We start from the raw sequence: 230686 nt of genomic DNA, 5'->3' as shown, positions 1-230686 counted from the left end.
GCCGCCTTCGTGCCCGTCAAGGGCGTCCCGCACGAGCTGCTGGCCGACGCCGCCCAGCTCGCCTCCCTGGCCGACGAGACGCCCGAGGGCCGCTCCATCGTCGCCCTCGCCCAGCAATACGGGATCCGGCACGGCGACGGGGAGCTCGCGCACGGCCGCTTCGTGCCGTTCTCCGCGCAGACGCGGATGAGCGGGGCGGACTTCGCCTACGACGGGGAGTTCTGCCGCATCCGCAAGGGCGCCGGCAGCGCGGTCGTGCAGTGGGTGGCCCGGCGCGGCGGAGACGTCCCCGCCGAGGCCTCCTGGATCGCGGACTCCATCGCGGCCGGCGGCGGCACCCCGCTGCTCGTCGCCCTGGAGGACCCCGACGGCTGCCGGGTCCTCGGCGCCGTCCACCTCAAGGACGTCGTCAAGCCCGGCATCGCCGAGCGCTTCGCCGACCTGCGCGCCATGGGCATCAGGACCGTCATGGTCACCGGTGACAACCCGCTCACCGCCAAGGCCATCGCCGCCGAGGCCGGCGTGGACGACTACATCGCCGAGGCGACCCCCGAGCACAAGCTCGCCCGCATCCGCGAGGAACAGGCCGGCGGCAAACTCGTGGCGATGACGGGCGACGGCACGAACGACGCCCCGGCGCTCGCGCAGGCGGACGTGGGCGTGGCCATGAACACCGGCACCTCGGCCGCCAAGGAGGCCGGGAACATGGTGGACCTGGACTCCAACCCCACCAAGCTCATCGAGATCGTCCAGATCGGTAAGCAGCTCCTCATCACCCGCGGCGCGCTCACCACCTTCTCCATCTGCAACGACGTCGCCAAGTACTTCGCGATCGTCCCCGCCATGTTCGGCGGCGTGGCCGGCTACGAGGGCCTGGAGAAGCTCAACGTCATGGGCCTGCACAGCCCGACCTCGGCCATCGCCTCCGCGATCATCTTCAACGCCCTGGTCATCGTCGCCCTGATCCCCCTTGCCCTGCGCGGCGTCCGCTACGCCCCGTCCAGCGCGCACGCCCTGCTGCGCCGCAACCTCGGCCTGTACGGGGTGGGCGGGCTGATCGCGCCCTTCGCCGGCATCAAACTCATCGACCTGCTGCTGGAGTTCGTGCCGGGCCTGTGAGGGGCAGGGCCGTCACGCCGTGTTTTCCCGTACGTTCACGCGAATCAACTCCCCTGCCGCCCCGGGCGACCTACGGTGAGCACAGTCACCCGCAGCCGCCCCAGGAGGCCCGCCCGTGCGTACCCGCTCCGTGCGTACCAGATCCGCGTTCGCCGCCACCGCCGCCGCACTGGCCGCGGCCGCGTGCCTGACCCCGGCGACCGCCGCAGCGGCGCCCCGGCAAGCGCAAGCGCAGGCACACGCGCCCGCGCGCGCGTGCTCGCCGTCCGTGCGGATCGACGGCTTTTCCGACGCCCTGGACAAGGCGACGTTCCAGGGGTCGTTCGTGGGCAACTTCTCGGCGCTCGCCGTCGACAAGGACGGCACCGTCGCCGCACTCTCCGACCGCTCCCAGCTGTTCTCCCTCGACGTGCGGCAGAAGGGGCGCGGGACGCCGTCCGCGAAGCCCGTACGGGTCGTGAACCTCGCCGACGAGAAGGGCGGCCCGCTCGACTCCGAGGGCCTGGTCGTCGACCGCGACGGCACCCGGCTGGTGACCTCCGAGACCGAGCCGTCCGTGCGCCGCTACGGCAAGGACGGCAAGCTGCTGGGCCGGCTCCCGGTGCCCGGCGCGCTCCAGGTCGCCCCGGCGGGCCGCGCCGTGTTCAACCAGACCTTCGAGGGGCTGACCCTCCAGCCCGGCGGGCGCACCCTGATCGCATCCATGGAGCAGTCGCTCACCGGTGACGGGCAGGACGCCGCCGGCAGGCCGCTCGTACGCCTGCAGACCTGGCAGCGGCACGGCCGGCAGGAGTTCGTCCTCGGCCCGCAGTACGCCTACCCGGCCGACAAGGGCCTCGGCGTCGCCGAGATCACCGCGGCCGGGGACGGCCGCCTCCTGGTCCTGGAGCGCGGCTTCACACCGGGCGTCGGCAACACCGTACGGCTCTACCTCGCCGACCCGCGCCGCGCGAGCGACGTCAGCGCCGTGACGAACCTGCCGGGCGGCGCGGCCACCCGCCCCGTGGGCAAGGAGCTGCTCGCCGACCTCGGCGCCTGCCCGTCCCTGGGCGCGACCGCGCGGCAGCCTCAGCGGAACCCCCTCCTGGACAACATCGAGGGCCTCGCCGTCACGAAGCGCAGCGGAGGCTCACTCCGCCTACTGCTGGTGAGCGACGACAACCAGAACGCTGCGCAGATCACCCGCCTCTACTCGCTCACGGTGCGCCTGCCGCGGCCGTAGCGGAAGCGAACACCCCGGCCTCCTGCCCGTCCCTTGTTGCGGCGGGATGAAATCCGCAGCCCAGGGCGTTGGGCCCTCCGTCAGCAGGACGAGAGCGGCAGCGCAGGAGGCTCGGGTGGCAGCGGCGAAGGACACGACAGGTCAAGGATGGGCCAGGCGGCTCGCCGGCTACTGCTGGCGCTACCGCACCGCGGTGCTCCTCGCCCTCGGTTCCTCGCTGGCCGGCATGGCCGTCATGGCGCTCGTGCCCCTCATACCCAAGCTGATCATCGACGACGTGATCGGCTCGCACCAGCGCCCCCTGGCCCCCTGGGCCGCGCTCCTCATAGCCGCCGCCGTAGTCGTCTACGGCCTGACGTACGTGCGCCGCTACTACGGCGGCCGGCTCGCCCTCGACGTCCAGCACGACCTGCGGACCGAGATGCACGCCGCGATCGCCCGGCTCGACGGCCGCCGCCAGGACGAGCTGTCCACCGGACAGGTCGTCGGCCGGGCCACCAGCGACCTCCAGCTGATCCAGAGCCTCCTCTTCATGCTGCCGATGATGATCGGCAACCTCATGCTCTTCGCCATCTCGCTCGTCGTGATGGTGGCCCTCTCCCCGCTCCTGACCGTCGTCGCCCTGGCCGTCGCCCCCGCGCTGTGGTTCCTCGCCAAGCACAGCCGCACCCGGCTCTTCCCCGCCACCTGGTACGCCCAGGGACAGGCCGCGGCCGTCGCCGGCGTCGTGGACGGCGCCGTCACCGGCGTACGCGTCGTCAAGGGCTTCGGGCAGGAGGAGCAGGAGACCGCCAAGCTCCGCGAGGTGAGCCGCAGGCTCTTCGCCGGCCGCCTGCGCACCGTGCGCCTCAACTCCCGCTACACCCCGGCCCTCCAGGCCGTCCCCGCCCTCGGTCAGGTCGCCATGCTCGCCCTCGGCGGCTGGATGGCCACCCGCGGCCAGATCACCCTCGGCACGTTCGTCGCCTTCTCGACCTACCTCGCCCAGCTCGTCGGCCCCGTGCGGATGCTCACCATGGTCCTCACCGTCGGCCAGCAGGCCCGCGCCGGCGTCGAGCGCGTCCTCGAACTCGTCGACACCGAGCCCGTCGTCCAGGAGCGCCCGGACGCCCACGAACTGCCCGCGGACGCCCCCGCCACCGTCGAGTTCGACAAGGTCTCCTTCGGCTACGACCCCGCCCGGTCCGTCCTGGACGGCTTCTCCCTGCGCATCGAGCCCGGCGAGACCGTGGCCGTCGTCGGCGCCTCCGGCAGCGGCAAGTCCACCGTCTCCCTGCTGCTGCCGCGCTTCTACGACGTCACCGGCGGCGCCGTGCGCGTCGGCGGCCACGACGTCCGCGACCTCACCCTGCCCTCGCTGCGCGCCGCCATCGGCCTCGTGCCCGAAGACAGCTTCCTGTTCTCCGACACCATCCGCGAGAACATCGCCTACGGGCACCCCGACGCCACCGACGAGCAGATCCGCGCCGCCGCGCGCGCCGCCCAGGCGGACGGCTTCATCAGCGCGCTCCCCGACGGCTACGACACCGCCGTCGGCGAACAGGGCCTGACCCTCTCCGGCGGCCAGCGCCAGCGCGTCGCCCTCGCCCGCGCGATCCTCACCGACCCGCGCCTGCTCCTCCTGGACGACGCCACGTCCGCGGTCGACGCGCGCGTGGAGCACGAGATCCACGAGGCGCTGCGCAGCGTCATGGCGGGCCGCACGACCCTGCTCATCGCCCACCGCGCGTCGACGCTGGCGCTCGCCGACCGGATCGCCGTGCTGGACGGCGGCCGGCTCGTGGACATCGGCACGGCGGAGGAGCTGGAGGAGCGCTGCGAGCGGTACCGCGCCCTGCTGACGGACCCGGGTGAGCTCGCGGGCGTCGTGAAGGACCCGGCGGGCCAGGCACCGCACGTGAACGAGGAGGTGCCCTCCGCGCGAGCCGCCGCGGCGGCACCGGCCGCAGGACATCCGCACCCTGTGGTCAACGGCGTCACTCCCGCCCTATGGGTGCGCAAGAACGAGCCCTCCGGCTCCGCCGACGGTGTCACGGGGATGCCCGCCACCCCCGAACTGCTCGCCAAGGTGGCCGCGCTGCCGCCCGCGGACGACACCCCCGGCGTGGACGAGGAGCAGGCCGCGCGCCCCGAGGAGGCGTACGGGCTGCGGCAGCTGCTGCGCGGCTTCCGCGCGCCGCTCCTCCTCAGCCTGCTGCTCGTGGCCGTCGACGCCGTCGCCGGCCTGCTGCTGCCCGTCCTGATCCGGCACGGCATCGACAAGGGCGTCCAGCAGCTCGCCCTGGGAGCGGTCTGGGCGGCCTCGGGGCTGGCCCTGCTCGTCGTGGCGGGCCAGTGGGCCGCCCAGGTCGCGGAGACCCGGCTGACCGGCCGTACGGGCGAGCGCATCCTCTACGCGCTGCGCGTGAAGATCTTCGCCCAGCTCCAGCGGCTGGGCCTCGACTACTACGAGCGCGAGCTCACCGGCAAGATCATGACGCGGATGACGACGGACGTGGACGCCCTGTCGACGTTCCTCCAGACCGGTCTGGTCACCGCCGTCGTCTCCGTCCTCACCTTCTTCGGCATCCTCGTCGCCCTCCTCGTCATCGACGTGGAACTGGCCCTCGTGGTCTTCGCGACGCTGCCCCTGCTGGTCGTGGGCACCGTCGTCTTCCGCCGGCAGAGCGTCAAGGCGTACGAGCTGGCGCGCGAGCGCGTGGGGCTCGTCAACGCCGACCTCCAGGAGAGCGTCGCGGGCCTGCGCATCGTGCAGGCGTTCCGGCGCGAGGAGGCGGGCGCCCGGCGCTTCGCGGAGCGCAGCCGGTCCTACCGGCAGGCGCGGGTGCGCGGCCAGTGGCTGATATCGGTCTACTTCCCGTTCGTGCAGCTGCTGTCGTCCGTGGCCGCCGCCGCGGTCCTGATCGTGGGCGCCGGCCGGGTGAGCGACGGCACGCTGACCGCGGGCGCGCTGGTGGCCTACCTGCTCTACATCGACCTGTTCTTCGCTCCCGTGCAGCAGCTGTCGCAGGTCTTCGACGGCTACCAGCAGGCCACCGTCTCGCTCGGCCGGGTGCAGGACCTGCTGCGCGAGCCGACGACCACGCCCGTGGCACAGCGGCCGCGCGCGGTGCGCGAGCTCAGCGGCGAGATCGTCTTCGACGACGTCGCCTTCCACTACGGCGACGGCGAGCACGCCCTGTCCGGGATCCGGCTGACGATCCCGGCCGGCCAGACCGTCGCGTTCGTCGGCGAGACCGGCGCCGGCAAGTCGACCCTCGTCAAGCTGGTGGCGCGGTTCTACGACCCGACGAGCGGCGCCGTCCTCGTGGACGGGCACGACCTGCGCGAGCTCGACCCCACCGGCTACCGGCACCGGCTCGGCGTCGTCCCGCAGGAGCCCTACCTCTTCCCCGGCACGGTGCGCGACGCGATCGCCTACGGGCGGCCGGACGCCACCGACGCCGAGGTGGAGGCCGCGGCGCGGGCGGTCGGCGCGCACGACATGATCGCCACGCTCGACGGCGGCTATCTGCACGCGGTCACCGAGCGCGGCCGCAACCTCTCCGCCGGCCAGCGCCAGCTGATCGCCCTGGCCCGCGCGGAGCTCGTCGACCCGGACGTCCTGCTGCTGGACGAGGCCACGGCCGCGCTCGACCTGGCCACCGAGGCGCTGGTCAACCAGGCCACGGAGCGGCTGGCCGGGCGTCGCACGACGCTCGTGGTCGCCCACCGGCTGACCACGGCGGCCCGCGCGGACCGGGTGGTGGTCCTCGACCACGGCCGCGTCGCCGAGGACGGCACGCACAGTGAGCTGCTGGCCCGTGACGGGCGCTACGCGGAGCTGTGGCGGACGTTCACGGGCGAGGCGGTGCCGGCTTAGGCCCGGGCGCTCCCCGCCCGGTACGTTGGCGCCCGGCAGGCCTTGACGAGGCACTTCGTACCGAGCGGGGGGACCCCATGCGCAAGCTCACGTACTTCATCGCCACCACCATCGACGGCTTCATCGCCGGCCCGGACGACGAGTTCGGCTTCATGATGTCGATCCTGGACGACGCGTACGTCTCCGCCCTGGTCGAGAGCTACCCCGACACGGTCTCCGCACGCGGCCGCGAGGCCGTCGGACTCGGCCCGGACAACCGGGACTTCGACACGGTCCTGATGGGCCGCAACACCTACGAGCCCGGCCTGTCGATCGGCATGACCAGCCCGTACCCGCACCTGCGGCAGTACGTCGTCTCGAAGTCCCTCACCACCAGCCCGGACCCCGCGGTCACCGTCTTCTCCGGCGACGTGGTGGAGCTGGTCCGCGGCCTCAAGCAGGAAGAGGGCAAGGGGATCTGGCTGTGCGGCGGGGCGAGCCTCGCGGGCCAGCTGCGGGACGAGATCGACGAGATCGTCGTCAAGGTCAACCCGTTCGTGGCGGGCAAGGGCATCCCCCTGTTCGCGGCGGAGTTCGCCCCGGAGCGCTACGACCTCAAGGGGACCCGCTCCTTCGGCAACGGCGTCGTGATGATCACGTACGCCAAGCGCACCGCCTGATACGCCGGCCCCGCCGCCTGAGGGGACGCGCGCGCGGCAAGGGAGTTCTGGTGCCCGGCTGACGGAAAGGGGCTGGTGCGCCGGTCTGCCCCCCGGTAGGTTCGCGGCGGACTTTGCGACCCAGGGGAGGGTGAGTGCGTAAGGCATTCAGATGGCTGCTGGCCCTGACGGTGCTCGCGGGCACCGTCGGCGCCGGCGGCACCGCGACAGCAGCGGCAACCACCGAGCCGGACATCAAGGAACGCGTCCTGAAGATTCCGGGGATGAAGCTGGTCGAGGAGAAGCCCTACGAGGGCTACCGCTACCTCGTGCTGACCTACGACCAGCCCGTCGACCACCGGAACCCGGCCAAGGGAACGTTCCAGCAGCGCTTCACGCTGCTGCACAAGTCGACCGCCCGGCCGACCGTCTTCTTCACCTCGGGCTACAACGTCAGCACCAGCCCGGGCCGGAGCGAGCCCGCCCGCATCGTCGACGGCAACCAGGTGTCGCTGGAGTACCGGTTCTTCACGCCGTCGCGGCCGCAGCCCGCCGACTGGTCGAAGCTGGACATCTACCAGGCGGCCAGCGACCAGCACCGCCTCTACGCCGCCCTCAAGCCGCTCTACGGCAAGAACTGGCTGGCCACCGGCGGCAGCAAGGGCGGCATGACCGCCACGTACTACCGCCGCTTCTACCCGAACGACATGAACGGCACCGTCGCCTACGTCGCGCCCAACGACGTCAACAACGACGACGACTCGGCCTACGACCGGTTCTTCGCCGACGTCGGCGACCAGGCCTGCCGCAACCAGCTGAACTCGGTGCAGCGCCAGGCGCTGCTGCGCCGCGGCGAGATCGTCACCCGCTACCAGAAGTGGGCCGGCGAGAACGGCAAGACGTTCAAGGTCATCGGCAACGCCGACAAGGCCTACGAGAACGTCGTCCTCGACCTGGTCTACTCGTTCTGGCAGTACCACCTGCAGAGCGAGTGCGCGACCGTGCCCGCCACGAACGCCTCCACCGACGAGCTGTACAAGTTCATCGACGCGGTCTCGGGCTTCGACGGCTACACCGACCAGGGCCTGGAGCGCTTCACGCCGTACTACTACCAGGCGGGCACCGAGCTCGGCGCGCCCACGGTCAAGTACCCGCACCTGAAGGGCCTGCTGCGGTACCCGGACGCCGTCCAGCCGCGCGCCTACGTGCCGCGGGACATCCCGATGACGTTCAAGCGCAACGCGATGGCGGACATCGACCGCTGGGTGCGCGAGGACAGCAAGCGGATGCTCTTCGTCTACGGGCAGAACGACCCGTGGAGCAGCGAGCCGTTCCGCCTCGGCAGGAACGCGGCCGCGCGGGACGACTACCGCTTCTACGCGCCCGGCGGCAACCACGGCTCCAACATCGCCCAGCTGGTCGCCGACGAGCGGGCCAAGGCCACGGCCAAGGTGCTGGAGTGGGCGGGCGTCGCCCCGGCCGCGGTGACCGCGGACGCCTCGCACGCCAAACCGCTCGCCACGTACGACGCGAAGCTCGACAAGCCGCTCGTCGAGCCGCGCAAGGGCCTGCGGCCGTAGACCACCCGGACCCGGCGGGACAGCGGGTCAGGACAGGCGGCGGGCGCACCCGACGGGAGCCCCGCCGCCCACCTGTACGTACAGGTCGGTCGAGGGCGGGCACTCCCGGCGCGCGCCGACCTCCGTCGTGACGCGGTACTCGGGGGCACGGGCCCCCGAGCCGTCGCACGCGGTCTCCTTCACCACCCCGTCCCGCTGGGTGTACAGGCAGTCGCCGGTGACCGTCAGGGGGCCGCCGCCCATGCCCGGGTCGCCCGGGTGCGGCGGCTGGAGGTTGCGCATGCAGGCGTAGCCCTCGGGCGCGCTGCTCTCCTCCGAGGTGCCCTGGTCGAGGGCGTTGATGTGCAGGACGAAGTCGGTCTCGTCGGGGCAGCGCGGGCCGCCGGAGCGGGGGCCGTTGTAGCGGGCGAGGACCCGGGCGTCGGCGTCCGGTCTCCGGCAGGACACCTCGGTGAACGAGCCGGCGGCGCGCCCCGCGCACTCTCCGCGGGCCAGGAACGCCGGATCGCGCCCTGGGCGGGCGTGGGCCCCGGCCGCGGCCGCTCCCGCGGTGGCGGCGGGCTGCCGGCCCGTGCGGCAGCCGGTCAGCGCCCCCGCCGTGCAGGTGGCGGCGAGCATGAGCGCGAGCAGCGCCGTCCGCGGCGCGCGTGGCCGCATGGTGACCCCCGTCCCCCCGATGCGCTCCAGCCTGGCGCCCCGGGCCCGGCGCACGCCAGACGTGCGGGGCGCGCGGCGGCGGTGGAAACGATGCGTGTGCGGGCGCGTTCCGCCGGGCGTACGCCGGGGTGCGTGCGCCTCGGACGCGCCCCGGCAGAGGATTCCCGCAGTTTTGCCCGCCGTCGGCGCAGAGAGGACAGGGGGCGCGCCGACGACGGCGTGCTGCCCGCCGCAGGCGGCGGAGAGGGAGGTCAGCAACCGGCCGGCGGCGCGGGCCGACACCGCTCTGCGGGGGGTACGACGGCAGCACGGCCCTTGGACGGGCGGCGCCCCGGAGCGGTTCCGCACCGGGGCGCACGTCAGTCGTGCGCGCGCCGTTTCGCGCCGAGGCCGGGCAGCCGGCGGGTCAGCAGCCGCGCGCGCGGCGCGAGCCTCCGGGCCATCGCGAACACCGACTCCGTGCGCGAGCGGTCGCTGTCGAGGACGGTGAAGAGGTTGACCCCGAGGTAGAACGTGATCGCGGCGTTGGCGAGGTCGCGCGGCGGGGTGAGGCGGGCGAGCGGCGTCCCGCCGATGACCCGCTCCAGCGTCTGCTCGACGAAGGCGATCCACGGCTCCGCCCGGACCCGGATCTCCTCGCGCAGCTCCGGCTTGGCGACGGCCGCGGCGACGAGCTCGGAGAACAGCGTCAGGTGCCCGGCCTCGATGTCGCTGCGGTAGACGCGGGTGCCCGCGTCCACCAGGTCCTCCAGCGTGCGGGCGCCCGCGACGGCGTCGGTGAGCAGCTCCATGCGCTCGGCGGAGGAACGGTCCAGCGCGGCGAACAGCAGCGGGTCGACGCCCCCGAAGTGATAGAAGACCAGCGCCGAGTTGACGCCCGCCTCCTTGGCGATCGTCCGCGCGCTGGACTTGGCGTAGCCGTGCGTCCGCAGCACGGTGTCCGCAGCACGGATCAGCCGTTCCTTGGTGTCCACCGTCATGTGTGCAGCCCTCTCGCCGAGGCTGCATCATACGATTTAAACGAGTGATGCAAGGCTTCAGAACGTCCTCAGGGGCCACTGCTCGTGCAGCGTGCGGACGGTTTCGGTGATCGCGGGCCGGCGGGCGGCACCCGTGCGCCACAGGGCGGAGAGCCGCCGCACGGGGACCGGGTCCAGCGGCACGGCCCGGACGCCCTCGGGCAGCGGGCCCCGCCCCAGGCGCGGCATGAGGGCGATGCCGAGGCCCGCGGCGACCAGCGCGATGTGGGTGTGGTTCTCGGCGGCCTGGTAGGCGAGGTCCGGCTCGTGCCCGTCGGCGCGCAGCGTGCGCACCAGCCAGTCGTGGCAGACGGTCCCCGGCGGCTGGCAGATCCAGCGCTGGTGCGGCAGGTCGCTCCGGTCGAGCATCGCCCGCCCGGCCAGCGGATGCCCCTCCGGCACCAGGACGTCGCACCGGTCCTCGCCGATCAGCACCTGCTCCAGGCCCTCCGGAGGGGCCAGCGGGGCGATGTCCCAGTCGTGGACGACGGCCAGGTCGAGGACGCCCTGGGAGACCAGGTCGACCGACAGGTGGGGATCGATCTCCAGCAGGCGGGCGTCCAGCGCGGGGTGCTCGCGCGCGAGGCGGGCGAGCACGCCCGGCAGCAGGCCGCGCGCCGCCGACGGGAACGCCCCGACGACCAGCCGGCCCGCGGGCTGCCCGCGCCGCTCCTCCAGCTCCGTCTCCGCTCGCTCGACCAGCGCCAGCAACTGCTGGGCCGTCGAGGCCAGATGCCGACCCTCGTCGGTCAGCGCCACGCCGCGCCCGCGGCGCTCCAGCAGCGCCGTCCGCGTCTCCCGCTCCAGCTTGGTGACGGCCTGCGAGACGGCCGACGGGGTGTAGCCCAGGGCCGTGGCCGCCGCACTCACCGAACCGTGCACCGACACGGCGTGCAGCGCCCGCAGGCGTGCCAGATCCAGCACCGAACGCCCCCCTCTCGATTCAGCGTTGTCGTTTCAGCGTTGCTGAATCCCATCATGAAGGAACCTGTGCTGGTGCTACAGGGTCGGGGCGGCGAGGCTTGCCCGTATGCGTCCCCTGCACCTCTCCCTCGCCGTCCTCGTCGCCGCCGTCTGGGGCGTCAACTTCGTCGTCATCGACGTCGGCCTCGACCACTTCCCGCCGCTGCTCTTCTCCGCCCTGCGCTTCCTCGCGGCGGCCGTCCCCGCCGTCTTCCTCGTCGGCCGCCCGCAGGTGCGGTGGCGCTGGATCGCCGCCGTCGGGCTCGTCCTCGGGGTGGGCAAGTTCGGGCTCCTGTTCACCGGCATGCACCTGGGGATGCCGGCCGGCCTGTCCTCGCTCGTCCTCCAAATCCAGGCCGTCTTCACCGCCCTGCTCGCCACGGCCGTCCTCGGCGAACGCCTCGGCCGCACCCGGCTGCTGGGCATGGGCACCGCCCTCGCGGGCATCGCCGTGACGGCCGTCGACGAGGGCACGTCCGGGCCGCTCCTCGGCTTCGCCCTCATCGTCGTCGCCGCGGCCATGTGGGGCGTCTCCAACGTCATCACCCGCAAGGCGGCGCCGCCCGACGCGCTGAACTTCATGGTGTGGGTGAGCACCGTCCCCGTCCTGCCCCTCCTGCTGCTCTCCCTCCTCTTCGAGGGCCCGCAGGCGGACGCCGAAGCGCTGAGGTCCCTCGACTGGAGCGGTGCCGGAGCGATCCTCTTCGTCGCCTGGGTCTCCACCGTCCTCGGCTTCGGCGCCTGGGGCTTCCTGCTGCGCACCTACGACGCCTCGGCCGTCGCGCCCTTCAGCCTGCTGGTGCCCGTCTTCGGCATGTCGTCGGCGGCACTCGTCCTCGGGGAGGGAGTGAGCCCCCTGCGCTGGGGCGCGGCGGTGCTGCTGGTGTCCGGGGTGGGCGTCACGGCACTGGGCGGGCGGCGGCGAGCAGCCCCCGCAAGTACTCCGCCCCCGGCCCCGCGAGCTGCCCGAAGTCTGCCGCTTGCGGCTGCCAGCGCTTCTCGTACTCCCAGCACAGCCAGCCGTCCCAGCCCGCCGCGGTGAGCGCCCGTACGCAGTCGCCCAGGGGCAGTACCCCCGCCCCCAGTGGCAGCGGCGTCAGGTCCTCCGCCGAGGCGACGTCCTTCACCTGGACGTAGCCCAGGTGCGGGGAGAGCACCGGCAGGCTCACCGCGGGGGACTCGCCGCCCAGCCAGGTGTGCAGGACGTCCCACAGGGCGCCGACGTGGGAGTGCCCCACGGGCCCCAGGACCCGGGCGGCGTCCGCGGCCCGGCGGTGCGAGTCGTGCGTCTCCAGCAGCACGTGCACGCCCCGGTCCGCGGCCAGCGGCGCCACTGCCCCCAGCCGCCGGGCCGCCGTCGCGTCCGCCTCCTCCGCGGGCAGCTCGCCCCCGCCGGGGAAGACCCGTACGTAGCGCGCCCCCAGATCGGCCGCCAGGTGCACGAGCCCGCTCAGCTCGCTCAGCACGGCAGCGTCGTCCCCCGTGGAGGCCACCCGCGCGTAGCCCGCCACGGCCAGGACCTCCACACCCGACCCGGCGAACTCCGCGGCCGCGGCCTCCCGCTCCCGCGGCCCGCACCCGAGGTGCACGGGCTCCTCCGGGTGCGCCCGCAGCTCCACGCCGTCCCAGCCGTGCGCGCGGGCCAGCCGCACCACCTCCGGCAGGGGCAGTCCGGGCACTCCGAGCGTGGAGAAAGCGAGCTTCATGGGGAACGGGTTCCCCCGGAGCACGCGGGAAATGCTTCCCCGTACGGCAGAAGGGGGGAACGCACGATGCGCGCACGCAGAACCCTGCGGATCGCCATGAACGGCGTCACGGGCCGCATGGGGCACCGCCAGCACCTTGTCCGCTCGATCCTCGCCCTGCGGGAGCAGGGCGGCCTCGACCTCGGCGACGGCACCCGCCTGTGGCCGGAACCCGTCCTCGTCGGCCGCAGCGAGGCCCGCCTGAAGGAGCTCGCCGGACGGTACGGGTTCGACCGGTGGACCACCGGCCTCGACACCGTCCTGTCCGACCCCGCCGTGGACGTCTACTTCGACGCCCAGGCCACCTCCGCCCGCGAACCGGCCCTGCGCAAGGCCATCGACGCGGGCAAGCACGTCTACTGCGAGAAGCCGGTCGCCTGTGACTGGGGCGGGGCGCTGGACCTCGCCGACCGCGCCGCGGCGGCCGGCGTGAAGAACGGCGTCGTCCAGGACAAGCTGTTCCTCCCCGGCATCCGCAAGCTCAAGCGGCTCGTCGACGGCGGCTTCTTCGGCCGCGTCCTGTCCGTACGGGGAGAGTTCGGCTACTGGGTCTTCGAAGGCGACTGGCAGCCCGCCCAGCGCCCCTCCTGGAACTACCGTGACGCGGACGCCGGCATCACCGCCGACATGTTCCCCCACTGGGAGTACGTCCTGCGGGACCTCTTCGGCCCCGTGCGGAGCGTGCAGGCCCACGTCACCACCCACATCCCGCACCGCTGGGACGAGAGCGGCAAGCCCTACCGCGCGGCCGCCGACGACGCCGCCTACGCGATCATGGAGCTGGAGGGCGGCGTCGTCGCCCAGCTCAACTCCTCCTGGGCGGTGCGCGTCCACCGCGACGAGCTGCTGGAGTTCCAGGTCGACGGCACCAAGGGCTCGGCCGTCGCCGGGCTGCGCCACTGCCGCGTCCAGCACCGCTCCGTCACCCCCAAGCCGGTCTGGGATCCCGACGTCCCCACGGACGGCGACTTCCGCGCCCAATGGCAGGAGGTCCCCGACAACGAGCCGTTCGGCAACGCCTTCAAGGTGCAGTGGGAGCTGTTCCTGCGGCACGTCGCCCTGGACGAGCCCTGGCCCTACGACCTGCGCGCGGGCGCCCGCGGCGTACGGCTCGCGAGCCTGGCCCGGACGTCGGCCCGGGAAGGCCGCCGGATGCACTGGCAGGTGACCGCCCCGTGATCCGCCTGCCCGGCGCCGGCGGGCGGCTGCGCCCGTACGAGCCCACGGGCCGGTCCCTGGACCTCGCGCCCGGACCGCCGCCCGCCTCCCGCGCCGTCCTCGCCGCCGCCCACGTCGTCGCCGACCCCCTGGGGAACACCACGCCTCACGGCCCGGCCGCCCTCGACTGGGACGCCACCCTGGCCTTCCGCCGCCACCTGTGGGCGCACGGCCTGGGAGTCGCCGAGGCGATGGACACCGCCCAGCGCGGCGCGGGCCTCGACTGGCCCGCCGCGGCCGAGCTGATCCGGCGCTCCGCCGCGGAGGCGAAGGCCGCCGGCGGCCGCATCGTCTGCGGGGCCGGCACCGACCAGCTCACGCCCCCGTACGGCACTCCGGCGGCCGTCACCGCCGCCTACGAGGAACAGCTGGAACTGGTGGAGGCGGCGGGTGCCCAGGCCGTCCTGCTGGCTTCGCGGGCCCTCGCCGCCGCCGCGGCCGGCCCGGACGACTACCGCGACGTCTACGGCACCCTGCTGCGGCAGAGCGCGCGGCCCGTGATCCTGCACTGGCTGGGCCCGGCGTTCGACCCCGCCCTGGAGGGCTACTGGGGCAGCACCGACCCGGACGCCGCCGCGGACACCCTCCTGGACGTCGTCGCCGCCCGGCCGGAAAAGGTCGACGGCGTCAAGGTGTCACTGCTGGACGCGGAGCGCGAGCGCGCCCTGCGCCGCCGGCTGCCCGCCGGGGTGCGCTGCTACACGGGCGACGACTTCCACTACCCGGACCTCGTCGAGGGCGGCGCCGGCGGCCACAGCGACGCCCTGCTCGGTGTCTTCGACCCGCTGGCGCCCCTCGCCGCCCACGCGGTGCGGGCGCTCGACCGGGGCGACCGGGGCCGCTTCCGCGCCCTCCTGGACCCCACCGTCCCGCTGGCCCGTCACCTCTTCGCACCGCCGACCCACTGCTACAAGACGGGAATCGTGCTGCTCGCGTGGCTCGCCGGGCACCAGGGCCACTTCACCATGGCGGGAGGCGGGCACGCGGCGCGCTCCCTGCCGCACCTCGCGCGCGCGTACCGGCTGGCCGACGGCCTCGGCCTCTTCCCCGACCCCGGTCTCGCCGAGGCCAGGATGCGTCAGTTGCTGGCCGTCCACGGGGTGGAGCCGTGACCGGCCTCGCGCGCTTCAGCCTCAACCAGCAGACCGTCCGGCAGTGGTCCTTGCCGGAGCTCGCGACGGGGTGCGCGGCGGCGGGGGTGCGGTACGTGGGGCTGTGGCGCGGGCCCGTGCGGGAGTACGGGGCGGCCGCGGCCGGGCGGCTCGTGCGGGCGCACGGACTGGGCGTCAGCAGTCTGTGCCGCGGCGGCTTCCTGACCTCCCCCGAGCCCGCGGCGCGGGCGGCCGCGCTCGCGGACAACCGGGCGGCCGTCGAGGAGGCCGCCGAGCTCGGGGCGCCCGTCCTCGTCCTCGTCCCGGGCGGGCTGCCCCCGGGCTCGGGTGACCTGCCCGGCGCGCGCGAGCGGGTGGCGGAGGCGCTCGCCGGGCTCGCCCCGTACGCGGCCGGGCACGGCGTCCGGCTCGCGATCGAGCCGCTGCACCCCATGTACGCCTCCGACCGCAGCGTCGTCTCCACGCTCCGTCAGGCCCTCGACCTGGCCGAGCGGTTCCCCGCCGACCAGGTCGGCGTCGTGGCCGACAGCTACCACCTGTGGTGGGACGACACCGTGCCCGGGCAGCTCGCGCGGGCGGGGGAGAGCGGCCGGATCGCGGCCCTCCAGCTCGCCGACTGGGTCACGCCGCTGCCGGAAGGGGCGCTGCTCGGCCGCGGCCAGCTCGGCGACGGTTGCATCGACCTCCGCCGGTTCTTCGAACAGGCCATCGCGGCGGGCTACCGGGGTCCGGTGGAGGCCGAGATCTTCAGTCCGCGGCTGTGGGCCAGGGATGGAGCGGAAGTCCTTGCGGAGACGCTGGAACGTTACCTTCGGTATGTGCTTGCTCGACCCGAGGTAGCCGGAGACCCTGAAATCGCACAAAGGGTAACGGAAGAATAACTCCTTGAAAGCATTGCAACCCTTTGCGGCCCGGGTGGGTCGTACATGGCATCGGGCTTCCTGGGGAGGGATCCGGGGGGATTCGGAGGAAGCCGGTTTTGGGGGGATACGAGGGGCCCGGTCGTCGGACCGGGCCCCTCTGCGTTGCCGTGCACCCGGTGCGCCCGGAGTTATCCACAGCCTCGAACCGTTGTCGGAGCGCCCCGGTACCGTCGGTGCATGGTCCAGATGGCAGTCGTCGAAGGTGTCCTGGAGCGGATCACCTACGCCAATGAGGAGAGCGGCTATACGGTCGCGCGCGTCGACACCGGCCGCGGCAGCGGCGACCTCCTCACGGTGGTCGGCTCGCTCCTCGGCGCGCAGCCGGGGGAGTCGCTGCGCCTGGAGGGCCGCTGGGGCTCCCACCCGCAGTACGGACGGCAGTTCACCGTCGAGAACTACACCACGGTCCTGCCCGCCACGATCCAGGGCATCCGCCGCTATCTCGGCTCCGGCCTGATCAAGGGCATCGGCCCGCGCATCGCCGACCGCATCACCGAGCACTTCGGCACGGACACCCTCGACGTCATCGAGAGCGACCCCGGCCGCCTCATCGAGGTCCCCGGCCTCGGCCCGAAGCGCACGAAGCTGATCGGCGCCGCCTGGGAGGAGCAGAAGGCCATCAAGGAGGTCATGGTCTTCCTCCAGGGCGTCGGGGTCTCCACCTCCATCGCCGTGCGCATCTACAAGAAGTACGGGGACGCCTCCATCTCCGTCACCCGCAATCAGCCCTACCGGCTGGCCGCCGACGTGTGGGGCATCGGCTTCCTCACCGCCGACCGCATCGCCCAGGCCGTGGGCATCCCGCACGACAGCCCCGAGCGGGTCAAGGCCGGCCTCCAGTACGCCCTTTCCCAGTCCACCGACCAGGGCCACTGCTACCTCCCCGAGGAGCGGCTGATCGCCGACGCCGTGAAGCTCCTCCAGGTGGACACCGGGCTCGTCATCGACTGCCTCGCCGAGCTGGCGGCGGAGGAGAACGGGGAAGGGGCGGCGGGGGTGGTCCGCGAGAAGGTCCCCGGCGCCGAGGACGGGCAGCCCGTCACCGCCGTCTACCTCGTTCCCTTCCACCGCGCCGAACTCTCCCTGGCCGGGCAGCTGAAGCGGCTGCTCGGCGACGGCGCCGACCGGCTCGCCGCCTTCCAGGACGTCGACTGGGACCGGGCCCTGAGCTGGCTCGCGGGCCGCACGGGCGCGCAGCTCGCCCCCGAGCAGCGGGACGCGGTCCGGCTCGCGCTCTCCAGCAAGGTCGCCGTGCTCACCGGCGGGCCGGGCTGCGGCAAGTCCTTCACCGTCCGTTCCGTGGTCGAACTGGCCCGCGCCAAGGGGGCCAAGGTGGTCCTCGCGGCCCCCACCGGGCGGGCGGCGAAGCGGCTCTCCGAGCTCACGGGCGCCGAGGCGTCCACCGTGCACCGGCTCCTGGAGCTCAAGCCCGGCGGCGATGCCGCGTACGACAAGGACCGCCCCCTGGACGCCGACCTCGTGGTCGTGGACGAGGCGTCCATGCTCGACCTGCTGCTGGCCAACAAGCTCGTCAAGGCCGTGCCGCCGGGCGCCCACCTGCTCCTCGTCGGCGACGTGGACCAACTGCCCTCCGTGGGCGCCGGGGAGGTGCTGCGCGACCTCCTGGCCCCCGGCAGCCCCGTCCCCGCCGTCCGGCTCACCCGCATCTTCCGGCAGGCGCAGCAGTCCGGCGTGGTCACCAATGCGCACCGCATCAACTCCGGGGCGCCGCCCATCACTCACGGGATGACGGACTTCTTCCTCTTCGCCGAGGAGGACACCGAGGAGGCGGGCCGGCTCACCGTGGACGTGGCGGCCCGGCGCATCCCCGCCAAGTTCGGGCTCGACCCCCGCCGGGACGTCCAGGTGCTGGCGCCGATGCACCGCGGCCCGGCCGGCGCCGGCACCCTCAACGGACTGCTCCAGCAGGCGATCACGCCCGCCCGGCCCGACCTGCCCGAGAAGCGCTTCGGCGGCCGGGTCTTCCGCGTCGGCGACAAGGTCACCCAGGTGCGCAACAACTACGAAAAGGGGCAAAACGGGGTCTTCAACGGCACGGTGGGCGTCGTCACCGGCCTCGACGCCGTCGAGCAGCGGCTCACCGTGCGCACCGACGAGGACGAGGAAGTGGGCTACGACTTCGACGAACTCGACGAGCTCGCGCACGCCTACGCCGTGACCATCCACCGCTCGCAGGGCAGCGAATACCCGGCCGTGGTGATCCCCGTCACCACCGGTGCGTGGATGATGCTGCAACGCAATCTGCTCTATACCGCGGTGACCCGGGCAAAACGGCTGGTGGTGCTGGTGGGCTCGCGGAAGGCGCTCGGGCAGGCCGTACGGACCGTATCCGCAGGCAGGAGGTGTACCGCGCTCGATCACCGGCTGGGAATGTGAGGACGATCGGGGAGGTTTTGTGAAGGGCTGGATGGTCCCTTTTCGGCCCGGAGAGGCCTCGAAGGGGCCCTGGAGGGCGCGGATCCGGGGTGGGATTCGTCTCTCATCGGTTTACCAACCGGGGCGAAGGGGGCAGTATGGCCAGGCTGGGCGGCACTGAGTGCCGTCTTTAGGCCCTATGGCCGACCCCGAGTGCACGTGCATCGTCCAAATGGGGGAAGGTAGGGGTAGTCAGGGCACCTCGAAGAAGAGGCACAACGTCGGTGAGGGATGACGTGAGCGACAACTCTGTAGTAGTGCGGTACGGGGACGGCGAATACACCTACCCGGTGGTCGACAGCACCGTCGGCGACAAGGGCTTCGATATCGGCAAGCTCCGCGCCCAGACCGGTCTGGTGACCCTGGACTCCGGTTACGGCAACACCGCCGCCTACAAATCCGCGATCACCTACCTCGACGGTGAGCAGGGCATCCTGCGCTACCGGGGTTACCCGATCGAGCAGCTCGCCGAGCGCAGCTCCTTCCTCGAGACCGCCTTCCTGCTGATCAACGGCGAGCTGCCGTCGGCCGGCGAGCTGGAGACCTTCAAGGGCGAGATCACCCAGCACACCCTGCTGCACGAGGACGTCAAGCGGTTCTTCGACGGCTTCCCGCGCGACGCCCACCCGATGGCCATGCTGTCCTCCGTGGTCAGCGCGCTGTCGACCTTCTACCAGGACAGCCACAACCCGTTCGACGAGAAGCAGCGCCACCTCTCCACGATCCGGCTGCTCGCCAAGCTGCCGACGATCGCGGCGTACGCGTACAAGAAGTCGATCGGCCACCCGATCGTCTACCCGCGCAACGACCTCGGCTACGTCGAGAACTTCCTGCGCATGACGTTCTCGGTGCCCGCCGCCGAGTTCGAGCTGGACCCGGTCGTCGTCAGCGCCCTGGACAAGCTGCTGATCCTGCACGCCGACCACGAGCAGAACTGCTCCACGTCGACCGTGCGTCTGGTGGGCTCCTCGCAGGCCAACCTGTTCGCGTCGATCTCCGCCGGCATCAACGCCCTGTGGGGCCCGCTGCACGGCGGCGCCAACCAGTCGGTGCTGGAGATGCTCGAGGGCATCCGCGCCAACGGCGGCGACGTCGACTCCTTCATCCGCAAGGTGAAGAACAAGGAGGACGGCGTCCGCCTGATGGGCTTCGGGCACCGCGTCTACAAGAGCTTCGACCCCCGGGCGAAGATCATCAAGGCGGCGGCGCACGATGTCCTCTCGGCGCTCGGCAAGTCCGACGAGCTGCTCGACATCGCGCTGAAGCTCGAAGAGCACGCGCTCTCCGACGACTACTTCGTCTCGCGCAACCTCTACCCGAACGTGGACTTCTACACGGGTCTGATCTACCGGGCCATGGGCTTCCCGACCGAGATGTTCACCGTGCTCTTCGCGCTCGGCCGCCTTCCGGGCTGGATCGCGCAGTGGCACGAGATGATCAAGGAGCCGGGTTCCCGCATCGGCCGTCCGCGCCAGATCTACACCGGCGTCGTCGAGCGGGACCTGCCCGAGCGCGCCTGACGCGCTGCCGCCGCGCCTGAGGCCCGAAGTCTGAGGCCTCAGGTCTGAGGCCTTGAGGTCCGAGGGCCGACGGCGCGGCCGTCCGGCCCCGTAGCCGGCAAAAGCCCTGAGAGCCGCCATGGCTCTCAGGGCTTTTCGCATGGGCGCACGGGCCTGGAAAAAGCGCCCCGCCACCGATCCCCCCACGGGTCGGAGCGGGGCGCTTCCCGTTCCCCGGTACGGATTCCCCCCACGGGATCCGGCCGGGAGCCTCGGTGCGCGCAGCCGACGCGATCTGCCGGGACGCGTACGTACGGGAGGGCCGCTCAAAGCTCCCCGGAGTACGTGCCCCGGCCACGCGTGGCCGGTACCGTCCCCCAAGACGATCCAGCACTGCCCGGTTAGACCCACGACCCCCCGCAATGGTTACGTTGCCATTGCTGTGATCTAGGTCTCCTGCCATAACGGGCGCAGTCGGGCAAGGTCCCGCTTGTGTGGGTGTTGTGTCACTTATGTGGGTTACGTGTCGGACTGGGGTGCGGTTCTGCGCGCCGGGGCGCGCCTCGCCGGGCCGGGGCCGGGGGTCGGCTCAGGCGCGGCCGGTGAGCTCGTAGCCCGCCTCGTCCACCGCGGCGCGCACGGCCTCCTCGTCCAGCGGGGCCGCGGAGACCACGGTGACCTCGCCGCTGGCGGCCACGGCCTGCACGGACGTGACGCCGGCCAGGGCGGAGAGCTCCTCCTTCACGGCGGACTCGCAGTGGCCGCAAGTCATGCCGGTCACGCGGTAGACGGTGGTGGTGGCGGTGGGCTGGGAGCTCATGACGGTTCTCCTAAGGAAGATCGATCGTGGCGCTGTAGGGGAACAGCTTACCCCCTGGGGGTATTCCGGGAGGGGCAGGGAGCGAAGACGGAGAGGGCCGGGACGGGAATGGCAGGGGCCCCGGACCGTGACGGTCCGGGGCCGGAGGGGTGGGGGTCAGTTCTTCGGATCGCGCCGGGCACGGTTGCCCGGGCGGCTCGCCACCCAGGCGCGGACCGTGTCCGCGTACCAGTAGGGCTTGCCGCCCTCGGTGTGGTCGGGCTTGGGCAGCAGCCCGTGCTTGCGGTAGGTCCGCACGGTATCGGTCTGGACGCCGATGTGCGCTGCGATCTCCTTGTAGGACCAGAGTCGACGGTCAGTCATCTCGCGCCTCTCCGCTGCGTCGCAGCGACGGAGGGGGGTCCGTCGGGGGAGCTGCGACGCGGCCTTGTCGATCACCACGACTGTTGTTCGGTGAACGACGGAGAGTGACCGCTGATGCGGCGCCGTGGTACGGCTGTGACGGAAGGGAGGCGGGAACGTGACGCCTGTGACGGGCGTATGACGCTGCTTCGAGCGCCGGCCGGCGTCAGGGCCGGTCCGCTGCCGCGTCCGCCGCCGTGACGCGCACCGGGCGGTTCTCCCGCCGGGACGTCTCGCACGCCTCGGCCACCAGCAGGGCGTGCAGCCCCTCGCGGCCGGGGCACGGGTTGGGGGCCTCGCCGCGTGCGGCTTGGAGGAAGGCGGCCAGCTCGGCGCGGTACGCGGGGGCGAACCGCTCCAGGAAGCCGGTCCAGGGGCGTGCGGGCGGGGGCGGGCCGGCCGGTTCGGCCGATGTCGCGGGCGTACGGCGTCCAGGCCGACGACCCACTGGTCGCGCTCGCCCGACAGCTCCATGCGGACGTCGTAGCCCGCGCCGTTGCAGCGGGTCGCTGTCGCCGTGACGAGCGTGCCGTCGTCGAGGGTGAGGAGGACGGCGGCGGTGTCCACGTCGCCCGCTTCCTCGAAGACGGCCGCGGACGCCCCGCCGGTCGCGCCGCGGGCGTACACCTCCGTCACCTCGCGGCCCGTCAGCCACCTGACGGCGTCGAAGTCGTGCACCAGGCAGTCCCGGATCAGCCCGCCGGAGCGCGCCAGGAACGCGGCGGGCGGGGGCGCGGGGTCGGAGGTGACGGCGCGGATCGTGTGCACGCGGCCGAGGCGGCCTGAGCGGAGGGCGGTGCGGGCCGCGAGGAATCCGGCGTCGAAGCGGCGCTGGAAGCCCAGTTGCAGGAGGGCGCCCGCCGCGTCCACCTCGCGGAGCGCGCGCAGCGTGCCCGGGATGTCGAGGGCGACGGGCTTCTCGCAGAACGCGGGGAGGCCGGCGCGGGCCGCGCTCGCGATCAGGGCGGGGTGGGCCGCGGTGGTCGCCGCGATCACGACCGCGTCGACGCCGGCGCCGAACACGGCCTCGGGGGAGGGGGCGGTACGGGCGCGGACGCGCGTGGCGACGTCCGCTGCGCGGTGCGGGTCGGTGTCCGCGATGACGAGTTCCTCGACGCCGCCGAGCGAGGCGAGCACCTCAGCATGATGCGCCCCGATCCGCCCGGCCCCGACCACTCCGATCCGCATGCGTCTGACTCCGTCCTCGCGTGTTCGTACGACCTCCGCCGGTTCGGGACCGCCGGTCTCCGTCGTCGTGGTTGCTCGCCGTTGCGGCGGGGGAGAGGGGGCGCTGCCCGTCGGGCGCGGGGCCCTGCCGCCCCCGCCGGGCGAGGAAGTCCCGCCGCGACGGCGCCGAACCCCCGCCGGGGTGCCCGGCGGTGCCGTGCGGCAGCTGCCGGTTCGGCACCGCCGGTTTCCGTCGTCGTGGCTGATCGCCGTTGCGGCGGGACGAAGGGGTGCTGCCCGGCAGGTGTGTGCGGGAGTCTGCGGTGTCCCGCGGATCTCGCCGCAGGTGAGGAAAATCCCGCCGCGACGGTGCGCAACCCCCGCCGGGGTGTTCGGCGGTGCCGTGCGGCATCCAGCTGGTTCGGTACCGCCGGTCTGCGCATGGGTGGCTGATCGTCGGGGGCGGGATGAGGGCAGGCGCCCGCGCGCAGCTTGCGGAAAGGCGACGGTGGCACGCAGTGTCATGCGTACAGGGACGGGCGCGGCGTCAGGGTGACCTCTGTTCGGGTGCCCGATGCCTGGGCTCGGACGCCTGCCTCACAGGCTGCCGCTGCCGCGTAGCCGTCCCAGACGCTCGGGCCCTCTGTTACGCCGCGGCGGGACGCGTCGACCCAGTGCTGGAGTTCGCGGTCGTACGCCTCGCGGAAGCGGTCCACGTAGTCCTGGGCGATGGCGCCGCCCCAGCGGCCGGCGGCGTTCACGTACAGGCCGTGCGCGTCGCCCAGCCGCGCGCTGCCGCGCTCGCCGACCGCCTCGCACTGCACCTGGTAGCCGAAGCCGCAGTTGACGAAGACCTCGACGTCGGCCACGGCGCCGCCGGACGTCTCCAGGAGGACCAGCTGAGGGTCGCTCAGGCCCTCCGGCGCGGCCGGCGAGGGAGCCGGTTTCACCACGCTCACCGCCGTGATCTCCTGCCCCAGCAGCCACCGCGTGGCATCGATCTCGTGCACCACCGAGTCGTTGATCATCATCGCCTCGGTGAAGCCCGGCGGCGTGGCCACGTTCCGGTGCCGGCAGTGGAGCATCAGGGCCCGCCCGAGCCCGCCGCCGTCGAGGAGCGCCTTCAGCTGCACGTACTCCGTGTCGTAGCGGCGCATGAACCCCACCTGCGCCCGCCGGTGCCCGAGCCGGACCTCGGCCTCCATCACCCGCAGCGCGGACTCCGCGCCGGGCGTGAGCGGCTTCTCGCACAGCACGGGCAGGTCCCGCGCGAAGGCGTCCAGCAGCGCCGCCTCGTGCGCGGGGCCGGGCGAGGCGATGAGCACGGCGTCCACGTCGCCGGCGTCCATCGCGGCGGCCGCGTCGGTGTACGCGGTGCAGCCGGGGACGCCGTCCGCGATCCGCTCGGCGCGCTCGCCGTCGACGTCTATGACCGCGCTGACACGCGCCCCGCTGATGACCCGGTCGAGGCGCCGGACGTGGTCGGAGCCCATCCGGCCCGTGCCGATGACCGCGACGCCGAGCGCGCGCCCGCCTCCGCTTGCCTCATTCATGCGTGCAAGTCTCCCGGTCTCAGACGCCGCAGCCGCGCAGGAAGCCCCGCGTGCGCCGCGCGATGGGCAGGGGGCGGTCCGGCGGGCACGGGTACATGTCCTGTTCCACGATGGCGAACAGGTCCGCGTCCAGCCGGGAGGCCGCGGCGAGGACCGGCTCCAGCGCGGGAACGCCCCGCGGGGGCTCGCACATGACGCCCTGCCGGACGGCGGGCCCGAACGCCGTCCCCTTGGCGCGGACGTCCGCGAGGACTTCCGGATCCACCTGCTTGAGGTGGAGGTAGCCGATCCGCTCCCCGTACGTCTCGATGAGCTTGACGCTGTCGCCGCCGCAGTACGCGTAGTGCCCCGTGTCCAGGCACAGGGCGACCAGCGACGCGTCGGTGGCGTCCAGGAAGCGCTCGACGTGCGCCTCGGTGTCGAGGTGCGTGTCGGCGTGCGGGTGGACGACGATCCCGAGCCCGTAGCGCTCGCGGACCTCGCGGCCGAGCCGCTCCATACCGGCGGTGAGCTGCCGCCACTGATCCGCGGTCAGCTCGGGGTCCTCGACGAGCTCGGCGGTCTTGTCGTCGCGCCAGAAGGAGGGGATGACGACGAGGTGCCGCGCCCCCATCGCGGCGGTGAGCTCCGCGACGGGCGCGACGTGCGCCCACGTCGCCTCCCAGGTGTCCGGCCCGCGGTGCAGCGCGGTGAAGACCGTGCCGGCGGAGACCGTGAGGCCGCGCCGCTGCGTCTCGTCGCGCAGCCGGGCCGGGTCGGTGGGCAGATAGCCGTACGGGCCCAGCTCGATCCACTCGTAGCCCGCGTCGGCGACCTCGTCCAGGAACTGCCGCCAGGGCAGCTGGGCCGGATCGTCGGCGAACCAGACGCCCCAGGAGTCGGGGGCGGAGCCGACCCGGATCCGGTGCGGTGAGGGGAGGTTCGCGGACGCGTCGGGAGCGGGCATCGGGCTCCTCCTCGGGCGAGGGGCTGGGTTGCCCGTAGCTTCCCCGCGGTAAGGGGGAGTGTCAAGGCTACGTCCTGACATACGGACGTTACGTCAAGATGTCTTCCGCTCGCGTCTATATGTAAGGACAATGACCCGGGCCGGATCCGCAGGAAGCAGGAAGCTGGAAGCAGGAAGGGCGCCGATGAGCCACCCGAGCCACTCGAGTCACCCGCGTGCGCGTACGTCTTTCGACCTGATCGCCATGGGCCGGGTCGGCGTGGACCTCTACCCCTTGCAGACCGGGGTGCCGCTGGCGAAGGCCGAGAGCTTCGGCAAGTTCCTCGGCGGCTCGCCCGCGAACGTCGCGGTCGCCGCGGCGCGGCTCGGCCGGCGCGCGGCGCTCATCAGCCGCACGGGCGCGGACCCCTTCGGCGACTTCCTCCACGACGCTCTGCGCGGCTTCGGCGTGGCCGACCGGTGGGTGACGCCCGTCGCCGCGTACCAGACGCCCCTGACGTTCTGTGAGATCTTCCCGCCGGACGACTTCCCGCTCTACTTCTACCGCCGCCCCAAGGCGCCCGACCTGGAGATCCACGCCGACGAGCTTGACCTCGGCGCGATCCGGGCCGCCCGGATCTTCTGGGCGACCGGCACCGGGCTGTGCGAGGAGCCCAGCCGGACCGCGACGCTGGCCGCGCTCGCGGCGCGGGGGCGGCGCGGCGTCACGGTCCTCGACCTGGACTGGCGGCCGCTGTTCTGGGGCGGCGAGGGCGGCGCGTCGGGGCACGGCGGGCGTACGGGCCCGGCCGCCATGGCCGCCGCCCGGCCGCACTACGCCGCGGCCCTCGCCCACGCCACGGTCGCCGTCGGCAACGCCGACGAGTGCGAGGTCGCCACGGGCGAGCGCGCGCCGTACGCCGCGGCGCGGGCGCTGCTCGGCGCCGGGGCCGAACTCGCCGTGGTCAAGCGGGGCCCCGAGGGCGTCCTCGCCGTCCACCGCGACGGGACGACGGCGGAAGTGCCGCCCGTGGAGGTGGACGTGGTGAACGGGCTCGGGGCGGGCGACGCCTTCGGCGGTGCGCTGTGCCACGGTCTGCTGGCCGGCTGGCCCCTGGAACGCACGCTCCGGTTCGCCAACGCGGCGGGGGCGCTGGTGGCTTCGCGCCTGTCGTGCTCGTCGGCGATGCCGACGGGGGAGGAGATCGAGGCGTTGCTGGCGGGCGGCCGGCGGGGCGGCTCTCCGGGCGGCCCGCCGGGCGGGGCTGCCGAGCCCGGGACGCCGGGTGGGCCTGGGGGGCCTGGTGAGCCTGGTGCGGCCGGGCCCTCCGGCGGGTCCGTCGCCCCCGGGGGATCCGGTGCCTCCCAGGCGCCCCGATCGTCCGGGGCGGACGCCGCCCCGCCGCGTACGGGAACCCGACCGTCCGGCACGGACCCCCGCCCCTCCGGTGCGGCCCCTCGCCCTTCCGACGTGGACCGTCGTCCTTCCGGCACGGCCCCCCGCCCCTCTGGCGCGGACCCTCGCTCTTCCGGCACGGCCCCTCGTCCCTCCGCCACGGACCCTCGCCCTCCCGCCACGGCCCCCCGCCCCTCCGCCACGGCCCCCCGCGCCCCCCGTACGGAGGTCCCCCGCTCGTGAGCGTGCGTATTGCAGACCTGGCCCGCATCCGTAGCCGGCACCCCGAGGCCGTTGCCGAGGCTGCCGCGCGTCGCGGGCGGCGGGCGCTGGTCGGGGAGAGCGGGCGGCTGATGGTCATCGCGGCGGACCATCCCGCCCGCGGCGCCCTCGCCGTCGGCGACCGGCCGTTCGCCATGGCGGCGCGGCCCGACCTGCTGGAGCGGCTCTGCCTCGCGCTGTCGCGGCCCGGCGTCGACGGCGTGCTGGCCTCCGCCGACATCCTGGACGACCTGCTGCTGCTCGGCGCGCTGGAGGACAAGGTCGTCATCGGGTCCATGAACCGCGGCGGGCTCGCCGGCGCGGCCTTCGAGCTCGACGACCGCTTCACCGGGCCGCGCGCGGAGGACCTGGCCGCGCTCGGCTTCGACGCCGGGAAGCTGCTCCTGCGCATCGACCCCGCCGACCCCGGCTCGCTGCGGACCCTGCACGCGGCCGCCCGCACCGTCGACGAGATGGCCGCCCGGAGGCTGCCGGTCTTCGTCGAACCGTTCCTGTCCCGCCGTACCGGCGGCCGCGTCGTCAACGACCTTCGCGCCGACGCCGTCACGACGGCGATCGCCATCGCCTCCGGGCTGGGCGGGACGTCCGCGTACACCTGGCTGAAGGTGCCGGTGACGGACGACCCCGCGGACATGGCACGGGTGATGGAGACGTCGACGCTGCCGGCGGTGCTGCTCGGCGGCGACGTGGGCGGCGACCAGGACGCGGCGTACGAGCGCTGGCGGTCGGCGCTGCGCCTGCCGACGGTGCAGGGACTGGTGGCGGGCCGGGCGCTCCTCTACCCCGCGGACGGGGACGTGGCGGGGGCCGTGGACACGGCGGTCAGTCTGCTGTGATGCGCCGTGTAAGATACGTACCGTACGGTATGTATCTAGGCGGAGTTCACCAGCACGGAGGTTTCTCGTGGCGAAGCAGGAGCGGGCGGTCCGCACGCGCCGTCTGATCCTGGAAGCGGCCGGCGCCGTCTTCGACGAGTTCGGCTACGAGTCGACGACCATCGCGCAGATCCTCGCGCGCGCAGGCGTGACCAAGGGCGCCCTGTACTTCCACTTCGCCTCCAAGGAGGAGCTGGCCCGCGGGGTCCTCGACCAGGCGCTGACCCTGGAGGGCGTCCTGCCCCAGGAGTCGAGGCTGCAGGAGTGGGTCGACGTGGGCATGGTCCTCGCCCACCGCCTGCCCGCCGAGCCCTTGCTGAGCGCCTCCGTCCGGCTGTCCGCCGACCGCAAGGCCCGTGACCTGTTCGGCACTTCCTGGCCCGCCTGGATCGACTTCATCGCGGGGCAGCTGACCGAGGCCAAGGCGCAGGGCGAGGTGCTGCCCCACATCGACCCCGCCGCGACGGCCACGCTCTTCGTCGGTGCGTGGACCGGCGTGGAGATCCTCGCCACCGCCCACGGCGAGAGCGGCGCCCTGGAGAAGCGGATCGCCCTCCTCTACGACACCTTCCTGCCCGGCATCGCCGTCCCCGGCGCGCTGCGGAACCTCGACACCTCCTCCGACCGCGGGGCCCGCGTCTGGAAGCTCCACCAGGCCCAGCGCGAGGCGCAGCTCGACGTCCGGCGCCAGGAGGAAGGCGCAGCGGCCACAGCCGCAGCCGCAGCCGCAGCCACAGCCACGGCCTGAGCGTCACGGCCACCCCCGGAAGCCCCCCTCGGGCCTCAGCCGCGCGCCAGCAGCGGTACGTGAATGCTCACCCGGGTCCCCTCTCCCGGGGTGCTCTCCAGCGTCACCCGGCCGCCGATGTCCTCGATGCGCTCGCGCACCCACCGCAGACCCCCGGCCGCCGGTGCGCACATGACGCGCGCCGCGTCGAAGCCGGGCCCGGCGTCCTCCACCCGGGCGTGGGCCCAGCGCCGCGTCACCCGCGTCGTCACCTCCACCGCCGCGCCCGGGGCGTGCACGAAGCTGTTGGCCAGGCATTCGCGCAGGGACCAGAACAGCTCGCGCCGGGAGGCGTCCGACAGCAGTGACTCGTCCCCCGTGGCGGCCACGGACACCGGCGTCCCGGGCGTGACCTGCGCGGCGAACTCCTCGACGGACCGTGCCAGCGGCGGCAGTTCGGCCGCCAGGCGCAGCTCCCCGACCAGCTCCCGCGACCGCCCGAGCGCCTCGCGTACGAGGTCCCCGGCGGTCCGTGCCTCCCCGGCGCCGGGGGACTCCAGGTGGCGCAGGGCCAGGGTGAGCGAGGTGCCGAGCTGATCGTGGATCTCCCGTGCCAGCCGCCGGCGCTCCCGCCAGACCTCGTCGCCCTGCCCCGCGGCGGCGCTGCCGCCGAGCAGCCGCACCACCCGCGCCGCACGGCGCGCGGTCCCCGCCCCCCGCGGGTCACCGCACGCCAGCACCTCCTGGAGCGCGCACTCCAGCAGCAGGCCCGCGGCCGCTTCCGGGACCCGGGTGTCCGCGCGCAGCGCCGCCGGGGCCCGCCGGGCGGCCGCGGGCGCCGGATTGCCCCGTTCGGCGGCGGATTCCGCCGCCGCCAGCAGGCACCGCGCGTGCAGGGCGAGGGAGGAGCGCAGCGTGGGCGCATCGCACCCGAGCTCTTCCAAGACCTCCGGCAGAGCCGCCTCGTAGCGGCGCATCACCGCGCCCGTATCGACGCCCAGAGCGCTCCCGGGCGCCCCGCGCCGCTGCGCGGGCACCATGGGCACCACTACCTGTCCCGGCTGCCCCGGTGCGGACTGCCGCCCCCCGTGCGCCCCCTGCGCCCGGTGGGATCCGAGGGACGAGACGGCCGAACGGCCCAGCCCCTCCTGCAAGGCCGTCGTGAAGCCGTTCCCCACGACGGCCTCCAGCAGGGCGAACCCCGACCGGCCGCCATGTCCCTCTGAGACGTCCGCGATTCCCACATGTCCCCCCACGTGTGCGTCGATCCAGCGTTTGAACGTTAACAAACCGGTCAGCCTGTTTGTCAACAGCCTTCGTGAAGATGATGAGGGGTTCGTGGGGGAGATGTGGTGGCTCCGTCGCGCTCACTGGACCGATATGACGGACTTGTGGGGGAGGGGAAACCGGATCATCGGTATTCGGCACAGGTGATGCGTCGATTTTGCGCCACGCGCTTCCCGCCCCTGGACGTGCGACAGGGCCGTACGGGGCGGCCGGCCCGGCCCCCCTCCGGTGGCCGGCCGTCCCGTACGGCCCTGTTCGTGCGAGTCCGACCGCCCGTCGGTCCTCCCGTCAGCCCCTCGGCGACTCCCGCGCTTCGTCCTCCCGCCCGCCCGGGGCGGAGGCGGTGGTGACGCCGGCGGCGCTGAGCGCGGACTCCGTCCCGGCCGGCTCCAGCCGCGCCAGGGCCTCCGGGGCGGCCAGCCGGGGCAGCAGTGCGCGCCACAGGCTGGCCATCGTGGCCCGGGAGAGCCACTCGCGGTCGCGCCGTGCGAGCCCTTCGAAGCCGATCGTCGCCCCGATGATCGTCGCCGTCATGTCCTCGGCCGAGGCGTCCGCGAGGATCGTTCCTTCCTCCGCGGCCCGCGTCAGGTACCGTCGCACGCACTCCAGCCACTCCCGCATCATGTCGGTCTCGGAGGCGTGCGAGGTGCGGGAGTTGAGGTGGAAGCCGGCCCGTACGACGACGTCCCAGCACAGTTGCTGCGCGAAGGCGTGCGAGGTGTCGACCAGGGCTTGCAGGGCGCAGGGGCTGCGGCGGTGGACGCGGCGGGCGACGGCGTGCAGGATGCGGGCGGCTTCCGTCTCCACCGCCGCGGCCATGGCCGCCTTGGTGTCGAAGTGGAAGTGCAGCGCGCCCGTGCTCACGCCGGCGCCGGCGCTGATGCCGGCGAGCTTGGCCCGGGTGTAGCCGTGCTGGTCGAACGCCTGGGCCGCGGAGCGGATCAGGGCGTGACGGGTGTTCATGGCCCGTTCCTGCTTGGTCATGGCCGGCAGCCCTCGGAGGGGTGCGTGCGGTGCGTTCCGGTGGCGTGGGCGAAGCCGTGTGAAGCCGCGCTGAGCTGCGCGAACGTATGAACGGGGAGGGGGGACAACGTCATGGGAACCATGAAACCAACTAACTGGTTTTATTTCTAGCTCCCCGCTGTCCGAATGCACGAGGTATGCCCCTGTTTCTCAGGGTAATTAACCGGATTCTCCTCCTGTTTGCCATGCGCCCCGGCTCGGCTCCTGGCTCCATGAATGGCTCGGCGAAGTCCCCGATCTCCCTGGGGGAGTGCCTGCTTGGGCGGGCTCCGGCCATGGATGGCAGCACTCGCCCCGGGGGTGGCCGAGTGTCGCCCCTGTCGATGGTCGAGACCTTTGACAAACCAGCAGTCCGGTTTGTAATCTCGCGTTGAATGGTCGGCCTAGCGGCCCCGGCGCCGCGCGAAAGTGCAGGAGCAGTGGATGAACCAGCAAGGCACCACCACCTCTCTCGACCCCCGCATACGCCGGACGGCGGCACCGCCGCGCATCCCCCGGCCCAGATCCGGCTCCGGCTCGCCCGGCCTCCCCGGCACGGTCGCTCAGGGAGCTCAGGGCGGCCGGACCGAAGCCCTCCGGGCGGAGGGCACCCTGCGCGTCCTGGTGGTCGAGAGCGACGCGCGCGCCGCCGAGACCCTGATCCAGGGCCTGCGCCGGCACGGGTACGACACCTCCGTCGCCGGCACCGGGAGCAAGGCCCTGGAGGCCTACGGCGACGCGGACCTCGTCCTCCTCGACCTCGAACTGCCGGACCTCGACGGCCTGGAGATCTGCCGCGCCATCAGGGCCGCCAGCGACATCCCGGTCATCGCCGTCACCGCCCGCGCCAGCGAGCTCGACCGGGTCCTGGGCCTGCAAGCCGGCGCCGACGACTACGTCGTCAAGCCGTACGGCTTCCGCGAGCTCATGGCCCGCATGGAAGCCGTCATGCGCCGCGCGCGCCCCCGGGGCCGCGAGCACTCCGCCGCCCAGGTCATCACCGCCGGCCCGCTCACCATCGACGCGGGAACGCGCGAGATCCGGCTCGGCGGGCGCCGCGTCGAGGTCACCCGCAAGGAATTCGACCTCCTCCGTCTCCTCGCCTCGCAGCCGGAGAAGGTGATTTCCCGCAAAGAGCTCATGACGCAGGTGTGGGACGACAACTGGTCCCGGCCCGGGCGCACCATCGACACCCACGTCAGCAGCCTGCGCGGCAAGCTCGGATCCGCCGGATGGATCATCACCGTCCGCGGCGTCGGATTCCGCTTCGGACACCTCGGAAATGCCGACCGGCATTCCCCGGAAAACTCCCGGGAGGCGCAGCTCGGCACGGCTCTGACGATCGCCTGACACAGTTCACCAAGGTCTGATGGGGGATACCTTGACGGATAGTCACCAATTCCAGATGCTTTTCGCACGGCAACGAAGCCGCAGCGAAGGGGAACGGGACATCACGCGCAGCACGCTGATCGCGCGAGGATTTCCCGCCCGCCCCGCCTTCCGGCCACTCCGCTCCGCCCCGCGCACCGCTGCGCGTCCCGCGGCCCCGGCGCTCCGCACGCCGGCCGTGGCGACCACAGCGCCCGCGGCGCCCCTGCCGTTCGCCCGCACGCTGCCATGACGCGCACCGCGGGCTCACCCCCGGCCGATGACCTGGAATTTCCCGACGACACCGCGAGGCAGGCCTCCATGGACCACGCACCCGCAGGCGCCACCACACTGGAGCGCCCCGTACCGCCCGAAGCAGCCCCCGCCCCGCTGCCCTGGGTCCTCTCCGCCGGCACCGAAGAAGGCCTGCGCGCCCGCGCCGCGGCGCTGCGCGACCTCCTCGCCGGGACCACCGGCGCTGACGCGGCGCACGCCCCCGGCACTGACGCAGCGGACGCCCCCGGCACCCCGGACGCGGCCTCCGTTGCCCTCGCCCTGGCCTCCCGCGGCGCCGACGGCCCCCACCGCGCCGTCCTCCTCGCCGACGGCCGCGACGACGCCCTGCGCGGCCTGGACGCCCTCGCCGCGGGCGGCGCCGCCCCCGGCCTCGTGACCGGCACGGCCCAGGACGGCGCCCTCGCCTTCCTCTTCACCGGGCAGGGTGCCCAGCGGCCCCGCATGGGTGCCGAACTGCGCGCCGCGTTCCCCGTCTTCGCCGAGGCCTTCGACGAGGTCTGCCACGTCCTCGACCCGCACCTGCCGCGCCCCTTGCGCGAGGTGATCGACAGCGGGGACGCGGAGCTCCTGAGCCGCACCGAGTACACGCAGCCCGCGACGTTCGCCGTCGAAGTGGCCCTGTACTGGCTGCTGGAGAGCTGGGGCGTGCGCCCCGACGTCCTGGCCGGGCACTCCATCGGAGAGATCGCCGCGGCACACGCCGCCGGTGTGCTGTCGCTGGAAGACGCCGCGCGCCTCGTGGCCGTACGCGGCCGGCTGATGCAGGCCCTGCCCGCCGGGGGCGTGATGACCGCCGCCCTCGCCTCCGCCGCCGACGTCGCGCCCCACCTGGAGGGACGCACCGCCACCGCCGGCATCGCCGCCGTCAACGGCCCCACGTCCGTGGTCCTGGCGGGCGCCGAGCGGACCGTACGGGAGATCGCCGACGAGCTGGCCGCCGCCGGCCGCAAGACCCGCGGCCTGCCCGTCAGCCACGCCTTCCACTCGCCGCTCATGGACCCCGTCCTCGACGACTTCCGCGCCGCCATCGAGGGCATCACCTTCCACAGCCCGCGCGTCCCGCTGGTCTCCACCGTCACCGGCCTGCCCGTCTCGCCCGACGAGATGTGCACGCCCGGCTACTGGGTCGACCACATCCGCGCGACCGTCCGCTTCGCCGATGCCATGGCCACCCTGGAGGCCCGGGGCACCACCACCTACCTGGAGGTCGGCCCCGACGCCATCCTCACCAGCATGGGCAAGGCCTGCCTGACGCCCGGCCGCCCGGCGGCCCTGCTGCCCACCGTGCGGCGCGCCCGGCCCGAGGCGCCCACGCTGCTGGCCTCGCTCGCCCAGGCGTACGTCCGCGGTGCCCACGTCGCGTGGAGCGCCTGCTTCGCCGGCACCTCCGTACAGCCCGCGGAGCTGCCCGCCGACCTCGTCCCTGCCGAAACCACTCCGGCCGCTTCGGCCCCTCTGGCCGCTCCGGCCCCTCAGGAGAAGTGAACTTCATCGTGCGCAAGGTGCTCATCGCCAACCGTGGCGAAATCGCTGTCCGCGTTGCTCGCGCGTGCCGGGATGCCGGGATTGCCAATGTGGCGGTCTACGCGGATCCGGACCGTGACGCGTTGCATGTCCGCGTTGCTGATGAGGCGTATGCGCTGGGCGGTGACACCCCGGCGACGAGTTACCTCGATGTGGCCAAGGTGCTGGCCGCGGCCGCCGAGTCGGGAGCCGACGCTGTTCACCCGGGTTACGGGTTCCTTTCCGAGAACGCCGACTTCGCCCAGGCCGTCCTGGACGCGGGGCTGACGTGGATCGGCCCGCCGCCGCAGGCGATCCGGGACCTGGGCGACAAGGTGGCGGCCCGTCACATCGCCCAGCGCGCCGGTGCCCCCCTCGTCGCGGGCACCTCCGACCCCGTCGCGGGGGCGGAGGAGGTCGTGGCGTTCGCCCGCGAGCACGGCCTGCCGATCGCGATCAAGGCCGCCTTCGGCGGCGGCGGACGCGGCCTGAAGGTCGCCCGCACCCTGGAGGAGGTCCCCGAGCTCTACGACTCCGCCGTCCGCGAAGCCGTAGCCGCGTTCGGCCGGGGGGAGTGCTTCGTCGAGCGTTACCTCGACCGTCCCCGCCATGTGGAGACCCAGTGCCTGGCGGACAAGCACGGCAACGTCGTGGTCGTCTCCACCCGTGACTGCTCCCTGCAGCGCCGTCACCAGAAGCTGGTCGAGGAAGCCCCCGCGCCGTTCCTCTCCGCGGAGCAGAACGCCGAGCTCTACCGCGCTTCGAAGGCCATCTTGCGCGAGGCCGGCTACGAAGGCGCCGGCACGTGCGAGTTCCTCGTGGGGCAGGACGGGACGATCTCCTTCCTGGAGGTCAACACCCGCCTCCAGGTCGAACACCCGGTGACGGAGGAAGTCACCGGCATCGACCTGGTGCGGGAGATGTTCCGCATCGCTGACGGTGAGGAACTCGGCTACGACGACCCGCCGCTGCGCGGGCACTCCTTCGAGTTCCGCATCAACGGCGAGGACCCGGGCCGTAACTTCCTGCCCGCCCCCGGCACCGTCACCCGCTTCGAAGCCCCGACCGGGCCGGGTGTGCGCCTGGATGCGGGGGTGGAGTCCGGCAGTGTCATCGGCCCGGCCTGGGACTCCCTGCTGGCCAAGCTGATCGTCACCGGTGCCACCCGTGAGCAGGCGTTGCAGCGTGCGGCGCGGGCGCTGGGAGAGTTCACGGTCGAGGGCATGGCCACCGCCCTTCCCTTCCACCGTGCCGTGGTCGCCGACCCCGCCTTCACCTCCGCCCCCTTCCACGTCCACACCCGCTGGATCGAGACGGAGTTCGTCAACACCATCGAGCCGTTCACCGGCGCCGGTGCGGGCGGTGAGGAGGACGAGGAGGCTGCGGGCCGTGAGACGGTCGTGGTCGAGGTCGGCGGCAAGCGCCTGGAAGTCTCCCTGCCCTCTTCGCTGGGGATGACGCTGGCGCGTACCGCTGCTGCGGGTGGGGCGAAGCCGAAGCGGCGGGCGGCGAAGAAGGCCGGCTCGGCCGCGTCGGGTGATGCGCTGACCTCGCCGATGCAGGGCACGATCGTGAAGGTCGCGGTCGAGGAGGGCCAGGAAGTCGCCGCGGGCGAACTCATCGTGGTCCTTGAGGCGATGAAGATGGAACAGCCCCTCAACGCCCACCGCGCGGGCACCGTCAAGGGCATCACCGCCGAAGTCGGCGCCTCCGTCTCCTCCGGCGCCGTCATCTGCGAAATCAAGGACTGAGCCGAGCTGTCGCGGCACCCGCGGAGCTTCGACGACCGAAGGACGAAGGACTTGTCGGCATGAGCACCCTCACTCTGGCCCCCGTCTCCGCCGGGGAGGGGGGCCCGCGGGTTGCCGCGTCGCTCCCCGGCCCCGGCCCCGCGCTCGCTCCGGTGCACCGCACCATCGCGCGGCAGGCGGCCGTCCATCCCTCGCGCACGGCCGTCCGCGCCCATGACGGCGCCCTCACCTACGGCGGGCTCGACCAGCGGGCCAACGACCTCGCGCACCGGCTGCGGGCGCACGGCGTACGGGACCGCGACGTCGTCGCCGTGTGCCTCGAATCGTCGTCCCGCCTGCTCGTGGCCTTGCTCGGCGTCCTCAAGGCCGGCGCGGGGTACGTCCTGCTGGACCCCGGCCATGTGCGGGGCGGCGGTGCGGCGGCGTTGCTCGACGCGAGTGGGGCCGGGGTGGTCGTGACGCAGGAACTGTTCGCGGGGGCGTTCGGGGGGAGCGGGGTGACCGTGCTCTCCGACGTCATCCCGGCCTCCTCCACCGCCGTCCTCCCGCCGGCGTCGGACGTCACGCACGCCGACACCGCGTACGTCCTGCGGGGCGTGAACGTCCCGCACGCCGTCATCGACCGCCTGGCCGCCGACGGGCGCTTCCTGCCGGTCGGTGCGGGGGACGTGGTCGTGCAGTACGCGCCCGCGGTCGCCGACGGCACCGCCCTGGCCCTGTGGGCGCCGCTCATGGCCGGGGCGCGGCTGGTCCTGCCGCCGCCCGGTGAGCTCACCCCGTACGAACTGGGTGTCTTCGTCCGCGAGGAGCGGGCGAGCGTCCTGCGGGTGGCCTCCCGGCACGTGCCGGAACTGACCGACTCGGGCGTCCTGCCGGGGCTGCGGGGGCTGCGCTGCCTCGTGGTGGCGGGCGCCGCGGCCCACGTCGCGGGGCTCCTCCCCACGACGCGGGTCATCGAGACGTCCCGTCTCTGACTCCCCACCCACGGAGGGCCGGTACGCACCCGTACCGGCCCTTCTTGCTGCCCGGCAGGGGGCTCGGCGGTGCCTAGTCCCCGTCCAGGTGGGTTCGGCACCGCCGTTACGCGCTGTGGTGGTTGATCGCCGTGGCGGCGGAGGTGTGTGCCGGGTCACCGGCAGGGGAGGGGTGCCGCCCCGCAGTGCCGACGGCGTCGGCGAACTCATCCCGCCGCGATGGCGCTCAGCCCGTACGGGCGTACCCGGCGGTGCCTAGTCCCCGTCCAGGTGGGTTCGGCACCGCCGTTACGCGCTGTGGTGGTTGATCGCCGTGGCGGCGGAGGTGTGTGCCGGGTCACCGGCAGGGGAGGGGTGCCGCCCCGCAGTGCCGACGGCGTCGGCGAACTCATCCCGCCGCGATGGCGCTCAGCCCGTACGGGCGTACCCGGCGGTGCCTAGTCCCCGTCCAGGTGGGTTCGGCACCGCCGGTACGCGCCGTGGTGGTTAATCGCCGTGGCGGCGGAGGCAGGGGAGGGGCGCCGCCCCGCAGTGCCGACGGCGTCGGCGAACTCATCCCGCCGCGATGGCGCTCAGCCCCCCACGCCCGCCCCCGCCTTCCGGCCCTCCAGGGAGACCTGTACGTCTCCCTCGTGGTAGTACGTGCGGCCCGCGCGGGTCCGGCGGCGCCATTGGGACTGGCTGGCGTGGCGGTAGACGCTGCCGGGGGGCATGTCCCACAGGCGGGCTATGTCCGCCGCGCTGAGCCACCGCGCCTCCCGCACGCCGCCGGCGCCCGGCCGTACCCGCCGGCTCAGTTGCAGCCACTGGTGTCCCAGCCAGTGGTGCGCCGCGTCCGCGTCGCAGGTGATCTCGGCCGGCTCGTGCGGGGCCCGCGCCCGTACCGTCGCGGTCAGCGAACCCGTGCAGCCGGGCTCCACGCAGCCGCCCACCGCCACCTGCCGCGCCGCGTCCGGGTCGATGACCCGCCGGGCCCTGCGCACGACCCGCGCGATCTCCTCGGAGAACTCGCCGGCCGCCGCGTGCGCGGCCAGCCACCCCACGTGCTGGAGCAGGAAGCGCGAGAGGGCGGCCACGTCCCGGCGGGGGGCGGCGACGCCCCGCTCCTGGACCACCAGCGCCGCCCACGCGCCCAGCACGCCCATGACGGCGGCCCGCACGTCGGCCGCCGTGGCGTTGAACGGCATGCCCGGCAGCGGGCCGCCCGAGACCTTCTCGTGCCGCGGTCCGGACGCCCCCAGGGCCAGGGCGCACTCCTCGTACAGATCGGGCAGCCGCATCAGCTCCAGCCCCAGCCGCGCCCGGCACACCGTGCACAGCAGCGCGGGCGCTTGCGCGAGGCGCCGGTGCTGCTTCCCGCGCCCGGCCGCCTCCCGCGCCGTGCAGCCCGCCCCCCGGCACGGCGCCGAAAAGCCTTCCGTTCCCGCCCTGTTTCCTGCCCGGTTCGCTTCCTGCATCTCTTTTCCCCCATCGCGTTACGGCCGATTCGGCCGGTGCGGCCATGGTCGCGAGTCTGCCGGAGGAGGGGCCGGAATCCGCGTTCTTTTACGCGACCGCAGTGGATCTTGCGAAGCGCTGACAAGACTTCACAGTCCCCTGAACAAAGGCCACTTGACCGGGCCGGCCCGGGTGAAGAATAGTTTTCGTAACGTCCGCAGAGCTGTCGGGAAATCCCGGGCCGCACGGCGCCGGTAAGGGCCGCAGCGAGGGGAAAGCAAGGGAAAACGGTCCCGTGAGCGGATCTTGCAATTCCCTGACAGTTTCTCATCGGAGCTTTGAGAAACCGCATCTTGACCCATGACGGAAAAGCTGAAGAAGCTGTTCGCCGGAGTCGCCGGGCTGTTGCCGTCGCAATTCCGGCCTGCACTGTCCGGCCGCCGATGCGGTTCCGCCAAGGAAAAACCCAACTGCAAGGAGAGGTCCATGGACGCTGCGGTGATTATCGCAGGCGCCGGTCCGGCCGGGCTCATGCTCGCCGGCGAACTGCGGCTCGCAGGGGTGGAGGTCATCGTCCTGGAGCGGCTCGCCGAGCGCACCGGGGAATCCCGCGGGCTGGGATTCACCGCCCGCACCATGGAGATCTTCGACCAGCGCGGTCTGCTCTCCCGCTTCGGCGAGATCGAGACCAGCAACGTCGGCCACTTCGGCGGCCTGCCGGTCGACTTCGGCGTCCTGGAGGGCGCGCACCAGGCCGCCAAGTCCGTGCCCCAGTCCCACACCGAGACCGTGCTGGAGGACTGGGTCACGAGCCTCGGCACCGACCTGCGCCGCAGCCACGAGATGCTCTCGGTCAAGGACACCGGCGACGGCGTCGAGGTCGAGGTGCGCGGCCCCGAGGGCGAGCACACCCTCACCGCCCGCTACCTCGTCGGCTGCGACGGCGGCCGGAGCCTGATCCGCAAGGCGGCCGGCTTCGACTTCCCCGGCACCGCCGCCACGATGGAGATGTTCCTCGCCGACGTCCGCGGCCTCGACCTCGAACCGCGCATGATCGGGGAGACCCTCCCCGGCGGCATGGTGATGGTGGGCCCGCTGCCCGGCGGCATCACCCGCATCATCGTCTGCGAGCGCGGCACCCCGCCCCGGCGCCGCACGGAGCCGCCCTCGTACGACGAGGTCGCGGCCGCCTGGAAGCGCCTGACCGGCACGGACATCTCGCACGGCGAGCCCGAGTGGGTGTCCTCCTTCGGCGACGCCACCCGCCAGGTCACCGAGTACCGCCGCGGCAACGTCATCCTGGCCGGCGACGCCGCCCACATCCACCTGCCGGCCGGCGGCCAGGGCATGAACACCAGCATCCAGGACGCCGTCAACCTCGGCTGGAAGCTCGCGGCCGTCGTCAAGGGCAAGGCCCCGGCGGGCCTCCTCGACACGTACCACGCCGAGCGCCACCCGGTCGGTCAGCGCCTGCTGATGAACACCCGCGCCCAAGGCCTGCTCTTCCTGTCCGGCCCCGAGGTCCAGCCCCTGCGCGACGTCCTCACCGAGCTCATCGGCTACGAGGACGTCAGCCGCCACCTGGCCGGCATGGTCTCCGGCCTGGAGATCACGTACGACGCCGGCACCGGCACCCACCCGCTGCTCGGCAAGCGCATGCCCCGCCTGGCCCTGCGCACCGCCGCCGGCCGCGAGACCAGCAGCACCGAACTCCTGCGCGCCGCCCGGCCCGTCCTGCTCGACCTGGAGGACAACGCCACGCTGCGCGCCCGCGCCGCCGGCTGGGCCGACCGCGTCGACATCGTCACGGCCACCCCCCGGGACGTCACCGCCGCGAGCGGCCTCGGCGGCACCTCCGCCGTGCTGGTCCGCCCCGACGGCTACGTCGCCTGGGCCGCGCCCGGCAGCCACCACGACCTGACCATGGCCCTGGAGCGCTGGTTCGGCAGCCCGCTCGGCGCCTGACGCCCGGCCGTCACCACTTCGTCGTCACCCCACCGACCCCTGCCCAAGGAGATCGCACCCTCATGCACAGCACCCTGATCGTGGCCCGGATGGCGCCCGGCTCCGACGCCGACGTCGCCCGCCTCTTCGGCGAGTTCGACGCCACCGAGATGCCCCACCGCATGGGCACCCGCCGCCGCCAGCTCTTCTCGTACCGCGGCCTGTACTTCCACCTCCAGGACTTCGACACCGACAACGGCGGCGAGCTCATCGAGGAGGCCAAGGGCGACCCGCGCTTCGTCGGCATCAGCCAGGACCTCAAGCCCTTCATCGAGGCCTACGACCCGGCGACCTGGCGTTCGCCGGCCGACGCGATGGCCACCCGCTTCTACTCCTGGACGGCAGCCAAGTGAACCGCCATGGGAAGCCGTCCGCCGACACGATGGGAGGCGACCACTAGTGGGGCGCCGCGTAGTAATCACTGGAATCGGAGTCCTGGCTCCGGGAGGCATCGGCACCAAGAACTTCTGGAGCCTGCTGAGCGAGGGCCGCACCGCGACCCGCGGGATCACCTTCTTCGACCCCTCGCCGTTCCGCTCCAAGGTCGCGGCCGAGGCCGACTTCGACCCCGAGCTCCACGGGCTCACCCCCCAGGAGATCCGGCGCATGGACCGCGCCGCCCAGTTCGGCGTCGTCACGGCCCGCGAGGCCCTCGCCGACAGCGGCCTGGACCTGGCCGGCTTCGACCCGCACCGCGCGGGCGTGACCATCGGCAGCGCGGTGGGCGCCACCACCGGTCTCGACAACGAGTACCGCGTCGTCAGCAACGACGGCCGCCTCGACCTCGTCGACCACACCTATGCGCCCTCGCACCTCTACAACCACTTCGTGCCCAGCTCCTTCGCCGCCGAGGTCGCCTGGGCGACCGGCGCCGAGGGCCCGGCCACCGTGGTCTCCACCGGCTGCACCTCCGGCATCGACTCCGTCGGCCACGCCGTCGAGCTGATCCGCGAGGGCACCGCCGACGTCATGATCACGGGCGCCACCGACGCCCCGATCTCGCCGATCACGATGGCCTGCTTCGACGCCATCAAGGCCACCACCCCGCGCAACGACGACCCCGAGCACGCCTCGCGGCCCTTCGACGCCTCCCGCAACGGCTTCGTCCTCGGCGAGGGCTCGGCCTGCTTCGTCCTGGAGGAGCTGGAGAGCGCGAAGAAGCGCGGCGCCCGCATCTACGCGGAGATCGCCGGCTACGCCTCGCGCTGCAACGCCTTCCACATGACGGGCCTGCGCCCCGACGGCCGCGAGATGGCCGAGGCCATCACCGTCGCGCTGGCCGAGGCCCGGATGAACCCCGAGGCCATCGACTACATCAACGCGCACGGCTCGGGCACCAAGCAGAACGACCGCCACGAGACGGCCGCCTTCAAGCTCAGCCTCGGCGAGCACGCGTACCGCACCCCGGTCAGCTCCATCAAGTCGATGGTCGGCCACTCGCTCGGCGCGATCGGCTCGATCGAGATCGCCGCCTCGGTGCTGGCGATGGAGAACAACGTGGTGCCGCCCACCGCCAACCTGCACACCCCCGACCCCGAGTGCGACCTGGACTACGTCCCGCTCACCGCCCGGGACCACCGCACGGACGCCGTCCTGACCGTCGGCAGCGGCTTCGGCGGGTTCCAGAGCGCGATGGTGCTGGCCCGTCCCGAGAGGAGCCTGGCGTGAGCGCCAAGGTAGTCATCACCGGCATCGGCGTCGCCACGCCCAACGGGCTCGGCGTCGACCAGTTCTGGGCCGCGACCCGGATCGGCAAGAACGCCATCGGGCCCGTCACCCGCTTCGACGCCGCCCAGTACCCGTCCCGGCTCGCCGGCGAGATCCACGACTTCGCGGCCGAGGACCACCTGCCCAGCCGCCTCATCCCGCAGACCGACCGGATGACGCGCCTGGCCCTGGTCGCCGCGGACTGCGCCTTCGAGGACGCCGGCGTCAAGCCCGGCGACATCCCCGAGTTCGACATGGGCGTCGTGACCGCCTCGACCTCCGGCGGCTTCGAGTTCGGCCAGAACGAGCTCAAGAAGCTGTGGAGCCAGGGCAGCCAGTACGTCAGCGCGTACCAGTCCTTCGCCTGGTTCTACGCCGTCAACAGCGGCCAGATCTCCATCCGCAACGGCATGCGGGGCCCCAGCGGCGTCGTCGTCAGCGACCAGGCCGGCGGCCTCGACGCCATCGCCCAGGCCCGCCGCCAGATCCGCAAGGGCAGCAAGCTCATCTTCTCCGGCGGCTTCGACGCCTCGATCTGCCCCTGGGGCTGGGTCGCGCAGATCGCCGGTGGCCGCATGACCACCAGCGACGAGCCGGAGCGCGCCTACCTGCCCTTCGACGCCGACGCGAGCGGCTACGTGCCCGGCGAGGGCGGCGCCCTGATGATCCTGGAGGACGCCGAGGCGGCCCGCGCCCGCGGCGCCGCCAACATCTACGGCGAGATCGCCGGCTACGGGGCCACCATCGACCCCAAGCCCGGCAGCGGCCGCGAGAGCGGCCTGCGCCGCGCCATCGAGACCGCCCTGGCCGACGCGGACCTCGCGCCTGGGCAGATCGACGTCGTCTTCGCCGACGCCGCCGGCAGCCCCGAGCTCGACCGCGCCGAGGCCGACGCCCTCAGCGCCGTCTTCGGCCCCGGCGGGGTCCCGGTCACCGCGCCGAAGACCATGACCGGCCGCCTGTACTCCGGCGCCGCGCCGGTGGACGTGGTCTCCGCCGTCCTGGCCATGCGCGAGGGCCTGATCCCGCCCACCACCAACGTCACGCTCGCACCCGAGTACGACATCGACCTGGTCACCGGCCAGGCCCGGACCGCCTCGGTGCGCGCCGCGCTGGTCATCGCCCGCGGACAGGGCGGCTTCAACTCCGCCGTCGTCGTCCGCGCCGTCGACTAGGCCCGGGCCCCTCCTCAGCTTCTCCGCGGCGGACAGCGCCGTCCGCCGCCCCTCACACCCTTCTTACGTGTTCCAGGAAAGGACCGGCATGTCCCACCAGGAGTTCGCCCTCGAGGACCTCAAGCGCATCCTCCTCGAAGGCGCCGGCGCCGATGAAGGCGTCGACCTCGACAGCGACATCCTCGACACCGACTTCGAGGAGCTCGGCTACGAGTCCCTGGCCCTGCTGGAGACCGGCGGCCGCATCGAGCGCGAGTACGGCGTCGCCTTCGACGACGACGCCTTCGCCGAGAACCGCACCCCGCGCGCCCTCGTCGCCCACGTCAACGGCCTGCTCCAGTCCGCCGCCGCCTGACGCAAGCCCGCGCGCAGCACCCCGGGCCGGCCGCCCCCGTCGCCGGCGGCCGGCCGGCCCGGCGCCCGCACCACCCTTCCGCGTCCGTCCGTGACGCCCTTCCCCACGGACGCCCGCCCCTTCCCGCGTCACCACCTTTGGAGCCACCCACCATGTCGCAGCACGAGCAGCGCGTCGCCCTCGTCTCCGGTGCCACCAGCGGCATCGGCCTCGCCGTCGCCCGCCTCCTGGCCTCGCAGCACCACAAGGTCTTCATCGGCGCCCGCAACGCCGACAACGTCGCCGCCACCGTCAAGCAGCTCCAGGACGAGGGCCTGGACGTCGACGGCACCACCCTCGACGTCCGCTCCGCCGAGTCCGTCCACGCCTTCGTCGCCACCGCCGTCGACCGCTTCGGCACCGTCGACGTCCTGGTCAACAACGCCGGCCGCAGCGGCGGCGGCGTCACGGCCGACATCGACGACGAGCTGTGGAACGACGTCATCGACACCAACCTCAACAGCGTCTTCCGCCTCACCCGCGAGGTCCTCACCACCGGTGGCCTGCGCGAGAAGAGCCGCGGCCGCATCATCAACATCGCCTCCACGGCGGGCAAGCAGGGCGTCGTCCTGGGCGCCCCGTACTCCGCGTCCAAGCACGGTGTCGTCGGCTTCACCAAGGCCCTCGGCAACGAGCTGGCCCCCACCGGCATCACCGTCAACGCCGTCTGCCCCGGCTACGTCGAGACGCCCATGGCCCAGCGCGTGCGCGCCGGCTACGCGGCCGCCTACGACACCTCCGAGGACGCCATCCTCGACAAGTTCCAGTCGAAGATCCCGCTCGGCCGCTACTCCACCCCCGAGGAGGTCGCCGGCCTGGTCGGCTACCTGGCCTCCGACACGGCCGCCTCCATCACCGCGCAGGCCCTCAACGTCTGCGGCGGCCTGGGCAACTTCTGAGCCCCGCCGGATCCCTCCCGGATCCCCGCGCGCCCACCGCGCCCCCACCGTCACCCGCACCGCACCGTCACCCGAGGAGCACCCAGCATGTCGCAGACCGGTCTGCGCGAGGTGGAGCACGAGATCACGATCTCGGCCCCGGCCGCCGCCGTCTACCGCCTGATCGCCGACGTCGCCAACTGGCCGCGGATCTTCCCGCCGACCATCTACGTCGACCACGTGGAGAAGGGCGAGGGCACCGAGCGCATCCGCATCTGGGCCACCGCCAACGGCGAGGCCAAGAACTGGACGTCGTTCCGCACCCTGGACGAGAAGGCCCTCACGATCACCTTCCGCCAGGAGGTCTCCACCCCGCCGGTCGCCGCCATGGGCGGCACCTGGATCATCGAGCCGCTGGACGCGGCCACCTCCCGCGTCCGCCTCCTGCACGACTACCGGGCGATCGACGACGACCCCGAGGGTCTCGCCTGGATCGACGAGGCCGTCGACCGCAACTCCCGGTCCGAGCTCGCCGCCCTCAAGACCAACGTCGAACTCGCCCACGCCGCCGAGGAGGTGACCTTCTCCTTCGAGGACACCGTCCAGATCAACGGCTCCGCCAAGGACGTCTACGACTTCATCAACGAGGCGCACCTGTGGTCCGAGCGCCTCCCGCACGTGGCGACGGTCCGCCTGGAGGAGGACACCCCGGGCCTGCAGACCCTGGAGATGGACACCCGCGCCAAGGACGGCTCCACCCACACCACCAAGTCCTTCCGCGTCACCTTCCCCTCGCACAAGATCGCGTACAAGCAGGTCACCCTGCCGGCGCTGATGACGCTGCACACGGGCTACTGGACCTTCGCCGAGAACGAGGACGGCGTCGCCGCCTCCTCGCAGCACACGGTCGTCCTCAACACCGAGAACATCACCAGGATCCTCGGCCCGGACGCCGGCGTCGCGGAGGCCCGCGAGTACGTCCACACCGCGCTGAGCACCAACAGCCGCGCCACGCTCGGCCACGCCAAGGCCTACGCCGAACAGCAGGCGTAACGCCATGGCTCGCACGTACACGGAAACCCAGGTGATCGTGGTCGGAGCGGGACCGGTCGGGCTGCTGCTCGCCGGCGAGCTGCGACTGGGCGGCGCGGACGTCGTCGTCATCGAGCGGCTCACCGAGCCCACCACCGAATCCCGGGCCTCGACGCTGCACGCCCGGACCATGGAGATCCTCGACAGCCGCGGCCTGCTCGACGGCCTCGGCGCCGTCCCGCAGGAAACCCGGGGCCACTTCGGCGGGCTCCCGCTCGACCTCACCCTTCCCACCCCCTACCCGGGCCAGTGGAAAGTCCCGCAGATCCGTACCGAGGAACTGCTCGCGGAATGGGCGACCGGCCTGGGGGCGGTCATCCTGCGCGGCCACGAGCTGCGCGGGCTGACCGTCACCGGGGACCACGCCGAGGCCGAGGTGGCGGCCGGCGGCGAGGTCGTACACCTGCGCGCCAAGTGCGTCGTCGGCTGCGACGGCGAGAACAGCACCGTGCGGCGCCTGGGCGGCTTCGCCTTCCCCGGCGCCGGCGCAGGCCGCGAACTCCTGCGCGCCGACGTCGCCGGCATCGACATCCCGGGCCGGCGCTTCGAGCGGCTACCCGGGGGACTGGCGATCGCCGCGCGCCGCCCCGACGGCGTCACCCGCGTCATGGTCTGCGACTTCGGCAGCACCGCCGAACCCCGCAGCGAGAACGTGGAGTTCCACGAGATCGCCGACGCGTGGAAGCGCGTCACCGGCGAGGACATCAGCGGCGGCACCCCGCTGTGGGTCAACGCCTTCACCGACGCCTCCCGCCAGGCGGAGCAGTACCGCGACTACCGCCTCTTCCTGGCCGGCGACGCCGCCCACCAGCAGATGCCCATCGGCGGCCAGGCCCTCAACCTCGGCCTCCAGGACGCCTTCAACCTCGGCTGGAAGCTCGCCGCCCAGGTCCAGGGGCGCGGCCCCGAGGGCCTCCTGGACAGCTACCACAGCGAACGCCACGCCGTCGGGCAGCGCACCCTGAGCAACATCCGCGCCCAGGCCCTGCTCCTGCTGGGCGGCCCCGAGGTCGACGCCGCCCGCGACGTCATGGGCGAGCTCATCGACGGGCACGACGAGGTCCGCAGCCACCTCGCCGGCATGGTCTCCGGCCTCGACGTCCGCTACGACGTCTCTGCCTGCGACCACCCCCTGCTCGGACTGCGCCTGCCGCACTGGCCGGTGCGGACCGGCGACCCGCAGGGCCCGGGCGAGGACGCGGGGGAGGACACCACGACCGCGGCGCTGCTGCGCCCCGGCGGGGGCCTCCTCCTGGACCTCACCGGCGACGCCGGCCACGGCGACCGGCTGCGCTCCGCCGCCGCCCCGTGGTCCCGCCTGGTCCGCACCGTCACGGCCCGCCCCACCCGCGGCACCCCCGCCGGTGCCACCACCGTGCTGGTGCGCCCCGACGGCCACGTCGTGTGGGCCGCTCCGGCCGGCGGCGCACCCACCGAGGGCCTCACCCGGGCCCTCACCCGCTGGTTCGGCGAACCGGCGACACACCAGACAACCGCCCCAGCCACGAACGGGAGAACAGACATGGGCAGCCTCAGCGGCAAGACAGCGCTGGTCACCGGCTCCAGCCGCGGCATGGGCCGCGCCACCGCGATCCGCCTGGCCAAGGAGGGCGCGCTCGTCGCCGTCCACTACACGAGCAACGAGGACGCCGCGCACGAGGTCGTCGCCACGATCGAGAAGGACGGCGGGCGCGCGTTCGCCGTCCGTGCCGAGCTCGGCGTCCCCGGCGACGTCCACGAGCTCTTCCTGGGCCTGGAGCAGGGCCTCAAGGAGCGCACCGGCACCACCACGCTCGACATCCTGGTCAACAACGCGGGCGTCATGGGCGGCGTGGCCGCCGAGGACACCACCCCCGAGCAGTTCGACCGGCTCTTCGCGGTCAACGCCAAGGCCCCGTTCTTCCTCATCCAGCGCGCCCTGAAGAACCTCCCCGACGGCGGCCGCATCGTCAACATCTCCTCCGGCCTCACCCGCGTGGCCAACCCCGAGGAGATCGCCTACGCGATGACCAAGGGCGCCGTCGAGCAGCTCGCCCGCCACTTCGCCAAGCTCCTGGGCCCGCGCAACATCACCATCAACAGCGTCGCCCCGGGCATCACCCGTAACGGCAACCCGGCCTTCGACATCCCCGAGGTCGTCGACCAGATGGCGGCCCTGTCCGCCTTCAACCGCGTCGGCGAGCCCCAGGACGTCGCCGACGTCGTCGCCTTCCTCGCGAGCGCCGACGCCCGCTGGATCACCGGCGCGTTCATCGACGCCACCGGCGGCACCCTCCTGGGCTGACACCCGGACCGGCCGCCCGGCGTGTTACCCCCGGCACGCCGGCCGGCCCCGGCTCCCGCGCCGGCCTCCGTTTCTCTCGCGCCGAATCCCGGACCCCAGCCCCGGCTCCCGGAAGCAGACTATGAAGCCCTCCTCCCTCTCCTCGTCCTCCCCGCCGCAGCCCGCCTCCGCCACGGCCGGCGGCCGGATGAGCCCCCGTCAGTGGGGCCTGCTGGTCGTCCTCGCCGGCAACATGCTCATCGACGCCCTGGAGGTCTCGGTCGCGGTCGTCGCCCTGCCCTCCGTGGGGGCGGACCTGGGCCTTGCGCCCACCACCGCCCAGTGGGTCATGACCGGCTTCGCCCTCGGCTTCGGCGCCCTCATGCTCTTCGGAGCCCGCGTCGTCGCCCTGGCCGGGCGCCGCCGCATGTACCTGCTCGCCCTGCTCGCCTTCGCCGCGGCCTCCCTGGTCGCCGCCCTCAGCAGCGATCCCGCGCTCCTGATCGCCACCCGCTTCGTCAAGGGCTTCTGCGCCGCCCTCACCGCCCCCACGGGCCTGGCCATCCTGTGCACCGTCATGAAGGAGGGCCCCGAACGCGAGCGGGCCGTCTCCGTCTACACCCTCTTCGGCGCCAGCGGCTTCACCGCCGGGCTGCTGCTGTCCGGCGTCCTCACCTCCGTCAGCTGGAGGTGGACGTTCGCCTTCCCCGCCCCCGTCGTCCTGCTCCTGTCCGCCCTGTGCTTCAAGCTCATCCCCGCCGACGAGGAGCAGGCCCCGGGGCCGCGGCGCTACGACCTGACCGGCGCGGCCGCCTTCGCGGGTGCCCTGCTGCTGCTCGTCCACGCGCTCAGCCGGCTGCCCCACGAGGGCCCGGCCGACCCGTACACCCTGGCCTCCTTCGCCGTGGCCGCGGCCCTGCTGGCCTTCTTCGTCCGGCACGAGCGCCGCACCCCCCGGCCGCTGCTGCGCCTGGAACTGCTCGCCGACCCGGGCATGCTCCGCTCCGCGCTCGGCGCCGCCACCCTCAACGGCTCCTACCTCGGCCTGCTGCTGATCGTCAGCTACCAGACGCAGGCCGTCCTGGACTGGACGCCCTTGCAGACCGGGCTGGCCATCGTGCCCGCCAGCGCGCCCCTGGCGGTGACCGCCCTGGTCTCCGGCCGCATGGTCGGCCGCTTCGGCGCCCACCGGCTCATCGCGCTCGGCGCCGTGCCGCCCCTGCTCGGCTACCTCCTCTACCTGCGGCTGCCCGTCAACAGCGGTTACGCGACGACGATGCTGCCCACCATGCTGCTCGTCGGCGCGGGCTTCGTCCTCTCCTTCGCCGCGCTGAACATGCAGGCCGTCTCCGGCTTCCCCGCCGAAGCGCGCGGCGAGGCCGGCGGCGTCTACCAGACCGCCGTCCAGATCGGCGCCGCCGTCATGCTCGCCGCCGTCGCCGCCCTGCTCACCACCGGCCAGGCGCCCCCCGGCGCGCCCCGCACCGAGCTCCTCGCCGACTCCCGGCCCGCCGTGTGGCTCGTCACCGCCGCCGGTGCCGCGGGCCTGCTGACCGCCCTGACCGGCGTGCTGCCCCGCCGCCGCGACCGTACGTCCTGACCCCGATGCACCTCCCGAAAGGGCACTCCATGTCCAACACCCGCCTCCGCCTCGCCGTCATCGTGGGCAGCGTCCGTGAGGGACGCTTCGGCCCGACGGTGGCGGACTGGTTCGCCGCCGAGGCCCGCAGCCACGCCGGATTCGACGTCGACGTCATCGACCTGGCCGACCACGAACTGCCGGTGGTCCTCACCTCCGAGCCCTCGCCCGAGACCGCCGAGGTCCTCGCCGGCCTCACGCCGCGGCTGGCGGACGCCGACGCCTTCGCCATCGTCACCCCCGAGTACAACCACAGCTACCCGGCCGCCCTGAAGTCCCTCATCGACTGGCACTACACCCAGTGGCAGGCCAAGCCCGTCGGCTTCGTCTCCTACGGCGGCCTCTCCGGCGGCCTGCGCGCCGCCGAGGCGCTGCGGCCGGTCATGTCCGAGCTGCACGCGGTCACCGTCCGCGACGCCGTCAGCTTCCACACCGCCTGGGAGCAGTTCGACGAGCTGGGCGCCCCCAAGGACCCCGCCGGCCCGGCCGGCGCCGCCAAGGTCCTCCTGGACCAGCTCCAGTGGTGGGCGGACGCCCTCCACCGCGCCCGCGCCCGCCGCCCCTACGGCAGCTGAGCCGTGTCCGCCCACCCCCTCACCGCCCCCGGGGAGCCCATGAGTATCCAGGACGTCCCTCTGCAGTGGGACCTCGGCACCCTCGGCCTCGACGCCCCGGGCCTCGACGCCTTCGACCTCGCCCTCGGCGACACCCTCGGCGACGGCCTCTTCGACGACGGCGACTTCGCGGGCTTCGACGACCTCGCCGGGCCCGACGGCACGGTGGACGGCGCCCCCGAGGTGAACCCGCCCGACCTGCGCCTCCTGGCCGTCACCGGGCTCGCCAAGCGCCGCGAGATCCTGGAGACCTACGTCCGCCAGGAGCTCGGCCGCGTACTGCGCGTCCCGCCGCACACCATCGACACCACCGGCCGGCCCATGAACAGCCTGGGCGTCGGCTCCATCATGGGGCTGGAGCTCCAGCGCCGCATGGAGGACGCCCTGAAGGTGGAGGTGGACCTCCAGCGCCTGCTGCGCGCCAACAGCGCCGCCGAACTCATCGACTGCCTGGCCGGCCAGCTCGGCGACGACGAGGACAACCCGCACCGGCGGGCCGCCCACCGCCCCCTGCCCCCGCAGGCGTCCGCAGGCGCCGCATGACCGCCGGCCCCGCCCTCCGGGCGGGAACGCTCGACCTGTGGCTGGTCCCCCGCCCCGCGAACGGCTCGGAGGACCGGCTGGACCTGACCGACCTGGACGCCGCCGAACGCAAGCGGGCGGCCTCGTTCATCCGCCCCACCGACGGCCTCACCTACGCCGCCGCGCACATCGCCCTGCGCCGCCTGCTCGGCGTCTACCTCGACATCCCCCCGCCGCGGGTGACCTTCCTGCGCGAACCCTGCCCCGGGTGCGGCGAGTCCCACGGCCGCCCCGCCGTGGCCACGCCCCACCACCCGCGCCTGCACTTCTCCCTCTCGCACAGCCACGGCATGGCCCTGGTGGGAGTCGCGGACCGGCCGGTGGGCGTGGACGTCGAACGGCTGCCCAGGCCCGCGACCGTCGACGCCTGCACCCCCGCCCTCCACCCGGGCGAGCAGCAGGAGCTCGGCGCCCTGGAGCCCGGGGAGCGGCAGGAGGCCTTCGGCCGCCTGTGGACCCGCAAGGAGGCCTTCCTCAAGGGCATCGGCACCGGCCTGAGCCGCGGCCCGTCCCTGGACTACCTCGGCGCCGACCCCGCCCGCAGGCCGGCCGGCTGGACCGTCCTCGACCTCCCCTGCGGCCCGCGGCACAACGGAGCCGTCGCGCTGAAGGGCGGCCCGCCCACCGCGAGCCGGCTGCGCCTGCTGCCCGCCGACGCCCTCTTCGCCGGCGGCACCGAAGCCCTTCGCGCGGAAGCCCTCCGCGCCGGAGCCGTCCGTGCCGAAGCAGCCGGCTCCGGCCGGACCCCGGTCCCCGCGTAGGAGCCGCACGCAACAGCCCGGCCGGGGCGGCCGGCACGTGAAGAAGCGACCTTTCATCGGAGAGTGAGACACACCCATGCCCGTCACAGGAAAGATCTCGTCCGCCCCCGCCGAACACCGGGAGTGGACGCTGCACGAACGCGTGGAAGAGCTCCGGCTGATCCGGGACGAGGCCTACGAGGGGCCGGACCCGGCCGCGACCGAGCGCCAGCACGCCAAGGGCAAGCTCACCGCCCGCGAGCGCATCGCCCTCCTCCTCGACGAGGACTCCTTCACCGAGGTCGAGACCCTCCGCCGGCACCGCGCCTCCGGCTTCGGGCTGGAGAACAAGAAGCCCTACACCGATGGTGTGATCACGGGCTGGGGGACCGTGCACGGGCGGACGGTGTTCGTGTACGCGCACGACTTCCGGATCTTCGGTGGTGCGCTGGGCGAGGCCCACGCGACGAAGATCCACAAGATCATGGACATGGCGATCGCGGCGGGTGCGCCGCTGGTGTCGCTGAACGACGGCGCCGGCGCGCGTATCCAGGAGGGCGTTTCGGCGCTGGCCGGTTACGGCGGCATCTTCCAGCGCAACACCAAGGCCTCCGGGGTCATCCCGCAGATCTCGGTGATGCTCGGCCCCTGCGCGGGCGGCGCGGCCTACTCGCCCGCCCTGACCGACTTCGTGTTCATGGTCCGCGAGACCTCGCAGATGTTCATCACCGGCCCCGACGTCGTCCGCGCCGTCACCGGCGAGGAGATCACCCAGAACGGCCTCGGCGGCGCCGACGTCCACTCCGCTACCTCCGGCGTCTCCCACTTCGCCTACGACGACGAGGAGACCTGCCTGGAGGAGGTGCGCTACCTCCTCTCCCTCCTGCCCTCCAACAACCGCGAGCTGCCGCCCGTCTCCCGCACCGACGACCCCGCCGACCGGAGCACCGACTCCCTCCTCGACCTCGTCCCCGACGACCCGGGCCGCAGCTACGACATCCGCGCCGTCATCGAGGAGGTCGTCGACGACGGCGAGTACTTCGAGGTGCACCCGGCCTGGGCCACCAACATCGTCTGCGCCCTGAGCCGCATCGACGGCGGCGTCGTCGGCATCGTCGCCAACCAGCCCGCCTCGTACGCCGGCGTCCTGGACATCGAGTCCAGTGAAAAGGCCGCCCGCTTCGTGCAGTTCTGCGACGCCTTCAACATCCCGCTCGTCACCCTCGTCGACGTCCCCGGCTTCCTGCCCGGCGTCGACCAGGAGCACAACGGCATCATCCGCCGCGGCGCCAAGCTCCTCTACGCGTACTGCAACGCCACCGTCCCGCGGATCTCCCTGGTCCTGCGCAAGGCCTACGGCGGCGCCTACATCGTCATGGACTCCCGCTCCATCGGCGCGGACCTGGCCCTGGCCTGGCCCAGCAACGAGATCGCCGTCATGGGCGCGGAGGGCGCGGCCAACGTCATCTTCCGCCGCGAGATCAACGCCGCCGACGACCCGGAGGCCGTGCGCGGGCAGAAGATCAAGGAGTACAAGGCGGAGCTCATGCACCCCTACTACGCCGCCGAGCGCGGCCTGGTGGACGACGTGATCGACCCGCGCGAGACCCGCAGGATCCTCGCCCGCTCCCTGGCCATGCTCCGCGAGAAGCACGCCGACCTGCCCTCGCGCAAGCACGGCAACCCGCCCCAGTGACGAGGGGAGTCCCGGTGACGGAAGGAGCCCCCATGACGGAAGGAGTTCCCGTGACGAACGGAGCCCCGGTGACGCAAGAAGCCCCGGTGACCGCCGAGCTCTTCCTCCGCGTCGAGAAGGGCGAGGCGAGGCCCGAGGAACTGGCCGCCCTGACGGCCGTGCTCCTCGCCCGCACCGCCGCCGGCGCCGACCCCGACGACCTGGCCCGCCACCACCGGGCCACCGCCCTGTGGCGCCGGCCCGAGCGCAGCCCCCGCGCTCCCGGCCCGCGCAGCTGGCGCGCCGCCTAGGCCCGCCTGCCGGGCCCGCGCCGGCTAGGCCTGCTTGCCGGGGCCGTCCGCCGCTGCCGAGCACAGGTTCTGCTCGATGCGGCGCAGCATCCGCAGGGTCTCCGTGCGCTGGCGCTCGGACATCCCCTTGGTCGTCTGCGCCTCCAGCTCCGACCAGGACTCCTCCACCTTGCCGCGCAGCTCACGGCCCTCGGGGGTCAGGGAGACCACCACGGCGCGCCGGTCGGTGGGGGAGGGGCGGCGGGTGAGCAGCCCCTGCTGCTCCAGGCGCTGCACGGTCCGGGTGACGGTGGAGGGGTCGAGCCGCAGGGCCTTGGCCAGGCTCGTCTGGGACTGGTGGTCGCTCTCCCACAGCCGCATCAGCAGCAGCTCCTGGCCCGGGTAGAGGCCGCACTGCTGGAGCAGTGACGACGCGGCCGCCCAGTGTGCGCGGGCGACCCGGGTGACCAGGTGGCTCACCTCGCCGTACTCCTTCATGGATGTCCCTTCACGCCCCCCGGTTTATTTGGCGGGCCAAGGTTACCGGGACGGGTCCGGAAAATCCACCGCCCGGCTCCGTAGACATGTGGTCCACCAAACAATACTGTTGTCACGCCAAGCAATTTGCGCGGCGCTGTCGTTCGTCGTTCGTTGTTCGTTGTCGTTCGTTGTCGTTCATCCGAAAGGTTGTGTGTGCGGTGTCTGCACGCGAGGAAGTGATCGTGGTTTTCGGCGGTACGGGCCGGCAGGGCGGGGCGGTGGCCCGTGAGCTGCTGCGCCGCGGCCGCACGGTGCGCGCCGTGGTCCGTGACCCGCAGTCCGCCGGCGCCCAGGCCCTGGCCGCGGCCGGTGCCGAGCTGGTCAAGGGCGACATGGAGGACACCGCCTCCCTCGACGCCGCGCTCGCCGGCGCCTACGGCGTCTACAGCGTGCAGACCTTCGAGGGCCCCGACGGCTCGGCGGGCGAGATCCGCCAGGGCAAGGCCGTCGCCGACGCCGCCCACCGCGCGGGCGTCACCCACTTCGTCTACGGCTCGGTCGGCGGCGCGGAGCGCAGCAGCGGCGTCGAGCACTTCGAGAGCAAGGGCGAGATCGAGCGGCACATCGCCGCCCTCGGCCTGCCCGCCACCGTCCTGCGCCCCACCATGTTCCTGTCCAACTTCGCCGGCATCGGCCCGGCCCGCGTCGACGGCGAGCTCGTTCTCACGCTGGCGCTGAAGCCGGAGACGGTCCTCCAGATGATCGCCACCGACGACATCGGCGTCTTCGCCGCCGACGCCTTCGAGAGCCCCGCCGAGTTCACCGGCAAGCAACTGGAGATCGCCGGTGACGCCCTCACCGGCCCGCAGATGGCTGAGGTCTTCTCCCGCGCCGCCGGCGAGCCCGTCCGCTACGTCGCGCAGCCCGCCGACGCGCTGCGCGCCTTCAGTGAGGAGGCCGCGATCATGTTCGGCTGGTTCAACGACCACGGCTACATCGCGGACCTGCCCGCCCTGCGCGCGAGCCACCCGGACCTCATCACCCTGGAGCAGTGGGTGGCGAAGAACTGGACCGCCCCCGCGAAGTAGCGCCCGCCCGCCGCCCGACGGCGACGACGAACGAGCACCGCACGCACCACCGCCGGGAATTCGCCTTCCCTTCCTGATCCCAGGCCGGCCGCCGCGCCCCGATCCCCCGGGGGCGCAACGGCCGGCCTGTGTGCTTTTCCCGGCCGCAGAACTGGAGACCCGCATGGCGCCCCGTACTGAAGCCCGTACCGAAAATGCCGCCGAATTCCCGTACGGTGCCGAATACCGTGGCGAACTCAGCACCGGAATCAGCACCGAACCCCTCGGGGAATTCCCCGACATCACCCGCCCCGACGCCGGCGTGGCGCTGGTCAGCACCCGCCACGCCGGCTCCCCGCAGGCCCAGCGGGCCGCCGCCGAGGCCACCCTCGTCGCCCGCCGCGCCCTGCCCTGGCCCGACGGCCTGCTCTCCTTCAGCTTCTACACCGGCACCGACGGCGCCGCCGTCATGGCCTACGCCCAGTGGACGCACCGGGGCGCTAGCCTGCGGCACGCCGCCGTGCGCGGCCCGGTGATGATCCAGGGCGTGGGGGAGAACGACGACGACCTCGCACGCTCCGAGCCGCTGGTCTTCCGCCGCTACCGCACCATCGGCCCCGGGCGCAGCAGCACCGCCGTCCCTGCCTGCATCGCCACCCCGCTCTTCGACGTCGACGGCCCCGAGCGGCAGCGCACCATCATCGACACGTTGGTCGCCGGCCCGCTCGCCCGGCCGCTGCCCGGACTGGTGGCCGCCCACTTCCACTTCAGCACCTGCGGCACCCGCATCCTCAACTACGCCGAGTGGACCTCCGAGGAGCTCCACGAGCGCTCCCTGCACAGCGCCACCCTCCAGGAAGCCGGCGCCACCACGCGCGCGACCCCCGGCGTCCGGGGCGTCGGATGCCCCCGCTACCGCCTCGCCTGGAGCCTGGCCGCGCCCGCCGCCGAACGGCCCGCGCAGACCGCCGAATAGGCGCCGAATTTCCGCTCACCGATGCGTGACGAAGAGTTCACGGAGATCTGACGCGTACCCGCTTGAAACCGAAAGCCGCGTCGAAGAAGCTCATCAGTAGCGTTCACCGCAGTATTTCGAATTGCCGCGGCCTCAATTGCCGGACGGGTGCCCGTCCGGCGTGCCGCCGGGCCGGCGCGGGAGCACGCTGCACACCACTTACGGAGGTAACACCACGATGCCCACCCAGACCGAGCTGCTCACCGCCGCCGGCAAGGCCGCCCAGGCCGCCGGGGAAGGCGCCGCCGAAGCCGACACCGTTCGCAGGCTGCGCCCCGAGGTGGTCGACGCGCTCGCCGACGCCGGGTTCGGCCGCGCCTTCGTGCCTGCGGAGTTCGGCACCACGCCCGTCTCCTTCACCGAGGTCACCCGGGCCGTGGCCGCCGTGGCCGAGGAGTGCGCTTCCGCCGCCTGGGTCGGCTCGCTGATGGCGAACACCGGGCGCTTCGCGGGCTTCCTGCCCGCCGAGGGCCGGGCCGACATCTGGGCGGACGGCCCGGACACCCGCCTGGTGGCCGGCCTGGTCTCGCAGGTCGTCGCCCAGCCCGCCGACGGCGGCTGGGAGCTGTCGGGCACCTGGAGCTTCGTCAGCGGTGTCGAGTTCTCCGAGTGGGCGCTGCTGATGGCCACCACGGCCGGCGGCGAAGCGCGCTTCTTCGCCGTCCCGCGGGCGGACTACACCTTCAAGGACACCTGGTTCACCCTGGGCATGCGCGCCACCGGCAGCCACGCCCTCACCATCGAGCGCGCCTTCGTCCCGGCCCACCGCTCGTTCCTCTCCGCCGACCTGTTCGCCGGGAACCACCCCTCGGGCGAAGCGCTCTACACGGCCCCGCTGTTCGCGGTCAACGGCCTCACCTTCGCCGCCCCCATCCTCGGCGCCGCCCGCGCCGCCCTCGCGGTCGCCTCCGCCCCACTGGCCGCAGGCAAGGCCAAGGATTCGGCCCGGGTCGGCATCGCCCGTTCCGCCGGTGAGATCGACGCGGCCGAGCTGCTCCTGCTGCGCACCGCCGCGACCGCCGACCGCGGCGGCGTCACCGCCGAGGAGGCCGCCCGCGGCTCGCGCGACTGCGCGCTCGCGGTGGAGATCCTCGCCGGGGCCGTCGACCGGCTCTTCCGCGGCGCGGGCACCCGCGCCCAGGCCGAGGGCAGCCCCCTGCAGCGGATCTGGCGCGACGTGCGCGGCGCGGCCAGCCACGGCGGCCTCCAGTTCGAGCCCGCCGCACTGCGCTGGAGCGAGCCGCAGCCGGCCGCCGCCTGACGTCCTTCCGCCCCTCTTTTCGAAAGGCCACTCATGTCGCAAGGGCGCATTCGCCTCGCCGTGCTCACCAGCAGCGGCCCCGAGAGCAGGACCGGCCCCGCCGTGGCCGAGTGGTTCGTCGAGCAGGCCCGGAAGTTCGGCGGGTTCGACATCGACGTCGTCAGCCTCCCCGAGGCCAACCTCCCGGTCCTGGTCACCAGGCCGCCGAGCGCCGAGGCCGCCGAGCGGCTCGCGGGGATCTCCCCCCGCCTGGCCGCCGCCGACGCCTTCGTCATCGTCACCGCCGAGTACAACCACGCCTACCCGGCCGTCCTCAAGGGCGCGATCGACTGGCACGTGGACCAGTGGCATGCCAAGCCCGTCGCCTTCGTCTGCTACGGGGGCCGCTCGGCCGGCCTGCGCGCCGTCGAGCAACTGCGCCTGGTCTTCTCGGAGCTGCACGCGGTGACCCTGCGCGACAGCGTCAGCTTCGCCAACGTCTGGGACCAGTTCGACGACGAGGGCCGGCCGAAGGACCCCGAGGGTATCGCCCTGGCGGCCAAGAACATGCTCAACCAGCTCGTGTGGTGGGCGCAGTCCCTGCGCGAGGCCCGCGAGAAGCGCCCGTTCGCGGCCTGACCGAACGCCCCCCCGGCCCGGTGGGGCCGCACCCCTTCCTCCCCGCGCTTCCACCGAAGCCCACCTCACCGAGGATTCCGATGAGTTCACCCACCCCGGCCCCGGCCGCCGCGCAGCGGCCGGCCGTCCTGACCGTCCTCCTGCTCGCCTCGACGCTGACCGTGATGGCCGGCGCGATCCTGATGCCCGTCGTCGAGGTGATCCGCGGTGAACTCGGCGTCAGCGGCACCGCCGCCGGCCTGATCCTCACCGCCCACGGCCTGTCCCTGGCCGTCGCGAGCCCGGCCGTCGGCTGGCTCATCGACCGCCACGGCATCCGCCTGCCGCTCGCGGGCGGCCTCGTGCTCTACGGCATCGCCGGCGGCGCCGGCCTCGTGACCGACTCGTACTGGATGCTGATCGCCACGCGCATCGTCTTCGGCGTCGGCGCGGCGGCCGTCTTCGCCGGCACCACCGTCGCCCTCCTGTCCTTCTACCAGGGCCCCGAGCGCGACCGGGTGATGGGCTGGCGGGCCACCGCCATCAGCCTCGGCGGCGTGGTCTGGCCGCTGATCGGCGGCGGCCTCGGCGGCGTCTCCTGGCACGCCCCCTTCGGGATCTACCTCGTCGGCATCCCGGTCGGCCTCGCCACGCTGTGGGCCCTGCCGGCGGAGAGCGCCCGCACCGCCCGCCCGGCCGGCTCCGGCGGCGTCGTGCAGCTCCTGCGCAGCAACCCCGCCCTCCTCGGCTTCTACCTCGTGCAGGCCACCGCGTCCGTGCTGCTCTACGCGCTCGGCGTCTTCCAGCCCCAGCGCCTGGCGGACCTCGGCGTCACGGAACCCTTCGTGGTCGCCCTGTACAACGTCGTGATGACGGTGCTGATGAGCCTGGTCGGGCTGGTCTACGCCCGGCTGCGCGGCGCCCTCGGCTACGCGACCCTGCTGAAGGTCTCCGCCGCCTGCTGGGCGCTGGCCTTCGTCCTGCTGGCTACGGTCGAGCAGTCGGCGCTGCTGCTGGTCGCCTCCGCCCTCTTCGGCCTGGGCCAGGGCATGTCGTTCCCGGCGCTGACGGTCCTCATCGGCGAGGGCGCGCCGGCCGAGCTGCGCGGCCAGGCCACCTCCCTGTCGGGCACGTTCAGCTTCCTCGGCCAGTTCGTCTCGCCCCTGGTCTTCGGCCCGCTGATCGCGGCCACCTCGCTGACCACGGGATTCCTGACGGCCGCCGGCCTCGCCGCGGTCGTCCTGCTGGCCCTGCTGCCGATGCGCGCCGCCCGCCCCGCCGCCGCCCCGGCCGCGCCGCCGAAGCCCGCGGCCGCCTCCGCCGCGCAGGCACAGCGCTAGATGTGCCCGGCGGCGCACCGGCCGCCCCGACCGCAGATTACTTGCACCACCAATTGTTGTCGGGCCAATGAAACTGCTACAGTGAAGTTACTTGGCCCACCACGTAAAAGTGTGAAGGAACCGGATCATGACCACTGCCTTTGACCCGATCGACATCGGCTCCGTGCGCCTGGCGAACCGCATCGTCATGGCACCGATGACCCGCAGCCGGGCGACGGCTCCCGAGGGCCTGCCCACCGCGCTCACCGCGGAGTACTACGCCCAGCGCGCCTCGGCCGGCCTGATCATCACCGAGGGCATCCAGCCGTCCGTGGTGGGCCAGGGCTACCCCTTCACCCCCGGCCTGCACTCCCAGGCCCAGGTCGACGCCTGGCGCGTGGTGACGGACGCCGTCCACGCCAAGGGCGGCCGCATCTTCGCGCAGCTCATGCACGCCGGCCGCGTCGGCCACCCGGTCCTGCTGCCCGAGGGCCAGGTCCCCGTCGGCCCGTCCGCCGTCGCCGCCACCGGCCAGGTCTTCACCCCCGAGGGCCTGAAGGACTTCGTCACCCCGCACGCCCTGACCGGCGAGGAGATCCGGCAGACCATCGCCGACTTCGCCACGGCCGCCCGCAACGCCGTCGCCGCCGGCTTCGACGGCATCGAGCTGCACGGCACCACCGGCTACCTCATCCACCAGTTCCTGGCGCCCAACTCCAACCAGCGCACCGACGAGTGGGGCGGCTCCGTCGAGAACCGCATCCGCTTCGCCGTCGAGACCGTCAAGGCCGTCGTCGCCGAGATCGGCGCCGAGCGCACCGCCATCCGCATCGGTGCCGTCCCGTTCAACGACATCAGCGAGCCGGAGGCCGAGCCCACCTACCTGGCGCTCGTCGCGGAGCTGAACACGTTCGGCCTGGCCTACCTGCACTTCCAGGAGGACGCCGACCGCGAGCTGATGCAGCTCGTCCGCAAGGAGTTCACCGGCCCGTTCTTCCTCAACCCCCGTACGGTGGACCGCCCCACCGGCCAGGAGGACCTGCACCTGATCGAGGACGGCACCGCGGACGTCCTCACCTTCGGCGCCGGCTTCCTCGCCAACCCCGACCTGCCGGCCCGCCTGGCGGCCGGCGGCCCGTACAACGAGGCCGACCGCGCCACGTTCTACGGCGGCGACGCCAAGGGCTACACCGACTACCCCACCCTCGCGGGCTGAGGCACGGCCTCACCACGCTTCCCCCGGATCCTCCCCGGTCCGCACCGGCAGGCGCCCGGTGGCTCACCCGAGCCACCGGGCGCCTGCCGTTTCTGCCATCCCGGCTACGCCCCCCACGCATGCTCCTCCACCACGTCCTGCACCGCCCCCTCCTCTCATACGCCCTCTCACACGGGAACACGGAGTCAGACCCATGACCGTTACGTACAAGGTGAAGGCGGCCGTCGCCGTTGCCGCCGCCGCCATCGGCATCGCCCTGCTGCCCACCGGCGCCCAGGCCGTCGACGTGCCGGACTCCGGCGCGCCGAGGACGCTCTTCTACGACGACTTCCGCAACGGCTTCGCCGCCACCGGCGCCGCCGCCCGCTGGGAGACCCAGCCGACCGGCGGCCTCGCCGACGGCGACGGCATCACCAGCACCACCTCCACCGGCCTGAAGGTCGTGCCCACCGGCACCGACCCGGTCACCGGCAAGCCCGCCTTCGTCTCCACCAGCGCCCCCCAGTCCCAGGGCGGCAACGGCACCTGGGACCACGTCAAGTGGGGCGCCCGCCCCAAGAGCACCTCCAAGGCCGGCTACCCGGGCTTCGACACCCCCAAGACCGGCAGCCTCCACTGCGCCACCAACATGTCGGCCACCACCACCGGCACGGAGAAGCACCCCTTCGGCACGGCCGTCGCCGACCCCCAGTCCGACCCGCGCCTCGCCGCCGGCGCCATGGTCGTCTCCGACGCCCAGTCCGCCGTCATCTTCGACTTCTTCGTCACCAACAAGAAGGTCTACGCCATCTACGAGCGGCTGCGCATGCCCGGCACGACCTACGCGGCCTACTCCTACGCCGTCCCCGTCGCCGACCGGGCGAGCAGCACCAAGCAGGAGTCCCTGCGCATCGTGGTCGACAGCGAGAACTCCGCCGTCACCTGGTTCGTCAACGACAAGAACGTCCTGAACGTCAAGGGCATCGGAACCCGGGCCGTGGACCGCAAGTACATGACGCTCGACCACGGCGGCACCGAAGAGGTCGTCCACCCCCGCCAGCTCAACTGCGGCGTCTCCACCTTCACGCTCCTCGACGGCGCCGTCGGCAGCAACAGCAAGGGCCTGGTGCGCCTCGACTCCGCCGTGGACTACTTCGACCCCCGCAAGGGCGCGCCGACCCGGCAGACCTTCCTCGATGAGACCAGCGCTGCCGGCAACCGCCTGTGGGGCCAGGGCGCGACCCTCGACGTGAGCAAGATCGAGATCATCGTCGCCGGCGACCGCTGACCCGCCGGCCCCGGCCGCCTGCCCTGCCAGCCGCCCGGCGGGCGCACCGCCGGCCGGGCCGGCCGGCCGGAAAGACGAGACTCGAACCCTCCCCCGGCTGAAGCAGGGGGCATCCTTGAAGGAGACCAGGTGAACACCCAGTCCGGCGAATCCCACCCCAGCACCACCGACGACCTGCGCCGCACCGCGCAGCTCGCCGGCGACGAGGACCTGTCCGACGAGCCCCACATCATGCGCGGCCTGGACTGACCATGACCCCCACCGACACCACCCCCGGGGTCCGTGTCCGCGAGACCGTCCTCGAGGCCGACGGCATCCCCCTATCCGGCCTGATTGCCCTGCCCGACGGGCCGCCGCGCGCCACCGTCGTCGCCGTCCACGGCGGCGGCATGCGCGCCGGCTACTTCCACGGCCTCAGCCACTGCGGGCAGTCCCTGCTCAACCTCGCCGCGGGCCTCGGCTACGCGGTCCTCGCCGTCGACCGGCCCGGCTACGGCATGTCCGAGCCCAACTTCCCCCAGGGCGCCACGCTCTCCGAGCAGTCCCACGTCCTGCACGCCGCCCTCGCCTCCTACGCGAGCGAGCACGACACCGGCGGCGGCATCTTCCTCATGGCGCACTCCTACGGCGGCAAGCTCGCCCTCCACGCCGCCGCGGACCCGCGCGGCGCCGCCTTCCTCGGGCTGGACATCTCCGGCATCAGCCACCGCTACGCCGTCGACCCCGCCCGCCTCGACGACTTCCACGGCGTCACGACCTGGCCGCTGCACTGGGGCCGCCTGGGCCTCTACCCGCCGGGCACCTTCAGCGCCGCGAAGCCGCTGGTCACGCCGATGCCCCGGCGCGAGGCCCAGGAGGCTCCCCGCTGGGCGCAGGCCTTCCCCGGACTCGCCGCCCGCGTGCGCGTCCCCGTCCGCTTCACCTTCGCCGAGCACGAGGGCTGGTGGCACCACGACGAGGACACCATCGCCTCCATGCGCGCCCACCTGGCCGCGCCGCGCGTCGTCTTCGACCGCCAGCCGCACGCCGGGCACAACATCAGCCTCGGCTGGGCCGCCCGTACCTACCACCTGCGCGCCCTGGCCTTCGCCGAGGAATGCCTCCTCGCCCGCGAACTGACGCCCGGCGGCGGCGCTCCGGCCCGTACGAGCGGCTCCGGCCCCGTCGACGGCCCCGGCAACGCCCGCATCCCGGCTCCGCGGTAGTCCGGCCCCGCGAAGGCCACCTGGAAAGTCCCTGAGCAAGCCCCCGCGACAACCCCCGAGAAATCACCCGAGAAAGCCCCCGCGACAACACCCGAGAAAGCCCCCGTCCCCGCGAGAGGTGAACCACGTGCAGCCCTTCATCGAGCACGCCCGCTCCCTGCGCCTGCGCATCGACCGCGACGGCCGCCGCGCGGAGTTCGGCGCCCTGGCCGCGGGCCAGTCGCCCATGGCCCTCTTCGTCACCTGCTCCGACTCCCGCGTCATCCCCTCCCTGATCACCGGCGCCCGCCCCGGCGACCTGTTCGAACTGCGCACCGCCGGCAACGCCGTCCCCGCCTACAGCCACGTGCGGCCCGGCGGCGACGCGGCCACCATCGAGTACGCCGTCGACGTGCTGCGCGTGCCCGACATCATCGTCTGCGGCCACTCCCACTGCGGGGCCGTCGGCGCCCGGACGCGCGGCGACGACCTCTCCGCGCTGCCCGCGGTCGACCACTGGCTCACCACCCAGCTGCCCGGCGACGCGGGCCACGAGCCCCCGGACGCCGCCGCCCGGCCCGAGGCCGGTGACGCCGGCCTGCACGCCGCCGGGCAGCGCAACGTCCGCGCCCAGCTCGAACGGCTGCACACCTACCCGTGCGTCCGCCGCCGCCTGGCCGAGGGCACGCTGCGGCTGCACGGCTGGTTCTACGGCGTCGACAGCGGCCTCGTCCTCTCCCTCGACCGCGAACTCGGCGCCTTCCTCCCGCTGTGAGCCACGGCCGGCCCCTGTCGGCGCGTAGCTTGATCCCTTACCCTCCGGGGAACGGAAGCAGCCGATCCAGGACTGCCCGACCTGCGAGGAGGCCACCTTGAGCCGACCAGCGGAGCCCCTCTCCCGGGAGGGGCAGGCCCTCCCCGGCCATCACCTCCCGGCCGGCACCGCCGCCGGAGCCGCCCCGTACGACCTCGACATCCGGCCCGGGAACGCCGGCTGGGCGCACTCCTCCCTCAAAGTCCTCACTCTTCCCCCCGGCGGCGCCCATACCTTCCCCGCCGGCGACAGCGAGTGGATCGTCCTGCCGCTCAGCGGCGGGTGCACGGTCGCCACCGGCGGGGAGTCCTTCACCCTGCGCGGACGCGCCGGGGTCTTCTCCTCCACCACCGACTTCGCCTACGTCCCCCGCGACAGCTCCGCCACCCTCACCACGGCGGCCGGGGGCCGCTTCGCCCTCGCCGGGGCCCGGTGCGAGCGCCGCCTGCCCGCGCGCTACGGCCCCGCCGAAGCCGTCCCCGTCGAGCTGCGCGGCGCCGGCACCTGCTCCCGCCAGGTCCACAACTTCGCCGCCGCGGACGCCTTCGCGTGCGACAAGCTCATCGCCGTCGAAGTCCTCACCCCCGGCGGCAACTGGTCCTCCTACCCGCCCCACAAGCACGACGAGCACCACCCGGGCGAGGAGTCCGAGCTGGAGGAGATCTACTACTTCGAGATCGCCGACGGCCCCGCCGGCACTCCCGGCCTCGGCTACCAGCGCGTGTCCCCCTCGCGCGAGAAGGGGACCGACGTCCTGGCCGAGGTCCGCACGGGCGACGCCGTGCTCATCCCCGACGGCTGGCACGGCCCCTCCATCGCGGCCCCCGGCCACGCCATGTACTACCTCAACGTCATGGCGGGGCCGGGCGCGGAGCGCGAGTGGCTCATCCGCGACCACCCCGACCACGCCTGGATCCGTTCGACCTGGCCGGATCACCCGGCCGACCCACGGCTGCCGCTCCACGGGGGCCATGAGGGAGGCGCCCGATGACCACCACCCGCCGCCTCACCGTCGCCCAGGCCCTGATCGCGTTCCTCGCCCGCCAGTACACCGAGCGCGACGGCGAGCGGCAGCGCCTGATCGCCGCCTGCTGGGGCATCTTCGGCCACGGCAACGTCGCCGGCATCGGGCAGGCGCTGCTGGAGTCCGGCGACGCCATGCCGTACCACCAGGGGCGCAACGAACAGGCCATGGTCCACGCGGCCGTCGGCTGGGCCCGCCACCGCGACCGGCTCTCCGCCCACGCCGTCACCACCTCCATCGGCCCCGGCGCCACCAACCTCGTCACCGGCGCCGCCCTCGCCACCGTCAACCGCCTCCCCGTCCTGCTCCTGCCCGGCGACACCTTCGCGACCCGCCCCGCCGACCCCGTCCTGCAACAGCTCGAACACCCCGGCGCGGGCGACGTCTCCGTCAACGACTGCCTGCGCCCGGTCTCCCGCTACTTCGACCGGATCACCCGGCCGGAGGCGCTCGTCCCCGCCGCGCTCCAGGCCGTGCGCGTCCTCGCCGACCCCGTCGAGACCGGCGCCGTCACTCTCGCCCTCCCGCAGGACGTCCAGGCCGAGGCGTACGACTGGCCGGAGGAGTTCTTCGCCGAGCGCGTCTGGCCCGTGCGCCGCCCCGCCCCCGACCCGGCCGAGCTGGCCGCCGCAGCAGCCGCCGTACGAGCCGCCCGCCGTCCCCTGCTGATCGCCGGCGGCGGCGTCCACCACAGCGCGGCCGAGGACGCGCTGCGCGCCCTCGCCGACGCGACCGGCATCCCCGTCGCCTCCACCCAGGCCGGCAAGGGCTCCCTGCACCACGCCCACCCCGCGGACGTCGGCGGCATCGGCCACACCGGGACGGCCGTGGCGGACGACCTGGCCCGCACGGCCGACCTCGTCATCGGCGCCGGCACCCGCTACAGCGACTTCACCACCGCCTCGAACACCCTCTTCGCCGCCCCGGGCGTCCGCTTCGTCAACCTCAACATCGCCCCCTCCGACGCCCACAAGCTCGCCGCCCTGCCCCTCGTCGCGGACGCCCGCACCGGCCTGGAGGCGCTGGCGGAGGCGCTGGCCGGCCACCGTGTGGCGGAGGCGTACGAGAAGGAGTACACGGCCGGCAAGCAGGCGTGGGAGCAGGCCGTCACCCGGGCCTTCACCGCGCGGGACGAGGCGGCGCGCCCCACCCAGGCCCAGGTCCTCGGCGCCCTCGACGCCGTCGTCGACGAGACCGACGTCGTCATCAACGCCGCCGGCTCGCTCCCCGGCGACCTCCACAAGCTCTGGCGCGCCCGCTCCCGCCGCCAGTACCACCTCGAATACGGCTACTCCTGCATGGGTTACGAGATCCCGGCCGCGATCGGCGTCGCCCTGGCCGAGCCCGGCCGCCCGGTGTGGGCCCTCGTCGGCGACGGCACGTACCTGATGATGCCGACCGAGCTGGTCACCGCCGTGCAGGAGGGGATCCCGGTCAAGCTGGTGCTGATCCAGAACCACGGCTACGCCTCGATCGGCGGCCTGTCCGAGGCCGTCGGCGGCGAGCGCTTCGGCACCGCGTACCGCTTCCGCGCCGCGGACGGCACGTACACCGGTGACCCGCTCCCCGTGGACCTGGCCGCCAACGCCGCCTCCCTCGGGATGCACGTGCTGCGCCCCCGCACGGCAGGCGAGCTGCGGGAGGCGCTCGCCGAGGCGCGCGCGTCCGAGCGCCCCACATGTGTCTACGTGGAGACCGAAACAGCCGACACAGTGCCGGGCGCGCCCCCTGCCCAGGCGTGGTGGGATGTGCCTGTCGCCGGGGCCGCGACCCGCCCGGCGGCCCGCAGGGCCCGGGAGGAGTACGAGCTCCGGGCCGCCGCCCGCCGCCGCTATCTTTGACGTAGGAGAGGCCGACCGATGAAGACCGTCAACCACTGGATCGACGGCAAGGCCGTCGAGGGCACCTCCGGCACGTACGGGCCGGTCACCGACCCCGCGACGGGCGCGCAGACGACGCGGGTCGCCTTCGCCTCGGCGGAGGAGGTGGACGCCGCCGTCGCCGCCGCCAAGGCCGCCTTCGCGACGTGGGGCACGTCCTCCCTCGCCACCCGCACCGCGGTCCTCTTCCGCTACCGCGCGCTGCTGGACACCCACCGCGCCGAGCTCGCCGAGCTGATCACCGCCGAGCACGGCAAGGTGCACGCCGACGCGCTCGGCGAGGTCGCCCGCGGCCTGGAGATCGTCGAGCTGGCGTGCGGCATCACCACGCAGCTCAAGGGCGAGCTGTCGACCCAGGTGTCCGGCGGCGTGGACGTCGCGGCGATCCGCCAGCCGCTCGGCGTCGTCGCGGGCATCACGCCCTTCAACTTCCCGGCGATGGTGCCGATGTGGATGTTCCCGCTGGCTATCGCCTGCGGCAACACCTTCGTGCTCAAGCCCAGCGAGAAGGACCCCTCGCCCGCGATCCTCCTCGCCCAGCTGGCCGCCGAGGCCGGGCTGCCCGAGGGCGTCCTCAACGTCGTCAACGGCGGCAAGGAGGCCGTCGACCGGCTGCTGACCCACCCGGACGTCGCCGCCGTCTCCTTCGTCGGCTCCACGCCCATCGCCCGCCACATCCACCGGGTGGCGACCGAGCACGGCAAGCGCGTCCAGGCCCTCGGCGGCGCCAAGAACCACATGCTGGTGCTGCCCGACGCCGATCTCGACGCGGCCGCCGACGCCGCCGTCTCCGCCGCGTACGGCTCGGCGGGCGAGCGCTGCATGGCCGTCTCGGCGGTCGTCGCGGTGGGCGCGGCCGGCGACGAGCTGGTGGCGAAGATCCGCGAGCGCGCCGAGAAGATCAAGATCGGGCCGGGCGACGACCCCGCGTCCGAGATGGGCCCGCTCATCACCGCCGCCCACCGCGACAAGGTCGCCTCGTACGTACAGGGCGCCGCTGCCCAGGGCGCCGACGTCGTCCTCGACGGCACCGGCTTCACGGTCGAGGGCTACGAGAACGGGCACTGGATCGGGCTGTCGCTGCTCGACAGGGTGCCGGTCGAGGCCGACGCCTACCGCGACGAGATCTTCGGCCCCGTGCTGTGCGTGCTGCGCGCGGAGTCCTACGAGGAGGGGCTGGCCCTCATCAACTCCTCGCCGTGGGGCAACGGCACGGCCGTCTTCACGCGGGACGGCGGCGCGGCCCGCCGCTTCCAGCTGGAGGTCGAGGCGGGGATGGTCGGCATCAACGTGCCCATCCCGGTGCCGGTCGGCTACCACTCCTTCGGCGGCTGGAAGGACTCCCTCTTCGGCGACCACCACATCTACGGCAACGACGGCGTGCACTTCTACACGCGCGGCAAGGTCGTCACCACCCGGTGGCCCGACCCGGCCGACAGCGGCGTGGACCTGGGCTTCCCCAGCCACCGCTGAGCCCGCCCCGCTGCGCGGAACACACCGGTCCGGAACGTAAGCTCAGGCCATGACCTGGTCCAGCGCGCTGCGGAACGCCGCCCGCGACGGGCTGACGATCGAGCGCACCAAGCTGACGCCCGTGGTCGCCGCCCGTGGCGCGCTCGGCGTGGCGATCGTCGTCGGGGTCATCCTGTGGCTGGGGACCCCGGCGCTCGCCGTGTCCTCCGCGTTCGGCGCGTTCTCCGCGGGCCTGGTGACGTTCCAGCGCAGCTGGCGGCCCCGCCCCGTGCTGGCGCTCGCCGTGGCGGTCGGCCTCGCCGTCAGCACCTTCCTCGGCTACGTGGCCGCCTTCGACCCCGTCGTCTTCGGCACCCTGCTGACGGTGTGGACGCTGCTCGCGGGCATGGCCTGGGCGGTCGGGCCGGTCTCCGGCCTCGTCGCCACCCAGACCATCGCCGTCATGCTCGTCACCGTCACCCTGCCGACGTCCGTCATGGGCGCCCTGCACCACGCCGGGCTGATCGCCGTCGGCGGGCTGGTGCAGGCCGCCCTCGTCGTCCTGCTGCCCGTCCGCCCCTGGGGCCTCCAGCGGGACGCGCTCGCCGACGCGCTCGCCGCCGAGGCGGACTACGCGCGCCGGCTCCGGCACGACCCGCAGGCCCCCTTCGACCCCCAGCCCCTCATGGACGCCCGCGAGGCCGCCGAACTGACGCCCCGCCAGGCCCGCAACCGGCCCCGCCAGCTCGGCGGGCCGCGCGGCGTCGCCGAACGGCTGCGGCCCGTCCTCGCCGCCCTCGCCGACCCCGTCCTCGGCGCCCCCGCCGAGGGCCCCGAACGGGACCGCGCGCGCGACCTGCTGGGCGCCGCGGCGACCGTGCTCGACGCGGTCGCGCGCGCCATCCGGTGGGGCAAGCCCGTCAAACTGCCCGACGAGGCCACCGCCGTCCTCACCGTGCCCGCCACCGGACCCGTCCTGCACGGCCCCGCGCGCCGCTCCGCGCTGCGCCTGATGGCGCTCCTCGGCGACGCGGTCGACGCCACCGACGAACCCGTGCGCCGGACCACGGCGCGCGGCGGCTCCGAGCACCGGCACCTCCTGCGGCCCTCCGTGCCCCGGCTCGTGCCCGTCGCCCTGCGGGCGCTCCGGCGCGAGGCGCGCTGGTCCTCGCCCGTCGGGCGGCACGCCGTACGCGTCGCCGCCGTGGTGCTCACCGGCTACGCCGCCGGCACCGCTCTGCCCTGGGGGCACGCCTACTGGGCGCCGATGACCTCCGTCATGGTCATGCGGCCCGACTTCGGGCAGACCTACTCGCGGGGCGTCGCCCGGTTCGCCGGGACGGTCGTCGGCGTGGCCGTCGCGGGTGCGCTCATGGCCTTCACCCACCCCGGGCTGTGGGTGTGCGCGGGGCTCGCGGTCGTGTGCGTCGGGCTCATGTACCTGCTGATGCAGACCGGCTACAGCGTGGCCTCCGCCTGCATCGCCGCCTACGTCGTCTTCCTGCTGGGCATCGCGGGGGAGGGCTGGTCCCAGACCGTCCAGGCGCGCGTCGCCCTCACCCTGCTCGGCGGACTCCTGGCCATGGCCGCGTACGCCCTCTTCCCCACCTGGGAGACGCCCCGGCTGCGCGACCGGCTCGCCGAGTGGCTCACGGCCAACGGGGACTACGCGCTCGCCGTGCTCGGCGCGTTCGCCCGGCCCGGGGAGCGGAAGCCGCGGCGCGTGCGGGAGGCGCTGCTGGACGCGCGCGCCGCGCGTACGGCCTGGGAGGAGATGGCCGGCCGGGCCCTGACCGAGCCCGTGCGCCACCGCGGGCTCTCCCGCAGCTCCGAGCGGGCCGCGGAGGCGGCGCTGGCCACGGTGGGCCGCGCCACGATGCTGATGGAGGCGCACCTTCCGGAGCGTGAGGCGGAGCCGTCGAAGGGCGCGGCCGCGTTCGCCGCGGCGCTGGAGTCGGCCCTCCCGGCGGCGGCCGAAGCCGTCCGGGGCCGCCGTCCCCTCGACTGGACGGGCCCGCACGAGGCGCTCGCCGCGTGGCGCGAGGAAGAGGGCGAGGAGGGCGTGGCCGTCCGCGGCTCGGAACTCCTCCTGGACGCCCTGGACGAACTGGCGACGTCCCTCTCCCCGGGCCCCGGCGGCCGCAACCGCGCGAAGCGCAGACCGTAGGCGGACGGCCCGGGCCGAATCCCTTCCGCCGCGACGGCGATATGCCACCACGGCGCATGCCGGCGGTGCCGAACGGCCCGTCGCTCAGTCCGGCACCGCCGGTCTCCGGCGTCGTGGTTGTGCGCCGCTGCGGCGGAGGTGATGCCCGCCGGGCACTCTTCTTCCGCCGCGACGGCGATATGCCACCGCGGCGCATTCCGGCGGTGCCGAACGGCCCGTGGCTGAGTCCGGCACCGCCGGTCTCCGATGTCGTGGTTGTGCGCCGCTGCGGCGGAGGTGATGCCCGCCGGGCACTCTTCTTCCGCCGCGACGGCGATATGCCACGGCGGCGCATTCCGGCGGTGCCGATCGGCCCGTGGCGCAGTCCGGCACCCCCTCACGGAGTGAACAGGCGGTCCAGGTGGCCGTCCAGCAGTGACTCCGCCTCTTCCGGGGCGCACGCCTCCAGCAGCAGGTACGTCGTCAGGCCGTCCGTCAGGGCGATCAGGAGCATCGCCTCCGCGTCCGGGGCGCGGGACGCGTCCACCTCGCCCCGGGCGATCCCCGCCCGCACCTGGTCCGCGAAGAACGCCCGGAGCGCCGGGACGCCCTCCTTCGCGTGCTCGCGCAGCCGTTCGTCGTGCAGGGCCCGTACGAAGTACGCGATCTGGACGAGGTTCCCGGTCCGGCTCGCGTCGTCCAGGGGGAGCATCTCCATGACCGTCTCCCGCAGGACGTCCCGCGGTGACGGCGGCCCGGCGAACCCCAGGAGCCGCGCACGGATGCGCTCCTCCGCCAGCCCGCCCAGGTACTTGAGGGCGAAGACGAGCATCTCGTCCTTGCTGGAGAAGTAGTGCTGGAGCTGCCCGAGCGAGATCCCCGCCTCCGCCGCGACGTCCCGCAGGCTCGCCCCGTCGAGCCCCCGCGCGCACGCGATGCGCCACAGGGCCTCCGCGATCGCCCGGCGCCGCTCCTCGTGGTCCACGCGCTTGGGCACGCTCACCACCCCACCTTTCCAAGTCGCTCGTATTGCTATAGCTTATTCTCAATACAACTGACTTGGAAAAGCGGGACCGGGGAGCGACGCGCCATGGCACGACACGGACAGACGACGACCGGGCTCAGGCTCAGGCCGCCCCGCCACGGCGTCGCCCCCCACGCCCGCCGCTGGTGGACGGCGCAGGCCTGGCTGACGGTCAGCGGCCCCCTGCTGCTGACGGCCGTCGCCCTCCTCGTCCTCTCCCTGCTCTTCTTCCCCGGCGCCCTCCCGTGGCTCGGCCCGCTGCTCCTCGGCGTCCTCGTCCTGCCCGCCGTCGCCTACGTCCTGGCGATGCCGCGCCTGCGCTGCCGCATCCACGCCTGGGAGGTCGGTGAGAGCGCGGTCTACGCGGCGGGCGGCTGGCTGCTGCACAAGCGCCGGATAGCCCCGCTCTCCCGCGTCCAGACCGTCGACACCGTGCGCGGTCCGCTCCAGCGCGCGTTCGGCCTCGCCGCGGTCACCGTCACCACCGCCTCCACGGCCGGCGACATCCGCATCACGGGCGTGTCGGACGAGGACGCGGAGCGGATCGCGACCCGCATCGCCGAGGCGGCCCGCCTCACGCCCCGGGAGGGTGACGCCGCATGAGCGACCCCCGCACAGACTCCCGCACAGACCTCCGTGCGGCCGAGCAGCCGTGGCGCACGCTCGACCCGCGCACGCTCGCCGTGCAGTGCACCTGGATGGGCGCCCCCCTCGGCTCGCTGGCCCTCGCCGCGCTCGCCACGGGCGGCCGGCTCGGCACGCGCGCGTGGATCACCCTCGCCGTCATCGGCGCCGTCTTCGCGGCCGTCACCACCGCCGGCGTCATCACCTGGCGCCGCACCCGCTACCGCGTCACCGCCGACGCCATCGAGCTCCGCACGGGCCTGTTCACCCGCAGCGTCCGCGCGATCCCCCTGCACCGCGTGCGCAATGTCGACATCACGGCGAACCTCGCGCAGCGCCTCCTCGGCCTCGCCGTGCTGCGCGCCGGCACGGGCGGCGGCGGGCCGGGCGGCGTGCTCTCCCTGGACTCCCTCGCCCGTCCCGAGGCCGTGCGCCTGCGCGCCGAGCTGCTCGCCCGCGCGGGCGCCGCCCGCGCCGAGGATCCCGTGCTGGCCGTCGCCGACCTGCGCCGCCTGCGCTACGCACCGCTGACGTTCTGGGTCGTCGGCGGCGTCTTCGCCGCGGCGGGCGCCGTCTGGCGGGTCCTCGACGGGATCGGCGTCGAGCCGTGGCGCATCGGCTTCGTGCGCCGCGCGTTCGAAGACTTCGGCAACAGCGTCTTGTGGCTCACGATCCCGCTCGGGCTCCTCGCCGTCGCCGCCCTCGGCACCGTCGGCGCGGTCGCCCTCTACGCCGAGAACTGGTGGAACTACCGCCTGGAGTGGACCGACGCGGCCACCCTGCGCGTCCGCCACGGCATGTTCACCACCCGGTCCGTGTCCATCGAGCGCGCCCGCCTGCGCGGGGTGGCCCTGCGCGAGCCGCTCCTGCTGCGCGCGGGCGGCGGCGCGAGCGTCCGGGCCGTCGCGGGCGGCCTCGGCAACAAGGAGGAGAACCGCCGCCGCAGCGTCGTCCTGCCGCCCGCCTCCCGCGGCGAGGCGGTGAGCGTGTGCGAGGGCGTGCTGGGCGAGCCCTTCGCCCCGGCCGGGCTGACGGCCCACCCGCGGGCCGCGCTCCGCCGCCGTATCGTCCGGGCCTTCACATGGTGCGTGCTGCCGCCCGCCGCGGTGCTCGCCGTGCTGGGCGCCCTGCTGACCCCCGTCCTGCTGTACTGCGCGGCGGGCTGGCTCGTCCTGGCCGCCCCCGTCGCGTACGGGCTCGCGCGCGACGCCTACCGCGGGCTCGGGCACGGCTTCCGGGGCCGCTTCCTGTTCGTGCGCTCCGGCACGTTCGGCCGGGAGACGGTCGCGCTGGACCGCTCGGCCGTCCTGGCGTGGACGTTCACCGACACCCCGTTCTCGCGCCGCGCGGGCCTCGTCACGGCGACCGCCGCCGTCGCCGCCGGGGAGGACGGATACCGCATCCGGGACATGCCGGCCGCGGACGCCGCCGGCTTCGCGGACGCGGCGACTCCGGGCCTCCTCACGGAATTCCTGGACCACGGCGAACAGCCGCCCCACATACCGGGATTTGTCCGGTCCTCTTGAAGTTTTCCGAGCAGTTTTTGTTATCGTCGCGCCCCATCCGCATCTCCTATGTGTCGGACCGAACGGACCGACTCCCGAACGGAATGCCGGAGAAGGGTGGCGGAGCGTGAACAGTCAGAGCGTGGCCGTGGTCGAGGCGGCGCGAGCCGGGGACACGGCGGCCCAGGACGAGCTCGTCGCGGCCCACCTGCCCCTCGTCTACAACATCGTCGGCCGGGCCCTGGGCGGCCACGCCGACGTGGACGACGTGGTCCAGGAGACCATGCTCCGGGTGATCAACGGCCTGGGCGAGCTCCGGGACGCCGCCGCGTTCCGGTCCTGGCTCGTCGCCATCACCATGAACCAGATACGCAGCCACTGGCGGGAGCGTCCGGAGACTCCCGTCAGTGGCCTCCAGGAGGTCGCCGAGGTCCCCGACCCGGAGGCGGACTTCGTCGACCTCACCATCGTCCGGCTCGGCCTGCAAGGGCAGCGCAAGGAGGTCGCCGAGGCCACGCGCTGGCTCGACGACGACGAGCAGACCGTGCTCTCCCTGTGGTGGCTGGAGGCCGCCGGCGAGCTCACGCGCGCCGAGGTCGCCACCGCCCTGGAGATGACCCCGCAGCACGCGGCCGTCCGCATCCAGCGCACCAAGGCCCAGCTGGACACCGCCCGCGGCGTCGTACGGGCCCTGGCCGCGCAGCCGCTCTGCCCGCAGCTCGGGGACGTCGTCGCGTCCTGGGACGGCGCCCCGTCCGCCCTGTGGCGCAAGCGCGTCGCCCGCCACGTGCGCGGCTGCGGCCGCTGCGCCGGGGCGCTGTCGGCCCTGGTCCCGGCCGAGGGGCTGCTCGTCGGGCTCGGCCTGGTGCCGGTCGGGGCGTCACTGCTGGGCTGGTGGCCCGGCGGCGCGATGCTGCGCACGCAGCAGGTGGCCGACGTCTCCCCGGCCGCCTCCCCGGCATCCCATGCCGCCCCCGCCGGCGGCACGCGCGCAGACCGGCGCCGCGCGGGCAACGGCAACGGCAACGGCCACCGCGGCCACCGCGCGAACCGCTCCCGCACCGCCCGGCGGGCCGCGGCCGGCGTCGCCGCCCTGGCCCTCCTCACCGGTGGCGCCTTCTACCTCTTCACCGACTCCTCCGACGGCAAGAACGTTTCGGCGGAGGACGGGCAGGCGCAGCAGAACCGCGTACAGGCGCTCGGCGCCAGCACGTCCGCGCTCCCGCCCGGCGCCTCGCCGTCCGCCTCCGCAAGCGCGAGCGCCTCCGCCTCGGCCAAGCCGTCCGCGTCGTCCTCCGCCTCGCCCTCCTCCTCCGCGCCGGAGCCGAGCAGGTCCGCCGCTGAGAAGCCCTCGCCCGAGCCGAAGACCGAGGCCCCGGCCAAGCGCGCCCCCAAGGCCGCGAACCCCGGCGGCGGCTCCCTCGGCCAGCAGGTCACGGACCTCGTCAACGCCGAGCGCGCCAAGGCCGGCTGCTCGCCCCTGACCGAGAACAGCACGCTCGACGCCGCCGCCCAGGGCCACTCCGACGACATGGCCGCCCGCGGTTTCTTCAACCACACCAACCCCGACGGCAAGGGCCCCGGCGACCGCATCACCGCCGCCGGCTACCACTGGAGCACGTACGGCGAGAACATCGCCTACGGGCAGCAGACGCCGTCGTCCGTCATGGACTCGTGGATGCACAGCGACGGCCACCGCAAGAACATCCTCAACTGCTCCTTCAAGGAGATCGGCGTAGGCGTCAACAACGCCCCGGGCGGTCCCCGCTGGACCCAGGTCTTCGGCGCCCGCTGATCCCGGCCGCGCCTCGCCGCCCGCAACGCCCCGCTCGGTCCGTCGTTGGACAGGCGTGGCCGCACCGTACGCACCCCCGCACGCCCTGCGCGTCAGTGAAGTGCACAAGTCGTACGGTGCGCGGCGGGTGCTGCGCGGGGTCTCGTTCGCTCTCGGGCCCGGCACCCTCGCCGGCATCGTCGGGGAGAACGGCGCCGGGAAGACGACGCTGCTGCGCATCCTGTGCGGGCAGACCGCCGCCGACGCCGGTGCCGTCGAGCACCGGGGCCGGCTCGGCTACTGCCCGCAGGAGACGGTCCTCAACGACTTCCTCACCGTCGCGCAGCACCTGCGCTACTTCCAGGTCGCCTACGGGCTGAGGAGCGTGGAGCGCGCCGAGGAGCTGATGGAGGAGCTCCACTTCTCCGCGTACCGGAACTCCCGCGTCGCCGTGCTCAGCGGCGGGACCCGCCAGAAGCTCAACCTCACGCTCGCCCTCATGCACGACCCGCAGGTGCTGCTGCTCGACGAGCCGTACCAGGGCTTCGACTGGGAGACCTACCTGCGGTTCTGGAGCGTCGCGGCCCGCCTGCGCGACCGCGGCTGCTGCATCGTGGTCGTCTCCCACCTGGCCTGGGACACCGAGCGGCTGGACCGCCTCTACCGCCTGCACGACGGCGTCGCGGCGCGCTGGCGGCCCGGCCCGGGCCCGGCGCCGGGCCCGGGAGGCGGGTGAGCCGGATGGACAACCCGGGCCGCCGCTTCGCCACGGCCGCCGCCTTCGCCCTGCTGGAGCACACCCGCAACCGCTTCGCGCTCGTGCTCGTCGTCTTCTACATCCCGTTCTGGCTGACGATGGAGCACTGGTTCGTCGCCTCCGCGCCCACCGGCTTCCTGCTGCGCGCCACCGGGCGGCACCTGACCGTCGACGGCAACCGGCTGACGATGGTCTCCGGCGCGATCAACGCCGTCACGCTGATCGTCGGCTTCATGATGTTCATGACGACGTTCAAGTCGCTGGCCTTCGACCGCCGCCTGGTCCTGGCCGGCTACCCGCGGATCTGCCTGCTCGTCGCCAAGGTGGGCGCGATGCTGCTCGCCGCGGCCCTGATCTCCGCGTACGCGACCGCCGTCATCTGCTGGTACTGGGACCCGGTCCGGCCCTGGCTGCTGATGGCCGGGGTGTTCACGGCCGGCGTGGGCTACGGCGGGATCGGCATCCTGCTCGGGGCCTTCCTGCGCAACGAGCTGGCGGGCCTGTTCGTCATCATCATGACCAGCCTGCTCGACACCATGCTGCAGAACCCGATCAGCAATCCGGGCGCCACGAAGGGCGGCGTGCAGTTCCTGCCCGAGTACGGGCCCACGCAGGTGAGCGTGGCCGCCGGCTTCACGGGCGCCACCCCGTACGCGCACCTGCTGCTGGGCCCCGTGTGGTTCGCGGCGATGTGGCTGCTGGGCACCGCCGCCTTCCACCTGCGCACCCGCGACCACCGACCGGCCGCGGGGCGCCCGCTCAGCTCCGCCGCCCGCCCTTGAGCGAGGCCCGCAGGTACTCGCGGTTCATCGTCGCGATCGACTGGAGCGGGATGCCCTTGGGGCAGGCGGTGGCGCACTCGCCGGTGTTCGTGCAGCCCCCGAAGCCCTGGTCGTCCATGGCGTCCACCATACCCAGGACCCGCGACTCCCGCTCGGGCCCGCCCTGGGGCAGGACGTTGAGGTGGACGACCTTCGCGGAGGTGAAGAGCATCGCGGAGCCGTTCGGGCAGGCGGCCACGCACGCGCCGCAGCCGATGCACTCCGCGTGCTCGAAGGCGAGGTCCGCCACCGGCTTGGGGACGGGCGTGGCGTGCGCCTCCGGGGCGGAGCCCGTCGGCACGGAGACGTAGCCGCCGGAGCCGATGATGCGGTCGAACGCGGACCGGTCCACGACCAGGTCCTTCACGACCGGGAAGGCGGCCGCGCGCCACGGTTCGACGTCGATGGTGTCGCCGTCGCTGAAGTGCCGCATGTGCAGCTGGCAGGTCGTGGTCCGCTCGGGGCCGTGCGCCTGCCCGTTGATGACCATGCCGCACGCCCCGCAGATGCCCTCGCGGCAGTCGTGGTCGAAGGCGACGGGCTCGTCCCCGGCGAGGATCAGCTCCTCGTTGAGGTGGTCGAGCATCTCCAGGAAGGACATGTCCTCGCTGATGCCCGTGACCCGGTACGTGGTCATGGCGCCCGCCTCGGCGGCGTTGCGCTGGCGCCATATGCGCAGGGTGAGGTCCATTACGCGTAGCTCCGCTGGGTGGGGTGGACGTGTTCGAAGGTCAGGGCTTCCTTGTGGAGGACGGGCGGGCTGCCCGTCCCCGTGAACTCCCAGGCGGCCGCGTACGAGAACTCCTCGTCCTTGCGGGCCGCCTCGCCGTCCGGCGTCGCGCTCTCCTCCCGGAAGTGGCCGCCGCAGGACTCCGAGCGGTGCAGGGCGTCGAGGCACATCAGCTCGGCGAGTTCCAGGTAGTCGACGATGCGGTTGGCCTTCTCCAGGGACTGGTTGAGCTCCTCGCCCGTGCCCGGCACCCTGATGCGCCGCCAGAACTCCTCGCGCAGGGCCGGGATGCGGTCGAGCGCCTTGCGCAGGCCCGCGTCCGTGCGGGCCATGCCGCACTCGTCCCACAGCAGCTCGCCGAGCTCGCGGTGGAAGGAGTCGGGGGTGCGGTCGCCGCCGGCGGCCAGCAGGCGCCGCAGCCTGTCCGTCACGTCCGCGACGGCTTCCGTCACGGCCGGGTGGTCCCCGGGCACGGCGTCGTGCGGGTGCCGGGCCAGGAAGTCGTTGATCGTGGACGGCAGGACGAAGTAGCCGTCGGCCAGGCCCTGCATCAGGGCGGACGCGCCGAGCCGGTTCGCGCCGTGGTCGGAGAAGTTGGCCTCGCCGATCGCGAACAGGCCCGGCACCGTGGTCTGGAGGTCGTAGTCCACCCACAGGCCGCCCATCGTGTAGTGGATGGCCGGGTAGATCCGCATGGGCACCTCGTACGGGTCCTCCGCCGTGATCCGCTCGTACATCTCGAAGAGGTTGCCGTACTTGGCCTCGACGGCCTTGCGGCCCATGCGTGCGATCGCGTCGGCGAAGTCCAGGTAGACGCCCTGCCCGCCGGGGCCGACGCCGCGCCCCTCGTCGCAGACGTTCTTCGCGGCGCGCGAGGCGATGTCGCGGGGGACGAGGTTGCCGAAGGAGGGGTAGATCCGCTCCAGGTAGTAGTCCCGTTCGGACTCCGGGATCTCCCCCGGCGGGCGGGTGTCGCCCTTCGCCTTCGGCACCCAGATGCGGCCGTCGTTGCGCAGCGACTCGCTCATCAGCGTCAGCTTCGACTGGTGGTCGCCGGAGCGCGGGATGCAGGTGGGGTGGATCTGGGTGAAGCAGGGGTTCGCGAAGTACGCGCCGCGGCGGTGGGCCCGCCAGATCGCGGTGGCGTTGGAGTTCTTGGCGTTGGTGGAGAGGTAGAAGACATTGCCGTAGCCGCCGCTCGCGAGGACCACGGCGTCCGCGAGGTGCGTGCTGACGGCGCCCGTGATGAGGTCCCGGGCGACGATGCCGCGCGCCCGCCCGCCGACGACGATCAGGTCCAGCATCTCCGTACGGGCGTGCATCTCGACGTTGCCCGCGTCGATCTGCCGGCTGAGCGCCTGGTAGGCGCCGAGCAGCAGCTGCTGGCCGGTCTGCCCGCGCGCGTAGAACGTCCGCGACACCTGCACGCCGCCGAAGGAGCGCGTATCGAGCAGCCCGCCGTACTCGCGGGCGAAGGGCACGCCCTGCGCGACGCACTGGTCGATGATCTCGACCGAGACCTGGGCGAGGCGGTGGACGTTGGACTCGCGGGCCCGGAAGTCGCCGCCCTTGACGGTGTCGTAGAACAGGCGGTGTACGGAGTCGCCGTCGTTGCGGTAGTTCTTGGCGGCGTTGATGCCGCCCTGGGCGGCGATCGAGTGGGCGCGGCGCGGCGAGTCCTGGTAGCAGAACTGCACGACGTGGTAGCCCTGTTCGGCGAGGGTGGCCCCCGCGGCGCCGCCCGCGAGGCCGGTGCCGACGACGATGACGGTGTGCTTGCGCCGGTTCGCGGGGTTGACCAGCTTGGCCTCGAAGCGGCGGCGGTCCCAGCGCTCGGCGATCGGCCCGCCGGGGGCGGCGGTGTCGGTGACGGGGTCGCCGGTGCGGTAGTCGGGGTATGCGGTCATCTCAGCTCACGACTCCTGTCAGGACGCCCACGGGCACGGCGATGAAGCCGCAGGTCAGCACCAGCGCCAGCGCGTTGGCCAGGAACTTCAGCACCCGGTCGCGGCGCGCCGAGTTCGCGCCCAGCGTCTGCGCGGCGCTCCAGAAGCCGTGCCGGATGTGCAGGCCGAGGGCGAGCATCGCGACGATGTAGAAGGCGGTGACGGCCGGGCGGTCGAAGGAGGCGACGAGGTTCTCGTACGGCCGCCCCTCCTGGGCGTTGGGGTTGACGGTCAGCGTCGTCAGGTCCAGGACGTGCCAGACGATGAACAGAGCGATGATCACACCGCCCCAGCGCATGGTGCGGGTCGCGTAGCTCGCGCGCGGCCGCTTGCGCTCGTACTTCCGCGGGCGGGCGGCGAGGTCGCGGCGGCTGAGCTGGTACGCGGCCACGCCGTGCAGCACGACGGCCGTCCCGAGGGCGGCGCGCGCGATCCACAGGAACCACTCGTGGTGCAGGAAGGGCTCGCCGACGGTGCGCAGCCAGTGCCCGTAGGCGTTGAACTCGCCCGCACCGAAAAAGATCTTGAGGTTGCCCACGACGTGGGCGACCAGATACGCCAGCATGATCACGCCGGTGACCGCCATGACCGCCTTCTTGCCGACGGTCGACCGCCACACGGAGCCGATGAGGGACGGAGGACGGTCCGCCCGGGTCGCCAGTGCCATGGCACCAGACGCTAGGCAGCCCCGGGTCGATCCGTCCAAGACATGATGAAGCTGGTTTCCATAGGCTCCGCCTATCTATGCTGCTGACCGTGCAATTCCAGCAGCTGCGCTACTTCGCGACCTTGGCCGAAGTCCGTCACTTCACCCGCGCCGCGGAGGCCCTGCACGTCGCCCAGCCCTCCCTCTCCCAGCAGATCCGGGCCCTCGAACGGGAACTGGGCGCCGAGCTCTTCCAGCGCGCCCGCGGCAACATCACCCTCACCGACGCCGGCGAGGCCCTGCTGCCGCTGGCCCGGCAGATCATCGCCGACACCGAGACCGCCCGCCGCGAGGTCCAGGAGGTCGCCCAGCTGCGGCGCGGCCGGGTCCGCCTCGGCGCCCCGCCGAGCCTGTGCGCGAGCCTCGTCCCCGACGTGCTGCGCGCCTACCACTCCCGCTACCCCGGCATCGAGCTCGTCGTCGACGAGGGCGGCTCCCAGGACCTGGTGCGCACCCTCGCCGGCGGCGGCCTCGACCTCGCCCTGATCATCACGCCGCTGGCGGTCGGCGCCCCGGCCCTCGCCACGACCGAGCTCCTGCGCGAGGACCTCGTCGTCGTCACCGCCCCCGGCGAGCCCCCGCCCACCCGCCGCCGCGCCCTCCGCGTCGCGGACCTGGAGGGCCTGCCCATGGTGATGTTCCGCCGCGGCTACGACCTCCGCGAGATCACCACCTCGGCCTGCCGCGCCGCCGGCTTCGAACCGTCCTTCACCGTCGAGGGCGGGGAGATGGACGCCGTCCTCGGCTTCGTCCGCGCGGGCCTGGGCCTGGCGGTGGTGCCCGGCATGGTGGCCGCCCGCTCGGGCCTGCGCGTCACGCCCTTCGAGGGCACCCGCATGCGCCGGACGGTCGCGCTGGCCCACCGCAAGGACGTCGCCCCGCCCCGCGCGGCACGGGAGTTGAGGGCGGTGCTGCTGGAGCACCTGGGGGTGGGAGAGGAGTAATCCGGGGGCTCACCCCCACAGGCCCCGCCCCAGCGCCACGCCCGCGAACGCCGCGCCCAGCCCGCACACCACGCTCAGCGCCGCGTTCGCCACCGCATAGCCGCGCGCGCCGTCGCGGGCCAGCGTCAGCGTCTCGTACGAGAACGTGGAGTAGGTCGTCAGCGCCCCGCACAGGCCCGTGCCCAGGAGCAGTTGCAGGCGGGACGGGGCGGCGGCGGTGAGGATCCCCAGGAGCAGGCTGCCGGCGACGTTCACGGCGAACGTGCCCCACGGGAAGACCGAGTCGTGGCGCGCCTGCACCGCGCGGTCGGTGAGGTAGCGCAGGGGCGCGCCGGCCATCGCGCCGGCGAGGACGAGGAGCCAGTTCACGCGCTGCCCTCCGGCGCGGGCTCCCCGGGCTCCCCCGGCTCCCCGGGCTGCCCGAGCTGCGGGATCTCGACGGCCTCCAGGGTGACGAGTTGTGTCGTGACCACCTCCGCGAGCACCGGCAGGAAGGCCCGTACGCGCTCCTCGGCGTCCACGATCACCACCGTCACCGGCAGGTCCTCGCTCAGCGAGAGCAGCCGGGCCGTGTGGACGACGGACGAGGCGCCGTAGCCCTCGACCCCGCGGAAGACCGTCGCCCCCGCGAGCCCGGCGGCGTGCGCGCGGTGCACGATCTCGGTGGACAGCGGCCGGTGCTGCCAGCGGTCGGACGCGCCGAGGAAGGCGGTCAGGCGCAGCGCCATCCGGCCCGCGGGCCTCACCGCGCGCCCCTGCGGAGCAGCACCGCCCGCGTCGCCGCCGCGGCCGCCCACACGGCAGCCAGTGCGGCGAGCAGCGTGGCCGCCAGATAGGCGAACGCCGTCGCGAGGTGCCCGTCCTCGGTCAGCCGCTGGACGTCCACCGCGTACGTGGAGAAGGTCGTGAAGCCGCCGAGCACGCCCGTGCCGAGGAACGGCCGCAGCAGCCGGTGCGGCGCGGCGAGCTCGCCGATCACCGTGAGCAGCACCCCGATCAGGGCGCAGCCCACGACGTTGATCAGGAAGGTGGTCCAGGGGAACGCTCCGGCCGGGGCGGGCCACAGCAGCCCGGCGCCGTAGCGGGCCGCGGCCCCCGCACCTCCGCCGAGCGAGACCGCGCAGACGACCGCGCCCTGCCCGCGCGCCACGGGTCGCCGCCCGGGAGGACGCGTCCGCGGGGGCGGGCCGCCGGTGACCGTCCCGGCGCGGGTGGTGCTCATGCGGTCCGTCCGCCTCCTCGTCGTCGTGCGGCCAGGTTATCCACCGTCCGCCGGAACCGCCGCGCCGGCGGCGCCCACGGCCGCCAGATACGCGTCGGCCCGGTCCGCGTCCATGAACCAGTCGGCGAAGCCGGCCGGGTCCCCGAAGCCGTTGGCGTAGCGGTGCGCGACCGCGGGGTGCCGCGCCGCCGCGGACAGGATGCGCTGTACGTGCTCCGGCGGGTGCCCCAGCAGCATGTTGCAGAAGGCCGACACGTGGCGCGCGTGCTCCCAGTACGCCGCGAACGTGCGCAGCATCCACGTCCGGTCGAAGGGCTCGCCGCCGTGCGCGGTGATCGCCCGGAGGTAGTGGGCGGCGCCGCGGGCCGCGCTGTTGGAGCCCTGCCCGCCGATCGGGTCGTGGAGGACGACGGCGTCGCCCAGCCCGAGGACGTACGTGCCGGGCGCGACCTCCGCGACGGGCCGCCGCACGACCGGCGTCAGCGCACCCGTGAGCGAGGCCCCCGCGTCCGTCGGCTCCATGCCGCGGCACAGCTCGTACTCCCCGGGCAGATGGCCGCGGAGCAGCTCCAGCGAGCGCTCCACGACCTCGCCCGGGCCCGGCCGGTCCGCCCAGACGTCGAACGGCCCGCCCGGCACCGCCTCCCACAGCACGATCTCGCACGGGCCGTCGAGCGTGAGGGCGTGCATCACGAAGAACTCCCCGGCGAACTCCTGGGAGCCGCCCACGGGGGTGACGCGCAGGTGCGGTACGGGGAGGCCGTCGGGCATGCGCGTGCCGCGTACGTAACACACCGCCAGCCTCCGCTGCGGGCGCTCGTACGGGCTGTGCCGGGCGTCGCGCGCGAAGACCTCCGCGAGCGGGCCGTGGCCGGTGGCGACGACGGTCAGGTCGTGCGCGGCGGCGATCCCCGGCAGGTCGTCCGGGCCGACCGTGCCGTACTCGACGCGCCCGCCGCGCGCCTCGAACAGCTCCAGCCAGCCCGCCGTCTTCACCCGCAGGTCGACGGACTGCGCGGGCTGGTCCAGGAGGCCGGAGAAGCCTCCGGCGGGGGAGCGCCGCGGGTCCGCGACGGAGAAGCCGAGGGCCGTGAGGCGAGGTGCCTCCGCCTCCCAGAGGTGCAGGCCGGCAGCGCGCTCCAGGGCGAGGGCGGGGCCGTACATCACCTGGGTGGAGAGCACCCGGCCGGCCCGCACCTCATCGGGGGTACGGGCGGTGTAGACGGTGACGTCGTAGGGCTCATGGAGTGCTCGGGGCCCGGGCTGCTCCGCTGCTGCCGTGCTGTCCGGCCGCAGCCCCAGCGCCAGGTGCAGCCCCGCCTGCCCCGCTCCGACCACCGCGATCCTGCGCATCGCCGCCTCCGCGGGCCCGGAGGTCGCTGCCGTGCGGTCCCGGCACCGGACCCCCACCCGTTGTAGCGGCGTGCACGGCGCGCTGTACAGACGGCGCCATCATCGTCCGCCCGCGTGCGCTGCCGTACCGCGTCGGCCGGAAGCCGACGGTCAAGCCGGCGGTCAAGCCCGCGGTCAAGGGACGGCTCTTCCGCAGGTCACACGGGTGAATCGGAGGATGATACGACCGGTGTCCGAGGGGATCGGCCCGGGCCGGGCGGGCAACGACAGCCGATTATGAGCCACATGCACGCCACGCTCGCACGCGCGCACGGGCCGCGAGCCGCCTCCTGGGGCCGTCCCGGCGGACCGGAGGGGGCGGCGAGAGTGCCATGAAGGGGGAGGGATGACGCATTCCGGTATGGCAGGAAACCGTCGCTTCCCGCGCGTTCCCGTGGGCAGCCTTCTGGCCGGTCAGGCTCCGCCGCCGAGGGCGGGGCGCCCGCCCGGCAGGGTCGGTCGCTGGACCGAAACCGATCCAGGGAGGCACACGATGACGACGCAACCCCGGCTGCCCCGCGCGGTGGCGCCCCAGGAGCCGGTCCCCCAGCTCCAGCGCGCCGGGATGCTCGACCAGGTCGAGAAACGGCTGCGCGGCCTCCTCAACGACGAACACCGCCGCTGGCGCACCGCCGACGCGCGGGGCGCAGGCGTCGTCGAATCCCTCGCCGAACTCGTCGCCGTGGGGGCCGACCGGATCCGCCCGGTCATCCTCCTCACCGGCTATCTGGCGGCGGGCGGCGACGCGGAGGGTGAGGCGGGTGGTGAGGCGGGTGGTGACGCGGGGGGTGAGGTGGGCGGTGACGCGGGCGGTGGCGTGGGAGGCGCGGCCGCCGTCGAGGCGGCCGCCGCCCTCGAACTCCTCGACACCTGCACCCTCATCCGCAGCGACGTGCGCGACAACGCCGCCCTGCGCCGCGGCATCCCCACGCTGCACGTCAGCCGCGCAGCCGAGCACGAGCGCAACGGCTGGGCGGGCGACGCGCGCCGCTTCGGCGAGTCCACCGCCACCCTGGCCGGCGACCTCGCCCTCTCGCTCGCCGACCGGCTCGCCGCGCGGCTGCCCGCGCCCGCGTGGCAGATCTGGGACGAGATGCGCGTGGAGCGCGTGATCGGCACGTACGCCCATGAGGCGATGGCCGCCGAGTACCTCGACGACCCGTGGCCCGGGCGGTGCATATCGGGATGCGACCGGGGCTGCACCGCGGGCTGGTACGCCCTGCGGCACCCGCTCCGGCTGGGCGCGGCGCTCGCCGGCCGGCCCGACCTCGACACCGCCTACGACGCCTACGCCCGCTCGCTGCACGCCGCCTGGCGGCTGCGCGGCTTCCTCGACGGCGGCCCGGAGTACGACTGGGACGCCGAACTGCTGCGGGAGATCCTGCTGGAGCGCGAGGAGCGCGGCATCGCCGAGCGCCTCATCCGCGAGCTGGTGGACCGGGCGTCCCGGACCGCGGCCGCCGCGCGGCTGACCCCGGGGTGGTGCGAGGAACTGACGGCCTTCGCGGTGCGGATGGCGGCGGAGCGGGGGTAGGGTCTTCGGTTTTCGGCGGACGGCTCCGCTGGGCCGTACGGGTCATTCTGCGGAACCGCATTCGCAGGGCAGTTCCGCTCCGTGACGCCGGTCCCCCCGCCGCAGCCCGCACGGCCCATTAGAGCGCATTAGACCGACGACCTGCCGAAATGACTGCGGCGGTGCGGAGAATGGCCACGGATTTCTCGGTGGCCACCGCACGGACCAGTACACGGACAGGGCCGACCGGAAGGGAGACCCTCGGTCACCCATCCGCACCACGGACGAAACCTTTGCGAGTACGGGGCGTTGAAAAGCACACCCCGGCCGTCACCGGTCGGGTGCCTCCCAGTACGACCGAGCAAGATCAAGCAGCAAAGGTGTCTCCGCATGTCACGAATCGTCAAAACGGCTGCCCTGACCGCCACCGTGGGCGCGGCGCTCGCGGGTATCACCGGGACCGCGCTCGCCGACTCCGTCGCCAAGGGGGCGGCTGTGGGCTCCCCGGGCGTCATCTCGGGCAACGTCATCCAGGTGCCGATCCAGATCCCGATCAACCTGTGCGGCAACACGATCGACATCGTCGGACTGCTGAACCCCGCGTCCGGCAACGTCTGCGTCATCGACTGACACAGGCCGAAAACCGGCGGATTCGGGGTGCCCCCGCCCCGGGCCGCTTCCGTGTGGCGCCCTCGATTTTCCGTCGCGGGCGCCACGCTGTGTTCACGGGGTGTTCCGGCACCTCCCCGCTCGCGTACGGGATTCCTCTCCCCAGCCGGTGACGCGTACGGGATTCCTCTCCCCAGTTGGTGATCTTCCCGCTAGCTTGGTCGGGACTACGGGGCGGGGCGGCGAGAGTTGGGGGAGGGCGTGCGGTGGATCCGTTCACAATGACGGCCGTGTTGGCGGCCGTCGACACGGCGGCGTCAGGAGCGCTGTCGGGCGCGGCCGGGGAGCTGGGGCGGCGGACCGCGGAGGGGCTGGCCGGCCTGGCCCGCCGGGCCTGGCGCAGGGGCGGCGGCGACGAGCCGCCCGCGGCCCCTGCGGACGACGGCGAGCGCAGGGCCCTCGCCGCCCTCCTGATCGAACAGGCCCGTGCCGAACCGGGCTTCGCCCGCGACCTGGCCGCCTGGCTCCGCGAGAGCGAGTGGCTGGCGGCCGCCGCCGTCCCCGCGGCGGCTCCCGGCGCGGCCCGCCCGCGGATGCTGCCGCCGCTGACGTCGGCCTTCACCGACCGGGACGACGTCCTGGCGAAGGTCACGGCGCTGCTGGAGGGGCCGGACGGCGGCGCCTCCTCCATGGCCTCCTCCATGGCTTCCTCCATGGCTTCTCCCATCGCCGTGCTGGCCGGTCCCGCCGGCGTCGGCAAGACCGCCGCGGCCGTGCACTGCGCCCGCTCCCTCGCCGACCGCTTCCCGGACGGCGAGCTGTACGCCGACCTGCGCGGCGCCGCGGCGGACACCGCCGTCACCCCGTCCGAGGTGCTCGTCCGCTTCCTGCACCACCTGGGCGTACCCGCGGACCGGGTGCCCGCCGACGAGCAGGGCCAGGCCGACCTCTACCGCGAGCGCACGGCGGGCCGGCGCCTGACCGTCCTCCTCGACAACGCCCACAGCGCCTCCCAGGTCGGGCCGCTGCTGACGGCGTCGCCCGGGTCGCTCGTCCTGGTCACCAGCCGCCACCGGCTGCCCGCGCTCGTGCGCGACCATGGGGCGCGGACCGTACCGGTCCGCCCGCTGTCCGGCGACGACTCCGTCCTGCTGCTCACCCGGATCGCCGGCCCGGAGCGGGTCGCCGCGCAGCGCACGCACGCGGAGGCCGTGGCGGCGCGGTGCGGGGGCATACCGCTCGCGCTGTGCGAGACGGGGGCCCTGGTGCAGGTGCGGGAGCAACTGACCTGGGAGAGCCTGGAGCGCGAATTCGCGGCGATGGCCGAGGGCTTGAGGGCGACCGCGGGCTTGACGGGGGGCCGGCAGGGACAGGCTCCTGGAATGCCTGATGACGCTGCTCTCCCTGAGGACACCGCGTTTCGTGTTTCTCCGCCGGAACCGGTTGCTCCGCCGGAACCGGTTGCTCCGCCGGAACCGGTTTCTCCGGTGGAACCGGCCCTCCTCGCCACCGACCTCTCCTACCGCGCCCTGGCCCCCGACGCCGCCCGCCTCTACCGCCTGCTGGCCCTGCGCCCCTGGCCGGACGTCCCCGTCGGCGCCGCCGCGGCCGCTGCGGACACCGGCGAGGCCGAGGCGCGCCGCCTGCTCGAAACCCTCGCCGCGGCCCACCTCCTGGAGGAGACCGGCGAGGAGCGCTACCGCTTCCACGACCTCGTCCGCCTCCACGCCGAGCGCCGCGCCCACGAGGAGGACGGCCGCGCGGCGACGGCCCTCGCCGTCCGCCGCACCATCACCTGGTACCTGAGGCTGGCCGCCCGTGCCGACGCCCTCGTCATCCCCGGCCGCTGGCACCTGGGCCCCGCGTACGCCCGGACGCCCGGCAGCGGCCCCGCCGGCCGTACCGCGGAAGAAGCCCGCGCGGCCCTGGCCGTGCTGCGCCGCGAACGCGCGAACCTCGCCGAGGCCGTACGGGCCGCGGAGGAGTACGGCTTCGACGAGGAGGCCTGGCAGCTGTGCGAGGCCACGTGGGGCCTGCACCTGCGCCTCGGCTTCCACGACCAGTGGGTCGCCACGCACCTGCGGGGCGTCGAGGCGGCCCGCCGCTGCGCCGCCGGCATCGGCGACCCGCGGGCCGAGGGCCGGATACGGACCCAGCTCGCCTTCGGGTACATGGGCCTCGGCCGGTACGCGGAGGCCGAGGCCCAGCTGACCGCCGCCGCGGCGGCCGACGAGCGCGCGGGCCACCACCGCGGCCGCGCCACGGCCACCGAGTCGCTCGGCCTGCTCTGCCTGCGGCAATGGCGCTACGAGGCCGCCGAGGAGTACTTCGTGCAGGCCCGGCGCGCCCTGGACGGCATCGCTCCGGGCGGCGACGGCGCGGCCGACGTGCCGCGCGCCGACGCGCTCCTCGCCCACCACCTCGGGCGGGCCCTGCGCGGCCAGACCCGCCACGCCGAGGCCCTGGCCCAACTGGCCGACGCCCTCGCCCGCTTCCGGGCGCTGCCCGACCGCGACCTCTACAACGAGGCCCGCGTCCGGATGAGCCTCGGCGAGACCCACCTGGCCGCCGGCGACCCCGCCGCCGCTCGTACGCCCCTCGACGAGGCCCTCGCCGTCATGGAGGCCGAGGGCGCCGTCCTCCAGCGAGCCGACGCCGCCGAACTCCGCGCCCGCTGCACGCAGTCCCCGGAGGAGGCGGCGCGCTACCTGCGCCTGGCCCGCTCGCTGTACGAGGAGGCGGGCGACACGGCGGGAGTGTCCCGCACGGAGGCACACCTGAGGGAGACGGGGTCGGGAGGCTGAACGACGACCGGTGCCGGGCCGGGCGCCGGACTCGTCCGTCAGGGGCTGAAGGGTCGGCTCCGGGCCGGGTGCCGGCTCATCCGGGGTGCGGGCTCGGCCGGGCGCCTGCGTTTGGGCGGGCCCGTACGCTTCTTCCGCCGCTGTGGCGGGAGACGGGCGCCGGGGCTGAAGGGGCGGCTCCGGGCGGGGTGTCGGCTCATCCGGGGTGCGGCTCGGCCGGGCGCCTGCATTTGCGCAGGCCCGCACTCTTCTTCCGCCGCCGCGGCGCGTAACCCCCACGGCGTTCACCGGCGGTGCCGAACCGGCCTCGGGCCGAACGGCACGGCCGGCATCAGTACGGTACGGCCGGCATCAGTGCGGCACGGCCGGCCTCAGCCGGGCAGCGGCTCGATGTCCACGCGGTGGTGGACCCTCCCCGTCACCACCGTGATGCCGCTCCCCACCGCCTCCTCCAGGGACTTGCCGCCCGCGAGCCAGGCGTGGAGGGCGGAGGCGTGAGCCGCCGGGTCGCACAGGTCGGCCCGGCCGTCGGCGCCGGGGCGGGCGGTGAGCCGCAGCAGGTCGCCGCCGCGGGTGCGGACGGTTACGCGCCCGGGCCCCGTCACGTACGCGGTGAGCGCGCAGCCCGGGTGGCGGCCGAGGACCTCCGCGGTCCAGGCGCCGGGCGGCCCGACGCGCGGGTCGTCGGCCGCCGCGTACCGCACGATCACGTCCGCGATGCGCAGCCGGCCCGGGTCGGGGGTGTCCTCGTGGACGGCGGTGTGGGCGTCCCAGCCGATGTCGTCGTCGGCATCCACGGGGACGTCATCCGTCGCACAGCGCACCACGGCGATCTCCGGCGCGCCCGAGGCGCCGGCCGGCCGGGTGAGGACGCGGACGGGCGCGGTGCGCTCGGCCGGCGCGTACGACGGGAGCGGCAGCGGGTCGAGGAAGGCGGGGCGGCCGGCGGGCTCCGGAATGCCGATCAGGCGGTAGAACGCGCGGCGCAGGAGCGCGGCGGAGCGGCCCGGCGCGGAGCTGACGTGCTCCGCCTGCGCGCGGAAGCGGCCGGGGTCGTGGTGGTCGACGGCGTGGTCGACCTGCGCGCGCAGGCCGTCGTACGGGCGCAGCCGCGGCGCGGCCCTGCCGAGCGCGGCGACGGGCGAGTCCGGGTCGAGGGCGCCGCCGGGGAAGGCGCCGAGGAGGACGGGCCTGCCGATGGCGGCCGCGTAGTACGTGACGGACCCGTGGTCGCCGATCACGCAGTCCGCGGCGATCAGCGCCTGCCGCCAGTCCTCCAGCGGGTCCACGAGCGCGAGCCCGGCGCGGCGGGCCCGGTCGAGCCAGGCCCGTATCTGGCCGGGTCCGTGGCCGTGCCAGATGTTGGGGTGGAGGACGGCGGCCGTGCGGTACTCGTCGGCGGGGAGCTCGGCGGCCAGCCGCGGCAGGAGGGACGGCAGCAGATCGCCCTCGGAGTCGTCGTCGCCGAAGAGGGAGCCGGGCGACCAGGTGGAGTTGACGACGACGAGCCGCTGGCCGGGGGCCACGCCGAGGGCCCGGCGGAAGCGGTCCCGGTGGGGCAGGGCGGCGAGGATGCGGTCGTAGCAGGGGTCACCGGCGAGGACGGCGGTGCCGGCCGCCTCCGGGCAGGCGGCGCGCAGGCGGTCGAGCTGCTCGGGGTGCGAGAGGACGGTCGCGGCGGCGAGGGGGCGGCCGTCGTGGAGCAGCCAGTCGGGGGAGAGGCCGAAGACGGGAGCGGCGGGGGCGGGGGCAGGGGTGTCCGGTGTCCGGTGTCCGGTGTCCGGTGTCCGGTGTCCGGTGTCCGGTGTGGCCAATCTCTTATTGTAGCCAACGCCGTGTGACAGTACGGCCAAATCCCCGCGTATCAGCTCCAGTTCACCACCGTAGCTGGCGGAGACGGCCAGGTCGACGGGCGTCTCCTTGGCCTGCTCCCAGGGCAGTACGGGCAGGCCCACGGAGGCCAGCAGCTCCGGCACGCCGGCGAGGAACGGCGACGACCCGGTGCACGTCACGAGCAGCTGCACCCGGAGGTCGTCCCGGAAGAGCGGCAGCACGTCCAGCAGCCGGGTGGCGGAGGTGACGTTGTGCACGACGAACAGGACGCGGCGGCACGCGGCCCGGGTCACCCAGCGGTGGGCGTCCTCACCGACGGGCACCCGCAGACGCGACTGATCATTCGCCCCACGCATTTCCCTGTCCCCCCAACGATCACCAGAAACACTGGCCCCACGGATAACCCCACTGAAGCACAGCACACCTCCGACATGGATGTCGGATTTCCGCCGGATCCGGGGCGCGAGGTGCGCCAATACTGGCGGCATGCACACCGACGCCATGCACAGCGATGGCATGCACAGCAACGGCATGCACCACGACGTGGACCGGTGCGTCCGGGCCGTACAGTCCAAGGACGCCCGCTTCGACGGGTGGTTCTTCACCGCCGTGACCACCACCCGCATCTACTGCCGCCCGAGCTGCCCCGTCGTGCCGCCCAAGCCGCGGAACATGACCTTCTACCCGAGCGCGGCCGCCGCGCAGCAGGCCGGTTTCCGCGCCTGCAAGCGCTGCCGGCCCGACGCGAGCCCGGGCTCGCCCCGCTGGAACGAGCGGGCCGACCTGGCGGCCCGGGCCATGCGCCTCATCGCCGACGGCGTGGTGGACCGCGAGGGCGTGCCGGGCCTCGGGGCACGGCTCGGGTACAGCACCCGGCAGGTCGAGCGGCAGCTCCTCGCCGAGCTGGGCGCGGGCCCCCTCGCGCTGGCCCGCGCGCAGCGCGCCCAGACGGCGCGGCTGCTGATCGAGACGACGCCCCTGCCGATGGGGGAGGTGGCGTTCGCCTCCGGGTTCGCGAGCATCCGCACCTTCAACGACACCGTGCGGGAGGTCTTCGCGCTCTCCCCGAGCGAGCTGCGGACCCGCGCGGCCGGCCGGGCGCTCCGCGAGCCCACCGCGGGGGATGCCGGGCCGGGCACCACCCCCGGCACCACCCCCGGCACCGTCTCCCTGCGCCTGCCCTACCGCGCCCCGCTCTTCCCGGACAACCTGTTCGGTCACCTGGCGGCGACCGCCGTCCCCGGCACGGAGGAGTGGCGGGAGGGCGCGTACCGCTGCACGATGCGGCTGCCGCACGGGCACGGCATCGCGACGCTCCGCCCCGCGGACGGCCACATCGCTTGCCGGCTGACCCTGACGGACCTGCGCGACCTGGCCGCCGCGGTCAGCCGCTGCCGCCGCCTGCTCGACCTGGACGCGGACCCCGAGGCCGTCGACGGGCTCCTGCGCGAGGACCCGCTGCTGGCCCCGCTCGTCGACCGCGCCCCCGGCCGCAGGGTGCCGCACACCGCGGACCCGGCCGAGTTCGCCCTCCGCGCGGTGCTCGGCCAGCAGGTGTCCACGGCCGCGGCCCGCACCCTGGCCGGGCGCCTCGTCACCGCCCACGGCACCCCGGTCGAGGACCCGGACGGCGGCCTCACCCACCTCTTCCCGTCCCCCGCGGCCCTGGCGGAGCTCGACCCCGAGACCCTCGCCATGCCGGGCTCGCGCCGCCGTACGTTCACCGCTCTCGTCGCCGCGCTCGCCTCGGACGGGCTCGACCTCGGCCCGGGCAGCGACTGGCAGCGCACCCGGGAGCAGCTCTCCGCGCTGCCGGGGGTGGGCCCCTGGACCGTGGAGACGATCGCCATGCGCGCCCTCGGCGACCCGGACGCCTTCGTCGCCACCGACCTCGGCGTCCGCCTCGCCGCGGCGAACCTCGGCCTGGCCGCCACGCCCGCGGCCCTCACCCGCAGGTCACGGGCCTGGCAGCCGTGGCGGTCGTACGCCGTGCAGCACCTGTGGGCCACGGGAGAGCACCCGATCAACCGCATGCCGGCGTGAGCCGCACATCACGGAGGAATCATGTCCGACCATTCCCACCGCTCGCACACGGTCATGGACAGCCCGTACGGCCCCCTGACCCTGGTGGCCACCGGCGACCGGCTCGGCGGCCTGTACATGGAGGGCCAGCGCCACCGCCCGCCCCAGGAGACCTTCGGCGAGCGCGCATCGCAACCGTACGCCCGGGGCTCGGTGTTCGCCCGGACCCGGGAGCAGCTGGAGGAGTACTTCGCCGGCGCCCGCACCGGTTTCGACCTGCCCCTCGGGCTCGCCGGGACGGACTTCCAGCGCACCGTCTGGCAGGCCCTCCTGGAGATCCCGTACGGGGAGACCGTCTCGTACGGCCTGCTGGCCGCCCGCATCGGCCGCCCGACCGCGTCCCGGGCCGTGGGGCTGGCAAACGGCCGCAACCCCGTCGGCATCATCGTCCCCTGCCATCGCGTCGTCGGCGCGAGCGGCGCCCTCACCGGCTACGGCGGCGGGCTGCCCCGCAAGCAGCGCCTGCTCGCCTTCGAACGCGCAGGCAGCGCGCGGGAGCAGGCATCATGACGTCGTGAGCGTGAGCATAGACATCACCGGCCTGGCCACCGAACGGATCGTCTTCGAGACGTCGCCGATGGGCGAGTTGTGCCTCGCGCTGCACGCGCTGTCCGAGCCCGGCCACCACCCGGGGCTGGCCGGCTGGGTCACGGCCACGGCCGCCGCGCTCCGCCCGGACCTCGCCGACCGCCTCCAGGAAGCCGACTTCCTGTGGCGCACCACGTTCTCCGACCTGTTCATGCCCTGGGCCGGGCTGCGCGGCGGCACGGGCAGGCCCGGGGCGAGCCTCGCCGAGGAGCTGGACCTCCTCGACCGGCTGGACGACGACCAGTTCGTCACCACGGCCCTGGAGTTCGCCTGCCTGGCCTCGTACAGCATCGGCGGCCCGTCGCCGCTGACGCACCGCCCGACGCGCACCCGGACCCTGGAGCTGGCCGCGGCCCGCGGGCCCCGGCAGGTGGAGTTCGCCGAACGCCTGCTGAAGAACCCGGCTTCCGTACGGGCCTGGGTGCGCCGCCTGTTCGAGGACTGCGACGAGGCGTTCTTCGCGGACATCTGGCAGCGCGTCGGACCCCGGCTGGCCGCCGACGTCCGGCACAAGACGGAGCTGCTGCGCCGCAAGGGGCTCCGCGAGGCGCTCGCGGCGGTCTCCCCGGCCCTCCACCTGGAGGACGGCGGCCGCCGCATCCGGGTCGACAAGCTGGCCGAGGGAAGGGCCACGGCAACGGACTCCGTCGTGGGCCCGGGCCTCACCCTCGTCCCGTCCCACTTCGGCTGGCCGCACCTGATGGTCCTGCACCGGCCGCAGTGGCGCCCCGTCGTCCACTACCCCGTCGGCTCGCCCGAACTGCCCGCCCCCACCTCGGTCGACCTCCTCAAACTCCGCCTCGAAGCCCTGGCCCACCCCGTCCGCATACAGGTCTGCCGCAGCACGGCCCGCACCGCGCACACCACGGGCGAACTGGCCGGCGTCCTGGGCATCAGCCCCCCGGAGGTCTCCCGCCACCTGTCGGTCCTCAAAAAGGCGGGCCTGATCACCTCCCGCCGCCGCGGCCGCTACGTCCTCTACCAGCTGGACGTCCGAGCGGTAGCCCGCCTGAGCAGCGACTTCCTGGAAGGCATCCTCCGCTGACCCGATCAGCAGACCCCCTGACCAGCAAAAAGGCCCTCCCAAAGGGGAGGGCCCGGCAGCGCGCCCCCGGCAGGACTCGAACCTGCGGCCAAGCGCTTAGAAGAGGCCCGCTCTGTCGTGGCTCTTGCCCCTGAAACCTGCACATTTCGGCTTATGTGACGCCGTGTCAGGCGTTTTGTGGAACACATAGGGGATGATCTTGCTTGATCAAGCCGCCAGTCATGCTAGCCATGTGGCCATCCGTATCGCCTTTAGGGCGGAGGACGGACAGCGTATCGGCGGCGGTCGGCGGCAGCGACATCGAGCTCCGTGAGGCATCACACAGCCATCGGCCGTCGAGATGAGAGCTTGCCGTGTTCAGGCAAGGTACCCCAGTGCTGCGGTGGTGGGACCTGTCGCTGGTGGGATCGTGTAGGTGAGGGGGCCGAGCGTCGTCGGTGCTTTGGTACGTGGTGCGACCCGGCATCGGGGGCGATGCTTGATCGAGGTGCGGACTGATGGAGACCTCCTATGACGTCCGGGTGGGGAAGATCGAGCCCGGCTCGGGGTGCAAGCGTGTGTCATACGGGGTGCGCTAGTCGGGAGCGCCACCGCAAGACGTCCCAGACACTCGCACACGCGGACGGGCTCCGCGCGGAACTGGTGACCGCGACGCACCGCGGTGATCCGTTCAACATATCCACCGGCTTGCCGGTGGGGCCCGAGCCCAGGGCATCGTCAGTCGGCTAGTACGACTTCGCCCTTCAACTCGTCGATGCCCAGTGGCCGTATGCCTCGGCGAACCACGGCAAGAACACCACCCACACACTCGTGATCACTACGACTGCTTTGCTGAGCCGGGTCCCGCCCGGCGTCAGCTCTCGCAGACTCCGCACGGCGCCCTCGGAATGGGCCTTAAACACCGACCGCCGTGCCAACGGGCCGGACGACGTCGGGCAGCCCTCGGCTGGGTGCAGCGGCACACCCCGACCATGGAAGTCTGGAACGACCCTGCTGTCATTGATGACGTGACGCTCGTCCTCGGCACTCTGCTGGACGTGTCGGCGGCAGCCGCCTCTTCGGTGAAGTGCCATCGCCGAGTGCTGAACCCGGTCATGAGATACGCCATTGACCACGGCGTCTTGCCGGTCAACTACCCCCTAAGGGGCGGGGCGGTGTGCCATGGACGGCCTGCGCTATAGACCGCCGCTGTCTGCTCAATCCGCGACAAGCGGCCGGGCTGCTCGCCTGGATACGGAGCCGGCTGCGCAGCGGCTGCCGACTCCACGCATTCTTCGCCGCGCTCTGGCGGGGGGCGTATAGCACACACCCCTGACGCGATAATTGTGTCATCGAGTCAAGCGGCGCGGGTATTGGTATCAGATCACGGTGGATGGAGCGTTCTTGCCGAGGTAGATCTTGAACGCCTCGCGGATCTGGCCGCGCGTGTAGCCGACGGTGTTGACGTTGGCGGGCACGACCTCCCGTTCGTAGCCGCGCTTGCGAGCGGAAAGGTACTTGACCACGCTCGACGCTCCGGTGTTGGAGACGAACAGGTTGCGGGCGGTCCGCAGGTCGGTGTGCAGCCCTTCGAAATTGCGAGCGTGGCCGATACCGATCCGGCTGGCGGTGTAGTACTTGCACTCGATGGCCAGCAAGCACTTGTTACCCCGCGGTGCCATCCGGATCTGCCGTGAGAGCGCAGCCTCGTCGGCGGGCAGGATCAGGACGTCGCACTCGTGCAGCACGCCGGAGTTCCCCTGGACCTGGACGCCGAGGTGTACCTCCAGTGCCGGAGCGCGGTCGAATTCCACCACGGCGTGGGTGTACGGATGTGTGGTGCTGTAGAGCTGGCCGGGGCTGGTGCGGAACACCAGATTGTTGACGGCGTTCCCCTCGACGTCCCTGTAGTGGACGGAGGCCCCCAGGCTGCTCGCGGTGGAAGTTGCCAGGGAAAAGAGGTACCCCTCGTAGACGTCCCAGGGCTGGGAGGCGGAAGTGTACGAGACCCCGGGGCGGGCGAGCAGGGTCTGGATCTCGTGGAGCAGGGTGCTGACGGCGCTCATCGGCTGATCTCCTCGCGTGCTTCGCGGAACAAATTCTTAAGATGTGCGCGGGTGTCTTCGGGAAGGCGGGCGGTGACCTCATGGGACTGGTCGCGGCGCCCGGTGAGTTCCTCGTCGGGGACGAACCGAACACTGCGCACGGGGGCGCGGTGCGGGTCATCCTCGGCATTCACGATCTTGAGAGTTTCCGCTTCGATCTCGGGCAGTTCCAAAAACAGTCGGCGCAGCGCGTCGAGGTGCAGCTCTGTACGCTCGCGGGCATTCATAGTGCGGGTGGTGACCACCACGGACGCCCCGCGTTTGAGGGACCTGTGGAAGGTGTCCGTGCCGACGTCCGCGACGGCGAGTGCTTCGTATTCCTCGGTGGATGTGCCGCGGCGGCGCTGAAGGAGTTTTTCCTCTGCGACGCCTGTGGCGATGGCCTCGTCGAGCTCGTCGAGCAGCCAGTCGAGTTCGGCGGACCGGATGAGGTCCCTGAGCAGGTCTTCCATTTCACGCATTTCGAGTGCGTTCACTCTGTCCTCCGGTCTGGTGTGGGACGGGCGTGGGCGGGGCGGCCTCGCGTCGGCTGAGTCGCACCGCCCAGGTGGGCGCCAAGATCCATGGCGGTACGCCGGGAGCCGTTACGGCCGTGAGTGCACCCTTCTGTCACCAGCCCCGGATCCGGCGGCCGTGGTCCGTGTCCGGGCCGAGGATCGCGTCGGCCACCCGGCCGCCGGAGTCCTTGGCACCGCCGCCGAAGTTGAGAGTGCCGGAGGCGTTGGCGCTGGCGGCGACTCCGTCCCAGTAGCGGGCCTCGCGCTCGAAGCGCACCGGTTCGAGAAGGCGTACGAGCTCGTCCGGGCTCAGCCGCGTGCCGGTCGCCGCCCAGCTCGTCGCCTGGTGGGCGGCGATACCGATGCCGGCGAGGATAGCCGGAGCGCTGACCGCGTCACGCGCCGCGAAGTGGGGAAAAAGTTCGGCGATCAGCTGCGACAGCAACGGCACGATTTCCTGCTCGGCCTGCACGGTGTCCACGCCGTCCGGGAGATCGGCGTCGTGCACCGTGGACGAGGACAGGTTCAGCCCCGCGCGTCCGTGCAGCGTGGTGACGACCAAGACTCGCAGCGCGGAGAGCGTGACGACCTCGGGGTCGGCCTTGGTGAGCTGTCGCTTGCGGTTCTGTACGAGCTTGGTGAGCGGCACGACCTTGCCGTCGTGCTCGATCTTGACGGTCTCAGCGATGCGGTGTGCGATCTGGGTGCCGATGTCGCGCTGGTCCATGGACATGGCGAGGTTTTTGGCGACGGGTACGCCTTCGACGTTGCGGTCGTAGAAGATCTGCCGGGCGTCCTGGACGCTGAGTCCGAAGTAGAGCTCGAAGGGCACCCGGACCCGGCTCAGCTGCTCGAAGGTCACGCCGAACCGCTCCGGGTCGTCGTACAGCTCATGCCAGGCTGTGACCTGCGTCTCCCCGTCGATGGCCACCACGGGAGAGCCCGGAAGCACGGTGATCCGGCAGATCCCGCTGCCCGGGACGAGTTCGTCGCCGACCGCGCCGGGTCGGCCGTCCAGCCAGAGCGTGACGGGCGGCGTGGACCATGCGGCGCCGTGCCCGCCGCTGATGCCCGTGGCGATATAGGAGGCGTACGCGGCTACGTTCCGCCCCTTCTGCGTCGACTTCAGCATGCGCTGCACCAGTGCGCGCACCTCGGCGTGGCGGCGCAGCGAACCGGATGCGTACTTGAGGGCGCGCTTGTCCTCCTCGGCCTTGGGTGAGGGCACGAGCTGGAGCAGCGTGGGCAGCCCGATGGTGCCGATGACGGCGTCCGGGCGGAAGGCGGTCACGGTGAGCTGGATGCCCTCGACGGTGGCGGTGGGCATGGTGATGGTCATGGTTCCCCCCAAGGGTGAAGTCAGGCGCTTCCAGTGAAGACAACCCGAGTAGAGCAGCCGAGTGAAAGCACTGTCAAATAATTCATAGAGGCTGGATGGATGTGTAATCTGTAGTCCGCCGCTCAATTCGAACAGCGAGGAACCCTTGTCATGCCGAAGCAGCCCGAGCCATCTGCTGCTCCTGAGGCGTCCGCCCAGGTCACCGCGGCGGAGATCTCTCGCCTAGCCGGGGTTACGCGCGCCACGGTCAGCAACTGGCGTCGGCGGCACGCGGACTTTCCGTCCCCCGCGGGCGGGACGGACAGCAGCCCGCTGTACGACCTCGCAGAGGTGCGCAGGTGGCTGGCGGAGCGTGGGCACGGCGAGAAGGTCCCGCCTCTCGAAGAGCTGCGCACTCTGCTGCGGCTGAGTGCGCATGGCCGCTCGGCGGCAGCCCGTCTGCTCCCGTTCGTGCTCGCCGAACGTCAGCGCCCTGATCTCTTCAACGCCGCTGATGCCCTCTCGGACGGTGACGTGGCGACCCGAGCCCAAGCGCTCGTCCGTGAGCTGCCCGCGCCGCCGGAGTCCCGCTTCGGTGATGTGACCTACGACGCGTCGGATGCCCACCTGCTGCGGGCGGTGCTCCGCTGCGTTGACGCGGGGCAGTCGCAGGGCGTAGTGGATGTGCTGGCAGAGCGCGAGCTGGAGGACGAGGCGGTCAGCGGCGCGTACGCCACACCGAGGCCGCTGGCCGAGCTGATGGCCCGGCTGCTGGGCGCCGCCACACCTCGATCTCCGTACCCGCAAAGGATCTTCGATCCGGCCTGCGGCAGTGGTGCCCTGCTGGCCGCCGCTGCCCGACAGGGGGCGCGGCGCTTGTACGGGCAGGATGTCGTGCCCGTACAAGCCCGGCGGTGTCTGATCCGCCTGGGCCTCGACGCTCCGGAGTCCGCGGCCGACATCCGGGCGGACGACTCCTTGCGCACTGACGCCTTCGCCGGCCTGACCGCGGACGGCGTGCTGTCCAACCCGCCCTATGGCGACCGCGACTGGGGCCACGACGAGCTTGCCTACGACCCGCGCTGGGCCTACGGGGTCCCGCCCCGCGGCGACTCGGAGCTGGCGTGGGTCCAGCACGCGCTGGCCCACGTCACGCCCGGGTCCTTCACTGTCCTGCTCCTGCCGCCCGCCGTTGCCACCCGCTCTCTGAGCCGCCGCATCCGCGCCGAGCTGATCAGGGCGGGCGCGCTGCGTGCCGTCGTCTCCCTGCCGGCCGGTACCGCCCCACCGCTCCACATCGGACTGCATGTGTGGATCCTCCAGCGCCCTGCACTGGCCGCACCGGAACACCAGTCGGTCCTGTGCGTGGAGGGGGCGGCCCTGGCCGGCTCCGAGCCCTCGCCCGGACCGCGTGCCGCGCGGACACCTCTGGGTGGCCGGACGGCAGGACGTGACGGCACGGCCGGCGTGTCGTGGGATGCGCTGAGCGAGGGCGTGCTGCGCTACTGGACCTCGTATGTCACCGACCCGTCCGGCTTCGAAGACGTGCCCGGCCAGGCGCGCGCAGTCCCGGTCGTGGACCTCCTCGACGACCTGGTCGACGTCACCCCGGCCCGCAACATCCGTACGACAGCGGCGACGGCGGACCCGGCCGCGATCGCCGAGCAGGCCGTGAAACTTCGCAACGAACTGTCCGAAGCCGCTCGTGCTTTGGCAACGGCAGCGGAACAGGGCGAGTGGCCCGCGGCGGGTGCTCAGGCCCGGCAGTGGCGTACGGCGACTCTCGCCGACCTCACGCGTGGCGGGGCTCTCACTCTGCACCGGGCCGGGCCGCCCTCGCTTCGGGAGCGGGACACCCCGCCCCCGGCCGAGTTCGCAGACCGCCCCGTGCTCAGCGGGCGTGATCTGGCCACCGGTCAACGTGCCCTGAGTGACCCGGAGACGCCTGCCCCGCACACCACGACGATCGTCGCCGAGGGCGATGTGCTGCTGGCCGAGATCCGCAGCCACAGCGGTATGAAAGCCCGCGTCGCCGACGCGCAGGACAGCGGTGCCGTCATCGGCCGTGGAGTCCGCCTGATCCGACCCGATCCGACGCGCCTTGATCCCTGGTTCCTGGCCGGGTTTCTGGCAGCCGAGGACAATATCAACAGCGCGTCGGTCGGTACCAGTGCACTGCACATCGACCCGTCACGGCTCCGCGTCCCGCTCCTGCCCCTGGAAGAACAGCGTCGATACGGTGAAGCCTTCCGCCACCTGTACACCTTGCGGCAGGTCGCGCGCAGGGCGACCGAACTCGCCTCATTGACGCCAAAAGCGCTCGCGGACGGCCTCACCAGCGGGACACTGTTGCCGCCGTCGCACGATAGCCATTGAGCCTCTCCATCACACCGGATCACATCCGCCCCGCCTGTCCCGCCCAGGGAACCGGCCCGAAGGGAAACCGTTGAACAGCAGCAAGCACACGGAACTGGCGAACCACGCCTGGTCCGTCGCCGACCTCCTGCGTGGCGACTACAAGCAGTCCGACTACGGCAAGGTGATCCTGCCGTTCACGGTGCTGCGCCGCCTCGAATGCGTCCTCGAACCGACGCGCGAGAAGTTCGCCGAGGAGTACGCCAAGTACGCGGACGACGAGGTGAAGCCGGAGCGGCTGCTGCGCCGCGCATCCGGCCACGCGTTCTACAACACCAGCCCCCTGACGCTGAAGAAGATCGCGAACGACGCGAACACGGCGGCGGCCAACCTCCAGCTCTACGTCAACGCCTTCTCCGACAACGCGCGGGAGGTCCTGGAGAAGTACGAGTTCGGCCGCCAGATCAAGAAGCTCGACGAAGCGGGCCTGCTCTACGAGGTCATCGGGAAGTTCACCGACCTGGACCTGCACCCGCAGACGGTGCCCAACCACAACATGGGCTACATCTTCGAGGAGCTGATCCGCCGCTTCGCGGAGCAGTCCAACGAGACGGCGGGTGAGCACTTCACCCCGCGCGAGGTCATCAAGCTGATGGTCAACCTCCTCGTGGCCCCGGACGCCGACGCGCTCAGCGTGCCCGGCGTCGCGCGCAGCGTCATGGACCCGGCCTGTGGCACGGGCGGCATGCTCAGCGCGGCCGAGGAGCACATCACGGACCTCAACCCGGATGCGACGGTCGAGGTGTACGGGCAGGAGCTCAACCCCGAGTCCTGGGCGATCTGCCGTTCCGACATGCTCATCAAGGGCCAGAATCCGGAGAACATCGCCGCCGGCAACTCCTTCTCCGACGACGGCCACGCACGCAAGAAATTCGACTACCTCCTGGCCAACCCGCCGTTCGGCGTGGAGTGGAAGAAGGTCAAGGACGAGGTCGAGTACGAGCACAAGTCGATGGGTGACGCGGGCCGCTTCGGCGCGGGCCTGCCCCGCATCAACGACGGCTCGCTTCTCTTCCTCCAGCACATGCTCTCCAAGATGAAGCCGGTCGACGTGGACGGAGGCGGCGGCTCCCGCATCGCGATCGTCTTCAACGGCTCCCCGCTCTTCACTGGCGCGGCCGGCTCCGGGGAATCGGAGATCCGCCGCTGGATCCTGGAGAACGACTGGCTGGAGGCGATCGTCGCCCTGCCGGACCAGCTCTTCTACAACACGGGCATCTCCACGTACTTCTGGATCCTGACGAACAGAAAAGCCCCGGACCACAAGGGCAAGGTCGTGTTGTTGGACGCCCGCGACCAGTGGGTCAAGATGCGCAAGTCACTCGGCGACAAGCGCAAGGAACTGGGCGACGGAAAGAACGGCAAGCCCAACCACATCGCGGAGATCACTCGGCTGTACGCGGAGGCGGTCCAGGTCGCGGCCGACCAGGAGCACGAGCTGCACGGCAAGGTGAAGATCTTCGAAAACTCGGCCTTCGGCTATCAGCGCATCACCGTGGAGCGCCCGTTGAAGCTCCGCTTCGAGGTGACGGAGCAGACGCTGGCGGGGCTGGCGACGGCGAAGCCGGTGCTGAAGCTCTCGCAGCCGGAGAGGTTCGTGGAGGCGTTCCGCCCGCTGCTCGGCTCGACGTGGACGGCGAAGGCGGAGGCGTTCGTGGCGCTGAAGGACGCGGTGGTGGCGGCCGGACTGCTGTGGCCCGGGGGCGCGCCGTTCATGAAGGCGATGCGCGAGGTGGTCGGGGTTCGTGACCCGGAGGGCGAGGTCCAGATGGTCAAGGGCCAGCCGGAGGCGGACCCGGAACTGCGGGACTACGAGAACGTGCCGCTGGGGGAGGACGTGGAGGAGTACCTCAAGCGGGAGGTGCATCCGCATGTGCCGGACGCGTGGATCGACCACACGAAGACGAAGATCGGGTACGAGATTCCTTTCACTCGGCACTTCTACGTGTACGAGCCGCCGCGGCCGTTGGCGGAGATCGACGCGGAGCTTAAGGCGCTGGAGGCGGAAATTCAGGGTCTGCTGGGGGAGGTAGCCAAGTGACTAGTGCATTCAAGCTGGACCTCGGTGCGCTGAACTCTGCTCCCGCACACTGGTCGCGACGCCCGCTCTGGACGATCGTCCGGCGGCGTGATGTGACAGGGCGTCCCGATGCGGAACTGCTCTCGGTCTATCGCGACTACGGAGTCGTACCGAAGAGTAGTCGCGAAGACAACTTCAATAAGCCCAGCGAAGATCTTGGGGCGTACCGTTACGTGCGACCAGGCGACCTCGTGTTGAATAAGATGAAGACATGGCAAGGGTCGCTTGGTGTATCTCGGAATGAGGGGATCGTTAGCCCTGCATACTTTGTGTGTGAGATGTCGGAAGATGTAGATCCGAGATTTGCGCATCACTTGCTCCGTTCCCAGCCGTACATCCATCTTTATCGCGCAGTCTCCAAGGGGATCCGTCCTAATCAATGGGACTTGCCTTTTGAGGAGTTTCGCCAGCTGCCGATGTTGATGCCGGCCTTGGACGAACAGCGCCGCATCGCTGATTTCCTCGACGCCGAGACCGCCCGCATCGACTCGCTTCTCGGGGTGCAGGGTCGTCTTGCAGAATTGTTGAGGGAGCGCCGGGCGGCAGGAGTTGCCGCCGCGATCTCGGGTGCTCATCACGTAGATCGTCGTGCCAGCTCCTTGGCCTGGCTGGAGACGGTGCCGACCGCCTGGCAAGAGGTGCGTCTCGGGCTGCTGGCCGTGATGGGTAGTGGACACACGCCAAGTCGATCGCATCCCGAGTGGTGGGTAGACTGCAAGATCCCCTGGATCACCACTGGCGAAGTGAAACGAGTACGTGATGACCGTATCGAAGAAATTCACGAAACTCGTGAGCGGATCAGCGAGATGGGTCTCGCCAACTCTGCGGCAGAGTTGCATCCCAAGGGGACGGTATTCCTCTGTCGGACGGCGTCAGCTGGCTATTCCGGGGTGATGGGGGCTGATATGGCAACTAGCCAGGACTTTGTTACGTGGACCTGCGGTCGCCGTCTGAACCCCTTCTATCTATTGTGGTGTTTGCGGGTGATGCGGCCTGATCTCTTGGGGCGTCTGGCGATGGGGTCCACCCATAAAACGATCTATGTGCCAGATTTGCAGATGCTTCGAATTCCACTCCCAAGCATCGGCGAGCAGGGCGCGATTGTGTCCGAGATCCGGTGTCGGAACGCCAAGATCGATGTACTTACTGACAAGGTTCACCGCCAGCAGAGTTTGCTCGCTGAGCGCCGCCAGGCCCTGATCACCGCCGCCGTAACCGGCCAGTTCGACGTATCCACCGCCAGCGGGCGCAACGTAACGGACGGAGTCCAGTAGCAATGAGCGCCGTGCACAACGAAAAAGCTTTCGGCTCGGCCGTGGTCGCCGCCCTCCTCGACCGCGGCTGGCGCGAAGCCAACCCCGAGGACTACCGACCCGACCTCGGTCTCGACACCAACGAGCTCTTCACCTTCATCGGCCGCACCCAGCCCGACGAGTGGTACGAGCTCGCCAACGTCTACGGCGGTCAGGAAGAGGCCCAGCGTGGGTTCGCCCGCCGCCTCGATCAGGCCATTGCCGAGCACGGCGTCCTTCACGTCCTGCGCGAGGGCGTGAAGGACCGCGGCGTGAAACTGCGCGTCGCCTACTTCAAGCCGAACCTCGTCGCGGACCCCGCCATCCTCGCCCCCTACCGGGCCAACCGCCTCACCGTCGTCCGCGAGCTCCCATACGCCACCAAGCAGGCAGACTGGGGCCACCGCCTCGACCTGACCCTGTTCCTCAACGGGATCCCACTCGCCACTGCAGAGCTGAAGAACCCACTCACCGGGCAGGGCGTCGAGCACGCCAAGGAGCAGTACCGGACCGACCGCGACCCCACCGAGCTGATCTTCGCGAAGCGCGTCGTCGCGAACTTCGCCGTCGACCCGGACCTCGTCTTCGTCGCCACCCAGCTCAAGGGCAAGAACACCCGGTTCCTGCCCTTCAACACCGGCTCCGAGGGCCCGGGTCAGCCCGGCGGTGCCGGGAACCCCGTTCCCACCGCCTTCGGCACGTACTCCACCTCCTACCTGTGGGAGCAGGTCTGGGAGCGGGAGAGCTGGCTCGACCTCCTCGAGCGCTTCGTGCACCAGCAGAAGCCGAAGAAGGGCGCTGGCCGGACCACGATCTTCCCCCGCTTCCACCAGTGGGACGTCGTGAAGAAGCTGTCCGCGCACGCCTCCCATCACGGCTCCGGGCAGAACTACCTGATCATGGCGTCCGCCGGGTCCGGCAAGTCCAACACCATCGGCTGGCTCGCCCACCGCCTGTCCGATCTGCACGCCGACACCGACCCGCGCGCCCTCGACCAGGACGCCGTGACCGCAGGGCGCATCGCGCCCGGGGAGCCGGTCTTCGACAAGGTCGTCGTCATCACCGACCGCCGCAACCTGGACGCCCAGCTCCGCGAGACCGTGGGCAGTTTCTCGCGTACCGCGGGACTCGTCGTGAAGATCGACGAGAAGAACGGGGCGAAGGGCGAGCAGCTCGCCCGCGCGCTGTCCAGGGACACCGGGAAGATCGTCACCGTTACGCTGCACTCGTTTCCGGCGCTGCTCGACTACATCAAGCGCAGCCCGACCGAGATCGCGGGCAGCCGGTTCGCGATCGTCGTCGACGAGGCGCACTCCTCGCAGTCCGGTGACGCCGCCACCGCCGTCAAGGCAGCCCTGCGCGACCTCGGCCTGGACTCCGACTCCGAGGACGCCGGCGCCACCACGGCCCCCGTGACCCTCACCGAACAGCTCAAGGGCAAGGCCGCGGAGCGTTCCCAGGCCGCGAATCTCTCGTACTTCGCCTTCACCGCCACCCCCAAGGCCAAGACGCTGGAACTTTTCGGCACACTCGACACCGTGGCAGGTGAGACCAAGTACCGGCCCTTCCACACCTACTCGATGCGGCAGGCCATCGAGGAGGGCTTCATCCTCGACCCCCTGCGCAACTACGTCACGTATAACACGTACTGGAAGCTGGTGAACCAGAATCCGGACGAGAAGGAGGTCGACCCCTCCAAGGCCAACGGCCTACTCGCCCGGTTCGCGCTCACCCACGACTCGACCGTTGCCCAGCACGCCCAGGTGATCGTGGAGCACTTCGTCACGCACACCCGTGGCCGGCTCGGCGGGCGCGCCAAGGCGATGGTGGTCACCGCGTCGCGGCAGTCCGCCGTGCAGATGGCACGCGCCATCAAGAGCTACATCAAGGACCGGGACTACGACACCAAGCACCCGGACCTGGGCGTCCTGGTCGCCTTCTCCGGCTCGCTCACCGTCGACGGCGAGGAGACCACCGAGAGCAAGGAGAACGGCGGGCTCCCCGAGAGCGCGCTGCCCGAGGCGTTCGCGTACACGCGCGCCGACGACAAGGCTGTGAAGGCGGGCGGGCGGGGCAAGCCCGAGTACAAGATCCTTGTGGTGGCCGAGAAGTACCAGACCGGGTTCGACCAGCCGCTGCTGACGACGATGTACGTTAACAAGACCCTGACCGGTATCGCCGCTGTGCAGACACTTTCCCGGCTGAACCGGACCGCCGAGCGCAAGACGCAGGCCGACTTGGCCGTCCTGGACTTCGTGAACGAGGCCGAGGACATCCAGGGTGCCTTCCGCCCGTACTTCGAGGAGGCGACGACCCTCCCCTCCGATCCGAACCTGCTCTACACCGCGCAGGGACGCGTCATGTCCGCGCCGGTGCTCGCCGAGCAGGCGATGGACGATTTCGCCGCCGCGTACTTCGAGGCGAAGCAGAAGGCCGGCGGCTCCCAGGCCAAATGGGAGAAGCTGCACGCCGAGCTGTACCGGCTGCTGTCCCCGGCTGTCGAGGGGTTCACAGATCTCATGGAGAGCGAGGACGAGGAGGAGGTCGAGACCGCCGAGGACTTCCGCGCCAACCTCAACGACTACGTACGCAAGTACGGGTTCCTCGCGCAGATCGTGCCGTACCAGGACGCCGAGCTGGAGCGGCTGCACCTGTATGGCCGTCATCTGCTCAACCGGCTCCCGCGGCGCGCCGACGGTGGGGTCGACATAGGCGAGGTCGACCTCAGCCATATGCGGGTGGAGAAGACCGGTGAGTACGACGTGTCGCTCAGCCCCGAGGGACCGGCCGACCTGAAAGGGTTCGGTGAGGGGGCCGCTGGCGCCAAGGAAGCCGAGAAGTCGCTGCTGTCCGAACTGATCGAGAAGTTCAACGAGAAGTACGGCACCGAGTTCACCGACCAGGACGTACTGCGTCCCTTCGAAGAGGCCAAGGCCGATCCGAAGGTGCGGGCCGCAGCCGTGGCCAACAACGACGTGGAGAACTTCGGTCTGGTCTTCGACGACGTCTTCGAGGACAAGATGGCCGACCACATCGACACCATCGCCGGGCTCGGGCGCCGCTACTTCGGGGCGGACAGGGGCTTCAAGTCGAGCCTCGACCGCAGTGCGCGCAAGGCGGCTTGGAGGATGATCCGTCAGGAGGAAGGGATCGACGACGGGTTCTGACGTTGCTGGGGCGTGAACGCTCGCGGGTGGCGGTGCTGGGGGTCCTCCTGCGGTACCGCCACCTGATCGTGGCCGGCCCCGACCTGGACGAATGATCACCTCAGGCGACACACTGAGGACGAGCTTCGCGTAGCTCACACCATCGCTCGCCAACCGCCGTAGGAATCGAGGACACAGTGCCGTCCGAGCCTATCTCCGACCGCTATGAACTCCTGGAGGAGCTTGATCATGGCGGCATGGGCGACGTATGGCGTGGCTACGACACCGTCCTCGACCGCCCGGTGGCCGTGAAGCTGCTCAGGCAAGCATCCCTGGCTGCCGCCCCGCACTTGGCCGAGGAGTTCGCCAAGCGCTTTCAGCGCGAGGCCAGGATCACCGCGCGCATTCAGCACCCCGGCGTACCCCAGGTGTACGACGCGGTGCTCGATGCCTCTCTGGAGCGGCTGTTCCTAGTCATGGAACTCGTCGACGGCGTCTCACTGACCCGGTACGTCAACCCGGCTCGCCCGCTGCCGATCGGCTGGGCAGCAGCAGTGGCGGCGCAGGTCGCCACTGTACTCTCGCACGCACATCAAGTGCCGGTGATCCACCGTGACCTGAAGCCTTCCAACATCCTTGTGGCTCGCGACGGCACGGTGAAGGTCCTGGACTTCGGCATCGCCGCCATCCTCCGCACGGACGTCACGAAGCTGACCGCCACTGGGACCCCCATCGGCACGTACCAGTACATGGCTCCCGAGCAGGTGCGTGGCGGCACGATCACGCCGAGGGCCGACCTGTACGCGCTCGGCTGCGTCCTGCACGAACTGCTGAGCGGACGGCTGCTTTTCACCGCCGTCGATGAGTACGGCCTGATGTACCAGCATGTCAGTGAAGCCCCTGCCCCGCTCCGACAGTTGCGTCCGGACGTACCGGAGGCGCTGGAGGAACTGGTCCTGCGGTTGCTGAGCAAGGCGTCGGAGGAGCGGCCCGCCGACATGCAGGAAGTGTACGAAGGGCTGCTGCCGTTCCTGCCGCGGCCCGGCGAGGAGTCGGCGATCGGCGGGCCGGGCTCGATGATGGGGGTGCCCGATCCGACGGCGCTCTACCGCAGGCCCTACGCGCCCCGGGCCCGCGAACAAGTCCTCGCCGTTGCGAGGCCGGCGCCCGCGCAGCAGCCCATGCCGGTCCCGGCCCAACTGCGCGAGGACATCCAGGCGGCCTACGACCAGGCGGACCACCTCATTCAGGAAGACCGGTACGCACAGGCCGTCGACGTGCTCGGCGAGGTCATCGAACCGGCGGCCCGCGCTCTCGGCCCCGAGAGCAAGGCCGTTCTGGGCCTGCGCAGACGGCGTGCCGCCATCCGTTTGTTGGGCGGCGACTACCGCGCCGCGCGGCCTGAGTTCGACACCCTCGCCGACGCGTACGCGCGCATTGCAGGACCCACCAGCGAGCAGGCCCGTGCGTGTCGGGCCCAGGCCGCACGGTGCCGTGCCGAGCTCGGCCTGGTCACCGAGGCGCTGGCAGAGCTCAAGGAAGTACTGGGCGTCGTGCGTGCCGTCGACAGCGACGCGAGCGAGGAGGCGGTCGAGCTCCGGCACAACATCGGCATGCTGCTGCTGGCTCAGGGACGGACAGCGGCAGCCAAGGACGTGCTCGAGCCGCTGTACCACGACATTCTCGTGGTCGGCGGGCCCGACGACGAACTGGCTGTAGAGATCGCCGAAGCTCTTGCCGTCATTGGGCTCGGCCTTGATGACCCCGGGCCGGAAGCCTGATGTGGCGACTTCCGGCCTCGGAGGCAGCTTGTCCGGTCAGAGCCGGGGGTCGTGGTCGATCAGCTTGAGCAAGCTCAGGAGCTGCTTGGTCTCTGTCAGGGCCTCGGTCTTTGTCTCGGGGGCGTCCATGTCCCAGTGGGCCAGTTCATTGCGGTAGTTCTTCACCGCGGTGACGCGGCGGACGAGGTCGTCCTGCTCGTAGGGCCACCCCAGCTTGGCCCAGCACACGTCGTCTCTGAGAACCTCGGGATACTGACCGAGGGTGAGGTATTTGCCCTCGGCGCGGGTCTTGCGCACGCCCGATCCGGTGGGCAGCTCGTCGACGCTCAGGCGATCGGTCAGGCGGCGCAGCCGCCGTTCCGCCTCGCCGAGAAGGATGAAGGGCTCAACCCGGAGTTTGAGTTGGTCGGCCAGGTCGGACGCGGTGAGGATGCCGAGCACCAGGTTGTCGCCGTCGGTGACGATCAGGAAGCCGTGGCGCTGGACGTCGTCGATGCGTACGAAAAGCTCTTCCTGTTCCTGCGCGGTGTGCGGATGGGGATCCAGCGCGGCAGCGATCGTGTCGCCCCGGCGGCCCAGCTGGGCGCGGGCGATGCTTTCCCAGGTGACGACTCCGCGGAGCACGTTGTGCCGGTTCACCACCGGCAGCTGCGAAAAATCTCCCTGGACCATGCGTGTGATGGCGCGGCTGAGCGGCTCGTCGTAGCCGACCGTGACCACGTCGCGGGCAAAGGGAAGACTGCCGATGCGCCAGTGGCGACTCAGATCCTCGCTTGCGCCATATTCGGACATGTGGACGGTATCGGTCACCCGGCGGTCCTGATCCGGATCGTCGTTCAGAGGGGTCTCCTGGGCGGAGACGGTGACCAGCCCGTCGAGCTGAACCTCCGTGAAGTGCGGAGCGACACGCAAACGGCGAGTGGCCAGTTCCTGGTCGACGAGGTCGATGACATCGCCCGTGCGACGCTGCCAGCCCCACAGACCGATGAGGTCGCGGGCGGTCATCTGACGGGTGCCCTCCTCCTGGACATCCCGCTCCAGTGCTCCAAGGTCTGCGGGCGGTTCGATGGAGCCCTTGTAACCCGGGTCCACGCCGGTCTGGGCGAGTGTCTCGACGCGGTATGCCGCGTCACGGCGCCGAAGTTCGCTCACGGTCAGGAACGCGCCGATGCTGTCCCGGAGGTCACCACCGATCGCGGCACGCTCCACCTGGGTGCGTAGCCAGTCGACCTTGCGCCTGTGACGGAAGCCAGGGGCGGCCTCACTGCGGTACTCGTACCCGCCGGTCAGCCGCCCGATGGCGACGACGGCCAGATACTTGCGGGGCATCACGACCAGATCGCCGGTCTCCATTGTGATGAACCGCCACAACTGGTGCTTCCAGTTGTCCACGGTGCCGGGCGCCTCGTCAGGATAGGCCCGTGCGAGAAGGTCCCCCACGTCGGCGATCGACGCGCAGCCGCTGAGGTCACCCACCTCCTCCCAGCCGGCGATCACCACCCCTTCGTCAAGCGCCTGCTCCTCACGCTCTCCGAACTGGCCCCCACGGACCGTCCACGCTCTGACCATGGCCCCACCCTCGCGTTCCTCAACAGCCGCATCAGTATCGCGCGGCTCACCTGGAGTGGGTCCGAATCTACTTGTCGTTACTCCTCTGCGGGGCTCCGAACGCCGTCGGAGCGCTGGAGAACTAACCGGGTGCCCGTTGGACGCCTGCTCTGTCCGAAACCGAAGACCGTCAGGAGTGGCTCTGACCGGGCGTGACGCCGTTGGAAGGGCTCCGCAGCGAGGAAACGCCGTGGTAGTACAGGGGACCTATGTGGGATGTCTCCCTCAAAGATGGGGGTGCAAAACGGGATATAAGGCCCTTGGCAGGCGGCGAAAAAACCCTCCACGAGTGATCTTGCGGAGGGTTTAAAGGGGCCCCTGACCTGCGAAAACGGAGCGCCCCCGGCAGGACTCGAACCTGCGGCCAAGCGCTTAGAAGGCGCCTGCTCTATCCACTGAGCTACGGGGGCCGGTGTGTGCGGCGGTGTCGCGGACGGCTGAAGCCCCGGGCTCGGTGGTGCCGTGACCTTGCCGGGGACAAGGATAGGGCTCCGCTCACCTCGTCCCGGTTGCTTCACCTCCGTGCCACGATGTGGAGGTTTAGTGAAGCGGTCCTGATAATCGCAGGCGGGTACGAATCTTGCACCGTTTTTCACGCCTCAGGCGACGGGTGTTGTGTACTCGTTATGCCTGAGCCCCGTGCGCCACGCCTCGCGCGCCATGGCCTATACGCTTCAAAATCACACCAGAATTGGGCATTCTGCACGTGTGGCGACCTTGGACGTACGGCCCCGACTGCTCGACGCGCTGTCCGCACTGCGTGACCGTGTCGACGCCGCACGCTTCCCCCTTCCCCTTCCCGGCGCCGCCCGCGCCCGCCGGAACCGTGCCGAACTCCTGGCGCAACTCGATGACTACTTGGTGCCCCGCCTGTGCGCCCCCGAAGCGCCGCTGCTCGCGGTCGTGGGGGGATCGACGGGGGCCGGGAAGTCCACCCTCGTCAACTCCCTGGTGGGGCGGCGGGTCACTGAGGCGGGGGTCCTGCGGCCGACGACCCGTACGCCTGTACTGGTCTGCCACCCGGACGACCACCACTGGTTCGCGGGGCAGCGCGTGCTGCCCGAGCTGCGCCGCGTCTGGGTGCCCGCGCAGGACGTCTCCACCCTCTACGACCCCGACCCCGACGGCCGCCGCGGGGACGAGGACGACGCCGCCGAGCCCCCGTCCCTGCGCATCGAGACCGACCGCGCCATGCCGCCCGGCCTCGCCCTCGTCGACGCCCCCGACATCGACTCCCTCGTCGCCCGCAACCGCGAGCTCGCCGCCGAGCTGATCTGCGCGGCGGACATCTGGGTGCTCGTCACCACCGCGACCCGGTACGCCGATGCGGTGCCGTGGCACCTGATGCGGACGGCCAAGGAGTACGACGTCACCCTCGTCACCGTCCTGGACCGGGTGCCCCACCAGGTCGCCACCGAGGTCTCCAAGCACTACGGGGCGCTGCTGGCCGCCGCCGGCCTCGGGGACGTCCCGCGCTTCACCATCCCCGAGCTCCCGGAGTCCACGGGCGGCGGCACGGGCCTGCTGCCCGACACCGCCGTCGCGGGCCTGCGCGGCTGGCTGCACCAGCGGGCGCAGGACCCCGCGGCCCGCGCCGTGGCCTCCGCCCGCACCGTCGCCGGGCTGCTGGCCTCCCTGGGGTCGCGGCTGCCCGGGCTCGCCGGCGCCGCCGCCGTCCAGCACGCCGCCGCGGTCCGGCTCACCCAGCGCGTGGAGGACGCGTACGCGAAGGCCACGGAGCGCGTACGGGACGGGGTCGCGGGCGGGGAGGCCCTCGCGGGCGACGCCCTCACCCACTGGCGCGGCCACCCCGAGGACAGCACCTCCGACGAGCTGCTCGGCGCGCTCACGGCCGCCCTCGCGGCCCTCGTCGGCTGCGCCGTCGCCGCCGCCGACGAGGAGGTCGCCGCGGCCTGCGCGGGCGACCCCGCGGCGGACGCCGTCCTCGCCCCGCGCGACCCGGACGGCGCGGTCGGCCGGATCGGCGTCGCCGTACGCCGCTGGCGGCGCTGCCTGGAGGAGATCGCGGAGGAGGAGGTACGGGCCGCCGAGCGCGCGGCCGGCCTCGACGCCGACCGGGCGGCCGCCCTGCTCGCCGCCGCCCTGCTCGGCGGCGGACAGGCCCGCACGGCCGGGGAGAGTCTCGCCGAACTGCTCGGAGCCCAGGGCGCCCTGCGCCTGCGCGACCGCGGCGGCCACCTCCTCGCCGAGTGCCTCGACGGCGTGCTCGACGCCGAGCGCGATCGCCGGACCGCCCCGCTGGAAGCCCTGGACGTCACCCCCGACCACCAGGTCGAGCTCATCGCCGCGCTGTCCGTCCTACAGAAGGAGAGGTGACCACCGTGCGCCCCGCTGACCGATCCGCCGACCGATCTGCCGAACGCCCCGCCGAGGGAGCCGCTCCGTCCGCCGCTCCGCCCCCCGGCCCGGCCGCCGCCGCCCGTCCCCGCCCCGCCGGGATCTGGGACGACGGCCTCATCGCCCGCCGCGCCCGCCCCGGCCGCCCCCCGCGCGCCGGCGGCCCCGAAGCACGCACCGCGCCCCCGCCGCGCCCGGAGACGGCCCCGCGCCCCCCGTCCGCGGCCCCGCCGCACCCAGGGGCCGCCGTCCTCCGGCCGCGCCTGGACGCCCTGCGGGAGCTCGTCGGGCTGTCCCGGGCCCGGCTGGACCGGCGCACGCTCGCCGAGGCGGGGCGCGTCCTGGACGAGGCCGTCGCCCGCCAGCGGCACCCCCTCGACCTCACCGTCGTGGCCATCGCCGGGGCGTCGGGCAGTGGCAAGTCCACGCTCTTCAACGCGCTCGCCCGGGCCCAGCTCTCCGAGGCGGGCGTCCGCCGCCCCACCACCGCCGCCCCCGTGGCCTGCGTGTGGACGGAGGAGCCCGAGCGCGCGGACGGCGTCCTCGACCGGCTCGGCATCCCCGCCCGCTCCCGCCGGCAGCCGGTCCGCCCGTACGACCCGGCCCTCAACGGGCTCGTCCTGCTCGACCTGCCCGACCACGACTCGGCCAGCCCCGGCCACCGCGAGCAGGTGGACCGCCTCCTGGGGCTCGTCGACGCGGTGATCTGGGTGGTGGACCCGGAGAAGTACGCGGACGCCGTCCTGCACGAGCGCTACCTGCGGCCGCTCGCGGGGTACGCCGAGGTGTCGTTCATCGTCCTCAACCAGATCGACCGGCTGGGCCCGGACGCCGCCGACCAGGTCCTCGACGACCTGCGGCGGCTCCTGGACGACGACGGCATCGCGCTCGGCGAGCACGGCGAACCGGGGGCCGAGGTGCTGTCCCTGTCGGCCCTCACCGGCGACGGCGTCGGCGAACTGCGCGAGATCCTCGGCCGGTTCACGGCCTCGCGGGGCGCCGCGCTGCGCCGGCTGACGGCCGACGTCGACGGGGTCTCGGCGCGGCTGCGGGGCGCGTACGTGGCCGAGGGGCGGCCGGGGCTGACGGAGTCGGCCCGGCACGAGTTCGAGGACCGCCTGGCCGAGGCGGTGGGCGCCCAGGCGGCCGGGCTCGCGGCGGAACGCGCGTGGCTCCGGGACGCCGGACGGGCGTGCGGGATGCCGTGGATGCGGGCGCAGCGGTGGTACGTACGGGGGCGTGCGGGGCGGAAGGCGGCGGGTGAGGCGAGCGGTGTGGAAGCGGCTACGGGTGCGGCTGCGTATACGAGCGCGAGCACGAGCACGAGCACGAGCACGCGTACCAGTACGAGTGTGACGGCGGCCTCCGCAGAGGCGTGTGCGCTGCCTGCCGCCGGCGAGAGCGGCCCCGCTCCGAGCCGAGCCGTCTCCCGGCCGCTCGTGGAGCAGGCCGTACGGGCCCTGGCCTACGAGGCGTCCACGGGGCTTCCCGACCCCTGGTCGCTGGCCGTGCGCGAGGCGGCGCGGCGCGGGGCGGAGGGCCTCGCGGAGGCCCTGGACGCGGCGTCCGCCGCCGCAGCCGCCGCGATGGCCGCGGCGGGCCCGGGGCGCGCGGGGATGTGGCGTACGGGGGCGCGCCGGGCGAGCGCCTGGTGCACGAACGTGGGGCGTCAGGCGGGTTCTCCGGAGAGCGAAGGCCTGACCGGAAGCCACGACTCCGGGCGGGCCGGCGGCCGTACGGGAGGCCGGGCCGGCGGATGGATCATCGGCGGCCGGCGGGGGCGCGCGGGCGGGCCGGTCCGGCCGGTCCGGCCCGGCTGGTGGGCCGTGGCGGCCGCCGTGCAGTGGGTGCTGTCGGTGCTTCAGGTGCTGACCGCGGCCTGGCTGCTGGTCCTGCTGACCGGCGCTTGGGGCGGCGCATGGTGGATTCCGGCGCTGCTGCTGGCGGGCGCGGTCGCGAGCGGCCCGGCCCTGGCCTGGTGCTGCCGGGCGATGGCGCGGGGCCCGGCCCGCCGCTACGGGCTGGAGACGGAGCGGCGGCTGCGGAACGCCGCCGCGGGCTGCGGGCGGGAGCGGGTGCTGGAGCCGGTCGCCGCGGAACTGCTGCGGTATCAGGAGGTCCGCGCGCAGTACGTGATCGCGGCCGGGGAAGCCTGAGCGACCGGGGACCTGACCGTGTGGGTGACGGAGTTATCCACAAAAGCTCCCTCGTCCACAGCCCCCGGCGGGATGCCCCGAAGACCGGCAGCATGGCTCACGAGGAAGTTCACGAAGCAGTTCACGAAGGACTGCACGAAGCGCTGCACAAAGCAGTGCACAAAGCAGTGCACAAAGCAGTTCACGAAGCAGTTCACGAAGCCCGAACGGGGAAAGCGGGGGGATCCGTATGAACGAGACGCTGGTGACGGTCGTGGGAAACGTCGCGACGGAGCCGGACTACCGGGAGGCGGCGAACGGCTCGTCGTCCTCGCGGTTCCGCTTGGCGGCGTCGGTGCGCCGCTGGGACCGGTCCAAGGAGGAGTGGGCGGACGCGTACACGAGCTTCTACACGGTGTGGGCGTGGCGCGCGCTCGCGGCCAACGTGGTGGCGTCGCTGGGCGTGGGAGAACCGGTCGTGGTCCAGGGCAAGTTGCGCATCCGGGAAGAGGAGCGCGAGGGAAAGCGGTGGCTGTCGGCGGACATTGACGCGGTGTCGATCGGCCACGACCTGAGCCGGGGGACGTCGGTGTTCCGCAGGGTGACGCAGCCGAGGCCGCTGCCGGCGGAGCCGGTCCGGATGGCGGCGGCCGTGGAGGCCTCGGCGGAAGCAACTGCTCCAGCCATTCCGGATCGGGAGCCCGCGGCCGCCGGCGCCGAGGCACCGCCCTTCTGAAATAGCCGGTTTGTCCCGGCGATTTATCGATATTGCCAGGTCGGGCCGCGGCCCGCTGGTAACGATTCCGATTCGGATCGATTGAGCGGCCCCTCGGGTGGGGATGGCGCCGCGCCCGCTCTTTAAGATCACGTTCACAGCAACGTGCAACGGGGGGCCGCGGCGACGTGTCAACGGCTGCGAGCGACAGCGTGCAACGGGGGCTTCTGAGTCTTGAGTTCGGTGGCGAGGCGCGCCGACTTGTTCTGCGTTCGCCCGGAAGGAAGTCGATGATTTCTGTCAGGAGGCGGGGATCCGCCCGCCTTGCCGCAGCCTGCCTGGCAGCAGGACTCGCCGCGGTGGGCACGATAGCCGCGGCGGGCCCCGCCGCCGCGGAGGACGCGCCGCAGACCGCGGGAGGCGTCACCGCCACGCTCGGCCGCATCACGGCCGGCTCGGGCGTCGTGGTGCACGACCGGCACCGGACGGCCGAGATCCCGGCGGGTCTGTTCGAGATGAAGGTCGACGGCGGCGGTTCGCTGCAGACGTACTGCGTCGACATCCTCACCAACACCGTGGACGGCGCCCGCTACCGCGAGGTCGGCGCGGCCGAGTCGTCCCTGCACGCCAACAAGGACGCGGGGAAGATCCGCTGGATCCTCCAGCACTCCTACCCGCAGGTGAACGACCTCGCCGCGCTCGCCAAGGACGCGGGCGCGGGCCCGCTCGACGCGAACACCGCCGCCGCCGGCACCCAGGTCGCCATCTGGCGGTATTCGGACGCCGCCCAGGTCGACGCCAAGGACCCCGCGGCCGCCAAGCTCGCCGACTACCTCTACAAGGCCGCGAAGGACGTCGAGGAGCCCGAGGCGTCGCTGACCCTGAGCCCGCCGGCGCTCTCCGGCAAGCCGGGCCGCAAGCTCGGCCCGGTCACGGTGCGGACCACGGCGAGCAGCGTCACCCTCACTCCTTCAGGTGATGCCGTGGCCAGGGGCGTGAAGATCGTCGACAAGGACGGCAAGCCGGTCGCCGCCACCGGCAACGGCGGCGAGTTCTACGTGGACGTCCCGGCGGGCGCCCCCGACGGCTCCATGTCTCTGAAGGCCTCGGGCGCCGCCAAGGTCCCGGTCGGCCGGGTCTTCGCCGGCGATCACACCACCACCCAGACGCAGATCCTGGCCGGCTCCAGCGAGAGCACGGTCTCCGCGGGCGCCACCGCGCACTGGACGGCCAAGGGCGCGGCCCCGGCTCTGTCCGCCCGTAAGAACTGCGCCAAGGGCGGCGTCGACGTCACCGCCGACAACCAGGGCGACGCCCCCTTCACCTACGAGCTGGCCGGCCGGACGCACACGGTGGCCCCCGGCCGCTCCGAGACCACGCTGGTGAAGGTCGGCGAGGACCGGGCCTACCGGTTCACGATCACCGGGCCGGGCGGGCTGTCCCGGACCTTCCCCGGGATCATGGACTGCGCGACCTTGGCCGCCACCGCGGCCGCGCCCCCGGCCGGGGACGCCGCAGGAGCGGCCCCCGAGACCGGCGAGGGCTCCGGCGCCGCGGGCTCCGGCGACGGCCGGACCAAGGCCACCCTGGCCTCCCGCATGAGCCCGGCGACCACGGGCGGCGGCAGCGGCAAGGCGGCCGTCAGGGCCGACGGCGACCTGGCCGCGACCGGCGGCAGCAACACCACCCCCACGATCGCCGGGATAGCGATCGCCCTGATCGTCGCCGGCAGCGGCGCGGTGTATCTGCTGCGCCGGGAGCGGGCCTCCGCCGGGGAGTGAGCCCCCGGCGTGCGGGCCGCGGGGCGGGGGCGGACGCTCCCGCCCGGGGCGCCCGGAGGGCCGCAAGGCCCTCCGGTGGCCGCCCGCCCGGGCGGACTGTGAGCGGATCGCCCCCGTAACGGGTTTCCGCCCCGGGCGTCCGGTGCGGCAAGATGGGGTGTATCTGCCCTCACGCGGCGGAGCCGCACATTGGCCCTTCTCGACGATTGCCGGACGGTTTCTCTTGGCTGAGTACATCTACACCATGCGCAAGACGCGCAAGGCGCACGGCGACAAGGTCATCCTCGATGACGTGACGCTGAGCTTCCTGCCCGGTGCGAAGATCGGTGTGGTCGGCCCCAACGGTGCCGGTAAGTCCACCGTCCTCAAGATCATGGCCGGTCTGGAGCAGCCGTCCAACGGCGACGCGTTCCTGTCGCCGGGCTACAGCGTCGGCATCCTCATGCAGGAGCCGAAGCTGGACGAGTCCAAGACCGTCCTGGAGAACGTCGAGGACGGCGTCGGGGAGATCAAGGGCAAGCTCAACCGCTTCAACGAGATCGCCGAGCTCATGGCGACCGACTACTCGGACGCCCTGCTCGACGAGATGGGCAAGCTCCAGGAGGAGCTCGACCACGCCAACGCCTGGGACCTCGACGCCCAGCTGGAGCAGGCCATGGACGCCCTGGGCTGCCCCCCCGGCGACTGGCCCGTCGTCAACCTCTCCGGTGGTGAGAAGCGCCGCGTCGCGCTCTGCAAGCTGCTGCTGGAGGCCCCCGACCTGCTGCTCCTCGACGAGCCCACCAACCACCTCGACGCCGAGTCGGTGAACTGGCTGGAGCAGCACCTCGCCAAGTACGCGGGCACCGTCGTGGCGATCACCCACGACCGGTACTTCCTGGACAACGTGGCCGAGTGGATCCTGGAGCTCGACCGCGGCCGCGCCATCCCCTACGAGGGCAACTACTCCACCTACCTGGAGAACAAGGCCTCCCGTCTGAAGGTCGAGGGCCAGAAGGACGCGAAGCGCGCCAAGCGCCTCAAGGAAGAGCTGGAGTGGGTCCGCTCCAACGCCAAGGGCCGCCAGGCCAAGTCCAAGGCCCGCCTCGCCCGTTACGAGGAGATGGCGGCCGAGGCCGACAAGATGCGGAAGCTGGACTTCGAGGAGATCCAGATCCCGCCGGGCCCGCGCCTGGGCAACATCGTCGTCGAGGTCAGCAACCTCTCCAAGGCCTTCGGTGAGAAGGTCCTCATCGACGACCTGTCCTTCACCCTGCCGCGCAACGGCATCGTGGGCGTCATCGGCCCGAACGGCGCCGGCAAGACCACGCTGTTCAAGATGATCCAGGGCCTGGAGACCCCGGACTCCGGCGAGATCAAGGTCGGCGACACCGTCAAGATCTCCTACGTCGACCAGAGCCGCGCCAACATCGACCCCAAGAAGACGCTGTGGGCCGTCGTCTCCGACGAGCTGGACTACATCAACGTCGGCCAGGTCGAGATGCCCTCCCGCGCCTACGTCTCCGCGTTCGGCTTCAAGGGCCCGGACCAGCAGAAGCCGGCCGGCGTGCTCTCCGGTGGTGAGCGCAACCGCCTGAACCTGGCGCTGACCCTCAAGCAGGGCGGCAACCTGCTCCTCCTCGACGAGCCCACCAACGACCTCGACGTCGAGACCCTCTCCTCGCTGGAGAACGCCCTGCTCGACTTCCCGGGCGCCGCTGTGGTCGTCTCCCACGACCGCTGGTTCCTGGACCGGGTGGCCACGCACATCCTGGCGTACGAGGGCGACTCCAAGTGGTTCTGGTTCGAGGGCAACTTCGAGTCCTACGAGAAGAACAAGATCGAGCGCCTCGGCCCGGACGCGGCCCGTCCGCACCGCGCCACCTACAAGAAGCTCACCCGGGGCTGAGCATGGCGCGTCACCTCTACTCCTGCCCCCTGCGCTGGTCCGACATGGACGCCTTCGGCCATGTCAACAACGCGGTCTTCATCCGCTACCTCGAAGAGGCACGGATCGACTTCATGTTCCGGCTGGCGCCGGGGGAGGGGAGCACGTCGTTCCAGGGCGGGTCCGTCGTGGCCCGGCACGAGATCGACTACCTGCGCCCCCTGGTGCACCGGCATGCGCCGGTGACCGTGGAGACCTGGGTGACCAAGGTCGGCGCCGCGTCCCTGACCGTCGCCTACGAGGTCAAGGACGAGGAGCACGTGTACGTGCGGGCCAGCACCGTCGTCGTCCCGTTCGACTTCGAGGCCGGCCGGCCGCGCCGGATCACCGACGAGGAGCGCATGTTCCTGGCGGAGTTCCAGGACGACGCCGCGGAGGAGGCCGTCGCCGCATGACGGGGCTCCAGCCTCCGCCCGGGCACCGGCTGCGGTTCGCCGATGCCCGGGAGGCGGCCGACCTGGTCGCCTTCCTGGCCCGGCTGATCCACTACGACCGGGCGGCCGTCGTCCGGATCCAGGCCGGCGACGGCGTCCTCGGCGTCTTCGGGCGTCCGCCGTCCTTCGAGGTCCTTGCGGTGCGCACGGCCCGGCTGGCCCACGGCGGGGCGCTGGACGTCACCGTCTCGGCGGGTCAGCTCGCCGACGCCCTGGACACGGCGCCCGCCCTGCCCTCCGGCGAGCTGGAGATCACCGTCCCCGAAGCGGTCACCGGCCCGCCCTGGGCCGGTGTGCTGCCGCCCCGCGGCGGCTGGCAGCGCGTGCCGGGGCTGCCCGGCCAGGACGCCCTGCGGGGCGCGGTCGGGGCGGCGGTCGCGGAGTTCCGCGCGCGTGACGAGGAGCTGCCCGAGCACCGGCGCACGCGCGTCGAGCGCGACCGCATCGGCCGCGAGATCTGGTCCCGCACGCTCGGTGACACGGAGCTGCCGTTGCGTGCGGTGCATGCGGCGCAGTCGCTGGGGTTCTTGCGGCCCGTCCCGCGGGCGGCGGCCGCCGCCCCGGCGCGGGGCCGTGCGGGGACGGCGCTCGCGCCGGAAGAGCCCGTGGTGCTGTTCACAGCGCCCGGGTGGCTGCGCCTGAGCACGCCTTACGGGTCGGTGGCCATCCGGACCGGTGGGCTCACGGGACTGGCGGTCACGCCCGCCTGAGCGGGCCATGCCGGGGGCTTCGCCCCCGGCCCCATCGCGCTGGACGCGCTCGTCCTCAAACTCCCCCAGCTACCGCTGGGAGGTGCCCCCAGACGGGCTGATTTATGTGCTGGTGTTCACCATCGACGCCGCCGCGTACGTCAGGTAGTTCCACAGCTGCTGCTCCAGCTCCGGAGCGAGCCCGAGCTCGTCCACCGCGTCCCGCATGTGCCGCAGCCACGCGTCATGCGCGGCCCGGTCCACGGTGAAGGGCGCGTGGCGCATCCGCAGCCGCGGGTGGCCCCGGTTCTCGCTGTAGGTCCGCGGCCCGCCCCAGTACTGCATGAGGAAGAGCACCAGGCGCTCCTCGGCCGGGCCGAGGTCCTCCTCCGGATACATCGGCCGCAGCAGCGGATCGGCGGCCACGCCCTCGTAGAAGCGGCGGACCAGGCGCCGGAAAGTCTCCTCGCCGCCGACCTGCTCGTAGAAGGTCTGCTCCTGAAGGGTGCCGCGCGGAATCTCCATCACCCCTCCATGGTCTCAGACGCACCGGCCGAGGACGGGGGACGTAGGTCCTCCGCCCGGACCGGTCCTTTGGCCGGACCGGCGGCCACCGGCGCACAGTGGAGACATGGGCGGTACGCATCTCAAGGGGGACGCCGAGCTGTCCTCGGCGCTGCGGGGCGAGCTGGTCGAGGGGCTGAGGGCAGCCGGCGAGCTCACCGACCCCCGGTGGCGGCGCGCCTTCGCCGAGGTGCCCCGGGAGCTGTTCGTTCCCGTCTACTACGTCGGAGTCGTCGGCGGCTACCAGCGCCTCTCCGGCGACGACCCCGACCCCCTGCGCCACGAGAGCTGGCTCGTCGGCGCCTACGCCGACGAGCCGCTCGCCACCCACGTCCGGGACGGCGAGCTGATCTCCTCCAGCAGCCAGCCCTCCCTGATGGCGACGATGCTCGCCGCCCTGAACGTCCAGGACGGCCACACCGTCCTGGAGATCGGCGCGGGCACCGGCTACAACGCGGCCCTGCTCGCCCACCGCCTCGGCGACGGCAAGGTCACCACCGTCGACCTCGACCCGGAGCTCACCGGGCCCGCCCGCGCGCACCTCGACGAGGCCGGCTTCCACCCCGAGGTCGTCACGGCCGACGGCGCGTACGGCTGCCCGTGGCGCGCCCCCTTCGACCGGATCCTGGCCACCTGCGCGATCACCCGGGTGCCGCCGGCCTGGCTCGCCCAGACCCGCCCCGACGGCCTGATCCTCGCCCCGCTCGCCACCGGCCTGATCGCCCTGCGGGTCAAGGACGCCACCCACGCCGAGGGCCGCTTCCTGCGCACCCCCGCCTTCTTCGTCCCGCTGCGCGGCGCCGCGCCCGCGCCCGTGCCGCGCGTACGGGGCCTGCCCTGGCGGCTGCTCCAGAGCGACCGCTTCCGCTTCCTGCTGGCGCTGACCGCGGGCGCGCTGGACCCGGGCGACGCCCACCAGCTGTGGCGCGGCCTGGGACGCCCGGGCCGCGAGCGCTACGGCATCTCGGTCGCGGGCGACGCCCAGTGGGCCTGGCTGGACCACCCGGACGGGCCGTACCGGTGGCCGCTGGGCGGCCCGGGCCCCCGCGGGACGGGCGTCAGCCCCGGCGCAGGGTGATCGTCGTCCACGCCCCCACGTGCACCCGGTCGCCGTCCTGGAGCGGCACCGGCACGTAGGGCTGGATCGGCGTCTCCGAGCCGTTGATCGTCGTGCCGTTGGTGGAGTCCTGGTCGACGACCGCCCAGCTGCCGTCCGGCTGCTGCACGAACATCGCGTGCTGGTGCGAGACGCCCGGGTCCTCCGGCGGGCGCGACAGGTCGATGTCCGGGGACTCGCCGGTGCTGTGCCGCTTCCGGCCGACCGTGACCTGCGGCCCGTTCAGCTGGAGCTGCAACTCGGGGGAGTACGCGGGGAGGTTGAGGCCGGAGGCCTCGGGGCCGCTGCGGTTCATCATCGCCGTGAAGTACTCGCGGTCGGGCGCCACGACGGCCGTCCACCCGGCCGGCGCCTGCTGTCCGCCGCCCTGCTGCCCCGGCACGCCGCCCGTCGCCCCGCGCTCGTAGCCGTACGGGGGCGCGGACTGCGGCGCGGGCGTGCTCGGCGGCGGCAGCATCCAGTCGCCGCCGGGGCCGTCGGCGTAGGCCGGCGACTCGCCGTAGGGGGAGTCCGCGTACGGCGAGTCCGCGTAGGGCGACTCGCCGTACGCCGGGTCCGCGTACGGCGAGGCCGGGTGCGTCTCCGGAGTCAGGGGCTCCGCCGGGCGGTTGATGCGCGACGGGCGCGAGCCGTAGTACTCGTACGACTGCGGGGGCTGGGTGTGCTGCGGCGGGGGCGGCGGCGCCGACTGGAGCCCCTGCGGGGCCGGCGGCGGGGGCGGCCCGAAGGAGGCGCCCGTGCGCGTCAGGAAGTTGTACCGGCACTCCTCGCAGAAGGGCGCCTGCGCCTCGCGGGGCGTACGGCAGTGCGGGCACAGCTCGGCCTGCACGGTCGTGTCCCCGGTGTGGGCGTTCCCGGTGGGCGCGCCCTCGGCGGGCGGCCAGCCGTAGCCGGGGGCGCCCTGCGGGCCGCTCGGGGGCGGCAGCGGCGCGCCCGTGGGCGGGGCGGGGGGCGGTGGCGGGACGGCCCCGCCGGTCCCCGGAGCACCGGAGGGGACGGGCCGGTCGGGCGCCCCCGACATGCGGTGGCCGCACACCTCGCACCAGTCCTCGGCCGTCGACTGGTGGCCGTTCGGGCAGGTCGGCATGTCGGTTGATCCCCCTCGTGTGCCGTGCGTTGCGGTCGTCGCCGGTACGCGTTCCCCGCGCCCGGTGCTACTTCTTCACCCGTACGGTTTTCGTCGAGCGCGTTTCGAGGGTCATCTGCGCCTCCGCGGTGACCTTCGCCTTCAGCCGCACAGTACCCGTCGCGGCGTCCACCACGTCCACCACCTTGGCGAGGAGTTTGGCCGTGTCCTCGTTGCCGGAGCGGTTCGCCAGCTGGACGGCGCGGCCGAGCTTGGCCGTCGCGCCGTCCAGGTCGCCGGAGCGGCGCAGGTCCAGGCCCTCCTGGATGTAGCGGGCGAGTTCGGCCTGGCCGGTGTAGTGGGCGACCTGCGCGTTCATGGACGTCGACGCGGCCAGGTCGTCCGTCCAGACCGCCCGCACCAGACCCTGGGCCAAGGGGCGCGGTGAGGACCCGTCAGGCGCGGGCAGCACCAGCGAGACCCGGGCGGCGAGCATCTCCTCGCCCACCGCGGCGGCGGGCACCCGCACGCACAGGTGGTAGTCGCGCGACTCGTCGCCCCACGATCCGGTCGGGTAGTCGCCGATCCGCGGGCCGGCCTCGACGCGCCGCTCGGTGAGCGTCTCCAAGGCGGGCGCGACCTGCTTGAGGAACTTCACCTCGGCGCCCTGCGGCGTCCACAGCCGCAGCGCGACGTCCGCGACCTCCTTGCCCATCGCCGTCTCCATCATCCGCGTGAAGTCGGCCGCGAGGCCCGCCGGGTCGGCGACGATGTCGGCGGTGCCCAGCAGGGCCGAGGCGATGGCGGTGACCTCCTTGACCTCCCAGTCGGTGCCCACGCCGCGCGCGTCGCACGTGAACCGGCCGGCGCAGTGCTCCAGGGAGGCGCGCAGCGCGTCGGGCTCCTCGTGTTCGTTGCGGCCGTCGGTGAGCAGGATGCCGTGCCGTATCGGCGCCTCGGACGTCTCCAGCAGCTGATCGGCCAGGCGCAGCCAGGTGCCGATGGCGGTGCCGCCGCCCGGAGTGAGCTTGCGCAGGGCCTCCTTGGCCTGCTGCCGGGTGGTGGCGTCGGCCAGCGCGAGCCGCCCGCCGCCGGGGTAGGCCTCCTTCGCCTGGTGCGTGCCGGCCACCACGGCGAAGGCCACGCCGTCGCGCAGGGTGTCCACGGCGGCGGCCGTGGCGGCGCGGGCGTTGCGCATCTTGGTCGGCGGGTAGTCCATCGAGCCCGAGCAGTCGACCATGATGACCACGGCCGCGTCCGGGCCGGGGGCCTGCAACCCGTACGACGAGGGGGACTGGTGGGGAACGGCCGGCACGAGGGGCGTCCCCGCCGTGGTCCCTCCGCGCGTGGCGGTGACGGTGACGATCGCGTCGACCTCGCGCCCGCCCTCGGGGAGATGGGCGTTCTGGTACACGTCGACCGTGAACCGGTGCCCGCCAGTGGTGGAGGCCCCGCCAGTAGGGGAGGCCCCGCTGGTCTTGGAGGCCCCGCTGGTCTTGGAGAAACTGGCCATCTGATCCGCTCCTCGGTACTCCGTCCGTGCCGGGGCACGAGGGGGCGGGGCGGCGCGCGGTGCCGAGCGGGCACCGGCGACGCATCCCCCCTGCGACCGCCCTGGCCTCAGGCCGATCCTGCCCCCTCGGGCGCCAGGGGGAACGGCAGTACGGCCACTGTTACGTTGTCGTGGCCCCCTCCGTCCAGGGCGTGGGCCAGCAGCTGCCGGGCGCACTCCAGCGGCCGGGCGCGGGCGTCGGGCGGGGTGACCTCGGCCATCAGCTCGGCGGACTCGGCGTAGTTCCACAGCCCGTCCGTGCAGACGATCACCACGCCCTTGCGGTCGGGGTGGAAGGACGCGGTGTGCGGCTCGACCTCGTAGGCGTCCGCGCCCAGCCAGCCGGTGATGGCGTGGGCCCGCTCGTCCGCGTACGCCTCGGCCTCCGTCAGCAGGCCCGCCGCGACCATCTGGGCGGCCCAGGAGTCGTCCTCGGTGAGCCGGGCGGGCTGGGTGGAACGGTCCTCCGGCACCCAGTAGGCGCGGCTGTCGCCGACCCAGCCGACGGTGAGCAGCTCGCCGGTGACGACGGCCGTCACGATCGTGCACGCGGGGGCGTTCTCGTGGCGGTGCGGGTCGTGCTCCAGCGGCCCGCGGGCGGGCGCGGCCAGCGCGTTGACGGCCTCGGCCGCCCGCATGATGGCGTCGTGGGTGGCCTGCCGCGGGTCGTCGCCCTGCGGCAGGGCCATGACCAGCAGCTCCCGCGCGGCGGCGCAGGCCGCCGCCGACGCCTCGTCGGGCCGGGTCGCCGACGACACGCCGTCACTGACGACGGCGACGGTGGCCGGGGCCCCGTCGGCGAGGGCGATGGCGGACACGGCGTACGCGTCCTCGTTCCGGTGGTGGCGCAGTCCGCGGTCGCTGACCGCCGCGACGCCTGGCAACTCGTGCTCCATGTGATCCCGTTCGCGCGGTTGTGCATGTCCGCAGTGTTCGCAGTACCCGTCCTTGTCGATCATGCCGGATCGGCACGACCCGCAGCTCCGCCCGGTCCCGCCCGCACCCGGGCGGGCGGCGTCCGGCCCGGGCGGCGGCCCGGGGGCCGCGTGGCCGGCCTGCGGGGGGACCCCCAGCACAGCGCCGGTGCGCGGGTCGGGCGCGCCGGACCCGGCCGAGGCGTCGGCGCCCGGCGGCCACGCGGGCCGGTGCGGGCCGTCTCCCGGGGGCGCGGGAGGCGCGAGGGGAGCCCGCACGGCCGCACGGGCGCCGGGGTCGGGCAGCGCGAGCCGGTAGTCGGCCGGGCCCTCGTCGGGGAGGGCCGGCGGCGCCGCCGACAGGTCGGCGCCGCAGCCGCCGCAGAAGTTGTCGGCCGGGTCCAGCGGCTCCCGGCAGGCGGGGCACGCCGTCAGCTGTGAGGGGCGCGGCACTTGCGACATCGATCACACCCATGTCCTGGGGCGGAGACGGTTGGCCCGCTCCACCAGTTCGATCCGTTCCTCGCCGCGCTGGGCCAGCCGCGCGAGCACGCGGTACGAGCGCTCCAGCCCGAAGCGCAGCTCGCGCTCGTCCAGCCCGCGGCCCAGCAGCCCGCCCGGGCGGGCCGCCGGCTGCCCGCCGCCCGCGCCCGGGGAGCCCGACAGCACCCAGTCCAGGGCGCTGCCCAGCACCTCCGCGGAGAGCCGCTCGCGGCGCACGGCGTCCAGCCCGAAGTCCGCGAGCCGCTCGACCTGGCCGGCGGCGGCCACCAGGTCCTCCAGCAGCGGCTCCCGCGGGGAGCGCCGCCGCAGCCGGGCCCGCACCGCGGCGACGCGCGCCGCGGTGTAGTGGATGGAGGCCTCCGGCACGGACTCCAGGGCGCGCACCGCGCCCGCGCGGTCCCCGCCGGCCAGCCGCACCCGCGCCAGCCCGAACGCGGCGCTGACGTAGCTCGGGTCGGTCGCCCACACCAGCCGGTAGTACTCGGCGGCGTTGTCCAGCTGCCCGAGGACCTCCGCGCACACGCCGAGCGCCAGCTTCGGGGCGCTCTCGCCCGGGAAGGCGTCGTAGACCGCATCGAAGGACAGCGCCGCCGTCTCCTTGTCGCCGCAGGCCAGTGCGTGGAGCCCGCGGTACCAGACGATCCGCCGGTCGCCCGGGTGGGCGGCCTCCAGGCTCTCCAGAGCGTGGGACGCCTGCGCCTCCTCGCCCAGTTCCAGCTGGGCGCGGATCCGCCGCAGCCGCAGCTCCGGCGACTCGGTGGGCGCGGTCCGGAGCGCGGCGTACAGCTCGGCGGGCTGCGAGGCGATCAGGCCCGCGAGGAAGCCCGCGTTGGGGTCGCCCGGGTCGACGAGCGGCACGGGCAGGGCGAGCGCGGCGGCGCGGGCGTCGAGCGTGGCGACGGCCGGGGCTGCCGGGACGGCAGGGGGAGCGGGGGAAGCGGGAGCCTCGGCAGCAGCCTCCACGGCCGCCGCGGCCGCACGGAACGGCAGCCCTCTGCGCCCCGGCGCGGCGCGGCCCGCCGGCACCCGCCCGCCCAGCGCGGACACCTCCCCGTCGGCCTCCGCGAACAGCCGGGTGTCCGCCACCCGCAGCTCCGGCCCGAACAGCGTGGACAGCGCCGGCCGCGGCCGGCCCGTCTCCAGCGCGACGACCTCCCGCAGCACCCCCGTCAGCTGGTCGGCCATCTCCCCGGCGGACGCGAACCGCCGCGCCGGATCCGGGTCCGTGGCGCGCACCAGCAGCCGGTAGAAGGACTCGTAGCGGGAGAACACCCCGATGTGGTCCGGGTCGGGCAGGCGGTCCGCGAAGACGTTCGTGTAGCCCTGGAAGTCGAAGGTGAGCACGGCGAGCGTACGGGCCACCGTGTACAGGTCGGAGGCGACCGACGGGCCCACCTCCGCGACCTCGGGAGCCTGGTAGCCCACCGTGCCGTAGATCGCGCTGTCGTGGTCGTCCATCCGCCGGACCGCGCCCATGTCGATCAGCTTGAGCTGGTCCTGCTGCTGGATGGCGTTGTCCACCTTGAAGTCGCAGTACAGCAGGTTGCGGCTGTGCAGGTGGCCGAGGGCCTCCAGCGCCTCGATGCCGTACGCGCAGGCCTGCGCGACCGGCAGCGGATCGCGCCGGCCGTCCGGCGTCCGCCGCGCGTTGGCGATCTCCTTCAGCGACCTGCCGCCGACGTACTCCATGACGATGTAGCCGTCGAGGCTGCCGGTGCGCTGGTCGAGGTGCTCGACGAAGTTGTAGATGCGGACGATGTTGGCGTGCTCGATCTCGGCGAGGAAGCGCCGCTCGGAGACCGCCACCGCCAGGGCGTCCTCGTCGCCGGTGTCCAGCAGGCCCTTGAGCACCACCCAGCGGTCGGACACGGCCCGGTCGATGGCCAGGTAGATCCAGCCGAGCCCGCCGTGCGCGAGGCAGCCCGCCACCTCGTACTGCCCGTGCACCACGTCGCCCGCGCGCAGCTTGGGCACGAAGGAGTACGGGTGGCCGCACTTCGTGCAGAAGCCCTCCGTGCGGCCGGGCCGGTCGCCGCGCGCCCGCCCCACCGGCGCCCCGCAGTCGCCGCGGCTGCAGAACCGCTTCCGCTCGGGGACCTCCGGGTTCTCCAGCACGGCCGCCCGAGGATCCGGACGCGGCACCTCCGGAACCTTGACCAGCCCGGCCCCCAGCTTGCCGCGGCCCGAACCCGCGGGCAGCGAGCCGGAGCTGCGCACCGACACCGTCCGCGACGCCGACGCCGAGCCCTCGGACCCCGGCCGCGAGCGCGAGAGCCGCCCCGACACCGAGCGGCGCGACGACGCCGAGCGCGCCGAGCCGGACCGGGACGACGACCCTTGCGAACCCGGCCCGCTGCCCTTCGAGCCGCTGCCCTTCGACCCGCTGCCTTTCGACGACGAGCCTCCGGAGCCTCTCGCGCCCCCCGTGACCCCGGTGGCCGGCGAGCCCACCGTCCCGTTCGGCGACACGACCGGCGCCAGGCCGCACGTGTCGCAGTACAGCTCACCGCCGCCGACGTCCTCGTACGAACCGGCACACCCCGGCCGCTGACACGCCCCGCTCATGACTCCCCCCTCCACCCCGTGGCCCGCTCCCCGGCACCCGCCGCCAGCGCCTCGGCCAGCGCCTGCTGATAGCGCATGACGGCCGCCTCGGCGGCGACCAGATCACACGGCGCACTCCACAGCATGCGCCGTGCCGCGTCATAGCGCTCGACGAGCAGCGAGTCCTCCGCGAGGCCGTGCCGGGCGGTCTTCGCCTTGTACGCGTCCAGGCGGCCGCGCAGCTCCGCCCGGACCGCCAGCGGGGCCGTGACCGCCGTCAGCGACTCGCGGGCGCGCAGCAGCTCCTCCTCCGCGCGCTCCTCCAGCCCCTCCAGGAGCGGCGACAGCCGGTGCCAGCGCGCGTGCCTGCGGTGCTCGGCGGCGGCCGACAGCTGCTCGTAGAGCGCCGTGGGCGGGCCCGACACGGCCGGCACCACGGAGGCGGCGATCTTCGAGAGGACCTCGGCGCGCGCCTGCCGGGCCTCGTTGAGCGTGCGGTCCGCGCGCGAGAGGACGTCGCGCACGCGCATCAGCCGCTGCTCGGCGTCCTGCCGCACGTCGAGGACGGCCTCGACCTCCCGGCGGACGTCCTCCAGGGCCCGCGCGGCCCGGTCGTAGCGCGTGGTGTCGGGGCGGCCGCCGCCCGGCGCCGAGCTGGGCGAGGCACCGGCCCAGAAGGCCAGCGGATCCCCTATCACCTCGGCGCGCAGCACGGTCAGTTCCCGCGTGATCTGCTCCAGGTCGTCGCCGGAGGGGTGCTCGCCGGGCCGCACGCCCACCGAGTGGGCCAGCGAGCGGGTGCGCCGCAGTTCGGCGGCGAGCATGTCGATCCGGGCGGGCAGCGCGGACCACACGGCGTCGGCGATGACGACGACGTCGAGGGCCTGGGCGTACCAGCCGTTCATGCGGTCCAGCAGGTCCTGCAGGCTCAGCCGCTCGCTGAGCCGGGCGGTCAGGCCCGCCGTCCCCGCCGTCAGGCCCGCGGCGCCGGTTGCGCCGTGGGCGGCCAGCGTGATGCCGGAGCCGCGCAGCAGTTCGGTGAGCTCGGACAGCTCGCCCTGGGTGGGCCAGCGGCGGCGGGAGCGCAGCTCGCGGGCGGTGGTCAGGGCGGCGGTGTAGGCGTCGAAGTACGCCCACAGCTGCCCGATGAGGGCCTCGGCGGCCGCCCACCGGCTCCTGGTCTCGCCGGTGAGCTCCGCTCCCTCCAGCAGGCGCCGCCCCGCGTGGTCCTGGAGGGCGAGCAGCGAGGATTCGACGGCCTCGTGCTCCGCGCCGAGCCTGGCCAGGGCGCGGTCCGCCTCCTCGCGGGTCAAGGCCGGCCCGGTGGGCTCCGCGACCGCCATCGATCCCCTCTCTCCCGTCCGCGGCGCGCGCCGCGGGCCGATGTCCGTTACGGCCGTGCTCCCCGGCCCGCCGTCAGTCCCGGTACTTGGGCTCCGGCGGGGCGGTGATCCCCTTCAGGTCGCTGGCGAGCCACCGCTCGTACGCCTTCATCCACAGGCTCGCGGCGCCGCCGCTGCGGTAGTCCTCCAGCACCTTGTTGACCCGGCGTACCAGGTCCGTGTCCGCGAGGTTCATCGCCACGCCGTACGGTTCGGTGGTGAACGGCTTTCCGACGAGCTGCACGGACGGGTCCTGGGCCGCCTGGCCGGCCGCCAGCGCCCTGTCGTTGACGACCGCGTCGACCTCGCCGAGCTGGAGCCGCACCAGGCAGTCCAGGTGGTTGGGGACGGTGAGCCGGGACGAACCGTGCGGTTCCTCCCGGACCTTGACCTCGGACGTGGACCCCTCCGCCGTACAGACCTTCTTCCCCTTCAGCGAGTCGTCGAACGCGGTCACCGGTGACCCCTTGGGCACCATGACCTGCTGCCCGGACTCGAAGTACGCCGTGGAGAACGCCACTTGCTTGATCCGGTCGCAGGTGATGGTCATCGTGCGGGCGACGATGTCCACCTTGCCCGTTTGCAGGGCGGGTATGCGCCGGCTCGTGGGGATCGCGAGGAAGGTGACCTTGCCGGGGTCGCCGAGGATGTCCTTGGCGATGGCCCGGACGAGGTCGATGTCGAAGCCGCTCAGCTCGCCGTCGGCGGGGTTGCGGTAGCCCCAGCGGTAGCTGTTCTGGTCGACGCCCGCGATCAGCCGGCCGCGGGCCTTGATGCGCTGCACGGCCGGCCCGTCGGTGTCGCCCGCGGGCCGCAGGCTCGCCTCGGGGTCGGTGCACTGCGCGGGCGCGGCTTCGGGGCCCGGGGCGGGCGCGGCGTGTGCGGCGGACGCGGAGCGCGCCGGCCGGTCCTGCGCGGGCCCGCCTCCGGTGGGCAGCAGGGCCGCGGCCACCGCGGCGAGGGCGCACGCGGCCGCCGAAGCCACCGCCGCGGGCCGGGACCGCATCCGCAGCCGCCGTGCCGTACGGGTCTGTCCCACGGTCTCCCCCTCCTCCCGCAGCACCGGCCTCACCGGTACTCCGACAGCCTGCGCCCGATGCCGGCCACGGCGCCGGCCGCGCCGAGGACGGTCAGTACGGCCGCTCCGGCGGCCAGGCCCGAGAACGCGCCGCGCCCGTCGTCGGCCGCCTGCCGGAACTCGTCCTGCTCGTAGGCGAGCGCGCGCTCCAGTTCGGTGTCCACGCGGTCGAAGGACGCGCCGGTGCTGTCCTCGTCACCGATGACCTTCTGCAAGGCGTCCTTGTAGTCGCCGCGGTCGTCGGCGAGCACCCGCACCTCGCCGTGGCGCTGCTGCCACGTGCGGACGTTCCTGATCGCGGCGTCGACCGGCGCGCGGCCCCCGGCGTCGTCGGCGAGGGAGCGGGCGCGGTCCAGCAGGCTGCCCGCGCGGGCCGGCCCCTGGTCGCCGCCTATGAGCCGGCCCATGCCGGCGCGGTAGTTGCTCTCGTACTGGTCGTCGCCGTTCTTCGTGAGCACGGCGCCGCGGGCGACCATCGTGAGGTTCTCGTCGGCGCGGGCCTGGAGCGAGCCGATCCGGGCTTCGGTCAGCGCTTGCAGGGATCTCGCGCCGTGGGCGTAGGAGCCCTCCAGGCCGGAGCGGGCCACGGCGTGGCCGGCGACGAGCCACAGCAGGACGACGGCGGTGCCCGCGGTGGCCGCCAGCAGGCCGTGGTTGAAGACCCGGTTCGTGCGCAGGTAGTTGCGCCGCTGGGCCCAGGTCAGTGCGCCGAGGGCGACGGCGCCGAGGGCCAGGCCGGCCCACGGCCAGGACTGCGCGTCGTCGTAGTCCGAGCCGAGGCGGTCCGTCTCGGCCTCGTACAGGCCGCGGGCGGCGGGCAGCAGCTCCTCGCGCATCCGGTCGCCCGCGTAGCGCAGGTAGGCGCCGCCGAGCGGCAGGCCCTGGCGGTTGTTGGCGCGCGCGGCCTCCACGAGGCCGGTGTAGCGCGGCAGGCCTTCGTTGAGCGTGGCGATCCGGTCGCGGGCCGCGCCCGAGGGCCCGCCGGCGGCCGCGGCCTTGACGAGCAGCCGCGAGGCGAGCGCGATGTCCTTCTCGTAGCGCTTCCGGACCACGGGCGGCTCCTGGCCGCCCGCGAGGAAGCCGCTCGCGGCCGTGGTGTCGGCGTCGGCGAGGGAGCGGTAGATGGCGGCCGCGTCGGCGCTGAGCGGCTGGCTGGTGCCGACGACGGCGTCGGCCGCCGCTTCCCTGGAGGCGACCTGCCAGGCGGTGACGGCCCCGAACGCCACGAGGACCAGGGCCAGGACGGCGCCGATGGCGCGCAGCCGGCCGGGCTCGGTGACGGCCGCGGCCCGCACGCGGTCGAGCGCCTCGCGCCAGGCCGGGACGGCGGCGCTGCGGGCGGGCGCCCCTGGCTTTCCCCCCGCCGGCTGCGGCTGTGACACGTGACCTCCCCCTCGGTCGCTGAGGGCGGCCCGTCGCCCGGCGCGCGGGGGAACAGGTGCCCGGCCAGCAGTATGGCCGCAAGAACCGGCAAAAACACCGGTGCGGGACCGATCTTGTGTGCGGTCGCGCTCCGCACCCGGGCCCGTGGCGGCCCTCGTCCCCCATCACGCCCGCCGGCCCGGTGCGGTTCCCCGCACCGGGCCGGGCGCGCGTGCGCCTGTGACGTGCTGTGTCTTACGTGTACGCCGTGCCGTACGGGGACGCCGTGCCTTACGCGTACGTGTAGTACGCGCGGTGGTCGAGCATCTGGGCCGGGGTGACGTTGTTCCAGGGGCGCATGGTGTCGTTGAGGTCGACGACGTTCGCGGTCCCTGCGGCCGGCAGGTAGGCCGAGGAGGGGTGCATGCGCTGCCAGTCGGACCACAGCTTGTCGATGTGGGCGTGGTGCAGCCAGAAGACCGGGTCGTTGGGGGAGACGCCGGTGGCCATCTGGCCGCCCATCCACACGTGGACGCTGTTGTGGATGCGACCCGCGCCGCGCCAGCCCTCCAGGTAGTTGCGGAAGCCGCCCTCGGAGGCGCTGTTCCACGGGGCCGTGTCGTAGACCGGCATGGCGAGGACGGCGTCGACCTGGGCGCGCGTGGGCAGCGTGCCCGCGGCGCCCATCTCGCGCTGGAGGAAGTTGCGGTTGTCGACGCTGACGTTGATGGGCCACTTGCCCGTGGAGTAGGCGAAGGGGCCGGTGGTGACTTGCGCGTCACGGCTGCGGCCGTTGCCGCCCATGAAGTCGGCGCCGAAGATCGAGGCGTTGGCCGTGCGGTCGGCGGTCCAGTCCCAGTAGGGGAGCGTGACCGAGGAGTCGACCTTCTGGAGCTCCTGCTCGAACTGGATCAGGAAGCGGCGGTGCCAGGGGAGGAAGGAGGGGGAGCGGTGGCCGACGCGGTCGCCGTTGTCGGTGTCGCTCATGATGAACTCGTTGTGCGTTCTGACGAAGCCGTCGTAGACGCCGGTGCGCTTGAGCTCCAGCAGGGCGTTGACGAAGTTGCGCTTCTCGGTGGCGGTCAGGTTCGCCTGGTTCTTGCGCACTGCCATGGGGTTCGTGTCCTCGTGGGTGAGAGTGTGGGTCGTGGGGTGCGTGCGGCAGTGCGCCGGTTACATCTGGATCGGGACGAGCACCGCGCCCCGGAGCTTCTCGACGGCGGCGCGGGTGAGCGCGAGCGGCTGGTCGAACGTCTGGTAGTGGTTCACGACGCTGATCCAGGAGCCGTCGGCGTTCTGCATGACGTGCAGTTCCTTGCCGTCGATCGTGACGGCGAAGCCGCCGTGGTGGGCCTCGTGGCCGCCGGTGACCGGCCGGCCGACGATGCGGCGGCCCTGGTAGACCTCGTCGAACGCCGCGGGCCCGGTGCCGTGGCCCTCGTGCCCGGTGTGGTCCATGGTGTGGCCGGTGTGGTCGGCCGCCCGGGCGCCGGTGGCGAGCAGCGCCACGCCGGCGGCGGCAGCGGCGGTTCCTCTGAGCACAACGCGGCGGCTCACGTTGGACGACATGGTCGGTCCCCCTCGGGTACGCGCCGACAAGGCGCGGAATGGACGATCAGTAGCGGAAGTCGTCACGAATGCAGCCGTAAATCCCTTTTGATGACGGTTGCTTGTTGTATTTCGTGATCAATCCGTGCGGGGCGGACTCTCGCACGATCGGGAAGGGGGAGGAAAACGGTTGGCCGGTTTTGGGACATTGGGTAAATGAACGGTCAACAAGCGGCGGAGAGAGGAATTTCCGACTCGTGACGTTGTTGACGCAGAGTCAGGAAACTTGGCGGCCGTGAGGGGGTTCGCCGAAAGATCTTCCTGTGGGGCGCCGGATGTGGTGACGCCTCTCACGATGTGAACGTGACGTGAAGGATGCGGCGGTGCGGCGGGTTCCGGCCGTGCGGCCCGGATCTCCGCCTTGCGCGCTGCGTGGCCCCTGGTGCAGGCGCCGCCCTACGCGTAGTGCGCGCGCAGCCGCCCGTACGCCGCCGCCGGGGCCCCCGCGCCGTCCAGCGCCAGCAGTGCCGCGCCCAGCACCGGTGGCGCCGTCACCACCACCGGCACGGCCCCCGGCGCGCGCCGCGCCAGCCCGGCCGCCACCTGCTCGTGCAGCAGGGGATGCCGGGCCGCGAGCACACCGCCGCCCAGCACCACCGGCACCTCGGCCCCCAGCAGACCCAGCCGCCCCAGAGCGACCGCGGCCATGGTGACGATCTCCTCCGCCTGCCGGGCCACGATCCCGCGGGCCACCGGATCACCCGCGGCGGCCACCGCGAACAGCACCGGCACGAGCTCGTGCCGCCGCGCCGCCGCCACCGCGCCCAGGTGCAGCGCCTCGATCAGCGCGGGCATCCCGGCCAGGCCGAAGTGCGCGGGCAGGGCGGCCGCCAGCGCGGTGGGCCCGCCGCGGCCGTCGGCCGCCCGCGCTGCCCACCACAGCGCCTCCTCCGCCAGGTCCGTGCCGCCGCCCAGGTCACCGGAGAACCGCCCGAGCGCCGGAAAGCGGGCCGCCTGCCCGCCCGGCCCGAGCCCGGCGCAGTTGATGCCCGCCCCGCACACCACCGCGACCCCCACCGGCTCGGCCCCGTCGGGCAGCCCCGCCCGCAGCAGCGCGAACGTGTCGTTGGCGACGGCGACCGCCCGCCCCCAGCCGCGGGCGGCGATCTCCGCGGTCAGCCGCTCCTCCTCCACCGGCAGGTCGCAGTTGGCCAGGCAGGCCTGGACGCGGGCGGCGTACGGGAGCGCGGCGGGCCCGGCGGCACGGGCGACCGCGACGGCCCGCTCCACGAGCTCCGCCAGGCCGTCCACCGCGCTCCGCACGTTCCCGCCCTGCGGCTGGAAGCCGCCGCCGCGCGCGGCCCCCAGCACCGCTCCGTCCGGCCCCACCAGCACCACGTCGGTCTTGCTGTTGCCCGCGTCGACCGCGAGCAGCGCGCCGTCCGCGCGCGTCACGCCCACGGGAGGTGGTCCCGGTTGTGCGCGAGGAGGGCGTCGGTCAGCCGGTCGGCGTGGTCGAGCTGCCCGACCAGCGGGTGTGCGAGCAGCGCCGCGAACACCCGCTCCCGGCCGCCCTTGAGCGCGGCCTCCAGCGCCAGGTGCTCGTACGCCGTGACGCTCGCGACCAGCCCCGCGAAGAGCGGCTCCAGCGGGCGCACGGGCCGCGGGTGCGCGCCCCGCGCGTCCACGGCCGCCGGCACTTCGATCACCGCGTCGTCCGGGAGGAAGGGCAGGGTGCCGTTGTTGAGGGCGTTGACGACCTGCACGTCGCCCGTGTCCCGCAGGAGGGACGCGGTCAGAGCCACCGCCGCCTCCGAGTAGAAGGCGCCGCCGCGCTGCTCCAGCAGCGCCGGCTTCTCGTCGAGCGCGGGATCGGCGTACAGGGCCAGCAGCTCCCGCTCCATGGCGGCCACTTGGGCGGCCCGCGACGGCCCGTCGCGCAGCTCCCGGACGACCTCGTCGTGACGGTAGAAGTAGCGCAGGTAGTAGGAGGGCACGACGCCGAGGCGGTCCATGACCGCGCGCGGCATGCGCAGGTCCGCGGCGATCGCGTCCCCGTGCTCGGCGATCAGCCGCGGCAGGACGTCCCGGCCGCCCACGGTCACCGACCGCTCCCACGTGAGGTGGTTGAGGCCGGTGTGCTCCAGCGCCACCTCCCCGGGCGCCACCCCGAGCAGCCGGGCGAACTTCCGCTGGAACCCGATCGCCACGTTGCACAGCCCCACCGCCCGGTGCCCGGCCGCGAGCAGCGCCCGGGTCACGATGCCGACCGGGTTGGTGAAGTCCACGATCCAGGCGTCCGGGCTGCGCCGCCGTACGCGCTCGGCGATGTCCAGCACCACCGGGACCGTGCGCAGCGCCTTGGCGAGCCCGCCCGCGCCGGTGGTCTCCTGACCCACGCAGCCGCACTCCAGCGGCCACGTCTCGTCCTGGAGCCGGGCCGCTTGGCCCCCCACGCGCAGTTGCAGCAGGACGGCGTCCGCGCCGTCGGCGCCCGCGTCCAGGTCCGCGGTCCAGGTGACGCGGCCGGGGTGGCCCTGCCGGGCGAGGATCCGCCGGGCGAGCGGGCCGACGAGCTCCAGCCGCCGCGCGTCCGGGTCGACCAGGACGAGCTCCGTCACCGGCAGCACATCGCGCAGCCGGGCGAAGCCGTCGACGAGTTCGGGGGTGTACGTGGAGCCGCCACCCACCACTGCGAGCTTCAACCGTGACTCCTTCGTCGGTCGCCCCGGGCGGGGCGGCGAGGCCGTGAGGCCGGGACTTCAGGCCGTGTCGAACGCGGTCTCCCGGGCCGCGGCGAGCGCCGTCCGCAGCGCGCCGGTCAGGATCGGGCGGCCCTCGACGGCGCTCAGCCGCAGCTCCGGCCGGGGCAGGGCCAGCCCGGTCAGCTCGGCCTCGGCCATCGCGCGCAGCCGCTCGCCGCCCGCCCGGCACACCGCGCCGGAGAGCACCACCAGCGCGGGGTCGACCACGGCGACGACGGCCGCGAGCCCGGTGGCCAGCCGCCGGCCCAGCTCGGCGAAGACGTCGTCGCCGGCGCCCGGCTGCTCCGCCGCGCGGGCGAGCGCCTCCGCAGCCGTACGGGCCTCGATGCCGTGGGAGCGGGCCAGCGCGACGACGGCAGAGGTGGACACCAGCATCTGGAAGCCCCCGCCGCCGTCGGGGCCGGCCGTGGCGTCGTCCCCGCCGCGGGCGAGCGGCGCGCCCGGCAGCGGCATGTAGCCGATCTCGCCGGCGCCGCCCGTGGCGCCGCGCAGCAGCCGGCCGCCGAGCACGACCGCGGCGCCGACACCGTCGTCCGCCCACACCAGGACGTAGTCGCCGCAGCCCTGCGCCGCACCGGAATGCTGCTCGGCGACGGCGGCGAGGTTGACGTCGTTCTCGATGACGACGGGCGTGCCCAGGGCCACGGTGAGCTCGCCGCGCAGGGTGCGCGACTGCCAGCCGGGCAGGTGCGGGGCGTAGCGCAGGACGCCGGTGCGGGGGTCGAGGGCGCCGGGGGTGCCGATGACGGTGTGGCGCAGGGCGTCCCGGCCGAGCCCGGCCGCGGCGAGGGCGCCGTCGACGGCCTGCGTGACGAGCTCCGCCGTCTCGCGGCCCTCCTGGGGGCGCACGCGGTGCTCGCCGGCGACCGTGCCCGCGATGTCGGCGACCTGCGCGGTGATGCCCTCGGGGTCGACGGCCAGCGCGGCGACGTGGGCGATGCCCGGGTCGATCTCGTACAGCTGGGCGCTGGGCCCGGGCCGCCCGGTGACGCTGCCGGTGCGCCGCACCAGGCCGGCCGTCTCCAGGCGGGTGAGCAGCTGGGAGGCGGTGGGCTTGGACAGGCCGGTCAGCTCGCCGAGGCGGGTGCGGGTGAGGGGGCCGTGGGCGACGAGGAGGTCGAGGGCGGCGCGGTCGTTCATGGCCCGCAGCACGCGCGGCGTCCCCGGGGTTCCGGCCATCTCGTCGGCTCCACGCTCGGTCACGAACTGTTAGGAAACTTTCCTAATGATGACCGGGAGCGTAGGCGTCCGCCGGGCCGGGCGTCAACGCCCCCGCCCGAAAATCGGGCGACGAACCGCCCGGACGATGTTAATTTCCGTGACCATGCACCCGCTCGCCGACCACGACATACGCGCGTCCTTCATCAACTGCTCCAAGGGCGAGGCCCGCCGGATCGCCCTCCCGCGCAACCTCTCTGAACTCCCCTGGGAGGACCTCGACTTCCTGGGCTGGCGGGACCCGGGCGCGCCCGACCGCGGCTACGTCGTCGCCGAGCGGGAGGGAAAGCTGACCGGCGTGACGCTGCGGGTGCCGCAGAGCGGGCCGCGGAGCATGGCGAAGGCCACGATGTGCTCGCTGTGCCTGACGAGCCACCCGGGCTCGGGCGTCTCCCTGCTGGCCGCCAGGCGGGTCGGCCCCGCCGGGCGCGAGGGCAACACGGTCGGCGCGTACATGTGCGCGGACCTGGCCTGCTCGCTCTACGTCCGCGGCCGGAAGGTGCCGCAGATGGCGATGCGTTACAAGGAGACCTTGACCGTCGAGGAGCGAGTCGCTCGCATGCTCGTGAACTTGGACGACTTCCTGCGGAAGGTCCGCCGCGGGGAGGCCCCCGCGGCATAGCCGGGGCTCCGCCCCGGACCCCGGTCCTCAGACGCCGGACAGGCTTGGTCTTTCGCCTGTCCCGCGTTCGGTGCCGGGGTCACTTGCCCAGCGGCATCCCCGGCGCCGCCGGCGGGGGGATCGGCGTCGTCGCCATCGACTGCGGCGAGGACGGGTTGGCCAGGGCGGACGGGGCCGCGACGGCCGCCATCGGGTCCGGCCCCGTGGTTTCCAGATTCGCTTCGAGCGGGCGTCCCACGATGCGGATCCCCTCCGCGTCCAGGGCCTGCTTGATGCGCCAGCGCAACTCCCGCTCGACGCCCAGCGCCTTGCCCGGCATGGTCTTGGCCGACACCCGGATGACCACCGAGTCCAGGTAGATCGCGTTCAGGCCGAGGACCTCGATGGGCTCCCACAGCCGCTCCGTCCACGGCTCGGACTTGTGCATCTCCTCGCCCGTACGGGTGAGGACCTCGCGCACCCGGTCCAGGTCCTCGTCCGCGCGGACCTGGACGTCGACGCCGGCCGTCGCCCAGCCCTGGCTCAGGTTGCCGATGCGCTTGACCTCGCCGTTGCGCACGTACCAGATCTCGCCGTCCGCGCCGCGCAGCTTCGTCACGCGCAGGCCCACCTCGATCACCTCGCCGGAGGCGACCCCGGCGTCGATCGAGTCGCCGACGCCGTACTGATCCTCAAGGATCATGAAGACGCCGGAGAGGAAGTCGGTGACCAGATTGCGGGCGCCGAAACCGATGGCGACGCCCGCCACGCCCGCGCTCGCCAGCAGCGGGGCCAGATTGATCTTCAGGACCGACAGCACGGTGAGCGCCGCCGTGCCCATGATCAGGAACGAGGTGACGCTGCGCAGCACGGAGCCGATGGCCTCCGAGCGCTGCCGGCGCCGCTCCGCGTTGACCAGCAGGCCCCCGAGGGCCGTGCCGTCCACGGCCGAGGCCGTGCGGTTCATCCGCGCTATGAGCTTGGTGATGGCACGCCGGATCAGGGTGCGCATCACGACCGCGATGACCACGATCAGGATGATGCGCAGGCTGTTGCTGAGCCAGATGGACCAGTTCTCCTCGACCCAGCCGGCGGCGTCGTTCGCCGTCCGTTGTGCCTCGTCGAGAGAGACAGGACGGGGCGTCGCGTCTTCTGCGGCCAGGGCGGCGGACCAGAACACTGCAGGAACCCTCCGTGTGTGGTACCGGCCCGCTGACGCGGGCGGGCAGGCCCTCCAGAGTATCGGGACGCAGGTGATCGTCCGTTGCTGTGTTCGAGATGAGACCGGTCCTGAGCGGGGGATGAACAAGATGTGTTCCAAAACACCCGTGACCCGTTACCTGGTCATGGTGGCGCTCCGACCAGGGGCCGGGGGACACTTGCAGGAGATCGTCCCGGCGCGAGCCACGCGCCGCCGGCGTACAAGGAGGCACCCGTGCCGCATGTCCTGGTCCTCAACGCGTCGTACGAGCCGCTCGGCGTCGTACCGCTCCGCCGCGCGCTCATACTCGTCCTCAATGAAAAGGCCGTCAGCCTCGAGGACACCGGCGCCTATATGCACAGTGCAACGTGCACCATCCCCGCTCCCAGCGTGGTTCGCCTCAAACGCTTCGTGCGCGTGCCCTTTCGGGGGCCCGTCCCGCTCACCCGCCGTGCTCTCTTCGCCCGTGACGGCGGGCGCTGCGCGTATTGCGGTGGCGTCGCAACCAGCGTCGACCACGTGGTCCCGCGCAGCCGCGGCGGCCAGCACGCCTGGGAGAACGTCGTGGCGGCCTGCCGCCGCTGCAATCACGTCAAGGCCGACCGGCACGTCGCCGAGCTCGGGTGGCGGCTGCGCCACCAGCCCGCGCCGCCGTCCGGCCTGGCCTGGCGCATCATCGGCACGGGCCATAGGGATCCGCGCTGGCTGCCTTATCTGGAGGCATTCGGCGCGGAGGACGCGATGGCCCGGATCGACGGCATTTCCGCCTGAGGTCCGGGCCATTGTTCTGCCCCTGCCCGCTTCCGGCCCGCTCCTGCCGCGTTCCACGGCGGGAGCGGGCCAGGGCATCACCCCGGGGTCAGGGCGTCACCCCGTACGCCTCCACGCCCCGGAGCGCCTTCCCGCCCTGTACGCGGACGAAGCGCGTGTCCGGCGCGTCCACGCGCACCGGCTCCGTTCCGCCCTTGCCGCAGGACACGGCCGCGTCCCGCCAGGTACGGCCGTCCGCGGACACCTGAATGCGGCAGCGGGCCGCGTCCTGACCGTCCTGCTCGTCCTTCCAGTGCAGCACCAGCCGCCCCAGGCGCACGGGACGGGCCAGCTCCAGCTGCCACAGGCCGTCGCCGCCCGAGGAGCTCCTGGAGGCGGCGTCACGCGCCAGGTCCGGGCCGCCGGCCCGCGGGTAGGCCCGCACGGTCAGCGTCCGCTCCTGGTCGCCCAGGCGCACCGGCACGGTGAAGGTGCGGGCCGAGCCGCCCGCCGGGACCGTGAGCTCGATCCGGGCCGTGGCCACCCCGCCGCGCGCCACGCTCACCTCGGCGGGAGCCGTGACCCGGACCCCGTCGGGCGCCCGCACGGTGAGCTTCTCCCGCACCTGCTCCGGCCGCCGGTTGATCATCCGTACGTCCACCGCCGCCGGGGCCCCGCCGAGCTCCGCGTCGGCCTCCGTGCGCGAGAGCTCGACGTCCGCCGTGGGCGTGTCCGCGAACCACGGGGCGATCTCGTGGACGGGCGGCGGCGTGCCGTCCCCCTCCCACACCACCCGCAGCGCGTCCGCCTTGAGGCCCTTGCCCGGCACCTGCGTCCAGCCGCTGTCCGACACCGCGCCCAGCGGCTGCCAGCCCTTGGCGGCGTCGTGCGCCCACGCCGTGCCGCGCGCGCCCGGCGCCGGGGCGGTGAGCACCGTGACGGCCGTCAGCGGCCGCGGCCGGCCCAGCCGTACGGTCAGCGGCTCGCCCGCGGCGCCCGTGAACGCGGTGGCCGGATCGCCGTCGGTCGCCGCGCCCGCCGAGCGCACCGGCCGGTCCACGCCCGTCCAGCCGTTCGCCCGGGCCAGCGCCCGGTCGAGGAAGGGGGTGAGGACGCCCTTGCCGACCGTCACCGGGCTGTCCTCGACCCGCCCGCGCAGCCGCTGCACGTCCAGCTGGGCCCGCCAGGCCTCCGTGCCGTCGCCGCGGGCCTGCGCGAGCAGCATGTCCAGCGCCCGCGATCCCGCCTCGCCGTGCCGCGCGAGCTGCTCCAGCCACGGGCCGGCCTCGCCGCCGAAGGTCCCCGACAGCCGCTGCGGGGCGTCCCGCATCGTCGCGAAGGCGGCCCGCAGCCGCTGCGCGGCCTCGTCCCGCGCCGCGGCGTCCGTCCCCGACAGGGCGGTCCAGAACGCGTCCAGCAGCGGGCGCAGATACGCCGACTCCTCGCCCCCGAGCACCGACGACGCGTCGTTGCCCGCCAGCGCCCGCAGCGCCTCCCGGGTGCGCGCGTCCGGCCCGGCCAGGTCGTCGACCGCGGCCCGCCACGAGTCCTGGGGACGGTAGCCGCGCGGGTTCCACGCGTAGTCGGCCGCCGTGAACAGCGGGATCCGCGAGACCGCGGCCTGCGACGAGGCGTTGGCCAGCAGCGCGGCGGAGCCCGCCGCGACGGCCGGCTCACGGCCGGTGTACGGGCCGAGGAAGATACGGTCCTGCGCGAAGTCGTTGACCGGGTAGTTGTCCATCGTCACCAGCGGGTGCCCGAACGCCGCCCGGGCGTCCGCCAGTTCACCCCCGGTGATGGTCTTCGGCACCACCCCGACGCCCGTCCACGCCACCTCCACGCGCGGGTCGAGCTCCTCCGCGAGCGCCCGCCGGAACGCCGTCCGGCCGTCCTGGAAGTACTCGGTGGGCAGCAGCGACAGCGGCGCCGCCTCCGCCCCCTTCGCCGCCAGGTGCGCCGCCAGCGCGCCCGCGACCTTCGCCTGCGCCTTCGCCGCCGCCTTCGGCCCCGACCCGAACGCGTCCGCGTCCGCCCCGCAGTGCCACTCGCTGTAGCTCACGTCCTGGAACTGCAGCTGGAACGCCCGGAACCCCAGCGCCCACATGCCGTCCACCTTGCGCTTGAGCGCCCGCAGGTCCTCCGCCGACGAGAAGCACATCGCCTGCCCCGGCGCCACCGCCCAGCCCAGCGTCACGTGGTTGCGGCGCGCCCGCTCGGCCAGCTCCCGGAACTCCTCGCGCTGCGCCGCGGGATAGGCGGCGCGCCAGCGGGCCTGCCGGTACGGATCGTCGCCCGGCGCGTACAGATAGCGGTTCTGCTTGGTGCGGCCCATGAAGTCCAGCTGCGCCAGCCGCTGCTCGCGCGTCCACGGCTCGCCGTAGAAACCCTCCGACAGACCCCGTACGGCCGTGCCCGGCCAGTCGCGCACCACCGCCCCCGCGAATCCCTTCGCGCCGCCCCGCTCCACCGCGAGCTGCCGCAGCGTCTGCACCGCGTGGAACAGCCCGTCGGCACCCGCGCCCGCGAGCGCCGCCGTCGGCCGGCCCGCCACCTGACCCGTCGCCAGCCGGTAGCCTCCGGCCGGCAGGTCCCCGGCCTCCGGCGCGCCCAGCGCCCGCAGCGCCTCCTCGGCGCCCCGCCCGCCCGCGTAGACGATCAGCCCGCTGGGGGGCGGCGTCCCGCCGGGGGCCGCGTCCACGACCGTACGGGCGCCCGCCGCGCGCAGTACTTCCCGCAGCGCCTCGACCGCGTACGGGTCCGTGCCCGGCTCCGCCATCAGCGTGACCTCGTCGCCGGCCGGGGCGAACGAGCCGAGCGCGCGCGAGGCCTGGGGCCGCGGCCACACCGGCGGCAGCGCGCCGTCGCTCTGCGGGTCGGTCGCGGCGGCCGCGGCGTCGTCCGGGCGGGGCGCGGCCGAGCTCCCGGGCGCGCCCGCCAGCAGGCCGCTGAGCAGGGCCGCCGCCAGGACGGTCACCCCGGCGCGCCGGGGCCGCGCGGGCCCGTGGCCGCCGGCTGAGGTGCCGCAGGAGTCGCTGCCCCGGAAGTGCACGGCCGTCTCCCTCGCCCTCTTGGTACTCCGGACGGGGGCGAGCCCATCACCAGCCGGTGGGCGTGTCAACGCACGTGACCGAAGTGCCTGTATTGCCCGGCGCGTCGACGGCGAAAGCCGAACGTCCGCGGGTGAACGGGAATTCGGGTGGTGTCCCGCCGCCCGGCGGCGGGTACGGCCTTCGGCACGGACACCTGCGGAGGTGGTGATGGCCGACGTGCTCACGGCCAGAGCGCGGCTCGCCGCACTGCACGGCATCGCGACGTCGTACGGCCCCGCGCCCGGCCGCAGCGTGGAAGTGCCCGAGGACACCGTCGTCGCCGTCCTCGCCGCGCTCGGCGTCGACGCCGCCACGCCCGCCTCCGCGCGCGAGGCCCTCGCCGCCCACGAGGAAGCCGCCCGGCGCAGGCTGCTGCCCGCCACCGTGGTCCTGCGCGCGGGCCGCGGCGCGCTCCCGGCGCTGCCGCCCGGCACCGAGGCGTGCGTGGAGACCGAGGACGGCGCCGTCCTCGTCCTGGACGCCGCACGGCCCCCCGCCGCGCTCCCGCCCGGCACGCACCTGCTGCGCGCCCACGCCCCCGACGGCCGCACCGCCGCCGCGCCCCTGATCGTCGCCCCCGGCCGGCTGTCCGCCCCGCCCGCGCGCGGCCACGGCTTCCTTCTCCAGCTCTACTCCCTGCTCTCCGCCCGCTCCTGGGGCATGGGTGACCTCGGCGACCTGACCGCGCTCGCCACCTGGTCCGCCGCCGCCTTCGGCACGGACTTCGTCCAGGTCAACCCCCTGCACGCGGCCGTCCCCGGCGCCGGCGGCGCCCCCACCGACCCCTCGCCGTACCGGCCCTCGTCCCGCCGCTTCCCCGACCCCGTCCACCTGCGCGTCACGGACGTCCCCGAGTTCGCCCTGCTCACCGGCGAGGCCCGCGAGCGCGCCGGGCTGCTCCTCGGCCGGGCCGCCGCCCTGCGCGACGCCGTCCTCCACAAGGGCGAGCTCATCGACCGCGACGCCGCCTGGGAGCTCAAGCGGCGCGCCCTGGAGCTCGTGCGCACCGTGCCGCTCGCCCCCGCCCGCCGCTCCGCCTACGAGGCCTACGCCGCCGAGCAGGGCCGCGCCCTCGAAGACCACTGCACCTGGAACGCCCTGGCCGAGCTGCACGGCCCGCACTGGCGCTCCTGGCCCGGCGGGCTCGCCGACCCCCGCTCCGCCGCCACCGCCCGCGCCCGCGACCGCCTGGCCGGCCGCATCGGCTTCCACCGCTGGCTCGCCTGGCTCACCGACGAGCAGCTCGGCGCCGCCCAGCGCGCCGCCCGTGCCGCCGGCATGCGCATCGGCCTCGTCCACGACCTCGCCGTCGGCGTCCACCCCTCCGGCGCGGACACCTGGGCGCAGCAGGACGCCTTCGCCACCGGCATGTCCGTCGGCGCGCCGCCCGACGCCTTCAGCCCCCGCGGCCAGGACTGGGGCCTGCCGCCCTGGCGCCCCGACGCCCTGGAGGCCTCCGGCTACCGCCCCTACCGCGAGACGCTGCGCGGCCTCCTGCGGCACGCCGGCGGGCTCCGCGTCGACCACGTCATGGGCCTCTTCCGGCTGTGGTGGGTGCCCGAGGGCGAGGAGCCGACCCGCGGCACGTACGTGCGCTACGACGCCGAGGCCATGCTCGGCGTCCTCGCCCTGGAGGCGCACCGCGCGGGCGCCACCGTCGTGGGAGAGGACCTCGGCACCGTCGAGCCCGGGGTGCGCGAGGAACTGGCCGAGCGCGGCGTGCTCGGGACGTCCGTGCTGTGGTTCGAGCGGGACTGGGCCACTGCCGCGGCCGCGCCCCTGCCGCCCGGCCGGTGGCGCGCCGGCTGCCTCGCCACCGCCACCACGCACGACCTGCCCAGCACCGCCGCCCGGCTCAGCGGCGACCACGTCGGCCTGCGTCACCGGCTGGGGCTGCTCGCCCGCCCGCTCGCCGAGGAGCAGCGGGAGGACGCCCGCGACGTGGGGGAGTGGCTGGAGCTCTTCGCGCGGCTCGGGCTCCTGCCCGAGGGGCCGCACGGCGAGGACGGCGAGGTCGACGAGGAGGCGCTCGTCCTGGCCGTCCACCGCTTCCTGCTGCGCACCCCCGCCCGGCTCATCGGCGTCTGGCTGCCCGACACCGTCGGCGACCGCCGGCCGCAGAACGTGCCCGGCACGTGGGACGAGTACCCCAACTGGCGGCTGCCCGTCGCCGGGCCCGACGCGCGCCCGCTGTCCCTGGAGGAGCTCATGGCCTCGCCCCGGCTGCGGGCCCTGATGGCCGAGGTGGGAGCGGCGGGGGAGCCGTAGCCCCACCCCCGGGCGCGCGGGCCTCTTATGCTCCCGATATCTTGAAGCCGTGAGCTCTAAGAACAAGAACGCCGTGCGAGCCGGTGCCATCTCGGCCGGCACGCTGCTGATGCTGCTGATGTCGTCCCCCGCGTTCGCGCTCACCCGCGACGACGGTGACGACCCGGGTCCGGGCCTGAGCGTGATCAACACGCTCGGCCTCTACGTCGCCGCGCCGATCGTCCTCTTCCTGGTGATCGCCGGCCTCACGATGGTCGCCGCCAGGCACTCGGACAACCCGCACACCGTCGACACCCACCACCCGCGCACGCGCTAGCCGCTCCGTTCCGCTTCAGCCCGGTGCCCCGGTCCTTCAAGGACCGGGGCACCGGGCTTTTGTGCGTCCTTTTGCGCGCCCCGCCGCGGTGTGTTCCCGCCCTCATTCCGGAGCCAGGGATTTCGCTTTACGGCCGGCTTAACCTACGGTGTCGTAACCTACGGAGCCGTAAGTACGATCATCCCCTGGAGCTGTCCGTGACCATCGCCCCCCTCCGCCACCATGCCCGGGCCGTGTGGAGCGACAGCCGCCTGCTGTACGCGCTCGAAGAGGTCGTCGAAGCCGAGCTCAACCGGCATCTGAAGATCGCCAAGGAATGGATGCCGCACGAGTACGTGCCCTGGAGCGACGGCCGCGACTTCGACGGCGTCATGGGCGGGGAGGCCTGGGCGCCCGAACAGTCCAAGGTCACCGACATCGGCCGCACCGCGCTCGTCGTCAACCTGCTGACCGAGGACAACCTCCCCAGCTACCACCACGAGATCGCCCAGCTCTTCGGACGCGACGGCGCGTGGGGCACGTGGGTGCACCGCTGGACCGCGGAGGAGGGCCGGCACGGCATCGTCATGCGGGACTACCTGCTGACCTCGCGGGCCGTCGACCCCGTCGCCCTGGAGCGGTTCCGGATGTCCCACATGAGCGAGGGCTTCGAATCCGACAACCGGCACAGCATGCTGCACTCGGTCGCGTACGTGGCCTTCCAGGAGCTCGCCACGAGGATCTCGCACCGCAACACGGGGCGGCACTCCGGTGACCCCGTCTGCGAGCGGATGCTCGCCCGCATCGCCACGGACGAGAACCTCCACATGGTCTTCTACCGCAACCTGCTGGGGAAGGCCTTCGAGCTGGCCCCGGACCAGACGATGGCCGCCGTCCGCGACGTCGTCGTCAACTTCCGCATGCCGGGGCACGGCATCCCCGGCTTCGAGCGGGCGGCCGCCCAGATGGCGATCGGCGGGATCTACAACCTCCGCATCCACCACGACGACGTCCTCCAGCCGGTCCTCCGCTTCCTGAAGGTCCTGGAGATCACCGGCCTGGGCCCGGAGGGCCTCCGCGCCCAGGACGAGCTCGGCGCGTTCATGACGGACCTGGACACCCAGGCAACGAAGTTCGACGAACGCCGCGCGGCGCTACTGGCGCGGCGCGCGGCGCGGAACGCGTAGGGTCCCCAAGGGCGCCGGGCACCCTTGAATCCGCCGCGACGGCGCCGTACGGGCTCAGGCGGGCCCGGCACCGCCGGATTCCGCCGCTGTGGCTGATCGCCGCGGCGGCGGAATGAAGGGTGCGAGCACCCTTCACCCGAGGCTGAGGTCAAGGGTGCTCCCGCATCCTTGAATCCGCCGCGACGGCGAGAAACCCCCGCGGCGCGGTCCGGCGGTGCCGTACGGGCTCAGGCCGGTCCGGCACCGCCGGCAACCGCCGCTGTGGCGGATCGCCGCCGCGGCGGGGTGCAGGGTGCGTGCCCCGCACCCTGCACCTGAGGGCGAGCCCTAGCTCGCTGCGCTCGCATCCGCGGACTGCGCCCGCAGGGCCCGCTCCACGCCCGCGCGGGACTCCATCACCAGACGCCGCAGCGCCGCGCTCGGGGACGCCGACGCCAGCCACGCGTCCGTCGTGTCCAGGGTCTCCTGGGAGACGAGGAGCGCGGGGTACAGCCCGACCGCGATCTGCTGTGCGATCTCGTGGCTGCGGGTCTCCCACACCGGCTTGACCGCCGCGAAGTACTTCGCGGCGTACGGCGCGAGCAGCTCCCGCTGGTCGGACTGGACGAAGCCGCCGATGACGGCTTCCTGCACCGCGTTGGGCAGGGTGGCCGACTCCACGACCGCCTTCCACGCCGCGTCCTTCGCCTCCGCGGTGGGCCGCGAGGCCCGCGCGGCCGCCGCGTACCGCTCGCCCGCCGACGTCCGGTCGCGGTCGAGCTCGGCCGCGATGGCGGCCTCGTCCGCACGGCCGGTCGCCGCGAGGCGGCCGAGGAGCGCCCAGCGCAGCTCGGTGTCGACGGCGAGCCCGTCGATCTTCTCGGTGCCGTCGAGGAGCCCCTGGAGCAGGTCGAGCTGCTGCTCGGTACGCGCGGTGGCCGCGAACGCCCGCGCCCACGCGAGCTGGTGGTCGCTGCCGGGCGCGGCGGCCCGCAGGTGCTCGAGGGTCGCCTCGGTCCACCGGGCGAGGCCCGTCGCCCGCCACTCGGGGGCGGCGTACAGGTCCATGGCGAGCTTGACCTGCCGCTGGAGCGACTGGACGACGCCGATGTCCGACTCCTTGGCGATGCCGGAGAGGACGAGCGCGAGGTAGTCGCGCGCGGCGAGCTCGCCGTCGCGGGTCATGTCCCACGCGGAGGCCCAGCACAGGGCCCGCGGCAGCGACTCGGTGAAGTCGCCGAGGTGGGCGGTGACGGTCGCCAGGGACTGCTCGTCGAGGCGGACCTTGGCGTACGACAGGTCGTCGTCGTTGAGCAGCACGACGGCCGGCCGGGCCTTGCCGACGAGCGCGTCGACGGACGTCAGCTCGCCGTCGACGTCGAGCTCGATCCGCTCGGTGCGGACGAGCTTGCCGCCCTCCAGCTCGTACAGGCCGACCGCGATCCGGTGCGGCCGCAGCGTCGGCTCGCCGGTGGCGCCGGCGGGCAGCGCGGGCGCCTCCTGGCGGACGGCGAAGGAGGTGATGACGCCGGACGCGTCGGTCTCGATCTCCGGGCGCAGGATGTTGATGCCGGCGGTCTCCAGCCACAGCTTCGACCACGTGGTCAGGTCACGCCCGGAGGTCTTCTCCAGCGCGCCGAGCAGGTCCGTCAGGCGCGTGTTCTTGTAGGCGTGCTCCTTGAAGTACGCCTGGACGCCGCGGAAGAACGCGTCCTCGCCCACGTAGGCGACGAGCTGCTTCAGCACGGACGCGCCCTTGGCGTAGGTGATCCCGTCGAAGTTGACGAGGACGTCGTCCAGGTCGCGGATCTCGGCCATGATCGGGTGGGTGGAGGGCAGCTGGTCCTGCCGGTAGGCCCAGGTCTTCATGGAGTTCGCGAACGTGGTCCACGCGTGGGGCCAGCGCGAGCCCGGGGCGGAGGCCTGGCAGGCGATCGAGGTGAAGGTGGCGAACGACTCGTTCAGCCACAGGTCGTTCCACCACTCCATGGTGACGAGGTCGCCGAACCACATGTGGGCGAGCTCGTGCAGGATCGTCTCGGCCCGCGTCTCGTACGCGGCGTCCGTGACCTTCGAGCGGAAGACGTACTGGTCGCGGATGGTGACCGCGCCGGCGTTCTCCATCGCGCCCGCGTTGAACTCCGGCACGAACAGCTGGTCGTACTTCGGGAACGGGTAGGCGTAGTCGAACTTCTCCTCGAACCAGTCGAAGCCCTGCCGCGTCACCTCGAAGATGTCGTCCGCGTCCAGGAACTCGGCCAGCGAGGGACGGCAGTAGATGCCCAGCGGAATGCTGCGGCCGTCCTTCTCGTACGTGCTGTGCACGCTGTGGTACGGGCCGGCGATCAGGGCCGTGATGTACGTGGAGATCCGCTGCGTCGGCGCGAAGCGCCAGACGTGGTCGGCGGGCCGCTCGGGGGTCGGCGAGTTGGAGATGACCGTCCAGCCCTCGGGCGCCTTCACGGTGAAGGTGAAGACGGCCTTCAGGTCGGGCTGCTCGAAGGAGGCGAAGACGCGCCGCGCGTCCGGCACCTCGAACTGCGTGTACAGGTAAGCCTGCTGGTCGACCGGGTCGACGAAGCGGTGCAGGCCCTCGCCCGTATTGGTGTACGCGCAGTCCGCGACGACCTTCAGCTCGTTGCGCCCGGCCACCAGGCCCGGCAGCGCGATCCGGCTGTCGGCGAACACCTCGGCCGGATCGAGGGCGGTCCCGTTCAGCACGACCTCGTGCACCGCGGGCGCCACCAGGTCGATGAACGTCTCCGCGCCCGCCTCGGCCGCGTCGAAGCGCACCAGGGTCTCGGAGCGGTAGGTGCCCCCCTCCTGCGCGCCGGACAGATCGAGGTCGATCTCGTACGAGTCGACGGTCAGCAGCGCCGCCCGCCGCTGTGCCTCTTCGCGGGTCAGATTCGTTCCAGGCACCTGGGCATCTCCTTAACTTCGCGACTTTCCGGCCATCCTTCCACGAGGGGTACCACGAGAGGACCCGGGTTTTTCCGGAAGCGAAACGTCCGCGTCACCCGGCCCGGAGCGGGCGGGTGGCGCGGACGGACGGGAGAAGGGGTCAGCCCTTGAGTTCGGCCGCGACCAGCTCCGCGATCTGCACGGCGTTCAGCGCCGCACCCTTGCGGAGGTTGTCGTTGGAGAGGAAGAGCGCGAGGCCGTTCTCGGCGGTCTCGTCGACGCGGATGCGGCCCACGTAGGAGGCGTCCTTGCCGGCGGCCTGGAGCGGGGTCGGGATCTCCGAGAGCTCGACGCCGGGCGCGTCCTTGAGCAGCTCGTACGCGCGCTCGACGCTGACCGGGCGCTCGAAGCGGGCGTTGACCTGGAGGGAGTGGCCGGAGAAGACGGGCACGCGGACGCAGGTGCCGGAGACCTTGAGGCCCGGGATCTCCAGGATCTTCCGGGACTCGTTGCGCAGCTTCTGCTCCTCGTCGGTCTCGAAGCGGCCGTCGTCGACGATCGAGCCGGCCAGCGGGAGCACGTTGAAGGCGATGGGGCGCTTGTAGACGCCGGGCTCGGGGAACGCGACGGCCTCGCCGTCGTGGGCGAGCTCGGGGGCCCGCTCGCCGACGGCGCGGACCTGGCCGTCGAGCTCCGCGACGCCGGCCACGCCCGAGCCGGAGACGGCCTGGTAGGTGGTGGCGACGAGGGCCGTCAGGCCGGCCTCCTCGTGCAGCGGGCGCAGCACGGGCATGGCGGCCATCGTGGTGCAGTTCGGGTTGGCGATGATGCCCTTGGGACGGTCCTTGACCGCGTGCGGGTTGACCTCGGAGACGACCAGCGGGACGTCGGGGTCCATGCGCCAGGCGGAGGAGTTGTCGATCACAACGGCGCCCTGCCCGGCGACCTTCTCGGCCAGCGCCCGCGAGGTGGCACCGCCGGCGGAGAAGAGCACGATGTCCAGGCCGGTGTAGTCGGCCGCCCCGGCATCCTCGACGGTGATCTCCGTGCCCTTCCAGGGGAGGGTGGACCCGGCGGAGCGCGCCGAGGCGAACAGCCGCAGCTCGCTGACCGGGAAGTCCCGGTCGGCGAGGATCTTGCGCATGACTCCGCCGACCTGCCCGGTGGCTCCGACGATTCCGATCCTCATGAGGGCTCCCTACTCATGTACATCACATGCAACCTGCTGCCAGGGACGTCCCGCCTGGGCACGCCGGTTCCATCATGTGGTCACACCCGTACCAAAAGTCCAATCCTTTGACCGGTGTGCGAGAAGGGCCCGGCGGCGCCGGAAATCTTCAGCCGAGGCGCAGGTCCGCCCGGACATCCTCCGGGCGGCCGGCGGCGCCGGGATCCGCCGGGCCGCCGACCCTGACCTGGGCCGACGCCGTGCCGCCGGCCTCCCGGCAGGCGAGGGTGTACGTCCCCTCCGCCGGGGCGGTGAGCGCGAAGCGGCCTTCGCCGTCGGTGACGGCGGCGATGTCGGGCAGGGGCACCGGCCCGGCGGTGAAGGCCACGCGGGCCCCGGCGACGGGAGCGCCCGCGGCGTCGCGGACCGTGCCGCGGATCACGCCGGCGGGCGCCGGGGAGGGGCTCATGAGCGCTCGGTCATCGGGGGCGGGTCACGCCTTCCAGGCCACGAAGTTGTTGTAGACCGGCGTGGTGATCCGGGTCCCGGAGTTCACCCGGGCCCCGCCGTACGCGTGGACGGCGATCCCGTACCGGTCGTTGCCGATGATCCGGTAGACGGAGCTGCCGCTCTGCCCGCCGAAGGTGTCGATGTCGTAGTACACCTTGCGCGGGCCCACCGAGTCGACGCGGCGCGCGTCGTACCAGAGCGTGGCGTACGGCTTGTCGCCCGGATAGCCCGCGATGTTGCCGGTGACCTGGAGCAGGTCCGCGTCGGACCAGACGCCGAAGCCGAACCAGCCGGTCTGCGTGCCCAGGTCCGAGGGCAGGATGATCGCGCCGTAGTCGTAGTTCTCGTCGCCGCTGCCGGTCCAGCCGGTCACCGACCGGAAGTTCGTGCTGACGACCGGCCCGTAGCAGACGGTGCTGCCGTTGCGGCCCGGCCAGACCTTGATGCTGCGGACCCAGCCGTCGCGCCCGGGGACGCCGCTGTTCTTGATGAAGACGACGTGCCCGGCGGTGGCGATGGTGTGCGGGCCGATGAACCAGCCGGTGCCGAGCCAGGCGCTGCCGTCGGCGGCGGTGATCTCCAGGAAGCAGTGCACGCGCCACGGGTAGACGCAGGTGTTGGTGATCTGCACCCGGTCGTCCGGGCCGTGGACGGTCTCCGGGCCGGCCGGCGGCCCGAAGGAGGCCTCGCCGATGTCGGGCAGGGGGCCGCCGAAGGGGCCGCCGTCCTCGGGCGCCTCGGGCAGCTGGTAGCCCTCGACGGGCTCGGTGCCGGCGGAGCTGCCCGTGGGGGGCGCGTCGCCCTCGCCCGTGCCGGGCTGCTGGAACACGGGCCGGCCGTCGGCGGGCAGCAGGCCCGCCGGGGATTCGCTGGAGACGGGGGTGTGGGGGTCCAGTGGCATGGCGGAACCGTCCCTTCGACGGCAAGGTCCGCAGACCGCATCGAATAGGGCATAAGCGCACCCTGCGCTCGAATCTCCTCCGGGAACCCGGGCCGCGGTAGGGGCGCGGAGGGGCGGGGGAAAAGGCACTCGAAGCGCGCGAGGGGCGGGCGTCCATACCGTGCGCCCGCCCCCCTTGGACCAGCCTGATGGGCCTCGATCAGCTGTGACCGGCCTTGGCCGGCCCTGATCGGCCGCCCTCGCGGCGCGTCCGGCTAGCCGGCGACCTTCTCGATCTTCACGCTGCCGTTGCCCGCGACCGTCCCGGCCGCGTTGACCAGCTGCACGTCACCGAAGAAGGACCGGCCCTCGGGAGCCGCCCCCGCGACCACGACATCCGCCGTGACCTGCGCGGACTGCCCGGCGCCGAGCTTGACCGCCGCACCGTCGGCGACCTTGATCTCGCCCAGCGAGGGAGCGAAGTACACGTCGCGGTAGTCGTACGCGGTCGAGCCCGCGGGCACCGAGTAGCCCGTGACCTCGATGGTGTACTCGCCCGCCGCCGGCTTGGCCAGGCTCACGAGCTCGTCGGAGCCGCCGCTGGTGGAGGCGCCCACGGCCTTGCCGTCCTTGTAGACGGTCAGGTCCAGGTCGGCCTTGGCGTCCGCGGTGCCGCCGATCGCGGCGTCGAAGCGGCTGACGCCCGCGCCGAGCGTGACCTTGGTGACCTGCTTCTCGCCCTCCTTGATCACCGGGCGGGCGATCTTCGAGGAGCCGAGCTGCCCGCCCTTGAGCTTGCCGTCGAGCGCGGCGAAGCCGTTGACGGCCTTCCAGGTCACGGCGGCCGGGGTGCCGATCTTCGCCTCGGGCACGGTCTGCACCGCCGGGTCGAAGGTGACGCCGAGCGCGGTGGCCGTCAGCGTGTACGGGTTCTCCAGCAGCGGCGAGGTGCGCCGCGACTCGACCTCGATCTCCCAGACGCCCGGCAGCGGGTTGGCGTAGCTGCGCAGGTCCGGGCGGCACTTGTTGGCCGGGTTCGGGTAGTTCGGGTAGCAGTTGACGGTGGAGGTCTCGTCAACGGGCACACCGTAGGGGTTGATCGCGATGAACCGGGTCTGGCTGTCCTTGGCCAGACCGCCCAGCGCGACCTCCAGCGTCTTCGCGCCCTTCGGCACGCTCACGAAGTACGACGTGGTGGCGTTGCGCACGGCCGTGGCGGTCTTCTGCACCACGAACGAGGGCGCGGCGACGGGCTCCGCGGCGACGACGGTCGTGAGGACCTGCTTGTCGATGCCCTCGGTGCGGTCGTCGTCCAGGGTGAGGATCGCGCTGTGCAGGCCGGCCGTCTTCGGCTTCGCCTTGACCTTGACGGTCACGGGCTTGTTCAGCGGCAGCTTGACCTCGTCCTCGCCGTCGAGCTTGAACGTGCCGTCGTTGTTGCGCCACTTCAGCTCGTGCCACACGGCCTTGTCCGGCCCGGAGGTGCGGGTGACCGTGACCTCGTACGTACGGGTCTCGCCGGCCTTGAGCCCGCCCTCGCGGTCGTAGAGGCCGGTGCCGAAGCCGGGGGTCTTCAGCGCGCCGGACAGCGCGGTGGAGACGGGAGCCTTCACGGTGTAGTCGTGGGCGGTGGCGTGCTCGCGCAGCGCCTCCCACGCGTCCTCGATGCTGATGAGGCCCGCGCCCTGCTCGTAGGCCTGCGCGCCCTTGATCTGCTTGGCGGTGCTGGTCAGCGCCGTGCGCAGGTCGGCCGGGGTGAGCTTCATGTTCTTCTGCTTGGCGGCCGAGATCAGCAGCGCGGAGGCGCCGGCGGCTTGCGGGGAGGCCATCGAGGTGCCCTGCAGCATGCCGTAGCCGGGCGGCAGGTCGTAGCCGGCCTCCTTGACGGGGGCGCCCGCCTCCCAGGTCGGCGTGGTGTTGATCGACGCGCCGGGAGCGGTGATCGTCGGGGTGAAGCCGCCGTCCTCGCGCGGGCCGCGGGAGGAGAAGGGCATCATCGCGTACTTGGTCTTCACCTCCGAGCCGTAGTTGGCGGCCCAGGTCTCCTTGGAGATGGACGCGCCGACGCTGATGACCTTGTCGGCCAGGCCGGGGTCGCCGATGGTGTTGGCACCGGGGCCGCTGTTGCCCGCGGAGATCACCAGCTGGACGCCGTAGGTGTCGATCAGGCGCGTGTAGAGCTCGGAGCGGGCGTTGTTGCCGTCGTTGAGCGCGGGGAGCCCGCCGATCGACATGTTGACGATGTCGACGCCGCGGTTGACCACGAGGTCGATCATGCCCTCGGTGAGGGCGACGTTGGTGCAGCCGCCGCTCCAGGTGCAGGCCCGGGAGGAGACGAGCTTGGCGCCGGGCGCCGCGCCGTTCATCTTCCCGCCGAAGAGGCCGTTGGCCGCGGTGATGCCCGCGACGTGCGTGCCGTGCTCGGACTCGATGACGCCGATGTTGACGAAGTCGGCCTTCTTGCCGACCCAGTCGCCGCCCTTCGGGTCCATCGGCACGTCCTTGCGGACCTGCACGACGAACGGGATGCGCTCGGCGATGGGCGTCTTCGGGTCGTCCTTGCCGAAGTAGCCGACCTGGAACCCGTCCTTGTAAGGCTTGAGCTCTTCGTCGTTGGTGAAGTTGCCGTCGTCGTCGAGGTCGACGCGGACGGTGCCCTTCGCCTTGTCGTAGAGGACGGCCCACGCGTCGGTGGTGTCGCCGTCCCGGTTGAGGTCGCCCTTCATGTCGCCGCCGGCGGTGACGTTCTCCCGGAAGAGGGCGACCTGGTAGGTGCCGTTGCCGGGCGCCGTGTAGCTGCGGCCGTTGAACGAGAACGACGGGCCGGAGACGTCGGCCGTCATCGGCAGCCAGGTGCCGTCCTGGTCGGTGAGCGGGTCGGTCGCCGTGACCCAGTCGACGATCTTGCGCTCGCCGGTGCTGGTCTTCTGGAGCGCCGGGTGGCCGAGGTCGATGCCGGAGTCGAGGATGCCGATGGTCACGCCGCGGCCGTCGGCCTTGGGGTGGTCCTCGGTGAAGCCCACGGCGCCGGTCTCGAAGGCCGGCTGGTACGGGTTCTTCGCCGGGGTGTCCTTGCCGGGGCCAGGGAAGGTGCCGGCCTTGGCGCCGCGGGCGCCCTCGGCCGCGTCGGCGCGCGGCGCCGGGTCCGGCAGCTTGATCTCCTGCTTGAGGTCGATGCCGTGCACCGATCCCAGCTTCTGCGCCTCGGCGATGGCGGCGTCGGCCTTGGCCGTGGGCACGGTGGCCCGGACGTAGCCGAGCTTGTCGTCCGTGCGGCCCACGGACGCGCCCTTGATGGCCCCGAGCTTGCCGGTGACCTGGCCGGTCTGCCCCGGGGCGGTGGCGATCATCATGGTGACCGTCTTGTCGCCGCCGGCCTTGGCGCCGGCGAGGAGGGCGGCGTCCTGCGAACCGAGCTTGTCCGCCGGGGATTTGACCGGTCCCGGGGCGGGCAGCGGGTCGTCGGCGAAGGCGGGCGCCGCGCCCGCGGCCGAGAGTGCGGCCACGAGGGAGGCCGCGACGGCTATTCGCGCCGTGCGTCTGGAGCCGCCGGGGCGGGTGGTGCGGGATTCGGGGGTCATGACCATCCCTGGCTGAAATTGACGTGAAGGTGCCGCTGAACAGCGGACGTCCGGAAATCGGAGCCGGATGACCGATCACTTTTATGGAAGTGACGGGGGTTTGGGGAGAGTTGTCGGAGCGCGAAGGTAAGGATGGCGTAAACCCGCCAGGCGCCACTCGGGAGGAAGCGTGACGGAGGCCGTGAAGCGGTCAGCGGCGTTCTCGCAGCTCAGAGGCTGTAGGGCAAACGGACTACAGCACGCGCCCCAAAGGCGGCCCAGTGTTCCCCCCGAGAGTGAACGCTGAGTGAGCGTCAGTCCGCCAGGGGACGAGTGCTGTATGTCCGTTCGCATTCGCCAAGATCGATGTGCGGTGATCGGCGGCGGCCGTTGCGGCCGCGTTCACGCCCAGGTCACCCCCGCTGCCAACGATCCTCGGTAGGAAGGATCGCTGCCGGCACGCTCCGTAGCCCGTAGCCCGCTTCGCGTTCGCACTCGGGGAGACCGCTATGCACCGCAGATCCGACAGATCCGCAGACGCCCGCCTCGACCGCCGCACGTTCCTCGCGGCAGCGGGTGCCGCGACCGCCGCCACCGGCATCGGCCTGGCCCTGGGCACCGACGCCGTACCGGCCGCGGCGCAGCCACCGGATCCGGTCCCGGGGGCACCGGGGGCCGCCTCCGCGGGCGCGAACGCCGCGTCCGTCTACGGCCCGAACGGCGCCGGCACCACGCTCGTCTCGGTCGCCGCCCCGCGCGGCACCGGCGGCTACCGGCGGCTCGGCGACGGCCCCGGCTGGCCCCGGCAGACCCGCTCCGAGCTGGCCGAGCCGCAGCGCGGCCGCGAGGACCGGCGCACGACCCTCGCGTCCTTCGTGCAGTTCACCGACCTGCACCTGACGGACGTCCAGCACCCGCTGCGCTACGAGTTCTTCCGGGCCGGCGAGCCCGGCGCGTGGCGGCCGCACGAGGCGCTGACCCTGCCCGGCGTCGTCTCGCTCATCGAGCGCGTCAACCGGCTCCGGCACGGGCCCGCGACGGGCTCGCCGCTGTCCTTCGTCATCACCACCGGCGACAACGGCGACGAGAACGCCAAGATCGAGGCGGAGTGGTTCCTGACCGCCATGAGCGGCGGCCGCATGACCCCCAACACCGGTGACCCGCGCCACTACGAGGGCGTCCAGAACAGCGGCCTGAAGCTCTTCTGGCAGCCCGAGAGCGCCCTGCGCGACCAGGACAAGCAGGCCGGCTTCCCGCGCATCCCCGGCTACCTCGGCGCGGCCACCCGCCAGGTCAACAGCCCCGGCCTCAACATCCCGTGGTACTCCACCTACGGCAACCACGACGGCCTCTCCGGCGGCTGCTACCCGGCCGCGGGCACCTTCATCGCCGAGGCCGCGACCGGCGGCAAGAAGCTCCAGACCATCTCGGCCGCCGAGGCCAAGTGGCTGATGGAGGGCGAGTCCAAGGGCGTCGACCCCAAGGGCAAGCGCATAGAGGATCTGCTCAAGGCGCACAAGAAGGAGATGCGCTCCGTCACCCCCGACCCCCGCCGGGTCCCGCTGACGGCGCGTCAGTACGTGGCGGCCCACCTCGACCCGCGCTACAAGGGCCGCGGCCCCGTCGGCCACGGCTACACCCGCGAGAACCTCGACACCGGCAACCTCTACTACTCCTTCAAGATCTCCGACAAGGTCATCGGCATCAGCCTCGACACCACCGACCCCGGAGGCCACTACCAGGGCTCCCTCGGCACCGCCCAGCTGCGCTGGCTGGAGGACACCCTGAAGCGCTACGCGGACAAGTACGCCCTCGTCTTCAGCCACCACCCCAGCTGGAGCATGGACAACCTCACGCCCGACCCCACCCGCCCCGGCGAGGACCGCCACGACGGCAACGAGCTCATCGCCGTCCTCCAGGACCACAGCAACGTCCTGGCCTGGATCAACGGCCACAGCCACCGCAACCGGATCCGCCCCCGCGGCACCTTCTGGGAGATCGCCACCGCCTCGCACGTCGACTACCCGCAGCTCGCGCGCGTCATCGAGGTCGCGGACAACCACGACGGGACGGTCTCGCTCTTCACCACCCTCATCGAGTCCGCCGCGCCCTACCGCACCGACTTCGGCGACCTCTCCCAGACCGGCCTCGCCTCCCTCTACCGCGAACTCGCCTTCAACGCGCCCGGATCGGACACCTCCCTCGGCGGGGCGCCCGGCGACCGCAACACCGAGCTCCTGCTGTCCCGCCGCTGAGGCGGCCTCACCGGGGCAGCACCACCAGATACGCGGCGGGGTCGCGGTCGGCCGACGCCATCAGGGCGGTACGGACCACCGCGGCCTGCTGCTGCGGCGACTCCCGCAGCTTCTTCGGCGTGACGTGCACGACCATCACCCCGAGCCGCTCCAGGTGCTCCCGCTTGCGGAACTGCGCCGACCACACCGCGTCCTCGTCCTGCCGGGGCGTGCGCGCGTCGATCTCCACGGCCACGCTGTGCTCGGGCCAGTACGCGTCCACCCGGCCCAGGTGCGGGCCGCCGGGCAGCCGCAGGTCCACGTTCCACAGCGGCGCGGGCAGCTGGTGGTCGCGCACCAGGTCGTAGAGCCGGCCCTCGGCGACGGCCCGCCCCTCGGCCAGCAGCGTGTCCACCGCGTCCACCACGTGGGAGCGCCCCAGCAGCCGCGCCCGCGTCAACTCCTGGACGACCGCGGCGGCTTCGCAGTGCCCGCCGCGCACCGCCTCCGCCAGCAGCCGGCGCACCGTCGAGGCGTCGGTCAGCTGCCCGACCGCGTCCGCGACCGCCCGCGCGACCGGCGCGACCGGCACCCCGGTCACCAGCTGCGGGCGCGGCAGCGAGTGCGCCCGCACGATCCGTACGAAGCCGGTCGCCCGCAGCCGGCGGGTGCGGGGCACGAGCACGTCGATGTGGTCGAGGGCGAGCAGCGGGGGCACGGACGTGAAGCGGTACAGGGCCAGCGCCGCCGCCCCGGTGATCATCGCGGACCCGTACGGGCCGGCCGCCGCCTCCCGGGCCGCGGCCGTGGCGGTGCCCGGGCCCGGTTGGACGGGCCGGCCCTGGGTGCGCGGCACGGTGTACAGCAGGGCGGCGTGCAGCCGCTCCTCACTGGTGGCGGGCCCCGTGCGGAGCAGGAAGATGCCGGGCAGCAGCTGCTGCCAGGGCCCGCCGGGGCGGCAGCGCTCCCCGGCGGCGGGTCCGGACACACCGTGGTCGCGCAGCTGACGTGCGGTCATGACACGGTGACGGACGTCGGAGAGGTGGTGCAGGGGGCGCGGGGAGAGAGGGGTGTCGGAGTTCATGCCCGGCAGGTTCCCGCCTGCGGCGCGCGCCCGAACCTCGTGTTACGGGTCCGTCGACATTTCAGGACAACGCTGCCCTAAAGTACGGGTGTTCGAAACGCCCCGGCCGCGGGCTCACCCCGCGGCCGGACCGTACCCCGTAAGCCGCGGAACTAGTCCGCGGCGCCGTCGCACTCCTGCGCCCGCAGCGCGCGAGCGAGGTCGTCGCGCGCCTCAAGGACGAGACGGCGCAGCGCCGCAGGGGAATCCTCGTGCTCCGCGAGCCACGCGTCCGCCGCACCGAGCGTGCGGGAGTCGTCCTGGAGCATCGGGAAGAGCCCCCGCACGACGGCCATCGCGTACTCGATGGACCGCTCGCGCCAGATGCCCTCGATCACCGCGAAGTACCGCTCGGCATACGGCGCGAGCAGCTCCCGCTGCCCCGGCTGGTCGAAGCCCGCGATCGTGGCCTCGGCGAGGGCGTTGGAGAGCTCGTCGGAGCTGACGACGGCCTCCCACGCCGCCTCCTTGACCGCGGCGGACGGCCGGGACGCCAGGCAGCGGACGCGGTGCCGCTCGCCGGAGGCGGTGTTGTCGCGGGCCAGCTCCGCGGCGACCGTCGCCTCGTCGGCCGCGCCCTGCCCGGCCAGCGCGGCCAGGAACGCCCAGCGCAGCTCCTGGTCCACCTCCAGCCCGTCGATCTGCGCGGAGCCGTCGAGCAGGCCGCGCAGCAGCCGGAGGTGCGAGTCGTCCGCCGCGAGCTGGGCGAAGAAGCGCGCCCAGGCCAGCTGGTGGCCGCTGCCCGGCTCGGCGCGCCGCAGCTCGCGGAGCGCGCCCTCGGTGAGCTCTCGCCCGCCCTGCTCGCGCCACGCCGGGGCCGCGTAGTGCACGAGCGCGGAGCGGGCCCACGCGTGCAGCATCTGGAGCACGCCGACCTCGCTCTCGGCGCCCGCGAACCGCTCGACGAGGCCGACGAAGTCGCGGGCGGGCATCAGCCCGTCGCGCGTGAGGTTCCACAGCGCCGACCAGCACAGGGCGCGGGCGAGGGGGTCGGCGATGTCGCCGAGGTGCGCGCGCAGGGTGTCCAGGGAGCCCTCGTCGAAGCGGACCTTGCAGTAGGTGAGGTCCTCGTCGTTGACCAGGATCAGCTCGGGCCGCTCGGCCCCGGCCAGCCCGGTGACGACCGTGCGCGGGCCCGCGACGTCGACCTCGGTGCCGGCGTAGCGCACGAGGGCGCCGTCCGCGCCCTCGCGGCGGTAGAGGCCCACGGCCACGCGGTGCGGGCGCAGCTCGGGGTGCTCGGGGGAGGCCTCCTGCACGATCGCGAGCTCGGTGATCCGGTCGGCGGCGTCGTACGTGGCGAGCGGCGTGAGCGAGTTGACGCCCGCGGTCTGGAGCCAGGACCGGGCCCAGGCGGCCATGTCGCGGCCCGAGGTCTCCTCCAGCACCTCCAGCAGGTGCGACAGGCGCGTGTTGCCGAAGGCGTGTCGCTTGAAGTAGCGCCGGGCGCCCTCCAGGAAGGCCTCCCGCCCCGCGTAGGCGACGAGCTGCTTGAGGACGGAGGCGCCCTTGGCGTAGGTGATGCCGTCGAAGTTGAGCTTGGCCTCTTCCAGGTCGTGGATGTCGGCCGTGACCGGGTGCGTGGAGGGCAGCTGGTCGGCGCGGTAGGCCCACGCCTTGCGCCGGTTGGCGAAGGTGATCCAGCCGTTGGTGAAGCGGGTCGCCTCGACCATGGAGAAGGTGCCCATGAAGTCCGCGAAGGACTCCTTGAGCCACAGGTCGTCCCACCACTCCATGGTCACCAGGTCGCCGAACCACATGTGCGCCATCTCGTGGAGGATGACGTTGGCCCGGCCCTCGTACGCCGTCTGCGTCACCTTGCCGCGGAAGACGAACTCCTCGCGGAAGGTCACCAGGCCCGGGTTCTCCATCGCGCCGAGGTTGTACTCGGGCACGAACGCCTGGTCGTACTTCCCGAAGGGGTACGGGTAGTCGAAGTTGTCGTGGAAGAAGTCCAGGCCCTGCTTGGTGACGGTGAAGATGTCGTCCGCGTCGAAGTGCCGGGCCAGGCCCTTGCGGCACAGCGCGGCCAGCGGGATCTCCAGGGCCGTGCCGTCCGGCAGCTTGCGGCTGTAGTGGTCGCGGACCACGTGGTACGGGCCGGCCACGACCGCCGTGATGTACGTGGAGATCGGCAGCGTCTTCGCGAACCGCCAGGTGGCGGCGTCCGGGGCGACGGGCTCGGGCTCGCCGGCCTGCTCCCCGTTGCCCAGCACCGTCCAGCCGGCCGGGGCGGTCACCGCGAGCGAGAACGGCGCCTTGAGGTCGGGCTGCTCGAAGTTCGCGAAGACCCGGCGGGCGTCGGCGGGCTCGTACTGCGTGTAGAGGTAGACCTCGCCGTCCTCGGGGTCCTCGAAGCGGTGCAGGCCCTCGCCGGTCCGGCTGTACGCGCATTGCGCGTCGACGACCAGGACGTTCTCGGCGGCCAGGTCCGTGAGCGCGATGCGCGCGCCGTCGAAGACGGCGGCCGGGTCCAGCGCGCGGCCGTTCAGCGTGACGGCCGTGACGGCGGGCGCCAGCAGGTCCGCGAAGGTCGCCGCGCCGGGCTCGGTGCAGCGGAAGCGCACGGTGGTCACCGACCGGAAGGTGCGGTGGTCCTGTCCCGCTCCCACCGCGGACCGCAGGTCGAGCGCCACCTCGTAGGCGTCGACGGTCAGCAGCCGGGCCCGTTCGCGGGCCTCTTCGCGGGTCAGGTTCTCACCGGGCACGTCGGGACTCCCTCTGCTGGATGGTGTGTGTCGGACGACAGCGGAATCATGGCACGGGGTGTGTTTGTTGAAACGGCGAATAAACAGCCCTCCTGAGGAGACCCGCGTGACCGCTGTGGAGAACAAGACCCCCGCCGACTTCTGGTTCGACCCGCTCTGCCCCTGGGCGTGGATGACCTCCCGGTGGATGCTGGAGGTCGAGAAGGTCCGCCCCGTCGAGGTGCGCTGGCACGTGATGAGCCTCGCCGTCCTCAACGAGGACAAGCTCGACACGATGGACGAGCGCATGCGCACGATCATGCGGACCGAGGCGTGGGGCCCGGTGCGGGTCTGCATCGCGGCCGCCGCCAAGCACGGCGAGGACGTCCTCGGCCCGCTGTACACCGCCCTCGGTACGCGCTTCCACAACCAGGGCCTGCCGCGGGACCGCGAGACGATCGTGGCCGCGCTGGAGGAGGTCGGCCTGCCCGCGGAGCTCGCGGACGTCGCCCGGTCGGACGCCTTCGACGCCGAGCTGCGCGCCTCGCACGCGGAGGGCATCTCGAAGGTCGGCCAGGACGTCGGCACGCCGATCATCGCGGTGCCGGGCGCGGACGGCGAGCAGATCGCCTTCTTCGGCCCGGTCGTCACCCCGGCCCCGAAGGGCGAGGCCGCGGCACGGCTGTGGGACGGCACGCTGCTGGTGGCGTCGACGCCGGGCTTCTACGAGATCAAGAGGACGCGGACGCAGGGGCCGGTCTTCGACTAGGCGGACGTACGGGTCGCGCCCCGTCAGGGGCGCGGGGCGGTGACATCTGCGGCTTCGCCGCGTGGGCGCGACAAGCCCCCACCGGCCCGCAGTGACGGACGTCGGCGCGCGTGCACGCCCTGCCTCCCTTAATGTCCCGGTATGGGGCAGACCGAAGTCACGTCGCCGATCGGCTGGGACGGCGGCCGGGCGGAAGCGGGCGAGCCGGCCGCAGGCCGCTTCGCCGAAGAGCCCGTGCAGCCGTACGACCTGCTGCTGCGGGCCGGCTGCCGGGCCCTGATCCCGCTGCGGTCCGCCCTCGGCCTGCGCCGCGCGGCCGGCGCCCTGCGCCACTACCTGCGCGGCACCGGCGCCCCCTACCGCGTGGACGCGGAAGCCCTGCTCGCCCTCCCGGCCGTGCGCTCCGCGGCCGGGGAGCAGCTGGACCGCTGGCGCGCCGAGGCGCTGGAGCGGTGGCAGGGCGGGCCCCGTACGGCTGCCGCCTACCCCGCGGACAGCGGCTGGCGCGAGGTGGCGCTCCCGCGGGCGTGGGGCGGCGCGGACTGGCGGCTTGCGCTGCGCGCCTTCGCGTACCGGCTGACGGGCACGGTCCGGATCGCCGCCGACGGCACGGCCTCGGCCGACTACCGCTTCGCGGTGCTCGCGTGCTGGGACGCGGGACGCTTCGCCCGCCTGCACGACGTGGGCCTCGCGAAGGGGTTCACGGTGACGGGCGAGGCGTTCGGCCACGTGTGAGACGGCACGTATGAAGAAAGGCCCTCGCTGAGCGAGGGCCTTTCCACGCCTGCCACGTGAAGGGTGAGAAGACGATCACGAGCAGGACATCAAGGGGTTCCTTACGGAACGAGCAGCAGGTTGCCGCGCTGCTTGGCGGCCTCGTAGCGCTTGGCCACGTCCTGCCAGTTCACGACGGCCCACATGGCCTCGATGAAGTCGACCTTCTGGTTCTTGTACTGGAGGTAGAACGCGTGCTCCCAGGCGTCGAAGACCAGGATCGGGACCGAGCCCTGGCCGACGTTGCCCTGGTGGTCGTAGACCTGCTCGACGATCAGCTTGCCGCTGATCGGCTCGTAGGCGAGGACGCCCCAGCCGGAGCCCTGCGTGGTCGCGGAGGCCTTGGTCAGCTGCGCCTTGAACTTGGCGAAGGAGCCGAAGGACTCGGCGATGGCGTCGGCGAGCTCGCCCACGCCGTCCTTGTCCAGGGGCTCGCCGCCGCCGTCGCCGGTCATGTTCTGCCAGTAGATGCTGTGCAGGATGTGACCGGAGAGGTGGAAGGCCAGGTTCTTCTCGAGGCCGTTGATGGCGCCCCACTGGTCCTTGTCACGGGCCTCGGCGAGCTGCTCCAGGGTGTCGTTCGCACCCTTGACGTACGCCGCGTGGTGCTTGTCGTGGTGCAGCTCAATGATCTTCGCGTCGATCACCGGCTGCAGCGCGGCGTAATCGTAGGGAAGTTCAGGAAGTGTGTAGATGGCCATGCCGAGCCCTCCGACTTATTGCAATTAACTTGCAAGTGGACGTTACCAGCAAGAGCATCTGACACGCTGTAAGGGGGTGGCCATCCTTATGGATCTCCGACTAAAGACCGAGGCGGGCTAGGTCCTGAAGATCAGGACCCAGCCCGCCTCGTGGGGGGTGTGGTGGTGGCCGGAAAGTGCTGCGCCCGCCGCGGTCAGTGCTTAGCGGCCGTCATCCGCTGTCGCACGTAACCGACGAGGGCGAGCGCCCCCGTGAGCCCCGCCGTGAAGTACAGCTGGATGCGAGTGTCCTCCTCGCGCAGCATCAGGGCGAGGACGCCGACGATGCCGATCAGGGCCGCCCAGGTGAGCGCCGGGAAGAGCCACATCTTCACGACGAGCTTCTCCGGCGCCGTGCGCTCCAGCTGCCGGCGCATCCGCAGCTGGGTGACGGCGATGAAGCCCCACACCACGAGCACCGCGGCGCCCGTCATGTACAGCAGCCACTTGAAGACCGTGTCCGGCCACCAGTAGCTGAGCAGGACGGCGAAGAAGCCGAAGGCGGAGGAGGCGATGACGGTCAGCCGCGGCACGCCGCCCGTGACCTTCGCCAGGAAGCGCGGGCCCTCGCCGCGCATGACCAGGGAGTGCGACATCCGGGAGGCGCCGTAGATGTTGGCGTTCATCGCGGAGAGCAGGGCGATCAGCACGATCACGTTCATGATCTGCCCGGCGGCCGGGATGTCCAGGTACTTGAGCACCGCCACGTACGGGCCGTCCGTCAGGAGCGACTTGTCGTTCCAGGGCAGCACCGTGACGACGACCAGCATCGAGCCGACGTAGAAGAGGGCGATCCGCCACATCGCCGTGCGGACGGCCTGGGCGACGCCCTTGACCGGCTGCTCGGACTCGGCGGCCGCGATCGTCACCGTCTCCAGCCCGCCGTACGCGAAGACCGACGCGAGCAGGCCCACGACCAGGCCGTTCGCACCGTTGGGCACGAAGCCGCCGTGCCCGGTGAGGTTGTCCGCCCCCGGCGCCTCGGTGCCCGGCAGCACGCCCGCGATGGCCAGCACGCCCAGGACGAGGAAGATGCCGATCGCGGCGACCTTGAGGGTGGCGAACCAGAACTCGAACTCGCCGAAGTTGCTGACCGCCGCGAGGTTCGTCCCGCAGAAGACGGCCATGAAGATCAGCACCCACATCCACGAGGACGTGGAGGGGAACCAGGACTGCATGATGTGCGCCGCGCCTATCGCCTCCACGGCGATGCCCACGCACAGCTCGACCCAGAACATCCAGCCGGCCGTGAAGCCGGCCCACGGGCCGATCGCCTTCTCGGCGTGCACGGAGAAGGTGCCCGAGGCCGGGTTGGCCGCGGCCATCTCGCCCAGCATCCGCATCACGAGCATCACGAGCAGCCCGGAGGCCGCGTACGCGAGCACGATCGCCGGACCGGCGGCGGCGATGCCCGCGCCGGAACCGACGAAGAGGCCGGCCCCGATGACCCCGCCGAGGGCGATCATCGACAGGTGGCGCTGCTTGAGGCCGTGCGACAGATCCGTGCCGCCCGGCGCCTGGCCATTGACCGCGCGCTCGGGCGCGGAGGTCGCAGAAGTCCGAGTCATGGTCGTGTGTGTCCCGTGGGGTGAGAGCGGAAAAGTTGCCTCAGTGTGGGGGTCATGTTCGCCCAGGACAACACCTGTGACAGAGCTGTCCGATATTCAGACGCAGGTATGACTGTCCGTGCCTGACATCTCGCCAGAAGGCGATGGAAACGAGCCGACCCGGCGGTCCGGTCAGGCCGCGCGGCGCAGCCGGAGCTCGCGCACCCAGGCCACCACGAGCACCGCGGCGGTCGCCGCGCCCGACCACAGCAGCTGCGGCCGGGCCCCCTCGTCGGTGATCATCAGCACCAGCACGCCGGCCATCCCGGCCAGAGCGACCCAGGTCAGATAGGGGAAGGCCCACATCTTCAGGGCGAGCCGCTCCGGCATCTCGCGCTCGATGCGGCGCCGCAGCCGCAGCTGCGAGACGGCGATCAGGCCCCAGACGAAGAGCAGTACCGCACCCACGGCGTTCAGCAAGTACCGGAAGATCGAATCCGGCCACTCCAGGTTGAGTATCACCGAGGCGAAACCGAACGCGACCGACGCCAGCACGGCCCGGCGCGGCACCCCGCCGCCCGACACCTTCAGCAGCCCCTTGGGCGCCTCGCCGCGCTCGGCGAGCGAGAAGACCATCCGCGACGAGCCGTAGAGGTTGGCGTTGAGCGCGGACAGCAGGGCCACGAAGACCACGATGTTCATGATCTGGCCCGCGGCCGGGATGCCGATGTGGTCGAGCACGGCCACGTACGGGCTCTTGCCCGGCTGCATCGACGACCACGGCAGGAGGGTGACGATGACGAGCATCGAGCCCACGTAGAAGAAGAGGATGCGCCACACGGCGCTGCGCACCGCACGGCCCACCGCGCGCGCCGGGTCGTCGGACTCGGCCGCGGCGATCGTGACGACCTCCAGGCCGCCGAAGGCGAAGACGACCGCGAGGACGCCGGAGACGACACCGCTCACGCCGTTCGGCAGGAAGCCGCCCTGGCCGGTGAGGTTGGTGAAGCCCACCGCCTCGGTGTCCGGCAGCACGCCGAAGACCGCGAGCAGGCTCAGCGCCAGGAAGAGGACGATCGCCCCGACCTTGAGCGCCGCGAACCAGAACTCGAACTCGCCGAAGTTCTTCACCGCCGAGAGGTTGGCGGCCGTGAAGACCACCATGAAGATCAGCACCCAGGCCCACGTCGGTACCCCCGGCACCCAGCCGTTGGCGATCTGGGCCGCGCCCGTCGCCTCCACGGCCAGCACGACCACCAGCAGGAACCAGTACAGCCAGCCGACCGTGAAGCCGGCCCAGCGGCCCAGCGCCCGCTCCGCGTGCACGGAGAACGCGCCCGAGGCGGGCATCGCCGCGGACATCTCGCCGAGCATCCGCATCACCAGCATCGCGAGCGCGCCCGCGATCAGGTACGAGATGACGATGCCCGGCCCCGCGACGGCGATGCCGGCGCCGGAGCCCACGAACAGGCCGGCGCCGATGACGCCGCCCAGTCCGAGCATCGTCAGATGCCGCTGCTTGAGCCCGGCCGACAGGGGTTCTTTCTCGGCCGCGAGGGAATCGGCGGCGGGGGGTGCGTCGTGCATGGGCTCGTACTCTCGGTCCGCGCGAAAAGCGCTGGGGGTCTTCGCGCGGGAGCAAACAGCAGGCGCAAAGAGATATAGGTGGCTCCACATTCTCCCGGGGAGGTGCCCGGAGCCAAGCCTCAGGCGATTCCAGTGACGAGCATCACGCGTAATTCCGTCTGCCGAGGGAACCGCGCTGGGAAGTCTCCAAGCGGAACGGCCCGCCTTTGTCATTGCCGCGCGCTGTCCGCCCGAGAGCCCTCGGCTAACGTCACACAGTCACTTGTCCCCACCACACATCTGCGGAGTACCGATGGCCACCGCCGCTGCCTCTGTTCCCCGGACCGGTACGGTCCTCGCCGATCTGCTCCCCGCGTCCACCGCCGGGCGCGCCCGTGTGCGCGACGCGGCCCTGATCCTCGGCGGAGCCGCCCTCACCGGCCTCGCGGCGCAGATCGCCGTCCCCGTGCCCGGCTCCCCGGTCCCGGTCAGCGGCCAGACCTTCGCGGTCCTCCTGGTCGGCACCGCCCTGGGCGCCCGCCGCGGCTTCCTCTCGCTCGCCCTGTACGCCGTCGCGGGCATCGCGGGCATGCCGTGGTTCGCCGAGGCCCGCTCCGGCGCCGCGTTCCCGTCCTTCGGCTACGTCCTGGGCATGCTGCTCGCCGCGACCGTCGTGGGCGCCCTCGCCCGCCGCGGCGCCGACCGCTCGGTCCTGCGCACCGCGGGCACGATGGCCCTCGGCTCGGCGATCATCTACGCGGTCGGCGTGCCGTACCTGGCCCTGGCGACGCACATGTCCTTCGCGGACGCCGTCGCGGCCGGCCTGACGCCGTTCCTCATCGGCGACGTCCTGAAGGCGGCGCTGGCGATGGGCGCGCTGCCCACGGCCTGGAAGCTCCTGGGGCGCCGGGGCTGACGTCCCCTTCCTCATCACTGCGACGGGCTCGCGTCCCCCCTCAAGGGGGACGCGAGCCCGTCGCAGTGTTAGAGGTGTTGCTCAGCGCTGAGCGGCGCGGTGCTTGCGGTCCAGGACCAGGCCGATCGCCACGACGATCACACCCACCAGGACGGAGGCCAGCACCGTCTCCCGGTTGTCACCGCCGGTGTAGAGCATGTAGCCCAGCACGAAGGTGATCATGCCGATCGTGGCCCACGTCAGGTACGGGAAGAACCACATCTTCACCGTCAGCTTCTCCGGCATCTCCCGCAGGATGATCCCGCGCATCCGCAGCTGGGTGAAGCAGATCACCAGCCAGACGAAGAGGGCGACCGCGCCCGAGGAGTTCAGCAGGAACTTGAAGACGGTGTCGGGCCACACGTAGTTGAAGATCACCGACACGAAGCCGAAGACGACCGAGGCGAGGATCGCGACCTGCGGGACGCCCCGCTTGTTGACCGTGGCGAAGGACTTCGGCGCGTCGCCGCGCTGGCCCAGCGAGAAGGCCATGCGGGAGGCGGTGTAGAGGCCGGAGTTCAGGCAGGACAGCACGGCGGTCAGCACGATGACGTTCATGACCTGGCCGGCGTGCGGGATGCCGATCGAGTCGAGCGCCGCGACGTAGCTGCCCTTCTCCGCGATCGCCTTGCTGTCCCAGGGCAGCAGGCTGACCACGACGAAGATCGAGCCGAGGTAGAAGACGGCGATGCGCCAGATGACGCTGTTGGTGGCCTGGCGGACCGCGCGCTGCGGGTCCTCGGACTCACCGGCGGCCAGCGTGACGATCTCGCTGCCCATGAAGGAGAAGACGACCATCAGCACACCGGTGAGGATCGCGCCCGGACCGTGCGGCAGGAAGCCGCCGTGCGCCGTGAGGTTGTCCAGCCCGGCGCCCGGGTTGTCCGAGCCCGGCAGCACGCCGAAGACGGCCAGCAGGCCGATGACCACGAAGCCGGCGATCGCGACGACCTTGATGCCCGCGAACCAGAACTCGAACTCGCCGTACGAGCTGACCGAGGCGAGGTTGGTCGCCGTCAGCACGAGCATGACGATCAGTGCCCAGGCCCACTGCGGGACGGACGGTATCCAGCCGTTGAGGATCGCGGCGCCCGCGGTCGCCTCGACGGCCTGCACCACGACCCAGAAGAACCAGTACAGCCAGCCGATCGAGAAGCCGGCCCAGCGGCCGAGCGCACGGTCGGCGTAGGCGGAGAACGACCCGGAGGTCGGGTTGGCCGCGGCCATCTCACCGAGCATCCGCATCACGAAGACGACGAGCGTGCCGACGAGGGCGTAGGAGATGAGGATGCCGGGGCCGGCGGCGGCGATGCCGGACGACGAACCCACGAAGAGGCCCGCTCCGATGACACCGCCAATGGCGATCATGGACAGGTGGCGGTTCTTGAGCCCGGCCTTCAGGCCGTTCTCGCCCGCCTCCGGGGCGTGGCCGGGATCGCCGGTCGTCGACCCCTTCGTCATGGTCGGCGGTGTCGCACTCATGTGCACGTTCCTTTGGGTTGTTCCTTAGGTTCTCGGGTTACGAGTGACCGCATTAGAACTTTTCGAAGGCGACTTTAGGAAGACCCGAATCCAATTCGTTGTGTTCACTCAGCGTTACCACCGACCTGCTGGCCGATCGCCGCTCGCGGACGTGCCACACTCGGACGCATGCGCGTGTACCTCGGCTCCGACCATGCCGGCTACGAACTCAAGAACCACCTCGTCGAGTGGCTCACGGCCCACGGCCACGAGCCCGTGGACTGCGGTCCCCACCTCTACGACGCCCAGGACGACTACCCGCCGTTCTGCCTCCGCGCCGCGGAGAAGACCGCCGCGGACGCCGGCAGCCTCGGCATCGTGATCGGCGGCTCCGGCAACGGCGAGCAGATCGCCGCGAACAAGGTCAAGGGCGTCCGGGCCGCCCTGGCCTGGAGCGAGCAGACGGCCGCCCTCGGCCGCGAGCACAACGACGCCAACGTCATCAGCATCGGCGGGCGCATGCACACGCAGGAAGAGGCGACGAAGTTCGTCGAGATCTTCCTGGCCACGCCGTACTCGGGTGAGGAGCGGCACACCCGCCGCATCGAGATGCTGGCGCGCTACGAGGAGACGGGCGAGCTTCCCGCCATTCCGGCGCACCACCCGCAGCAGGACTGACCTCTTCCTTCGTCCACAGGCGCCGGGCGGGCTGATCCCTCAGCCCGCCCGGCGCTTGAGCACGGAAGCCCACAGGAGACACCGCCATGCCCGAGGGGCATACGATCCACCGCCTCGCGGCGGACCACCGCGAGGCGTTCGCGGACCGCACCGTCCGGGCGACCAGCCCCCAGGGCAAGTTCTCCGACGGCGCCGCCCTCGTGGACGGCCGCGTCCTCGACACCGCCGAAGCCCACGGCAAGCACCTCTTCCTCGGCTTCGGCGGCGGCCCCGGCGGCGACTGGATCCACATCCACCTCGGCCTCTTCGGTAAATACGCCCTCGGCCCGAGCCCCGTGCCGCCCGCCACCGAGACCGTCCGCCTGCGCCTGGCGAACCCCGAGTCGTACGCGGACCTGCGCGGCCCCACCACCTGCGCCCTGATCACCGGTGCCGAGAAGCAGGCGATACACGACCGGCTCGGCCCGGACCCGCTGCGCCCCGGCGACGACCCCGGCAAGGCCTGGCAGCGCGTCTCCCGCAGCCGCACCACCATCGCCGCCCTCCTCATGGACCAGAAGGTCGTCGCGGGCGTCGGCAACGTCTACCGCGCCGAAGTCCTCTTCCGGCACGGCATCGACCCGTACCGCACCGGCCGCGACCTCACCCGCGCCGAGTGGGACGGCATGTGGGCGGACCTGGCCGCCCTGATGCGCGAGGGCGTGCGCAACAACAGGATCGACACCGTGCGCCCCGAGCACACCCCGGAGGCCATGGGCCGCCCGCCGCGCGTGGACGACCACGGCGGCGAGGTCTACGTCTACCGCCGGGCCGCCATGCCCTGCCACGTCTGCGGCGGGGAGATCCGCACCGCCGGCCTCGCCGCGCGCAACCTCTTCTGGTGCCCGGGCTGCCAGCAGCGCTGACAGCCCGTCACTCTCCGGCCGGGAGCCCGTCAGGGCTCAGAAGCCGTGCGGCAGCCACGGCGCCACGTCGCTGCCGAAGGCGGCCGCCGCCTCCTCCAGCGCGCCCTCGCGCAGCTCCCGCACCCGGCCGGCCCCCGCGAGCGCGGCCAGGGACACCCCGCCCAGATAGGCCGAGCCCAGCTCCCGTACGGACAGGGCCAGATCGGCCGCGTCCTCCGTGCGCTCGCAGGACGCGCCCTTCGGGTCGCCCGTCAGCCGCCACCGCCCCGCGTTCCAGGGACAGAAGTCGTCGGCGACCTCCAGCACCACGTCCACCGCGCTGCGGTACGTCCGCGCGGCGAGCGCCGCCCCCACGTCGACCAGCCGCACGTGCAGCGAGTCCTTGACCCGCGCCTCGCACCGCCGCACGTCGCTGACCAGGTGCAGCAGCGGGTCGTCCACGGGCCGGTTGTGGGAGGTGACGTACGAGGTCAGGTCGATCTCCGTCAGATAGCGCCACAGCGCGGCGTACGCGGCCGGGGTCAGCGCCTCCGCGTCCCGCAGCAGCACCGTGCCGTTCGCGCCCGAGTCGGACCAGTCCGGCCGCACCGCGTACCGCGCGTACCCCACCGTCCGCCCGTCCTCCTCGGCGAGCACGCACTTCAGCGGCGAGGCGCCCTCCCGGCCGGCCGCCGGGTCCAGCACCGGCAGGGCCTCCCAGCCCGGCTGCCGCGCGAGCATCCCCGGGCGGGCGGCTACCCGGCGTGCGTAGACCGCCTCGCAGGCGTCGCGTGCTTCAGCGGGCTCCGACAAGCGGAGCCGCACCCCCTCCGTGCCCGGCGGGACGGACAGCCGCACCCGGGCCGTATCGATACGGACGCTCAGCGAGTGGGTCGCGATGCCGTAGCCGAACCGCCCGTAGATGTCCGGCTCGGACGCCGTCAGGACGGCCAGCGGCTCACCCCAGGCCCGCACGTCATCCAGCTGCCGCCGCATCATCCGCCGCAACAGGCCCCGCCTGCGGTGCGTCGGCCGCACGGACACCATCGTCACCCCCGCGGCGGGAACCCGCTCCCCGCCCGGAACCGTGATCCGGAACGCGAACGCCCCGGTCGTACCCACCGCCTCCGGGCCGTCCCAGACCCCGATCGACCGGTCGAACCCGGCCAGTTCACGCCACAGGGCGACTTCCTCAGGGGCCTCGGGAACGCCGCCGAACGCCAGCTCCAGGGCGCCGTACCAAGCGCCGAAATCGGTATCGCGCAGGACTCGCAACTCCGTCGTCATGCCCCATCCCTAGCAGCGATCCCGCCCCGCACGCGAAGGAATTTCACATATGGGGCCGACCCTGCCGCACGGGACGTACCGCGCGCGGCCGTGTCGGGCGCGGCGTGAGTCGACGCGCCGCCGAATGGGTGGATAAGGTCACGATGCAATGACTGGCGGTGCGGAGACCCCGACGGCACGGATGCGCAAAGCATGGCACCGGGCCCGCACAAGCGTGCGCAAAGCCGGGGTGGACTACTTCCGCGGCGACGGCTCCGACTGGATCGCCCTCGCGGCGCTCCTCCTCACCGTCCCCGCGCTCGCCCTCACCACCATCGCGCTGCCCGCCTGGTGCGTGCCCACCGCCCTCGTCCTGCCCATCGTCGCCGGCGGCCTGCTGCTGCGCCCCGCCAGCCTGCTCGCCCTCTACGGGGCCTCCGCCGTCGCCCTCATCGCCGAGGCCGGCGTGCTGAACGCCGAGGCCAGCGGCGACGGCGTGCGCGTCACGCCCGGCACGATCCTCGTCGTGGGCGCCGTCGGCTTCCTCGGACTGCTCATCGCCCAGTTCCGCAGCCGCGTCGGCGTGCCCTGGCGGCGCGGCGGCACCATGCTCTTCGACCTGCGCGAACGCATCCGCGTCCAGAGCAAGCTGCCGAAGCTGCCGCGCGGCTGGCACCGCGAGATGGCGCTGCGGCCGGCCGGTGGCCAGTCCTTCTCGGGCGACTTCGTCGTCGCCGCCCGCACCAACGGCGGCCGCACCCTCGAAGTCGTCCTCACCGACGTCTCCGGCAAGGGCATGGACGCCGCCTCGCGCGCCCTGCTGCTCTCCGGCGCCTTCGGCGGCCTCCTCGGCTCCCTGCCGCCCCACGCCTTCCTGCCCGCCGCCAACGGCTATCTGCTGCGCCAGGACTGGGACGAGGGCTTCGCCACCTCCGTGCACCTCGTCCTCGACCTCGACAGCGGCGACTACGAGATGTTCTCCGCCGGCCACCTCCCCGGCCTCCAGCTCTCCGCCGGCACCGGCCGCTGGGAGGAGAAGGCGGCCGAGGGCCCCCTCCTCGGCGTCTACGACGGCGCCCAGTTCGACCCCATAAAGGGCAGCCTGCGGCCGGGCGACGTCCTGATGCTCTTCACCGACGGCCTCGTCGAGACCGCCGAGCGCGACCTCACCGAGGGCATGGACCGCCTCACCGGCGAGGCCGACCGCTACGTCTCCGCCGGCTTCCAGGGCGCGGCCTGGCACCTCATCGAGGCCGTCGCGAAGGACGTCAACGACGACCGCGCCCTGCTGCTGATCTGCCGGCACTGACCCTCGGAGGACCTACGTGACCGCTCTCGACCTCGCCGCCGTGGAGGCCCTGGCGCGCCGCGCCCACGCCGCCCAGACGGACAAGGCCGGCCGCCCGTACACCGAGCACCTGGCGGCCGTCGCCGAAGGCGTGCGGCAGCGGGGCGGCAGCGACGCGCAGATAGCCGCGGCCTGGCTGCACGACGCCGTCGAGGACGGCGCGGTGAGCGAGGAGTGGCTGGCGGCGTCGGAGCTGCCCGGAGAGGTCAAGGACATGATCCTCGCGGTCACCAAGCGCCCGGGCGAGCCCCCGGAGGCCTACGCGGCCCGCATCCTGGCCACCCCCGGCGCCCTCCTGATCAAGGAATCGGACCTGGCCCACAACTCGGACCCGGAACGGGCGAAGGAACTGGACGAGCCGACGCGGGTTCGCCTGGCGGCGAAGTACGCGCGAATGCGGGCGCTGCTCGGGATCGAGGCGTAGGGCAGCGCCCGGCGGGCCTCAGGACTTACGGAACGCCCACTCCATCCGCGGTTCCATCACACACCGGAACACCTTCCGGACCGGCGGCGTACACAGCGCCGTCATCACCACGATCGCGATCAGGGTGACTACGACCTCACCGACCGGCTGACGAACCCACGCGGCGGCGTCGTACCACTCCCACCAGCGCGACAGCTTGATCAGGAAGCCGTGGAGCAGGTACCCGTACAGCGTCCCCGCGCCCAGTGACGTGAACCACGTGGCCCGGCGCGGGACCCAGGCGAGGAAGCCCGCCGTCAGCACGGCCGAGCAGAGGAAGAGGGCCAGGGTCATCACGGGCGCCGTCCAGGCCGGCTCGTGCAGGTCCTGGACGGCGCTGTTCCGGTAGAACCAGCCGGTGTCCAGCGTGGGCGCCTGCCAGTACGCGACCGCCACCGCCGCCGCGAACACCGGCACCGCCGCGACCCGCACCCACCGCCGCCGGACCAGCTCGAAGTGCTCGCGCCGCAGGTGCAGGCCGATCACGAAGAACGGCAGGAACTGGAGCACCCGCTGGAGGGCGAAGTCGCCGCCGATCTCGGGGGAGACCGCGGCCAGCACGGCCACCGCGAAGGCGACGGGGACGGGCCGGCGGATCAGCTTCCAGATCGGCGTGGTGATCCGCCAGACGAAGAGCGCGGCGAGGAACCAGTTCAGGTACCACGGATTGAGCAGCGAAATCGGCTCCGGCGCCGCGTCGGGCTCCGCCCAGTGCTGGAAGTACGTGTACGCGACCTCGAAGATCAGGTACGGCACGACCACACCCGTGAGCAGCCGCTTGAGCTTGGCCGGGCTGAGATCGAAACCGCGGGAGAAATAGCCGGATATGAGGATGAACGCCGGCATGTGGAAGGTGTACACCGTCATGTAGAGCGCCATCGCGGCACGGCTGGAGTGCGAGAGCGGCTCCCACGCGTGCCCCAGCGCCACCAGGACGATCGCGAGGTACTTCGCGTTGTCGAAAAAGGGATCGCGCTGTGCCGGGGCTGCGGCGGGCGCGGGCGCGGATGCCGGTCCGGGCTGCCCCGAGGGGGTCACCGCGCGGGCGGGGGGAGTGACGGCGGGGGACATCCGACGCACCCTAGCGGCGTCGCGCCATGACCGCCACGCCGCCCGGCAAGTCCCCCGATATCCACTGACCACGGCTTTGCGGACAGTTTCTGGACGAAGTGCCGATGAAATGTCACGGGCCCACAGAAACAGGCAAGTTGGTGGCACGATGGTTGACGGGCGAGGGCCGCGGGGAGCATGACTCCCGGGCCGACCAGTGGGTGGACCGGTGTATCCGACCGAGGGTGTGATCAGTTGTGGCCATTTCGCTGTCAGTGGTGCTGCTCTTGGCGATCGTGCTGGTGGTGCTCTTCCGCTCCGGCAGCATCAAGGGCGGCCCGGCCCTGGTCGCCATCCTCTTCGGCTTCTTCCTCGCCTCGACGGGAATGGCGCCGTCGATCCAGAGGTTCCTGAACTCGATCGCCGAGACGATAAACGGCATCAAGTTCTGAGGACTCCGGGGCCGTAGGTCTTGCGAGGCACGCCTTCCGAAGCCGTACGGCAGCCGTATGACAAACGCCCCCGGCAGGGCCGGAGGCGTCGGTGGAGCGGGCGACGGGAATCGAACCCGCGTAGCCAGTTTGGAAGACTGGGGCTCTACCATTGAGCTACGCCCGCACGCGCCGCGAGCCCGGAAGGGCCGTACGGCACGGTGTGCATCGTAGCGGGTCCGGGCGGTGCGCCGCACGTCACCCCTTCGGCCCTCCCGTTCGCGCCGGTCCCGCGCCGCCCCGCGCTCCCGGGCGCCGGCGTTAACCAGGTCACCCTCGCCCCCGCGGGCATGTACCCTACGTCTCGCACTTACGGGGTGTGGCGCAGCTTGGTAGCGCGTCCGCTTTGGGAGCGGAAGGTCGTCGGTTCGAATCCGGCCACCCCGACCACACGAACGGCCGTGGCTCATCCGGAATCACCCGGAATCACGGAGCCACGGTCAAGATCACATTGTGGGGCTCATCCTGCTTGCGGTTACTATGCAAGCTGCGTGCCCGTGTGTCTGCACTACCGAGTCTGCCTACCGGGCGCGATCCGCTGAACCTCAGCAGAATCACCAGAAGTCAGCCCCAAGGAGACCGAACCGTGAAGAGCGCCGTGGAGACCCTGAACCCGACTCGGGTTCGGCTCACTGTCGAGGTGCCCTTCGAGGAGCTCAAGGCCAGCCTCGACGCGGCGTACAAGAAGATCAACCAGCAGGTCACGGTGAAGGGCTTCCGTCAGGGCAAGATCCCGGCCCGTGTCATCGACCAGCGCTTCGGCCGCGGTGCGGTGCTGGAGGAGGCCGTCAACGACGCGCTTCCGAAGTTCTACACCGAGGCGATCAACGAGGCCGAGCTGAACCCGCTGGGTCAGCCCGAGGTCGACATCAAGGAGCTGAAGGACGGCGAGCTGCTGGCCTTCACCGCCGAGGTGGACATCCGCCCGACCCTGGAGATCCCGGACTACTCCGGCATCGAGGTCACCGTCGACTCCGTCGAGGTCACCGACGAGGACATCGAGAAGTCGATCGAGCAGCTGCGCGACCGCTTCGCGACCACCGCTCCGGTCGAGCGCGCCGCCGCCGAGGGTGACATCGTCACCGTCGACCTGGAGGCCAAGGTCGACGGCGAGGTGCTGGAGGACGGCGTCGCCAAGGGCGTCGACTACACCATCGGCTCCGGCCAGCTGCTCGACGGCATCGACGAGGCCGTCACCGGCCTGGAGGCCGGCGGCACCGCCACCTTCACCTCCGAGCTCAAGGGCGGTTCCGCCGAGGGCAAGGAGGCCGAGGTCAAGGTCGACGTCACCGCCGTCAAGTCCCGCGAACTGCCGGAGCTCGACGACGACTTCGCCCAGCTGGCGAGCGAGTTCGACACCCTTGAGGAGCTGCGCGCCGACAGCCGCAAGCGCCTTGAGCGGATGAAGAAGTTCGACCAGGCCACGCAGGCCCAGGAGAAGGTCCTCGACGAGCTGATCAAGCTGGTCGAGGTCCCGATGCCGGAGAAGCTGCTCGAGGACGAGGTCAACACCCGTAAGCACAACCTCGAGCACCACCAGCTGGGTCAGATGGGCCTGGACCTGGCGAAGTACCTGGAGATCCAGGGCAAGTCCGCCGAGGAGTTCGACGCCGAGCTCAAGGAGCAGGCCGAGAAGGGCATCAAGACCCAGTTCATCCTCGACGAGATCGTCAACAAGGAGAAGGTCTCGGTCGGCCAGGACGAGCTCACGGAGCACCTGATGCGCCGTGCCCAGTCCTCCGGCATGAGCCCCGACCAGTTCGCCCAGGCGGTCGTCGAGGGCGGCCAGGTCCCGATGCTCGTCGGTGAGGTCGCCCGCGGCAAGGCGCTGGCCACCGTGGTCGAGGCCGCCACCGTCAAGGACGCGTCCGGCGAGGTCGTCACCCTGGACGACGAGGACGAGGAGACGGCCGAGGCCGCCACCGAGGCCGTCGAGGCCGCCGAGGGCACGACCGAGGCCTGAGCCCCGGTCGCCCGCGCAGGCGCCCCGCAGCGGCCGTGAAGGCAGCTCTACGGACGGGTCCGGACGTGTTCGCACGTCCGGGCCCGTCCGTGTCCCCGGGCAGGCTCCGGGGCCCGCTGCCCCGCCTGCGCGACCTGCGGATCCCGCGCTGAGCCCGTCCCGGCTTTGCGCTGAACCTGCGCTCAGAGCGAACAGTTCCTGATGCGGGATGGCGCCCGCCGAACAGCGCGTTAGGGTCCGTAGATACGAGGGCAGGGGACCACTTGGCGACCGCCGGAACAGTCCGGCCGCGCCGGCCGGACCCCGGTCCCCGGAGAAGACGCGGAGACGGCCCGTTGCCGTCAGAGACGAGCAGGTGGATACGTGACGAATCTGATGCCTTCCGCCGCCGGTGAGATCGCCATCGGTGGTGGCCTCGGCGACCAGGTCTACAACCGGCTGCTCGGGGAGCGGATCATCTTCCTCGGCCAGCAGGTCGACGACGACATCGCCAACAAGATCACGGCGCAGATGCTCCTCCTGGCCGCCGACCCGGACAAGGACATCTACCTCTACATCAACAGCCCCGGCGGCTCGGTGACGGCAGGCATGGCGGTCTACGACACCATGCAGTACATCCCGAACGACGTGGTCACCATCGGCATGGGCCTCGCGGCCTCGATGGGCCAGTTCCTGCTGACCGGCGGCACCCCGGGCAAGCGCTTCGCGCTGCCCAACACCGACATCCTGATGCACCAGGGGTCCGCCGGCCTCGGCGGCACCGCCTCGGACATCAAGATCCAGGCCGAGCAGCTGCTGCGCACCAAGAAGCGCATGGCCGAGATCACCGCGCTGCACACCGGCCAGACCGTGGACACGATCATCCGTGACGGTGACCGCGACCGCTGGTTCACCGCGGACGAGGCCAAGGAGTACGGGATCATCGACGAGATCATCACCCACGCTTCCGGCGTTCCGGGCGGCGGCGGCACCGGGGCCTGAGGCCCCCGGCGCAGTACGTAACCGCCACACAGCCCGCAGCCGGGCCGGGAAGGCGCTTCCCGGCCCACCGACCGCCACCAGGATGGTGAAACCCGCATGAACATCTCGTCCCCGAGCGGCCTGTACACCGGCCCCCAGGCCGAGGCCCGTTACGTCGTCCCGCGCTTCGTGGAGCGCACCTCCCAGGGCGTCCGCGAGTACGACCCGTACGCGAAGCTCTTCGAAGAGCGCGTGATCTTCCTGGGCGTGCAGATCGACGACGCCTCCGCCAACGACGTCATGGCGCAGCTGCTGTGCCTGGAGTCGATGGACCCGGACCGCGACATCTCGATCTACATCAACAGCCCCGGCGGCTCGTTCACGGCCCTCACGGCCATCTACGACACGATGCAGTTCGTGAAGCCGGACATCCAGACGGTCTGCATGGGCCAGGCCGCCTCCGCCGCCGCGATCCTCCTCGCGGCCGGCACCCCGGGCAAGCGCATGGCGCTGCCCAACGCCCGCGTGCTGATCCACCAGCCCTCCAGCCAGACGGGCCGCGAGCAGCTCTCCGACCTGGAGATCGCCGCCAAGGAGATCATGCGGATGCGCACCCAGCTGGAGGAGATGCTGGCGAAGCACTCCACCCAGCCGATCGAGAAGATCCGGGACGACATCGAGCGCGACAAGATCCTCACTGCCGAGGACGCGCTCGCCTACGGCCTGGTCGACCAGATCGTTTCTACCCGCAAGAGTTCCGTAAACGTTTGATCGCCGTGCCGCTGGTATCCCCCTTGTGCCGACCGAGTAAGGCCAAGGGGGGCCCGCTCGGGGGGCCCGGCAAGGTACCGTCGATAGGCAAGCACCCGGGTTCGCAGTGCAAGGCGGATCCCAGGCGAAGGGGAAGCACCTCGTGGCACGCATCGGTGACGGCGGCGATCTGCTCAAGTGCTCGTTCTGCGGCAAGAGCCAGAAGCAGGTGAAGAAGCTCATCGCGGGTCCTGGTGTGTACATCTGCGACGAGTGCATCGACCTCTGCAACGAGATCATCGAGGAAGAGCTCGCGGAGACCAGCGAGGTGCGCTGGGAGGAACTCCCCAAGCCCCGCGAAATCTACGAGTTCCTCGAAGGCTATGTCGTCGGCCAGGAGGCCGCGAAAAAGGCCCTCTCGGTCGCCGTCTACAACCACTACAAGCGGGTGCAGGCCGGCGAGACCGGCGCGCACAACCGCGACGACGGCATTGAGCTCGCCAAGTCCAACATCCTCCTGCTGGGCCCCACGGGCTCCGGGAAGACGCTGCTGGCCCAGACCCTGGCCCGCATGCTGAACGTCCCCTTCGCCATCGCCGACGCCACCGCCCTGACGGAGGCCGGCTATGTCGGCGAGGACGTCGAGAACATCCTGCTGAAGCTGATCCAGGCCGCCGACTACGACGTCAAGAAGGCCGAGACCGGCATCATCTACATCGATGAGATCGACAAGGTCGCCCGTAAGAGCGAAAATCCGTCGATCACACGGGACGTGTCGGGCGAGGGCGTCCAGCAGGCCCTGCTGAAGATCCTGGAAGGCACGACGGCCTCGGTCCCGCCCCAGGGCGGCCGCAAGCACCCGCACCAGGAATTCATCCAGATCGACACGACGAACGTGCTCTTCATCGTCGGCGGCGCCTTCTCCGGCCTGGAGAAGATCATCGAGTCGCGGGCGGGCGCGAAGGGCATCGGCTTCGGCGCCACGATCCGCTCCAAGCGGGAGATCGAGGCCAGCGACCAGTTCCAGGAGGTCATGCCGGAGGACCTGGTCAAGTTCGGCATGATCCCGGAGTTCATCGGCCGCCTGCCGGTGATCACGAGCGTGCACAACCTGGACCGCGAGGCGCTCCTCCAGATCCTGGTGGAACCGCGCAACGCCCTGGTCAAGCAGTACCAGCGGCTCTTCGAACTCGACGGCGTGGAGCTGGAGTTCGACCGCCCGGCCCTGGAGGCCATCGCCGACCAGGCGATCCTGCGCGGCACGGGCGCGCGCGGCCTGCGCGCCATCATGGAAGAAGTCCTCATGTCCGTGATGTACGAGGTCCCGTCGCGGAAGGACGTGGCCCGCGTCGTCATCACGGCGGACGTCGTCCACTCGAACGTGAACCCGACGCTGGTCCCGCGGGAACCGCGGATCGTGGGCAAGGACGAGCGGCACGAGAAGAGCGCGTGACGCTGCGCTGAGCTTGTGGGGGAGGGGTGCCTGGCGGATGCCGGGTGCCCCCCTTTTTTTGTTGGGTGGGGGTTCGTAGAACGGGTGAACGGTCGACGTATCGAACGGGTGGTCGGCTGGGGATTGCCGGGCAGTGCCTGGCCTGCGTTCCTACGGTCGGACCATGGTCATTTCACCCGACGATGCGGTCTACTACGTTTTTCCTGATCACCCGGAGCTGCTCGCTCCGGTGTTCCGGATCCTGGGTGTGCCGTTACCGGAGAAGGCACTTGTGGGAGTGCTGCCCGCAGCGACCGCGAAGATGAAGATGCTCGATCGGCGCGCGGACTGTGTGCTGGTTGTCGCCCCAGCTGACGGCAGTGACGGCTTCCTCGTCGCCATCGCGATGCAGAAGTGGCGCGATGACGCGAAACCGGCCAAATGGGCGTGCTACCTCTCGCACCTGATGGCGAAGTACGAGTGCCCGGCCCTCCTTCTCGTGGTCTGCGAAGACAAGGAGGTCGAGGACTGGGCGGCCGGACCGTTCCAGCTCGGCCCTGAGGGCTGGGCCGCATTGTCTTTGCGCCCGCTGGTCCTGGGGCCCGGGAACGTTCCTCTGATCACCGATCCGGACCGGGCTGCCCGGGATCTGCTGCCCGCGGTGTTCTCCGTCGTGGCACACAGCCGCGAGGAGGAGGAAGCCGAGGCCGCGCTGGAAGCGCTGGCGGCGGCTTTGGCAAAGGTCGATTCGGAGTCGGCTGCGTTCTGCTGGGAAATGCTGGAGATCGGTCTGGGGGACTTCCTGACCGGCAACATTCGGAGGCACCTGATGAGCCCGCGTCCCTACTTCCCCGGCCGGGGCACGATGTTCGAGGAGACGTACCTGGAGGGCAAGGCGGAGGGGCGGCTCCGAGGGTCCGCGCAGATGGTGCTGCGGGTACTGGACAACCGGGGAATCCTCATGCCCCCTGCGACCCGGGAGCGCATCATGGACTGCGCCCACATGCTCACCCTGGAGCGGTGGATGGACCGCGCGCTCACGGTCTCCGCGATCGACGAACTCTTCGCCGAGAAAAGCTGAGCGCGCTAGCGTGGAAGAGGGCGTCCGGACGAGTGCCGGGCGCCCTTTCGTATGCCTGTGCGTAGGGTGGCGGACATGGCAGGAGAACGTGATCTGACGAAGCTGCTGAGCGGCATGAAGCCCGTGCTCAACGACGGGCGGTACGTGTACGCGACGGTGGCGGGGGAGGCGTCGGCACCGGAGGGCGTGGCCCCCGTGGTGACGGTGCGGGAGCCGGAGGGGCTGACCCTGGTCGTACGGCAGGAGGAGGCCGACGCGGCCGGGCTGTCGTACGAGTACGTGGCGGGCTGGATCACGCTACGGGTCCACTCCGCGCTGGAGGCGGTCGGCCTGACGGCAGCCGTCTCCCAGGCCCTGGCCCAGGCCGGCCTCAGCTGCAACGTGGTGGCGGGGTACCACCACGACCACCTGTTCGTCCCGTACGAGCGGGCGGCGGAGGCGGTGCGGCTGCTGGAGGCGCTGGCTGAGGGTGTGGGGGAGAGCCCGGGGAAGTAGGACGTTCCAGGACGGCGTCCCAGGCGAGGGTATTTCCGCAGGTCAGGTGGGGCGTGGGCGTTCCAGTGTCCCGAATGATGCGGTGGCGCTTGTGGCGGTCGGGAGACGGCGGACAGGCTGGCGGCACGCCCTGAGGCAATCCCGCCCCAGGAGGTGCACAGCAAGTTCCGTAACCCTTGGAGACGTCCGTATGCGTACCGCCCGCATCACCGCCACCGGCCTCACCCTCGCGGCCACGCTCCTCGCCGGCACCGCCGCCACAACGGCTCAGGCGCAGGCGGCGGAGCCGGCGCCCATCCCGGCCTGCTCGCTCGCCAACACCAAGACCACGGTGCAGAACGTGCCCCGCCCGATCAACCACCAGCTGCTCACCGTCACCAACACCAGCTCCAAGCCGTGCTTCGCCTACGGCGCCCCGCACCTGGCCTTCGACGCCGCGCAGCATGTGGTGTCGGTCGTGGACGACTCGATACCCCAGGCCGTCGTCACCGTGGAGCCGGGCGAGTCCGCCTACGCCGGCATCAATCTTTCGGCAGCTGACGGCTCCGGCACGGATGGGCGCACGGCGAGCGTCCTGCGCGTCTCCTTCGACGAGGGCGACGGCACGGAAAGCCGCGCCCGCACGGTGAAGCTCCCCAAGGGCACCTGGGTCGACAGCAAGGCGGCGGTCACGTACTGGCAGAGTGACGTCGACCTTGCCCTGATGTGGTGAAGAGGTTCCGTCGCGCTGCGCTTCTCCGATGCTTGGGAGGGGCGAAGCGAGTACGGTGGGAGCTGCCGATGTCCGTCCGGAAGGGCACCCGGGCACCCGTGCCATCCAGGCGCGGTCACCGGACACGGTGAAACACGGTGGAACCCGCCATCGGTGCATACGATGACGGGCTCCTGCGAAGAACCACAACGCTGTGTGATCCCCCGCTAGTGGCTGTAGCGGGGGCTTACAGCTTGTGCCTCACCTCCAGCCACCACCGGAGCAGAGCCACGAGCACGGCGCCTACGAGCGGTGCCGACCAGCGGTAGATCCGATAGAGCCAGGTACACAGGCGAGACGGGTCCTTCTTTTTGCGATGGCGCAATCTCCGCGCCTTTCTCCCAGGGTGGGCATACACACCCCACCGGTCAGACCCTCCAGGCGGAGGGCTGACCATGGGCGCGGCCACTCCCGGTGCGGCCGGGGTGGCCGCGCCCCAACCAGCCCCCCGAGCGGGTGGCTGACCGTTGCGGGCACCCCGGAAAGGACCGGCGCGTCAATGCGTCATCAAGCGGCGAGCATAGTCGCTGGAGCGCTGGCTGTGGCGGGAAGTGGCGAAGCGTCAACTGTGCGTGATACGCGGTGCGGTGGCTTGCGGGGAGGGGGAGAGGGAGGTGGCTGCCGATGGCCGAACAGGCCTATCCGATGCGCTCCGTGTAGGCGGCCGCGTCGAGAAGGCCGTCGAGCGCGGCCGGGTCCGCGTGCTTGATCTCCACGAACCAGCCGTCACCGTACGGTGATTCGTTGACCATCTCGGGCGCCGTGACGACTGTCTCGTTGATCTTTACGACCTCGCCGGTCACGGGCGCATAGATCTCCGAGACCGACTTGGTGGACTCGATCTCGCCCAGCGACTCGCCCGCGGCGACGCTCATTCCGACGGTCGGCAGCTGGACGAAGACCACGTCGCCCAGCTGCCCCTGGGCATAGTCGGTGATGCCGATGCGCACCGTGCCGTCACTGATGGGATCGACCCACTCGTGCTCCTCGGTGTACTTCAGGTTTTCGGGAACCATGGGTGACCGCTCCTTCGCTGTGCCTTCAGGGTCTGACGGGGTCGCGCACGTGACCACTACCCCGTCCGGCTTCCGGCTCACGGTCGATACTCCAATGGCGCCACCAGGGCGTGGCTGGGATCCGTGGGTCGGGTGCGGGTCAGAACAGGCTGGCAGCGGGGGGAGGGGTGGGGGGTGCGGGCACGTCGGGTGGCCGGCGGGCGGTGGGGCGCTGGGCACCGTACTCCTGCCGTCGCGGATGCGGCTGCGTGAGGAGACCTTGCGCATGCGACTGGGCTGAGGGGGAGCGGGCTGCTGCCGCGATGTGGTTTCGCCCGTCGTGGGCGTTCCACTAGGCGCGCCACCGTCGTGGCTGAGCGGCCGAGTGGGAGGTGGAGTGCGGCTGGTGAGACGCGGAGGGCCGGGAGGGGCTGGTGAGGTGGGCGGCCTTCGCTCTCGGGTCACTTGTACGCCGCGGACGGCCGCAGGGCCGGGTGACTTCCCACCAGAGAAGACCCATCGAGGCCCGTGGGGTGTGGGCTGCCGGTGGGGTTTGGTGAGGCGCACCGACTGCACCCCCAGCGCACTTCTACGCCGCGCAGCCCGGCCCGGCCGGTTGATTTCGGCGCCGAGAGGGCACCAACCCCCACCATCCCGCACTCGGCCGCTCAGCCACGACGGCGAACAAGTGAGTGGAACGCCCACGACGGCAGGAACCACATCGCGGCAGCAGCCCGCTCCCCATCAGCCCGGGCTGATGGGGAGGTCTCCTTACGCTCGTGCATCCGTGACGGCAGGAGTACGGCGGCCAACCGCCCACCGGGCGTCGGACACCCGACGTGCGCGAGCCGCTACCCCTCCCCCTGCTGCCAGCCTGTTCTGACCTCAGTCGCCTACGGCTGCGGGGCGACGTACGAGCCCATGCCCGGCTCGGTGTAGATCAGCCCATCGGCCCGCAGTCCGCGGTGGACCTTGTGGGCCGTGGCGGCTGCGATGCCGAACTCTTCCGTGAGTTGGTTAACGGACGGAACCCGCGAACGCGGCGGGTACGTGCCGTCCTTGATGCGCTGTCGGATCACATCGGCCACCTGGCGCCAGCGCGGGATGTCGGGAACGAATTCGATCACACGGGCACGCTACGCGTTTCATATGGTTCGCAGCAATGAGCAGTTAGCTTCGATTTCTTGGTTTTCTAGGTGTGCTAGGTCTGCCGCGGTAAGGTCCCGCACATGAAGGACCCCGGCGACCGCTGGCACGGTCCCGGGGCGCGGCCAACGCCTAACAGGAGCGTCGACATGCGCAACTTTATCCGCCGCTGGTTCCGCCGGACACGGCAGATTTCCGTCCCCGAAACGCCGCCCGTCCCGGCGCCTGAGCCCCGTACGTCCGACAGCCCGTCCTGCCGCGTCTACGTATGGGCCACCGCCCACGGCATCGACCTTCGGCCCCAGTCTCTCCTGAGCACCTGCACCTGCGCCGACCGAGCGCACCAACCGCGCCCCGCCATCGGCTCGTTCGTTCTGGACAAGCGGGACGGCGCCGTCGGGCAGGTCATGCGCAACGGCGGCTCGCAGCTCCTGCTGCGTCTGCCCGGCGGCGGCAAGGAGTGGGCGGTGGACCCCTTCGAGGTCCGGACCCCGACCGAAGCCGAGCTCCTCAGCGCCAAGGTCCAGGCCGCCAACGCCGCCAGTAGGTGGGGCTTGTAGCTCACGGGTGGGCGGCGGCCGCTCCCTGCGGTCGCCACCCATCACCTCGCTACTTGTCCTTGCGGACCTCGTTGCGGACCTTGGCGGTTACCTCGGCCATCTCCTTGCCGGACATCACGTTGCCGGTGGAGGCGCTGCCCCCGTAGGGGCTGTTGCTCTTCGAGACCGAGTGCTTGACCGCACCGATGGCGCTCGAATCGCCCCAGATGCACTCCGTGGCTTCATTCGAGCTCGAAATGGTGCCCATGGAGACCGTGGTCTTCTTGGTCGCGCACTTCATGACCGCGCCGTCGAAGTCGCCCGGGGAGAACTCCGTCCAGGGCGCAACCGTCTCGACCTTGACGCCCTGCATGGACCCCTCGGTCTTCTTCGCGTTCTCTTCCGACTTCGCGATCATCGCGTCGACCGTCTTCGCCGGATCGGAGAGCTCGCCGTACACGCCGAGCACCGAGAGGTTCTGCTTCTCGGCGTTGGCGTAGGCCCCCGAGACGCTGGTGCCGTTGGAGATCCCCAGCTCCTTGACCTTCTCGTTGTCCGTCAGGTCCTGCGTGTTTGTCTGCTTGGATCCCGGGGCGCTGACGCTGCCCTTCGTGTACTTCCCGTCCAGCAGCGTGTCCGGCAGGACGATCGTGTACGGCTTCACGTCACCGCCGCCGCCCATGAAGTACACCGCGCCCGCGATGAGCGCGCCCACGACCGCCACCGCGCCCACCGTGATGCCGATCGCCTTGCCCTTGCCGCCGCCGCTCTGGGGCGGGACCGGGGGCGGGTACTGGGCGCCCGGGTAGCCGGGCTGCTGGTGCTGAGGGGGGACGCCCCACGGCTGCTGGGGTGCCGGGGGCTGCTGGCCGTACGGGGTGCCCGGGGGCGGCGGGGGCGGGGGCGGGTAACCGTAACCGGGCTGGCCGGCCGGGGCGCCCTGGGCGTACGGGCCCGGCTGCTGGGGCGGTTGGCCGTAGGGGCCCGGCTGGTTGTAGCTCATTGCGTCTCTCTTCGATCCGTGGGGGGACTCGGGACTCGTATGACAGTCCGCCCAATCCTTCCGGATCTCTTCAGAGGGTCTTACCGCCTGGTGGCAACGGTTTCGGAACAGTTGGCACGCAGGAGTGGTCACTCCGGGCGAATCGTCCGCGCCGCCCGCCTCAGCTTCCCCGTCGTCTCCGCCGCCGCCCCGAGCTCCGTTCGTTCGCCCAGGGCCGCGCCCATCACGCCCAGCGTGCTGTGGTCCGCCCAGACGCAGTACGGGAGGGTCAGGCTCGCCCCAGGGGCTCTGAAGGCCACCGACTCGCACTTCATCACCGCGTCGCCCGCGCCCCGCGGCCGCACCCGTTCCGGGGCGCCCTCCACCGATTCCCCCGCGCCGTTGCCGGCCGCCATCGCGGCGAACATGCCGTCGACCGCCCGCTCGGGGTTCTTCACCGTTCCCCAGACGCCGCTGAACATCAGCTTTCCCCGCGCCGACGAGTAGCCCGCCGTGACGCTGCCCTCGTCCCGTACGCCCAGGCTCCGCAGCCGCGCCAGGTGGTCCGTACGGAACGTCCGGCCGACCGGGGAGTCCATCCGGAAGCCGGCCACGCGGGCCGGCGCGGTCAGCCGGTACTGCCCGCCGCCCGCCGCCTTGCTGCCGCCGCCCGTGAGGATCAGGAATCCGCCCAGAAGGGTGCACATCACCACCAGCGAGCCGATCGCCACGGCCGCCACCACCCTCCCCTTCCCCCGCCGGCGCGGCGGGACCGGCGGTGGCCACACGGCCGCGCCGTAGCCGCCGGGGCCGCCCGGCCGTGTGTAGGACCGGGGCGTCACCGGGAGCGGCTCGTACAGGCCGGCCTGCTGCTTGCTCATGGTTCTCTCGTCGCTTCTCTCGTTGCGTGGGCGTCATCCTTGCCGATCCCGCGGCAATCGATTCGAAACCCCCGCGTACGCCCCCTTAGAATTCACCCCGTGACCGACAACACTCAGCGCCCCGACAGTGGGCACGCCGACCGCACCCCCGACCTGCCGACCCAGTACGCGCCGGCTGACGTAGAGGGGCCGCTGTACGAGCGCTGGGTAGAGCGGGGCTACTTCGAGGCGGATGCCGCGAGCGAGAAGGAGCCCTACACGATCGTCATTCCGCCGCCGAACGTCACCGGGTCCCTCCACCTCGGCCACGCCTTCGAGCACACGCTGATCGACTCCCTCACGCGCCGCAAGCGCATGCAGGGCTACGAGGTCCTGTGGCAGCCGGGCATGGACCACGCGGGCATCGCCACGCAGAACGTGGTCGAGCGCGAGCTGGCCAAGGAGGGCAAGTCGCGCCACGACCTCGGCCGCGAGGCGTTCGTCGAGCGCGTCTGGCAGTGGAAGAGCGAGTCCGGCGGCCAGATCTCCGGGCAGATGCGCCGTCTGGGTGACGGCGTCGCCTGGTCGCGCGAGCGCTTCACCATGGACGAGGGCCTGTCCAAGGCCGTCCAGACGATCTTCAAGAAGCTCTACGACGACGAGCTGATCTACCGCGCCGAGCGCATCATCAACTGGTGCCCCCGCTGTCTCACGGCCATCTCGGACATCGAGGTGGAGTACCAGGACGACGACGGCGAGCTCGTCTCCATCCGCTACGGCGAGGGTGACGCCTCCATCGTCGTGGCCACGACCCGCGCCGAGACGATGCTCGGCGACACCGCCGTGGCCGTCCACCCCGAGGACGAGCGCTACCAGCACCTCATCGGCACCGAGATCGAGCTGCCGCTGACCGGCCGCCGCATCCCGGTCGTCGCCGACGAGCACGTCGACCCCGAGTTCGGCACGGGCGCCGTCAAGGTCACCCCGGCCCACGACCCGAACGACTTCGAGATCGGGCGACGACACGACCTGCCGTCGCTCACCGTCCTCGACGAGCACGGCGTCATCACCGCCCACGGCCCCTTCCTCGGCCTGGACCGCTTCGAGGCCCGCTCCGCGATCGTCGGCGCCCTGCGCGCCGAGGGCCGCGTCGTCGCCGAGAAGCGCCCGTACACCCACTCCGTGGGCCACTGCTCCCGCTGCAAGACGACGCTGGAGCCGCGCCAGTCCATGCAGTGGTGGGTCAAGACCGCCCCGCTGGCGAAGAACGCCGCCGACGCCGTCCGCGACGGCAAGGTCAAGATCCACCCGCAGGAGATGGAGAAGCGCTACTTCGACTGGGTCGACAACCTCCACGACTGGTGCATCTCGCGCCAGCTGTGGTGGGGCCACCGCATCCCGGTCTGGTACGGCCCGGACGGCGAGATGGTCTGCGTCGGCCCGGACGAGCAGCCGCCGGCCGGCGAGGGCTGGCACCAGGAGACCGACGTCCTCGACACCTGGTTCTCCTCCGGCCTGTGGCCGTTCTCCACGCTCGGCTGGCCCGAGAAGACCGAGAGCGTCGAGAAGTTCTACCCGAACTCCGTCCTCGTCACCGGCTACGACATCCTCTTCTTCTGGGTCGTCCGGATGATGATGTTCGGCCTGTACGCGATGGACGGCACCCCGCCGTTCCACACCATCGCCCTGCACGGCATGGTCCGCGACCAGTTCGGCAAGAAGATGTCGAAGTCCTTCGGCAACGCGGTCAACCCGCTCGACTGGATGGACAAGTACGGCTCCGACGCCGTCCGCTTCACCCTCGCCCGCGGCGCCAACCCCGGCGTCGACGTGCCGATCGGCGAGGACTGGGTCCAGGGCTCGCGCAACTTCGCGAACAAGATCTGGAACGCGACGCGGTTCGCGATGATGAACGGCGCCACGGTGGAGGGCGACCTGCCCGCCGCCGAGCGGATGTCGGCCACCGACCGCTGGATCCTCTCGCGCCTCAACGCCGTCGTCGCCGAGGTGGACGCGCTCTACGACGACTACCAGTTCGCGAAGCTCTCCGACGCGCTGTTCCACTTCGCGTGGGACGAGGTCTTCGACTGGTACGTCGAGCTGTCCAAGACCACGTTCCAGAAGGGCGGGGCCGAGGCCGAGGTCTCGCGCCGCGTCCTGGGCGAGGTCCTCGACGTCACCCTCAAGCTGCTGCACCCGGTCGTGCCCTTCGTCACCGAGACGCTGTGGACCACGCTCACGGGCCGCGAGTCCATCGTGATCGCCGACTGGCCGAAGGCTGTGTTTGTTCCTGGGGCTGACGCCCCGGGCGGCTTCCACGACGCGGCCGCCGAGCAGGAGATCGCGACGCTCCAGCAGGTCGTCACCGAGGTCCGCCGCTTCCGCTCCGACCAGGGCCTGCAGCCGGGCCAGAAGGTTCCGGCCCGCCTGGACCTGAGCGGTACGGCGCTGGCCGCGCACGAGGACGCGATGCGGTCGCTGCTGCGCCTCCAGCCGGCCGGCGAGGGCTTCGCCGCCACGGCGTCGCTGCCCGTCGCGGGGGCGACGGTCGCCCTCGACCTGTCCGGCACGATCGATGTCGAGGCGGAGCGGAAGCGGCTCACGAAGGCGCTTGCGGCGGCCGAGAAGGACAAGGCGCAGTCCACGGCCAAGCTCGGTAACGAGGCGTTCCTGGCCAAGGCGGCGGAGGCGGCCGTGGAGAAGATCCGTAAGCGGCTGGAGACGGCGGAGGCCGACATCGAGCGGCTTAGCTTGCAGCTGGCGGCGCTGCCTAAGGGCTGAGTCGGCGCCCTCGGGCATTGAGCGGCCCCCTGTGCCTTACGGGCGCAGGGGGCCGTTTGCATGTCGGCTGCGGGCCGGTGGGGGCTTGTCGCGCCCACGCGGCGGAGCCGCACATTGACACAGCCCCGCGCCCCTAATGGGGCGCCTACCGCGCCGCCCACGGTCTCGATCTGTTCGGGTCCCACATCGGGCCCCATGGGCCCTCCACCAGCCTCTCTTCCTCCTCGGAGAGGGGGCGGCGCCGGCGGCGGCGGTGCTGTGGCCAGAACAGGACGTACGCCGTCGACACCGCCACGAAGGCGAGCCGGATCAGGCCCTTGGCCGACTCGTCCGGTACGGCGAACACGCTGCCGTACAGCACGATCAGCGCGATCCAGCTCCACCACGGCACGAGGCGCCGCTGCCCGCACACGTCCCACAGCAGCGTGCCCAGCAGCACCGACGCCGTGTAGTACGTGTAGACGCTCGGGTCGAGGAGGATGCGGGCGTTGGCGCCCAGCAGGACGACCCCGGCCCAGCGGCCCCGCCACACCGCGACCGCGCCCAGCGTGAGGCCGAGGGCGGCCTGGGCGGGGCGGGCCCAGTCGGGGGTCACGGGGGTGTTGCCGCCCAGCCAGCGCAGGGCCGAGGCCGGGCTGTTGGGGATGGTGAACTTCGCGGCGGCGAAGGAGTCCGGGGCCGCGACGAAGAACGGCAGCCAGGCGATCGCCAGCAGCGCCGCGCACCACAGGACCGCCCGCATCCAGCGGTCGCGGGGCAGGGCGAGGATCAGCGGCACGAAGGCGAGGGCCGTCGGCTTGGAGTCCATGGCCAGGGCCAGGCAGGCGCCGACGGCCGCCGGATTGCAGCGGGTCAGGAACCAGACCGCCAGCGCCGTGAAGAACAGCGCCAGGACGTCGTCCAGGTGCCCGAAGCGGACCGACACCTCGATCCACATCGGGATGAACGCCAGCCCCGCGATCAGCACGCGCCGCCGCAGCCGCTCGTGGTTGGTGCCCGTGCCGAGGAAGTGCATGGCGGCGCTGCGCCCCGCGAGCACCATGATGACCAGGCCCAGCACGGACATGAACGCCGCCGCCAGGAACTGGCCCGTGTGCTCGGAGAACGGGTTGAACAGGCCCGCCACCAGGAAGCTGATGGGGCCCATCTGGAGCTCGGGGTGGTGGGCGTAGAGGTTGAGCCCGCCGGTGCCGTCGCCCCCGTCGTAGATCAGCTCGCCGCCGGTGCGCAGGTAGTGCCAGGAGAAGCCGCCGCTGGGTTCCACGACGGCGAACCACAGCACGGTCCACGCCGTGAGCAGCAGCAAGTGCATCCGTGTGCTGATTTGCGGTACCCGCACCCGTACAACGCTCCCGTTCCGCTGCCCGGAACCGCTCCGGACATGTGTCACCGGGGGTCAGATGGCGGAACGGGAGCGGAGGTTGCTCCGAGGGTCGTAAGTGTGACCCGGTTCACTGTTTGTGTGACGCGCCGTCAGCTCTCGATCGCGATCGGGCCCGACGTGACCACCTCGGCGTTGCGCCGCGTCTTCGCCCAGCCGTTGCGGCCGCGCAGCATCCGCACGAAGCCGCGCGCCGACGCCGGGAAGAGGTGGTAGGCGTACAGCCACAGCGCGAGGCCCCACAGCAGGGCGGACAGCAGCGAGTGGTCGGAGGCGCGGTCCCGGCGGTAGACGGGGCCCCACAGCACGAACGGCAGCACGGAGACCACGGCCAGGCCCAGCACCAGCGGCCACAGCGCGAGCATGCCGCCGAAGGCGGCGCCGAAGCCGTCCTCGGCCGCGGTCAGGCCCAGCAGGGCGAACATGACCGCGCACAGCGCGAGGGTCACCAGGTGGGCGACCGGCTGGAGGAAGGTGTAGAGCGTCTCCAGGACGCCCTTGCCGCCGTAGTGGCGCGAGGAGACGATGCGCGGCGCGTAGCGGACGCACTGGAGGTTGCCCTGCGCCCAGCGGGTGCGCTGGGTGAGGAAGCGGCGGGCGTGCGGCAGGCCCTCCTGGGAGACCCAGGTGTCGGCTATGTGGGATATCCGGTCACCGTTGAGGATCATGTGCAGGCCCAGCTCGTAGTCCTCCAGGAGCGCACCGCGCTGCCAGGGGCGGCGCTCGGCGGCGGCGATGCGGTCCAGCGCGGAGAGCCGGGTGAACTGGCCGTTGCCGCCCAGGCCGACGGAGCCGGTGCGGCCGCGCAGCAGCTGCATGCCGGCGTTGGAGACGGAGAACTCCATGTCCTGCATGCGGACCAGGAGGCGGGCGAAGGCGTTGCGGGCCCGGCCGCGGTCCGGGAGCGGGCGGGGGTCGCCGGCGTTGCGCATGCGCACGCTGACCTGCACGCCGCCGGTCTCCGCGTCGCCGAAGCCGGCGGGGCCGCTCACGCGCTCCAGCGCGTACGGGTCGAGCTGGCCGTCGGCGTCGATGACGCACACCACGACGCGCTCACGGTCGGTGTCCTTGGACAGGAACTGGTTCAGCTCGTCGTACGCGGAGTTGAGCGCGGCGCCCTTGCCCTGGCGGGCGTTCGGACGGACCCGGCTGACGAGGTGCACCCGGCGGTCCGTCTCGGCGAGCTCGGCGACGATCGCGCCGGTGCGGTCGTCGCTGTCGTCGTCGATGACCCACACGTGGGCGCGCGGGTGATCGGCGCGCAGCCGCTCGACGGTGGTGCCGACGACTGCCTCTTCGTCCCGGCACGGGACGAAGAAGTGCCAGTCGAAGGCGTCGGCGTTGCCGGTCTCGGCCTCGGGGCGGCGGAGGTAGGCGTGGCGGGCGCCGGCCCAGTAGAGCAGGAAGCAGGCGAGGAGGAAGAAGGGGAATATGAGGAGGAGGGGGCTGGAGAACATGCGGGTTATCGCTCCGATGGGACAGCAGGCTTCGGCCGGTTCGGCGCCGCCGGTCACGTGCGTGGGGGTTGCTCGCCGTTGCGGCGGAGGAGAGGCCCCGGTCCCGCCCTTTCACCGTTTCCTGGGGCGGAGCCCCGGACCCCGAGCGCCTCAGCGCGATCCGGGGGTCCGGGGGCTCGCCCCCGGTTACGGGAAGGGGCGGGGCTGGGGGAAGAACCCCCTACGCCGCCGCGGCCAGCTCCTGCGGAGCGGTGATCGCCGCCAGCAGCGTCACGATCCGCTCCGACGCCAGCCCGTCCCCGAAGGGACTCGGCAGGGCCGAAAGGCGCGTCAGGCCCTCCGCGCCGGAGGCGAGCCGGCGCCGGGCCGCCCGCCCGATCTCCGCGCCCGGCTCCACCAGGTCCGCGAAGTCCGCCATCGCCTCCGGCCGCTCCGTGGAGCGCCGTACGACGACCAGCGGGCGTCCCAGCACCGTGCACTCCTCCTGGATGCCGCCCGAGTCGGAGACGAGCAGCGCCGCGTGCCGGGCCAGGGCGAGGAACTCGCCGTAGCCGAGCGGGCGGGTGACGGTCAGGCCGGCCAGCAGGCCCTCCAGGCCGGCGGCCTCGACGCGGGCCCGGGTCCGCGGGTGCAGCGGCACGACGACCGGCCGGCCGTCGGTCGCGAGCGCGGCGAGCTCGGTGAAGATGGCGCGCAGGGCCTCGGGGGAGTCGGTGTTCTCGGGGCGGTGGACCGTGGCCAGGACGTACGAGTCGGCGGTCAGGCCGTGCAGCCGCAGCAGCTCCGCGCGCTCGGCGGGGGCCGGCAGCTGGCCGTGCACGGCCTCGACGACCGTGTTGCCGGTGACGGCGATGCGCGCGTCGTCGACGCCCTCCGCGAGGAGGTTCGCGCGGTTGTCCTCGGTGGCCGCGCACAGGACGTCCGCGATGCGGTCGATGAGGACGCGGTTGTGCTCCTCGGGCATGTTGCGGTCGTGGCTGCGCAGGCCGGCCTCGACGTGCAGCAGCGGGATGCCGCGGGCGTTCGCGGCGAGCGCGCCGGCGAGGGCCGCGTTGGTGTCGCCCTGGACGACGACGGCGAGCGGCGGCTCGGCGGTGAAGAGCTCGTCGAGCTGGGCGAGGGCGCTGGAGATCTGGACGGCGCGCGGCTGTCCGCCGACCCCGGTCAGGAAGGTCGGCTCGGGCAGGCCCAGCTCGGTCAGGAAGCGGCCGGAGAGCTCCTCGTCGTAGTGCTGACCGGTGTGCACCAGGTGGGCGGCGGGGCCCAGGAGGCGCACGAGGTCGGTGAGCTTGACCAGCTCGGGGCGGGTGCCGAGGACGACGGCGACGCTACGGGCGGGCAGGGACTGCACGAGGTGACTCCTGGGGCCGGCGGGCTGCGGACAGCTCACGACCTTGCGGTGCCTCGGTTGCACCCCTGGGGTGCCTTCGGTTGCCCGACGGTTGCGAATCGCCTGAAGCGGGGCGGAAGCCCTCAGAAAGGACCTTCGTCCTCCCCGTTCCCGGGACCTTCGTCCCCGCCGTCGGCCCGGTAGCGGTAGCCCAGGCCCCGTACGGCCTCCAGCGGGTCCGCCGCCTCGTCGCCGGCGGCCTGCCGCAGCTTGCGCCGCAGCCGCAGGACGGCGAACTTCACCCGCTCGCGGCCGGTGCCCTCGGGGTCGTCCCAGACCCGGTCGAGCAGCTGGTCGGTGGTGATCACCCGGCCGCGGTTGCGGACGAGCACCTGGAGCAGCCGGTACTCGATGTCGCTGAGCCGGGCCTCGTGGCCCTGCCAGACCGCCGAGCGCCGCTCGGGCACGAGCCGCAGCCCGTCGTCGAAGGAGTCGCCGGCCCAGCGGGTGGGCGCGGTGCGGCGCAGCAGCGCCTCGACGCGGGCGAGCAGCTCGTCGTTGCCGAAGGGCTTGGGCAGGTAGTCGTCGGCGCCGGCGCGCAGGCCGCGGACGCGGTCGGTCTCGGCGCCGCGGGCGGTCAGCAGCAGGACGGGCAGGTCGCTGAGGTCGCGGGTGCGCTCCAGCACCTCCCAGCCGTTGAGCTGCGGCAGCCCGATGTCCAGGAGCATGAGGGCGGGGCGCTCGGCGAACAGCAGCCGCAGGCCCTCGCGGCCGTTGCCGGCGTGGGCGACCTCGTAGCCGGCGCGGGTGAGGAGGGTGCGCAGGGCGAGGGAGAGGTCGGGGTCGTCCTCGACGACGAGCACGCGGGTCATGCGGCCGCCTCCCGGCGCGGGGGTCCGGTGGGGCCCGGCGGGGGCGCGCCGGGGCCCGCGACCGGCAGCCGGATCAGGAAGGCGGCGCCGCCGCCCGGCGCCTCGCCGGCGGTGATCGTGCCGCCGTGCAGCCGGACGATCGTGCGGCTGATGGCGAGCCCGAGACCGGTGCCGGGATATTCGCCCGTACGTGCGTTCGGCGCCCGTACGAAACCATTGAAGATCTCCTCCCGGAATTCCTCCGGGACGCCGATTCCGGTATCGGCGACTTCGATCTCCCAGAACTCGAAGCGCGGTGCCGCCGTCACCGAGATCCGGCCACCCGCGGGGGTGTATTTCGCGGCATTCTCCAGAAGATTGGCCAGGACGTTCTGCAAGCGGTGCCGGTCGCCGCGCAGGACGGGCCCGGGGGCGCACTCCAGAACGGTGAACAATCCCGCCTCCTGCATCGTGCTCATGCGGTCCAGGACGGCGTCCAGCAGCATCCGGTCCACCTCCACGCCGTCGAATTCCAGCTCCAGGCCGGCGGTGGCCCGCATCCGGGTGGTCAGCAGCAGGTCGGCGATCACCCGCTGCATGCGGTCGGCGTTGCGCCGGATGGCGTCCAGGAAGGAGGCCTGCTCGTCGGTGAGGGTGCCGAAGGAGGGGTCGGTGAGCAGCTCGCAGAAGCTGATCACGGAGGTGAGGGGCGTGCGCAGCTCGTGGGAGGCGGCGGCCGTGAAGGCGTTGCGCTGCCGGGCCAGCTCGGTGAGCGCCACGTTGTCGCGCTCCAGGTCCCGCTCGCGCCGCTTGCGCTCGGTGATGTCCTCGTACGTCCACAGGGCGCCCAGGTAGCCGCCCTCGTGGCGGAGCGGTTCGATCACACGGCGGAGGGTGCGGCCGTCGGCGAGGGGGAGCTCGGCCGTCCGGTGGACGTGGTGGCCCGCCAGGGTCTCGCCGGTCCGGCCCCCGGCGCCGAACATGCGGGTGAACTCCCGGTTGGCCGCGAGCACCCGGTCGTCGGGGCCCTGCACGACGGCGCCCGCGGGCAGCGCTTCCAGCAGCGCGCCCAGCAGCGTCCGCCACCGGTCGTCCTCTTCGCTCACCACCCGGCACCACCCGGCTTCTCCGCACACAAAGGGCTCTTCGGGAAAAAAGGTCTCTTCGGGAAAAACCGTAGGGCAAGGCCGCCGGGCCTGCCGCCCGCGCCGTCACACCCCCTCCGTAGACTGGTCCGCGTGAGCGAGCGCCCCCTGAACGACGACAACGGCAGCACCGGCCCCGACGACGATGACCGTTTCGAGGAAATCGTCGATGCCGAGACCGACCGCGACCCCGACCTCGCCGTCATCGAGGCCGGCAGCCGGACCCTGCGCGCCCAGGCCGGGCCGCCGCAGGGCGACATCCCCTCCCGCCCCGAGGACCCCGAGCTCGACCGCGCCCTGCGCGAGGTCGAGACCGAGCTCGCCGGGCGCTGGCCCGAGACCAAGCTCGACCCCTCGCTGGGGCGCGTCGAGGCCCTGATGGACATCCTGGGGCAGCCGCAGCGCGCCTACCCCGCGATCCACATCACCGGCACCAACGGCAAGACCAGCACGGCCCGCATGATCGAGTCGCTGCTGGGCGCCTTCGACCTGCGCACCGGGCGGTACACCAGCCCGCACGTCCAGTCGATCACCGAGCGCATCAGCCTCGACGGGGCACCGATCTCCGCCGAGCGCTTCGTCGAGACGTACGCCGACATCAAGCCGTACGTGGAGATGGTCGACGACCGCGAGGAACACCGCCTGTCCTTCTTCGAGGTCATGACCGCCATGGCCTACGCGGCCTTCGCCGACGCCCCGGTCGACGTGGCCGTCGTCGAGGTCGGCATGGGCGGCACCTGGGACGCGACGAACGTGGTGGACGCCTCCGTCGCCGTCGTCACCCCCATCTCCCTCGACCACACCGACCGCCTCGGCTCGACCCCCGGCGAGATCGCCGGCGAGAAGGGCGGCATCGTCAAGCAGGACGCCACCGTCGTCCTCGCCCAGCAGCCGGTCGACGCCGCGCAGGTGCTCCTCAAGCGCGCGGTCGACGTCGACGCCACCGTCGCCCGTGAGGGCATGGAGTTCGGCGTCGTCTCCCGCGAGGTCGCCGTCGGCGGCCAGCAGCTGACGCTGCGCGGCCTCGGCGGCGAGTACCCCGAGGTCTTCCTGCCGCTCTACGGCGCCCACCAGGCGCACAACGCCGCGGTCGCCCTGGCCGCCGTCGAGGCGTTCTTCGGCATCGGCTCGCAGCACGCCCGCACGCTCGACATCGACACCGTCCGCCGCGCCTTCGCCCAGGTCAGCTCCCCGGGCCGGCTGGAGGTCGTGCGCCGCAGCCCCACCGTCGTGCTGGATGCCGCGCACAACCCGGCCGGCGCGCAGGTCACGGCCGAGGCGGTCACCGAGGCGTTCGGCTTCAGCCGGCTCATCGGTGTCGTCGGCGCCAGCGCCGACAAGGACGTCCGCGGCCTGCTGGAGGCCTTCGAGCCGGTCTTCGCCGAGGTCGTCGTGACCCGTAACTCCACCCCCCGCGCCATGGACCCCGACGAGCTCGCGGCCGTCGCCGTCGAGGTCTTCGGCGCCGAGCGCGTCCAGGTCGAGCCCCGGCTGGACGACGCCCTGGAGGCCGCGATCACCCTCGCGGAGGAGGAGGCCGAGTTCTCCGGCGCGGGCGTCCTGGTCACCGGCTCGGTGGTCACCGTCGGCGAGGCCCGGCTGCTCCTCGGAAAGGGCTGATCATGAGAATGCTGTGCGCCAGCACTCTGATCGGTGAATTCTTCGTCATCGGATTCGCCGGTCTGGTCGCCATGCAGATGACCGACCTCCCGACGGGCACGGTCTGGGCCGTCAGCGGCATCGCCATGGCCGTGAGCGTGCTGCTGTGCGGCATGCTCGGCCGCCCGGGCGGCGTCCAGCTGGGCTGGCTGCTCCAGATCGGGCTGGTCCTGAGCGGCTTCATCGTCCCGATGATGTTCATCCTCGGAGTGGTCTTCGGCGGCCTGTGGTGGGCGTCGGTCCACTTCGGCCGGAAGATCGACGAAGCGAAGGCCCGCTTCGCGGCGCAGGCGGCCGAAGCGGCCGCCGCCGACCCCGCCTAGCCCGGTCTCCGGGAGGCCGGCGCCCGGCCGCCTCCCGGCCCCGGTCCGGGTGCCGCGCGCCCACCGCGCCCCTGTACCCTCTGGCCCACCAGAACGATCGCCCGCAAGGAGCCGCAGTATGAGCCAGCGCACCCTCGTCCTTCTCAAGCCCGACTGCGTCCGGCGCAAGCTGACCGGCGAGGTCATCGCCCGCATCGAGCGCAAGGCCGGCTGGACGATCAGCGCGCTGGAGCTGCGCACCCTCGACCGCGACACCCTCGCCCAGCACTACGCCGAGCACGAGGGCCGGGACTTCTACGAGCCGCTGATGGGCTTCATGTCCTCCGGCCCCGTCGTCGCCATGGTCGTCGAGGGCGAGCGCGTCATCCCGGGCGTGCGCGCCCTGGCCGGCCCGACGGACCCGATTTCGGCCGCCCCGGGCTCCATCCGTGGTGACTTCGGCACCATCACGCGCGAGAACCTCATCCACGCCTCGGACTCCGAGGAGTCGGCCGAGCGGGAAATCAAGATTTTCTTTCCCGGCCTCGCCTGATAGCGCATCAGGCCCGGAGCCTTTCCGATCAGGGGCGACCGATTTTCTTTCGGTCGCCCCTGGCATATGCGTGGCGAACGAGGGAACCTCTCACTCCGACACGACGTCACCATTACTGGGGGGAGCTCGACTTCCGCCGACAATGGCGGAGGAACCCTCGCGCCGCGTTCGACCGGTCGAGACTACGATGAGAGCTTCGCGCCCGCGGCGCAACCGCCCGCACCACCCTGCCGACCTCAAGTAAGCAATCGCTCGCTCCAGCTGGGAAGGCCAGACGTATCCTCATGGGGAACAACATGTCGTTCATCGGCCGTGACATGGCTGTCGACCTCGGGACCGCCAACACGCTGGTGTACGTCAGAGGCCGCGGAATCGTCCTCAACGAGCCATCCGTCGTCGCCATCAACACCAACACCGGCGGCATCCTCGCCGTGGGTGCCGAGGCGAAGAAGATGATCGGGCGCACCCCGGGCAACATCGTCGCGGTCCGGCCGCTCAAGGACGGCGTGATCGCCGACTTCGAGATCACCGAGCGCATGCTCCGCTACTTCATCCTCAAGATCCACAAGCGGCGGTGGATGGCCCGGCCCCGCGTCGTGGTCTGCGTGCCCTCCGGCATCACCGGCGTCGAGCGGCGCGCCGTCATCGAGGCGTCCACCCAGGCGGGCGCCCGCCAGGTGCACATCATCGAGGAGCCGATGGCCGCCGCGATCGGCTCCGGCCTCCCCGTCCACGAGGCCACCGGCAACATGGTCGTCGACATCGGCGGCGGCACCACCGAGGTCGCGGTCATCTCCCTCGGCGGCATCGTCACCGCCCAGTCGATCCGCGTCGCGGGCGACGAGCTCGACAACGCGATCATCCAGCACATCAAGAAGGAGTACAGCCTCCTCCTCGGTGAGCGCACCGCCGAACAGATCAAGATCACCATCGGTTCGGCCTACGACCTCGAGCAGGACGAGCACACCGAGATCCGCGGCCGGGACCTGGTCAGCGGTCTGCCCAAGACCGTCGTCATCTCCGCCGCCGAGGTCCGCAAGGCCATCGAGGAGCCGGTCAACTCCATCGTCGACGCCGTCAAGACCACCCTCGACAAGTGCCCGCCCGAGCTCTCGGGTGACGTCATGGACCGCGGCATCGTTCTCACAGGCGGCGGCGCCCTCCTGCGCGGCCTCGACGAGCGGCTGCGCCGGGAGACCGGCATGCCGATCCACATCGCCGAGGACCCGCTGGACTCCGTCGCGCTGGGCTCCGGCAAGTGCGTCGAGGAGTTCGAGGCCCTCCAGCAGGTCCTGGACGCACAGCCCCGGCGCTGACGCGCGCGCCCTCCCCGCGGGGGCGCGCGGGGACGCTGCCCGGGGGGCCTCCCGGGGCCGTCGCGCCCGGCGCGTTCCACCCGTCGGGGGACGTCGCCACCCCCTTGGCCGGGGGTGGCGCCAAAGCGACCCCGCGTACCACCGCTGCCGGGAAACAACCTGATATACAGGCACAACGCTCCGGATGACCGGCCCGCCCCGCAGCGCGCCGGTCCTACGAGAAGGGCACGCCGCCGCACGTGAGGGACACACGAGAGAGCCGGCTGCTGCTGGTGCTGCTGGTCGCCATCGCCTTCGCACTGATCACGGTCGACATCCGTGGCGGTGAGCGGTCCCCGCTCGACGGCGTACGGCACGCGGCGGCCTCCGTCTTCGGGCCCGTGGAGAAGGGCGTCGCCTCCGCGGTCGACCCCGTGGGCAATGCCGTGGCGGCCGTGCGTGACTCCGGCGAGCGGCACAACCGGATCAGCGCCCTGGAGCGCGAGAACACCAGTCTCAAGCAGCGGCTCGGCAGCAACGACCGCAACCGCGGCCGGGCCGCCGAGCTCGACGCCATGCTCAAGACCGCCGGCCGCGGCCAGTACGGCATCAAGGGCGCCCAGGTCATCGCCATAGGCGCGGCCCAGGGCTTCTCCTGGACCGTCACCATCGACGCCGGCAGCCGCGACGGCATCAAGCGCGACATGACCGTCCTCAACGGGGAAGGCCTCGTCGGCCGCGTCACCACCGTCGCCCGCGACACCGCGACCGTGCTGCTCGCCAACGACCCCAAGTTCACCGTCGGCACCCGCATGGAGAAGAGCGGCGAGCTCGGCTTCGCCAACGGCCAGGGCGCCGGCGTCCTGCGCGTCGAACTGCTCAACGGCAAGGCGGCCGTCCGGCCCGGCGACCGGCTCGTCACCTTCGGCTCCAGCCGGGACAAGCCGTTCGTGCCCGGCGTCCCCGTGGGCGAGGTCACCCGCGTGGAGCCCGCCGGCGGCAGCCTCACCCGCACCCTCCAGGTCCGCCCCTTCGTCGGCTACAGCAAGCTCGACATCGTCGGCGTCGTCGTCGAACCCCCGCGCACCGACCCCCGCGACACCGTGCTCCCGCCCAAACCGGAAGCGCCCAAGCCCACGCCCACCGTGACCGTCACGGTCACGCCGTCCGCGAGCGCCAAACCCGAGGACTGACCGATGCGCCTCAACCGGATCCTGCTCTCGACCGCGCTCGTGGTCGTCGCCCTCGTCGTGCAGGTCACCGTCCTGGCCCGGCTCCACCTGCCGGGAGCCGTCCCCGACCCGCTGCTCCTCGTCGTGGTCGGGCTCGCCCTCGTCCACGGCCACACCAACGGCGCCGTCATCGGCTTCGCCGCCGGCCTGCTGGCCGACCTGGCCCCGCCCGCCGACCACGCCACCGGCCGGTACGCCCTCGTGCTGTCCGTCATCGGCTATCTCGTCGGCCTCGCCCGGCCCGAGACGGGCAAGCTGCGCTCGGCCACCGTGCCCATGCTCGTCGTCGTGGCCGCGGCCGTCGGCTCCACGCTGCTCTACGCGGGCGTCGGCTCCCTCGTCGGCGACACCGCCGCCCGCAACGTCGGCCTCACCAGCCTCGTCTTCACCGCGGCGCTCTACGACCTGCTGCTCGCGCCCTTCGTCGTCCCGCTCGTCATGGCCATGGCCAGGCGCGTCCAGAACGACCCGCTGACGGCCGACGGGCCCAGCACGATGGGCGGCAGCAGGACGAGCCGCGCGAACCGGGTGAGCGGCCAGCGCACGGGTATGCGGACAGGGATGCGTACGGGGCTGCGGCGGCCTCGTGTGAAGGGAGTGAAGCGCCTATGACGAACCTGCCTGATTCGGGGCGGACCTCACGCGTCACCATCCGCCTCGTCGTCATCCAGATCCTCGTCTTCTCCCTCCTCCTCACCCTCGCCGGCCGCCTCTGGTACCTCCAGATCCGCAACGGCGACGAATACACCGCCGAAGCCGCCGACAACCACATCCAGCAGGTCGTCGCCCCCGCCACCCGCGGCTCGATACTGGACGCCCGCGGCGTCCCCCTCGCCGACAACGAGACCCGCCTCGTCGTCTCCGCGAGCCGCACCGACCTGATGAAGATGAAGGACCGCGGCCGCACCGTCCTCACCCGCCTCGCCGGCGTGCTGAACATGAAGCCCGAGGACGTCACCGCCAAGGTCCGGCTCTGCGACGCCAAGACCCCCAAGCCCTGCTGGGCCGGCTCGCCCTACCAGCCCATCCCCATCACCGACGAGGCCACCACCCAGCAGGCCCTCCAGATCCGCGAGCGCGCCGAGGACTTCCCCGGCATCACCGCCGAACCCACCGCCGTCCGCCGCTACGCCGGCCCCGGCGGCTCCAACACCGCCCAGGTCCTCGGCTACCTCTCACCCGTCACCGACGAGGAGATCACCAAGGCCAAGGCCGGCCGCTCCCCGCTGCTCCGCTCCGACCAGGTCGGCCGCTCCGGCCTGGAGCGCCAGTACGACAGCCAGCTGCGCGGCAAGGCCGGCGTCACCCGCTACGAGGTCGACAACCTCGGCCGCGTCATCGGCAAGGCCAAGAGCGACAAGGCCGTCCCCGGCGCCAACCTCGTCACCAGCATCGACGCCCGCGTGCAGGCCATAGCGGAACGCGAGCTGGACCAGGCGATGAAGGACGCCCGCAAGGAGGTCGACCGGAACACCGGCACCAACTACAAGGCCGACGCCGGTGCCGTCGTCGTCATGGAGGCCAAGACCGGCCGCGTCGTCGCCATGGCCTCCAACCCCACCTACGACCCCAACGCCTGGGTCGGCGGGATCTCCGCGAAGGACTACCAGAACCTCACCGGCAAGGACTCCGGCTTCCCGCTGCTCAACCGCGCCATCCAGGGCCAGGCCGCCCCCGGCTCGATCTTCAAGGTCGTCTCCGCCACCGCCGCCGTCAGGGCCGGCTACGCCTTCGACGGCAACTACAACTGCTCCGCCTCGTACAGCATCGGCAACCAGGTCTTCAAGAACTTCGAGTCCAAGGGCTACGGCCCCATCAGCCTCGGCCGCGCCCTGGAGGTCTCCTGCGACACCGTCTTCTACGACCTGGCCTACCGCCAGTGGCAGAAGGACGGCGGCAACAACCCCAAGCACCCCGGCGACTGGTTCTACAAGACCGCCCACGACTTCGGCCTCGGCAAGGAGACCGGCATCGACCTCCCCAACGAGGTCACCGGCCGCATCCCCGACCGCGAGTGGAAGAAGAACTACTGGGAGGCCAACAAGGACACCTGGTGCAAGCAGGGCAAGACCGACACCAGCTACGCCGGCCAGATCGCCAAGGAGAACTGCGAGTCCGGCATGCGCATGCGCGCCGGTGACTCCGTCAACTACTCCATCGGCCAGGGCGACACCCTCGTCACCCCCTTGCAGATGGCCACCATCTACGCCGGCATCAGCAACGGCGGCACCCTCTGGAACCCCACCGTCGGCAAGGCCGTCATCAGCCCCGACGGCCGCACCGTCCACGAGATCGCGCCCCGGTCCCACGGCAAGCTGCCGTTCGACAGCAGGACGCGCGACCAGATCGACGGCGCCCTCGCCGGCGTGGCCACCCAGGGCACCGCTGCCTGGCGCTTCGAGGGATGGCCCCAGAAGGAGATCCCGATGCACGCCAAGACCGGCACCGCCGAGGTCTACGGCAAGCAGACGACCTCCTGGTTCGCCACCTACACCGGCGACTACGCCGTCGTCATGACGATCTCCCAGGGCGGCACCGGCTCCGGCGCCTCCGGCCCCGCCGTGCGCAACATCTACAACGCCCTCTACGGCGTCGACGAGAAGGGCAAGATCGACGCCAAGAAGGCGCTCCTGCCCCACCCGCAGACCGGGCTGCCGAAGGTCGAGAAGGACGGCACCATCGAGGCCCAGCCCATCGAGCCGCCCCCGCCCAGCCCCTCCGCCCGCAAGGAGGAGCAGGACACGTGACCGCCACCGACGGCTACCGCGCGCGCCGTTACAGCCCCGAGCGCTCCGCCTGGGGCCGGCTGACCGCCCGCGACTCCGTCTTCCGCCGCCTCGACTGGGTCATGGTCTGGGCCGCCCTCGCCCTCTCCGGCATCGGCACCCTGCTGGTCTACTCGGCCACCCGCAACCGCACCGAGCTCAACCAGGGCGACCCGTACTACTTCCTCCTCCGCAACATCCTCAACACCGGCATCGGCCTGGGCCTGGCCGTCGGCGCCGTCTGGGTCGGCCACCGGGCCCTGCGCGGCGCGGTCCCCATCCTCTACGTCATCTCCGTGCTGCTCACCGTCGCCGTCCTCACCCCGCTCGGCGCCACCATCAACGGCGCCCGCTCCTGGATCCAGCTCGGCGGCGGCTTCTCCCTCCAGCCCTCCGAATTCACCAAGATCACCATCGCGCTGGGGATGGCGATGATGCTCGCCGGCAAGGTCGACGCGGGGGAGCGGCTCCACCCCGACCACCGCACCGTCGTGGAGGCCCTCGGCCTCGCCGCCCTGCCGATCGTCATCATCCTGCTGATGCCCGACCTCGGCTCCGTGATGGTGCTCGTCGTCATCGTCCTCGCCGTGCTCCTCGCCTCCGGCGCGTCCAACCGCTGGATCGCCGGCCTGATCGGCACGGGCGTCCTCGGCTGCATCCTCATCTGGCAGCTGGGCGTCCTGGACGAGTACCAGATCAACCGCTTCGCGGCCTTCGCCAACCCCGCGCTCGACCCCTCCGGCGTCGGCTACAACACCAACCAGGCCCGTATCGCCATCGGCTCCGGCGGCCTGCTGGGCTCCGGCCTCTTCCACGGCTCCCAGACCACGGGCCAGTTCGTGCCCGAACAGCAGACCGACTTCATCTTCACCGTCGCGGGTGAGGAGCTCGGATTCGTCGGCGCGGGCGCGATCATCTTCCTGGTCGGCGTCGTCATCTGGCGCGCGTGCCGCATCGCCCGCGAGACGACCGAGCTCTACGGGACGATCGTGGCGGCCGGGATCATCGCCTGGTTCGCCTTCCAGTCCTTCGAGAACATCGGGATGACCCTGGGCATCATGCCGGTCACGGGCCTGCCGCTGCCGTTCGTGTCGTACGGGGGATCGTCGATGTTCGCGGCGTGGATCGCGATCGGACTGTTGCAGTCGATCAAGGTGCAGCGACCGGTTTCGGCGTGACCGCCACCCCGGACCGCAGCACGGCGCGATGAGGGCTGCCGTACGCGGCGGCAGCGAACTACATTCGCACTATGGCGGACACTCTGCGCGAGATCGAGCGGAAGTACGAAGCCGGGCCCCACGCCGAGGGCGCCACGCTGCCCGACCTGAGCCGGGTCGCGGGCGTGGCGGCCGTCAGCGGCGAAGGCACGCACAAACTCGACGCCGTCTACTACGACACCGTGGACCGGCGCCTCGCCGCGGCCGGCATCACCCTGCGCCGCCGCACCGGCGGCTCCGACGCGGGCTGGCACCTCAAGCTCCCGGTCGCCCCCGGCGTGCGGGACGAGATCCAGGCGCCCCTCTCGCCGGACGTGCCGCGCGCCCTCGCCGCCCTCGTCCGGGCCCGCGTCCGGCATGCCGAGCTCGTCCCGCTCGTCCGCATCCGCTCCCGCCGCGAGGTCAGCCGGCTCCTCGACGCCCAGGGCACGCTCCTCGCCGAGGCCAGCGCCGACCGGGTCAGGGCCGACCGGCTCGGCGACGGCGGCCGCAGCGCCCGCTGGACCGAGTTCGAGGTCGAGCTCGGCGCCGGCACCGACCCCGCCTTCCTCGACACCGTCGAGAAGCGCCTCCGCAAGGAGGGACTGCACCCCTCCGACGCGCCGTCGAAGCTGGCCAGGGCGCTGGAGGAGACGGGGAGCAGGAAGGAAGCAACGCAGCAGGAGAAGAAGGGGAAGCGCGGGACCGCCGGCGACCACGTCCTCGCCTACCTGCGGCGCCAGACCGACGCCCTCCTCGCGTACGACACCGCCGTCCGCCGCGACGCCGAGGACGCCGTCCACCAGATGCGCGTCGCCACCCGCCGCCTGCGCAGCGCCTTCCGCACGTACCGCGACGTCCTGGACCGCACGGTCACCGACCCCCTCGGCGCGGAGCTGAAGTGGCTCGCCGAGGAGCTCGGCGCGGACCGGGACCGCGAGGTCGTCGCCGCCCGCCTCCAGGCCTGCCTCGCCGGGCTGCCGGTCACGCTCGTCCTCGGGCCCGTCCGCGCCCGCCTGCGGATCTACGCGGCCGGCCGCGCCAGGGGCACCCGCAAGCGCGTCCTCGCGCTCCTCGACGGCGAGCGCTACCTCGCCCTCCTCGACGCGCTCGACGCCCTCCTCACCGACCCGCCGCTGCGGCGGGCCGCCGCCCGGCCCGCGCCGGAGGTCCTGGCCGGGGCCGTCCTGCACGACTACAAGCGGCTGGCCGGCCGCGTGGAGACGGCCCTGGACACCGAGCCCGGGCCCCTGCGCGACACCGCCCTCCACGAGGCCCGCAAGGCGGCCAAGCGCGCCCGCTACGCCGCGGAGGCCGCCGTGCCGGCGCTCGGCAAGCCCGCCAAGCGGTTCAGGTCCCGCATGAAGGAGGTCCAGGAGCTCCTCGGCGACCACCAGGACACGGTCATGACCCGTACGGCCTTGCGCGCGCTGGCGGTCCGGGCCCACGCGGCGGGGGAGAGCACGTTCACGCTGGGCCTGCTGTACGGGCGTGAGGAACAGCACGCGGCCCAGGACGAGCGGGAGCTGCCGGAGGTGTGGGCGAAGGCGTCGCGCAAGCGCTACCGGGCCGGTCTTCAGCCGTGAGGGGCCGCTCGCCGGGCACGTTACCCTTGAGGGTCACCCCCGTCCGCTCATGAGAGACCTCTTGCGAATGACTGTCGAGTCGGTTTTTCCGCGCCTCGAAGCTCTCCTCCCGCACGTGCAGAAGCCCATCCAGTACGTCGGTGGCGAGCTGAACTCCACCGTCAAGCCCTGGGAAGAGTGCGACGTCCGCTGGGCCCTCATGTACCCCGACGCGTACGAGGTCGGTCTGCCCAACCAGGGCGTCATGATCCTTTACGAGGTCCTCAACGAGCGCGAGGGCGTCCTCGCCGAGCGCACGTACAGCGTGTGGCCGGACCTCGAAGCCCTCATGCGCGAGCACAAGGTGCCGCAGTTCACCGTGGACAGCCACCGGCCCGTCAAGGCGTTCGACGTCTTCGGCCTGAGCTTCTCCACCGAGCTGGGCTACACCAACATGCTCACGGCCCTGGACCTCGCGGGCATCCCGCTGGAGTCCAAGGACCGCACGATCGACGACCCGATCGTGCTCGCCGGCGGCCACGCCGCCTTCAACCCCGAGCCGATCGCGGACTTCATCGACTGCGCGGTCATCGGCGACGGCGAGCAGGCCGTCCTGGAGATCACCGAGATCATCCGGGCCTGGAAGGCCGAGGGCCGCCCGGGCGGCCGCGAGGAGCTGCTGTTCCGGCTCGCGAAGACGGGCGGGGTGTACGTCCCGGCGTTCTACGACGTCGAGTACCTGCCGGACGGCCGCATCGGCCGCGTCGTGCCCAACAAGTCCGGCGTGCCGTGGCGCGTGTCCAAGCACACCGTCATGGACCTGGACGAGTGGCCGTACCCGAAGCAGCCGCTCGTGCCGCTCGCGGAGACCGTCCACGAGCGCATGTCCGTCGAGATCTTCCGCGGCTGCACCCGCGGCTGCCGCTTCTGCCAGGCCGGCATGATCACGCGCCCCGTGCGGGAGCGGAGCATCACCGGCATCGGCGAGATGGTGGAGAAGGGCCTCAAGGCGACCGGCTTCGAGGAGGTCGGCCTGCTGTCGCTGTCCTCCGCCGACCACACCGAGATCGGTGACATCGCGAAGGGCCTGGCGGACCGGTACGAGGAGGACAAGATCGGTCTGTCCCTCCCGTCGACCCGCGTGGACGCCTTCAACGTCGACCTGGCCAACGAGCTCACGCGCAACGGCCGCCGCTCCGGCCTGACCTTCGCCCCCGAGGGCGGCTCCGAGCGCATGCGCAAGGTCATCAACAAGATGGTCTCGGAAGAGGACCTGATCCGCACCGTCGCCACGGCGTACGGCAACGGCTGGCGCCAGGTGAAGCTGTACTTCATGTGCGGCCTGCCGACCGAGACCGACGAGGACGTCCTCCAGATCGGTGACATGGCGGTCAACGTGATCGCCAAGGGCCGCGAGGTCTCCGGCTCCAACGACATCCGCTGCACCGTCTCCATCGGCGGCTTCGTGCCCAAGCCGCACACGCCGTTCCAGTGGGCCCCGCAGCTCTCCGCCGAGGAGACGGACGCCCGCCTGGAGAAGCTGCGCGACAAGATCCGCGGCGACAAGAAGTACGGCCGTTCGATCGGCTTCCGCTACCACGACGGCAAGCCCGGCATCGTCGAGGGCCTGCTCTCGCGCGGTGACCGGCGCATCGGCGCCGTCATCCGCGCGGTGTACGAGGACGGCGGCCGCTTCGACGGCTGGCGCGAGCACTTCAGTTACGACCGCTGGATGAAGTGCGCCGAGCGGACGCTGCCCGAGCAGGGCGTGGACGTCGCCTGGTACACGACGCGCGAGCGCACGTACGAGGAGGTCCTGCCCTGGGACCACCTGGACTCCGGTCTCGACAAGGACTGGCTCTGGGAGGACTGGCAGGACGCCCTCGACGAGACCGAGGTCGAGGACTGCCGCTGGACGCCGTGCTTCGACTGCGGCGTCTGCCCGCAGATGGACACGTCCATCCAGATCGGCCCGACGGGCAAGAAGCTGCTTCCGCTCTCCGTCGTCAAGTAGGAACGCTTGTTCTAGTGGGGGCCCTGCCGGGTTGGCAGGGCCCCCACGGCACGTACTCTAGGTAGCAGTACGACCGCACTCACGAAGGAATCAGACCACTGGGCAAGCGACAGCCCGAAGGCCCGCCGCCCGCACCCGCGGTGCAGCGCATCCGCCTGCGCTACACCAAGCGCGGCCGCCTCCGGTTCACCAGCCACCGCGATTTCCAGCGCGCCTTCGAGCGGGCCCTGCGCCGGGCCGAGGTCCCCATGGCCTACTCGGCGGGATTCACCCCGCACCCCAAGGTGTCGTACGCCAATGCCGCACCCACCGGCACGGGCAGCGAGGCCGAGTACCTGGAGATCCAGCTCGCCGAGGTCCGCGAGGTCGAGCAGCTGCGCAAGCTGCTGGACGAGTCCATGCCCGCCGGGCTGGACGTCACGGACGCCGTCGAGGCCCGGACGTCCTCCTTCGCCGAACGGCTGGAGGCCTCCGTCTGGGAGCTGCGGCTGGACGGCGTGGAGCCCGCGGACGCCGAGCGCGCCGTGGCGGCGTTCCTGGCGGCCGAGCAGGTGGACGTCCAGCGCCGCACCAAAAACGGGTTGCGGACCTTCGACGCACGTGGCGCCGTGGTCCGGCTCGAGGCGCGGGACGCGGCGGCCGATAGGCCCGGCGACGGTCCCTGTGCGATACTGCGGCTGGTTGTTCGGCACGCCACACCCGCCGTTCGACCCGACGACGTCCTGTCCGGTCTCCGCGCTACGGCCGACCTGGCGCCGCCGGTCCCCGCTGCGGTGACCAGGCTGGCGCAGGGGCTGCTCGATGAGGAGTCCGGCACGGTGACCGACCCGCTCGCGCCCGACCGCGATGCCGCCCCGGCCTTCCCCACCACGGCCGCCGGGCCGAGCCCCGCCGGCGGCGCGCAGGTGCCGGAAGGTTCCGCGTAAGGACGGCCGTCGAAGCGCCGCCGGACACCAGGGAGCCACCCGGTGCGGCAGGCGCACTGACCAGGAGACTTTCGCCGGTCCCGAGGACAAGATTCGGGCCCGGCGAGCGAGACGACAGCTCCCGTGCGGCGACCGCGCCCCGGACGGCGGTACCGCGCTCATCACGCGGACCGGCGGGCCGGAACCGGCGCGGCGCCCGGGAGCGTGACGGGAGAACCGCCCGCATGCTCGAATCCATTGAGCCCACTGAGCCCGGCCCTGCCGGGACCGAATCCACCGACAACGGACCCGGCGACACCCTGCCGGCACGTCGCCGCCGCCGTGCGGCTTCCCGCCCCGCGGGCCCGCCGGCCGGTGCCGCCGGGACCCCCGAGGCCGCCGCACCCGCGGCTGAGGCCACCACCCCCGCGCCGGAGGCCGAGGCCCCGGCCGCTCCTTCGACGCCCGCGCGCCCGCGCCGCCGTGCGACCCGCAAGTCCACGGCCCCCGCCGGCGCCCCCGAGGTCGCCGAGCCCGCCGTGGAGACCGCCCCCGAGGTGGCCGAGTCCCCGCAGCCCGTCGCCCTGACTTCCGAGCCCGTCGAGGAGCCCGCCGTGGAGCCCGCTCCCCGTACGCGCCGCCGTGCCACCCGTAAGGCCACTGCCCCCGCGGGCGCCCCGAAGGGCGCCGAGGCCGTCGTCGAGCCGCTTGAGCCGGCCGTCGCCGCCGCCGTCGCGGAGGAGGCCGAAGAGGTCGCGGAGGTGCAGGAGGCCGCGGCCGCTCCGGCGCGTCCGCGTCGTCGTGCCGTGCGTCGTGCGTCCGCTCCGGCGGGTGCGCCGCAGGCCGCTGAGGCCGTGACCGAGGCTGTTGCTGAGCCCGCTCCGGTCGCCGAGGCCGCCCCGGAGGCCGCCGAGACCGCCGCCCCGGCCCGTCCGCGCCGCCGTGCCGTGCGCCGCGCCTCCGCCCCGGCCGGTGCGCCGCAGGCCGAGGCCGTCGTGGAGGCGCCCGCGCAGGCCGCCGCCCCGGTCGCCGCCGAGCCCGAGGAGCCGCAGGAGGCCGCGGCCGCTCCGGCGCGTCCGCGTCGTCGTGCCGTGCGTCGTGCGTCCGCTCCGGCGGGTGCGCCGCAGGCTGCCGAGGCCGTGACCGAGGCTGCTGCCGAGCCCGTGGAGGCTCCGGTCGCCGAGGCCGCCCCCGAGGCCGCCCCCGAGGCCGCCGAGACCACCGCCCCGGCCCGCCCGCGCCGTCGTGCCACCCGTAAGGCCACCGCCCCGGCGGGCGCCCCGCAGGCCGCTGAGGCCGAGCCGGAAGCCGTTGCCGAGCCGGTCGCCGAGGCCGAGGAGGCTCCCGCCGAGCCCCGTGGCCGACGTACCCGCCGCCGGGCCACCGCCCCCGCCGCGGCACCCGCCGCCGAGCAGCCCGCCGAGGCCGCCGCCGAGCCGGCCCCCGCCCGTGGGCGCTCGCGCCGCCGTGTCGCCGCCGGTGACGCCGAGCAGGCCGCCGCCGCGCTGGAGGCCGCGAAGGAGGCGAGCCGCGCCCGCGAGGCCGCCGCCCCCGCACCGGAGGAGGCCGCCGCCCCCGCGCGGGGCCGCCGCCGCGCCGTGCGCCCCCCGACGGCCGTCTTCCAGGCGCCCGTCTTCACCGAGCCGATGTTCCAGACCCCGGAGACCGCCGCCGCTGCCGCCGCCGCGGCCGCCGTGGTGGAGGAGCCGGCCGAGGCCGAGGAGGAGCGCGCCGTCGCCGAGGCGCCCGCCGCCGGCCGTCGCCGTCGCCGCCGCCGCGGCGAGCCCGCCGAGACCGAGCAGGCCGAGGCCGCACCGGTCGTCGCCGAGGAGGAGCCCGAGGCCGAGTCCGAGGAGGCCGCCGAGGCCGCCGCCGAGGACGAGGAGCAGGGCGACCGCCCCTCCCGCCGCCGTCGCCGGGGCGGCCGTCGCCGCCGCCGTGGCGAGGCCGCCGAGGCCGAGGGCGAGTCCGAGGAGGAGCCGGAGGCCGAAGAGGCCGAGGCCCGCGAGGAGGAGCCCGAGGAGGACGAGGAGGCCGCCGGCGCGGGCACGGCCGGCAGCCGTCGCCGCCGTCGCCGCCGCCGTCGCAGCGGCGAGGCCGTCGACACCGAGCCGGGCGCCGACGAGCCGGAGCGCACGGTCGTCAAGGTCCGCGAGCCCCGCAAGCGCGAGGAGCGCGAGCCCGGCACCGGCTTCGACGAGGTGCAGTCCATCAAGGGCTCCACCCGCATGGAGGCGAAGAAGCAGCGCCGCCGCGAGGGCCGCGAGCAGGGCCGCCGCCGCGTGCCGATCATCACCGAGGCCGAGTTCCTGGCGCGCCGCGAGGCCGTCGAGCGCGTCATGGTCGTCCGCCAGAGCGGTGAGCGCACCCAGATCGGCGTGCTGGAGGACAACGTCCTCGTCGAGCACTTCGTCAACAAGGAGCAGGCCACCAGCTACGTCGGCAACGTCTACCTGGGCAAGGTCCAGAACGTGCTGCCCTCGATGGAGGCCGCCTTCGTCGACATCGGCAAGGGCCGCAACGCCGTCCTGTACGCCGGCGAGGTCAACTTCGAGGCGCTCGGCATGGGCAACGGCCCGCGCCGCATCGAGACCGCGCTGAAGTCCGGCCAGTCCGTGCTCGTCCAGGTCACCAAGGACCCGATCGGGCACAAGGGCGCGCGTCTGACCAGCCAGGTCTCCCTCCCCGGCCGCTACCTCGTGTACGTGCCCGAGGGCTCGATGACCGGCATCAGCCGCAAGCTCCCCGACACCGAGCGGGCGCGCCTGAAGACCATCCTCAAGAAGATCGTCCCCGAGGACGCGGGCGTCATCGTGCGCACCGCCGCCGAGGGTGCGAGCGAGGACGAGCTGCGCCGTGACGTCGAGCGTCTCCAGGCGCAGTGGGAGGACATCCAGAAGAAGGCGAAGCAGATCTCGACGAGCTCGCCGAGCCTGCTCTACGGCGAGCCGGACATGACCGTCCGCGTCGTCCGCGACATCTTCAACGAGGACTTCTCCAAGGTCATCGTCAGCGGCGAGGGGGCCTGGGAGACCATCCACGGCTACGTCTCGCACGTCGCGCCCGACCTGGCCGACCGGCTGCAGAAGTGGACGTCGGACGTCGACGTCTTCGCCACGTACCGGATCGACGAGCAGCTGATGAAGGCGCTGGACCGCAAGGTCTGGCTGCCGAGCGGCGGCTCGCTCGTGATCGACCGGACCGAGGCGATGGTCGTCGTCGACGTCAACACCGGCAAGTTCACCGGCCAGGGCGGCAACCTGGAGGAGACGGTCACCAGGAACAACCTGGAGGCGGCCGAGGAGATCGTGCGCCAGCTGCGGCTGCGCGACCTCGGCGGCATCATCGTGATCGACTTCATCGACATGGTGCTGGAGTCCAACCGGGACCTGGTGCTGCGGCGCCTGCTGGAGTGCCTGGGCCGGGACCGTACGAAGCACCAGGTCGCCGAGGTGACCTCGCTGGGTCTGGTCCAGATGACCCGCAAGCGGGTGGGCCAGGGCCTGCTGGAGTCCTTCTCCGAGTCGTGCGTGCACTGCAACGGCCGCGGCGTCATCGTCCACATGGACCAGCCGGCGTCGGTCGGCGGCGGTGGCGGCGGCAAGCGCGGCAAGAAGAAGGGCAAGGCCGGGCACGAGCACGTGCACGAGGCCGCCGTGGCCGCGGCTCCGGCCGCGGAGGAGGCCCCGTCGGCCGAGGAGGCCGCCGAGGCTCACGAGGCGCCCGAGCTGGAGCCCGTCGCCGTGACCGAGGCCGAGCTTCAGCCGGCCGTCGGCGGTGACGAGGAGTGGTTCGGCAGCGCGGCCGAGGCGGAGTCCGCGGCCAAGCGCGGCGGCCGTACGCGCCGCCGGGCGACCCGTAAGGCGTCCGCTCCGGCGGGTGCGCCGCGGGCGGCCGAGGCTCCGGCGGAGGTCGTGGTGGAGGCGCCGGTGCCGGTGCCCGAGCCGGTGGCCGTCGCCGAGCCCGTCGAGGAGCCGGTTGCCGTCGTGGTCGCCGAGCCCGTGGAGGAGGCGGCTCCGGCCGCTCCGGCGCGTCCGCGCCGCCGGGCGACCCGCAGGGCCTCGGCTCCGGCGGGGTCGCCGTCGGACGCGGAGGCGGCTGTCGTGGTCGTCCCGGCCGCGGCCGCGGCCGAGCCGGCACCGGAGGCGGCCGAGGCCGCCGCGCCGGTCGCCGAGCCCGTCTCCGAGGGCGTCGTCCCCGAGGGCGTCGAGGAGGCCGAGGCCGCGGCCCCGGCCAAGAAGACCGCCCGCAAGACGGCCGCCAAGAAGACGGCGACGGCCGCGAAGAAGGCTCCGGCGAAGAAGGCCGCCGCCAAGAAGACGGCGGCCAAGAAGACGACGACCGCCAAGAAGGCCGCGACGCCGGCGGCCAAGAAGACCGCCACGAAGACGGCGGCCAAGAAGGCCCCGGCCAAGCGGGCGACGAAGAAGGCGGCGGAGGCGGTTGCCTCCGCGGAGGACTGAGCGACGCCCCGTTGCGGCGGGAGGAGCGCGCTGAGGTCAGCGCATGACTCCCGCCGCACCGGTGATCGGCCGGTTTGACCCGTTCGTCAAGGGCACGTAATCTTGACGGTCGGTGTCTGTTACGACACCACGCCACTGAGCAAACCCCTCCCGGCCCGCCGGGAGAGGCCGCTCGTCCACTCGGACAGTCGCGGGCCCCGGCCCGTGCGAGCGGCTGGCATCAGAGGTTCCCTTTACTAGCGAGAGAGTGAGATCCGCGTGTACGCAATCGTGCGTAGCGGCGGTCGCCAGCACAAGGTTGCTGTCGGCGACATCGTCGAGGTTGACAAGATTTCCACCGGCAAGGTGGGCGACGCGGTCGAGCTCTCGACGCTGCTCGTCGTCGACGGCGAGAACGTCACCAGCGACCCGTGGGTCCTGGCCGGCATCAAGGTCTCGGCCGAGATCGTCGACCACCACAAGGGTGCCAAGATCGACATCCTGAAGTACAAGAACAAGACCGGTTACCGCAAGCGCATCGGTCACCGCCAGCAGTACACCGCGGTGAAGATCACCGGCATCCCCACGGCTGCGAAGTAAGGGACTGAGGAGACATGGCACACAAGAAGGGCGCATCGTCCACCCGGAACGGTCGCGATTCCAACGCTCAGCGGCTCGGCGTGAAGCGCTTCGGCGGTCAGCTCGTCAACGCCGGTGAGATCCTGGTCCGCCAGCGCGGCACCCACTTCCACCCGGGCGCCGGTGTCGGTCGCGGCGGCGACGACACCCTGTTCGCGCTTGAGGCCGGTGCGGTGCAGTTCGGCACCCACCGTGGCCGCAAGGTCGTCAACATCGTTCCGGCTGCCTGACCCAAGGCTTCCGTAGAGCGATAAGCGAGGGCGGACCTCCCTTCCCTGCGGGGAAGCGGGGCCGCCCTCGCTGCGTTACAACTAGAGACATCCCCCCTGTACGTATCTGGAGGCACACTGCTATGACCACCTTCGTGGACCGCGTCGAGCTGCACGTCGCCGCGGGTAACGGAGGCCATGGCTGCGCCTCCGTGCACCGGGAGAAGTTCAAGCCGCTCGGCGGCCCGGACGGCGGCAACGGCGGCCGTGGCGGTGACGTGATCCTGGTCGTGGACCAGTCCGTCACCACGCTGCTCGAGTACCACCACAGCCCGCACCGCAAGGCCACCAACGGCAAGCCCGGCGAGGGCGGCAACCGCTCCGGCAAGGACGGCTCCGACCTCGTCCTGCCCGTCCCGGACGGCACCGTCGTCCTGGACGCCAAGGGCAACGTCCTGGCCGACCTCGTCGGCGAGGGCACCACCTACATCGCCGCCCAGGGCGGCCGCGGCGGCCTCGGCAACGCCGCGCTGGCCTCGGCCCGCCGCAAGGCGCCCGGCTTCGCGCTGCTCGGCGAGCCCGGCCAGACCGGCGACGTCATCCTGGAGCTCAAGACCGTCGCCGACGTGGCCCTCGTCGGCTTCCCGAGCGCCGGCAAGTCCTCGCTGATCTCGGTGCTCTCCGCGGCCAAGCCGAAGATCGCCGACTACCCGTTCACCACGCTCGTCCCGAACCTGGGCGTCGTCACGGCCGGTGCGACCGTCTACACCATCGCCGACGTGCCCGGCCTGATCCCCGGCGCCAGCCAGGGCAAGGGCCTCGGCCTGGAGTTCCTGCGCCACGTCGAGCGCTGCTCGGTGCTCGTGCACGTCCTCGACACCGCGACGCTGGAGTCCGAGCGCGACCCGCTGACCGACCTCGACGTCATCGAGGCGGAGCTGCGGGAGTACGGCGGCCTGGAGGACCGGCCGCGCATCGTCGTCCTCAACAAGGTCGACATCCCCGACGGCCAGGACCTCGCGGACATGATCCGCCCCGACCTGGAGGCCCGCGGCTACCGCGTCTTCGAGGTCTCGGCGGTCTCCCGGCACGGCCTGAAGGAGCTGTCCTTCGCGCTGGCCGGCATCGTCGCCGAGGCGCGCGCCGCGAAGCCGAAGGAGGAGGCGACCCGCATCGTCATCCGCCCGAAGGCCGTCGACGACGCGGGCTTCACCGTCACCCTGGAGGAGGACGGCCTCTACCGCGTGCGCGGCGAGAAGCCGGAGCGCTGGGTGCGCCAGACCGACTTCAACAACGACGAGGCCGTGGGCTACCTGGCCGACCGCCTCAACCGCCTCGGCGTCGAGGACGAGCTGATGAAGGCCGGTGCCCGCGCGGGCGACGGCGTCGCCATCGGCTCCGAGGACGACGCGGTCGTCTTCGACTGGGAGCCGACGATGGCCGCCGGTGCGGAGATGCTGGGCCGTCGTGGCGAGGACCACCGCCTGGAGGCCCCGCGGCCCGCGGCGCAGCGGCGCCGTGACCGCGACGCGGAGCGGGACGAGGCGGACCGCGAGTACGACGAGTTCAACCCGTTCTAACGGGTTGCCCCGCGGCACCACGCGCCCCGTCAGGGGCGCGGGGCTGTGTCGATCTGCGGCTCCGCCGCGTGGGCGCGACCGGTCGGGGCGCGGCACCACGCGCCCCTTTAGGGGCGCGGGGAACTGCGCGAGCAACCAGAGTCGGCCCGCAGCCGACGGAGCACGTGGCCTCCGGCCATGCGAAGGCCCCCGGGAGGTTTCCCTCCCGGGGGCCTTACTCATGCCTTGTCAGCCGGCTGCAGGCCGCCCGTGGCTGGTCGCGCAGTTCCCCGCGCCCCTAAAGGGGCGCGGGACTGACGCGGCGTTACACCGCCGCAGCCGCATCCGCCTCCCGCTGCGTCGGGATCTCGGAGGCGCGAGCCTCCATCCGCGCGCGGCGGGCGTCGGCCTCCGCGGCGAGCGCCAGCGCTGCCGCGTTGAAGCGGACCAGCGACGGCGGGTCGGACGGGCCGAGCAGCTGGACCTTGAGCTCCGCGCGGGCCTCGGCGAGGCCGTCCAGGCGGGGGTCGCGGACGGCCGCGAGCAGCCCGGCGACCTCGCCGGCCTCCGGCGTGAGGATCGTCGCCGCGCTGACCGTCGGGAAGTTCGCGCGGAACTCCTCCTCGGTCATGCCGCTGGTGTTGGCGACGGCGTACGGCTTCTCGCTGATCAGGTAGTCCGAGACGACGCTCGACACGTCGCTGATCAGCACGTCCGCCTCGTTGAAGCAGCTGAAGAGCGCCGGGCGGGCGGTGGTGATGATCTGGTGCTCCCAGTCCGGCAGGGAGGCCCAGTAGGCGGCTTCCCAGGCGGCGGTGGCGGCCTCGACGGTCGCGGCGCGGCCCGCCTCGGGCGTGCCCTGGAGCATCATCCGCTCGATCTCGTCCGCGCTGTCGCGGAACGTGCTCGTCGTCAGGCGGTCCAGCTCGGCCGTGCGGCGGTCCAGCTCGGCGGCCGCCTCCGGGCCCGGGCGGGCGCCGGTGCGGGCCGCGGCGGCCTCACGGATCATGGCCTGGATGCGCTCGTTGGCGCGGCCCGCGCGCGGGTCGACGGAGCCGGTCATCGGGTGCGGCTTGTAGAGCAGGCGGACCTTGGGGTCGGCGAGGAGCGCGCGGACGATGTTCTCGCCGGCGAGCATCACCGAGGTGTTGCCGGGGTTGCCGTCCCAGCCCTCCCAGGTGGGGGCGTACAGGACGGTCGTGAACTCGCGGGTGGGCGCGCCCGCGTACGGCCGGATCGGGGCCAGCTGCGGGCGGCCGACCTCGACCACGTCGCGGTCGTCGACGCCGATGTCGGCGAGCTGGTAGCGCTCGCGGGCGGCGGGGCCGGCGACCCAGATCTCGTCGTACGCCTTGGAGTACGGGTTGCAGCTGGAGAGCTTGTCGCTCTCGCCGTGGTTGATGAAGGCGTGCTTGATCGACGGCATCCGCAGGACCTGCGAGGTCTTACCGGAGTTCGCCGGGTGGATCATCATCTTGAGCGAGGACTTCTCCAGGGCCATCAGGTGGACGACCTTGGGGATGCAGATGATGGGCACGTCCGTGGCCTCGATCTTCTGCACCATGAAGCGCTCGCGGAGCACGATCACGGGGTTGCCGTCGAGGGCAGCGAGCGTGGAGAGCCACATGTTGGCCTGGTAGGCCGAGGTGGTGCCGCCCGAGAAGTACATGCCCGTGGTCGGCTGGTAGTCGGCCAGCCAGCGGTCGAGCCACTCCAGGGCGCGCTGCTCGTCCGCGATGCGCTTCTTGGGCCGCAGCCAGCTCGCGAGGTGGACGGTGCCGCCCGCGGCCAGCAGGAGGGCCAGGGCGATGCCGAGCATGCCCCACAGGGGCTTCTCCGTGCCGGCGGTGACGAGCATGCCCGCGGTGGCCGGGATCGCGAAGCGCAGCAGCCGGCGGCCGTGCTGGCGGGCCAGCAGGCGCGGCGGGGCGGAGGTCAGGCGCAGGCCGGTCGTGTCGATGTTGCGGGTCACGAAGGGCAGCGTGCGGCTGCGCCGGACCAGGATCGCGGTGGCCTGGCAGGCGAGGTGCGCGGCGTAGAAGAGGACGAGCCCGACGAAGAGGGGGGCGTACCCGCGCAGCGAGCCGTCGCCCTGGATGCGCAGCAGCCCGAGGAGGACCAGCATGTCGCGCAGCAGCTGCCGGACCATGACGTCGAAGCGGACCTTGCCGAGGACGGCGACGAGACCGGGGTCACGGTGCTGGAGGTAGAGGTCGAGGGCGAGCCCCGCCGCGGAGGCGGCGATCAGCAGCGGCACGCTGGGCAGCAGGGCGCCGACGAGCTGCGTGGCGAAGAACACCAGCATGGCGAGCAGCGCCGCGGCCTGGACGGCACGTCGGGAGGCTGTTCCGGCAGAAGGCACTGGGAGGGCTCCTGGCAGGCGGACGAGAGGGGGACTGATGGGGGTGGGGGGACCGTGCCTGGGCAACGGTCGACTACCGACCGTATGACGCGGGCTGGTCCAGGAGCAATCTTCCGTGACGGCAATCATCGCAAAACAGGGCCGAACGACCACAATCTCAGGCGGTAGATTTGCGGGCCTGAGGCAGCCCGGCAGAGACGGGCGACCGTCGAATCACCTGAGGTGTGTGCAGTGACTGGGGCAGGGGAGCAGCAAGGGGTCCGTGCGGCGGCGGTGGCGGCCGCGCGCAGGATCGTGGTCAAGGTGGGGTCCTCCTCGCTCACCACCGCGGGCGGGGGCCTGGACGCCGACCGCGTTGACGCGCTCGTCGACACGCTCGCCAAGGCCGGCGGCGAGAAGGAGATCGTGCTGGTCTCCTCCGGCGCCATCGCGGCCGGGCTGGCCCCGCTGGGCCTCGACCGGCGCCCGCGCGACCTGGCCCGCCAGCAGGCCGCCGCCAGCGTCGGCCAGGGCCTCCTCGTGGCCCGTTACACCGCGTCGTTCGCCCGCTACGGACGGCGCGTGGGCCAGGTGCTGCTCACGACGGACGACACCAGCCGCCGCGCGCACTACCGCAACGCCCGCCGCACGCTGGACCAACTGCTGGCCATGGGCGCGGTCCCGGTCGTCAACGAGAACGACACGGTGGCCACGGACGAGATCCGCTTCGGTGACAACGACCGGCTGGCCGCCCTCGTGGCCCACCTCGTACGGGCGGACCTGCTGGTGCTCCTCTCCGACGTGGACGGCCTCTACGACGGCGACCCGTCCACGCCGGGCACCTCGCGGATCGACGAGGTCACCGGGCCGGGGGACCTGGAGGGCATCTCGATCGGCAGCGCGGGCAAGGCCGGCGTCGGCACGGGCGGCATGGTCACCAAGGTCGACGCCGCGGGCATCGCGGCCGCCGCCGGCATCCCGGTCGTCCTCACCTCCGCCAGCCAGGCGGCGGACGCCCTCGCCGGCCGCTCCACCGGCACGTTCTTCCACCGCACCGGGCGCCGCTCCGCCGACCGCCTGCTGTGGCTCGCGCACGCCTCCACCCCCCGCGGCGCACTGACCCTCGACGACGGGGCCGTGCGCGCCGTGGTCGACGGCACGGGCTCGCTGCTGCCGGCCGGCATCGCCGGCGTCGAGGGCGAATTCAGCGCGGGCGACCCCGTCGAGCTGCGCGACACCGAGGGCCGGGCCGTGGCGCGCGGGCTCGTGGCCTTCGACGCGGGCGAGATCCCGCAGCTGCTCGGCCGCTCCACCCGCGACCTGGCCCGCGAGCTCGGGCCGGAGTACGAGCGCGAGGTCGTCCACCGCGACGACCTGGTCGTGCTGCGCCGCTGACGGGCGTCACCCACGGCGACACAGCGGTGACGGATCCGGCGCCACGGCGCGGCCGGACAGTGCGGTAAGTCCAGCCTTTCCATGGGGCCTTTCTGTAAAAACCCCACGCGACCGCCCGCAGACTGGTCAACTTTGATGCGAGAGCGACGACCAGCACCACCGCTCCGCCGTACGCACGCGGAGCAGCGAGCAAGGAGGCCGCCGGTGAGACGAGGGCGCCCAGGGGCGCTGCCCCGCGCTGGAGGCACGCCCCCAGCCACGGCCGCGGGCTCCTCCGCCCAGGGCCGCGGGGCCGTGGGGGAGCCGCGCGCACTGACGAGCGTCGCGGGCGGGGGCGGGGGCGAAGCCGCGGAAGTGTCCCGGCTGTGGCACATCACGCTCAGCGTCTCGGGCGCGGAGGCGCCGCTCGCGGAGGTGCGCCGCGCGCTCGAACAGCTCGCCCACGACCATCCCTTCCTGCTGACCAGCCGCTACGCGCGCGACCACGCCGAGATCCGGTACTGGGAGGAGGCGCGCGACCTGCACGACGCCGCGGCGGTCGCGCTGCGGCTGTGGGGCGAGCACCGCTCGACGGCCCGGCTGCCCCCGTGGGAGATCGTCGGCCTGGAGGTCATCGACCGGGAGACGTACCACCAGCGCATCGCCGAGGGCTACGGTCCCCTGCCGGCGACGCCGGTGGGGGTGCATCCGTTCTGACCGGAAGCCTGTCCGCTGGGCGGATCCCCGGTGAAGATCCGCCCCGTACGCCGTAGGCTTCGCCGCATGAGCAGCGTTTTCCCCTCCCCCCTCGCCGACCCGATGCCGCAGTCCCCCGTGCTGCGCGCCGCCTACCGCGCCCGTGCCGCCGCCGCGGAGCTCGCGCCACTGCCGCGCTCGGTGAAGGACGAGGCGCTGCTGGCCGTCGCCGACGCCCTTGAGGTGCGGACGAAGGAGATCGTCGAGGCCAACGCCGAGGACGTCGCCAAGGCCCGCGCCTCGGGGACGAGCGAGAGCGTCGTCGACCGCCTGACCCTCACCCCGGAGCGGGTGCGGGCCATCGCCAAGGACGTCCGTGACGTGGTGGCCCTGCCCGACCCCGTCGGCGAGGTCGTCCGCGGCTCCACCCTCCCCAACGGCATCGACCTGCGGCAGGTCCGCGTGCCGCTCGGCGTCGTCGGGATCATCTACGAGGCCCGGCCCAACGTGACGGTCGACGCGGCCGCGCTGTGCCTGAAGTCCGGCAACGCCGTCCTGCTGCGCGGCTCGTCCTCCGCGTACGCCTCCAACACCGCGCTCGTGCGCGTCATCCGCGACGCCGTGGGCGGGGCCGGCCTGCCGGCCGACGCCGTGCAGCTGGTGCCGGGCGAGAGCCGCGAGTCGGTACGCGAGCTGATGCGCGCCCGCGGCATGGTCGACGTGCTGATCCCGCGCGGCGGCGCCTCCCTGATCCGTACGGTCGTGGAGGAGTCCACGGTCCCGGTCATCGAGACGGGCACCGGCAACTGCCACGTGTACGTCGACGCGCAGGCCGACCTGGACATGGCGGTGGACATCCTCGTCAACTCCAAGGCGCAGCGCGTGAGCGTGTGCAACGCCGCCGAGACGCTGCTCGTGCACCAGGACATCGCCGCGGAGTTCCTGCCGAAGGCGCTCGCCGCCCTGGCGAAGGCCGGCGTGACGGTGCACGGCTGCGAGCGCGTCCTCGCGCTGGCCGAGGGCAGCCCGGCCACGGTCGTGCCCGCGACCATGGAGGACTGGGAGACCGAGTACCTCTCGTATGACATCGCCGCGGCCGTCGTGGAGGACCTGGACGCCGCCGTCCGCCACATCCGGCTGTGGTCCTCCGGCCACACCGAGGCCATCGTGACCACCTCGCAGGCCGCCGCCCGCCGCTTCACCCAGCTCGTGGACTCGACGACCGTCGCGGTCAACGCCTCGACGCGGTTCACGGACGGCAGCCAGTTCGGCTTCGGCGCGGAGATCGGCATCTCCACGCAGAAGCTGCACGCGCGCGGTCCGATGGGCCTGCCCGAGCTGACGTCGACGAAGTACATCGTCACGGGCGACGGCCACGTGCGCGGCAACGGCCTCCCGGCGAGCTGAGCCGGCGAGCCGAATTCCCCTGCGGGCTGAGCGGATTGACCGCTCCGGGGCTACGCTGGACGGGTGCCGGACGACGTGGGGGGCCAGCCGTTCCCGGACGGCGAGGAGCCCGACAGCTACCGCAGCGGGGACGATCGGGACGACCCCTTCGCCTCCCTGGTCTTCGACGAGGAGTTCGTGCGGTCCGCGAGGATCCACGAGCCCTCGGCGGCCGAGCGGATGCTCGCCGCCGGCCGGGCACGCGCCGAAAGCGAGACGTCACAGTCCGCGTCGCCGCGCTCCCGGTCCGGCGGCGGCCCCGCCGACGATGATCCCGACGCCTACGAGGACGGCTTCGGCGGCGCCCTGCCCGGGTACCACCCGGGCCGTGCGGGCGCCTGGCCCGCCCTCACCCACGATCTGGACCCGGACGACGCCTACGGGCCGTACGGCCGCCACGGCGGCCCCCGGCGGCCCTACCGGGGCCATGCCCGCTGGCACCGTCCGGTGGCCTGGGTGCTCGCGGTGGTGATGGGCATAGGCGTGGTGGCCCTCGCCTTCGCCGCCGTCTACCGCAGCGCCTCGTCGGGCAACCGGCCGAGCGGCGATCCCCCGCCCGCGAGCACCGGCGTGGACGCCCCGGCGGGCTCCCGGCCCGGCCCGCTGCCCTCCGTATCAGCGGATTCCGAGCCTCCGGTGGCCTCGGCGGCGCCCCGCCGCTGACCGGACCCGCCGGAGGCCAGGGGCTCACCCGTCGCAACCGCTGTGACCTGCACGAATATGCATGGCCCCGGCAGTTTCGCCCGCTTCGGGATTTCTTCGGAACTTGTCGTGTACCACGGCGTTTACCGAAGGCCCGGCAGACCTACTCTTGATATATGGACGGGCCTGGAGACCCACCTGAGGGCACGCCCGAGGGTGGCCCGGCAGGTGGGGACGACGAGTACCGATCCGTCGTCTTCGACGAATCGTTCGTCCGCGCTGCCCGCCTCCAGGAGCTCTCCGCCAGCGAGCGCATGGGTGACCACGCGCTCGCCGTCCGCACCCGGCACGTGTGGTCCCGGGTCAGCACCTCCCGGCAGGTCCTCGTCCTGGTGATCCTCATAGCCCTGGCCTTCGGCACGGCCGTCTACATGGGATTGCGCCATCCCTACAAGGACCCCGTCGTGCCGTCCGCCGAGCCGATGCGCGCCATGCTCGTGCCGCTCGCCCCCAAGGACCCGGTGCCCGGCGGCAGCGCGCAGGAGCTGTTCGACCGCAGTCCCGCCGCGCAGTTCCGGCTCGGCGCCGAAGGCGTGAACCTGCCCTCCGCGCGCAGCACCCAGCACTTCTCCGAGAGCCAGGTGATGGCGGCCCTCGCCGCCGCCAAGGAGTACACGGTCAAGTCCGCCCTCGACCCGGCCGTGCTCACCGGAGGCTCCCAGCGGCCCGTCCGGCTGCTGCTGGACCCCGCCCAACTCGACCAGTTCGACCGCAGCTTCGACCGGCCCGCGAACGACGGGCGGCACGCGGCCACGGCCTGGCTCGTGCGCTTCGACCCGGGGCAGGTCGCCCTCGTGGACACGCCCGTACGGGCGCGGGGCGTCTTCCACGTCTCCGAGACCGGCCCGGCGACGCTGGAGGTCTCCGCCGACCACACCTTCGTCTACGCCGTCCGCCCGGCGGCCGGCCCCCAGGACGCGTCGCTGTTCACGGTGCGGCGCGAGATGCGGTTCCGGTTCGACCGGGACGGGCTCCAGGAGCACCACCTGATCGTGGTGCAGAGCTACGTGCAGGCCGGGCCGCAGTCCTGCTCGGCGGACGACGAGGCCTACCTGCGCCCGCTCCTCGCCGGCCGGAAACCGGACGGATCCGTACGCGGCACGGACCCGTACAGCACGGATCCGGCGACGGGTGCGGTGTGCGGTTCGCTTGCGCGCTAGGTGTTTCGCCGGACGCCGGGGTCGCCACGGCTCGGCACCGCCGGATGCCGCCGTAGTGGCTGAGCGCCGCGGCGGCGGAAAAGATTGCCGGGCCCGGCAGCGTTCTCGCCGCCGCAACGGAGCTCAGCGCCCGGTGACCGTTTCGGCGGTGCCGGACCGGCCCTAGGCCTTCCCTTCGCCCTGCTGAGGGCCCTCGGGGCCCTTTCCGGGCTCACCGGAGCCCTTCGGGGAACCCCCGGAGCCTCCGGGGCGACCGGTGAACGCGTCGCGGAGGCGCCCGCCGATGTCGCCCGCGCCGCCGGCGATGTCCCGTACCAGCCCCATCAGGGGATCCTTGCTGGCCCGCACCGACTCCGCGTAGTGGTTCGCCGACTCCCGGAAGGAGTCGGTCACCGAGGTGTCCTTGTCCTCCTCGCGCCGCGGGTAGTGCCCGTCCATGATCCGCTGGAAGTCCCGGCTCTCCGCCCACTTCTTCAGCTCGGCGGCCCGCACGGTCGTGAACGGGTGGCTGCGCGGCAGCATGTTCATGATCTTGAGGACGGAGTCGCGCAGGTCCCCGCCCGCCTCGTACTCCTCGGCCTGCGCGAGGAACGCGTCCACGTTCATCTCGTGCAGGTGGTTGCCGCCCGCGATCTTCATCAGGCCGCGCATCGAGGCCTGAACGTCCTGGCCGGCCAGCAGGCCGGCCCGGTCCGCGGACAGCTCCGACTTGCGGAACCACTCCCGCAGTGCCGTCACGATCGCCATGATCGCGACGTTGCCCAGCGGGATCCAGGCGACCTTGACGGCGAAGTTCGTGAGGAACAGCAGGATGGTGCGGTAGACGGCGTGCCCGGACAGGGCGTGCCCCACCTCGTGCCCGACGACGGCCCGCATCTCCTCCTCGTCGAGCAGCTCGACCAGGCCCGTGGTGACGACGATGACGGGCTCGTCCAGGCCGATGCACATGGCGTTGGGCTGCGGATCCTGCGTGACGTACATCGGCGGGACCTTCGGCAGGTCCAGCACGTAGCAGGCGTCCAGCAGCATCGTGTGCAGGTGCTGGAACTGCTGTTCGCCCACGCGCACCGAGTCCGACAGGAACAGCAGGCGCAGGCTGCGCTCGGGCAGCAGCCCGCTCAGCGCCTTGAAGACCGTGTCGAAGCCGCTCAGCTTGCGCAGCGCGACGAGCGCGGAACGGTCCGCCGGGTGCTCGTAGGCGCGGGACGAGATGCCCGGGAAGCGCCTGCGCTGCCGGCCGGGCAGCCGCTCCCCGCGCGCGTGGCCGTTGCTGCTGCCGTTGCTGCTGTCACTCATCGAGACCCCCTCGGCGGCGTATGCACCTTCCGGACCCCACCCTAGGCGCTGCCACCGGCAGGGCTACCGTGGAGGCATGTCCCCTCTGCATGCGTTCGCCGCCCAGCCCGGCGTCACCGAGCTCCTGGCCGTCTCCAAGGACGACACGGGGCCGGGCCCCGTCATCCGTACGGTGCTCATCGTCGGCGTGGTCGGGATCGTCTTCCTCGCCTGGTTCCTGCTGCGCGGCTACAAGAAGGACTGACGTGGAGTCGGCGTGAGCCCGCCCGCGGCCCCCGCATACGATGTGGCAGAAGTCTCTGCCCGCTACCGTCCCGGATAGGTCCTGCCGACGATGACTGCCTTCGCCTCAGCGCACACCGCCCTCGCCACCCTCGCCTCCGAGGGCGAGCACGTCGACACGCACCCCAGCATCAGCCCCTTCATGACCGGCGGCGCCGCCCTGGTCATCCTGCTGCTCCTGCTCTGGGTCACCACCCGCTTCAACCGCGACCGCTGAGCGAGCGGGTCCCTGAGGGTCCGGCCTCCGGCCGCGCCCAGTAGGGTCTGCACGCATGGGAGAGCAGACAGGGCCCGTGAAGCGGCGGCTCGGCGTGATGGGCGGGACCTTCGACCCGATCCACCACGGCCACCTGGTCGCCGCGAGCGAGGTGGCCGCGCGGTTCCACCTGGACGAGGTGGTCTTCGTACCGACGGGACAGCCGTGGCAGAAGAGCCACCGCGAGGTGTCGCCGGCGGAGGACCGCTATCTGATGACGGTCATCGCCACGGCGTCCAACCCGCAGTTCTCGGTCAGCCGGATCGACATCGACCGCGGCGGGCCGACGTACACCACGGACACGCTCCGTGAGCTGGCCGCGCTCAACGACGACTCGGACCTGTTCTTCATCACGGGCGCCGACGCGCTGTCCCAGATCCTCACCTGGCGGGACACGGAGGAGCTGTTCTCCCTGGCCCACTTCATCGGCGTGACCCGGCCCGGCCACATACTGGCCAACCCCGGGCTGCCGGAGGGCGGCGTCTCCCTCGTCGAGGTGCCGGCCCTCGCGATCTCCTCCTCGGACTGCCGGGCGCGCGTGGCGCAGGGCGACCCGGTCTGGTATCTGGTCCCCGACGGTGTCGTGCGCTACATCAACAAGCGCAAGCTCTACCGGCACTGAGTCACGGAACCGAGGGGTACCGAGGGGAACCGGGTGAACGACCGACAGGACCCGTACGCACACCAGCCGCAGGTGTACGGCTACGACGCCTACGGGCAGCCGGTGTACCACCCGGACGCGCCTGAACTGGCGTACGACGCCTACGGGCGCCCCCTTCAGCAGCAGCCGGCGTACGGGTACGACCCGTACGCCGAGCAGGCGCAGCAGCCCCAGCAGCACCAGCAGTCACCCCAGCAGACGTACGTCACCTACGACTACGACCCGTACGCGTCGGAGCCTGCCCAGGCCCAGCCCCAGGCTCCGGCCCAAGCGCCTGCGCCGGCCCCGGAGCAGGCGCCGCAGGTCCCCATCCCCGAGCCCCGGCAGGCCCCCGACCGGGCCGCCGCCCCCGCAGCGGGCTACCAGACCGAGCAGTTCTCGTTCATCGAGGAGCCCGACGAGGACTCCGAGGACGTCATCGACTGGCTCAAGTTCAGCGAGAGCCGCACCGAGCGGCGCGACGAGCGCAAGCGCAAGGGCCGCAACCGCGTCGTGGCGCTCGCCGTGGTGCTCGTCCTCGCGCTGGGCGGCGCGGCCGCCTACCTGTTTCTGAGCGGCTCGGACGACAAGAAGGGCACGGTCGCGGCCGGCGCCGGGCAGAAGCGCGACGTGATCGTCGTCCACCTGCGGCAGACGCGCGGCGGCGGCTCCTCCACGGCCCTGCTGGTCGACAACGAGACCACCGGCAAGGGCACCACGGTCCTGCTGCCGAACACCCTGGCCGTCGCCAAGGACGGCGGCGCGGGCTCCACGACGCTCGGCAAGTCCGTCCAGGACGACGGCACCGGCTCGACCCGGGACGCCCTGAACACGCTGCTGGGCTCCGACATCAAGGGCAGCTGGCGGCTGGACACGCCCTACCTGGAGAACCTGGTGGAGCTCGTCGGCGGGATCGAGGCCGACACGGACACGGACGTCCCCGGCGAGAAGCAGGGCGACGGCCCGGTCGTCCGGCGCGGCACCGCGCAGAGCCTGAGCGGCCGCATGGCGGTGGCCTACGCCACGTACCGGGGCCCCGGCGAGGACGAGGGCAAGCAGCTCACCCGCTTCGGGCAGGTCATGCAGGCGGTGCTGAAGAAGATGCCGGCCGACGCCGCCTCGGCGACGCGCACCGTGGAGTCGCTGGCCCAGATCCCCGACCCGTCGCTGTCCACCGAGCAGCTGGGCGCCTCCCTGGCCCACCTCGCGGCGCTGGCCAAGAAGGGCTCGTACGCCACCGCCGTGCTCCCCGTGCAGCAGGACGGCACCCTCGGCGAGAAGGCCACGGGCGGGCTCGTCAAGGACGTCCTGGGCGGCACCGTGCGCAACACCGACCCGAACGCGGCGCCCCGGGTGAGCGTGAAGAACGCCACAGGCGGCAAGGGCGCGGCGACCTCCGCGCAGATCACCCTGGTCAACAGCGGCTACAGCGTGATCGACGGCGGCGCGGCGAGCGGGGCGGAGGCGGCCTCGGCGGTGCTCTACGCGGACGAGAAGCGGGCGGCGCAGGCCAGGGAGGTCGCCAAGACCCTGGGGCTGCCGGCGGGCGCCGTGAAGCAGGCCAAGGAGGCGGGGACGGCCGACGTCACCGTGGTCCTGGGCAAGGACTACAAGGGCTGAGTGAGGTGGAGGGGGACCGGGCGCGGCGGCGGGGCGGTCACACACGGTGGCTGCCGAAATGCCCAGGAGGGCCGCCGGTGGGTCGTGAGACCCTTGATGGGTACCTGACCCCCTTCGACCGAAAGCATGGCTTGTGACCGCCACGGACCGCTCCATCGAGCTCATCAAGGCCGCCTCCCAGGCGGCCGCCGACAAGCTCGCGCACGACATCATCGCGTACGACGTCAGCGACGTACTGTCGATCACCGACGCCTTCCTGCTGGCCTCGGCCCCCAACGACCGCCAGGTCAAGTCGATCGTCGACGAGATCGAGGAGCGCCTCCTCAAGGAGCTCGGCGCCAAGCCGGTGCGCCGCGAGGGCGACCGCGACGCCCGCTGGGTGCTGCTGGACTACGTCGACATCGTCGTCCACGTGCAGCACAGCGAGGAGCGTGTCTACTACGCCCTGGAGCGGCTGTGGAAGGACTGCCCGGAGATCGAGCTGCCCGCCGACGCCGCCGCCACGCGCGGCAAGGGCGAGGAGCACGCCCGTGCCCAGGCCGCAGAGGGCGGCGAGGGCTTCGACGACGCGGGCCGGTGAGCTGAGCTGACCAGCGCCAAGACCGGCGGCCGCGGCCGCCGCATCGTCCTGTGGCGGCACGGCCAGACCGCCTGGAACCTGGAGCGCCGCTTCCAGGGCTCGACGGACATCGAGCTCACCGGGACCGGCGTCGCGCAGGCGCGCCGGGCCGCCCGGCTGCTGGCCGGGCTCCGGCCGGACGCGATCATCGCCTCGGACCTTCAGCGGGCCGCGGCCACGGCCGCGGAGCTCGCCGCGGTCACCGGCCTGCCGGTCAGCCACCACGCCGAGCTGCGCGAGACGTACGCGGGCGTGTGGCAGGGCCTCACGCACGACGAGATCATCGCGCGCCACGGCGAGGAGTACGCGGCGTGGAAGCGCGGCGAGCCGGTCCGGCGCGGCGGCGGCGAGCTGGAGACCGAGGTCGCCGACCGGGCCGCCCCGGTCGTCCTGGAGCAGGCCGGGAAGCTGCCCGAGGACGGCACGCTCGTCGTCGTCAGCCACGGCGGCACCATCCGCACCACCATCGGCCGGCTGCTCCAGCTGGAGTCCCGGTCGTGGGAGGCGCTGGGCGGCCTCACCAACTGCTGCTGGTCCGTGCTGGGCGAGGGCGCGCGCGGCTGGCGCCTGCTGGAGCACAACGCCGGAACACTCCCCGAGCCGGTCCTCGGCGACGACGACTGAGCGCCCCGGGGCGCCCCGGGGGCCCGGATTTCACATCGGGGCAGGTGGCAGGCTAAAGTTCTTCTTGTTCGCGGGGAACGCCGGGGGAAACGCCGGAAGACCTGAGAACAGCGGGGCTATAGCTCAGTTGGTAGAGCGCCTGCATGGCATGCAGGAGGTCAGGAGTTCAATTCTCCTTAGCTCCACAGTTCGAAACGATCCCGTCTCCGGCACCGGAGACGGGATCGTTTGCTTTACCGGCACATTCCCGTGGCAGAATCCGGCTGTCGGGAGCGGAGGACGGGCCGAAGGGGAGGGAACGGCTGACCCATGGGTGCTCACAGCCGGAAGTGCGACTGGTGCGGCAGCGGCACGCCGATCGTCCGAGACATGGAACCGCTCAACTCGGCCTACCAGTACTGGTGCGTGGAGTGCGCACGGGCGCTGATCATAAAAGGCGACCCCATCGAGACCTACCGCGAGCTGGAAGGCGAGCCGATCTACGGCCGGCTGCTGGACGAGCACTGCGCCCTGAAGCGCTTCTACTCCTTCGCTACGGCCTGAGCCGCGCGCCCCTCCGCCGCGCCCCTCCGCCGCGGCCGGGCGCCGCGCGCCGGGGCCCGCATCCGGACTGCGCAAATCCGGGCAACCTGCCCGGGGGC

183 protein-coding genes, 4 tRNA genes and 3 pseudogenes (1 of these 190 cut by a window edge) are annotated in these 230686 nt (G+C 72.6%); 123 read left to right on the top strand and 67 right to left on the bottom strand.

Going from position 1 to position 230686, the window contains the following annotated elements:
* From kdpB to PS271_RS09105, 5 genes are all read left to right on the top strand, one after another.
* Positions 1-1119, top strand: partial view of a potassium-transporting ATPase subunit KdpB gene (gene kdpB, locus PS271_RS09125; protein ID WP_398386766.1) — the 3' portion only. Its footprint begins 864 nt before the window's first position; 1119 of the gene's 1983 nt are visible here — the last part of the coding sequence; its start codon lies off the left edge, out of view; the stop codon is at positions 1117-1119.
* Between the two features lie 130 nt (positions 1120-1249).
* Entirely contained in the window at positions 1250-2341 is a 1092-nt protein-coding gene (locus tag PS271_RS09120; RefSeq protein ID WP_398386764.1) for an esterase-like activity of phytase family protein, read from the top strand.
* A 115-nt stretch (positions 2342-2456) separates the two neighbouring features.
* Positions 2457-6203, top strand: coding sequence for an ABC transporter ATP-binding protein (locus tag PS271_RS09115; RefSeq protein WP_398381468.1), 3747 nt, complete (start codon positions 2457-2459; stop codon positions 6201-6203).
* A gap of 77 nt (positions 6204-6280) precedes the next feature.
* On the top strand, positions 6281-6862 hold the full coding sequence (locus PS271_RS09110) for a dihydrofolate reductase family protein (protein ID WP_398381467.1): 582 nt from the start codon (positions 6281-6283) through the stop codon (positions 6860-6862).
* Positions 6863-6996: 134 nt separating this feature from the next.
* Complete coding sequence (locus tag PS271_RS09105) at positions 6997-8421, top strand: S28 family serine protease (RefSeq protein WP_398381466.1); 1425 nt, start codon at positions 6997-6999, stop codon at positions 8419-8421.
* Between the two features lie 27 nt (positions 8422-8448).
* Here the strand turns inward: PS271_RS09105 and PS271_RS09100 are convergent, their stop codons facing one another.
* The 3 genes from PS271_RS09100 to PS271_RS09090 form a co-directional block, all read right to left on the bottom strand.
* On the bottom strand, positions 8449-9078 hold the full coding sequence (locus tag PS271_RS09100) for a hypothetical protein (protein WP_398381465.1): 630 nt from the start codon (positions 9076-9078) through the stop codon (positions 8449-8451).
* A 359-nt stretch (positions 9079-9437) separates the two neighbouring features.
* A complete protein-coding gene (locus tag PS271_RS09095; protein WP_398381464.1) occupies positions 9438-10058 on the bottom strand; it encodes a TetR/AcrR family transcriptional regulator in 621 nt (206 codons plus the stop codon).
* 57 nt (positions 10059-10115) lie between these two features.
* Positions 10116-11021: a LysR family transcriptional regulator gene (locus tag PS271_RS09090; protein WP_398381463.1), complete on the bottom strand. Its 906-nt coding sequence runs from the start codon at positions 11019-11021 to the stop codon at positions 10116-10118.
* Between the two features lie 106 nt (positions 11022-11127).
* Here PS271_RS09090 and PS271_RS09085 point away from each other — a divergent pair, with 106 nt between their 5' ends.
* Positions 11128-12102: an EamA family transporter gene (locus tag PS271_RS09085; protein ID WP_398381462.1), complete on the top strand. Its 975-nt coding sequence runs from the start codon at positions 11128-11130 to the stop codon at positions 12100-12102.
* Here PS271_RS09085 and PS271_RS09080 read toward each other — a convergent pair.
* Positions 12092-12766 (bottom strand): annotated as a pseudogene (locus tag PS271_RS09080) (sugar phosphate isomerase/epimerase family protein); the annotation flags it as partial. The gene PS271_RS09085 and the pseudogene PS271_RS09080 overlap by 11 nt on opposite strands.
* Positions 12767-12832: 66 nt before the next feature.
* Here PS271_RS09080 and PS271_RS09075 point away from each other — a divergent pair.
* The 5 genes from PS271_RS09075 (at position 12833) to PS271_RS09055 (ending at position 20014) form a co-directional block, all read left to right on the top strand.
* Positions 12833-13984 carry a Gfo/Idh/MocA family protein gene (locus PS271_RS09075; protein WP_398381461.1) on the top strand — a complete coding sequence of 384 codons (1152 nt, stop codon included), beginning with the start codon at positions 12833-12835 and terminating at the stop codon, positions 13982-13984.
* Positions 13981-15135 (top strand): DUF993 family protein, encoded by a 1155-nt coding sequence (locus tag PS271_RS09070; RefSeq protein WP_398381460.1) that lies wholly within the window; start codon positions 13981-13983, stop codon positions 15133-15135. The genes PS271_RS09075 and PS271_RS09070 overlap by 4 nt, the downstream gene beginning before the upstream one ends.
* A complete protein-coding gene (locus PS271_RS09065) occupies positions 15132-16016 on the top strand; it encodes a sugar phosphate isomerase/epimerase family protein (protein WP_398381459.1) in 885 nt (294 codons plus the stop codon). The genes PS271_RS09070 and PS271_RS09065 overlap by 4 nt, the downstream gene beginning before the upstream one ends.
* Before the next feature lie 219 nt (positions 16017-16235).
* Positions 16236-18455: an SF1B family DNA helicase RecD2 gene (gene recD2, locus PS271_RS09060; protein WP_398381458.1), complete on the top strand. Its 2220-nt coding sequence runs from the start codon at positions 16236-16238 to the stop codon at positions 18453-18455.
* Between the two features lie 275 nt (positions 18456-18730).
* The gene (locus PS271_RS09055; RefSeq protein WP_398381457.1) at positions 18731-20014 is read left to right on the top strand and encodes a citrate synthase; all 1284 of its coding nucleotides are present in this window, start codon (positions 18731-18733) and stop codon (positions 20012-20014) included.
* A gap of 568 nt (positions 20015-20582) precedes the next feature.
* On the opposite strand, the gene PS271_RS09050 is transcribed toward PS271_RS09055, so the two are convergent.
* From PS271_RS09050 to PS271_RS09030, 5 genes and pseudogenes are all read right to left on the bottom strand, one after another.
* On the bottom strand, positions 20583-20813 hold the full coding sequence (locus PS271_RS09050; protein ID WP_398381456.1) for a heavy-metal-associated domain-containing protein: 231 nt from the start codon (positions 20811-20813) through the stop codon (positions 20583-20585).
* Between the two features lie 156 nt (positions 20814-20969).
* Positions 20970-21176, bottom strand: a complete 207-nt coding sequence (locus PS271_RS09045) for a helix-turn-helix transcriptional regulator (protein ID WP_194960169.1) — start codon at positions 21174-21176, stop codon at positions 20970-20972.
* 205 nt (positions 21177-21381) lie between these two features.
* A pseudogene (locus tag PS271_RS09040) lies at positions 21382-22403 on the bottom strand (Gfo/Idh/MocA family protein).
* Between the two features lie 500 nt (positions 22404-22903).
* Positions 22904-23935, bottom strand: a complete 1032-nt coding sequence (locus PS271_RS09035; protein WP_398381455.1) for a Gfo/Idh/MocA family protein — start codon at positions 23933-23935, stop codon at positions 22904-22906.
* 19 nt (positions 23936-23954) lie between these two features.
* Positions 23955-24881, bottom strand: a complete 927-nt coding sequence (locus tag PS271_RS09030; protein WP_398381454.1) for a sugar phosphate isomerase/epimerase family protein — start codon at positions 24879-24881, stop codon at positions 23955-23957.
* Between the two features lie 184 nt (positions 24882-25065).
* On the opposite strand from PS271_RS09030, the pseudogene iolC reads away from it, so the two are divergent.
* From iolC to PS271_RS09015, 3 genes and pseudogenes are all read left to right on the top strand, one after another.
* A pseudogene (iolC, locus tag PS271_RS09025) lies at positions 25066-26085 on the top strand (5-dehydro-2-deoxygluconokinase); the annotation flags it as partial.
* Positions 26086-26495: 410 nt separating this feature from the next.
* Complete coding sequence (locus tag PS271_RS09020; protein ID WP_398381453.1) at positions 26496-27374, top strand: Cgl0159 family (beta/alpha)8-fold protein; 879 nt, start codon at positions 26496-26498, stop codon at positions 27372-27374.
* 67 nt (positions 27375-27441) lie between these two features.
* Complete coding sequence (locus tag PS271_RS09015; RefSeq protein ID WP_398381452.1) at positions 27442-28161, top strand: ScbR family autoregulator-binding transcription factor; 720 nt, start codon at positions 27442-27444, stop codon at positions 28159-28161.
* A gap of 35 nt (positions 28162-28196) precedes the next feature.
* On the opposite strand, the gene PS271_RS09010 is transcribed toward PS271_RS09015, so the two are convergent.
* Positions 28197-29384, bottom strand: coding sequence for a sensor histidine kinase (locus PS271_RS09010; protein ID WP_398381451.1), 1188 nt, complete (start codon positions 29382-29384; stop codon positions 28197-28199).
* A 331-nt stretch (positions 29385-29715) separates the two neighbouring features.
* The gene (locus tag PS271_RS09005; protein WP_398381450.1) at positions 29716-30411 is read right to left on the bottom strand and encodes a ScbR family autoregulator-binding transcription factor; all 696 of its coding nucleotides are present in this window, start codon (positions 30409-30411) and stop codon (positions 29716-29718) included.
* A 462-nt stretch (positions 30412-30873) separates the two neighbouring features.
* Here PS271_RS09005 and PS271_RS09000 point away from each other — a divergent pair, with 462 nt between their 5' ends.
* From PS271_RS09000 to PS271_RS08985, 4 genes are all read left to right on the top strand, one after another.
* Positions 30874-31779 (top strand): response regulator transcription factor, encoded by a 906-nt coding sequence (locus tag PS271_RS09000; RefSeq protein ID WP_398381449.1) that lies wholly within the window; start codon positions 30874-30876, stop codon positions 31777-31779.
* 339 nt (positions 31780-32118) lie between these two features.
* On the top strand, positions 32119-33579 hold the full coding sequence (locus PS271_RS08995) for an acyltransferase domain-containing protein (RefSeq protein WP_398381448.1): 1461 nt from the start codon (positions 32119-32121) through the stop codon (positions 33577-33579).
* A gap of 8 nt (positions 33580-33587) precedes the next feature.
* Entirely contained in the window at positions 33588-35348 is a 1761-nt protein-coding gene (locus tag PS271_RS08990) for an ATP-binding protein (RefSeq protein WP_398386762.1), read from the top strand.
* Positions 35349-35407: 59 nt separating this feature from the next.
* A complete protein-coding gene (locus PS271_RS08985; RefSeq protein WP_398381447.1) occupies positions 35408-36322 on the top strand; it encodes an AMP-binding protein in 915 nt (304 codons plus the stop codon).
* Positions 36323-36894: 572 nt separating this feature from the next.
* On the opposite strand, the gene PS271_RS08980 is transcribed toward PS271_RS08985, so the two are convergent.
* Complete coding sequence (locus tag PS271_RS08980; protein WP_398381446.1) at positions 36895-37779, bottom strand: hypothetical protein; 885 nt, start codon at positions 37777-37779, stop codon at positions 36895-36897.
* 466 nt (positions 37780-38245) lie between these two features.
* On the opposite strand from PS271_RS08980, the gene PS271_RS08975 reads away from it, so the two are divergent.
* The 14 genes from PS271_RS08975 to PS271_RS08910 all read left to right on the top strand — a co-directional run bounded on the left by PS271_RS08975 (position 38246) and on the right by PS271_RS08910 (position 52833).
* Positions 38246-39724 (top strand): FAD-dependent monooxygenase, encoded by a 1479-nt coding sequence (locus tag PS271_RS08975; protein WP_398381445.1) that lies wholly within the window; start codon positions 38246-38248, stop codon positions 39722-39724.
* A 62-nt stretch (positions 39725-39786) separates the two neighbouring features.
* Positions 39787-40116 carry a TcmI family type II polyketide cyclase gene (locus tag PS271_RS08970; protein WP_398381444.1) on the top strand — a complete coding sequence of 110 codons (330 nt, stop codon included), beginning with the start codon at positions 39787-39789 and terminating at the stop codon, positions 40114-40116.
* Positions 40117-40162: 46 nt separating this feature from the next.
* Complete coding sequence (locus tag PS271_RS08965; RefSeq protein WP_398381443.1) at positions 40163-41431, top strand: beta-ketoacyl-[acyl-carrier-protein] synthase family protein; 1269 nt, start codon at positions 40163-40165, stop codon at positions 41429-41431.
* Positions 41428-42645 (top strand): ketosynthase chain-length factor, encoded by a 1218-nt coding sequence (locus tag PS271_RS08960; RefSeq protein WP_398381442.1) that lies wholly within the window; start codon positions 41428-41430, stop codon positions 42643-42645. Before PS271_RS08965 ends, PS271_RS08960 begins: the two co-directional genes overlap by 4 nt.
* 88 nt (positions 42646-42733) lie before the next feature.
* Entirely contained in the window at positions 42734-43000 is a 267-nt protein-coding gene (locus PS271_RS08955; protein WP_398386760.1) for an acyl carrier protein, read from the top strand.
* A gap of 152 nt (positions 43001-43152) precedes the next feature.
* Positions 43153-43938, top strand: coding sequence for a 3-oxoacyl-ACP reductase FabG (fabG, locus tag PS271_RS08950; protein ID WP_398381441.1), 786 nt, complete (start codon positions 43153-43155; stop codon positions 43936-43938).
* 87 nt (positions 43939-44025) lie between these two features.
* The gene (locus PS271_RS08945) at positions 44026-44970 is read left to right on the top strand and encodes an aromatase/cyclase (RefSeq protein WP_398381440.1); all 945 of its coding nucleotides are present in this window, start codon (positions 44026-44028) and stop codon (positions 44968-44970) included.
* A 4-nt stretch (positions 44971-44974) separates the two neighbouring features.
* Entirely contained in the window at positions 44975-47293 is a 2319-nt protein-coding gene (locus tag PS271_RS08940; RefSeq protein ID WP_398381439.1) for an SDR family oxidoreductase, read from the top strand.
* 121 nt (positions 47294-47414) lie between these two features.
* Complete coding sequence (locus tag PS271_RS08935; protein WP_398381438.1) at positions 47415-48872, top strand: MFS transporter; 1458 nt, start codon at positions 47415-47417, stop codon at positions 48870-48872.
* Positions 48873-48901: 29 nt separating this feature from the next.
* Positions 48902-49486 carry an NADPH-dependent FMN reductase gene (locus tag PS271_RS08930; RefSeq protein ID WP_398381437.1) on the top strand — a complete coding sequence of 195 codons (585 nt, stop codon included), beginning with the start codon at positions 48902-48904 and terminating at the stop codon, positions 49484-49486.
* Between the two features lie 39 nt (positions 49487-49525).
* Positions 49526-50068 carry an acyl carrier protein gene (locus PS271_RS08925; protein ID WP_398381436.1) on the top strand — a complete coding sequence of 181 codons (543 nt, stop codon included), beginning with the start codon at positions 49526-49528 and terminating at the stop codon, positions 50066-50068.
* Positions 50065-50868: a 4'-phosphopantetheinyl transferase family protein gene (locus PS271_RS08920; RefSeq protein ID WP_398381435.1), complete on the top strand. Its 804-nt coding sequence runs from the start codon at positions 50065-50067 to the stop codon at positions 50866-50868. Before PS271_RS08925 ends, PS271_RS08920 begins: the two co-directional genes overlap by 4 nt.
* 76 nt (positions 50869-50944) lie before the next feature.
* Positions 50945-52543 (top strand): acyl-CoA carboxylase subunit beta, encoded by a 1599-nt coding sequence (locus PS271_RS08915; protein WP_398381434.1) that lies wholly within the window; start codon positions 50945-50947, stop codon positions 52541-52543.
* Between the two features lie 50 nt (positions 52544-52593).
* Entirely contained in the window at positions 52594-52833 is a 240-nt protein-coding gene (locus PS271_RS08910; protein ID WP_398381433.1) for an acyl-CoA carboxylase epsilon subunit, read from the top strand.
* 24 nt (positions 52834-52857) lie between these two features.
* On the opposite strand, the gene PS271_RS08905 is transcribed toward PS271_RS08910, so the two are convergent.
* Positions 52858-53310, bottom strand: a complete 453-nt coding sequence (locus tag PS271_RS08905) for a MarR family winged helix-turn-helix transcriptional regulator (RefSeq protein WP_398381432.1) — start codon at positions 53308-53310, stop codon at positions 52858-52860.
* Between the two features lie 200 nt (positions 53311-53510).
* Between PS271_RS08905 and PS271_RS08900 the strand changes: the two genes are divergently transcribed.
* The 13 genes from PS271_RS08900 to PS271_RS08840 all read left to right on the top strand — a co-directional run bounded on the left by PS271_RS08900 (position 53511) and on the right by PS271_RS08840 (position 69555).
* Complete coding sequence (locus tag PS271_RS08900; RefSeq protein ID WP_398381431.1) at positions 53511-54380, top strand: NmrA/HSCARG family protein; 870 nt, start codon at positions 53511-53513, stop codon at positions 54378-54380.
* Between the two features lie 163 nt (positions 54381-54543).
* Complete coding sequence (locus tag PS271_RS08895) at positions 54544-55335, top strand: monooxygenase (protein ID WP_398381430.1); 792 nt, start codon at positions 54544-54546, stop codon at positions 55333-55335.
* A gap of 217 nt (positions 55336-55552) precedes the next feature.
* Entirely contained in the window at positions 55553-56635 is a 1083-nt protein-coding gene (locus PS271_RS08890) for an acyl-CoA dehydrogenase family protein (RefSeq protein WP_398381429.1), read from the top strand.
* A 33-nt stretch (positions 56636-56668) separates the two neighbouring features.
* Positions 56669-57253: an NADPH-dependent FMN reductase gene (locus PS271_RS08885; protein ID WP_398381428.1), complete on the top strand. Its 585-nt coding sequence runs from the start codon at positions 56669-56671 to the stop codon at positions 57251-57253.
* A gap of 80 nt (positions 57254-57333) precedes the next feature.
* The gene (locus PS271_RS08880; protein WP_398381427.1) at positions 57334-58572 is read left to right on the top strand and encodes an MFS transporter; all 1239 of its coding nucleotides are present in this window, start codon (positions 57334-57336) and stop codon (positions 58570-58572) included.
* A 127-nt stretch (positions 58573-58699) separates the two neighbouring features.
* Positions 58700-59767, top strand: a complete 1068-nt coding sequence (locus tag PS271_RS08875) for an alkene reductase (RefSeq protein ID WP_398381426.1) — start codon at positions 58700-58702, stop codon at positions 59765-59767.
* Positions 59768-59960: 193 nt separating this feature from the next.
* The gene (locus tag PS271_RS08870; protein WP_398381425.1) at positions 59961-61034 is read left to right on the top strand and encodes a DUF6081 family protein; all 1074 of its coding nucleotides are present in this window, start codon (positions 59961-59963) and stop codon (positions 61032-61034) included.
* 251 nt (positions 61035-61285) lie between these two features.
* On the top strand, positions 61286-62239 hold the full coding sequence (locus PS271_RS08865; RefSeq protein ID WP_398381424.1) for an alpha/beta hydrolase: 954 nt from the start codon (positions 61286-61288) through the stop codon (positions 62237-62239).
* Between the two features lie 127 nt (positions 62240-62366).
* Positions 62367-62993: a carbonic anhydrase gene (locus PS271_RS08860; RefSeq protein WP_398381423.1), complete on the top strand. Its 627-nt coding sequence runs from the start codon at positions 62367-62369 to the stop codon at positions 62991-62993.
* Positions 62994-63090: 97 nt separating this feature from the next.
* Positions 63091-64023: a 5-deoxy-glucuronate isomerase gene (gene iolB, locus PS271_RS08855; protein WP_398381422.1), complete on the top strand. Its 933-nt coding sequence runs from the start codon at positions 63091-63093 to the stop codon at positions 64021-64023.
* A complete protein-coding gene (iolD, locus tag PS271_RS08850; RefSeq protein ID WP_398381421.1) occupies positions 64020-65897 on the top strand; it encodes a 3D-(3,5/4)-trihydroxycyclohexane-1,2-dione acylhydrolase (decyclizing) in 1878 nt (625 codons plus the stop codon). The genes iolB and iolD overlap by 4 nt, the downstream gene beginning before the upstream one ends.
* Before the next feature lie 18 nt (positions 65898-65915).
* Positions 65916-67409 carry a CoA-acylating methylmalonate-semialdehyde dehydrogenase gene (locus PS271_RS08845; protein ID WP_398381420.1) on the top strand — a complete coding sequence of 498 codons (1494 nt, stop codon included), beginning with the start codon at positions 65916-65918 and terminating at the stop codon, positions 67407-67409.
* Positions 67410-67458: 49 nt separating this feature from the next.
* A complete protein-coding gene (locus tag PS271_RS08840; protein ID WP_398381419.1) occupies positions 67459-69555 on the top strand; it encodes an FUSC family protein in 2097 nt (698 codons plus the stop codon).
* 376 nt (positions 69556-69931) lie between these two features.
* Here the strand turns inward: PS271_RS08840 and PS271_RS08835 are convergent, their stop codons facing one another.
* The gene (locus PS271_RS08835; protein WP_398381418.1) at positions 69932-70537 is read right to left on the bottom strand and encodes a TetR/AcrR family transcriptional regulator; all 606 of its coding nucleotides are present in this window, start codon (positions 70535-70537) and stop codon (positions 69932-69934) included.
* An 87-nt stretch (positions 70538-70624) separates the two neighbouring features.
* On the opposite strand from PS271_RS08835, the gene PS271_RS08830 reads away from it, so the two are divergent.
* The 5 genes from PS271_RS08830 (at position 70625) to PS271_RS08810 (ending at position 76000) form a co-directional block, all read left to right on the top strand.
* Complete coding sequence (locus PS271_RS08830; protein ID WP_398381417.1) at positions 70625-71161, top strand: PH domain-containing protein; 537 nt, start codon at positions 70625-70627, stop codon at positions 71159-71161.
* Positions 71158-72708 carry a PH domain-containing protein gene (locus PS271_RS08825; protein WP_398381416.1) on the top strand — a complete coding sequence of 517 codons (1551 nt, stop codon included), beginning with the start codon at positions 71158-71160 and terminating at the stop codon, positions 72706-72708. Before PS271_RS08830 ends, PS271_RS08825 begins: the two co-directional genes overlap by 4 nt.
* Positions 72709-72814: 106 nt before the next feature.
* Positions 72815-74482, top strand: coding sequence for a sigma-70 family RNA polymerase sigma factor (locus tag PS271_RS08820; RefSeq protein ID WP_398381415.1), 1668 nt, complete (start codon positions 72815-72817; stop codon positions 74480-74482).
* A gap of 85 nt (positions 74483-74567) precedes the next feature.
* On the top strand, positions 74568-75197 hold the full coding sequence (locus PS271_RS08815; RefSeq protein ID WP_398386758.1) for an ABC transporter ATP-binding protein: 630 nt from the start codon (positions 74568-74570) through the stop codon (positions 75195-75197).
* Positions 75198-75202: 5 nt separating this feature from the next.
* Positions 75203-76000, top strand: coding sequence for an ABC transporter permease (locus PS271_RS08810; protein ID WP_398386757.1), 798 nt, complete (start codon positions 75203-75205; stop codon positions 75998-76000).
* Here PS271_RS08810 and PS271_RS08805 read toward each other — a convergent pair.
* Genes PS271_RS08805 through PS271_RS08795 form a run of 3 tightly spaced genes read right to left on the bottom strand, consistent with a single transcriptional unit; the run spans position 75978 to position 79382 of the window.
* Positions 75978-76730, bottom strand: a complete 753-nt coding sequence (locus PS271_RS08805) for a succinate dehydrogenase/fumarate reductase iron-sulfur subunit (RefSeq protein ID WP_398381414.1) — start codon at positions 76728-76730, stop codon at positions 75978-75980. The genes PS271_RS08810 and PS271_RS08805 overlap by 23 nt on opposite strands.
* A complete protein-coding gene (locus PS271_RS08800; RefSeq protein WP_398381413.1) occupies positions 76730-78676 on the bottom strand; it encodes a fumarate reductase/succinate dehydrogenase flavoprotein subunit in 1947 nt (648 codons plus the stop codon). The genes PS271_RS08805 and PS271_RS08800 overlap by 1 nt, the downstream gene beginning before the upstream one ends.
* Position 78677: 1 nt before the next feature.
* Entirely contained in the window at positions 78678-79382 is a 705-nt protein-coding gene (locus PS271_RS08795) for a succinate dehydrogenase cytochrome b subunit (protein ID WP_398381412.1), read from the bottom strand.
* Between the two features lie 89 nt (positions 79383-79471).
* On the opposite strand from PS271_RS08795, the gene PS271_RS08790 reads away from it, so the two are divergent.
* Positions 79472-80365: a LysR substrate-binding domain-containing protein gene (locus tag PS271_RS08790; RefSeq protein ID WP_398381411.1), complete on the top strand. Its 894-nt coding sequence runs from the start codon at positions 79472-79474 to the stop codon at positions 80363-80365.
* A gap of 9 nt (positions 80366-80374) precedes the next feature.
* Here the strand turns inward: PS271_RS08790 and crcB (PS271_RS08785) are convergent, their stop codons facing one another.
* The 4 genes from crcB (PS271_RS08785) to PS271_RS08770 are packed head-to-tail and all read right to left on the bottom strand — an operon-like array spanning position 80375 to position 82940.
* Positions 80375-80734, bottom strand: a complete 360-nt coding sequence (gene crcB, locus PS271_RS08785; protein ID WP_398381410.1) for a fluoride efflux transporter CrcB — start codon at positions 80732-80734, stop codon at positions 80375-80377.
* Entirely contained in the window at positions 80731-81093 is a 363-nt protein-coding gene (locus PS271_RS08780; protein ID WP_398386756.1) for a DUF190 domain-containing protein, read from the bottom strand. Before PS271_RS08780 ends, crcB (PS271_RS08785) begins: the two co-directional genes overlap by 4 nt.
* Positions 81094-81107: 14 nt before the next feature.
* Entirely contained in the window at positions 81108-81587 is a 480-nt protein-coding gene (crcB, locus tag PS271_RS08775) for a fluoride efflux transporter CrcB (RefSeq protein ID WP_398381409.1), read from the bottom strand.
* A 36-nt stretch (positions 81588-81623) separates the two neighbouring features.
* On the bottom strand, positions 81624-82940 hold the full coding sequence (locus PS271_RS08770) for a styrene monooxygenase/indole monooxygenase family protein (protein ID WP_398381408.1): 1317 nt from the start codon (positions 82938-82940) through the stop codon (positions 81624-81626).
* A 532-nt stretch (positions 82941-83472) separates the two neighbouring features.
* Between PS271_RS08770 and PS271_RS08765 the strand changes: the two genes are divergently transcribed.
* From PS271_RS08765 to PS271_RS08755, 3 genes are all read left to right on the top strand, one after another.
* Positions 83473-84513: a polyprenyl synthetase family protein gene (locus PS271_RS08765; protein WP_398381407.1), complete on the top strand. Its 1041-nt coding sequence runs from the start codon at positions 83473-83475 to the stop codon at positions 84511-84513.
* Positions 84514-84882: 369 nt separating this feature from the next.
* Complete coding sequence (locus tag PS271_RS08760) at positions 84883-85122, top strand: chaplin (RefSeq protein WP_106678337.1); 240 nt, start codon at positions 84883-84885, stop codon at positions 85120-85122.
* A gap of 245 nt (positions 85123-85367) precedes the next feature.
* Positions 85368-87905, top strand: coding sequence for a tetratricopeptide repeat protein (locus PS271_RS08755; protein WP_398381406.1), 2538 nt, complete (start codon positions 85368-85370; stop codon positions 87903-87905).
* Positions 87906-88276: 371 nt separating this feature from the next.
* Here the strand turns inward: PS271_RS08755 and PS271_RS08750 are convergent, their stop codons facing one another.
* A complete protein-coding gene (locus tag PS271_RS08750) occupies positions 88277-90094 on the bottom strand; it encodes a hypothetical protein (protein ID WP_398381405.1) in 1818 nt (605 codons plus the stop codon).
* A gap of 175 nt (positions 90095-90269) precedes the next feature.
* On the opposite strand from PS271_RS08750, the gene PS271_RS08745 reads away from it, so the two are divergent.
* Genes PS271_RS08745 through PS271_RS08735 form a run of 3 tightly spaced genes read left to right on the top strand, consistent with a single transcriptional unit; the run spans position 90270 to position 93453 of the window.
* Positions 90270-91781, top strand: coding sequence for an AlkA N-terminal domain-containing protein (locus PS271_RS08745; RefSeq protein WP_398386755.1), 1512 nt, complete (start codon positions 90270-90272; stop codon positions 91779-91781).
* A gap of 21 nt (positions 91782-91802) precedes the next feature.
* Complete coding sequence (locus tag PS271_RS08740; RefSeq protein WP_398381404.1) at positions 91803-92330, top strand: methylated-DNA--[protein]-cysteine S-methyltransferase; 528 nt, start codon at positions 91803-91805, stop codon at positions 92328-92330.
* 10 nt (positions 92331-92340) lie between these two features.
* Positions 92341-93453: a DUF5937 family protein gene (locus tag PS271_RS08735; protein ID WP_398386753.1), complete on the top strand. Its 1113-nt coding sequence runs from the start codon at positions 92341-92343 to the stop codon at positions 93451-93453.
* A 1358-nt stretch (positions 93454-94811) separates the two neighbouring features.
* On the opposite strand, the gene PS271_RS08730 is transcribed toward PS271_RS08735, so the two are convergent.
* From PS271_RS08730 to PS271_RS08720, 3 genes are all read right to left on the bottom strand, one after another.
* The gene (locus tag PS271_RS08730) at positions 94812-95498 is read right to left on the bottom strand and encodes a hypothetical protein (RefSeq protein WP_398381403.1); all 687 of its coding nucleotides are present in this window, start codon (positions 95496-95498) and stop codon (positions 94812-94814) included.
* Positions 95495-96013 (bottom strand): hypothetical protein, encoded by a 519-nt coding sequence (locus tag PS271_RS08725; protein WP_398381402.1) that lies wholly within the window; start codon positions 96011-96013, stop codon positions 95495-95497. The genes PS271_RS08730 and PS271_RS08725 overlap by 4 nt, the downstream gene beginning before the upstream one ends.
* Before the next feature lie 133 nt (positions 96014-96146).
* Complete coding sequence (locus PS271_RS08720) at positions 96147-97373, bottom strand: ParB N-terminal domain-containing protein (RefSeq protein WP_398381401.1); 1227 nt, start codon at positions 97371-97373, stop codon at positions 96147-96149.
* 150 nt (positions 97374-97523) lie between these two features.
* On the opposite strand from PS271_RS08720, the gene PS271_RS08715 reads away from it, so the two are divergent.
* The 5 genes from PS271_RS08715 to PS271_RS08695 all read left to right on the top strand — a co-directional run bounded on the left by PS271_RS08715 (position 97524) and on the right by PS271_RS08695 (position 108066).
* Positions 97524-99728, top strand: a complete 2205-nt coding sequence (locus PS271_RS08715) for an N-6 DNA methylase (protein WP_398381400.1) — start codon at positions 97524-97526, stop codon at positions 99726-99728.
* 70 nt (positions 99729-99798) lie between these two features.
* Positions 99799-101808 carry a type I restriction-modification system subunit M gene (locus tag PS271_RS08710; protein WP_398381399.1) on the top strand — a complete coding sequence of 670 codons (2010 nt, stop codon included), beginning with the start codon at positions 99799-99801 and terminating at the stop codon, positions 101806-101808.
* On the top strand, positions 101805-103121 hold the full coding sequence (locus PS271_RS08705; RefSeq protein ID WP_398381398.1) for a restriction endonuclease subunit S: 1317 nt from the start codon (positions 101805-101807) through the stop codon (positions 103119-103121). Before PS271_RS08710 ends, PS271_RS08705 begins: the two co-directional genes overlap by 4 nt.
* 2 nt (positions 103122-103123) lie before the next feature.
* Positions 103124-106306: a type I restriction endonuclease subunit R gene (locus tag PS271_RS08700; RefSeq protein WP_398381397.1), complete on the top strand. Its 3183-nt coding sequence runs from the start codon at positions 103124-103126 to the stop codon at positions 106304-106306.
* 176 nt (positions 106307-106482) lie between these two features.
* The gene (locus PS271_RS08695) at positions 106483-108066 is read left to right on the top strand and encodes a serine/threonine-protein kinase (RefSeq protein ID WP_398381396.1); all 1584 of its coding nucleotides are present in this window, start codon (positions 106483-106485) and stop codon (positions 108064-108066) included.
* Between the two features lie 36 nt (positions 108067-108102).
* Here the strand turns inward: PS271_RS08695 and PS271_RS08690 are convergent, their stop codons facing one another.
* Both PS271_RS08690 and PS271_RS08685 read right to left on the bottom strand, forming a co-directional pair.
* Positions 108103-109635, bottom strand: a complete 1533-nt coding sequence (locus PS271_RS08690; RefSeq protein ID WP_398381395.1) for a DUF8426 domain-containing protein — start codon at positions 109633-109635, stop codon at positions 108103-108105.
* Positions 109636-110011: 376 nt separating this feature from the next.
* Positions 110012-110084: transfer RNA gene (locus PS271_RS08685), tRNA-Arg, on the bottom strand.
* Between the two features lie 307 nt (positions 110085-110391).
* On the opposite strand from PS271_RS08685, the gene PS271_RS08680 reads away from it, so the two are divergent.
* The 7 genes from PS271_RS08680 to PS271_RS08650 all read left to right on the top strand — a co-directional run bounded on the left by PS271_RS08680 (position 110392) and on the right by PS271_RS08650 (position 119734).
* On the top strand, positions 110392-112011 hold the full coding sequence (locus PS271_RS08680; RefSeq protein WP_398386752.1) for a dynamin family protein: 1620 nt from the start codon (positions 110392-110394) through the stop codon (positions 112009-112011).
* On the top strand, positions 112008-114188 hold the full coding sequence (locus tag PS271_RS08675) for a GTPase (RefSeq protein ID WP_398381394.1): 2181 nt from the start codon (positions 112008-112010) through the stop codon (positions 114186-114188). Before PS271_RS08680 ends, PS271_RS08675 begins: the two co-directional genes overlap by 4 nt.
* A 229-nt stretch (positions 114189-114417) precedes the next feature.
* Positions 114418-114903: a single-stranded DNA-binding protein gene (locus PS271_RS08670; protein WP_398381393.1), complete on the top strand. Its 486-nt coding sequence runs from the start codon at positions 114418-114420 to the stop codon at positions 114901-114903.
* Positions 114904-115241: 338 nt separating this feature from the next.
* Positions 115242-116663, top strand: coding sequence for a Cys-Gln thioester bond-forming surface protein (locus PS271_RS08665; RefSeq protein WP_398381392.1), 1422 nt, complete (start codon positions 115242-115244; stop codon positions 116661-116663).
* A gap of 223 nt (positions 116664-116886) precedes the next feature.
* Entirely contained in the window at positions 116887-118551 is a 1665-nt protein-coding gene (gene ettA, locus PS271_RS08660; RefSeq protein WP_398381391.1) for an energy-dependent translational throttle protein EttA, read from the top strand.
* Positions 118552-118553: 2 nt separating this feature from the next.
* Positions 118554-118985: an acyl-CoA thioesterase gene (locus PS271_RS08655; RefSeq protein ID WP_398381390.1), complete on the top strand. Its 432-nt coding sequence runs from the start codon at positions 118554-118556 to the stop codon at positions 118983-118985.
* The gene (locus PS271_RS08650; RefSeq protein ID WP_398381389.1) at positions 118982-119734 is read left to right on the top strand and encodes a DUF8010 domain-containing protein; all 753 of its coding nucleotides are present in this window, start codon (positions 118982-118984) and stop codon (positions 119732-119734) included. The genes PS271_RS08655 and PS271_RS08650 overlap by 4 nt, the downstream gene beginning before the upstream one ends.
* Before the next feature lie 102 nt (positions 119735-119836).
* Here the strand turns inward: PS271_RS08650 and PS271_RS08645 are convergent, their stop codons facing one another.
* A complete protein-coding gene (locus PS271_RS08645; RefSeq protein WP_398381388.1) occupies positions 119837-120241 on the bottom strand; it encodes a globin in 405 nt (134 codons plus the stop codon).
* 103 nt (positions 120242-120344) lie between these two features.
* Here PS271_RS08645 and PS271_RS08640 point away from each other — a divergent pair, with 103 nt between their 5' ends.
* Positions 120345-121355, top strand: coding sequence for a methyltransferase domain-containing protein (locus PS271_RS08640; protein WP_398381387.1), 1011 nt, complete (start codon positions 120345-120347; stop codon positions 121353-121355).
* Here the strand turns inward: PS271_RS08640 and PS271_RS08635 are convergent.
* The 4 genes from PS271_RS08635 to PS271_RS08620 form a co-directional block, all read right to left on the bottom strand.
* Positions 121336-122481, bottom strand: a complete 1146-nt coding sequence (locus tag PS271_RS08635; RefSeq protein WP_398381386.1) for an FHA domain-containing protein — start codon at positions 122479-122481, stop codon at positions 121336-121338. The two genes, PS271_RS08640 and PS271_RS08635, sit on opposite strands and share 20 nt — an antisense overlap.
* A 67-nt stretch (positions 122482-122548) precedes the next feature.
* Positions 122549-123973 carry a vWA domain-containing protein gene (locus tag PS271_RS08630; protein WP_398381385.1) on the bottom strand — a complete coding sequence of 475 codons (1425 nt, stop codon included), beginning with the start codon at positions 123971-123973 and terminating at the stop codon, positions 122549-122551.
* A 107-nt stretch (positions 123974-124080) separates the two neighbouring features.
* Positions 124081-125388, bottom strand: a complete 1308-nt coding sequence (locus PS271_RS08625) for a protein phosphatase 2C domain-containing protein (protein ID WP_398381384.1) — start codon at positions 125386-125388, stop codon at positions 124081-124083.
* Positions 125389-125391: 3 nt separating this feature from the next.
* Entirely contained in the window at positions 125392-127572 is a 2181-nt protein-coding gene (locus PS271_RS08620) for a serine/threonine-protein kinase (protein WP_495656752.1), read from the bottom strand.
* Positions 127573-127582: 10 nt separating this feature from the next.
* On the opposite strand from PS271_RS08620, the gene PS271_RS31365 reads away from it, so the two are divergent.
* Positions 127583-127981 (top strand): hypothetical protein, encoded by a 399-nt coding sequence (locus tag PS271_RS31365; RefSeq protein WP_495656751.1) that lies wholly within the window; start codon positions 127583-127585, stop codon positions 127979-127981.
* A 10-nt stretch (positions 127982-127991) separates the two neighbouring features.
* Here the strand turns inward: PS271_RS31365 and PS271_RS08615 are convergent, their stop codons facing one another.
* The 8 genes from PS271_RS08615 to PS271_RS08580 all read right to left on the bottom strand — a co-directional run bounded on the left by PS271_RS08615 (position 127992) and on the right by PS271_RS08580 (position 137249).
* Positions 127992-129317 (bottom strand): hypothetical protein, encoded by a 1326-nt coding sequence (locus PS271_RS08615; protein WP_398381382.1) that lies wholly within the window; start codon positions 129315-129317, stop codon positions 127992-127994.
* 73 nt (positions 129318-129390) lie between these two features.
* On the bottom strand, positions 129391-130362 hold the full coding sequence (locus tag PS271_RS08610) for a glutamate ABC transporter substrate-binding protein (RefSeq protein WP_398386750.1): 972 nt from the start codon (positions 130360-130362) through the stop codon (positions 129391-129393).
* A gap of 62 nt (positions 130363-130424) precedes the next feature.
* Positions 130425-131816, bottom strand: coding sequence for a GlnX family signal transduction membrane protein (locus PS271_RS08605; protein WP_398381381.1), 1392 nt, complete (start codon positions 131814-131816; stop codon positions 130425-130427).
* A gap of 271 nt (positions 131817-132087) precedes the next feature.
* Positions 132088-132909 (bottom strand): tyrosinase MelC2, encoded by an 822-nt coding sequence (gene melC2 / locus PS271_RS08600; RefSeq protein ID WP_398381380.1) that lies wholly within the window; start codon positions 132907-132909, stop codon positions 132088-132090.
* Between the two features lie 60 nt (positions 132910-132969).
* Positions 132970-133365, bottom strand: coding sequence for an apotyrosinase chaperone MelC1 (gene melC1, locus PS271_RS08595; protein WP_398381379.1), 396 nt, complete (start codon positions 133363-133365; stop codon positions 132970-132972).
* 435 nt (positions 133366-133800) lie between these two features.
* Positions 133801-134805 (bottom strand): N-acetylglucosamine kinase, encoded by a 1005-nt coding sequence (locus PS271_RS08590; protein ID WP_398381378.1) that lies wholly within the window; start codon positions 134803-134805, stop codon positions 133801-133803.
* Positions 134796-136049: a 6-phospho-beta-glucosidase gene (locus PS271_RS08585; protein ID WP_398381377.1), complete on the bottom strand. Its 1254-nt coding sequence runs from the start codon at positions 136047-136049 to the stop codon at positions 134796-134798. Before PS271_RS08585 ends, PS271_RS08590 begins: the two co-directional genes overlap by 10 nt.
* 57 nt (positions 136050-136106) lie before the next feature.
* A complete protein-coding gene (locus PS271_RS08580) occupies positions 136107-137249 on the bottom strand; it encodes an ROK family transcriptional regulator (protein ID WP_398386749.1) in 1143 nt (380 codons plus the stop codon).
* A gap of 184 nt (positions 137250-137433) precedes the next feature.
* Between PS271_RS08580 and PS271_RS08575 the strand changes: the two genes are divergently transcribed.
* Positions 137434-137949 carry an FBP domain-containing protein gene (locus PS271_RS08575; RefSeq protein ID WP_398386747.1) on the top strand — a complete coding sequence of 172 codons (516 nt, stop codon included), beginning with the start codon at positions 137434-137436 and terminating at the stop codon, positions 137947-137949.
* Positions 137950-138028: 79 nt separating this feature from the next.
* Here PS271_RS08575 and PS271_RS08570 read toward each other — a convergent pair whose 3' ends face one another.
* Positions 138029-139108 carry a mechanosensitive ion channel family protein gene (locus tag PS271_RS08570; RefSeq protein ID WP_398381376.1) on the bottom strand — a complete coding sequence of 360 codons (1080 nt, stop codon included), beginning with the start codon at positions 139106-139108 and terminating at the stop codon, positions 138029-138031.
* A 255-nt stretch (positions 139109-139363) separates the two neighbouring features.
* On the opposite strand from PS271_RS08570, the gene PS271_RS08565 reads away from it, so the two are divergent.
* Complete coding sequence (locus PS271_RS08565; protein WP_030366446.1) at positions 139364-139900, top strand: HNH endonuclease; 537 nt, start codon at positions 139364-139366, stop codon at positions 139898-139900.
* 88 nt (positions 139901-139988) lie between these two features.
* Here the strand turns inward: PS271_RS08565 and PS271_RS08560 are convergent, their stop codons facing one another.
* Entirely contained in the window at positions 139989-142844 is a 2856-nt protein-coding gene (locus tag PS271_RS08560) for a glycoside hydrolase family 84 protein (protein WP_398386745.1), read from the bottom strand.
* Between the two features lie 292 nt (positions 142845-143136).
* On the opposite strand from PS271_RS08560, the gene malQ reads away from it, so the two are divergent.
* The 3 genes from malQ (at position 143137) to PS271_RS08545 (ending at position 146718) form a co-directional block, all read left to right on the top strand.
* Positions 143137-145236 carry a 4-alpha-glucanotransferase gene (malQ, locus tag PS271_RS08555; RefSeq protein ID WP_398381375.1) on the top strand — a complete coding sequence of 700 codons (2100 nt, stop codon included), beginning with the start codon at positions 143137-143139 and terminating at the stop codon, positions 145234-145236.
* A 109-nt stretch (positions 145237-145345) separates the two neighbouring features.
* Complete coding sequence (locus tag PS271_RS08550; protein ID WP_078660181.1) at positions 145346-145552, top strand: hypothetical protein; 207 nt, start codon at positions 145346-145348, stop codon at positions 145550-145552.
* A 197-nt stretch (positions 145553-145749) separates the two neighbouring features.
* Positions 145750-146718 (top strand): acyl-ACP desaturase, encoded by a 969-nt coding sequence (locus PS271_RS08545; RefSeq protein WP_398381374.1) that lies wholly within the window; start codon positions 145750-145752, stop codon positions 146716-146718.
* Between the two features lie 327 nt (positions 146719-147045).
* Here PS271_RS08545 and pepN (PS271_RS08540) read toward each other — a convergent pair whose 3' ends face one another.
* From pepN (PS271_RS08540) to PS271_RS08520, 5 genes are all read right to left on the bottom strand, one after another.
* On the bottom strand, positions 147046-149619 hold the full coding sequence (pepN, locus tag PS271_RS08540) for an aminopeptidase N (RefSeq protein WP_398381373.1): 2574 nt from the start codon (positions 149617-149619) through the stop codon (positions 147046-147048).
* 142 nt (positions 149620-149761) lie between these two features.
* A complete protein-coding gene (locus PS271_RS08535) occupies positions 149762-150790 on the bottom strand; it encodes an aspartate-semialdehyde dehydrogenase (protein ID WP_398381372.1) in 1029 nt (342 codons plus the stop codon).
* 148 nt (positions 150791-150938) lie between these two features.
* Complete coding sequence (locus tag PS271_RS08530; RefSeq protein ID WP_398381371.1) at positions 150939-151238, bottom strand: carboxypeptidase-like regulatory domain-containing protein; 300 nt, start codon at positions 151236-151238, stop codon at positions 150939-150941.
* A 24-nt stretch (positions 151239-151262) separates the two neighbouring features.
* The gene (locus tag PS271_RS08525; RefSeq protein ID WP_398381370.1) at positions 151263-152180 is read right to left on the bottom strand and encodes a trypsin-like serine peptidase; all 918 of its coding nucleotides are present in this window, start codon (positions 152178-152180) and stop codon (positions 151263-151265) included.
* 254 nt (positions 152181-152434) lie between these two features.
* Complete coding sequence (locus tag PS271_RS08520) at positions 152435-155740, bottom strand: S8 family serine peptidase (protein ID WP_398381369.1); 3306 nt, start codon at positions 155738-155740, stop codon at positions 152435-152437.
* A 488-nt stretch (positions 155741-156228) separates the two neighbouring features.
* Between PS271_RS08520 and PS271_RS08515 the strand changes: the two genes are divergently transcribed.
* Positions 156229-157974, top strand: coding sequence for a TIGR03767 family metallophosphoesterase (locus tag PS271_RS08515; protein WP_398381368.1), 1746 nt, complete (start codon positions 156229-156231; stop codon positions 157972-157974).
* Between the two features lie 7 nt (positions 157975-157981).
* On the opposite strand, the gene PS271_RS08510 is transcribed toward PS271_RS08515, so the two are convergent.
* Positions 157982-159037, bottom strand: a complete 1056-nt coding sequence (locus tag PS271_RS08510) for a putative endonuclease domain-containing protein (RefSeq protein ID WP_398381367.1) — start codon at positions 159035-159037, stop codon at positions 157982-157984.
* 152 nt (positions 159038-159189) lie between these two features.
* Positions 159190-161784 (bottom strand): aminopeptidase N, encoded by a 2595-nt coding sequence (gene pepN, locus PS271_RS08505; protein ID WP_398381366.1) that lies wholly within the window; start codon positions 161782-161784, stop codon positions 159190-159192.
* A 106-nt stretch (positions 161785-161890) separates the two neighbouring features.
* Here pepN (PS271_RS08505) and PS271_RS08500 point away from each other — a divergent pair, with 106 nt between their 5' ends.
* Together PS271_RS08500 and PS271_RS08495 are read left to right on the top strand one after the other, a co-directional pair.
* On the top strand, positions 161891-162532 hold the full coding sequence (locus PS271_RS08500) for a DsbA family oxidoreductase (protein ID WP_398381365.1): 642 nt from the start codon (positions 161891-161893) through the stop codon (positions 162530-162532).
* Positions 162533-162673: 141 nt separating this feature from the next.
* The gene (locus tag PS271_RS08495; RefSeq protein ID WP_398381364.1) at positions 162674-163267 is read left to right on the top strand and encodes a hypothetical protein; all 594 of its coding nucleotides are present in this window, start codon (positions 162674-162676) and stop codon (positions 163265-163267) included.
* Between the two features lie 101 nt (positions 163268-163368).
* Here the strand turns inward: PS271_RS08495 and PS271_RS08490 are convergent, their stop codons facing one another.
* From PS271_RS08490 to PS271_RS08480, 3 genes are all read right to left on the bottom strand, one after another.
* Positions 163369-164007, bottom strand: coding sequence for a superoxide dismutase (locus PS271_RS08490; RefSeq protein WP_398381363.1), 639 nt, complete (start codon positions 164005-164007; stop codon positions 163369-163371).
* A gap of 194 nt (positions 164008-164201) precedes the next feature.
* Positions 164202-165614, bottom strand: a complete 1413-nt coding sequence (locus PS271_RS08485; RefSeq protein ID WP_398381362.1) for an amino acid permease — start codon at positions 165612-165614, stop codon at positions 164202-164204.
* 171 nt (positions 165615-165785) lie between these two features.
* On the bottom strand, positions 165786-167180 hold the full coding sequence (locus PS271_RS08480) for an amino acid permease (RefSeq protein WP_398381361.1): 1395 nt from the start codon (positions 167178-167180) through the stop codon (positions 165786-165788).
* Between the two features lie 292 nt (positions 167181-167472).
* Here PS271_RS08480 and PS271_RS08475 point away from each other — a divergent pair, with 292 nt between their 5' ends.
* A complete protein-coding gene (locus PS271_RS08475; RefSeq protein WP_398381360.1) occupies positions 167473-168075 on the top strand; it encodes a biotin transporter BioY in 603 nt (200 codons plus the stop codon).
* Positions 168076-168156: 81 nt separating this feature from the next.
* Here the strand turns inward: PS271_RS08475 and PS271_RS08470 are convergent, their stop codons facing one another.
* The gene (locus PS271_RS08470; RefSeq protein WP_398386743.1) at positions 168157-169575 is read right to left on the bottom strand and encodes an amino acid permease; all 1419 of its coding nucleotides are present in this window, start codon (positions 169573-169575) and stop codon (positions 168157-168159) included.
* Between the two features lie 189 nt (positions 169576-169764).
* Between PS271_RS08470 and PS271_RS08465 the strand changes: the two genes are divergently transcribed.
* Positions 169765-170253 (top strand): ribose-5-phosphate isomerase, encoded by a 489-nt coding sequence (locus PS271_RS08465; RefSeq protein ID WP_398381359.1) that lies wholly within the window; start codon positions 169765-169767, stop codon positions 170251-170253.
* Between the two features lie 86 nt (positions 170254-170339).
* Positions 170340-171158 carry an Fpg/Nei family DNA glycosylase gene (locus tag PS271_RS08460; protein WP_398381358.1) on the top strand — a complete coding sequence of 273 codons (819 nt, stop codon included), beginning with the start codon at positions 170340-170342 and terminating at the stop codon, positions 171156-171158.
* A gap of 36 nt (positions 171159-171194) precedes the next feature.
* On the opposite strand, the gene PS271_RS08455 is transcribed toward PS271_RS08460, so the two are convergent.
* Positions 171195-172424, bottom strand: coding sequence for a GNAT family N-acetyltransferase (locus PS271_RS08455; RefSeq protein WP_398381357.1), 1230 nt, complete (start codon positions 172422-172424; stop codon positions 171195-171197).
* 148 nt (positions 172425-172572) lie between these two features.
* Between PS271_RS08455 and PS271_RS08450 the strand changes: the two genes are divergently transcribed.
* On the top strand, positions 172573-173712 hold the full coding sequence (locus PS271_RS08450) for a PP2C family protein-serine/threonine phosphatase (protein WP_398381356.1): 1140 nt from the start codon (positions 172573-172575) through the stop codon (positions 173710-173712).
* A gap of 16 nt (positions 173713-173728) precedes the next feature.
* The gene (locus PS271_RS08445; RefSeq protein WP_398381355.1) at positions 173729-174175 is read left to right on the top strand and encodes an HD domain-containing protein; all 447 of its coding nucleotides are present in this window, start codon (positions 173729-173731) and stop codon (positions 174173-174175) included.
* A gap of 18 nt (positions 174176-174193) precedes the next feature.
* On the opposite strand, the gene PS271_RS08440 is transcribed toward PS271_RS08445, so the two are convergent.
* Positions 174194-175285: an acyltransferase family protein gene (locus tag PS271_RS08440; RefSeq protein ID WP_398381354.1), complete on the bottom strand. Its 1092-nt coding sequence runs from the start codon at positions 175283-175285 to the stop codon at positions 174194-174196.
* A 236-nt stretch (positions 175286-175521) separates the two neighbouring features.
* Here PS271_RS08440 and PS271_RS08435 point away from each other — a divergent pair, with 236 nt between their 5' ends.
* A complete protein-coding gene (locus PS271_RS08435) occupies positions 175522-175716 on the top strand; it encodes a hypothetical protein (protein WP_058044441.1) in 195 nt (64 codons plus the stop codon).
* 92 nt (positions 175717-175808) lie between these two features.
* Here PS271_RS08435 and PS271_RS08430 read toward each other — a convergent pair.
* Positions 175809-175882: transfer RNA gene (locus tag PS271_RS08430), tRNA-Gly, on the bottom strand.
* A gap of 186 nt (positions 175883-176068) precedes the next feature.
* Between PS271_RS08430 and PS271_RS08425 the strand changes: the two genes are divergently transcribed.
* From PS271_RS08425 to PS271_RS08390, 8 genes are all read left to right on the top strand, one after another.
* Positions 176069-176145, top strand: a tRNA-Pro gene (locus PS271_RS08425).
* Positions 176146-176341: 196 nt separating this feature from the next.
* Entirely contained in the window at positions 176342-177718 is a 1377-nt protein-coding gene (tig, locus tag PS271_RS08420; protein WP_398381353.1) for a trigger factor, read from the top strand.
* A 375-nt stretch (positions 177719-178093) separates the two neighbouring features.
* Positions 178094-178699, top strand: coding sequence for an ATP-dependent Clp protease proteolytic subunit (locus PS271_RS08415; RefSeq protein ID WP_030366474.1), 606 nt, complete (start codon positions 178094-178096; stop codon positions 178697-178699).
* 96 nt (positions 178700-178795) lie between these two features.
* On the top strand, positions 178796-179449 hold the full coding sequence (locus PS271_RS08410) for an ATP-dependent Clp protease proteolytic subunit (protein ID WP_058044444.1): 654 nt from the start codon (positions 178796-178798) through the stop codon (positions 179447-179449).
* 142 nt (positions 179450-179591) lie between these two features.
* On the top strand, positions 179592-180881 hold the full coding sequence (clpX, locus tag PS271_RS08405; protein ID WP_030366476.1) for an ATP-dependent Clp protease ATP-binding subunit ClpX: 1290 nt from the start codon (positions 179592-179594) through the stop codon (positions 180879-180881).
* Positions 180882-181044: 163 nt separating this feature from the next.
* Complete coding sequence (locus PS271_RS08400) at positions 181045-181941, top strand: hypothetical protein (RefSeq protein WP_398381352.1); 897 nt, start codon at positions 181045-181047, stop codon at positions 181939-181941.
* A gap of 75 nt (positions 181942-182016) precedes the next feature.
* Positions 182017-182436 (top strand): ACT domain-containing protein, encoded by a 420-nt coding sequence (locus tag PS271_RS08395; protein WP_398381351.1) that lies wholly within the window; start codon positions 182017-182019, stop codon positions 182434-182436.
* Between the two features lie 190 nt (positions 182437-182626).
* Positions 182627-183148 (top strand): DUF4232 domain-containing protein, encoded by a 522-nt coding sequence (locus PS271_RS08390; protein ID WP_398381350.1) that lies wholly within the window; start codon positions 182627-182629, stop codon positions 183146-183148.
* Between the two features lie 677 nt (positions 183149-183825).
* Here the strand turns inward: PS271_RS08390 and gcvH are convergent.
* Both gcvH and PS271_RS08380 read right to left on the bottom strand, forming a co-directional pair.
* Positions 183826-184203 carry a glycine cleavage system protein GcvH gene (gene gcvH, locus PS271_RS08385; protein WP_398381349.1) on the bottom strand — a complete coding sequence of 126 codons (378 nt, stop codon included), beginning with the start codon at positions 184201-184203 and terminating at the stop codon, positions 183826-183828.
* Positions 184204-185075: 872 nt separating this feature from the next.
* Positions 185076-185309 carry a GntR family transcriptional regulator gene (locus PS271_RS08380; RefSeq protein ID WP_398381348.1) on the bottom strand — a complete coding sequence of 78 codons (234 nt, stop codon included), beginning with the start codon at positions 185307-185309 and terminating at the stop codon, positions 185076-185078.
* Positions 185310-185477: 168 nt separating this feature from the next.
* Between PS271_RS08380 and PS271_RS08375 the strand changes: the two genes are divergently transcribed.
* The gene (locus PS271_RS08375) at positions 185478-185888 is read left to right on the top strand and encodes a hypothetical protein (RefSeq protein ID WP_398381347.1); all 411 of its coding nucleotides are present in this window, start codon (positions 185478-185480) and stop codon (positions 185886-185888) included.
* Between the two features lie 49 nt (positions 185889-185937).
* On the opposite strand, the gene PS271_RS08370 is transcribed toward PS271_RS08375, so the two are convergent.
* On the bottom strand, positions 185938-186870 hold the full coding sequence (locus PS271_RS08370; protein WP_398381346.1) for a hypothetical protein: 933 nt from the start codon (positions 186868-186870) through the stop codon (positions 185938-185940).
* 128 nt (positions 186871-186998) lie between these two features.
* Complete coding sequence (locus PS271_RS08365) at positions 186999-187730, bottom strand: hypothetical protein (protein ID WP_398381345.1); 732 nt, start codon at positions 187728-187730, stop codon at positions 186999-187001.
* 99 nt (positions 187731-187829) lie between these two features.
* On the opposite strand from PS271_RS08365, the gene PS271_RS08360 reads away from it, so the two are divergent.
* Positions 187830-190490: a valine--tRNA ligase gene (locus PS271_RS08360; RefSeq protein WP_398381344.1), complete on the top strand. Its 2661-nt coding sequence runs from the start codon at positions 187830-187832 to the stop codon at positions 190488-190490.
* 145 nt (positions 190491-190635) lie between these two features.
* On the opposite strand, the gene PS271_RS08355 is transcribed toward PS271_RS08360, so the two are convergent.
* The 5 genes from PS271_RS08355 to PS271_RS08335 all read right to left on the bottom strand — a co-directional run bounded on the left by PS271_RS08355 (position 190636) and on the right by PS271_RS08335 (position 196615).
* Complete coding sequence (locus tag PS271_RS08355; protein ID WP_398381343.1) at positions 190636-191802, bottom strand: hypothetical protein; 1167 nt, start codon at positions 191800-191802, stop codon at positions 190636-190638.
* 161 nt (positions 191803-191963) lie between these two features.
* The gene (locus PS271_RS08350) at positions 191964-193328 is read right to left on the bottom strand and encodes an XrtP-associated glycosyltransferase (protein ID WP_398381342.1); all 1365 of its coding nucleotides are present in this window, start codon (positions 193326-193328) and stop codon (positions 191964-191966) included.
* 220 nt (positions 193329-193548) lie between these two features.
* Entirely contained in the window at positions 193549-194679 is a 1131-nt protein-coding gene (wecB, locus tag PS271_RS08345) for a non-hydrolyzing UDP-N-acetylglucosamine 2-epimerase (protein ID WP_398381341.1), read from the bottom strand.
* A gap of 122 nt (positions 194680-194801) precedes the next feature.
* Positions 194802-195530 carry a response regulator transcription factor gene (locus PS271_RS08340; protein WP_398381340.1) on the bottom strand — a complete coding sequence of 243 codons (729 nt, stop codon included), beginning with the start codon at positions 195528-195530 and terminating at the stop codon, positions 194802-194804.
* Positions 195527-196615 (bottom strand): sensor histidine kinase, encoded by a 1089-nt coding sequence (locus PS271_RS08335; RefSeq protein ID WP_398381339.1) that lies wholly within the window; start codon positions 196613-196615, stop codon positions 195527-195529. Before PS271_RS08335 ends, PS271_RS08340 begins: the two co-directional genes overlap by 4 nt.
* A 132-nt stretch (positions 196616-196747) precedes the next feature.
* Here PS271_RS08335 and folC point away from each other — a divergent pair, with 132 nt between their 5' ends.
* The 15 genes from folC to obgE all read left to right on the top strand — a co-directional run bounded on the left by folC (position 196748) and on the right by obgE (position 217010).
* Positions 196748-198274, top strand: coding sequence for a bifunctional tetrahydrofolate synthase/dihydrofolate synthase (folC, locus tag PS271_RS08330; RefSeq protein ID WP_398381338.1), 1527 nt, complete (start codon positions 196748-196750; stop codon positions 198272-198274).
* 2 nt (positions 198275-198276) lie between these two features.
* Complete coding sequence (locus PS271_RS08325; RefSeq protein WP_398381337.1) at positions 198277-198636, top strand: DUF4233 domain-containing protein; 360 nt, start codon at positions 198277-198279, stop codon at positions 198634-198636.
* A gap of 118 nt (positions 198637-198754) precedes the next feature.
* Entirely contained in the window at positions 198755-199168 is a 414-nt protein-coding gene (gene ndk / locus PS271_RS08320; protein WP_120758704.1) for a nucleoside-diphosphate kinase, read from the top strand.
* A gap of 296 nt (positions 199169-199464) precedes the next feature.
* Positions 199465-200484 carry a rod shape-determining protein gene (locus PS271_RS08315; protein ID WP_004950903.1) on the top strand — a complete coding sequence of 340 codons (1020 nt, stop codon included), beginning with the start codon at positions 199465-199467 and terminating at the stop codon, positions 200482-200484.
* 239 nt (positions 200485-200723) lie between these two features.
* Entirely contained in the window at positions 200724-201656 is a 933-nt protein-coding gene (gene mreC / locus PS271_RS08310) for a rod shape-determining protein MreC (protein ID WP_398381336.1), read from the top strand.
* 3 nt (positions 201657-201659) lie between these two features.
* Positions 201660-202307, top strand: coding sequence for a rod shape-determining protein MreD (gene mreD / locus PS271_RS08305; RefSeq protein WP_398381335.1), 648 nt, complete (start codon positions 201660-201662; stop codon positions 202305-202307).
* On the top strand, positions 202304-204442 hold the full coding sequence (gene mrdA, locus PS271_RS08300) for a penicillin-binding protein 2 (RefSeq protein ID WP_398381334.1): 2139 nt from the start codon (positions 202304-202306) through the stop codon (positions 204440-204442). Before mreD ends, mrdA begins: the two co-directional genes overlap by 4 nt.
* A complete protein-coding gene (rodA, locus tag PS271_RS08295) occupies positions 204439-205638 on the top strand; it encodes a rod shape-determining protein RodA (protein WP_398381333.1) in 1200 nt (399 codons plus the stop codon). The genes mrdA and rodA overlap by 4 nt, the downstream gene beginning before the upstream one ends.
* A 71-nt stretch (positions 205639-205709) precedes the next feature.
* Entirely contained in the window at positions 205710-207242 is a 1533-nt protein-coding gene (locus PS271_RS08290; RefSeq protein WP_398381332.1) for a CYTH and CHAD domain-containing protein, read from the top strand.
* Positions 207243-207309: 67 nt separating this feature from the next.
* Entirely contained in the window at positions 207310-209235 is a 1926-nt protein-coding gene (locus PS271_RS08285) for a TIGR03960 family B12-binding radical SAM protein (protein ID WP_398381331.1), read from the top strand.
* 140 nt (positions 209236-209375) lie between these two features.
* Positions 209376-210161 carry a TIGR03936 family radical SAM-associated protein gene (locus PS271_RS08280; protein ID WP_398381330.1) on the top strand — a complete coding sequence of 262 codons (786 nt, stop codon included), beginning with the start codon at positions 209376-209378 and terminating at the stop codon, positions 210159-210161.
* A gap of 224 nt (positions 210162-210385) precedes the next feature.
* On the top strand, positions 210386-214603 hold the full coding sequence (locus tag PS271_RS08275; RefSeq protein ID WP_398381329.1) for an Rne/Rng family ribonuclease: 4218 nt from the start codon (positions 210386-210388) through the stop codon (positions 214601-214603).
* A gap of 258 nt (positions 214604-214861) precedes the next feature.
* Positions 214862-215182 (top strand): 50S ribosomal protein L21, encoded by a 321-nt coding sequence (gene rplU, locus PS271_RS08270; protein WP_030366503.1) that lies wholly within the window; start codon positions 214862-214864, stop codon positions 215180-215182.
* A gap of 14 nt (positions 215183-215196) precedes the next feature.
* Positions 215197-215451 carry a 50S ribosomal protein L27 gene (gene rpmA, locus PS271_RS08265; RefSeq protein ID WP_030366504.1) on the top strand — a complete coding sequence of 85 codons (255 nt, stop codon included), beginning with the start codon at positions 215197-215199 and terminating at the stop codon, positions 215449-215451.
* A gap of 122 nt (positions 215452-215573) precedes the next feature.
* Positions 215574-217010: a GTPase ObgE gene (gene obgE / locus PS271_RS08260; protein ID WP_398381328.1), complete on the top strand. Its 1437-nt coding sequence runs from the start codon at positions 215574-215576 to the stop codon at positions 217008-217010.
* Positions 217011-217314: 304 nt separating this feature from the next.
* Here obgE and PS271_RS08255 read toward each other — a convergent pair whose 3' ends face one another.
* A complete protein-coding gene (locus PS271_RS08255; protein WP_398381327.1) occupies positions 217315-219351 on the bottom strand; it encodes a CDP-glycerol glycerophosphotransferase family protein in 2037 nt (678 codons plus the stop codon).
* A gap of 273 nt (positions 219352-219624) precedes the next feature.
* Here PS271_RS08255 and proB point away from each other — a divergent pair, with 273 nt between their 5' ends.
* From proB to PS271_RS08230, 5 genes are all read left to right on the top strand, one after another.
* The gene (proB, locus tag PS271_RS08250; protein ID WP_398386741.1) at positions 219625-220725 is read left to right on the top strand and encodes a glutamate 5-kinase; all 1101 of its coding nucleotides are present in this window, start codon (positions 219625-219627) and stop codon (positions 220723-220725) included.
* Positions 220726-220929: 204 nt separating this feature from the next.
* The gene (locus tag PS271_RS08245) at positions 220930-221421 is read left to right on the top strand and encodes a DUF8830 family protein (RefSeq protein ID WP_398381326.1); all 492 of its coding nucleotides are present in this window, start codon (positions 220930-220932) and stop codon (positions 221419-221421) included.
* A 66-nt stretch (positions 221422-221487) separates the two neighbouring features.
* Positions 221488-222807, top strand: coding sequence for a glutamate-5-semialdehyde dehydrogenase (locus tag PS271_RS08240; RefSeq protein ID WP_398381325.1), 1320 nt, complete (start codon positions 221488-221490; stop codon positions 222805-222807).
* Between the two features lie 63 nt (positions 222808-222870).
* Positions 222871-223509 (top strand): SCO2584 family spore wall biosynthesis protein, encoded by a 639-nt coding sequence (locus PS271_RS08235; protein ID WP_398381324.1) that lies wholly within the window; start codon positions 222871-222873, stop codon positions 223507-223509.
* A gap of 155 nt (positions 223510-223664) precedes the next feature.
* A complete protein-coding gene (locus PS271_RS08230; RefSeq protein WP_398381323.1) occupies positions 223665-224708 on the top strand; it encodes an SCO2583 family membrane protein in 1044 nt (347 codons plus the stop codon).
* Between the two features lie 162 nt (positions 224709-224870).
* Here the strand turns inward: PS271_RS08230 and PS271_RS08225 are convergent, their stop codons facing one another.
* The gene (locus PS271_RS08225) at positions 224871-226004 is read right to left on the bottom strand and encodes a M48 family metallopeptidase (RefSeq protein WP_398381322.1); all 1134 of its coding nucleotides are present in this window, start codon (positions 226002-226004) and stop codon (positions 224871-224873) included.
* 76 nt (positions 226005-226080) lie between these two features.
* Between PS271_RS08225 and PS271_RS08220 the strand changes: the two genes are divergently transcribed.
* The 8 genes from PS271_RS08220 (at position 226081) to PS271_RS08185 (ending at position 230588) form a co-directional block, all read left to right on the top strand.
* A complete protein-coding gene (locus PS271_RS08220; RefSeq protein ID WP_194962305.1) occupies positions 226081-226248 on the top strand; it encodes a hypothetical protein in 168 nt (55 codons plus the stop codon).
* A gap of 90 nt (positions 226249-226338) precedes the next feature.
* A complete protein-coding gene (locus PS271_RS08215) occupies positions 226339-226503 on the top strand; it encodes a hypothetical protein (protein WP_189383120.1) in 165 nt (54 codons plus the stop codon).
* 55 nt (positions 226504-226558) lie between these two features.
* Positions 226559-227164, top strand: coding sequence for a nicotinate-nucleotide adenylyltransferase (gene nadD, locus PS271_RS08210; RefSeq protein WP_302860422.1), 606 nt, complete (start codon positions 226559-226561; stop codon positions 227162-227164).
* Between the two features lie 33 nt (positions 227165-227197).
* Complete coding sequence (locus PS271_RS08205; protein WP_398381321.1) at positions 227198-228802, top strand: LCP family protein; 1605 nt, start codon at positions 227198-227200, stop codon at positions 228800-228802.
* Between the two features lie 133 nt (positions 228803-228935).
* Complete coding sequence (rsfS, locus tag PS271_RS08200) at positions 228936-229382, top strand: ribosome silencing factor (protein WP_120754562.1); 447 nt, start codon at positions 228936-228938, stop codon at positions 229380-229382.
* 6 nt (positions 229383-229388) lie between these two features.
* The gene (locus tag PS271_RS08195; RefSeq protein WP_398386739.1) at positions 229389-230045 is read left to right on the top strand and encodes a histidine phosphatase family protein; all 657 of its coding nucleotides are present in this window, start codon (positions 229389-229391) and stop codon (positions 230043-230045) included.
* A 112-nt stretch (positions 230046-230157) separates the two neighbouring features.
* Positions 230158-230230 (top strand) — tRNA-Ala (locus PS271_RS08190).
* 124 nt (positions 230231-230354) lie between these two features.
* Positions 230355-230588, top strand: coding sequence for a hypothetical protein (locus tag PS271_RS08185; RefSeq protein ID WP_030366518.1), 234 nt, complete (start codon positions 230355-230357; stop codon positions 230586-230588).
* Positions 230589-230686: the final 98 nt, after the last annotated feature.

Source organism: Streptomyces sp. SCA2-17 (assembly GCF_044336695.1).
This window is presented reverse-complemented; position numbering and strand designations above follow the sequence as displayed.

What these genes read in the sequence shown, in the direction of transcription:
- fabG (WP_398381441.1), top strand. Translation starts at nt 43,153, where the DNA reads ATGTCGCAGCACGAGCAGCGCGTCGCCCTCGTCTCCGGTGCCACCAGC.
- PS271_RS09075 (WP_398381461.1), top strand. Translation starts at nt 12,833, where the DNA reads ATGCGCGCACGCAGAACCCTGCGGATCGCCATGAACGGCGTCACGGGC.
- PS271_RS08830 (WP_398381417.1), top strand. Translation starts at nt 70,625, where the DNA reads ATGGCACGACACGGACAGACGACGACCGGGCTCAGGCTCAGGCCGCCC.
- gcvH (WP_398381349.1), bottom strand. Translation starts at nt 184,203, where the DNA reads ATGGTTCCCGAAAACCTGAAGTACACCGAGGAGCACGAGTGGGTCGAT.
- PS271_RS08780 (WP_398386756.1), bottom strand. Translation starts at nt 81,093, where the DNA reads ATGGCGCTGCGCCTGACCGCCTTCCTCGGCGCGTCCGACCGCTGGCAG.
- PS271_RS08285 (WP_398381331.1), top strand. Translation starts at nt 207,310, where the DNA reads ATGACTGTCGAGTCGGTTTTTCCGCGCCTCGAAGCTCTCCTCCCGCAC.
- PS271_RS08905 (WP_398381432.1), bottom strand. Translation starts at nt 53,310, where the DNA reads ATGAAGGAGTACGGCGAGGTGAGCCACCTGGTCACCCGGGTCGCCCGC.
- rpmA (WP_030366504.1), top strand. Translation starts at nt 215,197, where the DNA reads ATGGCACACAAGAAGGGCGCATCGTCCACCCGGAACGGTCGCGATTCC.
- PS271_RS08885 (WP_398381428.1), top strand. Translation starts at nt 56,669, where the DNA reads ATGTCGCAAGGGCGCATTCGCCTCGCCGTGCTCACCAGCAGCGGCCCC.
- PS271_RS08240 (WP_398381325.1), top strand. Translation starts at nt 221,488, where the DNA reads ATGAGCAGCGTTTTCCCCTCCCCCCTCGCCGACCCGATGCCGCAGTCC.
- PS271_RS08765 (WP_398381407.1), top strand. Translation starts at nt 83,473, where the DNA reads ATGACGACGCAACCCCGGCTGCCCCGCGCGGTGGCGCCCCAGGAGCCG.
- PS271_RS08610 (WP_398386750.1), bottom strand. Translation starts at nt 130,362, where the DNA reads ATGCGGTCCCGGCCCGCGGCGGTGGCTTCGGCGGCCGCGTGCGCCCTC.
- PS271_RS09030 (WP_398381454.1), bottom strand. Translation starts at nt 24,881, where the DNA reads ATGCCCGCTCCCGACGCGTCCGCGAACCTCCCCTCACCGCACCGGATC.
- PS271_RS09005 (WP_398381450.1), bottom strand. Translation starts at nt 30,411, where the DNA reads ATGACCAAGCAGGAACGGGCCATGAACACCCGTCACGCCCTGATCCGC.
- PS271_RS08550 (WP_078660181.1), top strand. Translation starts at nt 145,346, where the DNA reads ATGCTGCTGATGTCGTCCCCCGCGTTCGCGCTCACCCGCGACGACGGT.
- PS271_RS08875 (WP_398381426.1), top strand. Translation starts at nt 58,700, where the DNA reads ATGACCACTGCCTTTGACCCGATCGACATCGGCTCCGTGCGCCTGGCG.
- PS271_RS08995 (WP_398381448.1), top strand. Translation starts at nt 32,119, where the DNA reads ATGGACCACGCACCCGCAGGCGCCACCACACTGGAGCGCCCCGTACCG.
- PS271_RS08940 (WP_398381439.1), top strand. Translation starts at nt 44,975, where the DNA reads ATGGCTCGCACGTACACGGAAACCCAGGTGATCGTGGTCGGAGCGGGA.
- PS271_RS08805 (WP_398381414.1), bottom strand. Translation starts at nt 76,730, where the DNA reads ATGGACCTCACCCTGCGCATATGGCGCCAGCGCAACGCCGCCGAGGCG.
- PS271_RS08275 (WP_398381329.1), top strand. Translation starts at nt 210,386, where the DNA reads ATGCTCGAATCCATTGAGCCCACTGAGCCCGGCCCTGCCGGGACCGAA.
- PS271_RS08450 (WP_398381356.1), top strand. Translation starts at nt 172,573, where the DNA reads ATGACTGGCGGTGCGGAGACCCCGACGGCACGGATGCGCAAAGCATGG.
- ndk (WP_120758704.1), top strand. Translation starts at nt 198,755, where the DNA reads ATGAGCCAGCGCACCCTCGTCCTTCTCAAGCCCGACTGCGTCCGGCGC.
- PS271_RS08415 (WP_030366474.1), top strand. Translation starts at nt 178,094, where the DNA reads ATGCCTTCCGCCGCCGGTGAGATCGCCATCGGTGGTGGCCTCGGCGAC.
- malQ (WP_398381375.1), top strand. Translation starts at nt 143,137, where the DNA reads ATGGCCGACGTGCTCACGGCCAGAGCGCGGCTCGCCGCACTGCACGGC.
- PS271_RS08980 (WP_398381446.1), bottom strand. Translation starts at nt 37,779, where the DNA reads ATGCAGGAAGCGAACCGGGCAGGAAACAGGGCGGGAACGGAAGGCTTT.
- PS271_RS08920 (WP_398381435.1), top strand. Translation starts at nt 50,065, where the DNA reads ATGACCGCCGGCCCCGCCCTCCGGGCGGGAACGCTCGACCTGTGGCTG.
- PS271_RS08495 (WP_398381364.1), top strand. Translation starts at nt 162,674, where the DNA reads ATGGGGCAGACCGAAGTCACGTCGCCGATCGGCTGGGACGGCGGCCGG.
- PS271_RS08535 (WP_398381372.1), bottom strand. Translation starts at nt 150,790, where the DNA reads ATGAGGATCGGAATCGTCGGAGCCACCGGGCAGGTCGGCGGAGTCATG.
- PS271_RS08470 (WP_398386743.1), bottom strand. Translation starts at nt 169,575, where the DNA reads ATGACGAAGGGGTCGACGACCGGCGATCCCGGCCACGCCCCGGAGGCG.
- PS271_RS08700 (WP_398381397.1), top strand. Translation starts at nt 103,124, where the DNA reads ATGAGCGCCGTGCACAACGAAAAAGCTTTCGGCTCGGCCGTGGTCGCC.
- mrdA (WP_398381334.1), top strand. Translation starts at nt 202,304, where the DNA reads ATGACGAACCTGCCTGATTCGGGGCGGACCTCACGCGTCACCATCCGC.
- PS271_RS08670 (WP_398381393.1), top strand. Translation starts at nt 114,418, where the DNA reads ATGAACGAGACGCTGGTGACGGTCGTGGGAAACGTCGCGACGGAGCCG.
- obgE (WP_398381328.1), top strand. Translation starts at nt 215,574, where the DNA reads ATGACCACCTTCGTGGACCGCGTCGAGCTGCACGTCGCCGCGGGTAAC.
- PS271_RS08485 (WP_398381362.1), bottom strand. Translation starts at nt 165,614, where the DNA reads ATGACTCGGACTTCTGCGACCTCCGCGCCCGAGCGCGCGGTCAATGGC.
- nadD (WP_302860422.1), top strand. Translation starts at nt 226,559, where the DNA reads ATGGGAGAGCAGACAGGGCCCGTGAAGCGGCGGCTCGGCGTGATGGGC.
- PS271_RS08325 (WP_398381337.1), top strand. Translation starts at nt 198,277, where the DNA reads ATGAGAATGCTGTGCGCCAGCACTCTGATCGGTGAATTCTTCGTCATC.
- PS271_RS08440 (WP_398381354.1), bottom strand. Translation starts at nt 175,285, where the DNA reads ATGTCCCCCGCCGTCACTCCCCCCGCCCGCGCGGTGACCCCCTCGGGG.
- PS271_RS08845 (WP_398381420.1), top strand. Translation starts at nt 65,916, where the DNA reads ATGAAGACCGTCAACCACTGGATCGACGGCAAGGCCGTCGAGGGCACC.
- PS271_RS09110 (WP_398381467.1), top strand. Translation starts at nt 6,281, where the DNA reads ATGCGCAAGCTCACGTACTTCATCGCCACCACCATCGACGGCTTCATC.
- PS271_RS08870 (WP_398381425.1), top strand. Translation starts at nt 59,961, where the DNA reads ATGACCGTTACGTACAAGGTGAAGGCGGCCGTCGCCGTTGCCGCCGCC.
- PS271_RS08935 (WP_398381438.1), top strand. Translation starts at nt 47,415, where the DNA reads ATGAAGCCCTCCTCCCTCTCCTCGTCCTCCCCGCCGCAGCCCGCCTCC.
- PS271_RS08220 (WP_194962305.1), top strand. Translation starts at nt 226,081, where the DNA reads ATGTCCCCTCTGCATGCGTTCGCCGCCCAGCCCGGCGTCACCGAGCTC.
- PS271_RS08640 (WP_398381387.1), top strand. Translation starts at nt 120,345, where the DNA reads ATGGGCGGTACGCATCTCAAGGGGGACGCCGAGCTGTCCTCGGCGCTG.
- PS271_RS09000 (WP_398381449.1), top strand. Translation starts at nt 30,874, where the DNA reads ATGAACCAGCAAGGCACCACCACCTCTCTCGACCCCCGCATACGCCGG.
- PS271_RS08355 (WP_398381343.1), bottom strand. Translation starts at nt 191,802, where the DNA reads ATGCACTTGCTGCTGCTCACGGCGTGGACCGTGCTGTGGTTCGCCGTC.
- PS271_RS08925 (WP_398381436.1), top strand. Translation starts at nt 49,526, where the DNA reads ATGAGTATCCAGGACGTCCCTCTGCAGTGGGACCTCGGCACCCTCGGC.
- PS271_RS08525 (WP_398381370.1), bottom strand. Translation starts at nt 152,180, where the DNA reads ATGCCACTGGACCCCCACACCCCCGTCTCCAGCGAATCCCCGGCGGGC.
- PS271_RS08340 (WP_398381340.1), bottom strand. Translation starts at nt 195,530, where the DNA reads ATGACCCGCGTGCTCGTCGTCGAGGACGACCCCGACCTCTCCCTCGCC.
- PS271_RS08760 (WP_106678337.1), top strand. Translation starts at nt 84,883, where the DNA reads ATGTCACGAATCGTCAAAACGGCTGCCCTGACCGCCACCGTGGGCGCG.
- PS271_RS09085 (WP_398381462.1), top strand. Translation starts at nt 11,128, where the DNA reads ATGCGTCCCCTGCACCTCTCCCTCGCCGTCCTCGTCGCCGCCGTCTGG.
- PS271_RS08625 (WP_398381384.1), bottom strand. Translation starts at nt 125,388, where the DNA reads ATGTCGCAAGTGCCGCGCCCCTCACAGCTGACGGCGTGCCCCGCCTGC.
- PS271_RS08730 (WP_398381403.1), bottom strand. Translation starts at nt 95,498, where the DNA reads ATGAGCGCCGTCAGCACCCTGCTCCACGAGATCCAGACCCTGCTCGCC.
- recD2 (WP_398381458.1), top strand. Translation starts at nt 16,236, where the DNA reads ATGGTCCAGATGGCAGTCGTCGAAGGTGTCCTGGAGCGGATCACCTAC.
- PS271_RS08350 (WP_398381342.1), bottom strand. Translation starts at nt 193,328, where the DNA reads ATGTTCTCCAGCCCCCTCCTCCTCATATTCCCCTTCTTCCTCCTCGCC.
- PS271_RS08475 (WP_398381360.1), top strand. Translation starts at nt 167,473, where the DNA reads ATGGCCACCGCCGCTGCCTCTGTTCCCCGGACCGGTACGGTCCTCGCC.
- PS271_RS08480 (WP_398381361.1), bottom strand. Translation starts at nt 167,180, where the DNA reads ATGCACGACGCACCCCCCGCCGCCGATTCCCTCGCGGCCGAGAAAGAA.
- PS271_RS08460 (WP_398381358.1), top strand. Translation starts at nt 170,340, where the DNA reads ATGCCCGAGGGGCATACGATCCACCGCCTCGCGGCGGACCACCGCGAG.
- PS271_RS08390 (WP_398381350.1), top strand. Translation starts at nt 182,627, where the DNA reads ATGCGTACCGCCCGCATCACCGCCACCGGCCTCACCCTCGCGGCCACG.
- PS271_RS08795 (WP_398381412.1), bottom strand. Translation starts at nt 79,382, where the DNA reads ATGGCACTGGCGACCCGGGCGGACCGTCCTCCGTCCCTCATCGGCTCC.
- mreD (WP_398381335.1), top strand. Translation starts at nt 201,660, where the DNA reads ATGCGCCTCAACCGGATCCTGCTCTCGACCGCGCTCGTGGTCGTCGCC.
- PS271_RS08945 (WP_398381440.1), top strand. Translation starts at nt 44,026, where the DNA reads ATGTCGCAGACCGGTCTGCGCGAGGTGGAGCACGAGATCACGATCTCG.
- PS271_RS08515 (WP_398381368.1), top strand. Translation starts at nt 156,229, where the DNA reads ATGCACCGCAGATCCGACAGATCCGCAGACGCCCGCCTCGACCGCCGC.
- PS271_RS08745 (WP_398386755.1), top strand. Translation starts at nt 90,270, where the DNA reads ATGCACCACGACGTGGACCGGTGCGTCCGGGCCGTACAGTCCAAGGAC.
- PS271_RS08290 (WP_398381332.1), top strand. Translation starts at nt 205,710, where the DNA reads ATGGCGGACACTCTGCGCGAGATCGAGCGGAAGTACGAAGCCGGGCCC.
- PS271_RS08970 (WP_398381444.1), top strand. Translation starts at nt 39,787, where the DNA reads ATGCACAGCACCCTGATCGTGGCCCGGATGGCGCCCGGCTCCGACGCC.
- PS271_RS09035 (WP_398381455.1), bottom strand. Translation starts at nt 23,935, where the DNA reads ATGAATGAGGCAAGCGGAGGCGGGCGCGCGCTCGGCGTCGCGGTCATC.
- PS271_RS08520 (WP_398381369.1), bottom strand. Translation starts at nt 155,740, where the DNA reads ATGACCCCCGAATCCCGCACCACCCGCCCCGGCGGCTCCAGACGCACG.
- PS271_RS09050 (WP_398381456.1), bottom strand. Translation starts at nt 20,813, where the DNA reads ATGAGCTCCCAGCCCACCGCCACCACCACCGTCTACCGCGTGACCGGC.
- PS271_RS08530 (WP_398381371.1), bottom strand. Translation starts at nt 151,238, where the DNA reads ATGAGCCCCTCCCCGGCGCCCGCCGGCGTGATCCGCGGCACGGTCCGC.
- PS271_RS08455 (WP_398381357.1), bottom strand. Translation starts at nt 172,424, where the DNA reads ATGACGACGGAGTTGCGAGTCCTGCGCGATACCGATTTCGGCGCTTGG.
- PS271_RS08615 (WP_398381382.1), bottom strand. Translation starts at nt 129,317, where the DNA reads ATGGCGGTCGCGGAGCCCACCGGGCCGGCCTTGACCCGCGAGGAGGCG.
- PS271_RS08465 (WP_398381359.1), top strand. Translation starts at nt 169,765, where the DNA reads ATGCGCGTGTACCTCGGCTCCGACCATGCCGGCTACGAACTCAAGAAC.
- PS271_RS08510 (WP_398381367.1), bottom strand. Translation starts at nt 159,037, where the DNA reads ATGAACTCCGACACCCCTCTCTCCCCGCGCCCCCTGCACCACCTCTCC.
- PS271_RS08575 (WP_398386747.1), top strand. Translation starts at nt 137,434, where the DNA reads ATGCACCCGCTCGCCGACCACGACATACGCGCGTCCTTCATCAACTGC.
- PS271_RS08915 (WP_398381434.1), top strand. Translation starts at nt 50,945, where the DNA reads ATGCCCGTCACAGGAAAGATCTCGTCCGCCCCCGCCGAACACCGGGAG.
- PS271_RS09100 (WP_398381465.1), bottom strand. Translation starts at nt 9,078, where the DNA reads ATGCGGCCACGCGCGCCGCGGACGGCGCTGCTCGCGCTCATGCTCGCC.
- PS271_RS09095 (WP_398381464.1), bottom strand. Translation starts at nt 10,058, where the DNA reads ATGACGGTGGACACCAAGGAACGGCTGATCCGTGCTGCGGACACCGTG.
- PS271_RS08975 (WP_398381445.1), top strand. Translation starts at nt 38,246, where the DNA reads ATGGACGCTGCGGTGATTATCGCAGGCGCCGGTCCGGCCGGGCTCATG.
- PS271_RS08185 (WP_030366518.1), top strand. Translation starts at nt 230,355, where the DNA reads ATGGGTGCTCACAGCCGGAAGTGCGACTGGTGCGGCAGCGGCACGCCG.
- PS271_RS08930 (WP_398381437.1), top strand. Translation starts at nt 48,902, where the DNA reads ATGTCCAACACCCGCCTCCGCCTCGCCGTCATCGTGGGCAGCGTCCGT.
- PS271_RS08895 (WP_398381430.1), top strand. Translation starts at nt 54,544, where the DNA reads ATGGCGCCCCGTACTGAAGCCCGTACCGAAAATGCCGCCGAATTCCCG.
- PS271_RS08370 (WP_398381346.1), bottom strand. Translation starts at nt 186,870, where the DNA reads ATGAGCTACAACCAGCCGGGCCCCTACGGCCAACCGCCCCAGCAGCCG.
- PS271_RS08580 (WP_398386749.1), bottom strand. Translation starts at nt 137,249, where the DNA reads ATGAACGACCGCGCCGCCCTCGACCTCCTCGTCGCCCACGGCCCCCTC.
- PS271_RS08410 (WP_058044444.1), top strand. Translation starts at nt 178,796, where the DNA reads ATGAACATCTCGTCCCCGAGCGGCCTGTACACCGGCCCCCAGGCCGAG.
- iolD (WP_398381421.1), top strand. Translation starts at nt 64,020, where the DNA reads ATGACCACCACCCGCCGCCTCACCGTCGCCCAGGCCCTGATCGCGTTC.
- PS271_RS08720 (WP_398381401.1), bottom strand. Translation starts at nt 97,373, where the DNA reads ATGACCATCACCATGCCCACCGCCACCGTCGAGGGCATCCAGCTCACC.
- PS271_RS08230 (WP_398381323.1), top strand. Translation starts at nt 223,665, where the DNA reads ATGGACGGGCCTGGAGACCCACCTGAGGGCACGCCCGAGGGTGGCCCG.
- PS271_RS08635 (WP_398381386.1), bottom strand. Translation starts at nt 122,481, where the DNA reads ATGCCGACCTGCCCGAACGGCCACCAGTCGACGGCCGAGGACTGGTGC.
- PS271_RS08690 (WP_398381395.1), bottom strand. Translation starts at nt 109,635, where the DNA reads ATGGTCAGAGCGTGGACGGTCCGTGGGGGCCAGTTCGGAGAGCGTGAG.
- crcB (WP_398381409.1), bottom strand. Translation starts at nt 81,587, where the DNA reads ATGAGCACCACCCGCGCCGGGACGGTCACCGGCGGCCCGCCCCCGCGG.
- PS271_RS08825 (WP_398381416.1), top strand. Translation starts at nt 71,158, where the DNA reads ATGAGCGACCCCCGCACAGACTCCCGCACAGACCTCCGTGCGGCCGAG.
- PS271_RS08225 (WP_398381322.1), bottom strand. Translation starts at nt 226,004, where the DNA reads ATGAGTGACAGCAGCAACGGCAGCAGCAACGGCCACGCGCGCGGGGAG.
- PS271_RS08955 (WP_398386760.1), top strand. Translation starts at nt 42,734, where the DNA reads ATGTCCCACCAGGAGTTCGCCCTCGAGGACCTCAAGCGCATCCTCCTC.
- PS271_RS08985 (WP_398381447.1), top strand. Translation starts at nt 35,408, where the DNA reads ATGAGCACCCTCACTCTGGCCCCCGTCTCCGCCGGGGAGGGGGGCCCG.
- PS271_RS08215 (WP_189383120.1), top strand. Translation starts at nt 226,339, where the DNA reads ATGACTGCCTTCGCCTCAGCGCACACCGCCCTCGCCACCCTCGCCTCC.
- PS271_RS09045 (WP_194960169.1), bottom strand. Translation starts at nt 21,176, where the DNA reads ATGACTGACCGTCGACTCTGGTCCTACAAGGAGATCGCAGCGCACATC.
- PS271_RS08880 (WP_398381427.1), top strand. Translation starts at nt 57,334, where the DNA reads ATGAGTTCACCCACCCCGGCCCCGGCCGCCGCGCAGCGGCCGGCCGTC.
- PS271_RS08840 (WP_398381419.1), top strand. Translation starts at nt 67,459, where the DNA reads ATGACCTGGTCCAGCGCGCTGCGGAACGCCGCCCGCGACGGGCTGACG.
- PS271_RS08375 (WP_398381347.1), top strand. Translation starts at nt 185,478, where the DNA reads ATGCGCAACTTTATCCGCCGCTGGTTCCGCCGGACACGGCAGATTTCC.
- PS271_RS08865 (WP_398381424.1), top strand. Translation starts at nt 61,286, where the DNA reads ATGACCCCCACCGACACCACCCCCGGGGTCCGTGTCCGCGAGACCGTC.
- PS271_RS08715 (WP_398381400.1), top strand. Translation starts at nt 97,524, where the DNA reads ATGCCGAAGCAGCCCGAGCCATCTGCTGCTCCTGAGGCGTCCGCCCAG.
- PS271_RS08770 (WP_398381408.1), bottom strand. Translation starts at nt 82,940, where the DNA reads ATGCGCAGGATCGCGGTGGTCGGAGCGGGGCAGGCGGGGCTGCACCTG.
- PS271_RS08800 (WP_398381413.1), bottom strand. Translation starts at nt 78,676, where the DNA reads ATGACCGCATACCCCGACTACCGCACCGGCGACCCCGTCACCGACACC.
- PS271_RS08655 (WP_398381390.1), top strand. Translation starts at nt 118,554, where the DNA reads ATGGCGCGTCACCTCTACTCCTGCCCCCTGCGCTGGTCCGACATGGAC.
- PS271_RS08395 (WP_398381351.1), top strand. Translation starts at nt 182,017, where the DNA reads ATGGCAGGAGAACGTGATCTGACGAAGCTGCTGAGCGGCATGAAGCCC.
- melC2 (WP_398381380.1), bottom strand. Translation starts at nt 132,909, where the DNA reads ATGGCAGTGCGCAAGAACCAGGCGAACCTGACCGCCACCGAGAAGCGC.
- PS271_RS08400 (WP_398381352.1), top strand. Translation starts at nt 181,045, where the DNA reads ATGGTCATTTCACCCGACGATGCGGTCTACTACGTTTTTCCTGATCAC.
- PS271_RS08365 (WP_398381345.1), bottom strand. Translation starts at nt 187,730, where the DNA reads ATGAGCAAGCAGCAGGCCGGCCTGTACGAGCCGCTCCCGGTGACGCCC.
- PS271_RS08750 (WP_398381405.1), bottom strand. Translation starts at nt 90,094, where the DNA reads ATGCGTGGGGCGAATGATCAGTCGCGTCTGCGGGTGCCCGTCGGTGAG.
- PS271_RS08810 (WP_398386757.1), top strand. Translation starts at nt 75,203, where the DNA reads ATGGACAACCCGGGCCGCCGCTTCGCCACGGCCGCCGCCTTCGCCCTG.
- PS271_RS08650 (WP_398381389.1), top strand. Translation starts at nt 118,982, where the DNA reads ATGACGGGGCTCCAGCCTCCGCCCGGGCACCGGCTGCGGTTCGCCGAT.
- melC1 (WP_398381379.1), bottom strand. Translation starts at nt 133,365, where the DNA reads ATGTCGTCCAACGTGAGCCGCCGCGTTGTGCTCAGAGGAACCGCCGCT.
- PS271_RS08740 (WP_398381404.1), top strand. Translation starts at nt 91,803, where the DNA reads ATGTCCGACCATTCCCACCGCTCGCACACGGTCATGGACAGCCCGTAC.
- PS271_RS08630 (WP_398381385.1), bottom strand. Translation starts at nt 123,973, where the DNA reads ATGGCCAGTTTCTCCAAGACCAGCGGGGCCTCCAAGACCAGCGGGGCC.
- PS271_RS08490 (WP_398381363.1), bottom strand. Translation starts at nt 164,007, where the DNA reads ATGGCCATCTACACACTTCCTGAACTTCCCTACGATTACGCCGCGCTG.
- PS271_RS08315 (WP_004950903.1), top strand. Translation starts at nt 199,465, where the DNA reads ATGTCGTTCATCGGCCGTGACATGGCTGTCGACCTCGGGACCGCCAAC.
- PS271_RS08890 (WP_398381429.1), top strand. Translation starts at nt 55,553, where the DNA reads ATGCCCACCCAGACCGAGCTGCTCACCGCCGCCGGCAAGGCCGCCCAG.